The 230,686-nt window shown below is 43.4% G+C and carries 206 protein-coding genes, 4 tRNA genes and 2 riboswitches (1 of these 212 cut by a window edge); of the genes, 86 read left to right on the forward strand and 124 right to left on the reverse strand.

What is annotated here, in order from left to right; all coding sequences use genetic code 11:
* Nucleotides 1-207: 207 nt before the first annotated feature.
* The 16 genes from chrA to P2W76_RS05600 all read right to left on the reverse strand — a co-directional run bounded on the left by chrA (nucleotide 208) and on the right by P2W76_RS05600 (nucleotide 12,902).
* Nucleotides 208-1,338: a chromate efflux transporter gene (chrA, locus tag P2W76_RS05525; RefSeq protein ID WP_276346563.1), complete on the reverse strand. Its 1,131-nt coding sequence runs from the start codon at nucleotides 1,336-1,338 to the stop codon at nucleotides 208-210.
* A gap of 5 nt (nucleotides 1,339-1,343) precedes the next feature.
* The gene (locus P2W76_RS05530) at nucleotides 1,344-2,780 is read right to left on the reverse strand and encodes a metallophosphoesterase (protein WP_276346564.1); all 1,437 of its coding nucleotides are present in this window, start codon (nucleotides 2,778-2,780) and stop codon (nucleotides 1,344-1,346) included.
* A gap of 101 nt (nucleotides 2,781-2,881) precedes the next feature.
* Nucleotides 2,882-3,217 carry a hypothetical protein gene (locus tag P2W76_RS05535; RefSeq protein ID WP_276346565.1) on the reverse strand — a complete coding sequence of 112 codons (336 nt, stop codon included), beginning with the start codon at nucleotides 3,215-3,217 and terminating at the stop codon, nucleotides 2,882-2,884.
* Between the two features lie 51 nt (nucleotides 3,218-3,268).
* Complete coding sequence (locus P2W76_RS05540) at nucleotides 3,269-3,697, reverse strand: DoxX family protein (protein ID WP_276346566.1); 429 nt, start codon at nucleotides 3,695-3,697, stop codon at nucleotides 3,269-3,271.
* Complete coding sequence (locus tag P2W76_RS05545; protein ID WP_045754287.1) at nucleotides 3,678-4,277, reverse strand: phosphatase PAP2 family protein; 600 nt, start codon at nucleotides 4,275-4,277, stop codon at nucleotides 3,678-3,680. Before P2W76_RS05545 ends, P2W76_RS05540 begins: the two co-directional genes overlap by 20 nt.
* 169 nt (nucleotides 4,278-4,446) lie before the next feature.
* Nucleotides 4,447-4,749: a hypothetical protein gene (locus P2W76_RS05550; protein ID WP_276346567.1), complete on the reverse strand. Its 303-nt coding sequence runs from the start codon at nucleotides 4,747-4,749 to the stop codon at nucleotides 4,447-4,449.
* Between the two features lie 79 nt (nucleotides 4,750-4,828).
* On the reverse strand, nucleotides 4,829-5,629 hold the full coding sequence (locus P2W76_RS05555; RefSeq protein WP_276346568.1) for a helix-turn-helix domain-containing protein: 801 nt from the start codon (nucleotides 5,627-5,629) through the stop codon (nucleotides 4,829-4,831).
* Between the two features lie 32 nt (nucleotides 5,630-5,661).
* Nucleotides 5,662-6,693 carry an ACR3 family arsenite efflux transporter gene (gene arsB / locus P2W76_RS05560; protein ID WP_276346569.1) on the reverse strand — a complete coding sequence of 344 codons (1,032 nt, stop codon included), beginning with the start codon at nucleotides 6,691-6,693 and terminating at the stop codon, nucleotides 5,662-5,664.
* A 3-nt stretch (nucleotides 6,694-6,696) separates the two neighbouring features.
* The gene (locus tag P2W76_RS05565) at nucleotides 6,697-7,308 is read right to left on the reverse strand and encodes a protein-tyrosine-phosphatase (protein ID WP_276346570.1); all 612 of its coding nucleotides are present in this window, start codon (nucleotides 7,306-7,308) and stop codon (nucleotides 6,697-6,699) included.
* 10 nt (nucleotides 7,309-7,318) lie between these two features.
* Complete coding sequence (locus P2W76_RS05570) at nucleotides 7,319-7,939, reverse strand: class I SAM-dependent methyltransferase (protein ID WP_276346572.1); 621 nt, start codon at nucleotides 7,937-7,939, stop codon at nucleotides 7,319-7,321.
* Nucleotides 7,940-7,952: 13 nt separating this feature from the next.
* Entirely contained in the window at nucleotides 7,953-8,426 is a 474-nt protein-coding gene (locus P2W76_RS05575; protein ID WP_099365171.1) for a DUF6428 family protein, read from the reverse strand.
* Between the two features lie 66 nt (nucleotides 8,427-8,492).
* A complete protein-coding gene (locus tag P2W76_RS05580) occupies nucleotides 8,493-8,822 on the reverse strand; it encodes a metalloregulator ArsR/SmtB family transcription factor (protein WP_099365170.1) in 330 nt (109 codons plus the stop codon).
* 158 nt (nucleotides 8,823-8,980) lie between these two features.
* Nucleotides 8,981-9,490, reverse strand: a complete 510-nt coding sequence (locus P2W76_RS05585) for a hypothetical protein (RefSeq protein WP_276346574.1) — start codon at nucleotides 9,488-9,490, stop codon at nucleotides 8,981-8,983.
* Between the two features lie 110 nt (nucleotides 9,491-9,600).
* Complete coding sequence (locus P2W76_RS05590) at nucleotides 9,601-10,236, reverse strand: phage integrase SAM-like domain and Arm DNA-binding domain-containing protein (protein ID WP_276346576.1); 636 nt, start codon at nucleotides 10,234-10,236, stop codon at nucleotides 9,601-9,603.
* Nucleotides 10,237-10,530: 294 nt separating this feature from the next.
* Nucleotides 10,531-10,607, reverse strand: a tRNA-Pro gene (locus P2W76_RS05595).
* A 240-nt stretch (nucleotides 10,608-10,847) separates the two neighbouring features.
* The gene (locus tag P2W76_RS05600) at nucleotides 10,848-12,902 is read right to left on the reverse strand and encodes a glycosyl hydrolase family 18 protein (protein ID WP_276346578.1); all 2,055 of its coding nucleotides are present in this window, start codon (nucleotides 12,900-12,902) and stop codon (nucleotides 10,848-10,850) included.
* Nucleotides 12,903-13,084: 182 nt separating this feature from the next.
* On the opposite strand from P2W76_RS05600, the gene P2W76_RS05605 reads away from it, so the two are divergent.
* The 16 genes from P2W76_RS05605 to P2W76_RS05680 are packed head-to-tail and all read left to right on the forward strand — an operon-like array spanning nucleotide 13,085 to nucleotide 33,551.
* Nucleotides 13,085-13,663 (forward strand): DUF4255 domain-containing protein, encoded by a 579-nt coding sequence (locus tag P2W76_RS05605; RefSeq protein WP_276346580.1) that lies wholly within the window; start codon nucleotides 13,085-13,087, stop codon nucleotides 13,661-13,663.
* Between the two features lie 2 nt (nucleotides 13,664-13,665).
* Entirely contained in the window at nucleotides 13,666-14,502 is an 837-nt protein-coding gene (locus P2W76_RS05610; protein ID WP_276346581.1) for a hypothetical protein, read from the forward strand.
* Between the two features lie 12 nt (nucleotides 14,503-14,514).
* The gene (locus tag P2W76_RS05615; protein ID WP_276346583.1) at nucleotides 14,515-16,092 is read left to right on the forward strand and encodes a phage tail sheath C-terminal domain-containing protein; all 1,578 of its coding nucleotides are present in this window, start codon (nucleotides 14,515-14,517) and stop codon (nucleotides 16,090-16,092) included.
* Nucleotides 16,093-16,134: 42 nt separating this feature from the next.
* Nucleotides 16,135-16,590, forward strand: coding sequence for a phage tail protein (locus P2W76_RS05620; protein ID WP_276346584.1), 456 nt, complete (start codon nucleotides 16,135-16,137; stop codon nucleotides 16,588-16,590).
* A 6-nt stretch (nucleotides 16,591-16,596) separates the two neighbouring features.
* Nucleotides 16,597-17,043, forward strand: a complete 447-nt coding sequence (locus P2W76_RS05625; RefSeq protein ID WP_276346585.1) for a phage tail protein — start codon at nucleotides 16,597-16,599, stop codon at nucleotides 17,041-17,043.
* A 1-nt stretch (nucleotide 17,044) separates the two neighbouring features.
* Entirely contained in the window at nucleotides 17,045-17,212 is a 168-nt protein-coding gene (locus P2W76_RS05630) for a DUF5908 family protein (RefSeq protein WP_276346586.1), read from the forward strand.
* A gap of 1 nt (nucleotide 17,213) precedes the next feature.
* Nucleotides 17,214-17,882 carry a LysM peptidoglycan-binding domain-containing protein gene (locus tag P2W76_RS05635; RefSeq protein WP_276346587.1) on the forward strand — a complete coding sequence of 223 codons (669 nt, stop codon included), beginning with the start codon at nucleotides 17,214-17,216 and terminating at the stop codon, nucleotides 17,880-17,882.
* A gap of 2 nt (nucleotides 17,883-17,884) precedes the next feature.
* Nucleotides 17,885-19,672, forward strand: coding sequence for a type VI secretion system tip protein VgrG (gene vgrG, locus P2W76_RS05640; RefSeq protein ID WP_276346589.1), 1,788 nt, complete (start codon nucleotides 17,885-17,887; stop codon nucleotides 19,670-19,672).
* 1 nt (nucleotide 19,673) lies between these two features.
* Nucleotides 19,674-19,973, forward strand: a complete 300-nt coding sequence (locus P2W76_RS05645) for a PAAR domain-containing protein (protein WP_276346590.1) — start codon at nucleotides 19,674-19,676, stop codon at nucleotides 19,971-19,973.
* Nucleotide 19,974: 1 nt separating this feature from the next.
* Nucleotides 19,975-20,394, forward strand: coding sequence for a GPW/gp25 family protein (locus P2W76_RS05650; protein ID WP_276346591.1), 420 nt, complete (start codon nucleotides 19,975-19,977; stop codon nucleotides 20,392-20,394).
* Between the two features lie 12 nt (nucleotides 20,395-20,406).
* Entirely contained in the window at nucleotides 20,407-24,204 is a 3,798-nt protein-coding gene (locus tag P2W76_RS05655; protein ID WP_276346593.1) for a hypothetical protein, read from the forward strand.
* Between the two features lie 5 nt (nucleotides 24,205-24,209).
* The gene (locus P2W76_RS05660; protein ID WP_276346594.1) at nucleotides 24,210-24,983 is read left to right on the forward strand and encodes a hypothetical protein; all 774 of its coding nucleotides are present in this window, start codon (nucleotides 24,210-24,212) and stop codon (nucleotides 24,981-24,983) included.
* Nucleotides 24,984-24,996: 13 nt separating this feature from the next.
* Nucleotides 24,997-27,867 (forward strand): hypothetical protein, encoded by a 2,871-nt coding sequence (locus tag P2W76_RS05665; protein ID WP_276346596.1) that lies wholly within the window; start codon nucleotides 24,997-24,999, stop codon nucleotides 27,865-27,867.
* Between the two features lie 8 nt (nucleotides 27,868-27,875).
* Nucleotides 27,876-31,601, forward strand: a complete 3,726-nt coding sequence (locus P2W76_RS05670) for a contractile injection system tape measure protein (RefSeq protein WP_276346599.1) — start codon at nucleotides 27,876-27,878, stop codon at nucleotides 31,599-31,601.
* The gene (locus P2W76_RS05675) at nucleotides 31,601-32,947 is read left to right on the forward strand and encodes an ATP-binding protein (RefSeq protein WP_276346600.1); all 1,347 of its coding nucleotides are present in this window, start codon (nucleotides 31,601-31,603) and stop codon (nucleotides 32,945-32,947) included. Before P2W76_RS05670 ends, P2W76_RS05675 begins: the two co-directional genes overlap by 1 nt.
* A 1-nt stretch (nucleotide 32,948) precedes the next feature.
* Nucleotides 32,949-33,551 (forward strand): class I SAM-dependent methyltransferase, encoded by a 603-nt coding sequence (locus tag P2W76_RS05680; protein WP_276346601.1) that lies wholly within the window; start codon nucleotides 32,949-32,951, stop codon nucleotides 33,549-33,551.
* A gap of 38 nt (nucleotides 33,552-33,589) precedes the next feature.
* On the opposite strand, the gene P2W76_RS05685 is transcribed toward P2W76_RS05680, so the two are convergent.
* A complete protein-coding gene (locus tag P2W76_RS05685; RefSeq protein ID WP_276346603.1) occupies nucleotides 33,590-34,120 on the reverse strand; it encodes a hypothetical protein in 531 nt (176 codons plus the stop codon).
* A 15-nt stretch (nucleotides 34,121-34,135) separates the two neighbouring features.
* Nucleotides 34,136-36,646 (reverse strand): DUF4157 domain-containing protein, encoded by a 2,511-nt coding sequence (locus tag P2W76_RS05690; protein WP_276346604.1) that lies wholly within the window; start codon nucleotides 36,644-36,646, stop codon nucleotides 34,136-34,138.
* A 202-nt stretch (nucleotides 36,647-36,848) separates the two neighbouring features.
* Between P2W76_RS05690 and P2W76_RS05695 the strand changes: the two genes are divergently transcribed.
* Genes P2W76_RS05695 through P2W76_RS05715 form a run of 5 tightly spaced genes read left to right on the forward strand, consistent with a single transcriptional unit; the run spans nucleotide 36,849 to nucleotide 48,533 of the window.
* Nucleotides 36,849-38,789 carry an NAD-binding protein gene (locus tag P2W76_RS05695; RefSeq protein WP_276346605.1) on the forward strand — a complete coding sequence of 647 codons (1,941 nt, stop codon included), beginning with the start codon at nucleotides 36,849-36,851 and terminating at the stop codon, nucleotides 38,787-38,789.
* A 10-nt stretch (nucleotides 38,790-38,799) separates the two neighbouring features.
* Nucleotides 38,800-40,293, forward strand: coding sequence for a toll/interleukin-1 receptor domain-containing protein (locus tag P2W76_RS05700; RefSeq protein ID WP_276346606.1), 1,494 nt, complete (start codon nucleotides 38,800-38,802; stop codon nucleotides 40,291-40,293).
* Nucleotides 40,294-40,308: 15 nt separating this feature from the next.
* Nucleotides 40,309-43,365 (forward strand): hypothetical protein, encoded by a 3,057-nt coding sequence (locus P2W76_RS05705; protein WP_276346607.1) that lies wholly within the window; start codon nucleotides 40,309-40,311, stop codon nucleotides 43,363-43,365.
* Between the two features lies 1 nt (nucleotide 43,366).
* Nucleotides 43,367-46,000: a TonB-dependent receptor plug domain-containing protein gene (locus P2W76_RS05710; RefSeq protein ID WP_276346609.1), complete on the forward strand. Its 2,634-nt coding sequence runs from the start codon at nucleotides 43,367-43,369 to the stop codon at nucleotides 45,998-46,000.
* Between the two features lies 1 nt (nucleotide 46,001).
* On the forward strand, nucleotides 46,002-48,533 hold the full coding sequence (locus tag P2W76_RS05715) for a hypothetical protein (protein WP_276346610.1): 2,532 nt from the start codon (nucleotides 46,002-46,004) through the stop codon (nucleotides 48,531-48,533).
* On the opposite strand, the gene P2W76_RS05720 is transcribed toward P2W76_RS05715, so the two are convergent.
* Nucleotides 48,518-49,198, reverse strand: coding sequence for a hypothetical protein (locus P2W76_RS05720; RefSeq protein WP_276346611.1), 681 nt, complete (start codon nucleotides 49,196-49,198; stop codon nucleotides 48,518-48,520). The genes P2W76_RS05715 and P2W76_RS05720 overlap by 16 nt on opposite strands.
* A 91-nt stretch (nucleotides 49,199-49,289) precedes the next feature.
* Here P2W76_RS05720 and P2W76_RS05725 point away from each other — a divergent pair, with 91 nt between their 5' ends.
* A complete protein-coding gene (locus tag P2W76_RS05725) occupies nucleotides 49,290-49,622 on the forward strand; it encodes an MGMT family protein (protein WP_276346612.1) in 333 nt (110 codons plus the stop codon).
* Here P2W76_RS05725 and P2W76_RS05730 read toward each other — a convergent pair.
* Entirely contained in the window at nucleotides 49,619-50,128 is a 510-nt protein-coding gene (locus P2W76_RS05730) for a DinB family protein (RefSeq protein WP_276346613.1), read from the reverse strand. The genes P2W76_RS05725 and P2W76_RS05730 overlap by 4 nt on opposite strands.
* Before the next feature lie 64 nt (nucleotides 50,129-50,192).
* The gene (locus P2W76_RS05735) at nucleotides 50,193-51,215 is read right to left on the reverse strand and encodes an LLM class flavin-dependent oxidoreductase (protein WP_276346614.1); all 1,023 of its coding nucleotides are present in this window, start codon (nucleotides 51,213-51,215) and stop codon (nucleotides 50,193-50,195) included.
* A 275-nt stretch (nucleotides 51,216-51,490) separates the two neighbouring features.
* Between P2W76_RS05735 and P2W76_RS05740 the strand changes: the two genes are divergently transcribed.
* Nucleotides 51,491-51,580: transfer RNA gene (locus tag P2W76_RS05740), tRNA-Ser, on the forward strand.
* 93 nt (nucleotides 51,581-51,673) lie between these two features.
* Here the strand turns inward: P2W76_RS05740 and P2W76_RS05745 are convergent.
* On the reverse strand, nucleotides 51,674-53,683 hold the full coding sequence (locus P2W76_RS05745) for an HDIG domain-containing metalloprotein (RefSeq protein ID WP_276347025.1): 2,010 nt from the start codon (nucleotides 53,681-53,683) through the stop codon (nucleotides 51,674-51,676).
* A gap of 256 nt (nucleotides 53,684-53,939) precedes the next feature.
* Here P2W76_RS05745 and P2W76_RS05750 point away from each other — a divergent pair.
* A tRNA-Arg gene (locus P2W76_RS05750) sits at nucleotides 53,940-54,013 on the forward strand.
* Nucleotides 54,014-54,129: 116 nt separating this feature from the next.
* Here P2W76_RS05750 and msrA read toward each other — a convergent pair.
* Both msrA and P2W76_RS05760 read right to left on the reverse strand, forming a co-directional pair.
* The gene (gene msrA, locus P2W76_RS05755; RefSeq protein WP_276346615.1) at nucleotides 54,130-54,729 is read right to left on the reverse strand and encodes a peptide-methionine (S)-S-oxide reductase MsrA; all 600 of its coding nucleotides are present in this window, start codon (nucleotides 54,727-54,729) and stop codon (nucleotides 54,130-54,132) included.
* Nucleotides 54,730-54,739: 10 nt separating this feature from the next.
* Nucleotides 54,740-55,246 carry a methionine-R-sulfoxide reductase gene (locus P2W76_RS05760; protein WP_276346616.1) on the reverse strand — a complete coding sequence of 169 codons (507 nt, stop codon included), beginning with the start codon at nucleotides 55,244-55,246 and terminating at the stop codon, nucleotides 54,740-54,742.
* A gap of 189 nt (nucleotides 55,247-55,435) precedes the next feature.
* Here P2W76_RS05760 and P2W76_RS05765 point away from each other — a divergent pair, with 189 nt between their 5' ends.
* Entirely contained in the window at nucleotides 55,436-57,010 is a 1,575-nt protein-coding gene (locus P2W76_RS05765) for a M81 family metallopeptidase (protein WP_276346618.1), read from the forward strand.
* Nucleotides 57,011-57,084: 74 nt separating this feature from the next.
* Here the strand turns inward: P2W76_RS05765 and P2W76_RS05770 are convergent, their stop codons facing one another.
* The 7 genes from P2W76_RS05770 to P2W76_RS05800 all read right to left on the reverse strand — a co-directional run bounded on the left by P2W76_RS05770 (nucleotide 57,085) and on the right by P2W76_RS05800 (nucleotide 62,223).
* Nucleotides 57,085-58,233, reverse strand: a complete 1,149-nt coding sequence (locus P2W76_RS05770) for a bile acid:sodium symporter family protein (protein WP_276346619.1) — start codon at nucleotides 58,231-58,233, stop codon at nucleotides 57,085-57,087.
* A gap of 250 nt (nucleotides 58,234-58,483) precedes the next feature.
* Nucleotides 58,484-58,570 (reverse strand) — tRNA-Ser (locus P2W76_RS05775).
* A 104-nt stretch (nucleotides 58,571-58,674) separates the two neighbouring features.
* The gene (locus P2W76_RS05780; protein WP_276346621.1) at nucleotides 58,675-59,670 is read right to left on the reverse strand and encodes a YihY/virulence factor BrkB family protein; all 996 of its coding nucleotides are present in this window, start codon (nucleotides 59,668-59,670) and stop codon (nucleotides 58,675-58,677) included.
* A gap of 4 nt (nucleotides 59,671-59,674) precedes the next feature.
* Complete coding sequence (locus P2W76_RS05785) at nucleotides 59,675-60,082, reverse strand: thioesterase family protein (protein WP_276346622.1); 408 nt, start codon at nucleotides 60,080-60,082, stop codon at nucleotides 59,675-59,677.
* Nucleotides 60,082-61,137 carry an endolytic transglycosylase MltG gene (mltG, locus tag P2W76_RS05790; protein WP_276346623.1) on the reverse strand — a complete coding sequence of 352 codons (1,056 nt, stop codon included), beginning with the start codon at nucleotides 61,135-61,137 and terminating at the stop codon, nucleotides 60,082-60,084. The genes P2W76_RS05785 and mltG overlap by 1 nt, the downstream gene beginning before the upstream one ends.
* Before the next feature lies 1 nt (nucleotide 61,138).
* Nucleotides 61,139-61,453 carry a rhodanese-like domain-containing protein gene (locus tag P2W76_RS05795; protein WP_276346625.1) on the reverse strand — a complete coding sequence of 105 codons (315 nt, stop codon included), beginning with the start codon at nucleotides 61,451-61,453 and terminating at the stop codon, nucleotides 61,139-61,141.
* Between the two features lie 8 nt (nucleotides 61,454-61,461).
* Nucleotides 61,462-62,223 carry a PASTA domain-containing protein gene (locus tag P2W76_RS05800; protein ID WP_276346626.1) on the reverse strand — a complete coding sequence of 254 codons (762 nt, stop codon included), beginning with the start codon at nucleotides 62,221-62,223 and terminating at the stop codon, nucleotides 61,462-61,464.
* A gap of 161 nt (nucleotides 62,224-62,384) precedes the next feature.
* Between P2W76_RS05800 and P2W76_RS05805 the strand changes: the two genes are divergently transcribed.
* Nucleotides 62,385-63,374: a D-alanine--D-alanine ligase gene (locus P2W76_RS05805; RefSeq protein ID WP_276346627.1), complete on the forward strand. Its 990-nt coding sequence runs from the start codon at nucleotides 62,385-62,387 to the stop codon at nucleotides 63,372-63,374.
* 125 nt (nucleotides 63,375-63,499) lie between these two features.
* Here the strand turns inward: P2W76_RS05805 and P2W76_RS05810 are convergent, their stop codons facing one another.
* A complete protein-coding gene (locus P2W76_RS05810) occupies nucleotides 63,500-63,922 on the reverse strand; it encodes an acyl-CoA thioesterase (RefSeq protein ID WP_276346628.1) in 423 nt (140 codons plus the stop codon).
* A gap of 193 nt (nucleotides 63,923-64,115) precedes the next feature.
* Here P2W76_RS05810 and rpsO point away from each other — a divergent pair, with 193 nt between their 5' ends.
* The 7 genes from rpsO (at nucleotide 64,116) to P2W76_RS05845 (ending at nucleotide 73,413) form a co-directional block, all read left to right on the forward strand.
* The gene (rpsO, locus tag P2W76_RS05815) at nucleotides 64,116-64,394 is read left to right on the forward strand and encodes a 30S ribosomal protein S15 (protein WP_079702292.1); all 279 of its coding nucleotides are present in this window, start codon (nucleotides 64,116-64,118) and stop codon (nucleotides 64,392-64,394) included.
* 117 nt (nucleotides 64,395-64,511) lie between these two features.
* Nucleotides 64,512-66,659 carry a polyribonucleotide nucleotidyltransferase gene (pnp, locus tag P2W76_RS05820; protein WP_276346630.1) on the forward strand — a complete coding sequence of 716 codons (2,148 nt, stop codon included), beginning with the start codon at nucleotides 64,512-64,514 and terminating at the stop codon, nucleotides 66,657-66,659.
* A 109-nt stretch (nucleotides 66,660-66,768) separates the two neighbouring features.
* Nucleotides 66,769-67,440 (forward strand): ribulose-phosphate 3-epimerase, encoded by a 672-nt coding sequence (rpe, locus tag P2W76_RS05825; protein ID WP_276346631.1) that lies wholly within the window; start codon nucleotides 66,769-66,771, stop codon nucleotides 67,438-67,440.
* Nucleotides 67,441-67,447: 7 nt separating this feature from the next.
* Nucleotides 67,448-69,922 carry a TonB-dependent receptor gene (locus P2W76_RS05830; protein WP_276346632.1) on the forward strand — a complete coding sequence of 825 codons (2,475 nt, stop codon included), beginning with the start codon at nucleotides 67,448-67,450 and terminating at the stop codon, nucleotides 69,920-69,922.
* Nucleotides 69,923-70,010: 88 nt separating this feature from the next.
* A complete protein-coding gene (gene serC / locus P2W76_RS05835; protein ID WP_276346633.1) occupies nucleotides 70,011-71,081 on the forward strand; it encodes a 3-phosphoserine/phosphohydroxythreonine transaminase in 1,071 nt (356 codons plus the stop codon).
* 101 nt (nucleotides 71,082-71,182) lie between these two features.
* Complete coding sequence (locus tag P2W76_RS05840; protein WP_276346635.1) at nucleotides 71,183-72,142, forward strand: D-2-hydroxyacid dehydrogenase; 960 nt, start codon at nucleotides 71,183-71,185, stop codon at nucleotides 72,140-72,142.
* 35 nt (nucleotides 72,143-72,177) lie between these two features.
* Entirely contained in the window at nucleotides 72,178-73,413 is a 1,236-nt protein-coding gene (locus P2W76_RS05845) for a DUF1015 domain-containing protein (RefSeq protein ID WP_276346636.1), read from the forward strand.
* 25 nt (nucleotides 73,414-73,438) lie between these two features.
* Here P2W76_RS05845 and P2W76_RS05850 read toward each other — a convergent pair whose 3' ends face one another.
* The 4 genes from P2W76_RS05850 to P2W76_RS05865 form a co-directional block, all read right to left on the reverse strand.
* Nucleotides 73,439-74,833: an MBL fold metallo-hydrolase gene (locus P2W76_RS05850; RefSeq protein ID WP_276346637.1), complete on the reverse strand. Its 1,395-nt coding sequence runs from the start codon at nucleotides 74,831-74,833 to the stop codon at nucleotides 73,439-73,441.
* 112 nt (nucleotides 74,834-74,945) lie between these two features.
* Nucleotides 74,946-76,799 carry an ABC transporter transmembrane domain-containing protein gene (locus P2W76_RS05855; RefSeq protein ID WP_276346638.1) on the reverse strand — a complete coding sequence of 618 codons (1,854 nt, stop codon included), beginning with the start codon at nucleotides 76,797-76,799 and terminating at the stop codon, nucleotides 74,946-74,948.
* A gap of 62 nt (nucleotides 76,800-76,861) precedes the next feature.
* Nucleotides 76,862-77,416 (reverse strand): hypothetical protein, encoded by a 555-nt coding sequence (locus tag P2W76_RS05860; protein WP_276346639.1) that lies wholly within the window; start codon nucleotides 77,414-77,416, stop codon nucleotides 76,862-76,864.
* Between the two features lie 22 nt (nucleotides 77,417-77,438).
* Nucleotides 77,439-78,218 carry an SAM-dependent chlorinase/fluorinase gene (locus P2W76_RS05865; RefSeq protein WP_276346641.1) on the reverse strand — a complete coding sequence of 260 codons (780 nt, stop codon included), beginning with the start codon at nucleotides 78,216-78,218 and terminating at the stop codon, nucleotides 77,439-77,441.
* A 102-nt stretch (nucleotides 78,219-78,320) separates the two neighbouring features.
* Between P2W76_RS05865 and P2W76_RS05870 the strand changes: the two genes are divergently transcribed.
* From P2W76_RS05870 to P2W76_RS05885, 4 genes are all read left to right on the forward strand, one after another.
* The gene (locus P2W76_RS05870) at nucleotides 78,321-79,283 is read left to right on the forward strand and encodes a PhoH family protein (protein ID WP_276346642.1); all 963 of its coding nucleotides are present in this window, start codon (nucleotides 78,321-78,323) and stop codon (nucleotides 79,281-79,283) included.
* A gap of 16 nt (nucleotides 79,284-79,299) precedes the next feature.
* Nucleotides 79,300-80,247, forward strand: a complete 948-nt coding sequence (locus tag P2W76_RS05875) for a phosphoribosylaminoimidazolesuccinocarboxamide synthase (protein ID WP_276346644.1) — start codon at nucleotides 79,300-79,302, stop codon at nucleotides 80,245-80,247.
* Between the two features lie 87 nt (nucleotides 80,248-80,334).
* The gene (locus P2W76_RS05880; protein WP_276346645.1) at nucleotides 80,335-80,712 is read left to right on the forward strand and encodes an STAS domain-containing protein; all 378 of its coding nucleotides are present in this window, start codon (nucleotides 80,335-80,337) and stop codon (nucleotides 80,710-80,712) included.
* 21 nt (nucleotides 80,713-80,733) lie between these two features.
* The gene (locus P2W76_RS05885; RefSeq protein WP_276346646.1) at nucleotides 80,734-81,645 is read left to right on the forward strand and encodes a ribonuclease Z; all 912 of its coding nucleotides are present in this window, start codon (nucleotides 80,734-80,736) and stop codon (nucleotides 81,643-81,645) included.
* Nucleotides 81,646-81,662: 17 nt separating this feature from the next.
* Here P2W76_RS05885 and P2W76_RS05890 read toward each other — a convergent pair whose 3' ends face one another.
* A complete protein-coding gene (locus P2W76_RS05890) occupies nucleotides 81,663-82,607 on the reverse strand; it encodes an MlaD family protein (protein ID WP_276346648.1) in 945 nt (314 codons plus the stop codon).
* Nucleotides 82,608-82,711: 104 nt separating this feature from the next.
* Nucleotides 82,712-83,581 carry an N-acetylmuramoyl-L-alanine amidase gene (locus P2W76_RS05895; RefSeq protein ID WP_276346650.1) on the reverse strand — a complete coding sequence of 290 codons (870 nt, stop codon included), beginning with the start codon at nucleotides 83,579-83,581 and terminating at the stop codon, nucleotides 82,712-82,714.
* A gap of 311 nt (nucleotides 83,582-83,892) precedes the next feature.
* Here P2W76_RS05895 and P2W76_RS05900 point away from each other — a divergent pair, with 311 nt between their 5' ends.
* From P2W76_RS05900 to P2W76_RS05915, 4 genes are read left to right on the forward strand one after another with little or no spacing between them, the layout of a single operon-like run.
* Nucleotides 83,893-86,277, forward strand: a complete 2,385-nt coding sequence (locus P2W76_RS05900; RefSeq protein ID WP_276346651.1) for a putative LPS assembly protein LptD — start codon at nucleotides 83,893-83,895, stop codon at nucleotides 86,275-86,277.
* Between the two features lie 3 nt (nucleotides 86,278-86,280).
* Nucleotides 86,281-87,528 carry a competence/damage-inducible protein A gene (locus P2W76_RS05905; protein WP_276346652.1) on the forward strand — a complete coding sequence of 416 codons (1,248 nt, stop codon included), beginning with the start codon at nucleotides 86,281-86,283 and terminating at the stop codon, nucleotides 87,526-87,528.
* A gap of 59 nt (nucleotides 87,529-87,587) precedes the next feature.
* A complete protein-coding gene (locus P2W76_RS05910; RefSeq protein ID WP_276346654.1) occupies nucleotides 87,588-88,958 on the forward strand; it encodes a dihydrolipoamide acetyltransferase family protein in 1,371 nt (456 codons plus the stop codon).
* A gap of 22 nt (nucleotides 88,959-88,980) precedes the next feature.
* Complete coding sequence (locus P2W76_RS05915; RefSeq protein WP_276346655.1) at nucleotides 88,981-89,649, forward strand: GDSL-type esterase/lipase family protein; 669 nt, start codon at nucleotides 88,981-88,983, stop codon at nucleotides 89,647-89,649.
* Between the two features lie 52 nt (nucleotides 89,650-89,701).
* Here P2W76_RS05915 and P2W76_RS05920 read toward each other — a convergent pair whose 3' ends face one another.
* The 4 genes from P2W76_RS05920 to P2W76_RS05935 form a co-directional block, all read right to left on the reverse strand.
* Nucleotides 89,702-90,937 (reverse strand): homoserine dehydrogenase, encoded by a 1,236-nt coding sequence (locus P2W76_RS05920; RefSeq protein WP_276346657.1) that lies wholly within the window; start codon nucleotides 90,935-90,937, stop codon nucleotides 89,702-89,704.
* Nucleotides 90,938-91,996 (reverse strand): homoserine O-acetyltransferase, encoded by a 1,059-nt coding sequence (gene metX, locus P2W76_RS05925; RefSeq protein WP_276346658.1) that lies wholly within the window; start codon nucleotides 91,994-91,996, stop codon nucleotides 90,938-90,940.
* Between the two features lie 49 nt (nucleotides 91,997-92,045).
* Nucleotides 92,046-93,347 (reverse strand): O-acetylhomoserine aminocarboxypropyltransferase/cysteine synthase, encoded by a 1,302-nt coding sequence (locus P2W76_RS05930; RefSeq protein ID WP_276346659.1) that lies wholly within the window; start codon nucleotides 93,345-93,347, stop codon nucleotides 92,046-92,048.
* A 224-nt stretch (nucleotides 93,348-93,571) separates the two neighbouring features.
* A riboswitch (SAM riboswitch) is annotated at nucleotides 93,572-93,676 on the reverse strand.
* Between the two features lie 121 nt (nucleotides 93,677-93,797).
* Nucleotides 93,798-94,922, reverse strand: coding sequence for an aminotransferase class I/II-fold pyridoxal phosphate-dependent enzyme (locus P2W76_RS05935; protein ID WP_276346661.1), 1,125 nt, complete (start codon nucleotides 94,920-94,922; stop codon nucleotides 93,798-93,800).
* Between the two features lie 131 nt (nucleotides 94,923-95,053).
* On the opposite strand from P2W76_RS05935, the gene mqnE reads away from it, so the two are divergent.
* From mqnE to P2W76_RS05950, 3 genes are read left to right on the forward strand one after another with little or no spacing between them, the layout of a single operon-like run.
* Nucleotides 95,054-96,247, forward strand: a complete 1,194-nt coding sequence (gene mqnE, locus P2W76_RS05940; protein WP_276346662.1) for an aminofutalosine synthase MqnE — start codon at nucleotides 95,054-95,056, stop codon at nucleotides 96,245-96,247.
* Nucleotides 96,244-96,861: a histidine phosphatase family protein gene (locus P2W76_RS05945; protein ID WP_276346663.1), complete on the forward strand. Its 618-nt coding sequence runs from the start codon at nucleotides 96,244-96,246 to the stop codon at nucleotides 96,859-96,861. The genes mqnE and P2W76_RS05945 overlap by 4 nt, the downstream gene beginning before the upstream one ends.
* Before the next feature lie 5 nt (nucleotides 96,862-96,866).
* On the forward strand, nucleotides 96,867-97,583 hold the full coding sequence (locus P2W76_RS05950; protein ID WP_276346664.1) for a menaquinone biosynthesis protein: 717 nt from the start codon (nucleotides 96,867-96,869) through the stop codon (nucleotides 97,581-97,583).
* A gap of 2 nt (nucleotides 97,584-97,585) precedes the next feature.
* Here P2W76_RS05950 and P2W76_RS05955 read toward each other — a convergent pair whose 3' ends face one another.
* From P2W76_RS05955 to ribD, 4 genes are read right to left on the reverse strand one after another with little or no spacing between them, the layout of a single operon-like run.
* Nucleotides 97,586-98,452: a nucleoside phosphorylase gene (locus P2W76_RS05955; RefSeq protein WP_276346665.1), complete on the reverse strand. Its 867-nt coding sequence runs from the start codon at nucleotides 98,450-98,452 to the stop codon at nucleotides 97,586-97,588.
* A gap of 21 nt (nucleotides 98,453-98,473) precedes the next feature.
* Complete coding sequence (locus P2W76_RS05960) at nucleotides 98,474-99,088, reverse strand: YigZ family protein (protein WP_276346667.1); 615 nt, start codon at nucleotides 99,086-99,088, stop codon at nucleotides 98,474-98,476.
* A gap of 5 nt (nucleotides 99,089-99,093) precedes the next feature.
* The gene (locus P2W76_RS05965) at nucleotides 99,094-99,888 is read right to left on the reverse strand and encodes an EamA/RhaT family transporter (RefSeq protein WP_276346668.1); all 795 of its coding nucleotides are present in this window, start codon (nucleotides 99,886-99,888) and stop codon (nucleotides 99,094-99,096) included.
* Between the two features lie 53 nt (nucleotides 99,889-99,941).
* Nucleotides 99,942-100,991: a bifunctional diaminohydroxyphosphoribosylaminopyrimidine deaminase/5-amino-6-(5-phosphoribosylamino)uracil reductase RibD gene (ribD, locus tag P2W76_RS05970; protein ID WP_276346669.1), complete on the reverse strand. Its 1,050-nt coding sequence runs from the start codon at nucleotides 100,989-100,991 to the stop codon at nucleotides 99,942-99,944.
* A 233-nt stretch (nucleotides 100,992-101,224) separates the two neighbouring features.
* Here ribD and prmC point away from each other — a divergent pair, with 233 nt between their 5' ends.
* Both prmC and P2W76_RS05980 read left to right on the forward strand, forming a co-directional pair.
* The gene (gene prmC, locus P2W76_RS05975) at nucleotides 101,225-102,085 is read left to right on the forward strand and encodes a peptide chain release factor N(5)-glutamine methyltransferase (RefSeq protein ID WP_276346670.1); all 861 of its coding nucleotides are present in this window, start codon (nucleotides 101,225-101,227) and stop codon (nucleotides 102,083-102,085) included.
* A gap of 30 nt (nucleotides 102,086-102,115) precedes the next feature.
* Nucleotides 102,116-103,168: a nucleoid-associated protein gene (locus tag P2W76_RS05980; RefSeq protein ID WP_276346671.1), complete on the forward strand. Its 1,053-nt coding sequence runs from the start codon at nucleotides 102,116-102,118 to the stop codon at nucleotides 103,166-103,168.
* On the opposite strand, the gene xerD is transcribed toward P2W76_RS05980, so the two are convergent.
* On the reverse strand, nucleotides 103,169-104,068 hold the full coding sequence (gene xerD, locus P2W76_RS05985) for a site-specific tyrosine recombinase XerD (RefSeq protein ID WP_276346672.1): 900 nt from the start codon (nucleotides 104,066-104,068) through the stop codon (nucleotides 103,169-103,171).
* Nucleotides 104,069-104,101: 33 nt separating this feature from the next.
* Between xerD and P2W76_RS05990 the strand changes: the two genes are divergently transcribed.
* Nucleotides 104,102-104,515, forward strand: coding sequence for a type II 3-dehydroquinate dehydratase (locus tag P2W76_RS05990; protein WP_276346673.1), 414 nt, complete (start codon nucleotides 104,102-104,104; stop codon nucleotides 104,513-104,515).
* Here the strand turns inward: P2W76_RS05990 and P2W76_RS05995 are convergent.
* Complete coding sequence (locus tag P2W76_RS05995; RefSeq protein ID WP_276346674.1) at nucleotides 104,510-105,526, reverse strand: glycosyltransferase family 2 protein; 1,017 nt, start codon at nucleotides 105,524-105,526, stop codon at nucleotides 104,510-104,512. The two genes, P2W76_RS05990 and P2W76_RS05995, sit on opposite strands and share 6 nt — an antisense overlap.
* Complete coding sequence (locus tag P2W76_RS06000; RefSeq protein ID WP_276346675.1) at nucleotides 105,523-106,413, reverse strand: lauroyl acyltransferase; 891 nt, start codon at nucleotides 106,411-106,413, stop codon at nucleotides 105,523-105,525. Before P2W76_RS06000 ends, P2W76_RS05995 begins: the two co-directional genes overlap by 4 nt.
* 122 nt (nucleotides 106,414-106,535) lie before the next feature.
* On the opposite strand from P2W76_RS06000, the gene P2W76_RS06005 reads away from it, so the two are divergent.
* The 4 genes from P2W76_RS06005 to bioB are packed head-to-tail and all read left to right on the forward strand — an operon-like array spanning nucleotide 106,536 to nucleotide 110,729.
* On the forward strand, nucleotides 106,536-107,144 hold the full coding sequence (locus P2W76_RS06005) for a WbqC family protein (protein ID WP_276346677.1): 609 nt from the start codon (nucleotides 106,536-106,538) through the stop codon (nucleotides 107,142-107,144).
* Nucleotide 107,145: 1 nt separating this feature from the next.
* Nucleotides 107,146-108,270, forward strand: a complete 1,125-nt coding sequence (gene corA, locus P2W76_RS06010; RefSeq protein ID WP_276346678.1) for a magnesium/cobalt transporter CorA — start codon at nucleotides 107,146-107,148, stop codon at nucleotides 108,268-108,270.
* Between the two features lie 37 nt (nucleotides 108,271-108,307).
* The gene (gene mgtE / locus P2W76_RS06015) at nucleotides 108,308-109,657 is read left to right on the forward strand and encodes a magnesium transporter (protein ID WP_276346680.1); all 1,350 of its coding nucleotides are present in this window, start codon (nucleotides 108,308-108,310) and stop codon (nucleotides 109,655-109,657) included.
* Nucleotides 109,658-109,715: 58 nt separating this feature from the next.
* Nucleotides 109,716-110,729, forward strand: coding sequence for a biotin synthase BioB (bioB, locus tag P2W76_RS06020; protein ID WP_276346682.1), 1,014 nt, complete (start codon nucleotides 109,716-109,718; stop codon nucleotides 110,727-110,729).
* Nucleotides 110,730-110,773: 44 nt separating this feature from the next.
* Here bioB and P2W76_RS06025 read toward each other — a convergent pair whose 3' ends face one another.
* Nucleotides 110,774-112,897, reverse strand: a complete 2,124-nt coding sequence (locus P2W76_RS06025) for an FUSC family membrane protein (RefSeq protein ID WP_276346684.1) — start codon at nucleotides 112,895-112,897, stop codon at nucleotides 110,774-110,776.
* A 48-nt stretch (nucleotides 112,898-112,945) separates the two neighbouring features.
* Nucleotides 112,946-113,356, reverse strand: a complete 411-nt coding sequence (locus P2W76_RS06030) for an organic hydroperoxide resistance protein (RefSeq protein WP_276346685.1) — start codon at nucleotides 113,354-113,356, stop codon at nucleotides 112,946-112,948.
* Between the two features lie 1,432 nt (nucleotides 113,357-114,788).
* Here P2W76_RS06030 and P2W76_RS06035 point away from each other — a divergent pair.
* On the forward strand, nucleotides 114,789-116,135 hold the full coding sequence (locus P2W76_RS06035; RefSeq protein ID WP_276346687.1) for a PhoH family protein: 1,347 nt from the start codon (nucleotides 114,789-114,791) through the stop codon (nucleotides 116,133-116,135).
* Between the two features lie 98 nt (nucleotides 116,136-116,233).
* Here the strand turns inward: P2W76_RS06035 and P2W76_RS06040 are convergent, their stop codons facing one another.
* From P2W76_RS06040 to P2W76_RS06085, 10 genes are all read right to left on the reverse strand, one after another.
* On the reverse strand, nucleotides 116,234-116,434 hold the full coding sequence (locus P2W76_RS06040; RefSeq protein ID WP_079701265.1) for a cold shock domain-containing protein: 201 nt from the start codon (nucleotides 116,432-116,434) through the stop codon (nucleotides 116,234-116,236).
* A gap of 333 nt (nucleotides 116,435-116,767) precedes the next feature.
* On the reverse strand, nucleotides 116,768-117,946 hold the full coding sequence (locus tag P2W76_RS06045) for a tetratricopeptide repeat protein (protein WP_276346688.1): 1,179 nt from the start codon (nucleotides 117,944-117,946) through the stop codon (nucleotides 116,768-116,770).
* A 7-nt stretch (nucleotides 117,947-117,953) separates the two neighbouring features.
* Nucleotides 117,954-119,060 (reverse strand): hypothetical protein, encoded by a 1,107-nt coding sequence (locus P2W76_RS06050; protein WP_276346689.1) that lies wholly within the window; start codon nucleotides 119,058-119,060, stop codon nucleotides 117,954-117,956.
* A gap of 6 nt (nucleotides 119,061-119,066) precedes the next feature.
* A complete protein-coding gene (gene gyrA, locus P2W76_RS06055; protein ID WP_276346690.1) occupies nucleotides 119,067-121,625 on the reverse strand; it encodes a DNA gyrase subunit A in 2,559 nt (852 codons plus the stop codon).
* A 164-nt stretch (nucleotides 121,626-121,789) separates the two neighbouring features.
* Nucleotides 121,790-123,094, reverse strand: coding sequence for a deoxyribodipyrimidine photo-lyase (locus P2W76_RS06060; protein ID WP_276346691.1), 1,305 nt, complete (start codon nucleotides 123,092-123,094; stop codon nucleotides 121,790-121,792).
* Between the two features lie 4 nt (nucleotides 123,095-123,098).
* On the reverse strand, nucleotides 123,099-124,022 hold the full coding sequence (locus tag P2W76_RS06065) for a TIGR01777 family oxidoreductase (protein ID WP_276346693.1): 924 nt from the start codon (nucleotides 124,020-124,022) through the stop codon (nucleotides 123,099-123,101).
* 173 nt (nucleotides 124,023-124,195) lie between these two features.
* Nucleotides 124,196-124,738 (reverse strand): isopentenyl-diphosphate Delta-isomerase, encoded by a 543-nt coding sequence (idi, locus tag P2W76_RS06070; protein ID WP_276346695.1) that lies wholly within the window; start codon nucleotides 124,736-124,738, stop codon nucleotides 124,196-124,198.
* Nucleotides 124,739-124,750: 12 nt separating this feature from the next.
* Nucleotides 124,751-125,152 (reverse strand): hypothetical protein, encoded by a 402-nt coding sequence (locus P2W76_RS06075; RefSeq protein WP_276346696.1) that lies wholly within the window; start codon nucleotides 125,150-125,152, stop codon nucleotides 124,751-124,753.
* Nucleotides 125,153-125,165: 13 nt separating this feature from the next.
* Nucleotides 125,166-126,074: an oxygen-dependent coproporphyrinogen oxidase gene (gene hemF, locus P2W76_RS06080; RefSeq protein WP_276346697.1), complete on the reverse strand. Its 909-nt coding sequence runs from the start codon at nucleotides 126,072-126,074 to the stop codon at nucleotides 125,166-125,168.
* Between the two features lie 74 nt (nucleotides 126,075-126,148).
* Nucleotides 126,149-127,378 (reverse strand): MFS transporter, encoded by a 1,230-nt coding sequence (locus tag P2W76_RS06085; RefSeq protein WP_276346699.1) that lies wholly within the window; start codon nucleotides 127,376-127,378, stop codon nucleotides 126,149-126,151.
* A 146-nt stretch (nucleotides 127,379-127,524) separates the two neighbouring features.
* On the opposite strand from P2W76_RS06085, the gene P2W76_RS06090 reads away from it, so the two are divergent.
* From P2W76_RS06090 to P2W76_RS06100, 3 genes are read left to right on the forward strand one after another with little or no spacing between them, the layout of a single operon-like run.
* Nucleotides 127,525-128,010 (forward strand): DUF4442 domain-containing protein, encoded by a 486-nt coding sequence (locus tag P2W76_RS06090; RefSeq protein ID WP_276347026.1) that lies wholly within the window; start codon nucleotides 127,525-127,527, stop codon nucleotides 128,008-128,010.
* Between the two features lie 11 nt (nucleotides 128,011-128,021).
* Nucleotides 128,022-128,645, forward strand: a complete 624-nt coding sequence (locus P2W76_RS06095; RefSeq protein WP_276346700.1) for an RNA-binding domain-containing protein — start codon at nucleotides 128,022-128,024, stop codon at nucleotides 128,643-128,645.
* Between the two features lie 31 nt (nucleotides 128,646-128,676).
* Nucleotides 128,677-130,047, forward strand: coding sequence for an MATE family efflux transporter (locus P2W76_RS06100; RefSeq protein WP_276346701.1), 1,371 nt, complete (start codon nucleotides 128,677-128,679; stop codon nucleotides 130,045-130,047).
* Nucleotides 130,048-130,316: 269 nt separating this feature from the next.
* Here P2W76_RS06100 and P2W76_RS06105 read toward each other — a convergent pair whose 3' ends face one another.
* Together P2W76_RS06105 and P2W76_RS06110 are read right to left on the reverse strand one after the other, a co-directional pair.
* Nucleotides 130,317-130,925 (reverse strand): DNA-3-methyladenine glycosylase, encoded by a 609-nt coding sequence (locus tag P2W76_RS06105; protein WP_276346702.1) that lies wholly within the window; start codon nucleotides 130,923-130,925, stop codon nucleotides 130,317-130,319.
* Complete coding sequence (locus P2W76_RS06110; protein ID WP_276346703.1) at nucleotides 130,915-131,403, reverse strand: GAF domain-containing protein; 489 nt, start codon at nucleotides 131,401-131,403, stop codon at nucleotides 130,915-130,917. Before P2W76_RS06110 ends, P2W76_RS06105 begins: the two co-directional genes overlap by 11 nt.
* 148 nt (nucleotides 131,404-131,551) lie before the next feature.
* On the opposite strand from P2W76_RS06110, the gene P2W76_RS06115 reads away from it, so the two are divergent.
* Nucleotides 131,552-131,800 carry a hypothetical protein gene (locus tag P2W76_RS06115; protein ID WP_276346705.1) on the forward strand — a complete coding sequence of 83 codons (249 nt, stop codon included), beginning with the start codon at nucleotides 131,552-131,554 and terminating at the stop codon, nucleotides 131,798-131,800.
* Between the two features lie 276 nt (nucleotides 131,801-132,076).
* Nucleotides 132,077-132,607, forward strand: coding sequence for a DUF6580 family putative transport protein (locus tag P2W76_RS06120; RefSeq protein WP_276346706.1), 531 nt, complete (start codon nucleotides 132,077-132,079; stop codon nucleotides 132,605-132,607).
* Between the two features lie 50 nt (nucleotides 132,608-132,657).
* Here the strand turns inward: P2W76_RS06120 and P2W76_RS06125 are convergent, their stop codons facing one another.
* Both P2W76_RS06125 and P2W76_RS06130 read right to left on the reverse strand, forming a co-directional pair.
* Entirely contained in the window at nucleotides 132,658-133,347 is a 690-nt protein-coding gene (locus P2W76_RS06125; RefSeq protein ID WP_276346707.1) for a Sir2 family NAD-dependent protein deacetylase, read from the reverse strand.
* A 166-nt stretch (nucleotides 133,348-133,513) separates the two neighbouring features.
* Nucleotides 133,514-135,412: a TonB-dependent receptor gene (locus P2W76_RS06130; RefSeq protein WP_276346708.1), complete on the reverse strand. Its 1,899-nt coding sequence runs from the start codon at nucleotides 135,410-135,412 to the stop codon at nucleotides 133,514-133,516.
* 102 nt (nucleotides 135,413-135,514) lie between these two features.
* A riboswitch (cobalamin riboswitch) is annotated at nucleotides 135,515-135,710 on the reverse strand.
* Nucleotides 135,711-135,851: 141 nt separating this feature from the next.
* Here P2W76_RS06130 and P2W76_RS06135 point away from each other — a divergent pair.
* Entirely contained in the window at nucleotides 135,852-137,000 is a 1,149-nt protein-coding gene (locus P2W76_RS06135; protein WP_276346709.1) for an AI-2E family transporter, read from the forward strand.
* Nucleotides 137,001-137,070: 70 nt separating this feature from the next.
* On the opposite strand, the gene P2W76_RS06140 is transcribed toward P2W76_RS06135, so the two are convergent.
* From P2W76_RS06140 to proS, 5 genes are all read right to left on the reverse strand, one after another.
* Nucleotides 137,071-137,874: a phosphatase PAP2 family protein gene (locus P2W76_RS06140; RefSeq protein WP_276346710.1), complete on the reverse strand. Its 804-nt coding sequence runs from the start codon at nucleotides 137,872-137,874 to the stop codon at nucleotides 137,071-137,073.
* Nucleotides 137,871-138,773 (reverse strand): TIGR02757 family protein, encoded by a 903-nt coding sequence (locus P2W76_RS06145; RefSeq protein ID WP_276346711.1) that lies wholly within the window; start codon nucleotides 138,771-138,773, stop codon nucleotides 137,871-137,873. Before P2W76_RS06145 ends, P2W76_RS06140 begins: the two co-directional genes overlap by 4 nt.
* A 16-nt stretch (nucleotides 138,774-138,789) precedes the next feature.
* The gene (locus P2W76_RS06150) at nucleotides 138,790-139,929 is read right to left on the reverse strand and encodes a cystathionine gamma-synthase (RefSeq protein WP_276346714.1); all 1,140 of its coding nucleotides are present in this window, start codon (nucleotides 139,927-139,929) and stop codon (nucleotides 138,790-138,792) included.
* A 141-nt stretch (nucleotides 139,930-140,070) separates the two neighbouring features.
* Entirely contained in the window at nucleotides 140,071-140,784 is a 714-nt protein-coding gene (locus P2W76_RS06155) for a hypothetical protein (RefSeq protein ID WP_276346715.1), read from the reverse strand.
* Between the two features lie 10 nt (nucleotides 140,785-140,794).
* On the reverse strand, nucleotides 140,795-142,267 hold the full coding sequence (gene proS, locus P2W76_RS06160) for a proline--tRNA ligase (protein WP_276346716.1): 1,473 nt from the start codon (nucleotides 142,265-142,267) through the stop codon (nucleotides 140,795-140,797).
* A 160-nt stretch (nucleotides 142,268-142,427) separates the two neighbouring features.
* On the opposite strand from proS, the gene P2W76_RS06165 reads away from it, so the two are divergent.
* Together P2W76_RS06165 and P2W76_RS06170 are read left to right on the forward strand one after the other, a co-directional pair.
* Complete coding sequence (locus P2W76_RS06165; protein WP_276346717.1) at nucleotides 142,428-143,336, forward strand: hypothetical protein; 909 nt, start codon at nucleotides 142,428-142,430, stop codon at nucleotides 143,334-143,336.
* 20 nt (nucleotides 143,337-143,356) lie between these two features.
* On the forward strand, nucleotides 143,357-144,853 hold the full coding sequence (locus tag P2W76_RS06170) for a hypothetical protein (RefSeq protein ID WP_276346718.1): 1,497 nt from the start codon (nucleotides 143,357-143,359) through the stop codon (nucleotides 144,851-144,853).
* Nucleotides 144,854-144,926: 73 nt separating this feature from the next.
* Here the strand turns inward: P2W76_RS06170 and P2W76_RS06175 are convergent, their stop codons facing one another.
* Nucleotides 144,927-145,406 carry a DNA starvation/stationary phase protection protein gene (locus P2W76_RS06175; protein ID WP_276346719.1) on the reverse strand — a complete coding sequence of 160 codons (480 nt, stop codon included), beginning with the start codon at nucleotides 145,404-145,406 and terminating at the stop codon, nucleotides 144,927-144,929.
* 124 nt (nucleotides 145,407-145,530) lie between these two features.
* Between P2W76_RS06175 and P2W76_RS06180 the strand changes: the two genes are divergently transcribed.
* From P2W76_RS06180 to P2W76_RS06190, 3 genes are read left to right on the forward strand one after another with little or no spacing between them, the layout of a single operon-like run.
* On the forward strand, nucleotides 145,531-146,292 hold the full coding sequence (locus P2W76_RS06180; protein ID WP_276346720.1) for a DUF4905 domain-containing protein: 762 nt from the start codon (nucleotides 145,531-145,533) through the stop codon (nucleotides 146,290-146,292).
* A gap of 27 nt (nucleotides 146,293-146,319) precedes the next feature.
* Complete coding sequence (locus P2W76_RS06185; protein ID WP_276346721.1) at nucleotides 146,320-147,204, forward strand: LysM peptidoglycan-binding domain-containing protein; 885 nt, start codon at nucleotides 146,320-146,322, stop codon at nucleotides 147,202-147,204.
* Nucleotides 147,197-147,835 carry a P-loop NTPase fold protein gene (locus tag P2W76_RS06190; RefSeq protein ID WP_276346723.1) on the forward strand — a complete coding sequence of 213 codons (639 nt, stop codon included), beginning with the start codon at nucleotides 147,197-147,199 and terminating at the stop codon, nucleotides 147,833-147,835. Before P2W76_RS06185 ends, P2W76_RS06190 begins: the two co-directional genes overlap by 8 nt.
* 302 nt (nucleotides 147,836-148,137) lie before the next feature.
* Here the strand turns inward: P2W76_RS06190 and P2W76_RS06195 are convergent, their stop codons facing one another.
* From P2W76_RS06195 to P2W76_RS06215, 5 genes are read right to left on the reverse strand one after another with little or no spacing between them, the layout of a single operon-like run.
* Nucleotides 148,138-148,809 carry a CoA transferase subunit B gene (locus P2W76_RS06195; RefSeq protein ID WP_276346724.1) on the reverse strand — a complete coding sequence of 224 codons (672 nt, stop codon included), beginning with the start codon at nucleotides 148,807-148,809 and terminating at the stop codon, nucleotides 148,138-148,140.
* A 54-nt stretch (nucleotides 148,810-148,863) separates the two neighbouring features.
* The gene (locus tag P2W76_RS06200; RefSeq protein WP_276346726.1) at nucleotides 148,864-149,568 is read right to left on the reverse strand and encodes a CoA transferase subunit A; all 705 of its coding nucleotides are present in this window, start codon (nucleotides 149,566-149,568) and stop codon (nucleotides 148,864-148,866) included.
* A 40-nt stretch (nucleotides 149,569-149,608) separates the two neighbouring features.
* Nucleotides 149,609-150,709, reverse strand: a complete 1,101-nt coding sequence (locus P2W76_RS06205; RefSeq protein ID WP_276346728.1) for a PQQ-dependent sugar dehydrogenase — start codon at nucleotides 150,707-150,709, stop codon at nucleotides 149,609-149,611.
* A 45-nt stretch (nucleotides 150,710-150,754) separates the two neighbouring features.
* Complete coding sequence (locus tag P2W76_RS06210) at nucleotides 150,755-153,118, reverse strand: endonuclease MutS2 (protein ID WP_276346729.1); 2,364 nt, start codon at nucleotides 153,116-153,118, stop codon at nucleotides 150,755-150,757.
* Nucleotides 153,115-153,489 carry a DUF4296 domain-containing protein gene (locus tag P2W76_RS06215; RefSeq protein ID WP_276346730.1) on the reverse strand — a complete coding sequence of 125 codons (375 nt, stop codon included), beginning with the start codon at nucleotides 153,487-153,489 and terminating at the stop codon, nucleotides 153,115-153,117. Before P2W76_RS06215 ends, P2W76_RS06210 begins: the two co-directional genes overlap by 4 nt.
* 114 nt (nucleotides 153,490-153,603) lie before the next feature.
* Between P2W76_RS06215 and P2W76_RS06220 the strand changes: the two genes are divergently transcribed.
* From P2W76_RS06220 to P2W76_RS06235, 4 genes are read left to right on the forward strand one after another with little or no spacing between them, the layout of a single operon-like run.
* Nucleotides 153,604-154,278 carry a YggS family pyridoxal phosphate-dependent enzyme gene (locus tag P2W76_RS06220; protein WP_276346731.1) on the forward strand — a complete coding sequence of 225 codons (675 nt, stop codon included), beginning with the start codon at nucleotides 153,604-153,606 and terminating at the stop codon, nucleotides 154,276-154,278.
* A 26-nt stretch (nucleotides 154,279-154,304) separates the two neighbouring features.
* On the forward strand, nucleotides 154,305-154,799 hold the full coding sequence (locus P2W76_RS06225; RefSeq protein WP_276346733.1) for a GNAT family N-acetyltransferase: 495 nt from the start codon (nucleotides 154,305-154,307) through the stop codon (nucleotides 154,797-154,799).
* 11 nt (nucleotides 154,800-154,810) lie between these two features.
* Entirely contained in the window at nucleotides 154,811-156,076 is a 1,266-nt protein-coding gene (locus tag P2W76_RS06230; protein ID WP_276346735.1) for an aspartate kinase, read from the forward strand.
* Nucleotides 156,069-157,250, forward strand: coding sequence for a hypothetical protein (locus tag P2W76_RS06235; protein ID WP_276346736.1), 1,182 nt, complete (start codon nucleotides 156,069-156,071; stop codon nucleotides 157,248-157,250). Before P2W76_RS06230 ends, P2W76_RS06235 begins: the two co-directional genes overlap by 8 nt.
* Here P2W76_RS06235 and P2W76_RS06240 read toward each other — a convergent pair.
* From P2W76_RS06240 to P2W76_RS06265, 6 genes are all read right to left on the reverse strand, one after another.
* Nucleotides 157,245-157,448 (reverse strand): cold shock domain-containing protein, encoded by a 204-nt coding sequence (locus tag P2W76_RS06240; RefSeq protein ID WP_276346737.1) that lies wholly within the window; start codon nucleotides 157,446-157,448, stop codon nucleotides 157,245-157,247. The two genes, P2W76_RS06235 and P2W76_RS06240, sit on opposite strands and share 6 nt — an antisense overlap.
* 81 nt (nucleotides 157,449-157,529) lie before the next feature.
* Nucleotides 157,530-158,165, reverse strand: a complete 636-nt coding sequence (locus tag P2W76_RS06245) for a peroxiredoxin (protein ID WP_276346739.1) — start codon at nucleotides 158,163-158,165, stop codon at nucleotides 157,530-157,532.
* A 605-nt stretch (nucleotides 158,166-158,770) separates the two neighbouring features.
* Nucleotides 158,771-160,291, reverse strand: coding sequence for a S41 family peptidase (locus P2W76_RS06250; protein WP_276346740.1), 1,521 nt, complete (start codon nucleotides 160,289-160,291; stop codon nucleotides 158,771-158,773).
* Nucleotides 160,292-160,318: 27 nt separating this feature from the next.
* Nucleotides 160,319-160,933, reverse strand: a complete 615-nt coding sequence (locus P2W76_RS06255; RefSeq protein WP_276346741.1) for an HAD hydrolase-like protein — start codon at nucleotides 160,931-160,933, stop codon at nucleotides 160,319-160,321.
* A gap of 1 nt (nucleotide 160,934) precedes the next feature.
* On the reverse strand, nucleotides 160,935-161,411 hold the full coding sequence (locus tag P2W76_RS06260) for a hypothetical protein (protein WP_276346742.1): 477 nt from the start codon (nucleotides 161,409-161,411) through the stop codon (nucleotides 160,935-160,937).
* A gap of 1 nt (nucleotide 161,412) precedes the next feature.
* Nucleotides 161,413-162,066: an ABC transporter ATP-binding protein gene (locus P2W76_RS06265; RefSeq protein ID WP_276346743.1), complete on the reverse strand. Its 654-nt coding sequence runs from the start codon at nucleotides 162,064-162,066 to the stop codon at nucleotides 161,413-161,415.
* A gap of 150 nt (nucleotides 162,067-162,216) precedes the next feature.
* On the opposite strand from P2W76_RS06265, the gene sucC reads away from it, so the two are divergent.
* Nucleotides 162,217-163,413: an ADP-forming succinate--CoA ligase subunit beta gene (gene sucC / locus P2W76_RS06270; RefSeq protein WP_276346745.1), complete on the forward strand. Its 1,197-nt coding sequence runs from the start codon at nucleotides 162,217-162,219 to the stop codon at nucleotides 163,411-163,413.
* Nucleotides 163,414-163,829: 416 nt separating this feature from the next.
* Here sucC and P2W76_RS06275 read toward each other — a convergent pair whose 3' ends face one another.
* The 12 genes from P2W76_RS06275 to P2W76_RS06330 form a co-directional block, all read right to left on the reverse strand.
* Nucleotides 163,830-164,747 carry a DUF72 domain-containing protein gene (locus tag P2W76_RS06275; protein ID WP_276346747.1) on the reverse strand — a complete coding sequence of 306 codons (918 nt, stop codon included), beginning with the start codon at nucleotides 164,745-164,747 and terminating at the stop codon, nucleotides 163,830-163,832.
* Nucleotides 164,748-164,749: 2 nt separating this feature from the next.
* On the reverse strand, nucleotides 164,750-165,163 hold the full coding sequence (locus P2W76_RS06280; protein ID WP_276346749.1) for a PIN domain-containing protein: 414 nt from the start codon (nucleotides 165,161-165,163) through the stop codon (nucleotides 164,750-164,752).
* The gene (locus P2W76_RS06285; protein ID WP_276346752.1) at nucleotides 165,153-165,395 is read right to left on the reverse strand and encodes a DUF6364 family protein; all 243 of its coding nucleotides are present in this window, start codon (nucleotides 165,393-165,395) and stop codon (nucleotides 165,153-165,155) included. The genes P2W76_RS06280 and P2W76_RS06285 overlap by 11 nt, the downstream gene beginning before the upstream one ends.
* Nucleotides 165,396-165,522: 127 nt before the next feature.
* Nucleotides 165,523-166,173 (reverse strand): DUF6266 family protein, encoded by a 651-nt coding sequence (locus tag P2W76_RS06290; protein ID WP_276346754.1) that lies wholly within the window; start codon nucleotides 166,171-166,173, stop codon nucleotides 165,523-165,525.
* Nucleotides 166,174-166,391: 218 nt separating this feature from the next.
* Nucleotides 166,392-166,736: a 50S ribosomal protein L20 gene (gene rplT, locus P2W76_RS06295; RefSeq protein WP_276346756.1), complete on the reverse strand. Its 345-nt coding sequence runs from the start codon at nucleotides 166,734-166,736 to the stop codon at nucleotides 166,392-166,394.
* A gap of 76 nt (nucleotides 166,737-166,812) precedes the next feature.
* Nucleotides 166,813-167,013, reverse strand: a complete 201-nt coding sequence (gene rpmI / locus P2W76_RS06300) for a 50S ribosomal protein L35 (RefSeq protein WP_276346758.1) — start codon at nucleotides 167,011-167,013, stop codon at nucleotides 166,813-166,815.
* A gap of 34 nt (nucleotides 167,014-167,047) precedes the next feature.
* Nucleotides 167,048-167,620 (reverse strand): translation initiation factor IF-3, encoded by a 573-nt coding sequence (gene infC, locus P2W76_RS06305; RefSeq protein WP_276346760.1) that lies wholly within the window; start codon nucleotides 167,618-167,620, stop codon nucleotides 167,048-167,050.
* 12 nt (nucleotides 167,621-167,632) lie between these two features.
* Entirely contained in the window at nucleotides 167,633-169,558 is a 1,926-nt protein-coding gene (thrS, locus tag P2W76_RS06310) for a threonine--tRNA ligase (protein WP_276346763.1), read from the reverse strand.
* A gap of 221 nt (nucleotides 169,559-169,779) precedes the next feature.
* Entirely contained in the window at nucleotides 169,780-170,508 is a 729-nt protein-coding gene (locus P2W76_RS06315; protein ID WP_276346766.1) for a (Fe-S)-binding protein, read from the reverse strand.
* 97 nt (nucleotides 170,509-170,605) lie between these two features.
* The gene (locus P2W76_RS06320; RefSeq protein ID WP_276346768.1) at nucleotides 170,606-171,910 is read right to left on the reverse strand and encodes an MFS transporter; all 1,305 of its coding nucleotides are present in this window, start codon (nucleotides 171,908-171,910) and stop codon (nucleotides 170,606-170,608) included.
* Nucleotides 171,911-172,004: 94 nt separating this feature from the next.
* Nucleotides 172,005-172,724, reverse strand: coding sequence for a head GIN domain-containing protein (locus P2W76_RS06325; protein WP_276346771.1), 720 nt, complete (start codon nucleotides 172,722-172,724; stop codon nucleotides 172,005-172,007).
* A gap of 384 nt (nucleotides 172,725-173,108) precedes the next feature.
* The gene (locus tag P2W76_RS06330; protein ID WP_276346773.1) at nucleotides 173,109-175,004 is read right to left on the reverse strand and encodes an ATP-dependent DNA helicase RecQ; all 1,896 of its coding nucleotides are present in this window, start codon (nucleotides 175,002-175,004) and stop codon (nucleotides 173,109-173,111) included.
* 295 nt (nucleotides 175,005-175,299) lie between these two features.
* Between P2W76_RS06330 and P2W76_RS06335 the strand changes: the two genes are divergently transcribed.
* Nucleotides 175,300-178,536 carry an amidohydrolase family protein gene (locus tag P2W76_RS06335; protein WP_276346774.1) on the forward strand — a complete coding sequence of 1,079 codons (3,237 nt, stop codon included), beginning with the start codon at nucleotides 175,300-175,302 and terminating at the stop codon, nucleotides 178,534-178,536.
* A 90-nt stretch (nucleotides 178,537-178,626) separates the two neighbouring features.
* Here the strand turns inward: P2W76_RS06335 and P2W76_RS06340 are convergent, their stop codons facing one another.
* The 3 genes from P2W76_RS06340 to P2W76_RS06350 all read right to left on the reverse strand — a co-directional run bounded on the left by P2W76_RS06340 (nucleotide 178,627) and on the right by P2W76_RS06350 (nucleotide 182,697).
* Nucleotides 178,627-179,025 (reverse strand): META domain-containing protein, encoded by a 399-nt coding sequence (locus P2W76_RS06340; protein ID WP_276346776.1) that lies wholly within the window; start codon nucleotides 179,023-179,025, stop codon nucleotides 178,627-178,629.
* Between the two features lie 22 nt (nucleotides 179,026-179,047).
* Complete coding sequence (locus tag P2W76_RS06345; RefSeq protein ID WP_276346779.1) at nucleotides 179,048-180,253, reverse strand: NAD(P)/FAD-dependent oxidoreductase; 1,206 nt, start codon at nucleotides 180,251-180,253, stop codon at nucleotides 179,048-179,050.
* 185 nt (nucleotides 180,254-180,438) lie between these two features.
* Nucleotides 180,439-182,697, reverse strand: coding sequence for a Tex family protein (locus P2W76_RS06350; protein WP_276346781.1), 2,259 nt, complete (start codon nucleotides 182,695-182,697; stop codon nucleotides 180,439-180,441).
* A 296-nt stretch (nucleotides 182,698-182,993) separates the two neighbouring features.
* On the opposite strand from P2W76_RS06350, the gene P2W76_RS06355 reads away from it, so the two are divergent.
* Genes P2W76_RS06355 through purE form a run of 4 tightly spaced genes read left to right on the forward strand, consistent with a single transcriptional unit; the run spans nucleotide 182,994 to nucleotide 185,778 of the window.
* Entirely contained in the window at nucleotides 182,994-183,584 is a 591-nt protein-coding gene (locus tag P2W76_RS06355; RefSeq protein ID WP_276346783.1) for an NADH-quinone oxidoreductase subunit A, read from the forward strand.
* Nucleotides 183,581-184,063, forward strand: a complete 483-nt coding sequence (locus P2W76_RS06360; RefSeq protein ID WP_276346784.1) for an NADH-quinone oxidoreductase subunit B — start codon at nucleotides 183,581-183,583, stop codon at nucleotides 184,061-184,063. The genes P2W76_RS06355 and P2W76_RS06360 overlap by 4 nt, the downstream gene beginning before the upstream one ends.
* Before the next feature lie 30 nt (nucleotides 184,064-184,093).
* Nucleotides 184,094-185,233, forward strand: a complete 1,140-nt coding sequence (locus P2W76_RS06365; protein ID WP_276346785.1) for a 5-(carboxyamino)imidazole ribonucleotide synthase — start codon at nucleotides 184,094-184,096, stop codon at nucleotides 185,231-185,233.
* A 35-nt stretch (nucleotides 185,234-185,268) separates the two neighbouring features.
* A complete protein-coding gene (gene purE, locus P2W76_RS06370; protein ID WP_276346786.1) occupies nucleotides 185,269-185,778 on the forward strand; it encodes a 5-(carboxyamino)imidazole ribonucleotide mutase in 510 nt (169 codons plus the stop codon).
* Between the two features lie 8 nt (nucleotides 185,779-185,786).
* Here the strand turns inward: purE and P2W76_RS06375 are convergent, their stop codons facing one another.
* Entirely contained in the window at nucleotides 185,787-186,347 is a 561-nt protein-coding gene (locus P2W76_RS06375; protein ID WP_276346787.1) for a YqgE/AlgH family protein, read from the reverse strand.
* 220 nt (nucleotides 186,348-186,567) lie between these two features.
* Between P2W76_RS06375 and pdxH the strand changes: the two genes are divergently transcribed.
* Genes pdxH through P2W76_RS06390 form a run of 3 tightly spaced genes read left to right on the forward strand, consistent with a single transcriptional unit; the run spans nucleotide 186,568 to nucleotide 188,941 of the window.
* On the forward strand, nucleotides 186,568-187,221 hold the full coding sequence (gene pdxH / locus P2W76_RS06380; protein WP_276346788.1) for a pyridoxamine 5'-phosphate oxidase: 654 nt from the start codon (nucleotides 186,568-186,570) through the stop codon (nucleotides 187,219-187,221).
* A gap of 6 nt (nucleotides 187,222-187,227) precedes the next feature.
* Nucleotides 187,228-187,725 (forward strand): NADH-quinone oxidoreductase subunit C, encoded by a 498-nt coding sequence (locus P2W76_RS06385; RefSeq protein ID WP_276346789.1) that lies wholly within the window; start codon nucleotides 187,228-187,230, stop codon nucleotides 187,723-187,725.
* 34 nt (nucleotides 187,726-187,759) lie between these two features.
* Complete coding sequence (locus P2W76_RS06390; RefSeq protein WP_276347027.1) at nucleotides 187,760-188,941, forward strand: NADH-quinone oxidoreductase subunit D; 1,182 nt, start codon at nucleotides 187,760-187,762, stop codon at nucleotides 188,939-188,941.
* A 109-nt stretch (nucleotides 188,942-189,050) separates the two neighbouring features.
* Here the strand turns inward: P2W76_RS06390 and P2W76_RS06395 are convergent, their stop codons facing one another.
* Both P2W76_RS06395 and P2W76_RS06400 read right to left on the reverse strand, forming a co-directional pair.
* The gene (locus tag P2W76_RS06395; protein ID WP_276346791.1) at nucleotides 189,051-190,139 is read right to left on the reverse strand and encodes a serine protease; all 1,089 of its coding nucleotides are present in this window, start codon (nucleotides 190,137-190,139) and stop codon (nucleotides 189,051-189,053) included.
* 11 nt (nucleotides 190,140-190,150) lie between these two features.
* Nucleotides 190,151-190,717: a sigma-70 family RNA polymerase sigma factor gene (locus P2W76_RS06400; RefSeq protein WP_276346792.1), complete on the reverse strand. Its 567-nt coding sequence runs from the start codon at nucleotides 190,715-190,717 to the stop codon at nucleotides 190,151-190,153.
* 138 nt (nucleotides 190,718-190,855) lie between these two features.
* Here P2W76_RS06400 and P2W76_RS06405 point away from each other — a divergent pair, with 138 nt between their 5' ends.
* Nucleotides 190,856-191,053: a hypothetical protein gene (locus P2W76_RS06405; protein WP_276346793.1), complete on the forward strand. Its 198-nt coding sequence runs from the start codon at nucleotides 190,856-190,858 to the stop codon at nucleotides 191,051-191,053.
* 235 nt (nucleotides 191,054-191,288) lie between these two features.
* Here P2W76_RS06405 and P2W76_RS06410 read toward each other — a convergent pair whose 3' ends face one another.
* The 4 genes from P2W76_RS06410 to P2W76_RS06425 all read right to left on the reverse strand — a co-directional run bounded on the left by P2W76_RS06410 (nucleotide 191,289) and on the right by P2W76_RS06425 (nucleotide 197,901).
* The gene (locus P2W76_RS06410; protein WP_276346794.1) at nucleotides 191,289-194,681 is read right to left on the reverse strand and encodes an efflux RND transporter permease subunit; all 3,393 of its coding nucleotides are present in this window, start codon (nucleotides 194,679-194,681) and stop codon (nucleotides 191,289-191,291) included.
* A 41-nt stretch (nucleotides 194,682-194,722) separates the two neighbouring features.
* Nucleotides 194,723-195,820, reverse strand: coding sequence for an efflux RND transporter periplasmic adaptor subunit (locus P2W76_RS06415; protein ID WP_276346795.1), 1,098 nt, complete (start codon nucleotides 195,818-195,820; stop codon nucleotides 194,723-194,725).
* A 119-nt stretch (nucleotides 195,821-195,939) separates the two neighbouring features.
* A complete protein-coding gene (locus P2W76_RS06420) occupies nucleotides 195,940-197,277 on the reverse strand; it encodes a TolC family protein (protein ID WP_276346797.1) in 1,338 nt (445 codons plus the stop codon).
* 6 nt (nucleotides 197,278-197,283) lie between these two features.
* Nucleotides 197,284-197,901: a TetR/AcrR family transcriptional regulator gene (locus P2W76_RS06425; protein WP_276346798.1), complete on the reverse strand. Its 618-nt coding sequence runs from the start codon at nucleotides 197,899-197,901 to the stop codon at nucleotides 197,284-197,286.
* 173 nt (nucleotides 197,902-198,074) lie between these two features.
* On the opposite strand from P2W76_RS06425, the gene purB reads away from it, so the two are divergent.
* Both purB and P2W76_RS06435 read left to right on the forward strand, forming a co-directional pair.
* Nucleotides 198,075-199,418, forward strand: coding sequence for an adenylosuccinate lyase (gene purB / locus P2W76_RS06430; RefSeq protein WP_276346799.1), 1,344 nt, complete (start codon nucleotides 198,075-198,077; stop codon nucleotides 199,416-199,418).
* 79 nt (nucleotides 199,419-199,497) lie between these two features.
* On the forward strand, nucleotides 199,498-200,058 hold the full coding sequence (locus P2W76_RS06435; RefSeq protein WP_276346800.1) for a NifU family protein: 561 nt from the start codon (nucleotides 199,498-199,500) through the stop codon (nucleotides 200,056-200,058).
* A 27-nt stretch (nucleotides 200,059-200,085) separates the two neighbouring features.
* Here the strand turns inward: P2W76_RS06435 and P2W76_RS06440 are convergent, their stop codons facing one another.
* The 4 genes from P2W76_RS06440 to P2W76_RS06455 all read right to left on the reverse strand — a co-directional run bounded on the left by P2W76_RS06440 (nucleotide 200,086) and on the right by P2W76_RS06455 (nucleotide 204,124).
* Nucleotides 200,086-200,880: an inositol monophosphatase family protein gene (locus P2W76_RS06440; protein WP_276346802.1), complete on the reverse strand. Its 795-nt coding sequence runs from the start codon at nucleotides 200,878-200,880 to the stop codon at nucleotides 200,086-200,088.
* 1 nt (nucleotide 200,881) lies between these two features.
* A complete protein-coding gene (locus P2W76_RS06445; protein ID WP_276346803.1) occupies nucleotides 200,882-202,054 on the reverse strand; it encodes a prolipoprotein diacylglyceryl transferase family protein in 1,173 nt (390 codons plus the stop codon).
* Between the two features lie 66 nt (nucleotides 202,055-202,120).
* Nucleotides 202,121-203,440 (reverse strand): tRNA (N(6)-L-threonylcarbamoyladenosine(37)-C(2))-methylthiotransferase MtaB, encoded by a 1,320-nt coding sequence (gene mtaB, locus P2W76_RS06450; protein ID WP_276346804.1) that lies wholly within the window; start codon nucleotides 203,438-203,440, stop codon nucleotides 202,121-202,123.
* A 111-nt stretch (nucleotides 203,441-203,551) separates the two neighbouring features.
* Nucleotides 203,552-204,124, reverse strand: a complete 573-nt coding sequence (locus P2W76_RS06455; RefSeq protein ID WP_276346806.1) for a UbiX family flavin prenyltransferase — start codon at nucleotides 204,122-204,124, stop codon at nucleotides 203,552-203,554.
* A gap of 234 nt (nucleotides 204,125-204,358) precedes the next feature.
* Here P2W76_RS06455 and P2W76_RS06460 point away from each other — a divergent pair, with 234 nt between their 5' ends.
* Genes P2W76_RS06460 through P2W76_RS06475 form a run of 4 tightly spaced genes read left to right on the forward strand, consistent with a single transcriptional unit; the run spans nucleotide 204,359 to nucleotide 210,643 of the window.
* Nucleotides 204,359-204,946, forward strand: a complete 588-nt coding sequence (locus P2W76_RS06460) for a TetR/AcrR family transcriptional regulator (RefSeq protein ID WP_276346807.1) — start codon at nucleotides 204,359-204,361, stop codon at nucleotides 204,944-204,946.
* A gap of 24 nt (nucleotides 204,947-204,970) precedes the next feature.
* Complete coding sequence (locus tag P2W76_RS06465) at nucleotides 204,971-206,302, forward strand: TolC family protein (RefSeq protein WP_276346808.1); 1,332 nt, start codon at nucleotides 204,971-204,973, stop codon at nucleotides 206,300-206,302.
* A 7-nt stretch (nucleotides 206,303-206,309) separates the two neighbouring features.
* A complete protein-coding gene (locus P2W76_RS06470; protein WP_276346810.1) occupies nucleotides 206,310-207,449 on the forward strand; it encodes an efflux RND transporter periplasmic adaptor subunit in 1,140 nt (379 codons plus the stop codon).
* A gap of 14 nt (nucleotides 207,450-207,463) precedes the next feature.
* On the forward strand, nucleotides 207,464-210,643 hold the full coding sequence (locus P2W76_RS06475; protein WP_276346811.1) for a multidrug efflux RND transporter permease subunit: 3,180 nt from the start codon (nucleotides 207,464-207,466) through the stop codon (nucleotides 210,641-210,643).
* Between the two features lie 44 nt (nucleotides 210,644-210,687).
* Here P2W76_RS06475 and P2W76_RS06480 read toward each other — a convergent pair whose 3' ends face one another.
* Both P2W76_RS06480 and P2W76_RS06485 read right to left on the reverse strand, forming a co-directional pair.
* Nucleotides 210,688-211,929: a DEAD/DEAH box helicase gene (locus P2W76_RS06480; protein ID WP_276346812.1), complete on the reverse strand. Its 1,242-nt coding sequence runs from the start codon at nucleotides 211,927-211,929 to the stop codon at nucleotides 210,688-210,690.
* A 183-nt stretch (nucleotides 211,930-212,112) separates the two neighbouring features.
* Nucleotides 212,113-213,105 carry an FAD:protein FMN transferase gene (locus P2W76_RS06485; protein ID WP_276346813.1) on the reverse strand — a complete coding sequence of 331 codons (993 nt, stop codon included), beginning with the start codon at nucleotides 213,103-213,105 and terminating at the stop codon, nucleotides 212,113-212,115.
* 285 nt (nucleotides 213,106-213,390) lie between these two features.
* Between P2W76_RS06485 and cfa the strand changes: the two genes are divergently transcribed.
* Nucleotides 213,391-214,506: a cyclopropane fatty acyl phospholipid synthase gene (gene cfa, locus P2W76_RS06490; protein WP_276346814.1), complete on the forward strand. Its 1,116-nt coding sequence runs from the start codon at nucleotides 213,391-213,393 to the stop codon at nucleotides 214,504-214,506.
* Nucleotides 214,507-214,509: 3 nt separating this feature from the next.
* Here the strand turns inward: cfa and P2W76_RS06495 are convergent, their stop codons facing one another.
* Nucleotides 214,510-215,391 (reverse strand): aldo/keto reductase, encoded by an 882-nt coding sequence (locus P2W76_RS06495; protein WP_276346815.1) that lies wholly within the window; start codon nucleotides 215,389-215,391, stop codon nucleotides 214,510-214,512.
* A 235-nt stretch (nucleotides 215,392-215,626) separates the two neighbouring features.
* Between P2W76_RS06495 and P2W76_RS06500 the strand changes: the two genes are divergently transcribed.
* Together P2W76_RS06500 and P2W76_RS06505 are read left to right on the forward strand one after the other, a co-directional pair.
* The gene (locus P2W76_RS06500; RefSeq protein ID WP_276346817.1) at nucleotides 215,627-216,493 is read left to right on the forward strand and encodes a dihydrodipicolinate synthase family protein; all 867 of its coding nucleotides are present in this window, start codon (nucleotides 215,627-215,629) and stop codon (nucleotides 216,491-216,493) included.
* A 70-nt stretch (nucleotides 216,494-216,563) separates the two neighbouring features.
* Complete coding sequence (locus tag P2W76_RS06505) at nucleotides 216,564-218,285, forward strand: sialidase family protein (protein ID WP_276346818.1); 1,722 nt, start codon at nucleotides 216,564-216,566, stop codon at nucleotides 218,283-218,285.
* A gap of 358 nt (nucleotides 218,286-218,643) precedes the next feature.
* Here P2W76_RS06505 and P2W76_RS06510 read toward each other — a convergent pair whose 3' ends face one another.
* From P2W76_RS06510 to P2W76_RS06570, 13 genes are all read right to left on the reverse strand, one after another.
* Nucleotides 218,644-219,396: a GDSL-type esterase/lipase family protein gene (locus P2W76_RS06510; protein ID WP_276346819.1), complete on the reverse strand. Its 753-nt coding sequence runs from the start codon at nucleotides 219,394-219,396 to the stop codon at nucleotides 218,644-218,646.
* A gap of 1 nt (nucleotide 219,397) precedes the next feature.
* Nucleotides 219,398-220,456 (reverse strand): hypothetical protein, encoded by a 1,059-nt coding sequence (locus P2W76_RS06515; RefSeq protein ID WP_276346821.1) that lies wholly within the window; start codon nucleotides 220,454-220,456, stop codon nucleotides 219,398-219,400.
* A 22-nt stretch (nucleotides 220,457-220,478) separates the two neighbouring features.
* Nucleotides 220,479-221,747 (reverse strand): MFS transporter, encoded by a 1,269-nt coding sequence (locus tag P2W76_RS06520; RefSeq protein ID WP_276346822.1) that lies wholly within the window; start codon nucleotides 221,745-221,747, stop codon nucleotides 220,479-220,481.
* Between the two features lie 50 nt (nucleotides 221,748-221,797).
* Nucleotides 221,798-222,586 carry an SDR family oxidoreductase gene (locus tag P2W76_RS06525; RefSeq protein ID WP_276346824.1) on the reverse strand — a complete coding sequence of 263 codons (789 nt, stop codon included), beginning with the start codon at nucleotides 222,584-222,586 and terminating at the stop codon, nucleotides 221,798-221,800.
* Between the two features lie 93 nt (nucleotides 222,587-222,679).
* Nucleotides 222,680-223,621, reverse strand: a complete 942-nt coding sequence (locus P2W76_RS06530; protein ID WP_276346826.1) for an aldo/keto reductase — start codon at nucleotides 223,619-223,621, stop codon at nucleotides 222,680-222,682.
* A gap of 9 nt (nucleotides 223,622-223,630) precedes the next feature.
* The gene (locus tag P2W76_RS06535; protein ID WP_276346827.1) at nucleotides 223,631-224,662 is read right to left on the reverse strand and encodes a hypothetical protein; all 1,032 of its coding nucleotides are present in this window, start codon (nucleotides 224,660-224,662) and stop codon (nucleotides 223,631-223,633) included.
* A 31-nt stretch (nucleotides 224,663-224,693) separates the two neighbouring features.
* Complete coding sequence (locus tag P2W76_RS06540) at nucleotides 224,694-225,518, reverse strand: SMP-30/gluconolactonase/LRE family protein (protein ID WP_276346828.1); 825 nt, start codon at nucleotides 225,516-225,518, stop codon at nucleotides 224,694-224,696.
* 74 nt (nucleotides 225,519-225,592) lie between these two features.
* On the reverse strand, nucleotides 225,593-225,976 hold the full coding sequence (locus P2W76_RS06545; RefSeq protein ID WP_276346830.1) for a RidA family protein: 384 nt from the start codon (nucleotides 225,974-225,976) through the stop codon (nucleotides 225,593-225,595).
* Nucleotides 225,977-226,055: 79 nt separating this feature from the next.
* Nucleotides 226,056-226,973, reverse strand: coding sequence for a dihydrodipicolinate synthase family protein (locus P2W76_RS06550; protein WP_276346832.1), 918 nt, complete (start codon nucleotides 226,971-226,973; stop codon nucleotides 226,056-226,058).
* Between the two features lie 3 nt (nucleotides 226,974-226,976).
* Nucleotides 226,977-228,089, reverse strand: a complete 1,113-nt coding sequence (locus P2W76_RS06555) for a pyridoxal-phosphate dependent enzyme (RefSeq protein WP_276346833.1) — start codon at nucleotides 228,087-228,089, stop codon at nucleotides 226,977-226,979.
* Nucleotides 228,086-228,901 (reverse strand): SDR family oxidoreductase, encoded by an 816-nt coding sequence (locus P2W76_RS06560; protein ID WP_276346834.1) that lies wholly within the window; start codon nucleotides 228,899-228,901, stop codon nucleotides 228,086-228,088. Before P2W76_RS06560 ends, P2W76_RS06555 begins: the two co-directional genes overlap by 4 nt.
* Nucleotides 228,894-229,829 (reverse strand): M14 family metallopeptidase, encoded by a 936-nt coding sequence (locus tag P2W76_RS06565; RefSeq protein WP_276346836.1) that lies wholly within the window; start codon nucleotides 229,827-229,829, stop codon nucleotides 228,894-228,896. Before P2W76_RS06565 ends, P2W76_RS06560 begins: the two co-directional genes overlap by 8 nt.
* A 45-nt stretch (nucleotides 229,830-229,874) precedes the next feature.
* Nucleotides 229,875-230,686 carry the 3' portion of an SGNH/GDSL hydrolase family protein gene (locus tag P2W76_RS06570; RefSeq protein ID WP_276346838.1) on the reverse strand. It continues 4 nt past the right edge of the window, so only the last 812 of its 816 coding nucleotides appear in the window; the start codon falls outside the window, past its right edge; it ends in the stop codon at nucleotides 229,875-229,877.

Genomic DNA, 230,686 nt, shown 5'->3' on the forward strand with positions numbered 1-230,686 from the left:
ACCTGCTATGATCTCCAAACAACAGACTGAGGTCAACACGAAGAATGTATTAATTGAGGAAATAACTCTAAATTAACGGTGTCTTAAAAATGGGAAGGCTACAATTTTAAAAGAGTAATAGAAACTGTTATCGGTATGGACAGTTAGTCTGAGAAAGTTACGAATTTGTACAGTTTCTCCTTATGAAGATAATAATCTAAATTTTTATCAAATTTGAAATAACACATATCCTAATAAGGAACCGCCCAAAACTACAACAGCACTATTTAATTTTTTGTATCCAAAAGTTATTGCAATGCTCAAAACTGCAATTAAAATCGTTCGCCAATCAGTAATGGTTTCTTTACCCATTTCATAGCACACTGCTATGATTATGGCTACCGATGCTACATTCACGGCATCTAAAAAGGCAGATAACCCTTTAGAATTTCGTAGCTTTTTCATTAACGGATTAAGCAGTGCCACAAAAACAAATGATGGCAGGAAAATGGCAATAGTTGAGATAATGGCTCCTGAAAGCCCATTGATTTGAAAGCCAATAAACGTTACCGATGAAAAAACGGGACCAGGCGTGAACTGACCTACTGCAATAGCATCCATCAATTGCCGTCTTGTGAGCAGACCTGTTGCTACCAATTCTGTATCTAAAAAAGCAAACAGCACATATCCGCTCCCATAAAGTATGGAGCCAATTTTAAGAAATGTCCAAAACAGTTTAGCATTTGTCGCTGTCCAAAAAGTTGTCTGTGTAACCTGAAGAAAGGTAAACGGAACGATACTTTGCAAAGTATTATTTTGTCTGTTCTGAACCGTGTGCAATCCAAACGCTAACAGACCTGCACCAAACATTAAATAAATTTCATTAACTCCAAACACCGCCGCTAATAAAACAGTAATACCAATAAGACCTAAATTTATGGATTTGACAGATTGTTTTGCCAATGGATAAATTGCAGCCAGAATAATGGCTATTATAGCAGGTTTGATACCATAGATAAAAGGTTGTACTTCGGGTAGCTGTCCGTAAAGGCTATACAAATACGCTAAAATTCCTGTTATTAAAACGGCAGGCAGAATAAAGCATAAACCGGCTGTCAGTAAGCCTTTCCAACCACCTTTATCGTATCCAATATGGATTGCCATTTCGGTACTGTTGGGTCCTGGAATAAGGTTGGTAGCACCCAGCAGATCCAAAAAGTGCTGTTCGTTCATCCATTTTCGTTTAACTACCACTTCATCCCGCATCATGGCAATATGTGCTGCCGGACCTCCAAACCCTATAATCCCCAACTTACTGAAAACTTTTGCTATTTCTTTTAAGGTTACATTCTCTTCCATTTAAACTATCTTAATTCGACTTCATCTATTTGATTTAATGTGTCCGGATTAAATACTTTCATTGTTATTTTTTTTTCCTCCACATAAAACAGGCACAGTGCATTTTCCACGCTAAAGGACTGGGTATGCTTACTCCATGGCAATACTTCCTGACCATAATAAGGAGCTCCTGCTGCACCATTATTGATTTGATAGATTGGGCGCGATACGTTAAGTTTTTTATGCGGATAATTCTCGGGGTAAATTGGCATATCAGCCGTCAGTTTTAACCAGTTATAGTTATGTTCATCACCTGTAAGCATACCCACCACTTTCTTACTTTGATTAATCAAAATATCTAAATATTCATCTCTGCGTTCTATAATTCCTTTATCAACGGGCTTTCCTCCAATGTAGGGTCTTTTTTCGTTGTTACCGCTGTACCACATCACATCTTTACTGTGTCCTCCATTAGGAAATGCAGGAGTATGTTGTGTAAGAAAAATATGGTCAATATTCTTGTCTCTTTCCAACTTTGAGATCGTTTCACGAAGCCATTGAAGTTGGTTATCCATTAAATACCCATGCAACCCTCCGCTGGAAGCCGTTTGATTAGCAATGGAAGGTGCATACCAGTAATTGCTATTAAGGACAATCATCGCCACGTTTCCGTAGGTATAATAAAACACATTTTCCTTATAGGAAGGGAAGTCTATATTTTTAGGGTCAGGGTCATACTTGTTATCATCCTCGCTATCTGGACCATTTTCAGGATTTACAAATTCCTCTGCAAAAAGTGCTTCTGCTGATTGGGTCTCATAAGGAAAAGCATCAATAAATGCCTGTTGCTTGCCGTTTTCATCTTTAAAAATAAGACCTAATGCTTCATGATTACCCATACCTATATAAAAGGGCATGTAGTGCCAAAATGGTTCAATGGATTTTTTCCAGTTAGAATATTCCAGTCTCTGCTGTTCTTTGCTGCTCAAATAGCCGTTAATCATATCACCGGTGAATTGCATAAAGCTCACGTCCTTCATGTGAGCAAGTGCAGCCATTTTTTTCATTATATAGGCGTTGGCTCCAAGGATTTTCCGTTCACCTCCACCTGTAGCATGGCGGCTGTCGCTTGCATAACCAAATACGAACGCTTCTCTGCTGCCTTTAGATGGTGCAGTTTTAAGATGATACGATTGCGATTGTATCCCATATTTTACCTTATAGTTGTGCTTTGTATTTGGGGTAAGTCCTGCTATATTCCAGCGATGCAGCGTTGTTTCGTGCTCATCTTTATAAACTTTGCCATTGATTTCAATTTCGGCCTTTACGGGATGTGTGGTTTTGCACCAGATTACAGCAGAGTTATCAGTAAGCATATTTACAAAAGGTCCTTCATAAATTGCCGGTATGACTTCAAATGGTCCTTCACCTTTTAAAGCAATTATGCCATCAAACAAAAGCATACCTTGCTCATCAGCAATTCGGTAGCCAAGGTTCAGGTACCCATTTTTCTTCCAGTCTACAAAATCATACGGATACTTGAAATCCTCTTTTATATTGAGCTCTATTTTACCGTCTTCAATTTTGACGGTTTTTCGATATACGGGAAGGGGATGCGGAACTTTTCCGAAGGGATTAAGCCATAGGTTACCGTTCCTTTTAAAGTCCCAAAATCCATCTGAACTCCATTTTCAGTACCTTTCGGTTTACCAAGAAGTTGTTCGGTCGTTAGCGGATTTTTAAATTCTTCTGCAAAGTATTTTTCATCCTTATCTTTAAAATATAACCTTCCATTAGTATCATAGCCCAGGTTACTGTATGCCGCAGGAATTTTAGGAAGTTGCGCCATTGCTGTTGTAGCAAACACCAACGCAATAGCAGAAAATAGTATCTTATTCATATAAATTGTCTAAAATGATATGTTATATTTAAGTGATTGAAATTTTCCCAGTTATTTAGGAGTATTTGTCAAACTATCTATAGACCAACGACCTCCACCTTTTATCAATAGAAAGATACTCCCCAAAAGCATCGCCCAGTCTGTACGGCTTCCATGCATCATTTCCCAAAATCCTTTTTCTGCTAAAACCTCTGATTTAGTTGTTGCAATAGCAACGAACATAATAATGATAAGAGGAATGCTCGCCAATCTTGTCAGAAGTCCAATAAGAGTTAAAAAACCACAAATAATTTCAAAGCTGCCAACGAAACTGCCCAAAAAATCAGGATTAGGCAGACCTATTTTTGCAAAACGTCCAGCACCTAAGGTGTCTGCAAATAAAAACTTCTGTATTCCTTCCGAAAGAAATACGGCACCTACCATCAGTCGAATAAGTATGGTAGTTTTTGATTGGTCTGTCTTAGTTATTTTTTGAAACATGATGATTAAATAGTTTTATGAATTTTGGATTGAATGTTTTATATAGATGGGCTACCATCCCCGCAATAAGCATACTTAAAATAGCTGGAACTAAAATATCAGTTGGATAGTGTACGCCTAAATAAACCCTGCTCAAACTGACAAAAATTGCCCATGGGATAAGAATGATTGGGAGCCATTTTAGATTTTGTTTAGTTAATATGGTTAAATAAAATGCCAAAGCAAAGACATTGGAGGCATGAGAAGAAATAAAACCGAACTTGCCGCCTCGATAATTGTTTACTATATGCAGCTCTCCTTCCAATGCTGCATTATGACTTGGACGCAGCCTTTCAAATAGAGGTTTAAATATACCGGAAGCCAGCTGATCACTCATTGTGATGAGCAAGGCGATTAGTAAGATCATCAGGATAGCATCCTTTTTATACTTCCAGACAAGCAAAATTATCAGTGCAACATAAAAAGGAAGCCAAGTGTATTTGCCGCTGGCAAACCACATTACTTCGTCCCAAAATTCATTATGGCTTCCATTTAGCCATAATAGAATATTTGTATCTATCTGTTTGATATCTTCAAGCATTATTTTCTGATGGGTGATTGTCTTTCTACAGGAGTTTTTACAGTAAAAAAAGGTACTTTTTCCATTGCATGACAGCTAACGCAACTATTGGTAAGCATTTGGAAGTTCTTATTAAAAACAACTGTATCTCTTTTTTTTAGAGCCTCATTCATTTGAGGGAGTGTAACGGTTAAAAAATGTTGTGCGGAAGCTGTCCGTTTTGGTCTTCTTCCAATCCATTTTCTATCGCCTTTTGGATTTTTTCCAATTGATAATCAGCATACTCCCAGTTTTCGTCTTGTCCTGCCAAATATAATTCCTGATAACGATATCCGGTTTCAACCATTGCCATGTCAAATCCACGAAATTGATTTTCTATCGTTTCAAGTTTCTCCTGCTCGTTTCCTTTTATCCACTGTCCTTGAACAGCTTCGTGTTTTTGATTACAAGCTGAAAAAAAAGAAAGTATAAATAAAATTGTCAAATATTTCATAACCTGTATTTTACGCTATACAAATTTCGTACAATACAAATTATAATATACGGTATATTTGAAAATGAAAAGGTGTATTTTAGGTATTCCGTAAGGTTTGTGGCGTAAGGCCTGTGTGCCGTTTGAAATACTTTACAAAGTGGGAAGTGTCATTAAAATTCAAACTATAGGCAATTTCAGAAACACTACCTTCTGTATAAATCAATTGTCTTTTTGCCTCGCTGATGATATGCTCAGCAATTACTTCTGCTGCTGATTGGCTTAGTGTTTTACGACAAATAGCATTTAGATTTTGTGGTGTCGTATGGAGTTTTTCTGCATAGTGAGCAACATTGTTTCGAAGGTCGTTTGTTTGGTTGAGCAATTCCCTGAAAACTGTAATTACATCATCGGTTTTACTGGTTTTATTAGTCAAAGGTTTTGCTGAAATCAATATTTTAGCAAATAGTGCTTTTAGTAATCCTTCGGTGACGGTAAAGTCTTTTTCTGTAGTGAGCAGCTGAAATAATGTATCTATACTTCCTATTTCTTTCAGATAGATGCAACTTAATTCGCTGAGTTTGGATAATAGACTTTTCAGCTCACTGTCCATCGATTGGTCGAGAAATCCCTTCTTTAAAAGCAGAACAAAGCCGTCAGGTGTATCTGTCATATCCCAATGATGTACCTGTTCTTTACGAACAAAAAATACGGTGGGTGGCTTAATTGAAAATGAAGTATGGTCTATGGTATGGAAACCGTTTCCTTCTCTCAAATAAATAATTTCAAAATAGCTGTTGTGTTTGTGCGGTTCGGTCTTGCGAATTTCTTTCCGGAATGGTACAACTTTTAATAATGCTGCCGCTTCAATTTTGGTTTTTATGGAAATAGAATTTTTCAATTTGCTGGAGCTTCTATATTGTCTTTATAAAATTAATTATAATACCTCTTCTTTAACCGTAAACTTGCTCTTACTAAAAGTATCAGAACAGGAACCTCGACCAATGGACCGATAACTCCAACAAATGCCTGTGGTGAATGGATGCCGAATACCGCTATAGATACGGCGATTGCCAATTCAAAATTATTACCTGTAGCAGTAAAAGCGATTGATGCGTTCTTGTCGTAAGACAGTTTCAATAATTTATTGATAAAGAAGCTCACGAAAAACATCAATACAAAGTAGATGATTAAGGGTATGGCTACTTTTATCACATCCATTGGTAACGCCACTATTTTGTCGCCTTTCAAGCTGAACATCAATACTATGGTAAACAGTAAAGCATATAATGTAATGGGCGATATTTTAGGTACGAATGTTCTGTTATACCATTCAATTCCTTGTATTTTGACTAAAAAATAACGACTTAAAAAACCTGCCAAAAACGGAATACCTAAGTATATCAATACGCTTTCTGTTACGTCTTTCATAGATACACTTACGTTGAAATTGGCTAAACCTAATTTTGCTGGTAATACATTGATGAACAGCCAAACCAAAACACTGTAACTCAATATCTGAAAGATACTATTTAAAGCAACCAACATAGCAGTATATTCTCTGTTGGCTTTTGCCAAATCACTCCATACAATAACCATGGCGATACACCTTGCTAAGCCTATCAGTATTAAGCCTGTCATATAATCTGGTTCGTTGCGTAAAAACAAAACAGCTAATCCGAACATTAATACTGTACCGATTAGCCAGTTCAACAATAAGGATATGCCGATTACTTTTTTGTCCTTAAAGGCTTTTGGTAGTAAGGAATAATCCACTTTTGCCAATGGTGGATACATCATCAGTATTAATCCTATTGCTAAAGGAATATTAGTAGTACCTACTGACAAGCTGTTTGTAACATTGGAAATTGTGGGAAAGAAATGACCCAATCCTACACCTAATGCCATGGCAAGGAATATCCATAAGGTCAGGTAACGGTCAAGGAATTTTAGTTTTGGTTGCATTGGTTATTGGCTGATTTTTGAGAAGACATAAAACATTTCCGCTGCTATCTGCAAACTTCTTTCGGTATACACTTTTGATTGCTCCGGTGTATTATCTGAAATTTTAGGATCTTCAAAAGTGATGGGAATTCTTTTTTCTGCTCCTGCTATAAAAGGGCAACCACCGTCTGCCTGAGAACAGGTCATAATAGCTGCGAACGCTGAAACTGGATTAAAAGGGCTATCGTATTTTTTGGAAAAACCGATTATTGGTAAAGCATTTTCACTGTACTTTATAGCATATATAGGATTATGAGTGTCTGCAATTTTGAAGATATTAAAACCCTGATTAGTCAATGTTTCTGCCACTTTCGGAAATAGTGCTGTTTCTTCCGTTCCGCCGGAAAAGCAATGTACATTTGCAATATTGAAGTACGCACTGGCTACTTGTGCCCAAACCTGAGACAAATGGCTTCTGCGGGAATTATGGGTGCAAATGAAGTTGATATTTATTTCCCGCTTATGAGCTGTTTTTTGCTGTACAAAATCGATCAGTGGCTGTAATATAGTTTTACGTTCTTCGCTAATGTTTTGCTTTTGTACTTGTTCGATTGTTTTTGATAATACTGAATACATAATGGGGGATTTAATTTTTATGGAAACTACAGAACACGAAATTCTGATCGGTATCAAATGGTGTCGTATGATTAACGGTTATACAATTGATTTTCTCAAAGGAGTTTTCAAATAATTTCGACAAGCTACTATCCGAATATTGCTTGATATCTATGCCACTACATTTTGTGGGACCTAGTTCAGAAAAGGTTCCCATTACTAAAATGCCATCCGGGGCAATTGCTTTGGTCGTAGTCTGTATATAATTTTCTATTTCGTGGTTCTCCGTCAGGAAATGAAACGCTGCCCTGTCGTGCCAAAAGTCGTATTGCTGAGTGGGTACAAAATCTGAAATATCTGAAATAATCCAGTGTACCTTGTTGGCTTTACTGCCTAATCTTTCCTTTGCCCGTTGGATAGCGGCATTGGAAATATCCAATACGGTAATATCGACATAACCTAAATCAAGTAGGTAGTCAACCAAAAAGCTGTCTCCTCCGCCAATATCAATAATTTTTGCACTCTTCGGTAAGTTGAATTGATGAACAAAATTTAATGAAGTTTCTGGATTAGGCTGATACCAACTCACTGTTTCTAAAGATTTGCTCTCGTAAATATTTTCCCAATGGGATTTTCGATTGAAATGTTCCATATTTATTTTGGGATTAACAACATCCGCCACCTGGTGTGCAAGTATTGGTTTGATTTACGTTCAATTCTATTAAATTTTTCTTTTGCTTTTCTGATGGAATACCGCAAGCATCTTCTGCCAAACAAGCTGTAGTTTTGTTTTTCAGCACAAATGTTTTTCCGATGAACTCTAAATCATATTTTCCAATGGTATTGCTTTGGTATTCCACTTCAATTTCGGCATCTTCCATACCTAACTTTTCTTCCGAAAGCTTAATGATGTTTAAAAGTTTGGTGGGTTTTAAGCGATGTTCAAAATCGTTAGCATCCCATAATTGAAAATTGATAACTTTTTCGGTGCGAACTACGCCACCGCAGTCAATAAAATTTTTAGTTATTTGCCCCACTTCGGTTACATGAAAATGTTCGGGTACAAAAGTTCCGTTTTCTAATTGGAATTCAACATTATCCAATGTCGGAAGGATTTCTTTGATTTCTGATAGTTTCATATTGTTGAAATTATAGTTAATTATATATTGCAATGTAGCGATAAATAAAGGCTTTAAAAAAATGCCTTAACAGCATTTTTCTATAGTTATATCATCTACAAAGAAAGTATTGAGTTCCTTTTTAACTTGTTGCCAAACTATCTCATTAATACAATAGCAAACACTTGTTCCCTCAATATTACCTTTAATGATGCCAATGTTCTTTAATTCTTTCAAATGCTGTGAAATGGTGGCCTGTGCCAATCCCAATTCTTCAACCAAATCATTACAGATACAGGCATTCTGCTTGATGATATATTGTAAAATGGCAATTCTTGCAGGATGCGCCAGTGCTTTCAAAGTAATAGCTAAATGATTTTGCTCTTCTGTAAATATTTCAGTCTTCGTGACACCCATTTGTTTTTTTATTTATATCGCAATATTACGATAATATATCAAAAACTGCAATAGCTTTATAAAAAATATTGTTGAAATGCATTGATAAGACAAGAAGGTCTCTCTGTAGAGATAGTTTGGTAACTCGTCTTATTGAAAAATAGGGTTACATTATTTCTTTAAATTTGATAATAAACCTTAATTATCTTATCATTTTCTATTACAAATTGGATCTGTTCATATTTTTGAAATGGTCGATCTTCTGAGTTTGATGATTTGGGGAAATACTTAACACCAATAGTTACATTTGGTAAGTTGAAATTCCAAGATGATCGAATTTTAAAATCCTTGCCACACAATTGTTGTTCGGATGATTTCAAATATTCTCTGAATTTCGAAAGACCTTCGGTTTCAAATATAGTTTTCCAGTTTTTGCGTTCTTCAAAAGTGATATTCTCGTCAAGATTTTTCAGGATACTACTTTCGTCGGAACTGTTGCAAGCCTTTATAAAATCCCTGATGATTTTTCGCGGTATCTTTTGAATTTCTCTGATTTTTTTCTTTTCATTTTCAAGGTAAAAAGCAAAATCATTATCTACCAACTTACGCATCTTATCGCATCCAAAATGAAATGCCTCTATCTTAGATTTATAAAGTCGATCTTTGAAAAAATCAGTATCATCATTCACATTATTTTTAAACTCATTCAGTAATAGGAAGCCTTTTTCATTCGTTGCTTCATTAATACCATCTATAATGTTTACTTGATAAAACTGTTCTTTGTCTCCAAATAAAACTTTTACCTTGGGGTTAAAATTCGGAGTTTAGCCATATTTACCATTTTGCGTAAACGTTCCATATGTTTCATCACCCCATTATTATTAAGGGATTTGTGATGATCGGTCGACTCATAATTAATGAGGAAATTTTCGAAATCAAGAATGAACTTATAATTGAGTTCTTCCAGCATTATATCGTTTTTACGATATTGATGTTTAATAAACTTTTTGAGATAACTTTCGGTAGTATGATAATTCTTCATGGTACCTGGTGCAAGTTTTGTAGCTGCAACTTGCCTATGATATTCAATAACCTTTAATAAAGTCATCGTTTCTTCTATATCTTCACCAAGGTACTTGGCTTTAACGGCATCCACGGAAACCGATTTGTTCTGCTGTATCAATTCTTGGTAACCATCAGAAATTAACGAGCGCACTTGCTCCATGTGGCTGTTCAATTTTATGATTTCTTCTCGCTTTCCTTTTGCTCTTCCTTTTGCTTCATCCCAATTATTAATTGACACTTTACTTTTTAAGGAAATTTCAGCTCTGCGACCGTTTACTGTAATTCTTGCATAAACAACGGCCATCTCGTCTTTCTTGTTTTTGGGTAACCGCAACACGAATTGAATCCCAAAGGTGTTTTTACTTTTCATATCCATTTATTTTATGTTCAACTCATACACTTTGGAGCAGTTCTCGCATTCCAACCATTCAATGGAATGAAGTGAAGAAGTCAAACAATTATAAATAGCATCAAAATAAATGTATTAAATAAGTGATTTACAGTTATTTATAAGCTATTCGGTGAGTAAATTTAAAACTTAAAATGACTCACCGTTTAACTCACATTTACCTTGATATTCTTTGGGGTTTCTTGATATGATATAAAACAATAAACCCTCAAATTCATAGAATTTGAGGGTTTTTGACCTTACTTAGTGTAAGTGTGGTCGGGGTGGCAGGATTCGAACCTACGACCTCCTGGTCCCAAACCAGGCGCGATACCGGGCTACGCTACACCCCGAACATTTAACAATGATAACCGGTGTTTTTCATTTGTTAAGGGACTGCAAAGATAGACTTTTCATTATCTGTGACAAATATTTTTGAAAATAATTTCGAATAAAAAAGAGGCGGGGAGAATGTCTGTTTATAACCAATTGATCTATAGCAGGTATGAGGTAAGAAGCTGGACGGAATATGATTTCAATTCCACGTGAGGAGATCCCCGATTAAATCGGGGAAGATCTGCTCAGCTCTTAGCTCAAGGTTTCTCGTCATGCTGTATCGCCGGGAAAATAAGGAACCTCATGATAAGCGAGCCCAGCACAATGCCTGTGAAGATGATCAGCAACAGTGCTGTAAATGGCATATCAACACAGTCCTGGCCAGCGCCAAACCAGGGAATATTGTTATCAATGTACAACCACATGAATATGGTGATGATAAACAGGTTGAAGCAGACAATAAGAACCCGGAAGAGGGTCTTCTTCCATTTCCAGCGCTCGCCGTTTTCCTTGATCTTTAAGATAAGGATAACCGTCAGTGCTATTGAGACAAGCGCCAGGAAGATATTAAAGATGGTAAGAAGAAGTGTTTCGGGCTGGTCGTAGCTTGGGTCGCATGGATGCTGTAAAGCGTAATAGTAGGCAACCGTATTCTTTTTAATGTACCCCCAGACTGAGCCGTCAATGCCACCGGCACCTTTTAGCAATATCGTTTCTTTGGAAACCGTATCGATTTTAACGAATTTGTTAGCCAGGGCATCCCACAGCTCGCCGTAACCGCCATCGGCTCCCAGTTCCCAGAAAGCCACTCCACCAAGGCCATTTTGCAAAATAAAATCGTATTTCTGTTCGAGGGACCGCTCATTATCATAATAAATGTGCCCTGTGAGGTTGCCTTCATCGTCCCGTGTTTCGATGCTCACAAACCCCTGTTCTTCATGATAGGTTACCGGGGCATACTGGTAGTTCAGGCGGATCGTCTGGTACGGCACATAGCCTTTAAACGTTTCTGTTCCTGTATCCGGGTTAATTGAGAACTCAGCCCCATAGTAGGAAAGACCCAGGATAAATTTATACGGCGGAATACCGGCATTCAGATAGCGCGAAACGCTGGACTGCACGCTGTAGTCGCTGTCGTCATTTAGGGGAGCGACCGGCCCCGGGAAGTTAGTAGGCTTCTTGCTGAAATTGATGATAAACTTGTCGACCAGGGTGTCCAGGCTTGCAATATCATAGGCTTTCAGATCATCGTATACCGGCAGGGTAACTGCGATCTGGTATTGCTTCTGCTTTGCCCTGTAGGCTTTAGACAGCGAGCCGACAAAATCAACGAAGTAGGAGCGGAGCCTCTGGTTTAAGCCAGTTACCTGAATGTTTACCCCGTCGGCCCCCCGGTGTTCCAGGAGCTCCAGGGTTTTGCTGATCATGGTTTTCATGGCGGTCTGGTTCGTCAGAAACCTTGCCATTTCCACAGAGCTTTTTGTCGTAACGGTCAGGTATACTTTTGAACCGCCTTCCTTTGCACTTTCAATGATGGGGGCATCATTCCAGGAATTGAAGTTCTTCGCAAAACCCGTATTGCCATCCAGATCGTATGAATTATAAAGCAGGCCGGTGAGGGTGGTAAAATTATAGGGATTGACCCTGTAGCCGCTTTCATACATGTAATTACCCAGGACCTCTACGCGCCGGCTTAGCTTCAGCCTGTACCTGACGACAACACTGTCGTTTAGCGTATCAATAAATGCTTCCTTGCGGGCATAGATGTCGCGCATGAGTTTAAGACGCTCCTGCCGGGTTTTTACCTGCTCATCGTCTTCTTTAGTATCGGTGAGTATTGGGATCAGCCGGTCTACCAGGTCATTGATATACTTATCATTAGGGTCCAACTCCTTAGTAACCTTGAATGGTCTTTTGCTGGGATCACCGCCCGATGGCTGTTCTTCGGCCGGAGCCGCCCCTTCGGGTATCTTTATTTCCTTGATAAGCTCAAGGAGCATGTCAAATTGCTGCTTATTGGCTTCCGAAAGCTCACTCTTTAGCTTTTCGAGATCCTGAACAGTAGCAACGGTAGAATCTTTTGAGATCATCTTCTCAATGATCGCCTGGACTCGCTTCTGTTCCTTGGTTATCGTGTTTTTCCGAAACTTAATTGCCTCGGATAACTTCTTGAGAAGGTTAGCTTTTTTTGTAGTGTCTTTTTTTGCTTTAGGCTGCTGGTATACGATAAGAGTTCGTTCAGGATATGCAAGCAATGTTTTTCCGCCCAGAAGCAAAAAAACCAAGAGAAATAAAGTAATAATTTTCGGCATATGTCTTTCGTAGGACGACACTAAATCTCGTGAAAAAAAATTATAGTATATTTTTTAAATTAATTTTCTTAATGTTACAAAAGTTTTTAACACTATTTTTAAACATATTTACTTTAGGACATGGAATTTTATTGTCAAAGTGTTATATATTTAAGATAACAAAAATGTTAAAATAAATATAAATGATTTACGAAGCCCTCTCGTGTCTCGCTGAAGAGATAAATGAGTATTTCAGGATAAGGCTTAAAATTAGCGAGGATAAGGTTGTTCTTTCAGCTATAGTAAATCAGGATGGGACGATTGCGATACAGGGTGAGAACAAGATCCTGGTCACGCTGGTGAATATAGAAAGGGAAAGCATAGGTAAGAGCAACTCGGGCATTCCGGGCGGCTCAGTGTTAATAAATAAATCCTCTGCTTTAACAATAAATTTATACGTGCTGTTCTCGGCCTATTTCAGCAATGGAAATTACCCGGAAGCACTGCGGTTTATTTCTTTTATCATAGCTTATTTCCAGCAGAACAGCGTGTTTACCAGAACCAACACGCCGAGACTGGATATTGATATAGAAAAAATGGTTTTTGAGCTGGCTACGATCAGCCCGGAACAGGTGAATAATATTTGGGGAGCATTGGGGGCTAAATATATGCCATCTGTGGTGTATAAAGTCAGGATGTTAACATTCGATAACAATGTTGTAAGAGAGTACAGACCTCTGGTAACAGGTGTCGATAATGAGAATAATATTGCAAATAACTGAGGATGAATTACAGGTTTGAAACTTTAGTGACTGTGTATTTCAGGCACAGCTATTTTTCAGATCAGCTGTTTGGGGGATTTATTATCGAGCCATCAGACCGCAGCTTACGAAAGCTGCTGAATCATGGATTGATGTTAAAGCCTTTTAATGGCGGGTTTCGTATTTTGTTTGATGTAAACTTTGCCGGAGGCTCACGTGAAAGAAGCGATGCGCTGAGAGATGAGGTGTTATGTGAATGTGTATTAAGGCTGACCGACAAGGGGTTTTATAATTACACTGAACCAATGGAGGGAGACATTACTTCCGGTATCTTCTACTTCCATAACATGCTTAAGGACAGCAACAGCTTGAAAAGGTCACTGCACAGCGATTCGTATGTTACTTCTGAGGACCTATTGCCATTAGATTCTTTTGAGGAAAGGTACTTCAGCAAACCCTTTGGTAAACTGGATCTCTTGCTTTCTGCAGGCCTGGAAGATTCATATACCATAACATTTAAAGCTAAGGAGACTTACTGGCGATATATCCTGGTTAGCGACGACTTGAAGTCGCTGAACAGTCCTGCCATACTTGACAGCCTTAGTGCGGAATCCTTCGAAGGCCCGGAAACCTTACCAGTCAGGGGCAAGGATGCCCTTGCTTTCCGGTCTAAGAGCCCTATAAGCTTTAGTCAGAAGGCCAGGAACGTTTTCCAGCTGGTAGATAATTACGATGCTGAAACAGGCAGATATAAGGTCGTCATGAGGGCCCTGCCTTCCGCCGATCCGAATCACATCACTTTAATAGACTCTGATTCACCCCCCCGAACCCTCAATTATTCAGAAATATTTATTCATTAATCAACTTAAACTATGGCATCAACACTTATGACCCCAGGGGTTTACCTGGAAGAAAAGAACGCCTTTCCCAGCTCAGCAGTAGCAGTTGCGACTGCTGTGCCTGTATTTGTCGGCTACACCGCATTTGCAGAACGGAATGGTAAATCACTGGTAGGTAAACCAACCAGGATCACATCTTTTGCCGAATACATTGAATGTTTCGGACAAGGATTCAATTCGAAATTTACGGTAACGGATGCGTCGAAAGATGACACCGACGTGTTTACGGTAGACGGTGTACAGAAAACGGTTGTCGTTAACGACAACAACACTGCGTACCTGTTTAACAGTATCCGTTTATTTTATGCGAATGGCGGTGGGCCGAGCTATGTACTGTCTGTAGGTCTGTACGCAGGAGCCGATAGCATCGAGATCAAAGCCGGCGACTTCGAAGTTTTGGATATCCTCGAGAAAGAGTTCGAGCCAACCTTAGTAGTTATGCCGGATGCTACTGCATTAGGAGGAGAAGCCTATGGTATCTACCAGAAGGTGCTGGCGCACTGCGCGAAGATGCAGAGCCGCTTTGCGATCTTTGACGTTGCAAAACAAGGTCCCACTGATGAAACAGCAGAGGTGATCAACACCTTCCGTGAAGCGATCGGTATTAATTTCCTGAATTACGGTGCTGCTTACTACCCATGGCTGGAAACTTCTATTGTACAGCCTGATGAGCTTGATTTTGAGAACATCGACGGCGATCTTGCTGCCTTGCTGCCAGAAACCGATGCCAAAAAGATCATTGCCAAGTATAATGACGACCGTAAGAAATTTGACCCTGAGCTGAAAACTCTTATCGATCAGCGTGAAGAGGCGCTTAAAGGCGGCGATGCTATCGTCATCGTGGAAGCGGAGGCTGCAGTTGATTCAAAGAGCAAAGACATATCAACAGCGAAAAAGCACCTGCACCAGGGATTGAAGGCAGTAAGCCCGACCTATGGCAATATCATCAATGAGATCCGTAATAAGCTGAACCAATTGCCCCCAAGCGGTGCAATGGCTGGTATCTACACACAGGTCGACAACAGCCGTGGTGTATGGAAAGCTCCGGCAAACGTGTCAGTTAATATGGTGAACGCACCGGCAGTAAATATTTCCAGTGAAGGCCAGCAAAGCCTGAACGTGGATGTCATGGCTGGAAAATCGATCAACGTGATCCGTTCCTTCCCGGGAATAGGTTCTTTGGTTTGGGGTGGTCGTACATTGGACGGAAACAGCCAGGACTGGAGATATATCAACGTGAGAAGGACTCTGATCATGATCGAACAATCTATCAAGTTATCTACACGTGCTTATGTTTTTGAGCCGAATGATGCTAATACCTGGGTTACTGTAAAAAGTATGATCGAGAACTTCCTCATCAACCTTTGGAAACAGGGCGCATTGGCGGGTGCATCGCCGGAAGCAGCTTTCGAAGTACAGATCGGATTAGGGTCAACAATGACACCTACTGATATCCTGGATGGAAAAATGCTGATCACAGTGAAGGTAGCCCTGGTTCGTCCGGCTGAGTTCATCGTAATCACGTTCCAGCAGCAAATGCAACAGTCTTAAATTAATTAATCGTAAACAATCACAAATTAAAATATTACAATTATGGCAGATGATGGCGCAGCACAGTCAACGGCAACCTGGCCGTTAGTTAAGTTTTCATTTCAAGTGAAATGGGACGATGCTGAATATATATTCCAGGAAGTGACCGGTTTATCATCGGAAACCCAGGTTATCGAGTACCGCGGAGGAAACAGCAAAGTTTACTCTACAGTAAAAATGCCGGGCATCCAGAAGTTCGGTAACATTACCCTCAAGAAGGGGATCTTTAAAGGCGACAAAGCGCTTTGGGATAAGTATAACTTATTAAAGATGAACACGATAAAACGTTCAACTATATTGATAAGTTTACTTGATGAGACCAACGCGGTTGCGATGAGCTGGAAGTTGCTTAATGCATTTCCTACCAAGATGACAGTTTCGGACATGAAAGCCGATGCTAACGAAATTGCGGTAGAAACAATCGAACTAGCGCACGAAGGTTTGTCATTAAGCGCATAATAATTAATGTCTACTGAAATATATTACCCGCCCGTCGGATTCAGCTTTAAGGTGAACGTTGAGGGGATAACGGGGATAAATGAAGGTAGTTTCCAGGAGGTTAGCGGCTTAAACGCTAAAATCACTCCTGAAAGTATTAAAGAGGGCGGGGAGAACCGGTTTGAACACCGGTTCCCCAATCGCCCTGTTTATGAAAATCTTATCCTCAAAAGAGGAATGTTACTGGGCTCTCCGTTAATTACATGGGCAAGGAATAGTTTCGACTTGTTCGAATTTAAACCTAAGCTGGTAAATCTGAATCTTCTCGATGAAAAGGGTGCTCCGATATCAACCTGGAGGTTCATAAATGCTTACCCCGTTGCTTTGAAGGTTTCTGATCTCAAAGCACAGGAAAATGCTATTGTCGTGGAGACGCTGGAGCTTTGCTATGATTATTTTACTAAAGTGAACTAAGATGCCGATAGAGATCAGAGAGCTTGTTATTAAGGTAGCTGTGGATGAGAATAACAGAAAAACTGACAAAGGCATTGATCAGAGAGAGCTCGCACGGCTGAAAGACAAAATTGTTAAGGAATGCGTGAATAGTGTCATGCAGAAGATGAGTAAGCTTTCGGATCGCTGATATGCAGAATCTTGTTAAGTTAAAAATATTTGCCTACAAGGATCCGGCCTGTAAGGGGCCGACGTCAGATTCTATTGTGGCTTTCATAAATCCCTCGAGTTATCAGAGGAAGCTAACCGTCGATTATAGTCCGGACCAGACGCTGGGCGCTCCTGCACCCACCCTTGGTTTTAAAAGTATGGGCCAGAGTGATCTGAGCCTTTCTTTTTTTGTGGACGGCACTGGCGTGGTTAAACTGCCCGCTGGTTTTGCTGACGTTGATGCGTATATAAAGAAATTTACAGACCTGGTTGCCAAGTACCAGGGGGATATTCATCGGCCCTACTATCTGCTGATCATTTGGGGAAGCCTGAAGTTTACCGGGGTGTGCTCGAAAATAGATGTGAAATACAGTCTGTTCAACCCTTCTGGTAAGGCTCTCAGGGCTACGATCGATGTAGATTTTACTCAAAGTATAGATTATAAGACCAAAACGCAGGAAGCGGCAACAAGCTCTCCGGACCTTACCCACCTGAGAACAGTTAAAGCCGGGGATACCCTGCCTTTAATGTCTTACCGGATTTATGGCGACAGTTCGCATTATATACAGGTGGCAAAGGCCAATGGGCTGAACAGCCCGATGGATATCAAGCCCGGCGACGAAATTTACTTTCCCCCGCTTAAGAAATAGATATGGCTGACTCACCATTAAATCATTCGGAATTCACCATCAGGCACTCCATCACAGCAGACGGCACCGCATTGGCGGATACTACGCCTATTGTTTCGATACATACGCGCTATGAGATCAACCGTATACCTACAGCCGAAATTGTGATCATTGATGGAAGCGTTGAGACGGCTGATTTTCCCATAAGTAATGCGGCCACGCTGATTCCCGGAGTTAAGGTGACGATTTCTGCAGGCTACGGTGAGCAGGAAGCACTTATATTCAGCGGGGTTATCGTGAAACAAGCTATCAGGATAAGTGCAGAGTCATCATTCCTGGTGGTGACCTGTAAACATGAGGCCGTGGAAATGACCTTCAATAAAAAGGAAGCTATTTTTCTCCAGCAGAAGGACAGTGACATCATTTCCGCAATACTGGGAACTTACAGTGCGCTAAGCCCGACTGTTGGATCTACATCGGTCCAGCATGAGAGCATGGTGCAGAAATTGGCTACAGACTGGGATTTTGTGCTTGCGAGAGCTGAGGCGTGCGGTTTTGTGATTTCGTATACAATGTCTAATATAGTCATTCAAGCACCCGAGCTGTCGACCGAGCCGGTACTCAGCATGACCTATGGAATGGATATTACCGAATTCGATGCTGAGCTGAACGCTGAAAGGCAGCCTGCGAGCGTTGACGCGTCCAGCTGGGACCTTGCCACGCAGGCCATGACAAAATCCAGCGCTACAGAACCAACGATCAACGCACAGGGTAACATCACCGGTGTACAGTTATCTTCAAAGCTGAACCAGAAGCCCCTGAGTTTAAACTCGGGATCGCCAATGACAACCGATTCGCTAAAGTCCTGGGCAGATGCAAGCCTGCTAAGGATGCGTCTTAGCGCTTTACGGGGGACTGTAAGTTTCCAGGGCAGCTCCCTTGTTATGCCGGGCAATATTATAGAGCTAAATGGTGTGGGCGCGCGGTTTAACGGAAAGGCCTATGTTTCATCGGTAGAGCATAGCCTTGTGGATGGCGACTGGAAAACAACGGCGCGGTTCGGACTTGAAAATAACCCTGTTGCAGAGCGACCGGATTTTTCGTACACGCCGGCTGCCGGGCAGGTGCCCTCAGTTCATGGTTTACAAGTGGCCGTTGTTATGAAGTTGGACGCCGATCCCGCGAATGAGTTCAGGATCCAGGTGAAATTCGGGGGTATCTCTGAAACCGACGTTACAATGTGGGCCCGTATGGGTAATTTCTATGCAACAGGTACCTCCGGGTCTTTCTTCCTTCCCGAGATCGGGGATGAGGTGGTGATCGGGTTCCTTGACAACAACCCTTTGTCGCCGGTAATTCTGGGCTCACTTTACAGCTCCAAGAATGCGCCGGAAACTACAGTAGCCGCGGGGAACTATGTTAAGGGTATCACTACTAAGAGTAAACTGAAGATCAGCTTTGATGATGAAAAGAAGATCACGAAAATATCAACGCCGGGGGGAAATACAGTGACCCTGGACGATGACGGCAAGGCCGTCGAGATCGTCGACCAGAACAGCAACTCCATAAAAATGACCGCATCCGGCATTGAAATAAAAAGTGCAAAAGATCTAACTTTAAAGGCCACAGGTAAGATTGTCTTAGATGCTACAGCAGCGCTTAGTATCAGCTCGAAAGCCGATGTAGCAATAGAAGGATTAAATATTAACAGCACCGCACAGGTTGGCTTTGTAGCTAAGGGAAATGCTTCAGCAGAGATCTCCGCTTCCGGCCAGACAGTGGTAAAGGGTGCGCTTGTAATGATAAACTAATATGCCACCAGCAGCAAGACTAACAGATATGCATGTATGCCCGATGGTTACCCCGGGATTGCCGCCAATTCCGCATGTTGGCGGGCCGGTTGTAGGACCAGGAATTCCAACGGTATTGATCGGAAAGATTCCGGCAGCCGTCTTAGGTGATAATTGTGTTTGTGTTGGCCCCCCGGATTCAATAGTGAAGGGCTCGGCCACGGTTCAGATAGGCGGCAAACCTGCGGCCCGCATGGGCGATACGACCGCACACGGCGGTTCGATAGTTTTGGGTTTACCCACAGTTATGATAGGAGGTTAATATGAATGAGGTTAAATCGTTTCTGGGAACCGGGTGGAGCTTTCCACCTGAATTTAATAAGGTCGATAATTCAGTCCAGATGGTCGGTGATATCGCTGACATAGAAGATAGTATCCGCATAATTTTAAGCACCACCCCGGGCGAGAGGATCATGCAGCCGGAATTCGGATGCGATCTGAAGCGGTTGGTGTTCGAAACCATAGACTCGACCTTGCTGGCAAGCCTGGATCACCTGATCTACCATGCTTTATTAAATTTTGAGCCCCGTATAACTTTCCTCAACACTGAGGTGCTAAACCTCGACAGCCCGGATGGCCGCTTGCTGATACAGATCAATTTTAAGGTGATCATCACTAACACAAGGCACAATATTGTATTTCCTTTCTATTTGCTTGAGGGAACAAATGTTTCATCTGTCTAGGTTCCGCAATAAATGGCTAACGATCAGTTACAGGATTTAATAGATGGTATGACCCAGGATGAAAGGCGCATCAAGGCGCTTGATCCTGACTATATCAAAATTGACGGCCGGACTGTTGAAGAGCTCTTAAAATTCATGACGGACCTTGCTGGGGAGATCAACTTCTATAATGAGAAGAACCAGGTTGACGGCACCTGGCAAGATTTCTTTAAATCTGATATTAATATCCTCATTATGCTCATCACCCGGTTCGACCTGACCCGCCATATGGCGCAGTTCGAACGGCTGGAATCGAAGATCCAGACTTCCACAGGTGATAAGGAAGCGCTGTCAGCACTCCGCGAATTGTTTAGCTACCTCTCAGACATCATCAACACATTTAAGGTTAGCCATGAGAAGCTAAAGAGCGGACCAGCCTACAACAGGATCGCTTCTGAGCTTTCCGGTATCATTGCTGCATTCGGTCCCGAGATCAATCTCATCAACGCCTATACACAGGAGGCCGGGGATCTTTTCGGGGAATCTTTCAGAATAAATATTGCCGGAGATGATTTTGAAAAGACTGAGGATGAGCCGGGACCAATCTTCGGTGCTGACCCGGAGATCAAGCAGAAGATATTACCTGCGTTACCGGAAATAAAGAAAGCATTTACCAGTCTAAGGACTAAGTACAACAACTTTTTGGGCGTCACGGCATTTTACTATAAAGACCACGATATATCGGGGCAGGAATATCCGCCGCACCTGGCTCTGTGTATAACCTTCCTGCACTTGTTTCAGAACCTGCAGAACCAGCTAAACGACGTTTCCAGGGAGCATCTTAATTTTTACTACAAGGATGTCTTAGGCCTTCAGCCCAGGAGCGCTGTGCCGGATTCTGTTCACATTGTGTTTGATCCTGCCGTCGTCGACAGGGTTGATCTGGAGGAGGGTGAGGAGCTGCAGGCAGAAGTTGATGGGCGCACGCTCTATTACTTGCTTAACGAAGACCTGATGGTGACCAAAGCAAAGGTTACAGAACTCAGAACTGTGTTTCTCGATGAACACACCCAGGTTGTATCTCCCGAGATAGAGGATAAGGATGTAAACGAGACGGAAGTGTATAAAGCTTCTTATCCTAATTTGCAGCCTGGCGAGTTCTTTAAGAGCCAGTCTTTATTAAAGCCATGGCCGGTACTTGGCGAAAGCCAGTTCGAGCTGTCTGATGATGACCGCACTATGGAGGATGCGGAGATCGGGCTTTTGCTGGCTTCGCCAGTGCTCTACCTGACGGAAGGGACACGCACGGTGTCCATATTATTTTATTTTGAAACGGGTTCATTTATACAACTGCTTCAGTATTTCAGGAACTTTGCCAAAATTACCGGTAAGCTGCTGCAAACAGTAAGCTACGAGCTTCTATCTGATGCCTTCGTACTTAGTTTCACTACTGCCGAAAGCTGGGAGGAGATAAGGCGATATACGGTTAAGATCAATATGGCTGAGAATAGTATCGAGATCGAATTCGAGCTGTCGCCGGTCGATGTGGCTTTCGGTGTGTATAATCCCGAGTTTCATGGTGAAGACTACAAGGTGGAGTGGCCAATCATTAAAGTGCTGCTCAACAATTACTCAACGCATAACCCATTTTCATTTTTCAGGAAGATGATCATCGAAAGGGTAACCATAAACTCTCATGTTAATGGTAGCCGGGCCGTAAAATTGCAAAACAACGTGGGGAATCTCAGTCCTGATAACCCATTCCATCCTTTTGGACCGCAACCCAGCGTTGGATCGTACCTCGACATAAAGAACACGAATATATTCAACCGTTTCACCAAGGATTTCTGCATTAAGCTTGATTGGATCGATCTTCCAAGGAATTCGGGCGGATGGGAAGATTATTACAAGGAATATAATGCGAATATCAACAACGACTCGTTCCGGGTCAAGCTGAGTGCTTTATCCCACGGTAAGTTTAAACCTGCCTTGTCGAAGCGACAGGAATTTAACCTCTTCAACGTGGAAAGGGGAGAATTTGGTGGAGAGATATTAAGTGACAGTTCCGAAATAAGCGGTGTTGATCTTAAAAAGCTGGAGATGCCTAACAGGCCCCTGCTAAACCGTGAGGCCTTGATAGCTGATCAGAACTTTACGGAAGGGGCAGTACGCCTTGAGTTTTCTTCACCGAAGGAGGCATTTGGGTCGAAGATATATCCACCACTGCTTTCGGAAACGGTGATGCATAATTCAAAACGCTTTGTTACCAAAAGGCCCATGCCAAATACGCCGGCTGCGCCTGTGGTCAGGTCGATAACCATTGACTACAGCCTTGAGCATTCGGAAATTCTTTTGAAAACGTTCAATAATGAAGATTCGGCTTTAAAGATCATTCACCAATATCCTTTCGGATTTGATAATATCTATCCTGAAAGCGACAAGCAGCCGTACCTCTTCATTCCTGACTTTGAATATGAGAACAATCTTTATATTGGGATTCAGGATCTGCTCCCGGAACAGGACCTTACGCTTCTTTTCCAGCTCAGAGAGCAGAATTTTACAAATACAGCGAAAGATCCGGCACCGATAATCTGGAGTTATATGTACAATAATTCCTGGATTGATTTTGCAAAGGGCGATATACTTTACGATACGACGAATAATTTTATCAATACTGGGATAGTAAAGATCCGCCTGCCTGAAGACGTCAGGAAGAATAATACCCGGCTTTCGGCAGATCTGCACTGGCTGAGAGCAGCCTCAAAAGGACAGACGAATGTCATGTCACGTATGATCGGCGTTTATCCGCATGCGGTTACTGCTGCACGGCTCGTCAACGATGGCCGGGACCTGACCGCGTTTAAGCTTCCTCCAAATACTATAAAGACGTTAAGTAAAAAAATAGCGGGTCTCAACGGCCTCTACCAGTTGTTTCCGTCTTACGGCGGAACCGCTGCTGAAACCAGTGAGCAATTTTATATCCGCGTAAGTGAGCGGCTAAGGCATAAGAGCAGACTTATTACCAACCGCGATATAGAACAAGCGATTCTGGAACGGTTTCCGGCCATTCTGATGGCCAAATGCATTTCACCCGAGCCGCCGCTGAATAGTATTTACTCGGCAGGGAGCAGGAAGATAAGGATCATTGTGGTACCTGAGGATCATGAGCAAAGTTATTTCAAGAACGATCAGCCTAAGGTAAGCCTGGCGGTACTCTATCAGATCAAGACCTTTGTAAAAGCATCGATCTCAACGTTCGTGGATGTGGAAATAGAGAATCCCGTTTATGAGAAGGTTAAGATCGTAAGCAAGATCAAATTTAAGCACAACAAGACTTCTGACGATGGGGTTTATAAACAAAAGCTAGGAGAAGATCTGAAGAAATACCTCTGCCCCTGGCTTTATGAATCAAGCTCTTCGTTTAAGATCGGTTCCCAGATATTTGTAACTGAAATCCTCAATTATATAAAAAAGCGGCCTTACGTTGACTACGTCACCGGGTTTTCAGTGCTGCATTTTTATAATTGGGAAAATGAGGAAACCGGGGAGATATTGTCAGGTGTGAATGATTTCGGGCGCAACAACCTGAATGCTATCAGGGGCTCGGTTCCCGAGGCGGTGATCATACCTTCGGAAGACCACCTGTTTGAGATGATCGCTGAACCGGAATATTCTGACCCACTCAGAACTGGTGTTGGAAACCTGCTGATAGGTGAGGAACTGCTGGTATTTGACGATAAGCTCGCGCAGAATGAGCAGGCTCAGGCCGACAAAACATCGATTGATGAGGACGAATATTTTAACTTCTTCATTAGTCATGATATAATTTAACTGATATGGGAAAGAAAAAGCAATATCAAAGCAGGGAGCAGCTGAAAGAGTTTTTCAGGAATGGTAAGATCCCCTCGGAAAAGCACTATGCCGACCTGATTAATTCCATGGTTCATAAAGTTGATGATGGCTTCTCAAAGGATGAAGTTAATGGCCTGAGGATATCTTCAACTGAAGAAACTAAAAATCTTATCTCGTTTTATAAAGACCTTAACGAGCAGGATCCCTTTTTCCTGATGGCGAAGGATGAGCTTGATCCGGACAGCCTGGCCCTGAAACCATTTCAGACGCCCGATACAGTGAAGCATGAAAATGAAAATAGCTTTTTCTTTCATAATAACGGAAAGCTGGGGATAGGTAAGAAATGCGATAATAAGTTCAAAATGGATGTCAACGGCTTTGTTGGCATGCAGGGCCGAATTGGCACCTATAACAGCGGTACACGCCCCGCAGATGGCCAATGGCATATTATTCTTGAAAAGTTAGATAATTGCCAGGCGTTTGAAGTAGTAGCCCGGACCGGGAAGAAGGGCTCCGGCAGGTTTGCCCTCATGCATGCAATTGCTCTAAGTGTATACGGTCCCAAGGGCGGCAAGATAAAGAGAAGCAATGCTTATTACGGGTTCTTCTGGAATAAGCTTAACCTTCGGTGGACCGGTACAACGCATAATTATAACCTGGAGATCAGGTCTAACAGTAATTACGGCGAAAATATTGATATCCATTATACCATTACCCGTTTATGGGACGATGAACTGTTCCTGGATCCAACTAAATAATAGGCCACACTTCATGATAAAACCAGTTGCTATTGCTAAGAACACAGGTGAACATGCTGCCTTAAATTTCGAGTTCCTTCGGAATTCCGGCATCGCTTTGATCCAGCAATTAGCAGGAAGGAGCTGGACTGACTTCAACCTTCACGATCCGGGTGTTACCATCCTGGAGCAATTATGCTTTGCTATTACGGAGCTTGCGTACCGGACCGATTTCCCGATTGAAGACCTGCTCGCGAATGAAAAGGGAATTATCGATTATGATAAGAATGCCTTTTTTACCAGGGAGGAGATACTGACCACGAACCCGGTTACCATTAATGATTACCGTAAAGTAATAATAGATGAAATAGACCTGGTTCAGAACGTATGGCTGTACCCCGTGAAGTCGAAATACTCCGATAGTGCTATTTCCGGCCTTTACAGGATATATGTGCAGGTGAGAGCCGAGACCGCGGAAAAGATGCTTTCAGATGCAGACTCTGTAACCCGGGAGGTGCAGAGCCTTGTAAGAAGATGCTTTGTAAGCAAGCGTAACCTGTGCGAGGATACGTTACACGAGATCATCATTTTAAAGCCGGTACGGATTACCATCGAGGCGGAGGTAATGATCGGGGAGGACCATATACCCGAAGAGGTTCTGGCCAATGTTTACCATAATCTGGAAAGCTCGATGAACATGCCTGTGAGGTATTTTTCAGAGCGAGAACTGATCGAACAGGGTTATACAGTTGATGAAATATATAGCGGCCCATTCCTGAAAAAAGGCTTTATCCCCGATTCCGAACTTAATGAACGGAAGGTGGTTGTAGACCCCGCAGACCTCATCAGGGCGCTCTCGCATATAGACGGGATACTATCGGTTAAAAAACTGCGGGTCATTCAGTCGCAGCAGGGTAAAAATAACAAGCCCTATATATTGCCTGAAAATAGCTTTCCATTACTTAATATACAATCCTCAGAACAGCATATAAAACTTATCCGGGATAATTTTGAGCTTCCTATTAAACGCCCTGTATTCCGTTTGATCCTGGAAAAGATAAGGGAAGCCCATAACAGGAGTTTTATAGCATCCTTCTCGACGCGTTCTTCGAAAAACCTGTTAAGGGGCACATACCGCGATAATAAATATTACTCGATACAAAACCAGTTCCCGAGGAATTATGGCATCGGGGCCGAAGGCCTTCTGGCCAGTGATACAAAACAACGTAAAGCTCAGGCAAGACAGCTAAAAGCATACCTTCTGTTCTTTGAACAGATTATGGCGAATTACCTCGCACAGCTTGGTAATGTTGGCGAAATATTTTCCATTGATATCGCCAGAAAGCATGAGCAAACTTATTTCAAAAGTCCTTTGTACGATATTCCGGATGTGAAAGACCTTTTCAGGGAATTTACCTCTAAAAGCCCGGACCGGTCTGACGAAGCATGGGAATCTTTCAAAAAGAGTAAAAACAATGCCTATATGAAAGCGCTGGATTCGGCGAGCGAAAGCGATCAAACATTTATTGATCGTAAAAACAGGCTTTTCGAGCATCTTCTGGCGCGTTTCAACGAGTTCGTGACCATTTACCCCGTTCAGCTCCACAGCACGCTTTACGAGCCCCATTTGGCTGATGAACGGGTAAATGCTGAATTGAAATGGAAGGCGAAGATATTAAAGAACATTGCCGGCCTAGGGGCAGGACGTGTTAAGGCCCCCGACTACCTTAATACCGACCCCGGTTCGGGGGCTATTGATTTCGAAGCCAAAATGCGGATGTTGCTGAATATTGTCGACGCGGATGGATTTACCCGTAAAACGCTGAGCTCTGCTATCGATCCTGATATAGTATCTGTGGAGGCCTCGGGCAGGAAGTTTCAGAATGAAGAAAATAGGAAATCTGACGATGCCGATGAGCAATCCGGCTGGCAGGAGGAGATGCCGAAGATACTCATCAATAAATCAGAGATAAGTTTCCTCTTTGACGATGGCAAGGTGATCAGCAGTGATGAAGTGCCGAATGATGCCTTTCTGCTCAAGTACCAGGAAGTTAGCGTCCTTAAACATGCGCTTGATATAAGAAATTACAGGATTGGCCCCAACCCGGCGAACGAGTCAGGCTATGTATTATTGTATAAGGCGCCCCAGGAGAAAAAGTGGGTAATTATCAGCCGCTTTCCCAGCCATGGCACTGCTATGAAGGCCCTTAAAAAACTGATCGGGTATGTTAAGCAGATCAATGTGAATTCTGAAGGTTTCTATGTGGTTGAACACCTTTTACTGAGACCATATCTATATTCTAAGAACTTCGGATTCCGGTTTATAGCCAGGAACGGCCAGAAGCTTATGGAGCACGCTAAATGGATGTCGTTTGACGGGCGTGAAAAAGCCATTAAGTCGCTTCTGGAGGTGCTGGAGGATGAGGACGATATAACTTCAGAGAAATTGGCGCCCCTGTGTAAGATTAATCTTTATGCTCCAACATCTGAGGTTCCCGATAATACTTTGCAGAGGGGAACTGGTGAGAGCAAAAATCTTTACAACTATTTTAAGCTTTACGCTGCGCAGCGGGAAAAATTTTTATCCAGGTTTGAAATGGTGATTCGCGGCGAAGACAACTCGATGATCCCTGACGACTTCTTCAGCATGCGGATGAGCGTTGTTTTTCCTTCCTGGCCGGCACGTTTCCAGGATAAGAATTTCCGGGAAGCTGCAGAAAGCCTTTTCAGGTTAAATTCACCAGCCCACGTGAAGATCAACTTTATCTGGATGAATTTATCGAATCTGAAGAAGTTTGAGTCTATATATTTTGACTGGAGGAACTTCATAGGGGACGATACTGACAAAGAAACCAGGAATGAGCTCCGGGAGGCACTTGTTCAGATGCTGATCAAGTATAAATAATTTCAGCTTTGCAAAAGTATTCACATATCATCGGCCGGCAGATATTTGAAGTGCAATGTTCTTCCGAAGCGAAGGGCCGCGAACTGCAGGATAAGATCAGCTTATTATTCAACACGGAACTTCAGCGACGGATAGATGCGCTTTTCGAGGATATCATCCCGAAGAGCAAACATCTCAGGATAGGAAACCTTACGATCGATTTAGGAAATATTGGATATGAGTCGCTGGATCATGAATTGGTTATCAGGATCATCGAAAAGCTTGAACGGGAGATCTCGCTGCTGCTCCTGCATGATAACCAGGCAGCAGATACCGATGCAGAACCCCATTCAACGGATCAAGAAGGATCGTACCTGACTTTAGTTGAGTACTTCCTGCTGAGGGGAACATTACCCTGGTGGGCTGGCACAGAGCATTCGGCCTCGCCTTTTCTGGCATTCGATTTTCTTTTGACCCAGAGTCCGCAGAGCCTTATTACGCTGATCATGAGGGTCGGGCAGAAGGCTTACGTAAGAAAAAGACTTATATACCAGTTTTCGGAAGATCAGATAAAGGCCTTTATCGGCATCCTGGAACCATCGCAGGCCGCGTTCATTTTCGATTACCATGCGGAGGTTGTCAATACACAGCGGAAAAATCTGCTGGTAAAGAACGAGGAGGCTGATTTCAAAAAAGCTGTATGGGATTTTATTGTCACGTATCTGATCGTTGACCGGGGATCGCACTTTAATCGGAAGGAATTTGTTAAAAGTACTCTGATGAGCATTGCAGCTAATTTCAATGTTAGCTTTGAAGGCCTGTTAAATTTATTCGCTTCTGCCATTGTTCCCGGGGCATATAATCTGAAGAACGTCGATTCCCTACAAGCCATTATCCTGGAGATTGCAGTTGAAAGGCAAATACATGTAAGCGAAGGCACCACTGTTGAGGACATGCTGGAAATCCCGGTTGATACACCCGATAAAGGTCTGGACCTGCTACGGTATTACCTGACCTTCGGAAGCTTTCCCTGGTGGTCTATGAATGTTACAGAAGCAGGTTTACAGCAATTGATATCTGTTCTGGTAGAGAAATATCCCAGGACGCTTGAAAGCCTGATCCAAAGCGTGGGTCAGCGGCAATATAGCCGGAGGCTTATGGTAAAAACATTTAAGGAAGATACCTTAAAGGAGATTTTGGTAGCCATTGAGCCCGAAAATTCAGGCCTCATCAGTGATTATATACAGGAAGTAAAGGCAACGCATACGCGGACCTCTGTCTTGAAAACAGAAACAGAAAACCTGCGTGAAGCGCTTTGGGAGTTTATTTTGGAATACCTGCTTGTTGACAGGGGATCGGAATTTAACAGGAAGGTGTTTCTGGAGAGTAATATAAAGAATCTGGCAAACAGGTTTAACATTAATTTTAAAGACCTGGTGGCATTTATGGTGAATAATATTGCCGTAGCACATAGTAAAAGCTCCAGGCATTTAAACCTCTTTCAGGGATTGACGAGCCTGTACAACGAAAATCTAGACAGTCGGGAAATTGCAGCCGCTACTCCCGTCAAACAAGGAGTTAGGGAGCAGGAGAACAGAGTGTCTCAGGCCAATTTGAAGGATGTGCTCTACTTTTGGATAAAAACCGGCATTATGCCCTGGTGGGCGGGACGCTACGCAAATATCTCGCCATCTGTCCTAGTTGATAAGCTGACCAGGGAAGCCCCGCTTGATGCGGTCACTTTTTTAAAGCATGCCGGTCTGCAGGTCAAAATGCGTAAGCGATTAGTTTACCAGGTGCCTTTCGAGACTATTTTCAAGCTATTCGGGCTTTTGCCTTCTGCGGCAGAAGCACTGGGCTACGTCACAGTTTTACTGTCTGTAGTGAAAAACAGTAAGGTTGTCAAATACTCAGACCAGACCGTCGCCGACAGGGTATTGCTGTTTTCGCTTTGGGAATCAATGGCAGCGGGTTCATACCAGGCTTTAAAGCCGGTGCATTTTGTAAGCTCGGTGATTTCTAAGCTTGCGCTATGGTTTCAGATTTCTGCCGGTAAATTGATCGCCTCATTTAATGTTGACCAAGACAGTGAGATAAGCAGAATTATCGCCGAAGCTCATCGATATATTCAGCAAAACCGCACTAATGTGGCATCTTACGAAAGCGATCTCCTGGAAGAGTGGGCAGAGAGCAATTCAATTGAAGAGATCCTCACTCGCTTATTGATTAAAACCAAACCGGATCCGGGCGGGGCAGGAAAGGAAGAAACCCTCCGTGAGGCTTTGTCACTGTTCTTATCCTTTCTAAAGACAGGCAAGCTTCCAGGAGAATTTCAGCACTATTCCCGGTCTGCCATAAATTCCTTTATAAAGGCCATGCTTCTCTACCTGATGAGAGAGAAACCGGCTGAATTAAGGGCAATTTTGGATTCAGGCGATTATCAGGGCGAGCATTTTCTTCATATTTATGAGCTGTTTTCGGTTCCCGGCTCAATTGAAGAAAGCAGCGTGGCCAAGCTGTTGCAGCCAATGCTGGAAAAGAATATTCTTCTTTATATTGCTCAATATGGCTATATTGAACACACGGACTCTATTTTGTCGTTTATCGACAGTTATATTAAAGATCTGCCCGGCCGGAATTCCCCGGAATTTTTAAGGGCTTTGCTCAGGTACCCTTCCGTATCGATGCAGCTGGCTTATTACTATAAGAATGAGGTTACTTACGGATTGATAGAAAGTAATTTTATACAAATAGGCTGGGGCAACCAGACAAGCGGATTCCTGAGGGCGTTTAACACCTGGTTAATGGATATAACAGACGATCAGCTTGACCGGGAGCGCCTGGATCTGTTCTTCAGAACCTTTAATTTTATGATGATAGGCGGTGGGGTGACTGCAGGCAGTCTGAAAGTTTATTTGAGCTATTTCTTCAAATTTCTTTTTGAGCGCGATTACCAGCTTATGTTAAAGCTGGCCACACGTGTTGAAAAGCTGAAGCCCGATGAAGATAAGCAAAATGACACTGTGATCGGCGCGTCACTAGCCGATATCAGGCATGAGATAGCCGCTTATACCAGTTTTAACAGGATATCCGGGAAACTGATTGAAGGTCTTAACGAGAGCTATGCGTCGTCGCTGAAGGAGCTTATTCCAGATATCGAGAGTCAACTGGAAGCCGAGAGGAAAATATTTACACAGGAAATAGAACAGGGGGACTCTGAAAATGAGGAAAAGAAGGATCTGTTTTCAGAGCACGATAAGATGTATGTTCATAATGCTGGTCTGGTTATCTTACATCCATTTTTAAGCACTTATTTTAGCCGCCTCCAGATGCTGGCGAACGGTGATTTTATAAACGAGGCGATGAGGCACAGGGCGGTCATGTTACTTCAGTATCTTGCGTTTGGTACAGAGACAGGCGAGGAACATGAACTGGTTCTTAATAAACTGCTATGTAATTTATCTGTAGAAGAGCCAATTATTACAACTATTGAACTTACTGATCAGGAGAGAACAATATCTGCTGAACTGCTCAAGGCCGTGATCGCTCAATGGGACAAGCTGAAAAATTCAAGTCCGGAAAGCCTGCAGGCTTCCTTTATCCAACGTGACGGTGCTTTATTTAAAACAGACGACACATGGAATCTGAAGGTAGAGCAAAGGGGGTATGACGTTCTGCTTCAAACATTGCCCTGGGGCTTGGGAATGGTTAAAACCCCATGGATGACCAATTTTATTATTATTGAATGGATGTGATGGATCCTCTAAAGGCAAACGCCGAAATATTACGCAGGGAAATGCAGTGGCTCGCCAGGGTGATCGAGACCCGTATGAATTTGTATTGGTCTAAACCATCGGGCGTTTCTGCCATTACCGAAATAAGCCCCCCTTCGCTGGAGGATGACGGATCTGTATTTGCAAGTATCGTTAAGCATTACAAAATGTCCTTCGCAGAACGAATTATACTCGCGTTAGCGCTGGCGCCACACATTCAGCCACACTTACTGGATGTTTTCTTTATCAAGAATTCAGACTATGACCGGGGGTTCACAGAGTTCGGTGGTATCAAGGGGCAGAATCATGGTGGCTTTATTCCGACCGGGGAGACAGCTTCCTTTATTCTGTCTGACAGCGACCTGATAAAACGGTTCGAGTTGCTTAGAATTTTTGATGAAGATCATTTTTTCCGGAAATTCAAAATACTTGATCTTATTCACGGACAGGCACAGGAGCCATTTTTGAGCGGGGTTCTGTCCTTATCCGGTGAATACCTGAGTTATTTCACCAGCGGGGTGTCGGCTAAGCCCGATTATGGTATAAATTTTCCGGCAAAGCGGATCTCCACCTCTCTCGATTGGGCCGACCTGGTGCTTGATGAAAACATCATGGAGGAAGTTGACGAGATCCGGGATTGGATTGAGCATGGTGATACGCTGATCAATGACTGGGGCATGAGCAAGAAGATAAAGCCGGGTTTCAGAACGCTGTTTTATGGTCCCCCGGGAACGGGAAAGACGCTGACAGCAAGTTTGCTCGGAAAGTCGGCCGGGCTCGATGTTTACCGGATTGATCTTTCAATGGTGGTTTCTAAGTTCATAGGTGAGACGGAGAAGAATCTTTCTAATGTATTTGACCAGGCTGAAAATAAGAACTGGATACTATTCTTCGATGAAGCCGATGCATTGTTTGGAAAGCGCACGCAGACGAGCAGTTCTAATGATCGCCATGCAAACCAGGAAGTATCTTACCTGCTTCAAAGGGTAGAGGATTTCCCCGGTGTGGTCATCCTGGCTACTAATCTGAAGGCTAACCTTGATGATGCGTTTTCGCGCCGTTTTCAATCCATGATCTATTTCCCGATGCCCGGCCCTGAACAGCGGCGACGCTTGTGGCGGCAGGCATTTTCAGAGTATACAGTGATGGAAGAGAACTTTAATCTCGATGAGATAGCGAGTAAACATGAAATGGCGGGGGGCGCCATTATTAATGTGGTAAGGTATAGTTCCATGAAAGCCCTGAAACGTGGGGATAATATCATTCTTAGAAAAGATGTCATTGAGGGAATACGAAAGGAGTTTGGCAAGGACGGCAAAATTGTATAAAATGGATTTTGTAGACAGATCGGTCATTTACCGCTTCCATCAGGAACGTATAGAAATGTTCGGACATGGCACCACCGATGCCCTGGGCTGGAAAGAAGAGGCTAGCCAGCGCGTAAGGTTTGAAGTACTGGCGCAGATAGGGGATATGAACGGGCTTTCTGTCCTTGATCTGGGATGCGGCCACGGTGACCTCCGGGCTTTCCTTGGGGAAAAGTACCCCGAAATCCGATACGCAGGTATTGATCAGATGGAAGAATTCCTTGATGTAGCCACAGCAAAATATGGACACTTACCGGATACCACATTCTACCTTGGAGATTGCTGGACCGCAGAGCTGCCCAATATGGATTACGTGCTGGCTTGCGGCTTGCTAGCCTACAGGAACAGTAATCCTGGTTTTATTTACCGGATGATCGATAAACTATTTGCATCAAGCAGGCTGGGCTTAGGATTTAATTTGCTCAAGAATGTTAAAGATCCGGATGGTATCCTGGTAAATTACGATCCTCAGGAAATTTTGTCGTATTGCAAAACGCTTACGCCTAAGGTCGTGCTGCGGGAAGGATACGCAGTCGATGATTTCACGATTTTCATGTATCAGTAATACACTCTGCCGGAATTTTCGAAGAATATAAACCTGCCTTAAAGCATTTCTCTTAGCCCTTTTATCACGTCATCGGCTCCCTTAACAGAGTTTGCCACCAGTTCGACCGGGTCGCTGTACGTATCAATCGTAAAGATTAAGAACTTCAAGAGTTCCAGTATCAGCGAACCGGTTTCTGAAAGGCTTTGAAACTTATCCATACTGTGAACATACCTCACACTTATTTTATAGTCGTCATTTAACCCGAATGAGCCAATGGGCGAGTTGACGTTAATAAAGTTAAATAAAGCCTCGAGTCCCGCCTGCGACTCCTTCAAACCATGAAACGGCATTTCTGTATGAAACTGCAGTAATTTGATATTGTCAAATACCTCTTCCGGCAATGGAATGAAGCTCATATAGATACTTCTTTTCCGGTTACTTTCGTCGGGGTCTATCTCAACACCCAGGGTGCTTAAGCGGATCAGGTCAGACTTTTCAAGAAGTGTGGTCTTAAGCCCGGTTTCGTTGAGTATATTCTGGATACTTAAGAGATCCAGGTCCATCATGATTTCGTCCTGATTATTCATGGTCAAAAAGTACGGTTATTTTGATAATGATTTATATAAAAGTTGAACGCCCTCATTTATTTTATCTGGCCCTGTAACGGTTCTGTACAGTGCTTTTGGATCACAGCCAGTCGAGGAAATGATCTGTTCGATGACCGCAGCTTTTGTTTTAAATGCCGGCGACTCTGTATCTTCGGGAAGAGACTTCACTTCAGTGAAGATGTACTTGATAGTACCGGTATTGCGCTCTTTGACCGCGTCTGAGCTCTTTGTACTGTCGAATAATTTGTTTAATGCCGAATCTGACTTGCCCGCTGCCTTGTCACGGCCCCACTGTATGATCTTGCTGCCAATGCCTTTCGCAACCTTCGAGCCGCCCGCTATCAGTTTGAGCGACATGCTGGCAACTTGTGAGCCAGGTTCAGGCACGAGCGAAAGTACATCGCCAACGATCTTAACGATGTTAACAGATATTTCAAACCCAGCGTTATATTTCCTGTCCTGATTAACCCCCTTTAGATGAGTAAGGGCATTATTCTCTTTTAATCCGGCAAATTGTTTCTCACCTAAGGCGATCGAATCATCTAGAGATTTGATCTTTTCGTCAACAGCTGCTGTAGAAGTGCCGGCAGCGGCAAGATCGGCTTTTTCTTTCACCAGCCCGGCCCGCTTAGTTTTCATTGCAGCAAGCTCATCTTCAAAGGTCTTAACATAAAGATCCCGTTGCTTACGGCCTTCCTTACCTTTTTTAAAGGTACTTCCACCAGCTTCCCACATATTCTTTTTAAGCTGCTCTTTCACGAACGACTCGGAACACTTTGCTTTGATCAGGTTATATATTCCTATTGCAATGTCGATGGATGAAAGTGCGATCCCTAGTCCGGGTACCGCTGTAGCAAGACCGGCGCTCCCTGTTTGAAGCATGTCGGCAATGGTTTTGCCCATTGATACTGCTTTGCCGGCCGACTCAACAAGCCCCCGCACTGTCGCCATTCCGGTTTCGATCTTCTCCCTGGTGCTAGAGCCCTCTGCACTCGTAGCATCCTTATATGCATCGTAAATTCCCTTTATCGTTAAGACAAGGGCTTTAACAGCGTCTATACCATCGGTAACCGAGCCGGCAACGCTCGACGTTTTGCCGGCTTCTCCGGCTGTATCAGATCCCTCTTTTGATGTTGTCTTGGCAACGTCGGCACCTGATTTGACCATCGTTGAGGTGGCTGTCATCGCTGAGAATACTCCTTCAATAACTGAATTTACCTCGCCTTCGCGTATCTTTTGGATTGCCTGGTACATACCGAAAATTCCGGAGTATACACCCAGGCCGACGCCAGCAGCACTTGCTGCCTTTCCAAGCGGGTCGGCTTTGTGACCGCTTACAACCGCTTTATCTTCATCGACGACCTTTTCACCGGTTTTTTCATCGATTTTCGTGTTGGAAGAATTAGTGTAGGTTAAGGGACCTGAGGTCAGAAAATCTCCGGTCGACGAAAGTGTTCCCGAATAGGAATCCACAAAGGAATCGGCGGCCTCTTCATCTTCTCCTTTTTTTGATGGGTCCTCTTTAATGGACTCAACATCGAAACCTTTGTCCTCACGCTGAACAACAGCCTTTAATTGCGCCGTATTGCCATTAAAGGAATTATGCTTTTTTTTTTGAAGCTGCATGGCCTGTTTTCCGGCCTGGTCAGCTTTTGCACCCATCACATCGGCTTCAGTTTCAAGTCCGGTATCATCGTTGACGGGAACGTTTCCTTTCATCTGTACCGTTGCCTGGACCCGGCCTTGCTTTTGTTGTGCGACGTGCCAGGCTTCATGCGGCAGATGTTGTTCCTGCCCCGGGGCGATATGTATATCAGTACCCTGCGCATAGGCATGCGCCTTTAACTGTTTAGGTTTGTCGGAATTGTAGTGAACTTTAACATCATCCATTGAAAAGCCTGAGAGGCTTTCAACGCCTGATTTAAGGTGGGAAGGCAGGCCGGTGGTGCCGGAACTTCCCCCATCATCCTTTTTTTGAACGGGCAGATTAAATGCAGTGGCGTTCTTTAAGAATTTGCCTTGTAGGGGTTCCTCTTCTTCAATACCCGCCCGTTGCAGAGTTTCGAACTTGCCCTGCAGCGGCTCTTCTTCATCCATGGCAGCACGCTGGGCGATGTCAAACCTGCCCTGCAGAGGTTCTTCTTCTTCCATTCCTGCCCGCTGCACAGTTTCAAACTTGCCCTGCAATGGCTCTTCTTCTTCCATGGCAGCACGCTGGGCTACTTCAAACTTGCCTTGCAAAGGTTCTTCTTCTTCCATTCCTGCCCGCTGCACAGTGTCGAATTTGCCCTGCAGCGGCTCTTCCTCTTCCATTCCTGCCCGCTGGACTGCTTCGAACTTGCCCTGAACCGGCTCCTCTTCGACTGCAGCAAGTTGAGTCACATGCTTTTTCATTTGAAAAGCCGGGACAGAAGGAGCTGAGATACCCTTTCTTAAAGCAATTGTTTCTCCCGCAGAATTGCTTTTGGCAGGCGATTTTTCCGAGTTCTTTAGTTTGTAGGACATAGTATGAAAATATATCTACGATTCAGGTTCTGTATTTCTTATTAAAAATATTAAAATTAATTTAAAAGTAATTAAATATTATCTGTCTTGATTTATAAGGCTTTATCAGCGGTGTTTTAGATTAGGAATCAGCGCATTAATAAATTGGCGCTTTCATTTTAATTAACCCGTATGTTTTTGCATTTTTAGAAAAAATTGTTCGATGAGTAAAAAAAATAGCGGCATTTGGGAAAAGATTAAACTTGTCTTGATTATCCTGTCTGTCTTGCTGGTGTTTGTACTTGGCGTTTTGGGCTTCCAGGAAACCACAGGTTCGGATTTTAATTTTTTTGGGGCCATCTATTCTACGATCTGCCTGTTCCTGATGGGGAACGCGGATCCTGTTGTCGGAAGCAATTACCTTCTCGCTGCACAGTACCTTGCTGCTATTCTGTTCAGTCTCGGGGTTTTTTCTTTGGTCTTTGACCAGGTGTACAACGCGTATGTCATCGCAAAGATCAGGTTCCGGTATCGCGACCACATTGTCGTATTTTCCCTGAATATAGTAGGGCAAAAGATCACGGAAGAGCTTTTGGTAAAAGGATATAAGGTAGTCGTTGTGGAAAGTGACAAGGAAAACAGCTTTATCCATCAGATAAAAGAAAAGGGCGGACTGGTAGTGATCGGCAATGGGACAGATGGGAAGGCTATCGGTAACGCAGGATTAACGGTAGCGAAGACATGTATTATTGCGGGTGACGATGATAAAGAGAATATGGAAATCGCCAATGAGGTTCTTTTTTACCGCGAGAAAAAAAATACCGAAGAGTCTTTAAAGATCATGCTTCATATCACAGATAATAACAATATAAATGTACTGAAAGACTATCTTGACATTCACAATGAAGATGAGGACTACGACCTGGAAACATTTAACGTGTCGCAGCTTGCAGCCAGGAAGATCTACGATCTTTACCCTCCTCACAACTATGTAAATCCCGCACAGGATGAAGAGAACATTATCGCCGTTGTTGGCTACAATCAAACTGCCGAAGAATTTCTGCTGGAAAACATTATCCTCAGCCATTATCCGGAGTTAAGCAATCTTCAGGTTTATCTTGTCGACAAAGAGGCCGATCAGCATTTTAATGATTTTAGTTATAAGTATCCTTTCTATGCTGAATTTATAGACATTATACCTGTTAAGCTGCACAACAGCAGCTTTTACGCCAACTTTGCCTTATCGAAGAAACATATTGAAAAATTAAGCAAGGCTAAAGCAGTTTATATGTTTGGTGACAGCGATGCTGGTTTGCTAACAAGTTCGGCCAACCTCAGGCAGTTTTTCTATAATCAAACATCCAGTGTTTCCCAGACCCCGATCATCATTTGTCTGCCGGAAGATGCAGGCATTACGGAGCTTCTTGATTCTAACCGTGATCCAAAAACTAATGCCACAAATGTATTCAGTAAAAAGCTGAATATTCAGTTGTATCACGGTGTATCAGATTCCTGTACAACCGAAAGCCTGCTTGAGCACAGTGAACTGATTGACAAGCTGTCTAAACTTATAAATTATTATTATTCAATTAAATACGAGTTTTCATATGAACTAAAAGATCGATGGGATGTAAAAGATCCGGAGAATGTTGTAAGCAGGCTGGAAAAGTTTTTACTGGCAATGCCGGATGATGAAGAAAAGATAACCGACAAAGCGATTCAGAAGCGCGTGATCCGTTTTCTTTCGGATGAAACCGGCATCCATTATAATTCGCTTTATTCCCGTTTATCGATCGAGAAAAGATGGAATATTCTTACACACAGGAAGAAAGATTCAAACCGCTACGCAGCAAGGCAGCTGGCGCTTAAATTCAGTGCCTTAAAGCGGATCGGTTGTGAGCCGCTTACCAATGAGAATATTGTACGTTTTTACGGCCGGCTGGCACCAATGGAACATAAGCGGTGGAGTGCTGAAAAGATGGTTTTTAATTACAAGTATGGAGTTTTGGTCGCTGACAAGAACGACAGGTATGTTTTGAAGGATATATTAAAGATACATGATCAGCTCATACCTTACGATAAGTTAACCGAGATAGAAAAAGAAAAAGATTTGAATTTGTTTTTGCTGCTGCCACTGCTCAGCCGGGTTGGCAGTAAAAACTGATCGTAGCATTATGCAGTTCCCTAAAGATATTTTCATTAGTTATGCTCACATAGATGATGAGTCCCTGATCCAGAACCAGAAAGGCTGGATCTCTGAGTTTCATCGTGCATTGGACATACGCCTGGCGCAATTGCTTGGCAGAAGGCCGGTGATCTGGAGAGATGATTCACTTCAGGGTAATCATGTATTCGATAAACAAATTGTTGATCAGTTCGAGAAGGTTGCTATCATGATCTCGATCATCACACCACGATATGTGAAATCTGACTGGTGTATTAAGGAAGTAGACGAATTTTATAATGCCAGTCTCAATAATATTGGCTTCACTGTAAGTAACAAGGCACGGATATTCAAAGTGATCAAAACTCCGGTAAGAATTGAGCAGCATCCCGAGAAGATTTCGGGTGTACTTGGTTACGAGTTTTATAATACAGATCCGGGTACGGGGCGTGTTAAGGAGCTTTCCCAGGCATTCGGCAACGAAACGGAGCGATTGTACTGGGAAAAGCTGGACGATCTTGCTCATGACATAAGTTCTTTCCTTGAAAGTATCGAACACCCGGCCCCTGGTACACAGACTTCGCCGCTGATTGCCGCCAACAGCCAGTCTGCTGGTAAGGTATTTCTTGCTGAATCCAGCTACGATACACAGGATTTTCGTGACAGCCTGAAGCGGGAACTCCAGGGATACGGCTATTATATCCTTCCTGACAAACAATTACCGCTAATCGCTACTCCGCTAAACGAGGCTCTTGCCGCCAACCTGGCTGAATCAGACTTAACTATTCATCTGCTGGGCGAAAATTACGGGGTCGTGCCCGAAGGGGCACAAAAGTCCATAGTTGAGATCCAGAATGATGTGGCAGCTTCTTATAGCGCCGCAAACGGGATACCGAGGTTTATATGGATCCCTGAGGGCTGCGAACCAGGTGATGAGCGGCAGATCAGTTTTATAGACAGACTTAATGCCGGCAAAGGGGGGATCACGGGGGCCGATCTTGTACAGGGATCATTGGAGGATTTTAAAAGTGTGGTGATCGATAAACTGAACTCTATGAAAAAAGAGGAGAATAAGGAAGAGGCGGCACCGGAAATGTATGATGAAACGGCCAAGATCATTTATCTGATCTGCGATATTTCAGATATTGACGAAATACGGCCTTTAGAAGATTATCTTTTCGACAACGGGTATGAAGTGGTTCTTCCGATCTTCGAGGGCGACGAATCTGGCATCCGGGAAGATCATATAGAAAATCTTAAGACCTGCTCAGCAGCCATAATCTTCTTTAGTAATGCAAACGAATTGTGGCTCCGTTCGAAAACCCGCGATTTCATGAAGATAAACGGCTATGGCCGGGCTAAACCGCTCGCGTTCAAAGCCATCTATATAGCCCCACCTGACAGCCTGGCAAAACAACGTTTCCGGACACTCGATGCAGAGGTTATTAATGCTTTGGATGGCTTGCCTGAAGAGAAACTAAAAAACTTATTGTCCAGAATATAATCAACCTGGTATATTATGTTAGACGATATCATACAAAATCCCTTTCCGGGGCTTAGGGCATTCGATGAAGAAGAAGATATTCTTTTCTTCGGACGCGAGAAGCAGGTTGACGAACTTCTCAAGAAGCTTCGCACACAACGTTTTCTAACCGTTATCGGGTCTTCCGGCAGTGGGAAGTCCTCACTCGTTAAATCCGGCCTTATACCATCTTTGCATAGTGGCTTTATGTCGGGTGCGGGATCTAACTGGAAGATATGCTCATTGCGCCCCGGGGTAAATCCTATAGGAAATCTTGCGCGGGCTTTATCCCAGAATGGAATTCTGTATAATTATGAGTCGCCTGATGATGAGCAGATGTATTCTTCTATCAATGAAAGCGTACTCAGGAGAAGTAACTTCGGATTGATAGATGCATTTACACAGTCCGGAATCGACGCTAAAAACAATCTGCTGATCCTCGTAGATCAGTTTGAGGAGTTGTTCCGTTTCATCAAGTTCGAAAAGGAAGCCAAAGAAGGCAAGCGCGATTCAGTTGCATTTATCAACCTGCTGTTGAAAGCAACGGAACAGCGGGAACTACCGATCTATGTTGTTTTCACTATGCGGTCTGACTTTCTTGGCGACTGTACAGAATTCCGCGGTCTTCCCGAAGCAATCAACGAAGGACAGTACCTGGTACCTCGAATGACGCGTGAAGAACGCAGGGATGCAATTGTGGGGCCTGTCGGCGTGGGTGGAGCGAGCATTACCCCACGCTTGCTGAACCAGCTTCTGAATGATGTTGGGGATAACCCTGACCAGTTGCCGATCCTTCAGCATGCGCTTATGCGTACGTGGGACGCCTATAAAAAGAAAAACCCTGAGCCATATTCTGAAAAGGAGATCGACCTTGACGACTACAACGAAATAGGGACTATGGAGCATGCCTTATCTCAGCATGCAGAAGAAGCCTACGCTGAGCTGGAGACGCCGAGGATGAAGCAAATCTGCGAATCGGTTTTTCGCGCGCTTACCGAGCGTGGAGCCGACTCCAGGGGAGTACGCCGGCCGAGCAGACTCTCGGAGTTATGTCAGCTGTCGAATGCAAAGGAAGAGGAAGTTGTCCAGGTTATTGAAATATTCAGAAAAAAGGGCAGGGGCTTTCTGATGCCGCCTGCGGGGACTCCCCTGACAGCAGATTCGATCATCGACATATCTCATGAAAGTATTATGCGTGTATGGGAACGGTTAATGCTATGGGTGGAGACTGAAAATCAGTCAGCTTCTATTTACCTGCGCCTCTGCGACGCCGCTGATCTGTACGAAGCGGGGAGAGGTGGTTTACTTCGTGATCCCGAATTACAGGTGGCCTGGAAATGGAAAGAGGAAAACGCTCCCAATTCCGTATGGGCATCGCGTTACAATGATCTTTTTGACAAAGCGATACTATTTCTCGATCACAGCAAGGAGGAGAACGAAAAAGAACTGCTCTTTAAGGAGCGCATGCAAAAAGAACGCCTGCGCAAAGCCCGGCGAATAACGGTTATCATTTCGATAATTGCCTTTGGAGCCTTCTTGTTAGCGATCTATTCTTTCCAATTAAGGAACCTGGCTACAAAGCAAACTATATTAGCTGAGCAGGAAAGCGAAGAAGCAAAAAGACAGCGTAAACTAGCCGAAGACCAGAAACTTCTCGCTCAGCAAAGCGAGGCCGAAGCAGAGGAGAGCGCTAAGCAGGCTCTTATCCAAAAGGGTATAGCAGTAACAGAACAGGAAAACGCCAAAAAGAGCGAAAAGAATGCTCTGCTCCAAAAAGTTATAGCGGAAGAGCAAAAGGCATATGCAGAGCGTCAGAAGGTTATCTCGGAACGGAATGCTGAAATAGCCAGACAACAGCAGGGAATCGCAGAGACGCAAACCGCACGAGCTGTGAGCAACGAAAAGATCGCTAAAGAACAAACAGCTATTTCGTCCAGGCTTAAAGATATAGCCCAGGCCAGGAACTTAGCATATGAAGCTATGATGCTCTTAAATGATAATAAACAGGAAGAGAGCCGGAAGAATATAGTGAGCGCCTACAAACTGAATGCTGATAATAATGGGCCTTTGCAAAACAGCGACATCTACAATGCGCTGCATTTTAACTGGATTGGCGCCATTCAAAACAAGAACCAGTTTTCATCTCATAAATTTTCTGTGAGAAGTATCGCTCAAGGGCCGGCAGGCAATCAAATAATTTCAGTTGATGAGGCCGGGATACTCTACATATCGAGGGCAGTAAACGGTGTGCTTGAGCCGCTTACTTCTTATGATGTAAAGGATGAAGCCCGGTCGGTGAGTACATCTCCTGACGGAGCCAAAGCCCTGATTGTAACTGCCACAGGGAAGGGGATTTTATTAGATCTGGCTCCCGGAGGTACCTCGGTTAAGGAAAGGTCCCGTTTTGCATTCACCGGAATAGCCAGGCAGGCAATGTTTAAGAATAGCTCAGAGTTTGCCATACTGACCAATAAAGGCCTAGGGATTTATCGTAACGAAGCTCCGGTAGAGTTCATGCCTGGGAATTTTTCAACGGTAAGTTACAGCCGGAGCGGTAAGCTTTACCTGGTGTCTGGAAATAAGATATCAGTATTTGCAAATTCAACTAATATCACCGAAAAGCCGGAATCAGTGATCACCCTTAACTCCAGGATCACTAGTCTTACTGTCAGCCCGGGCGACGATTACATGGCCGCCGGTACTTATGACGGCGGAATTTACCTCCGTGGCCTCGGCTCTAACAGGATGCCGGTAAGTTTTACGCCTCATGCTTCGGCAGTAAACGATCTTAAGTTTAAATCTGTGGATGGCCACCTTCAGCTTGCTTCAGCCAGCAGTGATCAGACCATCAAGCTGATGGACGTAAATGCTATCATGACTTCCAATAATACGGAAGATATACTTACGCTAAGAGGTCATAACAAATGGGTTTACAGTATTTTATATACGCCTGATGGAAAATATTTATATTCTGCCAGTGAAGACAAGCGGATAATCGGCTGGCACTCATCGATGGGTGGAATTTATAAGTCGTTAACTTCTGATAAAAACTAAAATGATTACAAAACTACGTTTACGGCTGTTATTTGCGCTCTTTATTCTTGCTGCTGGCAGACTTACAGCGCAGGAATGCGGCCTGAATGCACTGAACGATGCGGAGGGGCAGTATAACATCGGCAAGTTCTACGAAAGCATTAGCCGGCTGAATTCATGTATTACAGGAAAAGGCTTTACCTACAGTGAGAAGGTGCAGGCTTACAGGCTGTTATCCATGTCGTATCTTGCGCTGGACTCGGTGGAAAAGGCTGATGAAAGTATTGAACGCCTGTTGCTCCTTAAAGATAATTTTGAAGCAGATACCCGTGATCCGGATCGTTTCAGGCTTCAGGTATTGTTTCTCAGGCAGCAAATGAGGGCAAAACTGACCTCTTCCGTTTCCAAAAAGGCAGAAAGTATTGAACTGGCGCCGGCTACGATTCAGATTATTACTTATGAGGATATTCTGAATCGAGGTTATACAGACGTGGAGCAGCTTTTTCACGATCTTCAGGGATTTGATATTTCAAGAAATTCGGGGCTTTCGTACTCAGATATGTACCAGAGGGGTTACCGTACAGCTGCGAACACTGATCGCACGCTTCTTCTGGTAGATGGTGTGGAGGATAACGAAATGTGGTCGAATTCGGCGTTTATAAGCCGACAGTACGCCCTCAGTAATATCAAACGGGTTGAGGTTATCTATGGCCCTGCATCTACTATCTATGGTGCGAATGCTTTCCTCGGTGTGATCAATATTATCACTAAAAATGAAGAGGACTATTTCAAACAGGAGAAAGCCTGGAATATCAATGATAAAACATCCCGGTTTGCCGTAACGGGCCATGGGGGCGCAGGGTCACTTAATACCAAATTTGGCGATGTTACTGTTTCTGGAATGGGCCGGGATGCATTTTTCGCCGTTACGGGCAGGGTCTACAGTACAGATGAGCACGACCTCTCATCCTATCCGGACTGGGATAATAAATGGTCAGCCGATGAATTCGGACCTAACCGCTACCAGGCTATTCTTACCCAGGACTATACTGCGGCACGTGAAGCGACATATTTAGCAAATGATCCGACCAGGAAATATTTTACTATAAGTCCTGACAGAACCAAGATCCTGCCTACTGCAGCAGCTATTTTCCGGGCTGACTCCCTTGATCAGGCGAATTATAAAAAGGGTTATAATGGTATATCCACTCAATACTCTGACGAAGCTAAAAACTACTATATGTCTGCGAAACTGCGGGTGGGTGACTTTAAATTTGGCCTTGAGTATCAAAAATGGTCAGAGGGAGTAGCCCCGATCTACATCGATAAGTATTATGCAGTGAGCAAAGAGCTCACACATTGGGAGGTCCGCCAGCAGTATTTTTATGTGAGATATGATAAAAGCCTTTCAGAGCGTATTTCTTTTTCTAATTTTTCTTATTTCCGGACCAGTGATTTCGGGAAGAATGCAGTAACTACCCGTTTCTACGGGTTCGCTAATGCCGGGGTGTCCATGCAGGACCTGGTAGCCGGCCGTAGTCCTTATTTCCTGCCGACGTACTTTTCCCAGCAATCCAAGCAATTCAGGTCTGAAACCAAGATGAATTATGTGATCAATGAGAAAATGGACTTTAACCTTGGTGTAGAATTAAGGAACGGGCTGTTGCAGGGCGATTACGTGAATTCAACTACTGAGGATCCAATAACGACCGGTACTTCTGCCAACGGGATAAAAGGGGGTAATTATTACTCGATCATGGATGTCGGTGTTTACGGGCAGTTGAGTTACCAGGACCGGGCAAGGAGGTTGAATATCAGTGCTGCGGGAAGGATGGATAATAACAAGATTAACAGCATATATGGTTATGGTACGGTATTCAACCCGAGATTATCGGTTGTATATTACCCAGGCAAGTTCATTTTCAAATCGATCTATTCTGAGGCTTTCCTCGATGCATCGGTTTATAATAAGTTCGCTACGTCGTCGGCGAGATTAGTTAACAACCCTTTGCTGGAACCTGAAAGGGTCAAGAATCTGGAAGTTTCCGCACGATTCAGCCCGTTTAGCCAAACGTTTATTGAGCTGGCATACTTCAATGCATCCTATAGCAATACCCTGGGAACGGTGAATATTGATACCATGGGTATCAGGACCACCCAGTTCCGGGCTATTGGGAAATCCCATATCCAGGGAATTCAGCTTGCCGGCGAAACCAAACTTCTGGAGAAGGTGTCCCTCTTTGCCAACTTTTCCCTGATCGATCCTACTCGTACTTCTGCCGGAGCAAGCGGTTCGGCTAAAGTCAGGATAGGTGATATTTCCGATTTTTCTTTCAATGCAGGTGTTAATGCAAAATTTATCAAAGACAGGGTAAACCTGAATGTCAGGGCCAACTTTGTTGGCGATAAGCCGACCGGGGCCAACACCTCCATAAGCGGCAGCCCGTACAATGAAACTCCGAGATACACCCTTATACACAGTGCGGTCAGTTTCAATTTGAATAAGATGATCATGCTGCAAGTTATTACAAATAACCTGTTCGATCTTGATTACGTAACCCCCGGAGTCCGGGCGGCAAGCGGGGTCCAGAGCTCGAGGATCCCCCAACCGGGGCGGACCGTTACTGCGCGCATCGTAGCGAATTTAGGAAAGTAGTATGGCACTGATCAAAGGCTTATCCGGGGTCATCAACCTTCGACCCGAAGAACGGCAATCGTTTCGGTCGCTGTTTCTTTTGTCGTTAATCACCGGTATCGGCCTGTCATATTACTTTGTTGCAGTAAATACCTTTTTGATCCAGAAAGCAAGTGTGTCCAACCTGCCTTATGCCTATATTATCTCAGGGCTTGGCGGAGTATTGCTGATAAAGATCTATCAGAGCCGGCAACAAAAGCGAGGTGTAATAAATAGTTACAGGGAAAGCCTTATAGCTTTCTTCATGGTGTCGGTCGGCGTATTTATGGCGTTCTCAAAGTTTGGAGATAATAAGGGTTATGCTGTTTACCTGGCTTATCTGGGTTTCTTGTTTAACATGCCTTTTACCATAATCTTCGCGCTGAGTTTTTCCGGCATTTGCGCACGCTTGTTCAATCTGGCCCAAAGCAAGCGTTTGCTTGCGCTGGTCGGGACGGGGGAGATCATGGCTTCGATCATTGGGTATCTTACCGCTCCGCTGATCAGCCAGCTTACAGGAAGTCCGAATTATCTATTGCTGCTAGCCGCATTTTGTATCCTTCCGGCACTTGTACCCATTGTTAAGCTTGCAGCACAGAATAAAGACAGACTGAGCCATCTTCCTGTAGCCAAAGCCACGCTTAAAAAGCTGAACCTATCTTTTTTCGCGAACGAAAGATTTTATTTGCTGATTGCTGTTGTTTCACTATTTTCGGTTGCAGCCGTCTATTTTGTAGATTATTCCTATCTCATTACTGTGAGATTTATGGCCGAATACAACGATATCGAGATCGCTGCAATTGTAGGTTTCTTCTTCAGTTTAGTAAAGGTCGGGGAACTGATCTTTTCGTTCCTTTCGGGCCACATTCTAAGTACGAAAGGGGTTAAGTTTTCAATTCTACTGCTTCCGGTACTGTTGACTGCCTGTTTTGCTTTTGCGGTAGCTGGGAGTTTATTATTCTCTGGCGAGCCCATATTCATACTCGCATTTATATTTTTGGCTAAGTTTTGCGAACGGGTCATACGGAAGGCTATTTCCACTCCTGCAATAAAGGTGCTATACCAGGTAACGGGCCCGGACCGGCTGCGAATTGAGGCCACCATTGAAGGGGTTCTGAACCAGGTAGCCACTGTAATATCAGGAGTGCTGCTACTCGTATTCTCCGGACTCTTTGCGGGTGCTGAACCCCTGTATTTTCTCAATATTATATCAGCAGTGTGTTTTTTACTGTTTCTCATTTGGAGCGGACTTAGCCTGAAGCTGTACGAAAATTATAAAAAGAAGATCTGGGCGTACCTGACAGATATCCGGTCGGATAACAGACCCGGAGGGAGGGATAGGGTAGAGGTGGCGTACACAGCCGGAGATAGTCCGGTATCTGCCGAGGGTCTTCCTGGTGCCCTGGAGAAAGCCCTGGCAGCGGTCTCCTCATCAAGAAAAGTAAGGGATCTTGGTCCATTGATCAATTATTCACCTTCGGCACTGAGCCATATCGGTGTCGATGACGAAGACTTGCTGAAACGTAAGATCATTTCTTCGTACTACTCGAATGATAATTTCTTTTTCAGGCTGGCCGTCATTAATTTCTTCCGGACCGGTAACGAGAAATTTTCATTAAAGCTGGTGAAGGAATTTGGCGAAATCTCTGACCTGCAGCTTAAATATGAGCTTATTTCGGCGTATAATGAGAATGCCGCACGGCCTGACGCCGCCGATCTATTTTATTTCGAAAACCGGTGTGAGTATTATAGCAACGAGCTGATACTGGGAATGTCTGCCCAGAATGATCTGCGGGAAGTGGAAGATCCGGATCTGCAGGCTGAACTAAAAGCGTATAACGACCTGCTTACAAAGGTATTGTTTGAACTTTTGAAGGTTATTTATGATCCGGCGGCTATTCAGGCTAGTTACGACATTATCTCCGGTGACGATAGCCAGGATATTGAAAAGAGGCTTTTCGCGCTGGAACTGCTGGATAATACGGTGAGTGATGAACAGAAACGGTATCTGATCCCAATTTTTGAACCCGCTCCATTTGAACAGAAGATCAGCAGGCTGCAGCAGTTTGTCCCGGTTTACTCAGTGAGCAAGGAGAAAAAGCTGAAGGAGCTTTTGATGAAAGATTTCACCCTGATAAATCCTGGTCTTAAAGAGGCCTGCCTGATTGCTTATTATAACCTCACCCGCGACAATATCATATTGAATGCTTTCCTCGCAAGCAATATAAAGAATTTGCATTCGAAAGCTTCTCAACTGTTGCATCAAGAAGAAGCAAGCTTAAAAGAGTTGATGATCAGGGAATTGGGGAAGGTCTATAACCTTAGCCTGGCCCAGCGTACCTATCTTTACAACCAGGCAGTGCAGACACCGGGTGGCAAAAAGGATAAATCCAGTCCGGCGAAAACGAAAACTGGAAATATTTACGCCGTGGATATGGGTACGGGCAATGGGGCCCTTATCCTGGATGCCTATGCATTGGCTTTATTTATCGACGTTAATCAATCCGGGGTATAGCCAATCATTAAAAAGCGATCGGCGTTCTCTTCCTTCAGACTGAATTTCTGAAATACATCCATCCCGAGGCTTTCCGTGGCTACCAGCAGGCGTGCCTGTTCGTTTAATGAATAACTGGTGTTTTGAGCCACTGACCGTAATATAAAAGGGTGAACTTTATCTACCGGAATTCCTCTGAACTTTTCTTTTATAATGGAAAGTACAATGCTTTTGCCTTCATCGTTATAATCTCCATTCATATCCGGTTGAACAGAGGCTACATATTTATTGAACCAGTAGTAAACAATAGGAGTCGCAGTTGTCCACCAAAGAAGAAACTTTTTTCCTTCCTGCTTTTCACGAAGGCGGCAATCGTCCATGAACTTTAAGTATAACGATTTGCCGAATCCATTTCCTTTCAGATCATCCCTGCAGCCGCTTAAACCAAGGTAATAAGTGTCTTGTCCATTCACCTTTTCGAAATTGATCATGAAGAATGCAAGCAGGTCTTCATTTGAATTGCTGATGATATAAATATCACTGTTGTGTTCTATCTCCCTTTCAATCAGTTCAATATTATTAACATAAGTGGCACGGGTAAGATCCAATAATTTTGAAACCAGCACTTTATCGAACTTGAAATTTGTTTTTAGCTCAATAGGAAGGATGTTGTCAGTTAAAACCATTTGAGAGGTTGGAAAGGAGAATTGCCGTTAATTTGTTAAACACATTATAAAAATAAATAAACTTGACGAGGAATTCTATCTTTATTTGTCAATGAAAGATGAACATTTTTTCGAACACGTCTGGGAAATTGCCCGACAAGTTCCTAAGGGGCGGGTAACTTCCTACGGGGCGATAGCAAAGGTCTTGGGTGTAGGAAACCTTTCCCGAATGGTTGCGAGGGCAATAGGTAGCTGTGGAAATGCCCCGACTCCGGTTCCGTACCATCGGGTGGTAAGCAGCAGCGGCCATCTTTCAGGAGACCCATCGTCGGCGAGAAAAAGACAACAGATGCTTGAGGAGGAGGGTCTCGAGATCAGTAACCTGAAGATTAAGAACTTTAGAACTGTTTTCTGGAATCCGGTTACGGATTTGAACTACGACTAGGGACTAATTGTGCCACTCTCTTCATACGTAGGGCCATACATGCCAGGCACCTTGTTACCAGTAGCCCGCAGGTAGACGATCATTTCGCCCCGGTGGTGGTAAATATGGTTGAACAGGAAGCCGCGTGCGACTATTCCCCTCGGCATTGGCCCAAGAACAACTTTATCACCGACTTTCATAGTCCAGTTTGCATGCAGCTTCTCTTCTGTAAGCGTTTTTAGCGCTGCCCTGGCTTTCTGGACATTGCTTTCAAAAAGCTCCAGGGTTGCTTTGATATCGCTGGTCTCGCCTCGTTCCAGCTTATCAGCTGCTATATCATAAACATCCCGGGTCAGCGTACCTACATACCAGTAATAAATGGTTGCGATATGCTGTGCAAGCTCGCCCATTGTCCAGGAAATTTCGGAGGGTTTATAAGCGAGGTCCTTTTCAGGAATCGCCTGTAACAATTTTCGTGTGCTGTTTACTTCGTGCTCGAACTCCTGAGTTAAATATTCAAGTATCATGGTCAGATGAATTTTAATAACAAACTAATAAATATACATTACTGGTGCGCCCGCAACCAGGTGGCTACCGCCAACCCAACCCCGGTGCAACATGCTCTAAAATCGACGATAAGACGTGTACATTGTAGTCTGTACCTAATGTATTGGGTATAGTTAACAGAAGAGTATCTGCTTCCTGAATAGCTTCGTCCTGCGCCAGTTCCTTTATAAGCTGGTCGGGCTCAGCAGCATAGCTTCGCCCAAAAATTGCCCGTTTATTACTTTCAATAAATCCGATTTTATCCGACCTGTTGGCCTCCTGTCCGAATAAATATCTATCCTGATCGTTTATAAGTGCAAAAATCGACCGGCTTACCGACACCCGCGGTTCCCGAATATGCCCCGCTTTTTTCCAAGCTTCCCTGTAGAGCCTGATCTGTTCTGCCTGCTGTACGTGGAACGGTTTGCCGGTTTCATCATATTTAAGAGTAGAACTTTGCAGGTGCATACCATGTTCTGCAGCCCAGACGGCCGTTGAGTTAGATGCAGCTCCCCACCATATACGCTCTCTCAAGCCTTCGGAATGTGGCTCCAGACGTAGTAAACCCGGCGGATTCGGAAACATCGGATAGGGGTTAGGCTCGGCAAACCCTTCACCTTTGAGCATGTCCAGAAATTCCAATCCTTTCCGCCGTCCCATGCCGGCATCATTTTCCCCCTCAGCTGGTTCATACCCAAAGTAGCGCCAGCCATCAATCACCTGTTCGGGTGAACCCCGGCTGATACCTAACTGCAACCGGCCGCCAGAAATTAAATCCGCCGCACCGGCATCTTCTATCATATACATGGGATTTTCATAACGCATATCTATCACCCCGGTACCAATCTCTATGCGGCTTGTCTTGGCGCCTATAGCCGATAGCAGGGGAAATGGTGAAGCCAATTGAGCGGCAAAATGATGTACCCGGAAATAAGCACCGTCTAGACCGATTTCCTCGGCTGCAACGGCCAGGTCGATCGACTGAAGTAGGGTATCGCCTGCTGTCCTGGTTTTATAGGCTGGGTGATCCGACCAATGCCCAAAAGATAAAAATCCTATTTTCTTCATAAGGTGAGTTTCGGTGAAATACAATTGTAAAGATAATGATAACGCTTATAACGGGAAGCTGTTTGAGTTGCTTGTTTGGCTAATAAGAAAACAGATCTCGTGTAACACGAAACTACTATCCGGGCTTATCTTCTGATTATGAGCAGGTAAATCACTGATCTCTCGTAAGCTGAAAAACCATAAAATAAAATAGTCTTTCTAAGTGAAAATATTTTTTGACAGCCTAACTGAATTGCTATATTTGCAGTCCTCTAGAGAGGGCTTTTTATTTTAACGGAGAGATGCCTGAGTGGCCGAAAGGAACAGTTTGCTAAACTGTCGTACTGGCAACGGTACCGAGGGTTCGAATCCCTCTCTCTCCGCCACCGCCCGTCTTTGCCAAAAGCTAAGGCGGGCTTTTTGTTTAGAGGCACAGAAGTCTATTTATCTTGCTGATTCCCACGCAGCTCCTTTATTGTCTATTCCTGAACGCTATAATCAATCCTTACATGGTAGATTCCCATCAGCATGGTTTTGAAGATCAGTTTAATGGTCTCGATGTCTTTGAGGGTGATATTGCTATCAATAAGTTGTTCCTGGTCTTGCTTATAGTCGATAATGCGTTCAACCAGGTTATTAATGCTCAACGCATCAGGTTCTTTTAAGCTCCTGGAGGCGGCTTCTACAGAATCAGCCAACATAAGTACGGCGGTTTCTTTGGAGAAAGGGATCGGACCGGGATAACGGAACGTGTTCTCGTCAACGAATTTCTCAGGAAAGTTCTTTAAGAAAGACTGGTAGAAATAGTCGACCCTGGTATTTCCATGATGCGTCCTGATAAAATCAATCAGCATTTCGGGGATCTGATTTTTGCGTGCTATCTCGACCCCTTTGTTTACGTGTTGAATTATTATCTGAGCGCTTTGTTCGTATGAAAGAGTATCATGAGGATTAGTACCGCGGTTTTGATTTTCAATAAAATACTGAGGGTTTACGATCTTGCCTATATCATGATACAATGCACCGGCGCGTACAAGAAGGGCATTCCCACCGATCTTAAATATCGCCGCTTCAGCGAGGTTTGCAACCTGCAGCGAATGTTGAAATGTGCCCGGGGCCTTGAATGCGAGATCGCGCAATAACCGGGAGTTGGTGTTGGTTAACTCCATTAGGGTTACATCCGATGTGATCCCAAACATCCGCTCGAAAGCATAAATAAGGGGGTACGCGAGCAATGACAATAAAACTGAAAAAATGAAGGGAACGAAATTCAGCCATTCGATATCTGTAAGAGAACCGTCCCGTATTAGTGAGATGCCGAGAAATGCTATGAAGTAGTTAAGCAGGATCAACAGTGCCGAGATAAGGAATTGTTCTCTTTTTATAAGGTTTTTAATACTGTAGATAGCGACCATCCCGGCTGATGTCTGGAGAAAAGCAAATTCAAAACTATTTGGCACAAAGAAGCCGGCGATAAGGACAACGAGCAGATGAATATTGAGCGCCAGCCTGGTATCAAACAGTATCCGGATAATTATCGGTACTATACAAAATGGGATGTAATAGATATTCGGAATTTTAACACGGATGGCCCAGGATAAGCTAATAAGCATTCCCGTTATAATCAGCAGGATAAGTGATAGCTGCCGGTTATCTGCATAGATATCCTTCCTGAAAAGATAAAGAAAAACGATTAATAAAGTTATGATTAGCCCTGAAATGAAAAACTGACCCATCCAGATGAGGTTGCGGTCGCCTACCACTTTTGCATCATCTTCATACGCTGCTCTAAGGGATTCCAGTTTCTGGTAGATCTCAGCGTTAACTCTTGTACCTCTGGCTACAACAAGTTCACCTTTTTGAACCATGCCACGTGTAGTAGAGATGCTGCTTAGAGCATTTTCTTCCTGTTTATCTGTAAGCGCTTCATCGTAGACATAGTTTGGCCTGAGATGATTATTTACAAGCTTCAGCAACCATTCCTTATTTCCGATACCGGGGTTTTGCTGAATACTGCTTTTTACAAATTCCATAGCAGTTTCAAGGGTATATGCATCCGCGGTGTTCAATTGAGTGCTGACATTATTGGTCAGAAGGCTAAAGTTGTAATTAAAGCCGTAGCGCTGATACTTTTTAACGGGATCTAGTAAGCCCCGCCTGTAAATTTCCACGAGAAGCTTGTTTGCCTGTGCGTTATACGCTGTCTTTTCATTGTCAGGAATTCTCGAGGTTTTCCATTTTATTTCAAATTCGGAGTTCAGGGCGTCCACCGAGTTCTGGGCCGATTCAGGATCGTTCTGATAAATCGGCAGCACGGACTTTAATATATCCTCACGGTCTTTTTCTATCTCAGTATTGGTTTTTTTTATCGCAAAGCTATAGGGAGAGAAAAGGTCTTTCTGCATCCAGGTTTTTCCACGTTCATATTCAAACCTGAAACGGGCCTGCTTAGGGAGGAAAAGCGTTACGATCAGTACGCATAATCCCATCATAACGAACTTTATGTTGGAACTATACTTCCTGTAAAGTATAAGGTGTAGTTGCTTTTTTAGTCGTGCCAAAGGGTTTGGGTTTGATCAAAAATAGGAATTTTTTCGCTACGAGATGCGAGCTATGAGATGCGAGATCGTTCCATTGAATAAAAGCAAATTCTGGTGAATTAGTCTGGCGCCATGCTTCTCTTATCTGAATTCTGATTTTAATTTGTCTTTTTACTCTATTTTCCTACTTTTGTCGAATAATTCTGCGCCCATAGCTCAGCTGGATAGAGCAACGGTTTTCTAAACCGTAGGTCTTAGGTTCGAATCCTAATGGGCGTACTCAAACCGACTCAGCTATAAGTGAGTCGGTTTTTTTATTAGACATAATTCCAGCAGGCACTCTAAAACCACAAGTGAATCTCCAGGGGGCGGTGCGATAGCCTTTACTACCAGTCTTATTTCAATTTGTCCTTAAATACCTTCTCAAGTTTATCGATTTTTGGCTGAATAACCATCCGGCAGTAGGGCTGACGACCATTAAGATTATAATAATTTTGATGATAGTCTTCTGCCTTATAAAATGGCTGTGCCGCTACTATCTCTGTTACGATAGGTTTTGGGTAAACCCTGGCTTTATTCAGCTCGGTTTTGTATTTTTCTGCTTCGGCCTTTTGCAGTGCATCATGGTAGAATATAGCTGAGCGATAATGCGTGCCTACATCCGCACCCTGACGATTCAGGGTTGTTGGGTCATGCATCTTCCAGAATATTTCAAGAAGTTCAGCGTAGCTTATTTTAGCCGGGTCGTAGGTGAGCCGGGAAACCTCTGCATGACCGGTTTTACCGGTTGACACCTGTTCATAGGTGGGATTTTTTACCTTTCCGCCACTATAACCGGATTCTACCTTACTTACTCCTTTAACCCGTTGGAAAACGGCTTCTGTACACCAAAAGCATCCCATCCCAAAGGTTGCTTTCTTTAGAGCCGGTTTTTTCTGGGCATAAACTAAACTAGTAAGCGCAAAGTAAAATATTATTAATATCGTCTTTTTCATGTGTTATCTGTTAACTTTTTGCCCTTATTTCGGCCGCCGGGATGAATTTTAACGAAATGGAATTGACGCAATGCCGGGTGTTCTTCGCCGTGAAGCCTTCGCCCAAAAATACGTGTCCGAGGTGCGCACCGCATTTAACGCATTGAATCTCTGTACGCATGCCGTCAGGGTCGGGGAGGCGTTTTACTTTACCGGCAATCTCCTCGTCGAAGCTAGGCCAACCACAGCGGGCGTCAAATTTTGTTTTTGACGTATAAAGAGGCTCATTACACCTTGCGCATATGTAGACTCCCTCACCCATGTCTTTCACGTATTCACCACTATAAGGCCTTTCGGTACCCTTATGGACGATAATCCTTTCCTGTTCCGCGCTTAATTTATTATAGCCCGCGCGGTCCGGAGAAAGGGTTGTATTATTATTTGCAAGTGTTCCGTGCTTTTCGGCTTTCGGCTGACATGACGTTGCAAGACCAGCTATCAGGCAGATCGCTGGAAGTATATTTTTTAAGTTGAGCATCGCGGTTTTGATGTATGTACGAAGAAAACACGTTTAAGGGATTTAAAATTTTTCATGGTTTGCATTATGACATCTGCATGACCCTTCACAGCAGGCGTAATATCTAATGTAAGATTAAAGATGGGATATTGTTTATCCCATTTAAGTTTTTATTTTTAGTTTTTATCACCCTAAACCAAACAGTATTATATGATTACCAAAAAATTAATGATTGTATTTATGGCGACAGTGCTCGTGTCGTCTGGGGGATTTGCCCAGGTCAAACCCATTATTGGTGTTGCCGGCATTTCTCATGAATCTAATTCTTTTAATGTTCACAAAACCCCAATCGAAGACTTTAGTGTAAAAATCGGCGAAGATAAGAATGAAAGAGCTAAGAAATTTTTTGCAGGTGCTAGCGCGAAAACTACTACTGCAGGTTATATTGAAGGTGCAAAGCGCTTCGGACTGGAACTTTATCCCACAGTGGTGACGGGCGCCACTCCAAAGGGACCAGTAACCGATCAGGCTTTTAACGCATTGATGAAAGAGATTATCACTGATCTAAAGGCGGGTCCTAAATTGGAGGGAATATTGCTCGCACTTCATGGTGCAATGATCGTGGAAAGCTACCCAAGCGGTGATGAAGAAATAGTGAGGAGAGTAAGAGAAGCCTTTGGCAAAGATATGCCGATCGTGGTAACGCACGACTTTCACGCGAATATTACCCCAAAAATGATCGAGTTGTCCAATGTGCTGATTACCTTCAAAGAGAATCCCCATTTAGACACCTATGAGCGTGGCTTACAGGCTGCCGAAGTGATGTCAAAGATCGTAAAAGGTGAGGTGAAACCTGTTCAGAGCATTGTAAAGCCTCCTATGATTTATAACATAGCCTTTCAAAACACCTTCTCAAAACCTCTGATTCCTATTGTTGATGCAAGTAAGGAACTTGAAAAGAACCCTAAAGTGCTCGCAGTTAGCGTTTCAGGAGGTTATCAATATGCTGATGTGCCGTCAATGGGGCCCTCCATTGTAGTGGTTACGGATAATGATAAGGAACTAGCTGACAGGGAAGCCAATCGCTTAGCAAAAATGATGTGGGATACTCGCGAGCAAACTCGTTTAAGCAACCCGTCCCCGAAGGACGCTGTGAAAATGGCAATTCAGCATGAAGGAAGACCTGTTATTTTGATCGACATGGGTGACAATATTGGCGGTGGTTCAACCGGTGATAGCTCTTTCCTTCTTGAAGAACTTATTAAGCAGAATGCACAGGGCTGGGCCATGGTAATTGCCGATCCGGCTGCTTATAAAGTGGCAGAGAAAGCGGGGGTAGGAAATTCGTTTGATTTTGAAGTTGGTGGGAAAACGGATGCCCTGCACGGCAAGCCGGTAAGGATCAAAGGACAGGTAAGGTCTTTGAACGTGGGAAGATATCTTGAGACTGAGGTAAGGCATGGTGGTGGCAGATATTGGAATATGGGCCATACCGCCGTAATCCAGGTTGAAGGATCAACTTTGGATGAGCCAAACCTTTTATTGCTGACAACTCAGCGCGCCAGTCCAAATAGCGCACATATCTTTACCTCAAACGGAGTTTATGTTGAGCGTCAGAAAATGTTGGTAGTTAAAGGAGCCATTGCCCCAAGAGCTGCTTACGAGCCGTTTGCATCTGTACTTCTTTCTGTTGACAGCCCGGGTGCGACAGCTATAAACCCAACATGGTTTAAATATTATAATATCCGGGAAGGCTTATTTGGGATAGAAAAGTCGAAACGCTAGCTAACAAAGGTTTATGCTTTGAGCTAAGAACGGCAAATGATGACTTGCTTATCTTAGCTCAAAGTTAAAATTCGTTACTCCGGTTTTGCCACAATGACTTTTTTTGAACTAAAATCGCTTTCAGTTTCTTCATCCAATACATTGTCTTCCACCGGTTTTTTCCTCCAAAGATTTGCAAGGAACGAGCCTGAAATATCCATCCAGGTACCGAATATTGCCGGGTAAAGGCCCATAGTGGCTGCTCTTCCCAATTCTTGCGCTATACCGGCAGCCATTCCTCCGTTCTGCAGCCCCACTTCAATAGCAATAGTTCTGCTGTCGCGCTTATTTAGCTTGAAAAGTCTGCCGCCCCAATACCCCAAAAGGAATCCCATGGCGTTATGAATAAAGGCAGCTAAGAAGAGGAAAAAGCCCATCGATAAGAGGCTGTCGCGTCCGGCAGCAACGATGACGGCTATAATAAAAACGTTGGCTGCCATGGCAATGACAGGCATTGAAGCATTTAGCCACGCACTTCTGCTTCCCAAAAAACGGTTATAAACAATTCCGGCTATTAGGGGCAGGAAGATCATTTTACTGATACTCAGTATCATTGTAGACACGTCTATTGGAATAAACTGACCGGCGAGCCTCTCCATTAATAAGGGCGTTACCAGCGGTGCCATCAATGTGGCAAAAGAGGTCAGTGTGATGGATAACGCAAGATTGCCTTTCGACAGGAAGTTCAGGATGTTAGAAGATACCCCACACGGTACGCAACCTATAAGTATCACTCCAGCAGCAATTTCAGGTGGAAAATTAAATACCTGGGTTAAACTCAATGCGACAAGGGGCATAATGGTAAACTGCAGCACCAACCCAACTAATACACCTTTAGGCATCTTCAGAACGCCTGCGAAATCTTTTATACCCATGGTAGTGCCCATTCCGAACATAATGAGCTGGATCAGGGGTACAATCAGATTATCTGTTTGGTAACCACCAATGCTGGTAATATACTCAGGATAGATCATACTTATGGTGGCTGCCGCTATTACCCAAATGGTAAACGAAAAACCTTTTAGCAATTCAATACTGTTCATGCCGATAAGGAAAAGGACAAAGAACAAAATAATCAGGGGGGTCGCAATGCCCGGCTTACCCAGATAATAGAAAAGAACGCTACCCAATAGGATGAGCCCCGAAAGATTCAGCGAAACTTTTGTTAATGATTTAACATTCATAATTGTGTGGTTTAGGTTGTGCCCATGAAAATAGAAAAAAAATCTAAAGGGAGCAGTAAGGAGGAGATAATGTTGGCAATTACGGAATTTTATACCAGCAATGCTTACAAAACGATATGATTTGGAGAATGAAAAAAGCCTGATACTTTAGCATCAGGCTTTATCGTAATGTGTTGATCGCTTTGGTGAACTAGTCTTCTTTGCTTCCTCTAGCAGACTGTCCGGCGTAGGTAACTTCGGCGACCGAATGCGGAGAGCTAGGGATTCGAACCCCAGGAACCTGTAACAGTTCAACAGTTTTCAAGACTGCCGCAATCGACCACTCTGCCAGCTCTCCGGGGGCAAAAGTACAAAACCGTGCTTAATCTGCAAACAAAAAACGCATTTTTTGAGTTTCAGCACGTAACTCACAGAAACTGAACGGGAAAATCTGCAGCAATACTATTTATTGGGCTTACTTTCCAATCTTTCTTCTACCGGAGCTGATTTAAACGTGTTGAATTTAGGCTTAACGATTCGGATGCTTCTCTTGGAGAGATCAATACTCGCGTTAAGTTCAAAACCTACAAGTATTATAAGGGAATTTAGATATAACCAGATCATAAGGACAATCAGGGTGCCAATGGAGCCATACAGTTTATTGTAGTTGCCGAAATTATTAATGTAGAAGGAAAAGCCCCAAAACGTCAGTATTGCAAGGATTGTAGCCATCCAGGAACCTGCGCTAAAGAATTTCCATTTCTTGGGGTGTGCCGGTCCGTAGCGATAAAGAATGGAAATGGTGACGAAATAGACCACTACAAGTATAAACCATCGGCCGGCATTTAAAACGTATAACCAAAATGCGTCTTTAAAACTTAATTCACTCTTAAGCAGATTCAAAACGTATTCTCCGATAGTCATAATGATTAATCCAAAGATCAAGGCAAAGGAGATCAAAACCGTCAGGTAAAGAGCAACAAGCCTTTGTTTGAGCCAGGGCCTGGTTTCGATGAGAAGAGACGATTTATTGAAGGCCTGCATTAGCGTGTGTACACCATTCGTGGCGAAAAACAGAGCAAGAAGGAAACCGAATGACAAGAGCCTCGAGTTCTGGTTGTTGACAATATCAAGCAGCGTGGTTTTGACAGCATCGAATGCCTCCAATGGCAATACCAGCGCGATCAGATCCATTAGCTTATTCTGGAAATCATGTATCGGTATATAAGGTATTAGCGTGAATAAAAAAATTATCGCGGGAAAAATAGCCAGCATGAAATTATACGCCAGCGAAGAAGCCTTATTGATCAGTTCGTCTTTGCCGATCTCCTGGAAAAAAAAGGTAGCTACTGTATAAACAGGCAAGGGGCTGAATCCTGGCAAGATCATTACCTTAGTCCATTCAATGAACAGGTAATAAGGTTTGACGTTAAGCAGAAGTTTATGCAGCCAGAGCATATCTTTAATTAAAATGGATCTTTATCTTATCTAAAAAATCGTCAGGAGGAAGGCAGGGCCGGTTTTTTTCCTGATTAATAAAGACAAGCATAGTTTCCCCCAGGTTGATCAGCTCTTCTCTTTCATTAAACAATTCATAACGAAAATGGATCCTCACCGAGGGCATAGCTTCCATAACAACTTTTACAGTTATTTCCTCATCATATAATGCAGGTTTGATATACTTGCATTTCAGTTCGGTGACCGGCATAATTATGCCAGAAGCCTCCATAGCCTTGTAGGTCAAACCCAAGCTTCTAAGCATCTCAACGCGGCCTACTTCATAAAATTCAGCGTAATTACCATAATACATATAACCCATCTGGTCAGTGTCTGCGTATCGTACCCGGATTTTAGTAGAATGGACAAACATTACTTCTTAATATTTCTTTCGTTCAAGGCCTGCTGAAATTTCCTGGCGTTGATAGTGTGTTGAGCCAAGTTGGTTGCAAAGTTGTGGTAACCGGAAAAGTCTTCTTTAGCACACATGTACAGGTAATCGTGGTTAGCATAGTTTAAAACAGCATCGATCGCACTAATGCTGGGCATCCCAATGGGACCCGGGGGCAGACCTTTATACATATATGTGTTATACGACGAGCTGATCCGAAGGTGCTTATTTAAAACCCGCCTGATAGTAAAGTCCTTAGCCGCAAAGATCACCGTCGGGTCGGCTTCGAGCTTCATACCCTTCTTTAAACGATTGATATATAAGCCGGCGATTACCGGCATTTCTTTGTCCATAAGTGCCTCACCATCAACAATAGACGCAAGGATACTTACATTGATTGGGGAAAGTTCTATTTTTTCGGCGCGTGCCTTTCTTTCCTGAGTCCAGAACTTGTTATATTCATCATACATCCGGGTGAAGAACTTTTCGGCAGAAGTATTCCAATATATTTCATATGAGTTAGGGATAAACATCGTGTAAACATTGTCGGTATTAAACCCGTATTTCCCGACAAAGGCTGCCGAATCTAATAAATGGCTGATAGATGCCGAATCGGTTTCAATCTTCTTAGAAACCATTCCTGCAAGCGTTTCTTTAAGCCTGACATTTTGAAATGCTATTTTAACAGGTTCCTGGTTCCCAGCCTTCAGCATATTTATGAAAGACCGATTGCTCATGCCTTTCGTCAACCGGTATTTTCCAGGCTTCACTTTGCCGGGGTAATCCATATTATCGGCAGCATTCCGGAACGAAATGCTGTCCTTCACGACCTCGTCCTTTCTAATACTTTCATAAACATCATCAAAGTCTGATCCGGTCCTGATATAAAGGTAATTAGTGTTATCAGTTACATTTGGACCGAAATACTTCATGTAATAGTTAAAGGCAGTGCCTGCCAGCATTATCAGGAATAGAATACCCAGAACAATGAAAATCTTGGATTTGAAACTTAATTTATTGGTTTTGCTAGTAGCCATGCTATTGTTTTGAACTATTTGTTTTTAGCTTTTGAAGTGATAATAAGCCGCCCGTTAAATTACGAACATTCATATATCCATATTGTGCCAGCGCCTGCTTTGCTGTTGCGCTTCGTAAACCCCTCTGACAAATCACCACGATCTCGTGGCTTTTATCAAAGCCGAGATCATCAATTTCTTTCAGCAGCAGGCTCAGTGGAATGTTGACGCCACCAAGATTAAATGTCTGAAATTCGAGTTCTTCGCGCACGTCGATAATAATGAAGCGATCCGGCTCCTTATAACGCGTACTGAACTCTGCAGCAGAGATATCCATGGAATTAGTTAATTTCCTAAGACTACATCAATTTGCGTACCGATACTGACCTTGCTAAGGGTATCACTGATAGCAGGGAATTGTCGAATGATCCTGGCACTGACAGAATCTCTTACCACACCTTCGTAGGTTACTTGTCCTAATACCAGGGAAGAACCCAGAAGCGATAATCTTGCTTCACTCAGGTTAAGACCCAGCAGGTTGGGGATATCTACCTCGCTCGCACCGAGGCCATCGCCAAGAATCAGGTCTATTTTCGATCCTTTTGGTACTTGCTGCCCTTTGGTAATTGTATTTCCTCCAAATGATGAGCTAATAATAACGTCGCGGGCTACGTCAGAAACGTAGGATGTATCTCCGATCTTCAGCTGGTAGTTGTTTAGTATCGACCTGACTTCGAGATAGGTTTTACCGGCAATATCCGGGAACTTGATATTCGGCGCGTCCCGGGTGATAATCAGATATATAGTACGGTTGGCTTTGACGTTGGTATTCGGATCGGGGTCCTGTTCGACCACTATTCCCGGCGCTTTATCTATAAGATATACGGAATCGTTGATCTGGTATCTTAAGCCCCCGGCCTCCAGCAGCTCAATCGCTCTTTCAACAGTAAGCCCCTTTAGCTTGGGTACCGGCATTCCTTCACCATGATGAGTATAAAAACCAAGGCTATAGAATATAATAAGCAGGAATGCCGTAATAGATATTGCCGCTATGATGAGGTTTTTACGAAAGGTCCTGGTCTTTAAGTAATCAAAGAATTTGCTCATTAACAGCTGGCTTAAGATTTATTAAAAGGTTCTCTGCAGTGATTATGCTGTTCTATAGAGCAGCATAAAGTATCCAAAAATAATCCAAAATTCGGCAATAGTGAAAGAATAAATATTCAGACCATTTCCGGTAGAATTGTTTTTTGCAATATATTTGAGCGATGAATAAGACAATAGCTTTAGTTACCGGCGGGTTTACAGGTGAATCTGTAGTATCATTTAAAAGTGCCGCCTTCGTAGAATCTCAGCTAGACCGCAGCAAATATGAAGTATATAAGATAGCTGTGCTTAAGGAAGGGTGGTATTATGAAGGCCCCAACGGTGTAAAACACACGGTCGACAGGAATGATTTTACTCTAATGCTGCATGGCAAAAAAGTACATTTCGATGCAGTATTTATTATGCTACACGGTTCTCCAGGTGAAGACGGCAAGCTGCAGGGTTATTTTGACCTGTTAAATATCCCATATACCAGTTGTGATGCGTTGACTTCGTCTTTAACAATGAATAAGGGTTATTCCAAGGCGATAGTAGATGGTATATCTGGGCTTCATATTGCGAGGTCGGTTCAGTTGTTTGAGAATTCAAACCAGGACTCAGGGCAATTGTTAACCTCCCTGAAGCTGCCACTGTTCGTCAAACCTAACAATGGCGGAAGTAGCATTGGCATGAGCAAGGTTAAATCTTCAGATGAGCTGCCGGCTGCTCTTGATAAAGCTTTCAATGAGGATTCGCAGGTTCTGGTTGAGGAATTTATTCAGGGAAGAGAATTCTCCATCGGAGTTTATAGTGGAAAAAATAGTATTACGGTACTTCCTGCAACTGAAGTGATACCTTCTAACGACTTCTTTGATTTTGAAGCTAAATATACCCCTGGTGCCACCGAAGAAATTACACCCGGCCGGATGAGTGATGAGGAGAAATCCAGAGTGGAAAGGATCGTGAAGGATATTTATATTAGACTTAATTGCCGCGGAATGGTAAGAATCGATTATTTCCTTCAGGACGGTACGAGTAATTTTTATTTTGTGGAGATTAATACGATACCCGGTCAGACTGCTCAAAGTTTTATACCGCAACAGGTAAAGGCCGCCGGAATGAATATCGGAGAATTTTATGGAGAATTGATCGAGAAAGCTTTAGAGGGGTAATCAGTAATCAGTAATCAGTAAGCGGTAATCAGTATTCAGTGCGAACGTACCGTGACTATTAAATAGTTTTTGATTGATGAATACCCATCACTGTTTACCCGGCGCAGCCACTGATTTACTGATCACTAAATCGAATACTTCCCAATCATCTCTTCAGATACCAAAACTCCTTTCCCTGTTTTGGTATCGATCATAACATAGTCGAACCAGCCGTCACATGAAACTTTCCCTGTTTTCAGGTTTACGATCTCAAATCTAACCCTGCATCCTTTTGGACTTATCGTTTCGATACCGGTTTCAACCGTAAACATGTCACCAAGACCTAATGGACGCTTGTAATCTACATGAGCGGTTCGTACAACCCAGCCATATCCCTGCTCAAGGAAAGTTTCCATTGGCATCTTATAAAAGACTTCCATTTGTTCGTATCGGGCTGCCAGCACATAGTCGAAATAAGTACTATTATGCACATGATTGAACATATCGATATCATCAGGGCGGACTTTGAACTCGGTTTTAAAGCGGCTGTATTTTGGGAGAGTTTCCATTGGATACGAAATTCGGGGTAATTATTGGGAATTGGAAATTTGACGAGAGGCGAGAAGCATAAGAAAGATTTCCGCCCAGCATCCTATGAATCTTACAATCCTATAAATCCTATTCCTCTTTGAACTTACATATCTTAATCCTATCTTTGCATCCAATTCAATTAATTATTTACGCTTTAATATTATTCAGGTAATGTATTTAAGTACAGAGTACAAGGCAGAAATTTTTGCCAAGCACGGAAAAGGTGCCACAGACACAGGTTCTGCAGAGGGGCAAGTGGCATTATTCACTTCACGTATTGCTCATTTAACCGGGCATTTGAAGAAAAACAAGAAGGATTTTTCTACACAATTATCTCTTCAGAAATTAGTAGGTAAACGTCGCGCTTTATTAGCATATCTTTACAAAAAGGATATTAACAGGTATCGTGCGATTATCAAAGCATTAGAGTTAAGAGATATTATAAAATAATCTTAGCAAATTATTGCGAAGCCATCCTTTACTTGGGATGGCTTTTTTACTTTATTAGAAATAAACCAATATAAAAAAGGTATACTCAAAAGAGGAAAAGTATACCGCTATAAACCAATGAGTTATAACGCAATAAAAAAATCATTTGATCTTGGCGATGGCCGTATGATCGAGATCGAAACCGGTAAGTTAGCTAAACAAGCTGACGGTTCGGTAGTAGTGAGAATGGGAGACACGATGCTCCTTGCAACCGTAGTTTCTACAGTAGGCGCTAAACCTGGAACAGATTTCCTGCCATTATCGGTTGATTATCAGGAAAAATATGCTTCTACAGGACGCATTCCCGGCGGGTTTTTACGTCGTGAAGCACGGCTTTCAGATTATGAAGTCCTGATCTCGCGTTTAGTTGACCGTGCCCTTCGTCCGATGTTCCCGGATGATTATCATTCAGACACCCAGGTGATGATCTCTTTGATATCGGCTGATAAAAACATCATGCCCGACTGCCTTGCGGGCTTAGCAGCTTCTGCAGCGATTGCAGTTTCTGATATCCCTTTCAACGGACCAATTTCCGAAGTTCGTGTTGCACGGATTGATGGGAAATTCGTTATCAATCCTTACCTGAGCGACCTGGAACGAGCAACTATTGATTTCCTTGTAGCTGGCACAGAGCATGATATCGTGATGGTGGAAGGCGAAGCTGATGAAATTTCTGAAGAGGACATGGTTGCTGCAATTGAATTTGCACACAAGGCAATCGTCGTTCAGGTTCAGGCTCAGAAGGAGCTTGCTGAAATGGTTGGTAAGACCAAAAAACGTGAGTACAGCCATGAGTCACATGATGAAGAATTAAAGAAAGCTGTTTATGCAGCTACTTACGATAAGGTTTATGCAATAGCTAAATCTCAGTCAGCGAAACACGAAAGAGGAGACGCATTCGGAGCCGTGTTAATGGACTTCATTGCAACCCTTGGCGAAGATCTGGATGATACAACCGGATTCCTTGCAAAAAAATATTTCCACGACGTTCAATATGATGCCATCCGTAACCTTGTACTGGACGAAGGGATTCGTTTAGACGGCCGCGACGCGCGTACCGTGCGCCCGATCTGGAGCGAAGTTGGTTATTTGCCATCTGCGCACGGATCTGCTGTATTTACAAGGGGAGAGACACAGTCTTTAACAACTGTGACATTGGGCGCTAAGTCTGATGAGCAGATGATCGACGGTGCGTTCTTTAACGGTTATCAGAAATTCTTATTACACTATAATTTCCCGGGTTTTTCAACCGGCGAGGTTCGTCCTAACCGTGGTGCCGGACGCCGTGAAATCGGCCATGGTAACCTTGCAATGCGTTCCCTGAAAAAGGTACTTCCAGGCGATGAAAACCCATACACCATACGTGTTGTATCAGATATCCTTGAATCCAATGGTTCGTCTTCAATGGCTACAGTATGTGCGGCTACACTGGCACTGATGGACGCCGGAGTCAAGATCAAAGCACCTGTATCAGGAATTGCTATGGGACTGATCACTGACGAGAAGACAGGCAAGTACGCGATATTAAGTGATATCCTGGGCGATGAAGATCATTTGGGTGACATGGACTTCAAGGTTACCGGTACTGAAGCAGGTATTGTAGCTTGCCAAATGGATTTGAAGATCAATGGTTTGAAATGGGAAGTGTTAACTGCAGCTTTGAAGCAGGCAGGTGAGGCACGTCTTCATATTTTAAATGAAATGAAGAAAACTATTTCTACTCCTCGCGAAGACTACAAGCCACACGCACCACGTATCGTTACCCTGAAAATTGATAAAGAATTTATCGGTGCTGTTATAGGCCCCGGCGGTAAGATCATTCAGGAAATGCAGCGTGAAACCGGTGCAACTATTGCTATCGAAGAAAAGGATAATCAGGGCATCGTACAGATCTTCGCCGATAACAAAGATGCTATCGATAAGGCGGTAGGCCGAATCAAGGCAATTGCTGCAAGGCCTGAGGTTGGTGAGATCTACGAGGGTAAAGTTAAGACGATCATGCCGTTCGGTGCTTTTGTTGAGATCATGCCTGGTAAAGACGGCCTTCTTCATATTTCAGAAATCGACTGGACCCGCCACGAGACAATGGAGGGTGTTCTGAACGTAGGTGACATTGTTCAGGTTAAACTTCTGGATGTAGACAAACAAGGAAAATTAAAGCTTTCACGCAAGGCGTTACTTCCCCGTCCTCCACGGCCAGAAGAAACTAAACCTGCTGAAGCTTAATTTTTAAAGGTTAAAATTATATAAACCTGATCAGATTCGTTTGATCAGGTTTTTTTGTTTATTTCCCGCTCAACCCCTTTAATTTCTGTCAAAGTCGTAAATTTATCCCATGAAACATCTCATTGCTCCTTCTGTACTCTCTGCTGACTTTGCGAACCTACAGACCGATATTAAAATGATCAATCAAAGCGAGGCTGATTGGTTCCATATAGATATCATGGATGGGATGTTTGTTCCTAACATCTCTTTTGGCTTCCCGGTATTAAGCGCGATCAATAAATACGCTGAGAAACCTTTGGATGTCCATTTGATGATTATGGATCCGGACAGATATTTGCGGGATTTTAAAAACTCCGGCGCTGCAAATATTACAGTCCATTATGAAGCATGTACACATTTGCATAGAACCCTGAGCGCGATTAAGGATCTTGGTTGCAAGGCTGGGGTAGCTATCAACCCACACACTCCTGTTAGTGTTCTTGAAGATATTATTCAAGATGTTGACCTGGTTTGTATTATGTCCGTTAACCCCGGTTTTGGCGGGCAGAAATTTATTGAAAATACCTACAAAAAAATTCAAGCTTTAAGATATCTTTCCAGCGAAAAAAATAATTCATTGATGATAGAAATTGACGGCGGGGTGGGCATGCAAAACGCCGCTTCGCTGCTTAAAGCCGGTGCGGATATACTTGTGGCGGGCAATGCAGTTTTTGCAGCGAATGATCCATCAGTTGCTATATCTGAATTAAAGCATCTGAATATCGATATATTAACTTCGTAGGCTTAATGTGAAGCGATCATCACAACCTTTCTTCCGTCAAGGTTTTTACTCGCAAGCTGGCTTCAGTTTCATATTATTTTTCAATCTTTTTCTTTGTTCTCTACTTTCTTTTGCACAAGAGTTTTCCTCCATTAAAGGTACCGTCCGCTCATCACGGGGAGAATTATTAAGCGGGGTTACAGTTCTGGCAACACAATCAAGGATCATTACTCAAACAGATGATGAGGGAGCATATCTAATTAATTCTGTGCCACTGAATATTACCCTGACGTTTAGCCGGCTTGGATATAAAGCTGTGACAATTGATCTGGGTCTTCTCCCTTCCCGCGAAAATATACAGGATATCATTTTGTCGCCTGAAGTACAGTCCTTAGACGAAATCAATATAACCGAAAAGTTCAGCGGCAGCAACTTTAAGCTGGTAGAACCAGCCAAGTTTAGTGCATATCCGACTGTTTCAGGAAGCTTTGAAAGTTTGATTAAAAATATGCCCGGTGTGTCGGCTAATAACGAGCTGAGTTCTCAATATTCAGTAAGAGGGGGGAATTTTGATGAAAACCTGCTGTATCTTAATGATATCGAGATATTCCGTCCGCTGTCTATCAGCAAAGGCCAGCAGGAAAGTCTTGGTTTTATCAATCCGGATATGGCTTCAAACGTGAGGTTCTCAGCTGGCGGTTTTGAAGCCCGTTATGGTGATAAATTATCGTCTGTGCTTGATGTACGTTATTCGAGGCCGGATAGTTTTTCGGCAGAGGCCTCGGCAGGCTTTTTAGGCAGCTCTGCTACGCTAAAACTTCCCTTCAAAGGGAGCTACGTTTTAGCTGGGGTAAGAAATAAGCGCAATCAGGATCTGCTCGAAAGGCAGAATTTAAGAGGAAATTATAAATCGAAATTTTCGGACTACCAGCTACTTTATAGACAGGATATAGGCACGAAGTTTAACGTTTCTTTATTTGGGAACTACAATACCGGCGAGCTTGATGTTGTTCCCGGAGAACGCGAAACAGAGTTCGGAACCTCGGACGAGGTGCTAAAACTGTATGTAAATTATGACGGGTTGGAAGCTACCAAATATAAAACAGGGGTTGCTGCCATAACCTTCGCTTACAATTTCTCCAATAGCTCCGCCATTAAATGGATCAGCTCTGTGACTGGTTTAAAAGAGTCTGAAGATACGAAGCTTTTAGGCTGGTATTCATTTGACGAGCGCGATGGAGGTCTTGATGGTGGTAGTAACCCAAGCTTGCTTGGGAGAGGCTCGCAATATGATTTTACAGAGAACAGGGTGAAATCCGTCATCTATAATTCAGAGTTGCGGATATACAAGCAGTATAAGAGGTCGTTTCTTGAAATGGGAGCGAGGTTTCAAAACGATCGGATCAGAGACAATATAAACGAGTATGTCGCCCTGGATTCGACATCATTTTCTTCACCAGGCGGCGGTAATTGGATATATTCAGACATTATTGATGAAGAGACTGATATTAGTATTAACAGGATAAATGGCTTCCTTCAGAATACCTTCAGCCTAAATCCGTATTTAACTTTTGCTGCAGGCATAAGAGCAAACTATAACTCCTTTACAAAGGAAACTCTCATAAGCCCCAGATTATCATTTATGTATTATCCTGGAAATTCAGAACGGTTTCTTTTGCGCTTTTCCGGTGGCTCATACGTTCAGCCTCCGCACTATAAAGAACTGAGAAATTATGATGGCAGCCTGAACCCGCGTGCAAAATCCCAGCGTTCATTTCAGCTCCTGAGCGGTGCTGATTATAAGTTCAATGGACTAGGTACCAAACTGAAATTCACATCTGAAGTTTATTATAAGTTTCTGTCAAGGTTGACACCCTATAAGACCGACGACCTCAAGGTCAGATATTTCTCTGATCAGGAGTCAAAGGGTTATGCTGCAGGTGCGGACTTTAGCCTGAGCGGAAATTTCGCGCGCGATTTAGAATCAACTTTCCGGCTTTCTTATATGAAGACAGAGGAAGATATTAAGGATGATTTTTATTTGACCGGTGGGCCAGGAATTCCCGGGGCAGCCGTTAGGCCGGGATATTTAAAACGTCCCACAGATCAAAGGATCAATCTCGGAATATTGTTTCAGGATCGCCTTTTGCAGAACCCTACCTATAAAGTCCACTTAAACTTATTATTTGCTTCAGCGCTGCCCACTGGTCCGGCCGGATCGCAACGTTACCAGGATGTTTTTAAGATTCCAGCATATAAGCGGGTAGATATCGGATTTTCTAAAGATTTTGCTGACCAGGATAGTCGGAGAATACCCGCATTCATAAAAAAATATTTTCAGTCGCTAAGCGCACATGCCGAAATTTTCAACCTTTTAAATAACAAGAATACGGCTTCCTATCTGTGGTTAAAAGACGCCAGGTCGGTTCAATATGCTGTGCCTAATTACCTCACTTTTAGAAAATTCAATTTTAGGATTATTGCAGAGCTGAAAAGCCGCTAAAATATTCTGACGATTTGTTATTAAGGGCTTAAAATCCTCCAATGTGTCGAATTATTCTGCTATTTTTGCGCCAACAAATCTTAATATCATGACACATAATTTTGGTGCAGGTCCCTGCATTCTACCACAGGAAGTTTTTAAACAAGCATCCCAGGCAGTACTTGAATTTAACGGCACGGGCTTATCCATTTTGGAGATATCCCATCGCACTCCCGAGTTTGAACAGGTAGTAGACGAAACCGTGCGTTTAGTTAAGGAACTTTTAAATGTTCCTGAAGGGTACTCGGTAGTGTTGCTACAGGGCGGGGCCTCCATGCAATTTTCTATGGTTCCGCTGAATCTGTTAGGTGAAGGGCAAACTGCTGCTTACCTGGACTCTGGGGTATGGGCAAGTAAGGCCATCAAAGAGGGAAAGGTTGTTGGAAACGTGAATGTTGTTGCTTCCTCGAAAGACGCCAATTATACTTACATACCAAGGGATTTTGAAATCCCTGCAGATTCTGCATATTTTCATTATACTTCTAACAACACGATCTATGGAACGGAATTGTTTGAAACACCGAAAACCTCAGTTCCGGTTGTTTGCGATATGTCGTCCGATATTATGAGCCGTGTTATAAATGTCTCTGATTTTGACCTGATATATGCCGGAGCGCAAAAGAATATCGGACCGGCAGGAGTAACCGTCGTTATTGTTAAAGATAGTATTCTTGGTAAAGCAGGTAGGAAGCTTGGATCGATGCTCGACTACCAAATTCAGGTTGAAGGCGGATCAATGTATAATACGCCGCCTGTATTTGCCATATACGTGTCCATGTTAAATCTTCGCTGGTTGAAATCAAAGGGAGGCATCGCGGAGATAGAACGCGAGAATATCGCCAAAGCTGAAGCGCTATATAAGGAGATCGACCGCAATCCATTATTCAAAGGAACCTGTAAAATTGAGGACAGGTCACGGATGAATATCTGTTTTGTAATGGAAGATCCTGAATTAGAAAAGCCTTTTCTGAAATTTGCAGAAGACAGGGATATAATTGGAATAAAAGGCCATCGTAGTGTAGGAGGTTTCCGGGCTTCCATGTACAATGCGCTGCCAATTACCAGCGTTCACGCGCTGATAGATGCAATGCAGGAATTTGCTGAGAAGCAACGTAATTAAAAAGAAGTTTATCCTGATTCTGATGGGCAGTTTCATGCATATTAAACTAATTATTAAAACAGGTAACACAAATAATTTTATATCAATTAATTACAAAACATATGTTTCGCATACTCGCCAATGACGGCATAGATCCTATAGGTAAAGAATTATTAGAGAAAGCTGGTTTCGTCGTGGATACTGTTCACATTCCTCAGGCGGAGCTGGTGAATGGGCTTAAGAACTACGATGGTATTACAGTTAGAAGCGCCACTAAACTCCGGCAAGATCTCCTTGACGCGTGCCCTAACATTCGTTTGATAGGACGCGGCGGAGTAGGTATGGATAACATTGATGTTGATTATGCGCGCGGGAAAGGTATCGCAGTTGTTAATACCCCGGCGGCATCCTCACTTTCAGTGGCCGAGCTGGTCTTTGCCCATCTCTTTACGGGTATCCGTTTTCTGCAGGATGCAAATCGTAAGATGCCCCTGGAAGGCGGAACCCGGTTTAATGACCTGAAAAAAGCTTATGCGAAAGGAATTGAGCTTCGGGGGAAGAAGATCGGTATCATTGGTTTTGGCCGCATTGGCCGCGAGACTGCCAGGGTAGCGCTCGGACTGGGAATGGAAGTTCTCGCGTACGATCTGTTTGAAGTACCTTCTGAACTCGAAATTCAGTTAGCGGGAAATATTCGCGTTACCTGCCCTATAAGAGCATTGAGTGTAGAGCAATTGATTAAGGAAGCAGACTTTATTAGCCTTCACGTGCCGTTTTCTGAGAAGCCTGTGCTCGGCAAGGAAGAGTTCGCCAGAATGAAAGATGGAGTTGGGGTGGTTAACTGCTCGCGTGGGGGGACAATCGATGAAGAGGCTTTATTGGAAGCGTTGGACTCGGGAAAGGTTGCATTTGCCGGACTGGATGTATTTGATAACGAACCAACGCCACGTCAGGCTTTGCTTGCTCATCCAAAGGTATCGTTAACTCCCCATATCGGCGCATCAACCAATGAAGCACAGGAGCGGATCGGTACGGAACTTGCTAACCTTATAATAGATTTCTTTAAAACAGTAAAGGTGTAAATTCCTTTAAGGGTTTGCATCTGTCATTATTTTAAATGCCAAGAATCAAACCATTTAATGGAATACGACCTAATCCCCGTTATGCGGGAAAGGTAGTATTAGATATTGAAAACTTAAGCCTTCAGGAGGCAAAGATTATCCGGCAGGAAAACCCATATTCCTATGCGAATATGCTGGTTCCCAAGCTGGATAATCTTTTTTTAAGAGGTTCTAAAAACGAACTCGCTTTTAAGAAGATAAATGAAAATTTCGACGACTTTCTTGACAAGGAAGTCTTGGTGCGGGATACCAAACCCTCAATATACGTTTACCGAATTTCCGACAGTGAAAAAAGCCAGACCGGCATCTGGACTGTCACCCATGTAGACGACTATCTGAATGATCGCATAAAAAAACACGAGTTAACCCGGCCTGAACGGGAAGTTGTGCTGACCGACTACCTGCAACAGACAGGCATTGATGCAAATCCGGTACTAATCACCTATGAACCGGATAGGAGAATAAATAATTTCATAGAAAAAGTATGCAAGACAACTTCCTGTCTGTCATATGAGAAGAATAAGTACCGGCACGAGCTTTGGAAGGTTGAAGATGAACAGGATATTGCAATATTAAGCCGGGCTTTTGAAACCATTTCGACTGCGTACATTGCTGATGGACATCATCGCGCCGCCGCAGCTGCAAGATTATCGATCAATCAACGGCAGCTTCAGAATAGATATAACGGTGATGAGGAATTTAATTATTTTTCTTCGGTCTATATGGCCTCTGATCAACTCCGGATATATCCTTTTCACCGGCTTGTTAAAGATCTGAACGGCTATACTGTAAGTATGTTTCTTAAGAGGCTTTCGTGTGATTTTGTCGTACAGAAATCAGAAAAAAGTGTGATGCCGTCGGAATTACACGATTTCGGAATGTACCTGGATGGAATATGGTATCATCTAAGGGCACATGAAGAACTCTATCTCGGCGGTGGAGCAGTCTCGGAGCTCGATGTAAGCATACTACAGGATTATGTTTTATCCCCTCTGTTGCATATCGACGACCCCAGAACAGATAAAAGGTTAGTTTTTTCGGGGGGGATCTTAACTGCTGACGATTTAGTAAAACAGGTAACAGAAAATGATTATGCAGTTCTTTTCACCCTATTTCCTACTTCGACAGACCAACTGATGAAAATTGCCGATATGGGAGAAGTTATGCTTCCAAAATCCACCTGGTTTGAACCTAAGTTTCAGGCCGGTTTATTGGTACACAGGATAGGGTAGGCGTAGGTTAAGAATTACCGGTATTTTATAAATCGAGGGAATAACATTTTCCCTTAACCGCTATCTCGGCATTATATCCGTTTTCCATAAGCGTCTGTTTAAAACTCTCCATTGAAGAGATCTCACCATGAACAAGGAAAACCTTCCCGAGCCTGTCCTTATCCTGTTGCTTTACAAAATTCACGAGATTATTATGATCGCCGTGACCGCTAAATAAGTCTGTTTGTTTGATTGTAGCGTAGACAGATAATTCCCGGTGCCTGATATTTACGATAGGATCGCCGCGTAGCAATCTATGGCCCAGGGTTCCTTTAGCACAGTATCCAATAAAAAGGATCGTGCAATAGTAATTTGATATATTATAATATAAATGATCCTGTATCCGTCCCCCCTCCAGCATGCCTGCAGACGAGATTATGATGCAAGGTTCATAATAATTCGAAATCGCCTTGCTCGCATTCATATCCTGTATATACTCCAGGTTCTCAAATTCAAACTCGTCGCCTTTTAGCCGGTAAAATTCCTGTGCTTCATGATTTAAAAGAGAATGGTGTTTTCTGAAAATATCGGTTGCATAGGTTGCCATTGGGCTATCTACAAATACTTTCACTCTGGGCAACAATCCTTTGGAAAATATCCTGTTCAGTGAATAAACCAGGGCCTGGGTGCGGCCCACGCTAAAGGCCGGAATAATTAGCCGGCCGGGTGATTTTACACAAGCTTCGTTAACTGTTTCTGTAAGCAGTTCATCAACAGTCTGTGTTGCCTGATGCCGGCGGCCTCCATAGGTCGACTCACAAACCAGGTAATCAACCTGGGGTAAGTCTTCAGGGTCGTTCAGGACGGGGTAGTTTTTACGACCAATGTCGCCGCTAAATGCGATAGTCTTATCCTTTCCATTTTGTTTTACAGTCAGTACCACGGCCGATGCCCCTAACAAGTGGCCAACAGGTACGAATGTGACGCTGATCTCTCCATTGATCAGAAAGGGCCGGTTAAAAGCTATTGTCACGAAGCGATCAACTGTTTCCATAACATGCTTCTGAAGATAAAGAGGTTTTGGCCCGGAATTGAATCCTCGTTTACCTTTACGGATCTTGCGTTGTTTGTTAAGGAAGATGTTTACTGAGTCGAGGAGAAGAAGTTCCGTCAGGTCGGCTGTGGGGGGTGTGCAAAGGATTTGCCCGTTAAATCCGTTCCTGACCAGTGTGGGGAGGTTTCCGGAATGATCAATATGTGCATGGGTTAGGACGACAACATCAATTTCAGAAGGTGAGAAAGGAAAGTATTCATTCTCTTCAATCCAGGTATCCTTTTCGTAATCCAGCCCGCAATCTATCAGGATCTTATAATTGTCAATTTCGAGCAGGTGCATGCTTCCAGTAACCTGTTGCGCAGCACCCCAAACAGTTAATTTCATAATTGGCTTGGTATTCGTATTAAGTGGCTATTAAACAGCAAACCGTAATCCTATACAGTAATCACGAATTACGTCGATTCTCTGCAGAATACTAATCACCGATTACGAGCTTTTATGCTTCCAGTTGTAATTGGCTTAAATAACGATAAAGACCTTCTTCGTTTTTCATCAGTTCTGCATGACTTCCGGTTTCAATAACTTTGCCTTTTTCAAGAACGACAATAGTATCGGCTTCGCGGATAGTCGACAGCCTGTGGGCAATGATGATCGAAGTTCTATTTTTCATCAGTTCTTCCAGTGCTTCCTGTACCAGGCGTTCAGATTCAGAATCCAGGGAAGAGGTTGCTTCATCCAGGATAAGGATAGCAGGATCCTTTAATAAAGCCCGGGCAATGGCTATTCGTTGGCGTTGCCCCCCTGATAATTTAACTCCACGTTCACCAACCAGCGTATCGTAAGCTTCCGGGAACCCCGTAATAAATCCGTGAGCGTTAGCCCGTTTTGCAGCAGTCTGGATTTCTTCTTCGCTGGCATTCAAACGGCCATAAGCGATGTTCTCCCTGATAGTGCCGCCAAACAGCAAAACATCCTGCGGTACGATAGCCACCTGGTTACGGATGTCGGTCAGGCTATAGTCTGAGGCTGCCTTACCATCAAAAAGTAACTGGCCCTCCTGAGCTTCGTAAAAGCGCAAAATTAAGCCTGCCATAGTAGACTTTCCGGCACCGCTGGGACCAATGATAGCTACTCGTTCGCCTGTTTTAGCTTCAAAAGAAACTCCATTCAAAACGGTAATCTCCTTACGGGATGGGTATGAGAAAACAATATCTTTAAATTCCAGGTTGCCTTCTATTTTCTGGTCTACCTTATTGTTGTCGTTGAGCATGTAAATAGGCTCATTTTCTTCGCCAAGTATCTCTAGAACACGCTCACTTGCACCAAATGCTTTTTGCATTGTTGCATATAATTCCGGAAAGCTACCCATTGCGGCACCCACGAACGTGGAGAGGAGAATGAAGGTAAACATGCTCGCGAGGCTTATTTCGCCAGCTTGCACCAAATGCGACCCGTACCAGACTACTGAAACTATTGTGCCGAATAAGCAGAAAACGATAAACGATGCGAACATTCCTCTAAACCGGGCTCCGCGCATGGCTATTTTAACAACCTCACGAATACTTTTATTGTACCTGCTTACCTCGTATGATTCGTTCACGAAGGCCTTGACATTAGAGATCCCCTGCAATGTCTCTTCCACGATAGTATTAGACTCGGCAAGTTTGTCCTGCGCTTTCCTTGATAATTTGCGGATAAATCGCCCGAATACCACGGCGATCACCACCATGACAGGCAGCACGGCAAGCAACATCAGTGTTAGCTTGCCTGAAACCAGCACCAGAAAGATGATCCCCCCAGTAAAAATGATCACCTGCCTGATCATTTCGGCAAGGGTAGTGGTTATAGCATCCTGTATTTGTGAAAGATCCGCCGAAAGCCGGCTGTTTAACTCGCCAACCCTCCTCTGCGAAAAGAAGTTCATGGGCAGCGTAATAAGCTTATGGTAAGTATCCCGCCGGATGTCGGCAAGGCCTTTCTCCGCCACCTCAACGAACCAGTTTATCCTGAAATAGGAAAAAATCGATTGTACGAACAATACAGCAAGTAATGTAAGAGCAACAGTATTTATATCTGTTGGAAAATAATCTAAGATCTCCCTGGGAACCGCGGCACCCGTTTGCCTTAACTGCTGTCCACCGGTTCCGATCAAACGGCCCATTAGCAGAGGAAAAAGAAACGAACTACCGCTAGATATTATAAGGCATGCTAACCCAAGAAAGAATTTAACGCGGTAAGGCTTGAGGTATGAAAGTAGCCTCATCACCTGCTTAATGCTTTCTTTATTGATTTTTGCTTTGGGAAGTTCTTCAGCCTGAGCGTTGCCGCTATTTAATCGAGCACGTGCCATCTATATATCTATACAAGTAGGTGTTGTCCGTTATGAGACGGCGCAAAATTAGCTTTATTTGATCATTCTTTACCATTTTGTCGATCAATCCAAAGTAATTTTTTGATGGCTGATAGAAATAGCCCTATGGGTCTGGAAAAAATCAGCAAACCAATTGAAAGAATCACCAGTATGATTATAGACGACTTCAGCCTGGCCTCCCGTTTTTCTAGTTTCTCAACCTCACCTTTTAAGACTTCATTTTGCTGCTGCAGGCTTGTAATTGTCGATTGAAAACGATCTATCCGTCCCTCAACGGTTTCAGCCCGGGTTTCAACTTCCTTTTTCTCGAAATCTTTGTAATCCAGCAGTATCTTAAGTTCGGTGAAGATCTGATTATCGTTCAATACGATCTGCGTTAAGATATCATTCGATGCCTGCATGTCGCGTTTCGTTTTTAAGCCAAAAATGCCTGAACGTTTAGTAAGGCTATTGTCATACTGTCCAAAACGCTCACTTCTCTCGTCAAGCAACTTATTGATCTTATTCCTTTGTACGTTATAAGCCGTTGTATCTGTTTGAGCTACTAAAAACTTGTTTGAAATAAGAAGAAAGGCAATCAGGGCTATATATCTCATGAAAGTTAGGGCTAGTGCATTATCATGATTGAAATTCTATGCGTACAATATCTCCAAGATGAAGGCCAAGCAAACCGCTGGCGTTTCCTTTATTAATTGCTATTTCGAGGTGGTTGCTAATGCCGAAAAGGCAAAGTTTCTCGCCCTCTGGAACCTCGTTGTAGTGCCAGCTTAATTGTGATATTGATTCATTTCTCTTAAAAAACAGCGTGAAATCGCGGTTCAGCTGTACACTGGTGAATATCTCTTTTGTGATATTCGTTATGATATTTTGAAATGAGTCAATGTAAATTACGCTTCCGCGGATAATATCCCGCTCAATAACGGGTTGAAGTGTCATCCGGTCTTCAACTCCTGATACTGAAATCCCTATGTCCTTAAGTTTGCCCCCTTTAGCAAGATGGCTGGCAGCTTTAGGAAATATATCAGAAAGAGGAAAATGAAGATATTTAAGATCCTGCATGATATTCAGCTCAACAATTTCACTGGGATCTTCCTCGAAGAGGAGGGAAAATATACCATTATCCGATCCGATAAAATAGTGATCTCTATATTTGAGAGCCAGATACCGGGTTTTCTCGTTAAACACCGAATCAATTCCAATTAAATGGACAGTTCCCTTTGGAAAATAATGAAAAGCGTTCTTTAATATAAAGGCCGCCTGTGGAATATTAAAGGCAGAAATATCATGGCTAATATCAACAATATTCGCGGTTGGCAACTGGCTCAGGATGCTTCCTTTCAGCGCAGCCTGATAAAAATCTTTATAGCCTAAATCGGTCGTTAAAGTGATTATTGCCATTTAAAATGTAAATATTTATTGTTAATCTTGCGATAGATATTATTGGTACAAATATTGAATTTTAATCTCAAATAAACACCGTGAACTAAAAATAACCGCAACTTGAACGAGCTTAATCTAACTTTAGAAAATGTAAATCCGGTAGTAATCTGGGGAGCTAACAATGAATATTTTGAGATTATAAAGAAGCATTTTCCGAAGATAAAGATTGTTGCCCGCGGGACTGATCTGAAAGTCCTCGGCGATGAGACTGAAATCAATAATTTCAATGCGAAATTTACTGAGATATTGAATCACGCAGACAAGTTTCAAAGTCTGAACAATAACGATCTTGAGCAGATCCTCGGAGCTAAGATTTCGGCGAATTCGGAAGCAGAAGCTGGTTCGGCACGGAGCAGCGGAGGCGGAGATCCTATAGTTTTTGGTCCGAATGGAATAGTGGTTAAGGCGCGCACTGCCAATCAGCGGAAGATGGTAGATAGTATAATCAAAAATGATATTATTTTCGCTATCGGACCTGCAGGCACTGGTAAAACTTATACCGCTGTTGCACTCGCAGTTAGAGCCCTGAAAAACAAGGAAATAAAGCGGATTATCTTAACAAGGCCGGCAGTTGAAGCCGGAGAGAACCTGGGGTTCCTGCCTGGAGATTTGAAAGAGAAAATAGACCCTTACCTGAGGCCTTTGTATGATGCTCTTGACGATATGATCCCGGCAGAAAAACTGAAGGTCTTCTTGGAAAACAGAACTATTGAAATTGCTCCGCTTGCATTTATGCGTGGCAGAACCCTTGATAATTGCTTCGTTATTTTGGACGAGGCTCAGAATTCAACGGATATGCAGTTGAAGATGTTTCTTACCAGAATGGGACCGACCGCTAAATTCATCGTTACCGGTGACGTTACACAGATCGATCTTCCGCGTAAGCAGCAATCGGGTTTGAATACTGCGTTGCGAATATTAAACGAAATAAAGGGAATTGATATTATTTACCTCAACGGAGATGATGTCGTAAGGCATAAACTGGTTAAAAACATTCTAAGAGCCTACGGTGATATCCAATAAAATAAATTTACAATACATGAACGCCATTAAAGAAACCCACTATAAATTTCCCGGACAAAGCAACTTTTATAAAGGAAAGGTCCGTGATGTCTACACAATAGGGGACCAACTTCTTGTTATGGTAGTGACAGACAGAATTTCAGCTTTCGATGTAGTATTGCCTGAACCTGTACCTTTCAAAGGTCAGGTTTTAAATCAGATTGCAGCTAAGTTTTTACAGGCGACAATCGACATTGTCCCGAATTGGGTAGTCGACATTCCTGATCCGAATGTTACTATAGGCCGGATATGCGAACCATTCAAGGTCGAAATGGTCATCAGAGGGTACCTCGCCGGTCACGCCTGGCGCGAGTATCAGGCGGGGCGACGTTCTGTTTGCGGAGTTGCACTTCCGGATGGCTTAAGAGAAAACGACAGACTTCCTGAACCTATAATTACTCCTACTACGAAAGCATCCGTTGGCCATGATGAAGATATATCCCGTGAGGAGATAATAAAAAGAGGGATTGTTTCTGAGGAGGATTATTTACAGCTTGAAAATTATACTCGTGCTGTATTCAAACGCGGGACCGAAATGGTAGCCGAGCGTGGATTAATCCTGGTGGATACTAAATACGAATTTGGCAAGGCAGATGGTAAGATCTATCTAATCGACGAAATACATACCCCGGATTCCTCGCGTTATTTCTACAAAGATGGCTACGAGGAATTATTGTCTAAGAATGAGCCTCAAAGACAGCTTTCCAAAGAATTTGTACGAAAATGGCTGATCGACAATGGGTTTCAGGGTAAAGAAGATCAAGCGATCCCGGTAATGAGCGCCGAATTTGTCAAGTCAGTTTCTGACCGGTACATTGAACTGTACGAACACATAACAGGTGACAGATTTATAAGACAGGACGATTCCGACCTGACATCGCGCGTAGAGAGAAATATTAAAGAAGCGCTCCGGCGGCTTTCGTGATTATTATATTGAAAACCGAAATATCTTCATTAAATTAGAACATGTATCCTGCTTGGGATCCATAGTCTACCAGCAAATCATATCCCGATGAAATTCACAGTCGATAAACACGAGAAATACGTTTTAATAAAGCTCAACGAAAACAAGTTAAACAGTATAATCTCGCCCCAGCTTAAATCTGAATTAATTTTAACGAACACAGAAGGCCAGCGTAACGTGATCCTTGACCTCTCCAACGTTAAATATTCAGACTCTTCAGGCCTGAGCAGTCTTCTTGTTGGACACAGGATCTGTAAAAATGCCGGTGGAGCATTTATTCTTACAGGTATTAACGAAAATATTGCCAGGCTCATTGCAATCTCTCAATTGGAAAACATCCTGACTATCGTGAAAACCGTAGATGAGGCTATTGATCTGGTTTTTATGGAGGAAATCGAAAAAGAACTCAGGAGAGAATTGAAATAGGCACAATGAACCAGACTGCGCATGAAGTTTGAAGTTACGATTTTAGGTAGCAGCTCTTCGACCCCGATTTTCAATAGAAACCCCTCGGCGCAGCTTCTGAATGTTAATGAGAAGTTTATCCTGATAGATTGCGGCGAGGCAACGCAGAATCAACTATTGAATTTTGGCTTAAAAGCCAACCGGATTGACCAGATCTTCATAAGCCATTTGCACGGTGACCATTACCTCGGTTTGGTCGGCCTTTTGTCGTCCCTTCACTTAAATGGCAGGACTAAACCTATGGATATCTTTGGTCCGCCTGAATTAAAAGAGATCATTGACCTGCAGTTTAAACACTCCCAAACCTTTCTCAAGTATCCGCTTAATTTTAAAGCTACTAATCCGGCTATAAGGGCGAAGATATTTGAGAGCTATGATGTGGTAGTTGAGAGCTTTCCGCTTGACCATCGAATTCCATGCACTGGCTTCCGGTTTACCGAGAAGCAACGCCTGCGCAAGATGATCAAAGAAAAGATCGAGGAATTAAATATCCCGGCTGATCAAATTCAACTGATAAAGAAAGGTGGAAGCTTTACGGATAAGAAAGGAAGAGTTCATTCATCAGAAGAACTTACAACAGAGCCTGAAAAGCCAAAAACTTACGTGTACTGCTCTGATACTATATGCAGCTGGAAATACCTTGACTATATTCAGGGCGCGGATACGTTATATCACGAAGCAACGTTTTTGCATGATATGCTCGCGCGGGCAGAAGAAACATTTCATACAACTGCTTTACAGGCCGCCGAGGTAGCGGTAAAATCAAATTCCAGAAAACTGTTAATCGGTCATTTTTCCGCCCGCTACCGGGAGCTTGAGCCCTTATTGGAAGAAGCCAAATCCTTGTTTCCGAATACTCTCCTGGCTATCGAGGGAACGACTTTTGAGATCTGATAACTTTCAGCTCTTAACTAGTCTTTTCTGCCGCCAAATACCGAGAAGCTAACATATCTTTTAGGGTTAGCTTTCAGATCGATCATTAGCTTGTCAAGATTCTCGGCCGCATTATTCAGATTATTATACATTTTCTCGTCATTGATCAGCTGCCCCAGGGTTCCCTCACCGGTATTGATCTTATTGACTATAACTTGCAGTTCAGCAACGGCTTTATTTGCCTCAGCCATCGTCTGCGCGAAGTTCGTCTTCGCAACATCGTCTGATAACTTTTCGAAGTTATTCATGATGTTGGTGATCTTAGCATTATTATTTTTGAAGTTTCCGGTAATAGATTCAAGATTACTCATAATACCGGCAATTTTGATGCTTTGAGTGGTTACCAGACCATCCACGGTTTTCGTTGTTCCCTCGAGTGTTTCAAGCGTTCTGGCGATACTTGCAAAACTCCGGTCAAAGTTACGTTGAAATTCAGGGCTTAAGGTGCTGTTTACAGAGGTCAGGACCGAGTCCATTCTCGCAATGATCTGCTCAGCCTTTTTCTGTATGGGTTCGATCTGGTCGGTAAGATTTTTCTGAATATTTGCATTCAATGTATCGCCGTCCTTTGCAAAGTCGCTCCCCGTACCTAATTCAAATACAATAGCTTTTCCTCCCAGAAGATCGGTACTTTCTAAACGGGCTATGGTATTTTTAGGGATGGCATATTCTGGATCGATCTTAAACTGCGCAAGTATCTGTCCGTTGGGCTGCAAAGTAAGATCAGAAACCCTGCCAATCTGGTAACCATTAACCAATACCGGCTTAGAAACAGCCAGGCCATCTACACGATCGTAAGTGGCGTAGAACTCGTTTTCGCTTGAAAAAACATCGTTGCCTTTTAAGAAACTATATCCTATGATCAGTATCGCAATCGCGATTGCAGCTAATGCACCTACTTTTGTCTCGTTGGTAATTTTCATTTAGTTTGTAAACTTGCTTATGAAGAAACTTATCAGGGCCGAAGGTATTTCAAATATCGTTAGCAAATACTAATTAAGACGACTAATTACGATATTATGTTGCATCATTCCAGTTCAGCCTGTTTCTTATAGGTCTGAATTGCTTTTAACAAATTATTTACGATTTCGTTTTGCCCGCTTTCTGAATTCATATATTCCTCTTCTTCGGGATTGGAAACAAACCCAATTTCCGTTAACACAGCCGGCATACCAGCTTTGGCAAGCACTGCCAGACTTTGTTCCTTTACACCACGGTCAACCCTTCCGCTAAGTACGTACTCATCCTGCATATAGGAGGCCAGCTTTATGCTCTGGTCACGAAACGCATTTTTCATCAGCGATAACATGATTATACTTTCGGGGTCCTTAGGGTCATAGCCTTCGTAATTATTCTTATAATCCTTTTCCAAGAGGATGGATTCATTTTCCCTGATTACCACATCCTGCTCGTCTAAACGGCCAAATCCCGAAACAAAAGTTTCTGTTCCACGGGTAGAAGTACTCTGCCGGTTTGCATATACCGGAATCCTGCGCCCGCGGCTATCCTTCCTGTAACTTACTACCACACGTTTAATGGGCATAGAATTGCAATGGATAGAAATAAATAAGTCGGCCTTTATATTGTTAGCAATTCCAATACGTTCATACAATGGAATAAACACATCGGTTGTCCTGGTATACACAACTTTCACATCTTTTAAATTCGTTTCTATGGCTTTACCAAGTTTTAAAGCTACCTGTAAAGCAATATCCTTTTCTCGGGAGAACAGGCCTTTGGTTGCCCCGTCGTGGCCGCCGTGGCCGGCGTCAATCACGATGGTTTTTATCCGGTATGCGCTGACACCGTTAGATTTATTGGTAAAAGAAGTGAGAGTTAATAAGACTAAGACAGGCAGTAATACGTAAATGTATCTGATCAATGGTATATTTTTCATTAATTTTGAGCGTATATTATTATCTATCGTTGCAAAAATAGTATTCATCATCGAATTTGAAATTTATTAAGTCCCTTTTTACATATTTTTTTATCGCTTTGCTATTCATAACGTGCTCCATTTCACGGGTGAATGCGCAACAACTTACCGTGCGTCCAGATAACGCAAAAGGTGATACAACATTGCGACGGGATTCAACTAAGCTGGATACTGTAACAAAAAAATCAATATCTGGCACTGGTCTCGAATCGGAAGTGACTTATTCCGCAGAGGATTCAATCATCTCTGACCGCGTTAACAATATAGTAAAAATGTACGGAAGAGCCCGGGTTAAATACCAGGATATGGAACTTGATGCCGACTATATTCAATACGACCAGAAGAACAACACTCTTTTTGCCAAAGGTCTTATAAATCCCAAAACACAACGATACACCGGACGGCCTTTATTCAAACAAGGCGCGGAGCAGCCCATCACTACCGATTCATTGTTTTACAATTACAAATCGAAGAAAGGTAAATCGTACGGTGTATATACCGAAGCCGAGGGAGGCTACCTGCAGGCTCAGCAATTTAAAAAGAACGAATGGGGGGAAGGGAATTTTGCCCACGGGGTGTATAGTACCTGTAATTTGCCCTATCCTCATAATCATTTCGGAATAAATATCACCCGGGGTATCGTTACGGAGAAACAAATAATTACTGGTCCTTCATATCTTGAAATTGAAGGGGTTCCCTTACCCCTGGGGATTCCTTTTGGTTTTTTTCCAAAACCTAACAAACGATCGGGGGGCTTGTTGTTTCCGACTTTTGGAGAAGACATCCGGGGCTTCTTTATGCGAGATCTGGGTTATTACATCGGACTGAATGATTACTGGGACCTTGCTACACGGGGCACATTGTATTCCAAGGGATCTTATGAAATAAGTTCCGCCGCACGATACCGTAAAAATTACAAATATGACGGCAGTGTAAATTTAAGATTTGCCTCCACGAAGACTGGTGTAGAAGGTACCGAGGCATTTAAACATCCCAACAAGGACTTCAATATAACCTGGAGTCATTCGCAGAATCCGCTGGCAAATCCTGGAACAACATTCAGTGCCTCGGTAAATGCCGGAACCGGAAGCTATTTCAGAAACACGGGTGCAGCGGGAAGCTATAACCCTGAACAGCTGGCAAGAAATACACTAACATCCAGTATTAGCTACGGCAAGGTATTTGCCGACGGCCTTTTTAACTTCACGTCGAGTTTACGCCATAATCAGGATATAGAACGTGGAACAGTCTCCCTGCAATTGCCCGACTTCAATCTGGGAATGACGACACTGAACCCATTCGATAGTAAGAACAGGGCAGGAGAGCAGAAATGGTATCAGAGAATTAGTCTTGGGTATACCATGCAGGGAAGCAACTCCATCAACACGACGGAAAGCGAGCTTTTTAAGCGCGAAACATTAAGCAAGTTTCAGAACGGGATAAGGCATGATATTCCGATTTCTATGTCGCTGAACGTCGCGAAATTTTTTCAGTTCAACACGAGCGTTAACTATAGTGAAAAGTGGTATCTGCAGACTATCCGGCAGAGGCTGGCTAACGTTCCTAATGGTTTTGAAAAAGTCACTGATACAGTTCAGGGATTTAGCAGGGTATATGACTACAACATAAATAGCGGCTTCTCAACCAAAGTCTATGGAAAAGTTAATTTCAAAAAGGGTAATTTAATGGCCTTGCGTCATGTAATGACGCCGTCTGTATCGGCCAATTATCAGCCTGACTTTGGTTCGAACCGTTTTGGATATTTCCGCGATCTGCAGAATGATACAGCAAGCACGCGCGAGGGCCGGGATCGTAATCGTTACTCCATCTACAGCGGCTCGCTTTATGGTGCTCCTTCGGTTGGAAAGGTTGCGGGAATCGGGTTTAGCCTGGATAATAACATCGAGGCTAAAGTCCGTTCAACTGCAGACTCAACTAAAAGTTCTGTTATTGTTCCGATCCTTCAGAGCCTTAGCTTTTCGGGCTCTTACAATTTTGCAGCTGAACATTTCAAGCTTTCCACGATCGGGTTTTCGGGAAGGACTGCGTTCTTTAAGCAAAAAATTGCGCTTAACTTTTATGGGACCCTGGACCCCTACCAGATCGATGAAAAAGGGGATAGGATTGACAAATTTACGATTAGTAACGGCAGTCTGGCCAGGCTCACTAGCTTCGGTATGTCAACCGATTTTAGCTTGAATTCCACGGCTTTCAAAAACCGGAACGAAAACCTGAACCAGATCGATGCAGGAAAGCAAAATTTGACGCCGCAGCAACAGCAAGAGCTAAATGCGATCAGCCGCGATCCTAATGCATTTGTTGACTTTAATATACCCTGGAATATAACTGCAGCTTACAGTTTTAACTATTCAAAAAGCGGTCGTACATCAAACGTTTCGAACACTTTAAACTTTTCCGGCGATTTTAACGTGACACCGAAATGGAAGGTGCAATACACGTCAGGCTACGATTTTGACAGAAACGATCTCAGCATGACCACCTTTTCTATATACCGTGACCTGCACTGCTGGGATCTTTCTTTCAGGTGGTCGCCAATTGGAACTTACAAGTTCTATACTGTTGATCTACGGGTTAAAGCTTCGATCTTACAAGACCTGAAACTGAGCAAACGACGTGACTTCTACAATAACTTCTAAGTAATGCTGGCTGAACTGATTACTATTGGAGATGAAATACTTATTGGGCAGATAGTCGATACGAATTCTGCGTGGATGGCTCAGCAGTTAAATTTGGCCGGAATAGCAGTTAAGCAGATCAGTTCTGTATCTGATGAAAGGCAACATATTTTAAACGCCTTAAAAGAGGCGTCAGAGCGTGCAGATATCATACTTATAACCGGAGGCCTTGGGCCGACCAAGGATGATGTTACAAAGACTACCCTAGCCGAATATTTTAATGTTGGGCTGCATACAGATGCGGAGGCACTGGAAAATGTGAAACGTATCTTTTCCAGGCACAAAGGGCCTATGCTTGAAGCCAATATCAAACAGGCTGAGGTATTGGAAAACTGTATCACCTTAGTAAACTCTAATGGCACTGCTCCCGGAATGTGGATCGAACACGAGGGTAAGATCTACGTTTCGATGCCCGGCGTCCCTTTCGAAATGATGTACCTGATGGAAGAGCTAGTTTTACCAAAGATCAAGGAACGCTTCAGTCTGCCATCCATCGTTCATCATACAATCCTTACCGCCGGCATAGGGGAGTCGCTGCTTGCCGATAATATCTCGCTTATTGAAGATTCCTTACCCGATCATATCAAGCTGGCATACCTCCCAAAATTAGGGCTGGTCAGGTTGAGACTCAGTGGAAAAGGCGGCGATCCACACCAATTGCAAAGCGAAATTGCTTCCTGGGTCCTTAAAATAACAAATGCTGTCAGCGAGTTTGTCGTAACCGAAGCTGATGTCACGCTTGAGAAAGCAGTATTAGATAACATGGCCTCAAAAGGGCTCACCCTGTCGGTCGCCGAAAGCTGTACCGGAGGTTATCTGTCTCATCTCCTTACGATGCATGCCGGTAGCAGTAAAGTTTTCCTCGGAGGCGCAATATCTTATTCAAATCAATTGAAGGAAAGTATGCTGAATGTCTCTGAAGACACTCTTACTAAGTTTGGAGCAGTTAGCGAAGAAACGGTTTTAGCAATGGCTCGCGGCGCTATTAAAAATTACGCATCCGACTATTCTGTCGCGATCAGCGGAATAGCGGGACCCGACGGAGGGACTGAAGAAAAACCTGTCGGAACTGTCTGGGTGGCTGTTGCAGGAAAAACAAAAACAATTTCAAGGAAATTTCAGTTTGGAAACAAGAGGGCTCAAAATATTGAACGATCGGCAGTTAATGCACTTTCAATGCTTCACAAATTAGTTAAAGAAGAACAAGCATAACCAACATGCCCGAAAAAGCTTATTTTTGCAGGCAGACATCCAATTCATAAAAACCAAATATGGCCCGATACGAATTAGTGCTTCCTAAAATGGGTGAAAGTGTTGCAGAGGCTACTATTATCAAGTGGATAAAGCAGCCAGGTGATTCAATTGCAGTTGATGAGTCCGTTTTAGAGATAGCTACAGATAAGGTAGATTCCGATGTTCCTTCGCCTGTGGCCGGGAAACTGCTTGAAGTTCTTTACAATGTGGACGATGTAGTTCAGGTTGGCTCCCCAATAGCCGTTATCGATACAGGCGGCCCATCGGATGAAACGGAGCAAACAACTGTTCCAAAGGTAGCTGCAAAAGAGGAACAGGTTACCAAACCCGACGACGATACTCAAAACACTGAAAGCGATCAGGAGGAGGAAATTCCCGGCATGAGTGCTTTACAGGAAAGTGAAAGTCAGCCGCAGGATTTTTCTGCAAACAACTCAGGCAGGTTTTACTCACCGCTGGTTAAAAGTATGGCGGCCGAAGAAGGAATTAGTATCGCAGAGCTTGATTCACTTAAAGGAACAGGATCTGAAGGCCGTGTTACCAAACAGGATGTGCTGGATTACATCCGTCGATCCGGACGTAGCACCGGCTCGACGGCATCAACTCAAAGTTCGGCCTCCGAAGCACCTAAAGTATCATCCATTGAGACAAAATCACCGTCTCCGGTTTCAGTTTCGGGCGGTGATGAAATTATCGAGATGGACAGGATGCGAAAGCTTATAGCCGAACACATGGTTATGAGTAAGCACACCTCGCCGCATGTAACCTCTTTCGTTGAAGCCGATGTTACTAACATAGTTAAATGGCGTGATCGCGTAAAAAGCGATTTTGAGAAAAGGGAAGGGGAGAAAATTACATTTACTCCAATTTTCATCGAAGCTGTTGCGAAAGCGATTAAGGATCTTCCTATGATCAATGTCTCAGTCAGTGGCAGTCAAATTATCAAGAAACGCGATATTAATATCGGTATGGCAGCGGCCCTTCCTTCAGGTAACCTGATAGTTCCTGTCATTAAAAACGCCGATCAACTCAACCTGGTTGGACTTACAAAAGCAGTGAATGATCTCGCCAACCGTGCTCGCAAATCTCTGCTCAAGCCGGATGATACGGCAGGAGGGACGTTTACGGTGACTAATGTCGGCACCTTTGGTAACGTAATGGGTACGCCGATAATAAATCAGCCGCAGGCCGCCATACTGGCTGTAGGCGCTATTAAAAAGAAACCTGCGGTGATTGAAACAGAGCATGGTGATGTTATTGCAATAAGACATATGATGTTTCTCTCTCTTTCTTATGATCACAGGGTTGTTGACGGCTCGTTAGGAGGCTCATTTATCCGCAAGGTGGCGGATTACCTGGAAGCCTGGGATACTAATCACGAAATCTAATTATTTAGCTTAATTTAACCGGATGAAATACACTACCAGGCTATTAGTTTGCTTTTTATTTGTCCAATTATCAAGTTTATCGCTGTCAGCTCAGCAAAATCCCCGATTTTATAAGGACATCCAGGCCTTTAAAAAACAGGATAGTATTAGTGCCCCACCTAAAAACGCAATCTTATTTGTGGGCAGTTCCTCATTCACCGGATGGAAGGATGTGCAGACTTATTTTCCGGAATATCCGATTATTAATCGTGGCTTCGGAGGCTCAAGTCTGACGGATGTGATCAGGTATACTAATGACATCATCATTCCTTATCAGCCCAAACAAGTTGTGGTTTATTGTGGAGAGAACGATTTTACGGTGACAGGTGTTAATGCTGATACTGTATATAATCGTTTCAAAACATTATTCGAATTGATCCGCAAAGATTTACCCAAAACCCACATTGCATTCGTGTCACTTAAGCCTAGTCCGAGCCGCGCTAAATATATGCCGGAAATGGCGAGAGCGAATGACCTGATCAGGGATTATCTGAAGACAAACCGTAGAACCGCCTATGTGGATGTCTATTCCAAAATGCTGCTTGCCGATGGCACACCTATGCCCCATATCTTTAAAGCCGACAAATTGCACATGGTCGAATCCGGCTACCGGATCTGGCAAAAGGAAATCCAGCCGGCATTAGTCAAATAAGAATGCATTCGACCCATCTGAGCTAACCGGAATTTTGAGATTGGAACACACCTCAGACGGCAAGTTCCACGCTGGCCTGATTATATGTTTTAAATTTATCCGTTAGTGCAGCCGCCTGAGCTATAAATGCTTTGTCTGCGTCTATCAGGCTTTTCTTCGCATTCAATTCACTGATCTTTACCCCGGCGAGTAAATAATTCAGATCGATGCTTCTATGCTGTTCTATGATATACTCGAAATTTATCTGATCGATAAGTTTCTCGTCGTTGTAACGCACATATACCGGCAGCACATAATCATTTTGGATTCCTAGCTGTGAATTCTGGTGATATTTTTTGTATTCATAACGGTAGTCGTATCTGAGAGCGGCAATATCCGACAGAACAGCCGAGCCGGTAGGATGCCCGCCCGCGCCTTTTCCATAAAATAATTGCTGATCAGCAAAGGCAGCCTTGACCGATACGGCATTATATTCATTTTCAACATTATATAAAAAGTCGCTTTTGGGAACAAGTTGAGGGGCTACATACAGCGCAATTTCCTTCTCGTTTAACTTTTTTGCCGTTGGAACCAGTTTTACTTTCAGATTATGCTCCTGCGCGAAAACCAGATCAGCAGCCGAAAAGTTATGGATTCCTACGTTCAATACCTCTTCTGGCTTTAGGAAAACACCATAAGCATGTGCAGCGGCTATTACCAACTTGTATTTTGCGTCGTAACCGCCAACATCAAGCCGGGGATCTTTTTCGGCAAATCCCAGATCTTGTGCCTGCTTCAGGGCATCGTTGTACTCTAACCCTTCATTCGCTATTTTAGAAAGGATGTAATTGGATGAGCCATTAAATATCCCGCTTATGGAGTGCAGTAGCTCATTGTCATAGTATTCTTCAAGATTCCTGATAATTGGGATACTGCCGCAAACAGAGCCTTCATACAGGAGCGAGGTTCCATATTCTTCCTGGATAGCAACTAGTTGATCCAGATGTTCGGCAACCATTTTCTTGTTGGCTGAAACGACATTTTTCCCATTTTTTAACGACGTTGCAGTAATATGAAAGGCAGCATCGGCGTCGTTTATCAGTTCGATCACGGTATTGATCTCAGGATCATTTAAGATATCACCAGCATCTGTTGAAAATAATTCAGAAGGAAGGCTTCTGGGCTTACCGGGGTCTTTGATAACGATCTTCCTGATCTCGATATTTAAATCCTTGGTGCTGATTATGTCATATAACCCTTGTCCTACAACACCAAAACCAAATAAACCTATTGATAGTTTTTTGCTCATTTACGCTATTTTATGCAAACTGATAACCTGATTATCGGTATCTGCGGTTATGAATGTGCCGATCTCCTTTGTCAGGATCTCGGTCTCTATAAGGAACCCGTCATGTCCGTAGAAGGAATTTAACTCTGAAAAACGGGCTCCGGGTATGTGTTTTGCGAGGAATTGCTGCTCTTCCAGGGGAAAGAGGACGTCGTTCACAATCCCAATCACTAAAGTTTTAGCTTTAATTTGTTTCAATGCATCGATAACCGAAGACTTTCCGCGGCCGACATTATGACTGTCCATAGCCTTGGTCAAATACCAGTAACTATAAGCATTAAACCTGTTCACAAGCTTCTCGCCCTGGTAGTTCTGATAGGAGCATGCTTTGAAGTTACCAACCTTGTCGTTCCCAACTTCAAGCTGCGTTGCACCGTAAGTGCCATAGCTTCGATAAGAAAGGAGCGCTATGCTTCGTGCAGCTTTAAGACCCTTGCTTCCCCCGTCTTTAGACTGAGAATAAAAAGTCCTGTCGGCCGTAATCGCTAATCTTTGGCTTTCGTTAAAAGCGATACCCCATGCCGAGTGCTGTGCATTTGTAGCTATAAGAACCAATTTTCTGATTCGCCCGGGCTCGAGTATCGCCCATTCCATTGCTTGTTGCCCGCCCAAAGAACCTCCAAGAAGCAATGCTATTTCGGGTAAATTCAGATGATCGGCAAGTATTTGATGAGCAGCAGCGAGATCGCGTACTGTAAATTCGGGGAAGGAAAGATAATAAGGAAGTCCGGTGGCTTTATTAATGCTTAAAGGGTTTGTGCTGCCATAGTTTGAGCCCAAAACGTTAGCGCAAATTATGAAGTGCTCCTCAGGGTTAAACAAACAGTTTTCTCCAAAGAGCCCTTTCCACCAGTCGAAAACGTCAGAATTGGCAGTAAGGGCATGACATACCCAAATAACATTGTCCTTTTGAGCATTCAGCTTGCCATAGGTGTGATAAGCGATCTGCAGGTCGCTTATCTTTTTACCGCTTTCCAGTTTAAATGGTTCTTTATGCTTGTATATATTCTCGGTGTTCATTCTTTTATTGTTCGCCGGGGCGCTGGAAGACGCCCCGGCGTATGTGAGATTATTTTATAGCAGCGAATGCTTGGTCAAGGTCGCTTTTGATATCATCAATGTGTTCGATGCCGACAGAAACCCTGAGCGACGCAGGTCTTACCCCTGCGGCTTTTTGTTCTTCGTCCGACAGCTGTTGATGGGTTGTGGCTGAAGGTTGTATGATTAAAGTCTTCGTGTCGCCAAGATTAGCTAAGTGGCTTATTATTTTTAAATTATCAACGAATTTTATCGCCGCTTCTTTTCCGCCTTTAACATCAAAAGACAGTACGGCACCAAATCCATTTTTCAGGTATTTTTTTGCCTTTTCATGCGTCGGACTGCTCGGCAGGCCAGGATACTCAACTTTTTCGACCTGTGGGTGTGCCTCAAGCCACTTGGCTAGTTCAAGCGCATTGTCTACATGGCGCTGAACGCGAAGTGATAATGTCTCTATTCCCTGGAGCAGCAGGAAAGAATTGAAAGGCGATTGTGCCGGCCCGAAATCCCTTAGTCCTTCAACACGTGCCCGTATAATAAACTGAATATTTCCAAATGGGCCGCCTATACCAAAAACATCTTTAAACACCAGACCGTGATATCCTTCAGACGGCTCTGAAAATTGTGAAAACTTTCCATTTCCCCAATCATAATTACCGCCATCCACAATAACACCGCCAATAGAGGTTCCATGACCGCCAATCCATTTAGTTGCCGATTCTACAATAATGTTGGCTCCATGTTCAAACGGGCGGAAAAGATATCCCGCGGCACCGAAGGTATTGTCGACGATTAGCGGCAAGTCGTGTTTCCTGGCTATCTCAGAAATCTTGTCAAAATCAGGAACGCTAAAACTTGGATTCCCTATAGTTTCAGTGTAGATAGCTTTGGTTTTTTCATCGATTAACGATTCTATGCTTGCCGGGTCGTCACCATTAGCAAAACGTGCTTCGATCCCCAACCTCTTAAATGCAACTTTAAACTGATTGTAAGATCCGCCATATAAAAAAGATGAGGTTACAAAATTATCGCCCGCCTGAAGGATATTGTTTAACGCGATGAATTGCGCCGCCTGACCAGACGCTACAGCTAATGCCGCCACACCACCCTCTAAAGCAGCTATTCGCTTTTCAAAGACGTCTGTGGTTGGATTCATGATCCGGGTGTAGATATTTCCAAATTCCTTCAGGGCAAACAGGTTCGCCCCATGCTCAGAGCTGTTAAAAACATACGAAGTGGTTTGGTAAATCGGAACGGCACGTGAACCGGTTGTTGGGTCAGGTTCCTGACCTGCGTGTAGCTGTAAGGTTTCGAATTTTAAATTTTGTGACATGATCTTAATTTTAGAGTTCTATTAATTAAAAGAATGTATTAATGATAGGAGCCAGGGAGCTAAGTTCACAGGCTAATTCTCAGGCTAAATGCCTTAGAAACATACATAAGGCGTGCACATACAACAATCAACTTTGAAAGCAAATTGCGGATCAGCCTCGAATTTCAGATTATTCCCAATTCGGGAAAATACAGGGATTGTGTTTTCTCTTTTCATTATTTATAAATTTATATCTCCCTTTCGGGACAGGAATTGGCACCTTTCCCGGCATGACCGGGGGGTTGTCAGTGGGTCAATGAGCCTGATCTCTCGCCACTTCTGTATAAATCAATAAACATCAGAGTCTATTGAAGGACAGATTGGTACTTCTACCAAATATTGTTTCAAATATATGCATCTGCACGTATTTAAACCAAATTTAATTTTTAAATTTATGCATCGTCCTGATTATTAGTTTATTGGGCTTAACGCTTGCCGCAGGTCATCAAGCAGATCGTCTATGTTTTCCAATCCCACCGATATCCGGATCAGGTTTTGCGGTGTCTTGGTGCCGGGGCCTTCCTGGGATGCCCGGTGTTCCGCCAGGCTCTCAACTCCTCCCAGGCTTGTTGCCTGGCTAAACACTTTCAGGGAGTTTACAACCCGTATCGCTTCTTCCGCACCGCCTTTTACCAGGAAAGAAAGCATACCTCCAAATAAACTCATCTGCTTTTTTGCCTGTTCATGACCGGGGTGGCTCGTCAGGCCGGGATAGTAGACTTTTTCAACAAGCGGATCACTCTCCAGGAATTTTGCCACCTGCATGGCGTTCTCATTATGGCCGCGCATCCTGTAAGGCAGTGTTTTGATTCCTCTTACCGTCATATAGCAATCAAATGGTGAGGGCACGGCGCCGGCAAGCACCTGTACGCTGCGGACCTTTTCCCAGAACTGGTCTTTATTGGCGCTGATAATGACTCCGCCCAATACGTCACTATGCCCGCTCAGATATTTAGTGGTCGAATGCATGACCAGATCGCATCCAAGGTTTATTGGTCGCTGAATTACCGGGGTGCTGAATGTGTTGTCGCAGGCTACCATGACGTCATGCTGCTTCGCCAAGTTAACGATCGCCCGGATATCACATACTTTCAACAGGGGGTTTGAAGGTGTTTCCACCCAGATAAGCCTTGTTTCCGGCCTTAGATGTCTTTCCACGGCCTTAATATCGCTTAGATCAACAAAGTCAACCTCAATCACCCCTTTAAATACCTGGAGAATTTGCGTACGCAAACCATGGTACATATCGTCAGGCGCTATGATATGCGCACCGGGACCAAGAGCCTGGAAAACAGCTCCGGCTGCTGCGTTACCCGATGAAAAGGCGCAGGCGTCAGCTCCTCCCTCCAGTTTCGCCGTCACGTTTTCCAGGGATCTTCTGTTCGGATTATCCATTCTAGAATACATATAACCATCCGGGTAGCCGCCGTCGTGCGCACGTTCGAAAGTGGTAGACAGCGTTATAGGCTGGATAACGGCTTTAGTATGTTGATCAATCAGGTTTCCGGCGTGAATTGCTATTGTTTCGATTTTCATGAGGGTGGGTTTTAAAAGCAATATTAATAATCTCTGAAGAATTTATTGAGATTGGCTGCTATATTTCATGCTTTTACAAGCAAATGATATTGATTCGATCCATTGTTGTATTTTTGCATAAAGAATTCTGAATGAATATCAATTTGAATTTCAATCTCCTTTTAGCTGATCAAAACCTTTCCCCGGATCTTCGCGCCGTGGCTGAAAAAGTTATCGCTGGTCAGCGCATATCATTTGACGACGGGGTTTTATTATACGAGAAAGCGGAGCTTGGCTTTCTTGGCGTTCTTGCAAATTACATCCGCGAAAAACGTCACGGGGACTTCACCTACTTTAACCGCAATTTTCATATAGAACCTACCAACCTGTGTGTGTACGATTGTAAGTTCTGTTCCTACTCCGTGCTTATTAAAGAACGCTCAGAAGGATGGGAATATACCATGCAGGATATGATGGACATCGTAAAGAAATACGATGATCAGCCTGTTACCGAAGTTCATATCGTCGGTGGTGTGCTTCCTCAGTACGATGTTAAATTTTACAGTGAGCTGTTTACCGCCATTCATGAACATCGGCCCGGTCTTCATGTGAAGGCCCTGACACCCGTTGAATACCATTATATTTTTAAAAAGGCGAAAATCGACTACGCTGCAGGGATGAAAATGATGAAGGAGGCAGGCCTGGACTCCATACCCGGTGGCGGAGCGGAGATCTTTCATCCCGAGATCCGTACGCAGATTGCTAAAGACAAATGTACCGGTGATCAATGGCTGGAAATTCATGAAGAATGGCATAAGCTGGGGATGAGATCAAACGCAACTATGCTGTACGGACATATAGAGAAGTACTGGCACCGTGTGGACCACATGGAACGGCTTCGGGTTTTGCAGGATAAAACTCGCGGCTTCCAGACATTTATACCGCTTAAATTCAGAAACCAGGACAATCAGATGTCTGATGTACCTGAGGTCTCTGTAATAGAGGATCTACGGAACTATGCCATCGCCCGTATATACCTTGACAATTTTGATCACATCAAAGCGTATTGGGCAATGATCAGTCGCAATACCGCTCAATTGTCGTTAAACTTTGGAGTTGATGATATTGATGGGACCTTAGACGACACTACTAAGATCTACTCCATGGCCGGTGCAGAAGAACAGCATCCGGCGATGACAACAAAGGAACTGGTAGATCTCATCAAATTCGCCGGCCGGCATCCCATCGAGCGCGATACGCTTTACAATGTTATCAAGGATTACGAGAACTACGAGTTTCCGGAAGACGAAAAGCCTAAATTTTATAAATTACCTGTTCTGAATTGAAGAAAACACTATACATTATCCGGCACGGCGAAACAGACCTTAATAAAAGAGGAGTAGTTCAGGGTCGTGGAATGGATACTAACCTGAATGACAAGGGAAGGGAGCAGGCTGAAGCCTTCTACCGGGCTTATAAAAACGTACCTTTTGATAAGGTTTACACTTCTACGCTTAAAAGAACCCATCAGACTGTCAGGAAATTTATCGACAGTAACATCCCATGGACACAGTATCCCGGTCTTGATGAACTCGGATGGGGCATTTATGAAGGCAAGGAAAGCAGCGAACACATTAAGGCTGAGTTTGTCAATATCCTGAATAAGTGGAATTCAGGAGAACTGCACCACAAATTTGAACTTGGCGAGAGCCCGCTGGAAGTCCAGGAACGTCAGTTAACAGTTCTCGAACGACTCATCGAGGAAAACGATGACCAGAATATTCTTATCTGCATGCACGGTCGTGCCCTGCGGTTATTTCTGTGCCTTCTTTTGAATAAGCCCCTGACTGAAATGGAAACATTTCCACACTCCAATACTACGTTATATAAAGTTGAATACGATGGCAGCTCATTCCAGATCATCGATTTTAACAATACCGATCACTTAACTCACGCTTAACCGGTTTGAATAAAATAAAGATTTCCGCAGTATCATATACCAATACGAAGCCTTTTGTGCATGGTTTAATACATTCAGGAATCCCTGACAAAACGAATTTCAGTTTAGATATCCCTTCAGTTTGTGCTCAAAAACTCATTAATAACCAGGCAGATATAGGATTAGTTCCGGTAGCCGCACTTCTTGAAATCCCGGAATACCAGATAATTTCTAATTACTGCATCGGAGCAACAGGTGCAGTGGATTCGGTATTTATTTTCAGCGACAAGCCCATACAAGAGATCAGGAGTATTAAACTTGATGTACAGTCAAGAACATCCAATAACTTAGCCAAGGTACTTCTTAAAAATCATTGGAAATCCCAGCCTTCCTTTGTTGAAGAAAATGCGGACGCATTTGTGCAAATAGGGGACCGGACCTTCGGTAAAAAAGACCAGTTTGCATACGGGTACGATTTAGCTGAAGAATGGCAAAAGTTTAGCGGTTTGCCATTTGTTTTTGCGGTTTGGGCTTCCAATAAAGAGATGCCGGAAACATTTATTAAGGAATTCAACGAAGCCTTAAAATATGGGCTGGATCATCGCATGGAAGTAATCGAAACAATCCCGCCAAGGGATAATTTTGATTTCAACGATTACTTAATGAATAAAATAGATTATAACCTGGACGAGAGAAAGCTTGAAGCCCTTCATAAATTTCACGGCCTGATCAGGGAGCTGTGATGTTAAGGTAACCTGCTTAAAACTAATTGTATCGTTTCATCAATGACCGCGGCGGCATTGTTTGAAAATTCAAATTTAACCCTGTTTGCCAATATCGCGTTTACAGACAGTGCTTTGTGTCCCAGCGCGTTAGCTAAGGCATATATACCTGCGGTTTCCATCTCCAGGTTGGTAATACGATGATGTCCTGACCTGAAGGTACGGAGATCATCGATGAAGGCGGGCACCGAGTTCCTTGCCCGCACATCGCGCCCCTGAGGTGCGTAAAATCCCGGCGTTGTTACCGTAATACCCTTACGAAGTCCCTTTCCTATGATCTCAAGTAATCCTTTGTCTGCCGCCGTAATGTAAGGGTTTATACCCCTTATATATTTAAAATGATTTTGTACCTTTTCCAGTAAGTTCCGGATATCAGCTGTGCTATCGGCAGCATAATAACTCATCAAAGCATCCAGGCCGAGTCCAAATTCGGATATCATGATAGTGCCCACAGGGATATCTTCCTGAATGGCTCCCGATGTTCCAATCCTGATAATCTTTAAACTCTTAAGCTCGCTATTAACTATCCTGCTATCAAAATCCACGTTAACCACTGCATCGAGTTCATTGAGGACGATATCAATGTTATCTGTTCCTATCCCTGTAGAAATAACGCTGATACGTTTCGGCCCGATATATCCGGTATGAGTTATGAATTCGCGTTTGCCCCTTTTTAATTCAATTCTGTCGAAATGCTTACTTACACTGGCGACTCTATCCGGGTCACCCACTGTGATGACCGTTTCAGCAACATCGCCGGGCAGTAGATTTAAGTGATAAACACTGCCGTCAGGGTTTATTATAAGGTCCGTTTCTGAGATCTTTTTCATATCAATATCTATTCGGGATTATCAGGACGTACTAAGGTATTTCACTTGAAGCCCATCGATATTTTTAAATCTTCCGAGGACTTTTTCCTGCTGAGATAACCTGATCTCCACCTGAATAACAGACAGATTATCGAAGATTTGGTTTCTGACCTTAAGGCCCTCGTCTTTTATTATCTTCATAGTATCGTTCATTTTCGAATGATCAAAGCTGATCTCATAAACCGACGAAATACTCAGCTCGATTATTGCGGCCTGGTCCAATGCGTCTATCGTAGCCTTTTTATACGCGTTTATTAAACCGGGGACGCCAAGTAAGGTACCGCCAAAGTAGCGCACAACAACCGCTAATACATTTGTAACATCGTATGACAGCAAGGTGTTTAAAATTGGCCTTCCCGCAGTACCGGAAGGTTCTCCATCATCACTAACCCGGAATACGGAACGATCCGGGCTTAAGCGGAAAGCCCAGCAATGGTGATTCGCTTTGGGATGCTCTTTTCGCAACCTGCTTAAAATTTCCTTAACCTCGCCTTCTGCACGAACAGGATAAATAAAGGCCAGGAACTTACTTCCCTTGTCGCTAAAAGCACCCGATGAAAGCTGGAGGATCGTTTTATAGGAATCAGTAAACAACATTGGGCTTAGGAAGAAAAAGTCATCATTATGATCGATATTAAGGCTAAAACTATTCCGGCGTAGTTCAGGCGGCTCAGCTTTTCGCGGAATATGATAACCCCCACAAATGATCCCAGCAGTATAACGCCGATGTTCATACCCGAAAAAACAAGAGATGGCGTGAGAGCGAGGGCCTGGTGCGCCTTAAGGTAGAAGAGTATATTCCCAAAATTGGCTATTCCCAGGATCCATCCACAAAGTATATTGACAAGGGTAAATTTTACCTTTTTACTGAGAAAAAGGTAAAATAAAAAGATCGCTGAAACAACAAATGCGAGAAGAAAAACAACTAACAACGATGAAGTGAAAGGAATTGCGGTTGTTTTTGCGATTTGTTTAAACAGGATGTCTATAATTCCCATTCCGATAAAAACGCTTAGTGGATAGATCCAGTAGGCGCCTGATCCATTTTCATTTTTCTGCCAGCGGACAGAGCATATTATGGCAAGGAATGCCACCCCAATACCGGCGAGCTTCAGATCGGAAAAGTATTCTCCGAAAAGCAAAAATGCAGCTAAAACCGGGATGAACAGCGAGAGCCTCTGCGCAATATCTGTTCTTACGATTCCGGTGAACTTAACCGATAAGGCCAGAATCAGGAACAAAGAGGGCAGGAGAAGTCCTAAAGCGATATAGGTGGGATACAAACTACCGCTGATCGGAGGCCAGTCTGGCCGGTAAAAGAACCAGGCCAGGAATGCTGCAATCGAATAGTTCCACATGATAGCCTGCCGCGTGTCTATTTCATATCTTTTGGCCAATTTTAACAGGACTGACACGAACACACTACAGCAGACTGCTAAGAAAATGTATATCATAAATTATTTCGCCAAATAGTTAATATGTCGGGTCCAATGTTTAAAGTCTCAAGAGGGCTTCCCGGTAATGAAGGCGATTTTATACCTCGCGTCCATTCGCCGGTTCCGGTGAATACCCGGGCCTCATCCCACAAGCCAGCTGAAATGAACAGGCCCAGAATTGTGGCGCCCCCTTCAATTATCACAGATTGAACGTCCATCAGATAAAGCTGGTAACAGATCAACTGAGGCAGCAGGTTACCAAAATCTTCCAGCTCAAGATATTTGATCCTGCCGTCCAGCTCCGTTTTGAGAGCGTTGAAAATAATGGTGTCCTGGCTTTGATCAAAAATGTGAAGATTTTTAGCCAATTCAAGATTCCTGTCGACCACTATACGAACAGGAGACTTCCCACTCCACTCACGCACATTCAGCCTGGGATTATCGGCCCTGACGGTATTAGACCCCACCAGGACAGCATCTTCTTCACTACGCCACTTATGCACCAGTTGCTTAGCCGAACGAGCCGTGATCCACTTTTGACTAAGATCCGCGGGGGCAAAAAAACCATCCCTCGTTCGAGCCCATTTAAGTATGATGTAGGGGCGTTGTTGTTTGATCCTGGTATCGAACCGTTTGTTCAGCAAAAGACACTCGTGTTCAAGCACACCTATAACTACCTCGACGCCCGCGTCCCTTAACTTTTCAATGCCTTTGCCGTTAACTTGTCCATAGGGATCGCTGCAGCCCACTACAACCCGTGGAATGTTGTTATTTATAATAAGGTCGGTACAGGGTGGCGTCTTCCCGAAATGCACGCACGGTTCGAGACTGACATAGATCGTCGACCTTTTCAGCAGCTCATGCCCGTTTGCGTGGGTATCTAAAACGCTTCTTAGCGCATTAACTTCCGCGTGGGCTTCACCAAATGCCTTATGGTAACCTTCACCAATGATGCGATCATCACAAACGATCACTGCACCAACCATAGGATTCGGACTGACGCTGCCCATCCCCAGGCAGGCCAGCTCCAGGCATCGCCGCATGTAACCCTCATGTTGTTGCATACCACAAAAGTAATCAGGATAAAGCTACTTTGATGATGGTGCGGGTTATTTCTGAAAATATGGCCGGATATCTAAAATAACCTACACATATTACCGGTAAAAGCCAATCAGTTAACGGTAGAATCGATAACACAAGCGGGGGTAGAAATACAATGCCGGACTTTCACGGTGTTTTTTCTGACCCGACCAGTTACCGAAGCAAAATTGTTCTCCAAAATGGCTTACTTTGCTGCATGACAATTGCAGGCATGGAGAAGACGTTTATCCGGGAACTGACTGCCCTCTATTCTCCGGAAGAAGCAGGCAGCATAGCCCGGCTGGTCATCTGTTTTCTTTGCCAGATCGAACACGGTCAATATTTCATACGTAAAAATGAAGAACTCAGCGAAAAGCAGCACCTTACGCTCGACGACATCCTCAATACCTTGAAAAAGGGAGTTCCCGTTCAATATGCGCTCGGCGAAACGGAATTCTACGGCTTGCCGTTTAAAGTAAACCTTTCAGTTCTTATCCCAAGGCCGGAAACAGAAGAACTGGTTGATTGGATATTGAAAGATCTTAAGCTGCGCGGCGATAAAGTTAAAAGCTTAAAAATATTGGACATTGGAACCGGCAGCGGCTGTATTCCGGTCACGCTCGGGAAGAATCTTCCTGAAGCCGAAGTGTCGGCGCTGGATGTATCACCCGGGGCATTAACCCTGGCTCAGGAAAATGCCATTCTCAATAAAACTGAGATCATTTTTATTCAGGATGATATATTGGATCCACGCCCCACATCGACCAGGTATTCCATAATAACAAGTAACCCGCCTTACATAACTCTCACTGAAAAGTCGCAAATGCATGTCAATGTGCTCGACCACGAACCCCATTTAGCCCTTTTCGTGCCAGACGACGATCCGCTGGTATTTTATAAGGCCATCGCAAACTTTGCTAAAAGCCACCTTGAAGCCGGCGGACTATTATACCTTGAGATCAATGAGCATCTTGGCCAGGAAACAGCGGCTCTTCTCCGGGATGAAGGGTTCATTCACGTTGAGCTTCGCCAGGACCTGCGTGACCGCGACAGAATGATAAAAGCACAATTAGGATAATCTTAAGGCGAAAAGCCAACATTTACAGCTATGGTAACCTCTTACGAAGCCACATTAGAAGAACTTTCAGTACACCGGATCGGAAATAAGATCCAGAACGAATTTTACAGCTTGTCAGCCCAGCCGCTTCAGCTTGAAGACGAGACGCTTCGCGGGTTTCTGATGCAGTATTTCCTGACCCCATTTGAAAAAGAAAATGAGATATATCGCCTGATGCATTCAAGTGACGACCTGAACCTGAATGAATTGTTCCACTTTAGTTCGGAGATCTTCAATGAGAGTACCAAATTTCATGAAGTCAGCGGGAGCATTACGAAACACCTGTTTGATATCTCCAATCACCCGAAGATTAAGTCCGGCGAACTCTATATCGCCCGTTTTAAAGACCTTCAATTGGAGGGAGAGATGGTCGACGCTCTCGGCATCTTTAAATCTGAAACTAAAGAACCTTATCTGACGGTAAGTCCCGGGCAGGACGGATTCATTGTAAGTTACGAGGAGAATGGAATAAATATTAATAAACTCGACAAAGGCTGCTTAATCTTCGACACAGAGAAAGATCAGGGCTATAAGGTGATGGTGATCGACCAGACCAACCGTACTGATGCTGCTTACTGGAAGGATGAATTCCTCAAATTGCGGATCAGAAATGATGATTTCAACAAAACAAGCAATACCCTGAATGTCTGCAAGAGCTTTATCACCGGAAAGATCGATGACGATTTCGACATCTCCAAGGCTGATAAGATAGACCTGCTGAATAAATCATTGAAGTATTTTAAGGACAAGAATAGCTTTAACATTGATGAGTTTGCGGAAGAAGTGATTGGGAATCCCAGGGCAATTGAGTCGTTCAAAAGCTATACAAAAGAATATAACAACGAATTTGACGCCGGACTGGAAGAGTCATTCGATATCTCCAGCGCCGCTGTTAAGAAGCAGGCCAGGGTGTTCAAGAGTATCCTGAAATTAGATAAGAACTTTCATATATATATTCATGGCAATAAAGAACTTATAGAAAAGGGCTTCGACGAGGATAAATCGATGAATTTTTATAAGGTGTATTTCAGGGAAGAGCAGTAGCTAACTTCGCGGATGGTATTGGACGATAGACTCCCTTAAATAATCGCGGTCTAAATGGGTGTAGATCTCGGTCGTAGTTATACTTTCGTGGCCCAGCATCTCCTGTACCGCCCTGAGGTCTGCCCCCCCCTCGATGAGGTGCGTCGCAAAAGAATGCCTGAACGTGTGTGGGCTGATGCTTTTCTTTATCCCTGCAGCTTTAACAAGGTCTTTAATGATCAAAAATATCATAACACGTGAAAGCGGGCTTCCGCGGCGGTTTAAGAAGACAAAATCCGCTTTTCCCGCCTTAATGGGTATATGCACCCGGATGTCGTCCAGGTATATTTTTAGAAATTTAATTGCCTGGCTTCCAATGGGGACAAGCCTTTCCTTGTTGCCCTTTCCAACAACCTTTATAAATTCAATATCCAGGTAGAGGTTGGAAATCTTTAAGCTGGTGAGCTCAGACACCCGCAACCCGCAGCCATAAAGCGTTTCAAGAATAGCTTTATTACGCATTCCTTCCGGCCGTGACAGGTCTATAGCTTCTATCACGCTATTTATTTCCATGATGTTCAGCGTATCGGGCAATTTCCTGGTCGTCTTCGGGCTTTCAAGCAAAGCAGAAGGGTCTGTTTCTATCCTGTTCTCGAGGGCCAGGTACTTGAAAAACGACTTCAATCCGGAGAGGACTCGTGCCTGCGTAGGGGGGATCATGCCGAGTTCGTTTACCCAGGCAAGAAAGTCCTTAAGATCCTTGGTCGTGACGCTGGCCGGCCCTTTTTCTTCTGAGCGGGCTAAGAAAAATTGCACAAGCTTATCCACATCGTGCAAATACGCTTCGATCGTATTGGCAGATAACGACCTTTCAAGCTTTAAATATGCCTTAAAACCGCGCAGGCTTGATTGCCAGTCCAATTTATTTTTTAAGTTTGATGAAAAATATTGCTGATGAATATACAAATCATTAACGGTCCAAATTTAAACTTACTTGGCATAAGGGAGAAATCTATTTATGGCGACAGCAGCTTCGAAGACTATCTGGAAACACTTAGGAGCAAATACAGTATCATAAACATCGATTATTTCCAAAGCAATGTTGAGGGCGAAATAATTAACAAATTACATGAGGTGGGATTCAGTTACGACGGGATCATTCTTAACGGTGGCGCCTACACTCACACGTCGGTAGGCATAGCCGATGCAATTGCCGGGATCAACACTACCGTTGTTGAAGTTCATATATCCAATATCTACGCAAGGGAAGAGTTTCGCCATGTTTCGCTTACTGGCAAGAATTGCAGGGGAGTACTAACCGGGTTCGGACTGGATGGTTATAGATTAGCCCTGGAAAGCTTTCTATAAGCTGTTATAGGTTTTTCTTTTTAAAACAAAATACTGCCATACGATACTTATATTCCTTAAACCTGTTTTATTGAATTTCGAGCGATCTATCTTCCGTGCTTTCCTGGCATTTATGAAGACCGACCTGAAAAATGACTGGTGAGCACGGCTCACGGCCCAGGCATTTGCAGGCTTGCCATCCAGCAGGAACTTGAATATTGACAGCAGATCTAGCCAGAGGCGGCTGAAGACGATCAGGCCGGAGTAATAGAAAGGTTGGTTTTTTTGAATGACAATCAGGCTATTTCGAAAATTCAGGTAAGTTTTGAACGGGCTTTCAGAATTCAATGTTCCGCCACCCAGGTGATAAACCCGGGATTGAGGACAGTACATGATCTTATAACCGCGGTTCTTGAGTCTCCAGCAAAGATCAATTTCTTCCATATGGGCGAAAAAATCTTCGTCCAGCCCGCCAGCTTCTATCCATTTTTCTCTTTTAATAAATAGCGCTGCGCCTGATGCCCAGAAAATTTCTGTGGTGTCGTCATACTGGCCATTATCTGATTCGACATGGTCGAAAATCCTGCCCCGGCAGAAGGGATACCCAAACACATCTATAAAACCTCCGGCGGCACCGGCATATTCGAATTTCTCAGGATGCGTATGGGACAATATTTTGGGTTGGGCAGCGGCGATCAAAGGGTTGCTCTGCATTAATGCTATAACAGGCTGAATCCAGTCCGGCTCCACAGCAACGTCTGAATTAAGGAGAACGAAATAGTCGCTTTCAACCTGCCCCAAAGACTTGTTATAGCCCCCGGCAAAGCCATAGTTTTTATCATTTCTGATGATACGGATCTCGGGATAATCAGCCTTCAGGAATTCCAGCGACAAATCATTAGAAGCGTTGTCTGCAACTATTATTTCGAGTTTCGGATAAGTGCTTCTGCAAACTGACGGAAGAAAGTCTTTGAGGTGCTTTAACCCGTTCCAATTTAAAATTACTACGCTAACTTTTGGCAGATCTGTCATGCTGAGATATTTTCGGGTTTAAACTTCCATCTCTTATGCGACCAAAGCCAATAATCTGGTTTTTCGCGAATAAGTTTTTCCAATTCACTCGTATGCATGTTTGTTATTTCAAACTCTTTAGTGTCTTTAGGATAATCAATGAGAGGTTTAATTACACATAGATAATATCCTCTTTTAATTCTATTAATGCTAAAATATATGATCGCATCATTTGACTTAACCGCAACCTTTTCCACACCGAGAAATATTGCCGTAGCCTGGTTTAAAAAATTCGTAAAATAGCGGGATTCCTCGCGTGTCGGCGTCTGATCGCCCACGAGCACCAGTACACGGGGACGACCTTTACCTTTATACTCTGCAACTTTTCTGTACGTCTGTTTCATAGGTACCATTGTAGTCCCGAACCTCGAACGGACAGAATTAATAAGATGATCAAAGTTCGTGTCTGACAATGGTTTATAAACAATTAAGGTGTCATATTCTTGTATTGCGAGACCAATAGCCAGCGATCCTAATTCCCAGTTTCCGTAATGACCGGATACAGCAATAACGGATCTTCCGTTCTCCAGGTGCGAAGTGATAGCTTCGAGGTTTTCAAACTTGTAACGCTTGTTCAGTTCTTTAGCGCTTATGGTAAGGCTTTTCACAGATTCAAGTATCATATCGGCCAGGAATTTGTAGAAGCTTTTCTCAATTACACTCAACTCATCAGCTGACTTTTCAGGAAATGAGTTTCTAAGATTATCCCGGACCACTTTGCGACGGTATTTGAGTACATAATAGAGAAGAACGAAAAGCCCGTCCGAAATAAGGTATATTATGCTGAATGGAAGTAAAGAGATTAGTTTCAGGAGAAAAACTACTATCTGAAATACAATTTTATTCATCCTGAACCATCATTTATATATTATAGGGTAGGGGTATCCGGGTTGATTTAGGAACATTCCCTCCAGCAGCGATATTTAATTTACTAATTTCGGCAAATTGAAGCACAAACATAACCTATACCATGGAAAAAGGAGCAATTTTCCCCCTGTTTTATCTGCCACCCGTTGAGTATTTCAGTGCCATTTTACAAAACAAGGATCAAATTATTATTGAGAATGCAGAGAATTTTGAGAAGCAAACCTATCGCAACCGGGCTTCGATTCACTCGCCTAACGGCAAGCTCGACCTGATTATTCCGGTAATCAAGGGATCGAAAAATCACACGAAAGTTAAAGACGTTAAAATAAGCTATGATTTTAAGTGGCAGCGCTTGCACCTGTTGAGTTTACAGACTTGTTATCGAAGTTCAGCTTATTTTGAGTTTTATGAAGACGATCTCAGTCCGTTTTATGAGAAAAAGTGGAAGTATTTGTTTGACTTCAATGAAGAGCTGCTTGAAATGATGTTTCGCTTCCTGAAAATCAAGGTACAGTACGGGTATTCGAATGAATTTCAGAAAGACTACCCGAAACATTTGGATTTCCGGCATTCAATTCATCCCAAGCATTCCCGGCCTGATAATGTTAAAAGATATTTCCAGGTCTTTGAAGAAAGAAACGGTTTTTTACCTAATTTGAGCATAGCGGACCTTATCTTCAATCAGGGCCCGCAGAGCAGTAAATATCTTTAAAATGGCAAAGATAAGGCGCATCCATTTAAAAGCCAGGAAATACGTCCCCATCCCCGGCGTAAGCCCTGGGTCCATTCAGTTATACGAAGGGGCGCTGGCACCCAAAATAACAGTATACGCATATAATGCGTCTGAATATCATTGTGAAAATCTTGATTCAGTTACGGACCTGGACGAACATTTTAAAAAATACCAGGGTTTAACGCATTGGATTGATGTACGTGGGATAGGGGATATCGGGTTATATAATTACCTGGAGAAGAAATTTGATATTCATAAACTCGTTTTAGAAGACATTGCCAATATTCAGCAACGCCCAAAAATGGACGAGTATGACAGGTATGTATTTGCTGTGAGCAGGATGCTTTACGTAGATGTCGACCTCGAAATCGCCAACGAGCAGATTTCCTTTATTCTACTGCCAGACATATTGATCAGCTTCCAGGAGAATTATACCGAAATCACCCGGCCGGTTATAAGCCGCCTGGAAATGGGCAAAGGAAATATCCGCGTTAGCGGTCCATCCTATATGCTTTACTCCCTGATGGATGTAGTGGTGGATAATTACTTTACCCTTATCTATAAACTCGGCGATGAATTGGAAACCATCGAGGAGCTTTTGTATCGCAAGCCGGATAAAACCCTCATGTATCAAACTCAGTGTATTAAAAGAGCAATGATCATGATCCGGAGAGCCGTATGGCCAGAGCGAGATAAGATCAATGACATGATCAGGAGTGACAGCAAGCTGATCAGTTCTCATACTAAAACCTTCCTGAAAGATACCTACGACCATTCCATGCAGGTTATCGACCTCGTAGAAAGCTATAAGGAGTTAACTACCAGTTTGATCGATACTAATCTCTCATTTATCACTAACAGGATGAATGAGATCATGAAGGTTTTAACCATTATTTCGTCCATTTTTATACCGCTCACGTTTATTGCAGGCGTATATGGAATGAATTTTGCCTATCAGGACCCGGAGACCGGGAAGATTCTCAGACACAATATGCCGGAGCTGTATTCAGAAAATGGTTATATCTATACAATGGCAGTCATGCTTTTGATCGCGGTTGTTCAAATGATCTACTTCTGGAGAAAGGGTTGGTTAAGTAATAAGTAAAATCCCGTTTCTCACCTGTAATTCCTACTTTTAACAAATGCAATCGTTCGAACTGGATAAATCAGATATTCTAAAGATCAGGAAAGCTCTGGAACAGGACGATTCTGCGCTAAAGATCTCTGTCTCCGAATATCATCCGTCCGAGATCGCGATACTTTTCGAGAGCTTACCCCAGGAGTCCAGAGAACGAATTATAAGCATTTTACCTGCTGAGATCGCTTCAGAGGTTATTTCTGAAATGGACTCTGAATTTCATCCCGAGCGCCTACTTGAAAACCTGCATCCGGAACGTCGTTCAGAGATCGTTGAAGAACTTGATTATGATGATGCTACAGACATCATTAGTCAGCTACCCGAGGAGCAGCAGCAAGAAATTCTTCAGGAACTTGACGAGGAGGACGCATCGAACATCCGTTCGCTCTTAAAATACGATGATGATACCGCCGGCGGTTTGATGAACACCCAGGTAATCAAAATCAACCAGAACCTGATGAAGAAGGAAGCACTTGACCTCATCATCAAGCAGTCGGAAGAGATGGAGGAGTTTTATACTATTAATGTAATTGATGAGCATAATATGCTGAAAGGTATAGTCTCCTTAAAAGATATTATAAAAGCCCGCAACAACGTCAGGATCCAGGAAATCATCAAAGCTGATTTCGTTTATGTTAAGGCTGATACAGATCAGGAAGAAGTAGCAAAGCTTATTTCTCAGTATAATCTGAGTAGTATTCCGGTGGTTGACGACAATATGCATCTTCTTGGCCGGATCACTTTCGATGATGTGATTGATGTTATGGAGGAGGAGAATACAGAAGATATTCTTAAGATATCCGGGGTGTCGGAAGATGAGGAACTTGCCGGTAACTGGAAAGAGGCCGTTAAAAGCCGCTTGCCCTGGCTTGTGCTAAATCTCGGAACCGCATTTCTTGCTGCGTCCGTTATTCGTTATTTCGATAGTTCAATAGCCAGAATGGGGATACTAGCAGGATATATGGTTATGATCGCCGGAATGGGTGGGAACGCTGCAACCCAGGCACTTGCCGTGACGGTCAGGCGTATTTCCCTCAATGACCTTACCGACAATCAGGCATATAGAACTGTGCTGAAAGAATTTACGGTGGGGCTGATAAACGGCGCAAGCATTGGATTTATTATTTTTCTATTTGCCTTATTCTATGATGCGAATCCGATGCTCGGCCTGGTCATTTTTATAGCCATGACCGGAAACCTGATCATTGCCGGGATGGCTGGCTCATCTATTCCGTTAATATTAAAAAGAGTAGGGATAGACCCGGCAATCGCCTCATCCATAATCATTACTACGTTTACTGACGTCTTTGGCTTCCTGCTTTTACTCGGCCTGGCAAGCAAACTCTTACTGTAAATAGTCGTATTTGCCGTATTTCATTTTCACCGCTGGCGATTTTATTCTAAATTTGTGTATGACTGAAATCAGAAACAACTGGACTAAAGAAGAGATATCAGAAATTTATCATAGTCCGCTGCTGGACTTGATTTACCGTTCTGCGACCGTGCACAGGGAGAATAAGGACTATTCTGAGGTTCAGATCAGCAGCTTGTTATCGATCAAGACAGGAGGTTGTCCTGAAGATTGCGCGTATTGTCCGCAGGCAGCCCGTTTCCATACTGACCTTGAAGTTCAGGCTTTGATGTCGGTGGACCAGGTTACAGAAGCCGCACAGAAAGCTAAAGACGCTGGTGCGTCCCGCTTGTGTATGGGAGCGGCCTGGCGTGAGGTTAGAGATAACCGCGATTTTGAGAGAGTTATAGAAATGGTCAGTTCCGTCAATGCGATGGACATGGAAGTCTGCTGTACCCTCGGCATGCTTACCGAATCACAGGCACAGAGGCTGGCGGATGCCGGCCTGTACGCATACAACCATAATTTAGATACTTCGGAAGATGATTATAAGCGGATTATTACAACCCGTACCTATGATGATCGTCTGAAAACAATTGAAAATGCCCGGAAAGCAAAATTAACAGTCTGCAGCGGAGGTATTATTGGGCTGGGGGAAACCGTTGAAGACAGGATATCGATGCTAAAGACTCTTTCCAATATGGCAAGACATCCTGAATCTGTGCCTATCAATGCCCTTGTGCCTGTAAAGGGCACGCCTTTAGCGGATCAGCCACGTGTACCTGTCTGGGATATGGTTAGGATGATAGCCACCGCACGTATCATTATGCCGAAGACTGTCGTCCGCCTGTCAGCCGGCAGGACCGAAATGAGCTTAACCGATCAGGCTTTGTGTTTTATGGCCGGGGCTAATTCTATCTTTGCCGGCGATAAATTACTTACCACTCCAAATCCCGCTTTTAATGAGGATATGGAAATGTTTAATTTGTTAGGTCTTAAGCCCCGGGAAGCCTTTAAAAACGGCAGGCCGGCAGTACAAGCGGATAAGGAGCATCTATCGCCTGTTAACTCGTAGCGGCGCTGCTCAACGTTATCTAATGACGGGAGGAATGGTTTCTGTTATGGCAGGACAAGTTTCTGAATGTCCGAAATTAGTTTGTTGATGTAGTCTAGTTGCTCATATAGCAGGTACTGATCTTTAGTAACCTCCTGATCACCGGTTTGGCCCTGATACCGTATTTCGACCTCTTTCAAGTCAGTTCCGCCCATCTTTCTTATAATTTCACTTAAACTATATAACGATTTACGTATCAGCTTGATATGACTCTCGTTTATCTCTGCATTATCGGCATTTTGCAGATTGGTAATCAAGGTCGCTACATATGATGACAGCATATGATTCAGGACAACGAACTTATGGATTTCTTTACTGTTTTGCTGTTTACTTTTAGGCTCCGACTGCATTCTCTGGAAAGCGCTCGCCAGGTTGGCTGAACTCACATAAACATCTTTTCGCGCTAATTTATAAGAAGTGATGTCGAGCTGCTTTTCAGTAAGCTCATCCGCAACATTAAGGAGGTACTGGTGGTTAGCGACCAAAACCTCCCTCATGAAACTTTTGAGATGATAGTATTCCCAATTGGGCAGGATGAAGAAACTAGCACCGAGGGCTATAAACGAACCGACAAAGGTGTCAATAATCCTTTCCTGCGCAACAGTTAGATTATTCTCTCCCAGAAAACTGAAAAGTATCAGGGTATAAGGAGTCATAAACAGCACGCTGACAATGTAATTGAGTCTCTGAAAACTGTATGCGCCTACCATGAAAAAAAGCAGAAAAACAAATAAAGCCGTCTGGTCCTTTACATAAATTATGATCAGTGCACCAGCCACGCCGCCACACAGAGTACCGACAAGTCGTTGTATATTTCTCTGTTTTGTAAGACTGAACGCAGGTTTCAAAATTACCAGGATGGTTAAGAGTATCCAATAACTGTGATGTCCGAATGGAAACAATTTTGAAACAAGGAAACCGATAAGGCACATTAACGAAACCCGTATTGCGTGGCGGAATATGGATGACTTAAAGGTGAGGTTCTCCCTAAGTGTTTTAAGGTCAAAATCCTGGTGTGACACGAATTTGTTTAGGTGCTCCTGACTTCGAACGCTTACACTTGAAAGCTGAGGGTTATCATAATAACTGTAAATTTTGCGAATACGACTGGCCATGTTCCGAACGTTGATCAGGATTTTCTTCAACACGAGATTGCTGACTTCCTGTTCTTCAAGGCGATCGATACTAAGTTTCAGTGCCTCAAGCTCCGTTTTATAATGATGAAGCCGTTCCGGATTTTCATTGCTGATGATGAAATAGCTTAAATTTTCTAAATCCTCACTGAATTTTGTAATAACCTTATTGAATCCATCAAGCACGTTTGTCTCACCGTATGTATTTCGAATAGCCTGGTAATCGTAATGTGTCGCCATTGCTTGTTCAAAAAGATCTACAATGTCCACAAAAACCAGGATAAGAAGTCTGCCGGCTCCGGTCGACTCTTTAACCATAAGCCGGCTTTTAAAAAGAAGTTCCCTTACCGTATCCTGATGCTGGTGTACCAGGATCTGCTGATCAACGAGTTTGGTATAATTATCGTCGTGATCCGTGTTAAGGTTGTAAAAATCTGCCTTGATCCGTACAAATACGGCAATTTCCTTAATGCACTCCCCTAAAGCCTGCTGCGCCAGGCGATAGGGTCTTATCTGGCTCAAAGAAATGCTTAAGATGGTATACCAGAGGCCTCCTGACAAAATATACAAGCTGTGTTCCCAGGCACCGGACGCGGATACTACATCTTCGTCAATGCTCAGGATCATAACAAGCAGCGCCGCCGTGCCTATAGAAGACGCCCGGTTTCCGTAGACCGAGAACATGGAATACAGAAAACACAGAACAGTGATCTCTATCCCCACAAGTATTGGATTCCAATTAATTAAACCCGTTAGGATAGCCGTCAGAAACACGAACAGGTTACAAAACAGCATCCCGTTACGCTTGTGAACAACCGGGCCCGGATTATCTGCTATACTGACGCAAAGTGCACCAAGAGAAATCGTAAGACCAACCGAAAGCATATTGAGGTTGTAAAAAACCAGCGAGGGGAGGAGCACGCCGAAAGTTATACGAAGCCCGTCGGAAAAGTATTGGCTAAAAATAAAGGACTTGATCTCCCTCGAATGGTTCATTACCAAAAATACCTTTATCTGATTGATTAGCAATTCATAAAAAGTAATTTATAAGGCAGTTACCCTTGTTTGAATATTTCCTCTTGTTGCCTTCGAATAAGGACAAACAAGATTAGCCTTGTCGGCAAGTTTCTGGGCTTGTGCTGCGGTAATTCCCGGAATTTGCACATCAAGTTCGGCCGAAAGAACAAATGCATTTCCATCTTTATTGAATGAAATCTGAACATCGACGGATGCTTCTGAAACATCCGTTCCCTCGCGTTCGGCCACAGCTCCCAGGGCGCCCAGATAGCAAGCCCCCCAGGCGGCAGCAAAAAGTTGCTCAGGGTTCGAGGCGCCTCCCTGGCCACCCATTTCATGAGGTTTGCGAAGGTCCATTTCTAATATTCCGTCAGACGACTTAATATGGCCATTCCGACCGCCTTTGGCGGTGACAACAGCTGTATATAATTTTTCCATGATCTAGTTTGGTAGTAAGAAGCAAAAACTGTTCCTCTAAAGCGAAAAAGCAGATAATACTAATTCAGGGAGTTTTTCCAGAGGCCCTTTAGATGCTTTCGCCGCTACGGATATAATATAAAAGAATTTCAGCTGTTTTTTATCAATTTGTTAATAGTGGAATTTGTTGTACCCGTTAATAATATCTCATTCGCAAATGTTATGTCCTTACAATCAAATGGATATCAAAAACAGAACTGTTAATAAAGTCACCTTTGTTGTGGGTAACCTGTTTATAAATTATAGCACTTTTTACTTGACGGCAAAGGCTTTGTAGCATACCTTAGTATTAATAAGAACGAGGTACATTGACAGTCTGAAACAAGGTCCCAAAAGATCCGAAGCTCTCGGGTTTCAAGATCCGGGATTATTTAAACCTGATTCAGAGCAGATCGCAAGATGTGTTCGAAAAGATCAGGGTCGAAATGACAGACGTTATTGAAGATTGCAAACGATCTAAGGAATGTATGCAATATTGAAATAAAGGGCCACGAGAATCTTGTTTGAAAGAGCACTGATTCTACGAACCGGTTAAGTATCGCAGAACTTATGCTTTTGATCAACTACGGTTGTGAAAAAAGTTAAACGGAAACCTGAATCGCAAGAGGACGGTTTCCGTTTTTGTTTTCATGGACCCTGGGCTAATATACAGCTGAATCGTTAATTTTCCCGATCTGTTCTCCGCCTAATCCTCTGACATTTATTGTCAATGTAATCGTTAAAGAGACTTTCCCGCCTGAAAACCTAAAAAAGCAATTGCCTCTTTGGGGTCTATTTCTAATATCGCATAGTAAACATAAAAAACGTTTTACTGTTAATATCATCACAAAGGACTTATTGTTAATAAACCTGCGATTTGCTTATTAGCGTGCTATATAATAACTACTTACGAATATCCCAACGGTTGACAAGTCTGATATTCCTGTTGATAAACCTGTTACTAAAAACATTCATTTTTCCCTTGACATGTGTCTCCAAAAAGCCTATATTAGTATTATTAAGACGGACGTACTTTGACAGCCTGAAACAATATCCACAGAAATCCGAAGCTCTCGGGCTTCATCAGATTTCGGATAATTTAAGCTTCAATTCAGACCGGCATCGTGAGATAAAGGCTGACAGGAAAAGTTCCAAAGGACAGGCATTACCTATGTTACAAACATTCTATGGAATGGTTGTGATGAGAAAGTAAGGGTCAACGGATACTAAAGGTTTGAAAAGACCGGCAGGAACGAACCAGGCAAAGTAAAGATGAATTAATACTTTGAGCAGCTACGGCTGCGAAAAAGTTAAAACGGAAACCCCAATCGAAAGAGCAAGGTTTCCGTTTTTCTTTTTACCCCTTTTTCCATTTCTACCCAAACCTTCTCTCGATTTTCTTATTTTTGATTAAATGGGAAAGGATAACTCAATATCAGCTACGGGAAAAATATTCGTCCTGGACACCTCGGTTATTTTGTATGATCATGACGCGTTTCAAAACTTCCAAGAGCACGATGTCGCGATTCCGATACAGGTACTGGAAGAACTGGATAATTTTAAAGCTGGGAATGATACCCGCAATTATGAGGCGAGGAGTTTTATCCGTTTGATGGATGATATCTCAAGGAACGCGCTTTTAAATCAATGGATACCATTAAGCGGAAAGGGGAGAGGCAGCTTCAAAGTAGTAATGGACCATATACCTGCAGAGGCTGATGCTGAAAAGATCTTTGGAGAAGGTAAATTCGACCACCGCATATTAAATGCAGCTTTAAGTCTTCAGGAGCTGTATCCATTAAAAAAGATCATCCTGGTTTCAAAGGATATTTGCTTAAGGTTAAAAGCAAAAGCGCTCAACCTTTTTGCTGAGGATTATGAGACCGGAAAGGTTAAAAATGTAGAGGAGCTTTACACCGGCAAGACGACAATAAGTAAACTTCCCAATAAGGTACTGGATGAACTGATCACAAAAAAAGTTCTCCCAATTGAAAAAACCGGTACTAGCATACTTCATGAAAATCATTTCTTTATTCTGAACAGTAAAAATAAAACAGTCTCTGCTTATTATAATCCTAAAAAATTTGAGCTGGAATATATTCCGGGACAGTCTGTTTATAATATTGAACCAAAAAATCCCGAACAGGCCTTCGCCGTTCACGCGCTAATGAACCCGCAAATTAAGCTTGTTACCATCCAGGGAAACGCGGGAACGGGAAAGACGCTTTTAGCTTTAGCCAGCGCTCTGGAGCAAAGGAAAAATTACAGACAGATCTTTGTCACCAGGCCGATAGTGCCATTAAGTAATAAAGATATAGGATTTTTGCCTGGCGATATTAAGTCAAAGGTAGATCCCTATATGGCACCGATATGGGATAATCTTAAGTTTATCAAGGACCAGCTAGGTATCGATGAAAAGGCACAGGCGAAAATTGATGAACTGGTTCTTACAGAGAAAATTTCAGTAGCTCCTCTGGCTTTCATCAGGGGCCGCACTTTAACGAAGATATTCTTTATCGTAGACGAAGCTCAAAATTTAACTCCACATGAAATTAAGACTATTATTTCCAGGGCGGGTGAAGACACGAAAATAGTTTTTACGGGAGATATTTATCAGATTGACACTCCATACCTTGATGCAGAAAGCAATGGCCTGTCATACTTGATCGATAAAGCCAAAAATCATCCCTTGTATGCTCATATAACACTTCAAAAAGGCGAAAGAAGTGAACTGGCCAATCTGGCAAATGATTTGTTGTAAGTTAAGTTGACTCAACTCTAAGAGAACCATTTTTAAAAAGGCGTAAAAAAAAAGCCCGGAAGTAAATTCCGGGCTTTTTTGTCATGATATATGTTGATTTAGTAAACAACTTTCACATTAACAGCGTTAAGGCCTTTTTTGCCACGCTCAACTTCGTATTGAACTTTATCGTTTTCACGAATTTGATCAATTAGACCTGATGAGTGAACGAAAACGTCCTCTTCACCTGATTCTGCGGGCACGATGAACCCGAATCCTTTAGTTTCATTAAAAAACTTTACTGTACCTTCTTTTTGCATTGTGTTATTTATTAAGATAATAAGATCAAAGATATGAAAAATAGATATCATTCTAAACATAATTATTCTGCAAGCATGCAAGGGGCAATTTTGGTTTTGTATAATTAGTAATAATCAGAAGATTATTTTCCAATACTAAATAATGGGTTTAAAGATGTCTACACACTATTGGCAATCGTCAGATTATTGAAAATATAATAATGAACTAGAATAACAATATCAGAACCATAATTAATATTATGTTAAATAGAGTCAGGCGATACGAATAGCTTTTCAAAAAAAAAGAGCCCGGATATAATACCCGGGCTTCCTCTATCTTCTCTAATTAAATTATTATGGAAGTGCTTCAATCTTTTTGGTGAGCTCCTCAACCTTTGCATTATCTTTCTTCACAAGGTAGTAAGTTTTTAAATTTTCCAGCGCGATCCTCGACTTGCCGTCTAATTCAGTAGCCTTTTGGAGATATGGGAAAGCTTTGTCAAATTCAACTGTAGCCTTTTTCATAATCACATCATATTCCTTTTGCTGTGTAGGTGGAAGTTTATTCGCTTCATTATAAAGTGCGATTCCCTTATTTAGCATTACACCGCCAATATTGATCGTAGCATCAGCAAAGGCAGGATCAATCGCCAGAGCCTGAAGATATGACTCTTCTGCTTTCACATTGTCACCGACAGTACTGTAGGCAATTCCAAGATAATATGGATACAACTTATTTTTTGGGTCTTTTTGTGCCTGATCTGCAATCTTGGTGATAACCTCCTTCTGCTTTCCGGACATTAAGCTCAGCTCAATTTCCTGTGTTGCCAGGGCAGCGTCGCCGAATTTAGCAGCTCCTTCACCGGCGATCGCAATCGCCTTGGCTGTATCGCCTTTCATGGAATAAAGCCGGGAAAGGTCAAGATAAATCTGGTTGTTAGCTGAAAAATTGGTCTTTGTCAATGCCTCATAGCTTTTGATCCCCGCCTCATAATTTTTAGAATTAATTGCAGAAAGACCAGCATAATAAGTTATTGTTGTATCACCGGGGCGATAGTTCAATGCATTAGAAAACGATGTATAAGCATCAGCGAAATTACTGGTCTGGTAAGCTCTGACACCTTGATTAAGCTCGTACTGACTGAAGATCGCACCACTCGCATGATCGAGGTTTGCTTTGTTAGCTCCATCTTTATCAAGTTCCAATGCTTTTTTATGGGCGGTTTGGGATTCTGTAATAAGGGGTTTTGATGTCGCCGGAACTGTGTCCATTAGTGCCAGCTCTCCGTAGATCAGGGCTTTATAAGTCCATGCAGTCGGATCTGCTGAAGTCTTGTCGTGTGCCACAGCTTTATCTATCGACGTTTTAGCATTTTTCAAGTTTGGCATGGCCAAAGGCAGCGAATTAGCCTCCTTTAGCTGGACATAACTCTCGTAATTTTTTTTAGCATTTGCTACTTCCCCCTTTTGCGCGAAAGCCGACACAGAGGAAACTGTGAAAACAGCTGCTAAAATGAAAGATCTGATTTTCATGTTATTTTTAATTTAATTTGAGTTGATTTATTCTGTTATTAATTTTCTGAAGTTCATCGGTATCTCCGGTATACTTATACAATAGAGATAAAGATGTTAATGACTTTAACTCATTAGGATCGATTTCGTTTGCTTTAGACAAATAATATTTAGAAATATACATCATGTCGCTCTTTGTTTTATCTTTTAAATATAAATTAAGATAAAGTAAACCTAACGCATAATTTCCTTCATAATTATTAGGATTGATATTTAGAACGGCTTTATAATATTCTTCTGCTTTCAGGGTATTACCAGTCATCTCATTAGAAAAGCCAGCGAGATAATTTAAATTGACATTGAATTCATCCAGTTTCAGTGCACGTTCAATAAATTGGGCTATTCCTTCGTAATCATTACGATTAACAAGTACATTGATCAACTTAAAAATAAGGTCACGGTTAGCAGGAAACGCCTCACTCCCATTTTTTAAGGTACCTAATAATTTATTCTCATCTCCAAGCGACTCATATAAATTTGCTAAGATCAAATAGTATTCAGGCTTTGCTTTTTGTGAAATCAACTTTTCATAAAAGAATATAGCTTTTGAATAATTTCCCAATTCCTGATGAAGCAAGGCCAGGTTATGTGTTATGGAAAAATTATTCCTGTCTATTGTGTCAAGAATAGTGAAGTACTTTAACGCTTCGCTGAAACGGCGACCCTTAAATGAACTATTTGCACGGTACAAATAGGTGTGCTTAAGCTGGTCGTTGATATAGTTGATCTGCGATGCAGCATCCCCCGCCGATTTTGAAGCATAAACAATATTAAGCGAATGCAGGGTCACGTCTACCGGATCTTTGGCGTACTTCAACTTTAGATTCGAGTCTACTCTGGCAAGCGTGGAATAAATAAGGCTGCGAGTGAGATTATTTCTAAATGCGCCTGAATCTGACTTGGTTTTATAAGCATCATCAGCAAATTTTCTCGCACTCTCAAGATCCTTTATATTCCCGGAAGAGGAATATTTTGCGAGATTGTTCATAGCTTCCTTGGTGGTCAGGGTCTGAGCCTGAGAAGATGCTATGAACAAAAGCAACGTAGAAAAAAGAAATACTGATATTCCCTTCATTGTAAATTATTCCGTTTTCTGATCATCGGTATCTTCCGAATTATTTTCCATATCCTCATTTCCGGCATCTTCAGTAGTTTCGTCTTCCACCTCTTCCTCGTGTTCTACCTTAGTAATGGAAGCTATTGAATCATCACCTTTGAACGTAATCAAGCGAACTCCCTGAGTAGCACGCCCCATCACACGAAGATCACTCAAACCTATGCGGATGACGATTCCAGATTTATTAATGATCATAAGGTCGTCGTTGTCAGTAACGTCCTTAATAGCGACCAACTCACCTGTTTTTTCGGTTATATTAATAGTTTTAACACCCTTACCTCCCCTGTTAGTAACGCGATAATCATCTATATCAGTACGTTTGCCATAACCATTTTCTGATACTACTAAGACCGTAACCTCAGGATTATTGATACTTATCATTCCAACTACTTCGTCTTTGTCATGCGCCAGTGTGATACCACGCACCCCGGTAGCCGTACGGCCCATCGGGCGAACTGTTGATTCATTAAAACGTATAGCCCTTCCCGAACGAAGTGCCATAACAATTTCACTTTCTCCGGTGGTCATACATGCTTCAAGAAGCTGATCACCCTCATTTATGTTGATAGCATTTATTCCATTAGTACGAGGACGGGAATACGCCTCCAGGGATGTCTTTTTTATCGTTCCCTTCTTGGTACACATAATAATAAAGTTGTTTTCCAGGTATTCCTGATCCTTGAGATTTACAACTTTAATGTATGCTTTGATATTTTCCTCCTTAGGAATATTGATGACGTTCTGAATTGCGCGGCCTTTACTGGTTCGCGACCCTTCAGGTATCTCAAACACCCTGAGCCAGAAACATTTACCGCTTTCAGTAAAGAAAAGCATGTAATTATGGTTTGTGGCAACCAAGATATGCTCGATAAAATCTTTGTCACGTGACTGGGATCCCATCGAACCTTTACCACCCCGGCCCTGCTTGCGATATTCTGTTAAGGGCGTACGTTTGATATAACCTTCGTGAGAAATGGTTATGACAACTTCTTCATCAACGACAAAATCCTCCATCCGCATGTCATCGGCAGAGTGCGTGATAGAAGTACGGCGCTCATCCCCGAATTTGTCTCTTATTTCAATCAGCTCATCGGTAATGATCTTCATCCGCAATGCTTCATCAACTAAAATTTGATTTAAGTATTCGATGGTTTTCATTAATTCAGCATACTCCTCTTTAATCTTATCTCTCTCCAGTCCTGTCAGACGACGCAAGGTCATGTCAAGGATAGCCCTGGCCTGAATGTCCGAAAGATTAAAACTCTCCATCAAACTTACTCTCGCATCTTCCGGACTATTTGACGCACGGATTAACTTAATTACCTCGTCAAGATGATCAAGAGCAATTAATAAGCCCTCAAGTATGTGAGCCCGTTTTTCCGCTTCTGCAAGATCGAATTTAGTCCGGCGTATAACTACCTCATGGCGATGATCAACAAAATGCCGTATCAGGTCCTTTAGGTTCAACAACATTGGCCGCCCGTTTACAAGAGCAATATTGTTTACACTAAATGAGGTTTGTAAAGCTGTATATTTAAAAAGGTTATTAAGTACCACGGAAGCGTTCGCGTCACGTTTAATTTCATAAACAATACGCATTCCGTCTCTGTCCGACTCATCCCTTATTTCACTGATACCTTCTATTTTTTTATCATTAACAAGACCTGCAGTTTGCTCGATCATGTTAGCTTTATTCACCAGGTAAGGGATCTCATTTACGATAATACGCTCGCGATCGCCTTTATAAACCTCGATGTCTGCTTTAGCACGCATTACTATCCTGCCCCGACCGGTCTCAAATGCTTCCTGAACGCCAGAATAACCATAGATTATGCCGCCTGTAGGGAAGTCAGGGGCCTTAACATGCTGCATCAGGTCTGCTACAGTGACTTCATTGTTCTCAATGTAGGATATAGTCGCGTTTACAACTTCTGTTAAATTGTGCGGCGGCATGTTGGTTGCCATACCAACAGCAATACCCGACGCTCCGTTTACGAGAAGGTTAGGAATCCGGGACGGCAGTACAGTCGGTTCTTCAAGTGTATCGTCAAAATTGAGCTGAAAATCGACGGTATCTTTATTGATATCCGCCAGCATTTCTTCAGCAATTTTCTTTAAACGGGCTTCCGTATAACGCATCGCTGCCGGCGAGTCGCCATCAATAGACCCAAAGTTTCCCTGACCGTCAACCATTGGGTAACGCAGGCTCCACTCCTGGGCCATACGAACCATTGCAAAATAAACCGAAGCGTCACCATGCGGGTGGTACTTACCTAAAACATCCCCGACAATACGTGCCGATTTTTTATGGGCCTTACTACTCGTTACGCCCAGATCAAGCATTCCGTAAAGCACCCGCCGGTGTACAGGCTTGAGTCCGTCGCGAACATCCGGAAGTGCCCGGGAAACAATCACCGACATCGAATAATCGATGTAGGCGGACTTCATTTCCTCCTCAATATTAATAGGTATTATTCTATCGTTCTGGGGTGCTAAATTATCGTTTTCTGTATCTTCAGCCATGTTTCTTTTACTGTTCTAAATAAGGGTTCTTCAAGTCGATCAAAGTCCGATATAAGTGTTACGATATCTTTACTTTTTGAACCTTGCGAAGTTAGCAAATTTCACGGTCTTTACCATCAGTGTACAAAAATATTCGGTGCTTCCTGATCTGTGCATTGTCATTTTCAGACCTCCGATAAAGCCTGTCTATACACGGAAATAGCTCTTTTTCTCGCAAAGTCGTTTTCCACTACCGGAGGGATATCATAAGAATCAAAATCCTTTATCCATGTTCTGACATAGGCTTGCCGGGGATCAAATTTTTTCGCCTGGGTAATGGGATTAAATATCCTGAAATAGGGTGCCGAGTCACAGCCGGAGCCGGCTGCCCACTGCCAGTTCCCATTATTGGAGGAAAGTTCATAATCAAGAAGCTTTTGTCGAAAATAAGCTTCTCCCCACCGCCAGTCAATCAGCAAATGTTTTGTCAGGAATCCAGCAACAATCATCCGGACACGGTTATGCATCCACCCTGTTTCATTGAGCTGCCTCATTCCAGCATCTACAAGCGGGTATCCTGTCTCACCTTTACACCATAACTCAAATTCCTTCTCATCATTTCGCCAGGGTATTTTATCATATTTCTTTTTGAAGCTTTCAGAAACAACCCCTGGAAAACAATAAAGTATCATCATGAAGAATTCCCTCCAAATTAACTCATTTAACCAGGTTTCATTCCATTTATAAGCTAAGCTCACAACTCGGCGAATGCTAATGATCCCAAAACGAAGATAATGGCTCACGTGACTTGTTCCCCCTGGCGATGGAAAGTCCCTGGTTTTGTGATAGTTCCTTATAGTTCTTTCGCTGAAGTCCGGTTTTGGCATGACTGGATCCAGACTTGAAAAACCTGTCTCTTCCAACTCCGGGAATTGAAATTGTTTGGTTTTAAACAGGTTGCTCAAAAATTTCTCGCTTGGGTAGCCAGTAAGTTCCGCTGTGGTAAATTTTTGTTTCCATTGCCTGGAGTAGGGCGTAAAAATAGTGTAAGGCGATCCATCTGATTTCAGTATTTCCAGCTTTTCAAATATTACCTGGTCTTTATAGGATTGAAATAAAATTCCCCTCGATCCTAGCAGGGCCCTTATATTCGCATCACGCTTGATGGCATAAGGCTCATAATCATTATTTGTGAACACCGCCTGCACATCAAACGTGTCCAGGATTTTAAGAAAGGCTTCTTCAATTGATGAGTATACAACATAGAAGCCCGATCCATGATCTTGAAGCCTTAAATCGAGCGCACGAAGTGTATTGTAAATAAACGATATTCTGGGATCGTACTTATCAGTAAGCTCGTCCAGGATGTCCGGATCAAAGATAAAAACCGGCAGTACCGGGTAAGGCGATTTAAGGGCATGAAAAAAAGCAGCATGATCATCCAGGCGAAGGTCCCGCCTGAACCAGCAAATACTCAGCCTCGCTTTCAAATCGTTACTGAGAATAAATTTCTGTCAGCGCATCATCAAGAGCAGGATAGCGGAATTGAAATCCTGCATTAAGCAATTTTTGAGGCGAATTGCGATCGCTGATCAGCACTACTTCACTCATTTCTCCCAAAAGGGCTTTTAAAACAAATTCAGGTACGTTAACCGGCCATACCGGCCTGTTGAGTTTCTTAGCGAGGGCCCTGGTAAACTCATGGTTGGTAACCGGGAAAGGTGTACAGGTATTATAGACACCATTATATTCCTCGTTCTCGACAACCTTTTCAAAGATGGAGATCATATCATATAGGTGAATCCAGGGAATCCATTGCTTTCCCGTTCCAAGTGCAGCGCCTGCAAACAAGCTAATGGGTTTCTCCAATTCGACCAGTGCGCCGCCATGCCGTGTTAATACAATACCAATTCTGAGTTTTATTATGCGCTTGCAAAATGCCTTTCCCTCATCGATGGCATCTTCCCATTGTTTACAGCATTCAGCCAGGAATCCTGTACCATTACTACTTTCTTCTGTAAGTATCTCGTCGCCGCGGTGCCCGTAGTAGCCACCCCCGGATGCTGAAACGATGGTGTCAATTTTTGCGCCCGTTTCACGTATAGTTTTATAAAGAAGTCTTGTGGACTTTACCCGGCTGTCAATAATTTCCTGTTTACGCTTCTTTGTCCAACGTTTATCGGCAATACCTGCGCCCGCGAGATGGATTATGGTGTCAATACCCGCCAGGCAGCCTGAATCGATTTGTCCGGTTTCAATATCCCAATAAAAAGCCTCGGCATTTTTAACCTTTGAAGGGTCACGGGTCAGGACTTTGATTACATGCCCTCTTTGCTGCAGATTTCTCACGATTCTACTTCCGATTAGCCCGGTCGCTCCAGTTACCAGAATGTTTTTACGTGTTTTAGACTCGCCCATTGTTATTTAATTGAACAACCTGTTTAATGTTGCTTCACGAAACCTGAAGATTTCTGCTATTTTATCCCTGACCACCAAATGTGCTAAAATACCAAGAAATCCGAAAGGAAGTTCATATTTATTTCATCTTGCATAAAAATACCCTGACTTAGGTATCCCAACACTTGATCATCTCAATTGATTCCAAGATATTGTACAACCCGCGGCAGGCAGATCTTCAACCATTCCGTATAGTCTTCAGGACGCGATAAAACATTGTTTTGCAGCTCATCCATTGAAATATATTTGCTGTCCATGACTTCGCAAGGATCCGGGTTTGGAAGATTCTGACTATAGCCAAGGTAAACGTGATCAAATTCATGTTCCGTCAGGCCATTTTCAAATTCTGCGCGGTAAGTAAAACTGAATGCAAATTTCAGATCGCTGCTCATACCCATTTCTTCCTGAAGCCTCCGCTCGCAGGCACGAAGCGTGCCTTCGCCTTTTCGCGGGTGACTACAGCACGTATTACTCCATAATCCGGGCGAATGATATTTGCTTAAAGCCCTCCGCTGAAGTAAAAGCTCGCCCGCGTTATTGAAAATAAACACCGAGAAAGCCCGGTGCAGTACTCCCTTTTGATGAACTTTAACTTTGTCAAGAAAGCCTATTCCGTTATCTTCCTCATCAACCAATATCAAAAGTTCGTTTGCCCCCTTGTCGTCCATATTGATCATTCCCAAAAAGACTTATTCTACCTTTTTCCAGTATTCTTCAACAACCATTCCATTAGGGAGAACACCGCTGGTGATCATCTTGCCGGTTTCCGTTTTAAGCTTATAAGCAATTGTTACGTCATCATTCTGTGAAGGCTGAGTGCTGAACTTACTCGTTATTAAGATACTATCGCCCCTAATTTCATAGGTTCCTGAATTATATAGTTCTGGCGCAGCCGTTCCCTCCAGAAGAAATGCTTCGTACGTGTCCGACTTATAAGTTCGTTGCATCTGAAAGTCTGTATGGGCTTTACGGGCTTTGCCGTTATAAACACCTCCGTCATACTGCCATGTCCCTTCAATACCATTAGATGAGCATCCAGCGGCAAATATTAGAATCAATCCCGTTAATATACTTTTGATAGCTGTTTTCATAGATGTCTATTTTTTATATCCAGTTGATACCCTTTTTTAGTAAGCTAAGTGTTTTTTGTTCTTCGCTGCCCGGCTCTGGTTTATAATCATATACCCAGTTTGCCTGGGGAGGCAGGCTCATTAGAATGGACTCTATTCTGCCATTAGTTTCTAAGCCGAATTTAGTACCAGCATCGTAAACCAGGTTAAATTCAACATATCTGCTCCGGCGCTGATATTGCCATTTTTTGTGCTCGCTAGTATATGACTTATTCCTGTTTCTTTCGATGAGTTCTTTATAGACCGGCAGAAAAGTACGTCCGACGGCTTTGGAAAATTCAAAGATGTCCCGCCATTCCATACCAGTGCTCTCGGGATTCAAGCGGTCGTAAAAAATGCCACCCACGCCCCTGGTTTCTTCACGGTGTTTGATAAAAAAATAATCATCCGCCAGCCTCTTAAACTTTGAATAGAAGTCTTTATTAAACCGATCGCACGTTTCTTTAAGTTCTTTATGAAAAAAATGTGCGTCTTCATCTATCACGTAATGAGGTGTCAGATCGATACCGCCACCAAACCAGCGCAGGTCGTTCCCTGAGCCCGAGCTCATTTCAAAATACCTGATGTTCATATGAATGATTGGTATCCAGGGGTGATCCGGATGAATTACAATAGAAACGCCCGTAGCGAAGAAATGATTTTCGTGTACGCCGAAGGCTTTTTTTATATTCTCGGGAAGATCACCTTCTACCGCAGAAAAATTCACTCCCCCCTTCTCAATAACATTCCCGTTTTGAATGACTCTGGTTCTGCCACCACCTCCGCCTTCACGTGTCCAAACTTCCTCTTCAAATTTAGACTCACCATCTGCCAGCTCTAAACCCGCGCAAATTTCGTCCTGGATCTGTCTGTAAGCCTCAGCAATTTCATCCTTAGTGACCATCCGTCAAATTTGGACATTTTTACTGAAACCTTAAATATTTAAAGGAAAATGATTGCTGTTCGCATGCAGACATGTTAACTTATCTCAACATAATCCAGGTCTTTTCCAAAAGTCTCCCTGAGCTGATACAAAGCTATAACGGCAATCGCCAGCGAAACAAATCCTACGATCAAGGCACTGTTGATTATGCCCAAACTACCTTTTAACGCGGTGAAAGAAAGGGTAGCTAATACCAAAGAACCGCGGACAAAATTCGGCACGGTAGTAGTTACCGTCGCTCTTAAATTCGTTCCAAACTGCTCTGAAGCGATCGTTACAAAAGTTGCCCAGTAACCAGACGAAAATCCGAGGAACAATGCAAGCCAGATAAACTGAGTGGACGTCATCCCTTCGGCGTTGAGGTAAACTATTATACTGACGCCGGTCAGGAGCAGGAACGTAAGCATAACCTTCTTTCTCGAGCGGAGCATTTGGGCCATAAAACCAGCCACAACATCACCAACTGCTATTCCTATATAACACCACATAATTCCGGTACCGGCCGACAGTGGTTCGGTTGCATTGAGTTCTTTTCCAAATTCCGGAGAAAACGTAACAAGAACACCAACAACGAACCATAACGGAATACCGATCAATATACAGTTTAAATATTTTTTGAACCTGTCCCCATTGTTAAACAGCATAAATATGTTTCCTCGGCTTATCCCATCGTTTTTAACATTTTTGAACATTCCCGATTCGGCAAGGCCTACTCTAAGACCCAGTAGAAGCAATCCCATTACTCCGCCAATAATATATGATGTTTCCCAGGCGTAGTGCTCGCCCACTAATGCAGCCGCAACAGCGCCGAATAATCCAACGCCCGCGACAATCATCGTTCCATAGCCCCTGTTTTCCTTGCTCATAGTCTCAGTTACGAGGGTTATTCCTGCTCCGAGTTCACCGGCAAGTCCGATACCCGCAATGAAACGGATGACTGCGTACGCCGGAACAGTGGTCACAAAGGCATTTGCCATGTTCGCAACCGAATAGAGCAGGATTGATCCGAAGAGCACACTTATACGGCCTCTTTTGTCGCCAATAACACCCCACAATATTCCGCCTAATAACATCCCGAACATTTGGCTGTTGATCAGCATAGTGCCAACATCCAGCAGATCACTTTCCGGCACACCCAGTCCTTTAAGGCTTTTTACTCGTATTACTGAAAACAGGATAAGGTCGTAGATGTCAACGAAATAGCCGAGGGCGGCAACGAGGATGATCAGTTTAACGTTTTTCGAATTAGTAGCAGTTTGATCCATATATTTATTTTGAGCGTTCAATCTACAAACAAAAACGATAAAAAAACAAGCTGATTTGCATTCTCAGAAAAAACCGGCCTTGTCAGGCTAATCTCATTATCATCTGAATGTTTTTGAAATCGACCGGTTTTCCTGATATTGCGTATATGGTAGTTTCAGAGAATTTGCTCAAGTGGGCCATGAGGCTATATCCACCGCTGTTTTTTCAAAGGATCTGGGTAAAACAATTCGATAAAGGATTTACCGGAGTACATGTCGCGATATTCAAAAGTTTCCTGAATACTAATTACAATAAATCTATTTTCGGTGGAACCATATTTAGTGCTTCAGATCCCTTCTACGCTCTGCTTTTCGATCAGCTTTTTAGACGAAAGGGCTTTAAGGTTCGCGTGTGGCTGAAAAGTGCTGACATTCAATATAAAAAACCGGGCCGGACAGACCTGCATTTCAAGATTTCATTAAGTGAGGAAGAGATAAATGAGGCTGAGCATAGCCTAAGGACTGTTGGTAAATTTGTAAAGGCTTTTCCTGTGGAAATCCTAAATTCGAACGGCGAACTTTGCGCATTTGTGATAAACGAAGTTTATGTGCGGAATCTTCATTCCGGAGAAGAGCGTACAGTCGCGTACTAATAAAACTGCCCATGAAAATCAGGAAGCTCATTTTGGAAGGTGAAGGTGTAACCCAGGATTTCAAAAAAAAGATAACAAGCTGCGAGAAGATCGCAAAAACGATGGTCTCGTTTGCTAATAATCGTGGCGGCAGATTATTGGTTGGGATCTCAGATGACGGCACTATCAGTGGAGTTAAATCTGAAGAGGAAGAAAAATACATGCTTACCAAAGCTGCTCATTTCTTCTGTAAACCAGCACTCGACCCTATATTTGAAGAAGTATATGTCGATGACAAGGTGGTATTGATCGTTGAGATCAGAAAAAGCGAAATGAAACCGCACTACGCACTCGGCGAGGATAAAAAATGGTGGGTTTATATTCGTGTAAATGATAAAAGTGTTCTTGCCAGTAAAATAGTCGTTGACGTATTAAAAAGGGAGAACAACGACCAGGGTGTATTTTTGGAATACTCGTCGAAAGAAAAAGCTCTGCTTGAGTACCTGGATCAGCATGAACGAATTACATCTAAAGAATACAGCCACATGCTTAATCTTTCGCGGCGGCGGACCCATCGCATCCTCGTAAATCTCGTTTTATCAGGTGTCATACGAATGCACACAACTGAAAAGGAAGAGTACTACACTGCTTCTTGATCTCTCTTATACGTCCTGTTCCTGATATTGTATGATAAAACGCACTTTTTCTAAGTATCAACCGCATTATCAGACTAACCTAAAATTAGCTGTACCTGTCGTTATCTCCCAACTTGGCCACACGCTGGTCCATACCGCGGATAGCATAATTGTCGGCCACTTCGCTGGTACCGTACCACTTGCTGCTGTGGCGCTCGTCAACAGCATCTTTATGGTCATAATGGTAATTGGAATGGGCATTTCCTATGGACTCACGCCTTTAATAGCCCAGGAAAGCGGAAGGAAGAATTTTAAAGAATGCGGTAAATTGCTGGCTAACAGTTTATTGATAAATTCGATAATTGGGATAATTCTTTATGTGCTGGTTTATTATGGCTCGCTCGCTGTAATAGACAACATGGATCAGTCGCCCGAAGTGGTCAGACAGGCAAAACCCTATTTGGCTCTGCTTGGAATATCTATCATACCCCTGATGGTATTTATGACTTTTAAACAGTTTGCTGAAGGGCTTGGGTTTACGAAACAGGCTATGATGATTTCGCTGTGGGGCAACGTGTTTAATATTTGTCTTGGTATCATATTCGTAAAGGGTTTGTTTGGAATAAGCCCTATGGGCGTAAGTGGTGTGGGCTGGAGCACCTTGGCCGACAGACTGATCATGGCCGTTGTTATGGCAATGTATGTATTGAAATCGCGTCATTTCACAGCCTATCTTAAAACATTTACACTAAACGCTATAGACACAATACGATCCAAGGCTATTTTGAAGATCGGCACCCCCGTTGCCATGCAGTATACCTTTGAGGTAAGCGCGTTTAGTGCAGCAGCAATTTTCATCGGAACAATCGGCGCGGTAGAACAGGCTGCTCATCAGGTTGCAATCAATATGGCATCCATGACATATATGATGGCAAGCGGAATATCGTCTGCGGCAACAATTAAAACTGGTAATAATTTTGGCAGGGAAGACTTCATGTCGCTTCGCCTTTCCGCAATTTCAAGCTATCATATTGTTTTAGGGTTTATGTCTCTGACGGCATTGATATTTATTGTATTCAATCAGTTTTTACCCTGGATATACACTTCAGATACCAATGTCATATCCATTGCAGCCCAGCTACTTATTATTGCTGGATTCTTTCAACTATTTGACGGAACGCAGGTTGTGGGACTAGGAATTTTGAGAGGAATTGGCGATGTAAACGTACCCACCATTATTACCTTCGTTGCCTATTGGATTATAGGTCTGCCTATCGGATATTATTTGGGTATAACACTCGGACTGGGAGCAAATGGTGTTTGGTACGGACTTACCGCAGGCTTGCTTGTTTCATCGATCCTGCTGTTCCTTAGGTTCCAGTTCTTCTCTAAGAAACTGGTTCGGCTAATTCATACAGAATGAATGCCACAGGAATTTTAACTTCGTTAAAAATTTGAGATTGCATTTTCTTTAACCTTTCGACATGATCCTCTAACCTGTCGTTGATATTCATATATCTAATCAGATCACCTGTACGAGTATCAATAAACCGGTAACGTGTAAAGAATTGCTTTTCCATAATGCAAATATAGGTAAAAATAATTGAAAATCAGCATTTTACATTTCAACCCTCTTGCGGGGATCTGGACAGGCCGGGTTAAGTTAAAATAATTTAGTAAACGCCTGATCTTCTAGATGTGTGGTCTGCTGACGTACTGGCTCCCTCTTAAGTAGAATCGCCACGGAATTGTCTTATAAGGGCCGTCAAAGTTCATACCCACCCGCGCGGACGCATGTACCTGGTCATCTATAAAATGCAGCCCGCGGTCTTCAAGCCAGATAGTATCGCCCTGAAGATCTGTACCGTTATGAAGCTTGGTTAGCCCCATTGCTTTAGTTAGAGCCCCGGGGCCCTGGCATAAGCGTCGGTCATCGTTAAAGACATTGCGTCTTGCTCTCATAATACCCACTCCTTCAATTGGTTCTACAGCCCTTATTAAAGCAGCATGTGATGTCTCAGCGAGCCCGGTAACGATATTTAGCATATCATGAATCCCATAACAAATGTACATATAGGCCACTCCACCCGGGGCATACATCATTTCATTTCTGGCAGTTCGTTTATTGTTGTAGGCGTGTGAACCTCTGTCTTCCGGCCCCTTATAAGCTTCGGTTTCTATTATGATTCCACCGGTCAACTGCCCGTCAACGAATGAGTAAAGGTGTTTACCCAATAGCTGCCGGGCAACCAAAACCACATCGTCCTGTCTATAAAATTCTAAAGGAAGTTTATTTGCCAAGGTTGAAACCTACAAGGTTAATAATATCAGACAAATATGTCGCATCGGTTTCATCAAAACTATCTAACTCCTCGCTGTCTACATCTAGCACCCCGATTACGCGCTCTGAGGAATCTATGATAGGAATAACAATTTCGGAACGTGACGCTGAGCTGCACGCAATATGGCCGGGAAACGCTTCGACATCGGGTACCAGGATTATCTTTTTCTCCGCCCATGAGGCCCCACAAACACCTTTCCCCTTTTTGATACGGGTGCAGGCTACAGGTCCTTGGAACGGGCCCAACACCAGTTCATCGTTCTTAACCAGGTAAAACCCGACCCATAGAAAATTAAACTGCTCTTTTAAAGCTGCACTTACATTTCCTAAATTGGCTATGAGGTCATTTTCGCCTTCCAGTAATGCCTTTATTTGTGGTACCAGGGTCTGATATTTTTCTGATTTCGTACCCGTACTTATTTTTAAATCATCCGCCATAATGCAAAATTAACCTTACGATACCAATGTGAAGCCATAGGCAAGTCAAAATCATTTAATTTTGCGTAAACCCGGGAATAATTTTTGAACATCTATCTTTAACCCTGAAGTACACGACTTTAATTCCTTTGTATTCAACCAAATTATCATGAGAGTAATCGCCGAACTGCCGCACCCCGACTGTAAGATCACCATCTTTTCGATGAACCAAAAGTTTATCATCAAACTTGAGAAAGGGAGCTTCGAACAGATCTATAAGCTCTCAGAGCTCGACATCGTTGAAGGTGTTAATGGAGTCTTTCAGATTTTGGACGCAGAATTTATAAACACAGCGGTCGAACGGTTCAATATGATGCGCAGCGATTTTAATGCGGCGTACAAACGATATGACAGTTAACCTGAAAGATGATATACATAACCCGTTGATTAATAACCAATTCAATTGGAAAACAGAATTTTATTCGGTGGTTAACAGCATTTTTTGATTTTAAATTTAACCTTATATAAAGTTATATGAGATATTAAATAACATAAACCACTGTTATTCTTTAGTCTATTATCTTTAACAGAATTTTATTTGCCGTGCATTTTTGCCAAATAAATGCAAATATCTATTCAAAGCACATTTTTACTTTAGCTAGAATGCAAATGTTTTTTTTCTTATTTTTGAATTATGAAAATCGACTCTTCACGCTTCATCGTCTTAACGATATTAATTACGCTGGCAGCTTTAACCCGTGCCCTGCCCCTTGTAATCGACCACACTTGGAATTTCACAGCAGTGGGAGCCCTGGCAATTTTTGCAGGAGCTCAGTTCAATGACAAACGCCTTGCTTTCATCATGCCCCTTGCAGCGATGGCCCTGGCAGATCTTCTGTTTCTCAGGAATGGTTTTAGCCTACTTGTATATAGTGGATTTATAGCTATGGTCGCTTGTGGGTTCCTAATCAGAAATAAAGTAAACACTACCAATGTTGTATTAGCTTCATTCATAAGTGCCGCAGTCTTTTACCTGATCACGAACTTTTCGTTTTTTTACCCGGTTTCATTATATCCGCGTGACCTTTCCGGTATAATAGCATCTTATACCGCGGCGCTTCCATTTTTCAGGAATATGCTGTTAGGTAATTTGGTATATTCAGCAGTTCTGTTCGGAGCTTTTTATCTTTTATCAAAACGTTATCCTTCGCTTGCAAGAGCTTAACGGTATACAATATTTATTAACCCGCTCTACATGTATAGCAGCGGGTTTTTTTATGCTTCAGAATCCAGTAGCCGTTGGACCAATTTAGGTACTCCGGTGGATGCACACTCTATTATTTCTTCAATGTCTTGTCGTGCTGGCCTGGAATTGACATCAACTAAGAACTTTAAAGCATTTCCTGGTGCAAGGTCCACCAACCCGGCGGCCGGATAAACCTGCAATGAAGTACCTATAACAATAAGAATTTCCGCTTTGCAGCAAATCTGAGCCGCAATTTCGATCATTGGTACCGCTTCTCCAAACCAAACAACGTGAGGCCTCAGTTGCGAACCCAGTTCGCACAATTCCCCCATCCTTAATTCCCAACCTTCAATGTCATAAGTAAGCTCAGGCTTCTTGTCAGATTGCGATTTGGTGATGATACCATGAAGATGGACCACATCCGACGATCCTGCCCTTTCGTGCAAATCATCGATATTCTGCGTGATCACAGACACATCGAATTTTGCCTCCAGTTTCACCAATGCCTGGTGTGCCGCATTAGGCGAGGCTTCCAGCACAGCCTTCCGCCTTTCATTATAAAATTGCTGGACAAGTTCCGGGTCTCGCTTCCAGGCCTCAGGCGTAGCCACGTCATATACACTGTATCCCTCCCAAAGTCCCCCTGCATCTCTGAAAGTTTTTAAACCACTTTCGGCAGAGATTCCTGCACCCGTTAATACTACAATTTTCTTGCGCATATATAAATTTGAACAAATAAAAATAGCGATGGAATTTAGTCCATCGCTATTTTTATTTAAATGATTCTGGGGGAATGGGAAATAGAGAATAATGAAATTCCTATTACAGCGTTTGTGTTCTATTTCCTATTTCCCACTTCCTATTTCCCAGAAAAATCAGAAAGATCTAATTAAAATCAATTTTAAAACCAGCATTGAAGTTTAATCCTTTGGTGGTGTAGCCGCTGAAGTCAATGTAGTTCTCATCAAGGAGGTTCTTAATATCTGCGAATAGTGTAAGCCTTCCGACCGGTTTGTACTGAGCATAAAGATCCACCATATTATAGGAGGCCATATCGGCATCTACGGTTAAAAAGGTCGAATTATCAAAGTAGCGGTCTTTTCTGTCACCGGTGTATTTATAGATCACGTTGAAACTAAATTGCTCGGTCATCTTAAAACCTGCATTTAACCCAAAAGAATCCTTAGGTCGCCTGAAGAGATTAAATGTTTTGCTCGCGGGCGTTGTTACTTCTCCATCAACATGGGCGTAAAACGCATTCAGATCAATTACAGAAGAGGGTTTAAAACCTAATTCCACTTCAAAGCCATTGTCCTTTTGATTGTTCTGATTGATATATCCAAATACACCCGGAGTAACCTGACCAAAATCAATCACGTTATCAATATCACGCTTGAAATAAGAGAAAGCCAGATTCAATTTATCCGTAAAGTTGAAGTCAAGGCCAGCTTCGTATGTAACTGAAGTTTCTGGTTCGAGATTCAGGTTGCCATACTCGGAAAACAGCTGATACAAAGACGGAACTCTATAAGCTGATGAAACATTTACAAATAACTTATAGCGGTCTGCAATCAGGTAAGATGGGTTTAATGTGTACGTAAAATTATTGCCGTACTGACTGTGATCATTTACCCGGCCACCAAGCTCAGCCTGGAACCCACTGTTCGACCTGACAAATAGTGACGTAAAAAGACTTTTGATGTTATTATCAGCAAATAACGGTGAACTAAAGGAATTGTGCTGATCAGTTTTTGACAAGCGGTAACTTACCCCGCTGGCAAGATCCAGGAAACTATTGAATGCATAGTTCAAATTAGTTTCAAAATGATTGATCCGGCCTCCGTTGTTAGTGACTGATCCATTATTATCATAGTAATTACGAACATTATTGTGACTGAGATTGAAATTAATAAGACCCTTCTGAAGTGACAATTTACCCCCCAGGCCGGCTAAGAAAGCTGTCTTATTGTATGTATAGTTCTTAGCATCGGTAAATGCTCCCCTATCAAGATCTGACTGGTTGTTGTTTCCCTGAAAGTTCCCCCTTAAGCTAAATTTTTCACTAAGCTGTTGTCCAATATTCAGCGATATTGATTTCTGATGAAAGCTATCCTTATCAAAATCGGACTCTCCTTTCCCGGGCGCAGCAGTCGAAAAACTCTTCGAGTCAAGGTTTGAACCGTTAATAGAAACCGATGTACTTCCGATCTGCCCGTTTAAACCTAATACTTGTTTGTAGGTATCATAGCTTCCGCCGGTAGCGAGAAGACTGGCACCCAGCTTTCCTGACCCTTTCTTAGTAATGATGTTAATTACGCCGGCAACGGCATCTGAGCCATAAAGGGTTGAATTTCCTCCTTTTAATATTTCGACCCGCTCAATCTGGTCAACCGGAATTGCAGAAATGTTGTATTCCCCGGTAATTTCCGAAGCATCATTGACTGGAATTCCGTCGATAAGGATAAGGGTATTAGCTGCGGTTCCGCCACGCAGAAAAACCGATTTAACATCACCGGGATTGTTGCCATTTCCACCAATGGTGATACCGGCAACATTATTTAAAACCTCGGGAAGGGTTCGCCCCTGACTTTTGGAAAGTGTTTCTGCAGTGATAACCCTGGCCACTTTACCGATTTCAGAAATTTTCTTCGGCGAGCGGCTCGCAGTGACTACTACTTCGTTAAGATTTTCAGGTGTTCTTTCCTGCGAGAATGAATTGCTGTTAAGCAATACGGATTGTACAAGCCCCAGGCCTGCAACAACATAAAACTTTGTTTTTTTCATTTTGTTGTGAGTTTGTTTATCCCACAGCAAACAGATAATGAAGGAATACAGAAATGGCCCTGCCGTACGTCAGCACCATTCAAGCTTCAATCCCCGAAAGCTATGAATTGTTATGCGCAAGGCAGGTCTTCTGACTTACTCCCGGTTTACCCGGCCTTCCCATCCGCCTTGGGCGAACAGTGACCATTAGATTGGATAACCGTTGTGGAGAACACAGCAGCGGGACTGTCCGGGATTCTAACCCGGTTCCCTTTTAATCCCGATCGTGAAATCGGGAACCTAAAGCGGTGCAAATATATACAAGAATTATTAATTTTAGATCTTTGATGCGAGAAAACGAGAAACTAAAAACGGCAAAACAGGTCTTCCGAACCTCACATCTCGCCTCCAGAAACAAACTTATTTCCGTATTACACGTTCATGGTGTAACTATATATATATGAAAGAATTGCCGCTAACCGTTAGACGTTCTATTGAACTACTTGGAATTTGCCTCTTAGGCGCTCTGCTCGTGCATGGCAAGGGTATTGTTATGCCGGTATTAGTGGCTTTCTTCATCAGCATAATGCTGCTGCCGGTCTACCGGTTTCTGATGAAAAAGAAGTTCCCCGAGGTCCTTGCCATTTTACTTCCCATACTGCTGATGGTGATATTTATCGGCCTTATTATTTGGTTTTTCTCTTCACAGATCGGCCGCCTTGCTGCCGACTTTCCCTCAATCCAAAAGAACGTCTCCACTCATTTAACTGCCCTGAGTGACTGGATCAATAGAAAGACAGATTTTAGCACCCAGGAACAGGTTAAGTTTTTAAAAGATCAGAGCAATAAGATACTCGCTAACGCGGGGACAATGGCTAGCGGAGCAGCTGTCTCCTTAAGCTCTGTATTTATATTCTTAGGTTTAATGCCAATTTACATATACCTCTTTCTTTTCTATAAGAATCTTCTATTGCGTTTTGTGTTTATCTGGTTTGAACCCAGCCAGCATAAAAAGGTCGAGGAAGTGATGAAAGAAACTGAAGTGATCATTAAAAGTTACCTGATTGGGCTTGTTATTCAAATATCCTATATAACAGTTCTGCTGGGTGGTCTATTGCTCTTGTTCGGCATAAAGCATGCCCTGTTGATCGGTGTCATTTTCGCTCTGCTTAATCTTATACCTTATGTCGGTGCGCTTTTCGGGAACCTGATCGGTGTACTTTTAACGTTGACATCTTCACAGGAACTTGGGCCGATTTTCATTGTCTTAGGGGTTATAGCTTTTGTTCAGTTTCTTGATAATAATATATTAATGCCGAGGATCGTAGGCTCAAAAGTTCGCATCAATGCGTTTGCCGCTATCCTGGGCGTTTTCATAGGCGGAAGCATTTCAGGTGTCCCGGGAATGTTCCTCGCTCTTCCAATGATCGCCGTCTTAAAGATCATATTTGACAGAGCAGACATGTTTAAACAGTGGGGCGTATTGTTAGGTGACGAAAGGCCTGAAAAGAGCCCTATCACATTCCCTAAGCTCCGGAAGAAAAGTGAGAAAGTAACTGAGGAGATTCAGCGTGAAGACAATATTAAGCCAGTAAAGGCGAAGAAATGATTGCAATGATTCGCTCGCAATGACACGAGTCGAACAATATCGATTAACATTATCATTACGAGCGAAGCAACTAATTCAAACGGTAAACCAACGTAGCCCCTTTATAATCGGGATTGACCGAGGGGCTTAAGCTAAAATTACTTTCGCTGCCTTTTTTATGAAGTTGTGGAACCAGAATTCCAACGCCGGCCCCAAGAGCATAGCCCAGCAAATTATCACTTAGAAAATGCTGACCGGCCTTTAGACGTAAATATCCAACCGCTGCCGGCACTAATGCGGCGCCAGCCCAGACGTAGGGTTTTGCCCGCGAATCGGGATTAAAGTCCTGAAACACCTTTGCCAGAAAAAACGTGGCCGTGGCAGTTGCAGCAGTATGACCGGCATAAAAGGAACGTTGTGAATCTTTATCCATCCGTTTATCTATAGGCGCAGCTGTTCCATACACAAAGGGTCTGCTCCTGTCGATTCCGCCTGCACTCAAACTAAACATGGCTCCTGTTATCGCCATTGATTCTGTAAAAAGTACAAGGATCTGCCCGGCTTTCTTGCTTTCATTTTTATTTAAAAGCATAACAACAGGTGCAGCAAAAGATGCATAGAAAGGTATATAGCTATCCTTATCGGCCCGCTCCGAGAAATCGCCGGCACTGAACCGGTCGAATCCGTTAACATCACCGGATGACTTGGCAGCAAGTTCTGCACTGGTTAAGCTTTTCTTGTTTTTGATCATTTTTAATCCAAGGGCTCCCAGCCCGAGGCTCCCGAGGATTATTGGACCATCCGCTTTTAAAGAGGTTTTGTAAGGTGAATCATTTTGCGCGAATGCCGAAAATGACATAATACATGAGAGGAAAGTAATTATTATAGATTTCATATTAGTGATCTTTGGAACTGTTCTTCAATTCCCAAGCCAAATAATGCGAAATCATATTTTACAGGATCTGCCGGGTCAAACCGGCGAAGATTTTCGGTGAGTTGCATGGCGGTTTGCCAGTCGACCTGTTTACGGGTGATAAGTTTTAATTTCCTGGCCACACGTTCTACGTGAAGATCGGTAGGACATATCAGGTCAGAAGGCTTGATAGACTTCCAGATACCAAAATCCACGCCTCTGCCATCGTTCCTCACCATCCATCTTAAAAACATATTTAACCGCTTGCACGTTGATTTCTGTTGCGGGGATGATACATGCTTTATCGTCCTTCGCGGAAAATCAGGGAGAGAAAAGAAATAGCCTCTGAAATAATTTAAAGAATCTTCCACCGCATGTGATCTTAGCTCGCCTGCAAAACACGGTGAAGATGCACTGCTATTCATATTATTACCGGATGCCGCCAGATCCAGGTACTCATCACGGTACACTGGCTGTTTTTCAATTCTGGCAACAGGCAGAAATGCTGATTCAAGAGAATCGTATATTTTGTAATGCTGTTTAAAAAACTCAACAAAATATAAGGCGTCCGTATCATTAAAAGTACGATGCTTAAACCCTGAAAAACGTTTCAGGTCCGTGTCCTGGTGATTGGTGATAAAATCATAAGGAGCACCATCCATCAGGCGAATAAGCTCGTTGCATTTATTAATAATTGTCTTCCTCTGTCCCCAGGCAAGCATAGCCGACCAAAAGCCCATTATCTCTATATCCTGTTTACTGGTAAACTTGTGCGGGATACAAATTGGATCAAGCTCGATAAATCCTGGCTGGTTATATAGATCGGCTTTCTGATCTAAAAAGTCCTTAAGATCCGGGAAGCTTAAACCTATACTTTGCATATTTTATTATAAGTGATTATCCCAGAGCTTGTTTAAGGTCATCCAAAAGATCTTCAATGTCTTCTACACCAACACTCAATCGAAGCAGATTATCTGTGACCCCAACCTTTTCCCTCTCTGCCTTTGGAATGGATCCGTGGGTCATAGACACCGGGTGATTTATAAGCGACTCGACTCCTCCGAGCGATTCAGCTAAGGAAAAAACCCTGAACGATCCCGCTACACGATATGTTTCGTCCAGATCAGCGCCCTTAAGCGTGATAGAGATCATTCCCCCGAAATCACGCATTTGCTTCCGGGCTATGTCATGATTCGGGTGGTCTTCAAAACCAGGCCAGTATATTTTATCTACTTTGGGATGATTCTTCAGAAAATTGGCTATTTGTTTTCCATTCTCACAATGTGCTTTCATCCTCAGGTGCAGTGTTTTTAATCCGCGTAAAACAAGGAAACTATCCATTGGCCCCGGTGTAGCTCCACAGGCATTATAAATAAACCACAATCGCTTATAAAGCTCATCATCATTTAGCATTAATGCCCCCATCACGACATCAGAATGCCCGCCCAGATATTTAGTAACGGAATGCATAACGATATCAGCACCAAGGTCCATAGGATTCTGGAGATATGGGGACGCAAAAGTATTATCAACTGCCAACAGGACATTATTTGCTTTTGTAATCTTTGCCACCGCGGCAATATCTACTATTTGCATGGTAGGATTGGTGGGAGTTTCTATCCAGACCAGTTTTGTCTTCTCGTTGATGTATTGCCCGACATTATCAGCATTGGTCATATCTATGAAATGAAACTTAATCCCATAGTTTGAAAAGACCTTAGTGAAGATCCGGTATGATCCGCCATAAAGATCATTACCCGTTACAACTTCATCGCCCGGGCTGAGCAATTTTAAAACTGCATCGGTTGCTCCCATCCCGCTTGAAAAAGCAAGTCCGTGCCTGGCGTTCTCCAAAGCTGCCAGACACGACTCCAAAGCCTTCCGCGTTGGATTCGTTCCACGCGAGTATTCAAACCCCTTGTTATCGCCAGGTGTTTTTTGCCAATAAGTTGAAGTCTGATATATTGGAGTCATGATGGCTCCAGTCGATGGGTCAGGTTCCTGACCGGCATGAATTGCTTTGGTTCCGAATTTCATAGTATTTTATCTATGGACCCGATTGCATAGACAGGCCCTGAATTATAATTTCACGAGCTCAAAAATACGAATACCCGTTCAAAGGATTGTACTTATGGTGTAAGTTTATCGCCCGCTATCCCGCTGCCTGATATTTTTCGCCTACTTCTTTTGATCCGAGGGTATGCTTGTGCCCTCAAGCTCTGTCCTGAATTTATACCCCATGCGTTTACCGGTTGGATAACCCGAATTGGCGCCCATAAACTGCTTTTCCTCAAGGGTGATCTGTCTGACAGTATCAAATGGTGGCGTTAACAGATCAAAATCCATACAATAGATTATCGCCAGCTCAAGAATTTCAACAACCTGCGATTCCTTTATCTTACCTTTTCCAAAGGAATTAAAAAGAAAACCCAGCTGGCTTTGCCCATCGACAAAAAAATGCTCGTCCTTGTTTATGAAGATTCTTCCAAGTAAGTAACCCATATCAGACGTGCGGTTGTACTTCAGGGAATCTGCCAGGAAATTATGAATATGGATTATACCGCAGTATTTCCGTGCCGGGTCTTCCTGAACATACTTTAATTGGTTCACAGCGTGCTCAGGTGGAAAGCTAAAAATATTGCTGTGCATCGAAATGACCAATACATCACCGGAAAATTTTAGCAACGCCTCAAAATCTCCCTTTTCCGAATACCGGATTTCAACCGACGAATCCTTATCCTTGAAATCAAGACGCATTTTATCTCCTAAAACTTCCAGCTGGTTCTTAAACCTCTCAAATACAGCTGATGTTGTCCTGAATATCTGCTGCTTAAGGCATGCTTTGTTTTCAAGAAGTTTCAGGATCTGGTCGTATGGTTTGATTTCTTCCATGGTGTAAGTTTTAGTATGCCCGGGCAAATAATACTCTTTGCGAGGACGGATTTCCGGTTACGATACATTTTCCGTTCTCTTGCTTATTGTTAAGGGGAATGCAGCGGATAGTTGCTTTGGTTTCGTCCTTTATTCTTTTTTCCGTTTCAGATGTCCCATCCCAATGAGCAGAAACAAAGCCGGCTTTCTCATCAAGTATAGCCTTAAACTCTTCGTACGAATTCGCCTCCCTGGTGTTATCTTCACGAAACCTGAGGGCTTTATTGAAGATATTCTGCTGTATATCTCCGAGCAGAGCTTCAATATGAGGTGCAAGTCCGTCTCTTGATATTGTTTGCTTTTCTCTGGTATCTCTCCTTGCAATCTCGATAGTTCCATTCTCCAGATCTCTTCCACCTATTGCCAGCCGTACCGGAACTCCTTTAAGCTCGTATTCAGCGAACTTAAATCCTGGCCTCAGCGTGTCGCGATCATCAAACTTCACTGAGATATTCAGTCTTTTAAGATCGGCGGAGATTTCCTTCGCAAGCACGGATATCTTTTCGAGTTCCTCATCTGAACGGTAAATAGGAACAATTACAACTTGTATAGGAGCCAGTTTAGGTGGTAAGACCAGGCCGCTATCATCAGAGTGGGCCATGATCAGTGCACCAATCAAACGGGTAGAAACGCCCCAGGACGTTGCCCAGACATGATCAAGTTTACCCTCCTTGCTCGTAAACTTGACATCGAATGCTTTCGCGAAGTTCTGTCCTAAAAAGTGGCTTGTACCAGCCTGCAATGCTCTACCATCCTGCATCAAAGCTTCTATACAATAGGTGTCTAAAGCGCCTGCGAACCGCTCATTTGCTGTTTTTTTACCCCGGATAACCGGCAAGGCCATCCAGCTCTCAGCAAAGTCTGCATATACTTCCAGCATACGCTCCGTTTCTTCAATAGCTTCCTGTGCGGTTGCGTGGGCTGTATGTCCCTCCTGCCATAAAAATTCCGCTGTTCTTAAAAACAGCCTTGTACGCATTTCCCATCGTACAACGTTAGCCCATTGATTCACCAGGATAGGCAAATCCCTGTATGACTGGATCCAGCCTTTATAAGTATTCCAGATGATAGTTTCTGATGTAGGTCTAACAATTAGCTCCTCCTCAAGTTTTGCATCTTCATCGACAATAATATTACCCTTGCCATCATTTTTCAGCCGGTAATGGGTAACAACCGCACATTCTGTGGCAAAACCCTCCACATGTGATGCTTCTTTTGAGAAAAAGGATTTTGGGATGAATAAAGGGAAATAGGCGTTGCTGTGCCCGGTGTCCTTAAACATCTTATCAAGAGCTGCTTGCATATTTTCCCAGATCGCATAACCATAAGGCTTTATCACCATGCATCCACGTACAGCAGAGTGCTCGGCCATATCTGCCTTTGTAACAAGTTCATTATACCACTGTGAATAATCGTCTTCTCTGCTTGTTAAACCCTTGCTCATAACTTGAAACGGAATAAATTTCGTATATTTATTAATTGAACTATTAGCCAGCAAAGTTATAAAACTACATGAGCTATTATAATTTTTTGCCATGCAACCGTTCATGAAATACTATCGTCTTTAATATAACCGTTGATTATAAATTCTAAGTTTTAGCACAATGAAAGCAAAATCTATATATCTTCTTGCATTATCATCAATACTCATTTTGGGTTCCTGTGCAACCAGCCAGCAAACAGCTCAGATTGACCAGAATGATGATGTTTACTACTCTGAAGCCCGCGCGCGGGAAAAAGCTGAAGTCATAGCCCAGGTTGCGCCCGAAGAAGATCCTAAGTCTGATTATGTAACCGACGAAGAGCTTTATGGTGATGGCGATTATGCACAACGGATCTACCGGTTCAGGAATTACGCTCCCTGGAGAGGATATTACAATAACATCTACTCTTACGGTTATTATGGAAATATGTATAGCAGTTACTACGATCCATATTACAATCCGTACAGCTTTTACGGCGGGCCCGGCATCAATTTAGCGATAGGCATTAATGGTGGCTATTATAACTATAACCCGTGGAGATATTATGGTTACTATTATCCAGGAAGCTTCATGGGGCCTTACTCCTACTACAACCCTTACGGCATTGGTTTCGGCAGCGGGTATTATGGCAATAACGGCTATTATGGCGGCGGGTACGGTGTTGGCCGTCCAGGCTATACTTCTCCTAACTATCGTCCAAGGCCGACACGTGGTTCTGATGCTTTACCGGTCGACCGCCGCGGCATAACTGGCGGCAATACAGGCGGTGTTAACGGTAATGGAAACGTTATCCAGGATAACTCACGTGCAGGACGTTACAATGGCGGCAGGCCGAACACATCCGGTACCCGTCCTCAGACAACGGCTCCAAGACCGGAAAGAGTGAGCAGGCAACCGGAACGGGTTTCACAACCTGAGCGTATTAACACTGCACCTCCTTCTTACAACAATGGAGGCAGCAGAAGCAGTGATGGCGGTGGACGGAGCAGCGGCGGCAGCAGCGGCGCACGTCCTTCAAGAGGAAATTAATACCTATTAGAAACAACCTTATGAATTTCAGGATTTTAATATCCTTGGCTGCCATGGTGGCAGCTACAGGACAAGTATATGCCCAATATTCGGGCGACGCCTTACGGTTCTCGCAAACCCAATTCGGGAGTACCGCCCGGTTCAAGGCTGTTGGCGCTCAAACAGGTGTGGGAGGCGACCTGAGCTCGGTGGGAAGCAATCCTGCAGGACTTGGTTTGTTCACCCGATCAGAATTCAGCCTTACCCCCGAATTCAATAGCGTCACGGCCGATGCCCAATACCTCGGACAGAGTACAATGGGGCAAAAAGATCAGGTAAGCCTGGCTCATGCGGCGGTTGTCTGGAATTCCACAGTATCAAAACCAAAGGGCTCACAATTAAACAAAGGCTGGATCAGCTTTAATTTCGGACTGGGGTATAATCGTACACAGGCATTTGGAAATAATATAACTTTCTCCGGAACAAACGGCGTGAACTCCATAGCCGATTACTTTGCGGAATTACCGGCAGCAGAGGGTTATGGCGCACCTTCTACCCTTGCGGCCGGATCACTTCCCAGAATGGCCTACGATAATTATCTGATCGGTTATGATACAAATGGCCAATACTATTTTCCTGAAACTGATGTAAACAACATACAAACACATAATATAGACCGCACAGGTTCGCAATCGGAGATTAATTTTGCCTTTGGAGCCAACTATGAAAATAAATTCTACATAGGTGCCAGTCTGGGCATTTCGAATATAAGATATAACTCCTTTTCAGAGTATACAGAAGACGGTTATAACGTCACCGAAGATAGTGATTATGTTCTGTCCTACCGGCAGTCGCAGATCACTAATGGTTCAGGAATTAATTTGAAAGTGGGTACCATATTCCGGCCTGCACCGAACGTCAGGCTCGGTGCTACATTCCAGAGCCCAACATGGTATTCCATTGATGATAGTTACGGTGAAAAACTTGATACGAGATATGCAGTAAGCGTTGACGGTGCCACTAATTATGTAAATGATGAAGAGATATATGACTTCACCTATCGCCTGCGCACTCCGATGAAACTTAGCGGCGGTATAGGTTACTTCTTCAATGATCAGGGCTTTATTTCCGCCGACGTCGATTTTGTTGATTATTCAACTATAAATTTTATGGGCTCTTCTGGAAACCAGGGAGGCGACGTCATTAATAATAACAACCGCGCAGTGCGCGACAATTTCAAGAGTGCTGTTAATTATCGTGTCGGAGCTGAATACAAGCTTGACAAGCTAATGCTGCGCGCAGGGTATGGCGTTCAGGGAAATCCATATAAAAACCTGACCAGTCCTGATTTGAACGTCAGCACGTTTAGCGGCGGCTTAGGTTACCGGGTTAACAACTACTATATCGATCTTGCATACCAGAATGCCGGTAATAATTCCGACAGCAGGCCTTATACACTTGACAACGGCACAGAACCTGTGGCTACATTAAAGAATATAAGGCATAACGTGTTTTTAACCGTTGGAACCAGATTTTAACTTGATATGCATAAAAAGACCGGCTGTTTATCAGCCGGTCTTTTTTTATACATTAAGTTGCAGGAGATCTTTCTCACCTCTTGCCCGCAAATGCCCGGAGCATCCAGGTGTTCTTCTCTTTAAATTGCATGAATTTATTAACCAGATCATTTGTTCCGTCATCCCCAGCTTCATCTGTACTGCTCATAATCTCCCGCTCCAGTTCAATAAGTAGGCTAAAATCATCCAGAATGGCCTGTACCATATCCGAATCCTTCATGCCGATCGTATCAACCTCCTTGATCCTGGAATTTTTAATATAGTCAGCAAATCTGCTGAAGGGCGATTTGCCTAAAGTTAGAACCCGTTCAGCAAGTTCGTCGATTGTTAGCTGTGCATTGCTGTACAACTCTTCAAATTTAATATGAAGAGTAAAGAAATGCGGGCCCTTTATGTTCCAATGACATCCGCGGAGTTTCTGATAGTGAATGTGATAATTGGCCAGCAGATCGTTTAACTGGTCTACAATAGGCTTTACTTCCTTTTCTTCCAGACTAATCTCTTTTGCGTTCATGATAATATGTTTGGTTAATATATTTTCCAGAAAGACACACAAATTTCCTGCCTTAACACAAGAAGCACGCTTTTGACGCTGCATGGACTGTTATCAATTTCAAAACGCGTAATTTTGCGTGACTATGCGTCCAAATAATAATACACTTGACCTGATTCTGTCAGAAAAGTTTGAAAGCCTGGTATGGAAGGTCATGATCCATGAAAACGGGACCTTAGCTGTGGAAACGCGCAATACCGACCTGAAGCAGGTTGCATTTAGCGTTATGGACGTTAAAACCGGGCAGGTGTATTTCCGGGAGCGAACCTATCAGGAGGTCTGGCAGCTGAACCTGGCGTTCGCCGGCATGAAAAACCTGCTGATCAACGGCTATGGACATTCTGACACCCCGGAAAGCAAAGGAATAATGTCTGTCGATGCCCGCACCGGTGATATTCTCTGGCAGAAATTTAATATTTCCTTAAATCAGGGTCGTGATGAAGGGATAGAGGTATTCGATACCAGGTTACAGCCACGAAAGTACTTTTGGATAGACCATCTTTCCGGGGATCCGATTTCGGCACCCGGAATGAATTTACCCGCCAGGAACTCTATCATCTTCCCGGAAACGAGGGATACGTTTCCCTTGCCGCCCTTTATCGACGCCGGTAAAATAACAGGTCACATCTGCACCTTGTCTTACCTGGACAAAGAGTTTCTTAGTTTCCACGAAGTCAGGGACAATTATTTACAACAAAGATTAATTGTGTATCAGGAAGATAGGATTCTTCTTGACGACATAATCACAACAGGGATACAAAAACTCCAGCCCGAAGCGTTCTTTATGCAGCTAAATCACCTCGTCTACATCAGGAATAAACGGGAAATAGTTACATATTTAGTATAATTGCACACTTTTAACAAATTTTAGTAAATGCTGATACGGCTAGTTTTATCACTTTGCATCATAGCTCTCGCTGGCAGTGCAAACGCCTCAATAAAAATAGATTCGATAAGTGTAGAAAACCTTAACGGAAAGAAAACGATCGTTCACCGGGTGGAAGCAAAGGAAAGCTACTATTCGATAGCCCGGAAATATAACGTTACCCCTCAGTCTGTCATACAATTTAACAGCAACCGATCCTTACAACCAGGTACAATATTACGCGTACCAACAGACCGGGCCTTCTCCACCCAACAGGTCGAGATGCCTGCAGAAACCAAAGAAACTGCCGCGAATTCCAAAATGGCTGTAGTAGATTACAAAGTAGGTCCAAGGGAATACCTGATCGCTATCGCCAGAAAGTTCAATACAACGGTTGAGGATCTGAAAGCGCTCAACAATCTGACCGGCAATAACCTGGCTGTAGGACAGATCATCAAAGTTCCCTATGGTACAGCCAGCCAGCAGCTTGCTCCTCCTCCAGCTGCAGCGCTGGATACACCCAGAGCTGATTCAAGAAGCTCCCCTACCCAGATCGACAGCAGCCGTAATGCTATCGACCGTCTGAAGTTGCCTCCTGCCAGGTATGGTTTGAGAGAAGTAGACGAACGCGGGCTTGCCGTATGGATTGCAGACGAAAACCTTGACGGAACGAAAATGCTTGCGCTTCATCAAACAGCTCCGATCGGAACGATCATTAAGATCACAAACCCAATGACAGGAAAGAGTACTTTTACCAAAGTTGTTGGTAAATTCACACAAAATGAATCAAATAAAGATGCGATCATCGTAGTTACAAAAGCTGCGGCTGAGCTTATTGGCGTACTGGATAAGAGATTCCAGGCAACATTGGTATACGGCGTCCCTAATGAATAAGAAACCATTTGTAATCGGCATTGCCGGCGGAAGCGGTTCAGGGAAGACTTTTTTCCTGAAGTGTTTTTTGAACCATTTCAAAGAGAGTGAAGTTTGCCTCGTGTCGCAGGATGATTATTATTTCCGCGTGGCGCACAACATGACGGCGGAGGAGAACAAGCTGTACAATTTTGATGTGCCGGCAACGATAGATCAGGAGCTTTTTATGCGCGACATTACCAAGCTGATCAACGGTGAAACGGTCCTGCAGAAAGAGTACACATTCAATAATCCGAATGCCGAACCTAAGCTGCTCGAGATCCGCCCGGCACCGATCGTTATTGTCGAGGGCTTATTTATCCTTCATTTTAAAGAGATATCCGAACTGCTGGATATGAAGATCTTCATTGAAACAGACGAAGAGGTAGCTTTGAAAAGGCGGCTAAAGAGGGATTTGCTTGAACGGGGCTACCCGGAAGAGGATGTTTTATATAAATGGAACAATCACGTAATGCCAGCTTACCAAACCTTCCTTTTACCATTTAAAGACGAGTGCGACGAGATCATCACTAACAATAGTCACGTAGCTGAGGACATTATTCAAATCACCGACGAGATATCAGCCAGATTACGCGCTAAAGTGCTTAATTAATTACCCTTTCATTAGTGTCCGGGTAAAATTGGAATATCTATAAGATATGCTTTTGCGCCTTGAATTGGATGTTTTTTTGCCGATTTTTCAAAAGCAAGCTCTCCTATAAAATACAAGTAGGCTTGACCCCGAAGGTGCCCGCCCGTCCGCCCGTGCCGGTACGGACGGGGATGAACACCGTTCGGACGGGGTCACATGTTTATAGAAGAAATCATTCTAGCTCTTTCCGACCCCGGAGGTGGTCGTATGTGAAGTTTTCAAACATATACGACCACCTCCGGGGGGCGAAAAGTAAAATCTTTTTACCCGACACTAGTGATTACCATTTCAGGTATTTCCCCTTCGACAATTAATTTCCCTGCTGTCGCATTCTTTATTTCCTCAACACTAACACCCGGGGCGCGTTCCAGCAATTTAAATCCTCCTGCCGGAAGAACTTCCAGTACCGCCAGTTCTGTAACGATCTTTTTGACGCACTTAACTCCTGTAAGCGGCAAAGTACATTCAGGAAGAAGCTTGCTTTCACCGGCTTTATTAACATGCTGCATCGCTACAATGATGTTCTTCGCAGATGCAACCAGATCCATGGCTCCCCCCATTCCCTTAACCATTTTGCCTGGGATCTTCCAGTTAGCTATATCCCCATTCTCGGAAACTTCCATAGCACCCAGAATAGTCAGGTTCACCTTCTGCGAACGGATCATCCCAAAGCTTAGGGCCGAATCGAATATCGCAGAACCGGGAAGGGTGGTGATAGTTTGTTTACCTGCATTGATCAGATCCGGATCCTCCTCTCCTTCGTACGGGAAAGGGCCCATTCCCAGCAAACCGTTTTCCGACTGCAGCACAACGTTTATCCCTTGAGGAATATAGTTTGCAACCAGTGTTGGTATGCCTATTCCCAAGTTGACGTAATAACCATCCCTGATCTCCCTGGATATTCGCTGAGCGATTTGTTCCTTTGATAAAGCCATTCTTAATTATTTTTTAGCATCACAGTCTTTTCATCTTTGTGTTATCATGAAGCATTACAACCGGCGCTCCGTTACAGTGCGCTGCTCTATTCGCTTCTCATAATTGTTGCCCTGAAAAACCCGGTGCACGAAAATTCCCGGTGTGTGGATACTATCAGGGTCTAGTTCACCAACAGCTACTAATTCTTCGACCTCTGCGATCGTTACCTTGCCCGCCATAGCCATAACCGGGTTAAAATTCCTGGCCGTCGACCGGTAGATAAGATTGCCTGCCGTATCCCCCTTCCAGGCTTTAACTATAGCGAAATCAGCATCAAAAGCCATCTCCATCAGGTAGTCTTTCCCATTAAAATTACGAACTTCTTTTCCCTCAGCTACCTCGGTACCTACGCCCGCGGGAGTGAAAATCGCTGGCATCCCGTATCCGGCAGCCATACAGCGGGTCGCCAGCGTGCCCTGAGGAATAAGCTCCACCTCTAGTTCTCCGCTTAACAGCTGCCTTTCAAACTCCGCGTTCTCCCCCACGTAAGACGATATCATTTTCCTCACCTGCTTCTGCTGCAGCATCAGGCCTATACCAAAGTCATCTACCCCCGCATTATTAGATATGCAGGTAAGATCTTTAGTCCCTTTCCTGATAAGTGCCTTAATACAATTTTCCGGGATCCCGCACAAGCCGAAACCTCCCAGCATCAGGGTCATACCATCTTCAATATCCCGTATAGCCTCGTCAGCGTCAGTAACTACTTTGTTGATCATAAATCAAGGATTAGAAGACGAAAATAACAAAAGCAATGGATTACTTCTTCATCAGTACGATGATCTTATCATTTGAACCGTTACTTGTGGCTACGTAGACCTTCCCGGCTGGCGACACACATACGTCTCTCAACCGGCCGTAGGTACCGCTGAGAAGCTTTTTCGTGTCATCGATCTTATTTCCATCAGAACTTAATCTCAACTGATACAACGTTTCATCCTTCAGCGTGGCCAGGATCAGCGAGTTTCTCCATTGGGGAATTGCATTGTTATTGTAATAATCCATTCCCGACACAGCAATTGTAGGAGTCCAACTGGTAAGGGGCTGTACGACATTGTTCGCAGAACAGAAACTTTGTTCACCTGTTTCATTGCAAAAGCCATTTACCGTAGGCCAGCCGAAATTCCGGTTCCTGAGAATAACATTGATCTCATCATCTTTATCCGGACCATGTTCAGAACTATAAAGCCTGTCGTTGGCGAATACGAGCCCCTGAGGATTACGGTGCCCATAGCTCCACATCGGATTCCCCGCTACCGGGTTATCGGCTGGCACGGTGCCGTCCAGGTTTAGACGCAGCACCTTACCACTTAAGGAAGTTAAGTTTTGAGCCGATGGCTGGTTAGCTGCATCGCCCGTTGTTATGAACAGCTTGAGGTCTGAAGTAATGAGCAGCCGGCTACCATTGTGAATACTGGAAGCGGGAATATTATCGAGGATTATCATCGGACTTGTCAATGTCGAGCCGTTATAAGTATACCTGACAACCTTTTCCATATACGTACCGCCTTTATCATAATTATAAACAACGAATACATGTGGGTTCGTTGTAAATGAAGGATGAAGGGCCATTCCCAGCAAACCGCCTTCGCCGGTTGACTTGACATCGCTGATTGTGAACACGTGACTGACGGTTCCGGTAGCCGGATCCACGCGGCTGACCTTACCGCCTCTTTCTGTCATCCATATCATATTATCTGGTCCCCAGAGTATCTCCCACGGAAACGACAGGTTCTGAGATAAGACCTGGATCTCTACAGAGGAATCAGGCAAAGGTTCGCCCGACTCATCCGATGACTTTTTACATGCCGCATACGAGAGTATTGCAGTAATGGCAATTAGTAAAGGTAACTTATTCATAGCGACGCTTTTTTTGATAAACATCGTGATGAAAGAATTGTTCACCTATTTCAAATACACATAAGTTATGCCGTCTCCGCCCCGGTCGGCATGCTCGTCTTCCATGCGGTCAACCTGCGGATATTTACTCAAATACCCGCGGATAAGTTTACGTAATATGCCATCCCCTTTCCCATGGATGATCTTGAGATTGTTTAACCCCAGCATAACCGCCCTGTCCAGATATTTTTCGATCTCATGCAAGGCTTCCTCGCCCCGCCGGCCCCGCAGGTCCAGCTCCGCACTGAAACTGGCAAAGCTTTCCGTCAGGTCTGTGCTATGGCTTTTACGGATCTCTTTAGGAACCGCCTTATTAGATACTTTCTCTAAGCGCTTTATCTTCACAACCGATCGCAGGTCTCCCATAGCCAGGATCACATTGTCCTTTGCAATTTCCATTACCTGCCCTACTGTGTCCGAGTCGAGCAGCCTAACCCAGTCGCCCTTTTGCAGTTCTGCTGCAGGCTTTGGTGCGGCTGACTTCTTCTCCTGCACCTCGTGCTTTTTCAATTCATGCTGCAGGTTCTGACGAAGTTTCTGTGTTTGCTCTTTCTCGGCTTTACTTTCCTTGATCTCTGAAATCGTGTTTTCAATAAGCTTATTCGCACCCTTAATGATGTTATGGGCTTCTAGCTTGGCATCTTTGAGAATGGCCTTTTTATTTTCCTCCAGGTAGGATTTAAGCTGCTCGTTTTCTGCCAGCATGGCTTTTAGTCCGCGCTCCTTTTTTTCCAGCGATACCCGTGCATCGATCAGTTCCTTCTTATCCCGCTCAAGGTCGACTAAAAGTGTATCAACCTTCTTCTGATAGTCGCCTATCTTGTTCCGGGCAGACTGCAGTACCTTAGAGCTCAGCCCAATCTTTTGAGCAATCTCAAAGGCATAGGAACTGCCGGGCTTTCCGAGAGAAAGGATATACAAGGGCTGCATCTCCTGGTTATTGAACAGCATCGATGCATTCTCCAGCCCCGATGTCGAATTAGCAAAGGTCTTCAGATTAGAATAGTGAGTTGTTACAACACCCTTCACCTTCTTTTGGTTTAATTCTTCCAAAACCGCTTCAGCAATCGGGCCGCCAAACTGCGGATCCGTGCCCGTTCCAAACTCATCGATGAGGATCAGCGTTTTGGGCGTTGCCATCTCTATAAAGTTTTTCATTTTCGAGAGATGCGCACTGTAAGTACTCAAGTCACTTTCAATCGACTGATCATCACCGATATCGGCAAATATTTGTTTAAACAAGCCAATCTTTGAATGCTCATCCGCTGGGATCAGCAGCCCGGCCTGGACCATGATCTGAAGCAAACCGACTGTTTTCATGCAAACCGACTTGCCTCCCGCATTTGGCCCCGAAACCACTATCACACGTTGGTTTTCGTCAATCTTTATATTTAATGGAACCACCGACTGCTGCTCTTTCCTGAGGTTTAACAATAACAAAGGATGCCTTGCATTGATCAGGTCGACCTCCGCTTCCCTGCTAAGGACGGGCATTTCACCCTCTATGCTTATCGCAAACAGGGCTTTGGCACGGACGAAGTCGAGCTTTGTGAGCAAACCATGGTACGACAACAGCAAGGGTACATAAGGTCTTAATTCGCCGGTTAAGGCTATCAGGAGCTTGATGATCTCCCTTCTTTTCTCAAATTCCAGATCCCTTATAACGTTATTTAGTTGGAAGACCTCCTCCGGCTCGATATAAACTGTTTGCCCTGATGAGGATTCGTCATGAACAAAACCTTTCAGCTTTCTCTTATTCTCAGCTAAAACAGGGATACAAAGCCGCCCATCCCGCACAGTAAGATTACCGTCTGCCGTCCAGTTATTATTCTGCGCATTCTTGAATATTTGGTCTATTTTTTTTCGCGCTTCCTGATCGGCTTTGGTTATTCCGGAAATAATATCCAGAAGTGCCGCCGATGCATTGGCTTTTATCTTGCCTTTGGGATCTATGACCCGTTCGATTTTATGAATGATCGATTTCTCGATCGGCAAATGCTCGAATAAGGCCTCCAGGTTTGGATACCGCCCCTCCCGCTCTGTAAAATAATGAATTACCGAGAACACGGTTCCGAGCGACATAGATATCTTAAAAAACTCATCTTCACTAAGGTAAGTTCCCTCTATCCTGGCTTTCTCAGCCATGATCTTAATATCAAAAAAGTTGGTAATTGGTAAGGGTGAGTCGCTGACAAGGATATTTTTAAACTCGTGGGTCTGCCGGAGAAATTTGTTGATGTGATCAAAGTTGTTCATCACACTCATCTTATCAACCATCTGCTGACCCATGCTGCTGAGACAATATGATTTTATAAGTTCCTTTACATCCAGGAATCCCAGCTTCTCGGCTGCGTTAGTAGGGTAGATCATTTACTTTTAATAAGCTTCTTTTGTTCCAGTTCCTGCATTTTCATCAGCCGCTTTTCCTGCGTCAGCAGTAAACTGTCAACCTTGCTGTACATACTATCGAGTAATACAGGTTGTTTACTGTAGTACTTCATACTCGAGTCAAACGCAGCCTTGCTTATGTTATGATTTTTATAAACAGTGGCATAATAATTTTTTCCGTTCATCCGGATGCTATCCGCATACATCAGTGTAGACATATAGCCATCAATAACAGTCAGGTCGGCTAAGATCCTGACCATTTTTTGCTCTTCAAGAACACCTTTGGGTAATTCATTCTTATTACATGCAGCCAAAAAGAACAGGCTAAGGAAAAATGCATATTGACGCTTCATATAAAAACTCTTGCCGATTGATAAATATAGCCCGGTATCTTATAAAACTGTTGCATTTTACTAGAGTATCCCGTAGGTTTAGCCATTAAAATTACCAAACAAAAATACGGATTAATGAGCATTGCAGCTAATATATCAGCTATTAAGGAGGAACTTGGGAATTCGGAAGTTAAGCTAATTGCTGTCTCGAAGACAAAACCAGTAGAAAGTATTATTGAAGCATACGGTACAGGCCAGAGAATATTTGGTGAAAACATGGTCCAGGAATTGGTAGATAAATATGAAAAGCTTCCCAAAGACATTGAGTGGCATCTTATAGGACATCTTCAATCCAATAAAGTTAAATATATCGCACCGTTTATCAGCATGATACATTCTGTTGATAGCATTAAATTACTGCAGGAGATTAACAAACAGGCCGTAAAGAATAACCGGGTGATCGATTGTCTTTTGCAGATATATATTGCAGACGAGGATACCAAGTACGGCCTCGATTTCTCTGAGGCAATAGAGTTGCTCCGCTCAGAAGAGTTTGCAGCTCTTAAAAATATACGGATCCGTGGTGTAATGGGGATTGCAACCCTGACCGATAACCAACGAATGATAAGGGAAGAGTTTTATGAACTAAAAACGTTCTTCTCGGGCCTAAAGGAAACATTTTTTCGAAGGGATTCCCACTTCAATGAGATATCGATGGGAATGTCGGGCGACTACAAAATTGCCATTGAACAAGGCAGCACCATGATACGCCTTGGGAGCACGTTATTTGGCACCCGGTCAAAGAAGTAGGATATTTACCGTTAACCGCCAAAATTATGGAGATTAAAATACGCGAAGCTCTCAGAGAAGATTGTCAACGGCTACTGGACCTCGTCCATGAACTGGCTGTATACGAACGGGCGCCAGACGAGGTCACTGTGACCTTGCAGGAATTTGAGGACGCGGGCTTTGGTCCGCACCCAGTGTGGAAGGCCTTTGTTGCTGAATCTCAGGGGAAAATCCAGGGCTTCGGCTTATACTATATCAGATATTCAACATGGAAAGGTTGCCGCATGTACCTTGAGGACCTTTTGGTCACAGAGGAAATGCGCGGTAAAGGGATAGGAAAATTGATCTTTGACCGCCTGATACAAGAGGCTGTGGAAAAAGACTTCAACGGAATGACATGGCAGGTCCTCGATTGGAACGAACCAGCGATCAATTTCTATAAAAAATACAATGCCCCATTGGATGGCGGATGGCTGAACGTGGCTTTATCGAAAGAACAGATAAACGTTCTGGCAGTTAACAACGATGTTTCATCAAGATAAACAAATTTTTAGTGAGGGTATTTAAATTCGGAGGCTTCTCTGTTTCTTCTGCGGCAAATATTAGTAATCTGGTTAATATCGTTAGCCAGAACAGTAAAGACCAGCTTGTGATCATTGTTTCTGCGATGGGAAAAACAACCGATGCATTGGAAAAACTTTGTTCGGCTTATGTCGCGGGGAGCGACGAGGCGCATGTAATCCTTCATGAAATTAAAGATTATCATGAACAAATTATGGCCGGATTGTTCGATGATCCCGGACACCCGGTATACGATGAAGTAGCCAACACCTTTATCGAAATAGAATGGATGATGGAAGACGACCCTCACCCGGATTATGATTTCAACTATGATCAGATTGTTTCCATAGGCGAACTGGTCTCAAGCAAGATAATCTCTGCCTGTTTGAACCAAAGCGGGCTTACATGCAAATGGTTAGATGCCCGGGGTTATATTCATACCGACAATACTTACCGGGAAGGTATGATCGACTGGGATAAGACATCTGCCTCAATACTCGGGTTGCAAGGGCAAAAAAACCAGGTTCTTATCACACAAGGCTTTATCGGGGGAACGTCCGAAAATTTCACAACAACACTGGGACGCGAAGGGTCCGATTATTCGGCCGCTGTTTTCGCTTCCTGTCTTCATGCCGAATCGCTGACTGTCTGGAAAGACGTACCCGGCATTATGAACGCTGACCCCGCACTTTTTGACTCGGCACGTAAATATGATCAGCTTCCCTATTCAGAAGCACTTGAACTGGCGTATTATGGTGCTAACATCATCCATCCAAAAACTATCAAGCCGCTTCAAAACGCCGGCATACCTTTATTTGTCAGACCTTTCCTCCGTCCCGGGGAAAGCGGAACCCGCATTGATAAGGCGGCCAGGCTAATCAGTGATTTTCCGGCTATAATACTTAAGAAAAACCAGGTATTGCTTAATATTTCCACCACCGACTTTTCCTATATGGATGAAATATACCTGGGCACACTTATAAAATTATTCGGCGATGCACATATTAAGTTGAATATGCTGCAATTAAATGCTCTCAGTATGTCCGTCTGCATCGATCACAATTCTGAAAAGTTAAAAAAACTTACAGCCCAGCTGTCAGATAGCTTACAGCTTTCGGTAACTGAGGGACTGGAGCTGCTGACCATTTTATATTATACTGAGAAAGATGTTTATGAACTGATCGCTGGAAGAACTGTAGTTGTCGAGCAGTTCAGCAAAGATACCGCCCAACTGGTCTTGCAACAGAGACGTGAATAAGGCTATTTTACATATTGATGTTCAGTCATTTATCCTGGAAAACTTAAACAAGGACATTCGTTCGCTGAGTCTGAAAAAAAGTCCCTTTCCGTCCGTGAGCCCCGCTGAACTGGCGGGCCAGATCGACAGCAGGAAACGATGCGAACACAAGCTGCCGCTCTGGTTCCGAACACCATTTATTTATTATCCTCCTAAATTATCTGTTGAACAATCCTCGTCGGAAATTGCAGCCAGGTATAAAGCTGGTCTGGTTGAGGGTGATAGTGTCATCGACCTTACCGGCGGATTCGGCGTCGACTCGCATTTCTTTGCCCTTAAATGTCCGGACGTCACACATTGCGAACTAAACCAGGAAATTTCCGATATCGCAGCATATAACTCCAAGACATTGGGTTCAAAGATTTACTTCCATCCTGGCGATGGAATCGATTACCTCCGGCGTTCAGGCAAAACTTACAGCACTATTTATATCGATCCATCCAGAAGGGTTGAGTCTAAAAAGGTTTTTATGCTCAGAGACTGCGAACCTGATGTTGTCAGTAACCTCAGACTTCTTAGGGAGCATTCTTCTCTCCTGATGATAAAAGCCGCTCCCCTGCTAGACATTCAGTCGACCATTTCAGAACTCAAAGCGGTCAGCAGCATTCATGTGATAAGTATAAAGAATGAATGCAAAGAATTACTTTTTCTTATTAAGGATAAGGATGCAGGTACCGATCCTCCTATTACCTGCGCATTATTTGGTACAGAGAAAGACAAAACCTATACCTTCCGTATAAGTGAAGAAAGGACGTTCCACATCAGCAGCTATTCGGATCCTCTCAATTATATTTACGAGCCGGATGTGGCGCTGCTTAAAGCGGGATGCTTTAAGCTCATTACCCGGGATTTCCATGTTTCCAAGATACAGCAGCACACGCACCTCTATACTTCCCGCACTTTAAACGGCTCATTTCCAGGCAGAAAATTCAAGGTCAAAAGCACTTGGCATTATGGAAGCTTTCTAAAGTCCGGTGGAATAAAAAAAGCAAACCTGATCTGCAGAAATTTCCCCTTAAGCCCCGAAGCGCTCAAGAAGAAACTCGGGATCAGTGACGGCGGCGACGAGTACCTGCTGTTTTGTACCAGCAACACGAACGAACTTCTGGTACTGCACTGTGAACGGGTATTATGATGACCTTCGAACCCTGGCGGCCTGCAAACCCTTCTTTCCCTCCTCTACGTCAAACTCTACCGTATCATTCTCCCGGATCGCATTCACTCCGCCTTCTACATCTTTAAAATGGACAAAGATCTCTTTGCTATCTTCATCGTTCACAATAAACCCATACCCCTTCTGGGTATTGAACCATTTTACTTTTCCTGTTGCCATAGTATAAAAAATTAAGCTCTATGTACTAATACATAGAGCTATTATTAATATAAATATAGCGACTGATTTTAATCAATCAAATTATTTATTTGGCTGAGGTGTCATTCTAAGATACGGTTTGATCGCCGTATAGCCTTTTGGGAATTTAGCCGGAATATCCTCTGTTTTGATAGCCGGCACGATCACTACATCCTCGCCCTCTTTCCAATCTGCAGGTGTGGCAACGCTATAATTTGCAGTAAGCTGCAGCGAATCAATTACACGCAATATTTCCTGGAAGTTTCTTCCTGTTGACGCTGGATATGTGATCATCAGTTTGATCTTCTTATCGGGCGCAATAATGAACAAAGACCTAACCGTAGCCGTTTCCGATGCATTTGGATGGATCATGCCATACAATTCTGAAACTTCCCGGTTCTCGTCTGCCAGGATAGGGAAAGTTACCTCTACATCCTGGGTTTCGTTTATATCTTTGATCCAGCCTTTGTGCGATTCTTCATCATCCACGCTCAAAGCAATCACCTTAACATTACGTTTAGCAAATTCTTCCTTCAGGGACGCCGTCTTGCCTAATTCAGTCGTGCATACCGGAGTATAGTCCGCAGGGTGCGAAAACAACACAGCCCAGCTGTCACCTAAAAAATCATAAAAATCTATCTCTCCCTGAGATGATTTAGCTTTAAAGTTTGGCGCGGTATCGCCTAGTCTTAAACTCATAATATTCTGATTTAATGTTCTACTAAATACAATAGACTACTAAATTACTAGATAATACCAAGGAATTCAAAAAAAATACCCTATAATTAAATCACAGGGTATTTTTTACAATGGTATGATCCAGGATTGACCAGTACCTCCACAAAACCACCTGATATTGTCATCGAGAAAGATCTTGTCTTGACTTATATCTTGATTCTTTGCTCCTGGTTCAATAGTGTCCGGGTACAATTGGAATTTCTATAAAACATGTTCTTACGCCTTGCATTGGATGTTTTTTTTGCCCTTTTTTAAAAGCAAGCCCCTGTAAAATACAAGCAGGATTGACCCCGGAGGTGGTCGTATATGTTTGAAACTTCACATGCGACCACCTTCAGGGTCGATTTGTCGGAAATATCAATTACTATAAACATGCGACCACCTTCGGGGTCGTATATGTTTAAACTCACATGCGACCACCTATAGGGTCGATTTGTCGGAAATATCAATTACTATAAACATGCGACCGCCTTCGGCGGTCGAAAAGTCAAATCTTTTAACCGGACACTACTGGTTCCTGATTCTTGGCTCTTGGTTCCTGGTTCCTGATCCCTGACTCCCCTCGCCTATTTGCTCTTCAACTTCAGCTTATCATCGATCATTCCCTTGAATTTGTTCTTGTCGAGCTCCCGGGTTAGTTGCTCGGCTTCGTATACAGACATCGCTCGCGTGCTGCTGATAGTATTTCCGGGTTTGCTCACTGTGAAGGTCCCTTTCTGAGAATAGCTTAAGGCGGCAGCAAGCATACCTTCCGTCGGGTCGCCAAAATCTTTGGTCACATCATCCGCAATCGAAAAGTCAGGAGTCATACCCGCATAATAACCGCCGGCGTTCAATGAGTTTTTTGTTTCAAACTGTGGAATATATAAATCCAGTTTGTCGATAGTAATGGCGAAGAAACCTACCGGCTTTCCATAGGTTGTACGGCCAATGATCTTGACATCCATTACTGGTTTCAGGTTATTGATCAATAATTCACTCGCGGAAGCGGTGCCGGAGAGCACCAGGAAATAGACCCTGCTGAAGTTAGCTGAACCAACTTTCGCAAAGTTCTCCCGGTTTCCCGCAGGGCTATAATCTATATCTGCATACGTGGCGTATACTCCGTTTACCCCGCCTGTGAAAGGCCGGAGTTTACCATTTTCATCGAGCAAAGGTTGATTTGATAAGATGTTTGCTTTTCCATCCTGCATGGTTTTAGTCCAGAATGTAGTGTACATCAATGAACCCGTAACACTTGCCGGGGCGACCAGGTTTGTGAACAAATCAGACGTTGCAACCGAACCGCCGCCATTATATCTCAGATCAACAACCAGCTCTGTTGCTCCAGCCGTAGCGAATTCAGCTATTTTAGCTGTAAGTGCGTCCCGGGAGTTGGTTGTAAAACTGTTAAATACAATGTAAGCCACCTTCTTAGTGCCAACAGTGAAAACAGATGTGTGGAAGATGGGCGTGGTTGCGTAATTTGCCCGGTTAACCACCACGTCCTCAGTTGCCCCTCCGGGTTTTTCCACTGTCATAGACACCGAGTTGGCAGATCCGAATATCGCATCACTAACGAAAGTCAAGGTCGTCTGGGATGCAGAACTCAAATCTGTCCGGCCATTAAGCTTGGTGATCCTATAGCCTCTTTTCAGGTTTTTTGACGCAGCGGGCGAATTTGGCGAAACATATTTGACCCTCAGATCGCTTGAACCTGAACCGTTGTAAAACACAGAGAATCCATAATCTCCGCTTACTCCTCCAAGCTCGTCAGAAACAGAGCCATCGTCCAGAAATGAATACTTGTCAACCGGCTTGCCTGTTCCCGGAAGCTTGATGATCGCATCCAGGACAGCCTGGTTACTCGCGTATGTTCTCGGTTTAAAAACATCGTAGGCAGGGAACTGGTCGTTCCAGTAATAGGTCTCCTTAGCGTAGAGGAAAATCGAATCTTTAGTGAGTTCTGCTCTCGTCCCGGTATTTACAACGGGAGGAGTAACAACCGGAGCCGGAACTGGCTTCGGATCTTTCCGGCAGGCAGACACACCGGTCAGGAGTGCAAAGCCCAGTAGGAAAAGCTTTTGAAAAGGTGCTTTGATAATCATTTGTTATAATTGGCTTTTTGTTAGTTTCTATAGGAATTCGTCTACATTAAGGTAGTCAATTCCGCAGGCTGCTGCAAACTCTTCGTCGATCGTGGTAGCTCCCACGATCACGACATCCCTTCTTTGTAGCCCCTGTTCATTAAGTATATACGTTAATACGTCTGGTTCGGGTTTAAGTTTTACTTCTTCAGCATAATAAACTTTCAAATATTGTTCCAGTCCGTTCCATTCGATCTGGCGGATCTTGTTAAGCTGGATTCCGGGCGTTCCGTTCGTAATAAGAAAAACCTGTTTCCGGTCGACAACAATATCCTGCAGCAGCTGCAACACTTCCTTATAAAGCAGTAATTTCAGTGGAAGGCGGGCGGTATAATAAAGCCGTTCAAAATTGACCCGGTATTTTTCATCCAGGCCGAACGCTTCCTTCGCCCTGTCAAAAATACCTTCGTCGCCGTGATGGGAGTATGCGGTTTTAAAGAAAGCTGTCAGATCAGCCGATGGCGGTGTCCCTTCGCTGTATTCAATAAAGTTTGAAAACAAATAATAGACCTGGAGAAGATAATCCCGCTCGGGATAGAGCACATTGTCAAGTTCAAAAACGAATGCCTTTTTCCCGGGCTCGAAATCCTTATATTGAAGCATATTAAATTATATATAGGCTATACTGTATTTTTCCCGTACCGGTTGCCCAACAGAAAATCCCTGTTCCATCCGGAGGGATTAACTCTCCGGGCGGGAGACTGCCGGCTTTTACCACATATTCCTCAACTACTGTAATATTTGCTGCATTTGAGATCGTCTCGCTATGGTTTTCTTTAAGCCAGTCGCCCGAAGGTATTACCAAACGGATATTATATTCTGAATATAGGTCCCGCGCTTTAGACAGTTCGAGCACCTCACCCTGCTTCAGCGGGTATACCCGATCAATATTATAGTCAAGGCAGGCCTTTAACGTTTCATGGATATAGCTCCCCGAACTATACGTTGGTAATACGATACTTCTGATCCCGGGGATTCCCGGCATCTGGGATTCATCGCAGAATACCACGTCGTTGGTTCCCAGGATCCGCTGCAGCCGCCAGGCTTCAGGACTTAAACCGGAGGTTATCAGTACAGGCATATTATGGGATGATCTGTCCGTCCTTCATTACTACCTTACGATCAGCCATGTTTGCCAGGCTCTCATTATGAGTAACAATAATAAATGTTTGCTGCAGCCTGTCGCGGAGATCTTTAAATAAAAGGTGCAGGCTCTCGGCATTATTTGAATCCAGGTTGCCCGATGGCTCATCTGCCAGGATAATGGAAGGACTATTTATAAGTGCCCGCGCTACCGATACACGCTGCTGCTCTCCCCCCGATAACTCGGCAGGTTTATGCTGCGCGCGATCCTTTAAACCCAGGAGATCGAGGAGCTCGTATGCCCGCTCCGCTGTTTGCTTCTTACCTTTCCCTGCGATATAGGCGGGTATCGACACATTCTCAAGTGCAGTGAACTCCGGCAGCAGGTGATGAAATTGAAAAATAAACCCGATATGTTCATTCCGGAAGGCGCTTAGCTTCCTGGCAGACAGCGAACCCACATCTATATTATTAAGTTTTACAATACCCTGGTCCTGCTTATCGAGGGTCCCCACAATGTGAAGCAGAGTGCTTTTTCCAGCTCCTGAAGCCCCAACTATCGTTATTATCTCTCCCTTATTTACTTCGAGGTCGACACCCTTGAGTATATGTAGCTTACCGTATGATTTGTGAATTCCTGTGGCCTGGAGCATGTATCGAACAATATATTAACTGCAAATGTGCGAATAAACAAAATAGTGTCTGCAAAACTGCAACAAAAACACGGATAATTTTGAGATTTTGCCTGTCTTCATTTTCAGATTTCCACATAAAAACGTAGTTTTACTCCAAATAATAAGTAAATGAACATTCACGAATATCAGGGTAAAGCAATATTAAAAAGCTTCGGTGTCAGAGTTCAGGAAGGCATTGTCGCTTCAACTGCTGAAGAAGCTGTTGAGGCAGCTAAGAAGCTGAAAACAGAATACAATTCAGACTGGGTTGTTGTTAAAGCACAGATCCATGCAGGCGGCCGCGGTAAAGGCGGTGGCGTTAAGCTTGCTAAAAATCTCGACGAGGTAAAAGAAAAGTCCGGCCAGATCATCGGTATGCAATTAATCACCCCGCAAACAGGTCCTGAGGGCAAGCTTGTCAGCAAAGTATTGATCGCACAGGATGTTTACTACCCTGGTGAAAGTGAAACAAAAGAATTCTATATAAGCGTATTGCTCGACCGCGCTAAAGGCCGGAATATAGTGATGTATTCTACCGAAGGCGGTATGGATATCGAAGAGGTGGCAGAGCATACGCCGCACCTTATTTTCAAAGAAGAAGTTGATCCTAAAGTTGGTCTTCAGGGCTTCCAGGCGCGTAAGATAGCCTTCAACCTGGGCCTTAGCGGCGATGCCTTTAAGGACATGACCAAGTTCATCACCGCTTTATATAAAGCATATGATTCAACCGACTCTTCTATGTTTGAGATCAATCCTGTCCTGAAAACTTCAGACAATAAGATACTTGCTGTAGATGCTAAAGTTAATTTAGACGACAATGCATTGTTCCGTCACAAGGATTACGAAGCTATGCGCGATACCAGTGAGGAAGATCCTACAGAAGTTGAAGCCAGCAAATCTAACCTCAACTATGTAAAGCTTGACGGTAACGTAGGCTGTATGGTGAACGGTGCAGGCCTGGCCATGGCAACCATGGATATCATCAAGCTTGCAGGCGGTGAGCCGGCTAACTTCCTTGACGTTGGCGGAACTGCAAATGCCGAGACTGTTAAAGCCGGATTTAATATCATCCTTTCTGATCCAAACGTTAAAGCGATCCTGATCAATATCTTCGGTGGTATCGTTCGCTGCGACCGCGTTGCCCAGGGGGTTATTGACGCTTATAATGAGATCGGAAACATACCGGTGCCTATTATTGTTCGTCTACAGGGAACTAATGCTGTCGAAGCTAAGAAGCTTATCGATGAATCAGGACTGAAGGTTTACTCAGCTATTTTGCTGAAGGAAGCTGCGGCGCTGGTGACGAAGGTGCTTGAGGAGGAATAGGAAATAGAGAATAGAAAATAGGAAATAGGAAATAGAACGCCGCCGGTATAAGCCAGCGGCGTTTTTTGTTTACTAAAATGAAGTGAGAAGTTTCGGTGGGTACATTTCCCGCTCCCCTGGTGTACCCATAAAATTTATCTCTTTATGGTCAGGCGCCGTGCTGACCCCGAAGATGTCCGCTCGGATGAACACCGTTCGGACGGGGTCAAATGTTTATAGCGAAGCGTTCATAATAAGTTTGTCGACCCCGAAGGTGGTCGCATGTAACAAAACGACACATGCGACCACCTTCAGGGTCCGGGTTGCGAGCCAGAAAGATGTCTATAAACATTTGACCCGTTCCGGGTCATGCATTGAATTAAAAATATAGATATGGGTACACGTTAGCCTGGCAAGGTCACACCCCCCGCTGACGGTTAAAACAATCCTTCAGGTTGCTTTATCAGGCCCGGACGCTTTAAATCTGTACCAAGCCTTTCATTAAGCTTGTTGATCGTATAATCCGCCAATATAGGCGTATCCTTTTCATCATGCTGGTGCAGAAAGAAGTAGATCTTATTCAAACCCTGATCTGACCATTCACCCAGACGTTCAACCCATTCATCTATGCGGCTAAAATCTGTGGGATGCAGTCCGTTACCAACGAAACGTATAAACGCATCCGGAATCGTTAATTCCATATGCACACAATCCCTCCTGCCGCTTGCGTCAGTAATGATCGAACCTTTCTTAAGATCACGCATCATTTCGAAAAGGTCCTTCCTGGCTACAGGATCAGCATACCAGTCTTTATGCCTTACCTCGACAAACACATCGTAATCTTTAGGCAGGTGCTCAAGGTATTCTTTGAGTATATCAAAATTCTTAGGCCCGAAGTTATCACTCAGCTGCAGGAATGCCGGGCCAAGGGTATCGCCAAATTCAGAAATGCTCTCTAAATACTGGGAAGTAACCTCCTCAGCGCCCTTCAGCCGTTTCATATGACTGATGCTTTGAGTGAATTTCGGAAAAAACTTAAAATCATTCCGGGATGCTTCTGCCTTCTCACGCCAGCCGTTTACCTGCTCCTTTTTTGGCATATTGTAGAATACGGCATTAAGCTCAATGCTATTGAAGTGCTTTACATACTCGGCCAGGAAATTAGCTTCTTTGGTTTTCGGCGGATAGATCATTCCTACCCACTCCTTCCTGCCCCACTTGGCGCAGCCCACATACAACTCTGGCTTAAGGGGCTTTTTTGCATCTTTGAGAACCTGTTGGGTTATCGTTGCATCAGCTGGTAAAGTAAAATCAACCAGGGGGAATTCGTTATCAGGTAATTTGCCGAAGTCCATAATTAACTATTTAAAAATTTATCGGGAGTCATTATTGGCAAATGTGATGCCGAGTATTTAATCAGATCTTCATCGAAAGTAATATAAAATTCAATATTATTTACGAGTGCAGAATGATATTGAATTGCATCTTCAGGATCAGATATAATCGAATTCAAGGCCAATACTACCGTTTCGTGACCACAGTCAATTATTGTAATGTAACGGAGCATATTAAGCAGTATTTCCCGGGTAGTTTCTTTCCCTACAGATTTTATCAGAAAATAACCGCAGGCCTGAACGACCGAAGAGGTGGTAAACCCCCTAACGAGCCCTTCCTGAATCTGCAGGAAGATCGCTCTGCTCTCATTCTGCTTTTCCCGTTTAAGAAAATATTCCAGGATGACATTCGCATCCAGAAAAATTTTAGAGGCCATACTTTTTCCCTTTTGCCCTATAATATTCTTCTTTAAGATCAAGATTGAGATCAATATCGAGTTTCGGAAGTCTATCAATCATTTCTACAAAACTTTCCTTTCGCTTCGGTGCTGTGATAAGCCGGAAATAACTCTCGACTATCTCAGAAATGCTCGTCTTTTGATGCAATGCGTACTGTTTCATCTGATCTAAAATATCCTGGTCTATAGTAATATTCAGTTTGGCTTTCATATACCAAATATACGCATAATAAATTTTTATACGCATGATAATAAATGAATTGTTTCCAAAATAAGAAAAGGAACCCTTACAGGTTCCTTTAAAAAGAATCTCGATGGAATGACTTATTTAACGGCAATTAAATTGTAAGCTCTCCCAAATACAAGCTGTCCGATTGCCTGCTTCTGTCTGCAGCAACAAATGCGATGTATATGTGAAGTACAGTTCCAGGCTTTTGAACATCAATTGATAATATATCTTCTCCCGCTCCCCTAAACTGACCGGTAATAAGGATCGACACGTCCCCCGGTTTCAGCTTGTAGTCTTTACAATTATAGGCAAGTATCATTATCTGATCCTTGTCATCACCGTTCACCGGAGTTTCAGGGTTCCAGGTAATGGTCAATTTATCTGGTGCTGTTAGCCGGAATGAAGCATCCGGTGACATAGGTAAATTGCCATGGCTAAGCTTTACAAGCGCGGGATCAATAACGATCTCACCATCTTCAACCGTGAGTGCATTTTTCATCAGGTATGACTTGGCAGCGATGAATCCTTCAGATTTCACGCTATAACCCTTAAATCCGATGCGTACAAATGCAACCGTGGGCTTAAGCCAGGCTTGTGCGTCAGCAAACTTACGCCTGCTTAACTCTTCTTTTTCACTGATGTTTTTTGTACGGCTTTTATAAGGTCCCTTAATATAAGGTATACCATTACGGGATGAGCCGATAACAGACCCCGCTTTTCCTGTAAATGGGCCATTAAGGCCATTAACTAGTCTTCCCATAAATTAGGATAATTGATGTCTATAAACAAGTTATAGAAAAGCCATAGTAAAAGCAAATAAAAAACGTTTAAAAGAGGGATAAAAGTCAGATAATATGCGGTTATGATCCGGCTTTCATCCGGCTTTTATCCGAGTTTTATCCGGCTTTAATCCAACGAATTAATCAACAAAAAAAGGAGCCATGGGCTCCCTTCTCTTCAATTACACTAATAAAAAATCTATTTTACAGTATCAACCACAGCTTTGAAAGCTTCCGGGTGATTCATAGCAAGGTCAGCTAAAACCTTACGGTTAAGGCCATTTCCTTTTGCAGCTAATTTACCCATTAATACTGAATATGATAATCCGTGCTGACGTGCACCTGCGTTGATACGCTGGATCCATAAAGCTCTGAATTCTCTTTTCTTGGTTTTACGGTCGCGGTAAGCATATTGCAAACCTTTTTCGACTGTGTTCTTAGCAACGGTAAAAACCTTGCTTCTTGATCCCCAATAGCCTTTGGCTAGGTCAAGGACCTTTTTTCTTCTTCTTCTCGACGCTACTGCGTTAACCGAACGTGGCATGTTGTTTTGTTTTTTGGTAAGCGGTGTCCCTCTGCGGAAACTTTAGACCTGATACCTGGTTAAATTAATTTGTTACTTATTTGCCGATAGTAAGCATACGTTTTACGTTGCCCATATCTGCGTCAGATACTAAACTGCTCTGACCTAAAGCACGCTTGCGTTTGTTGCTCATCTTGGTTAAGATGTGGCTTTTGAAAGCGTTCTTTCTTTTGATTTTACCTGTTCCAGTAAGCTTGAAGCGCTTTTTTGCACTGGAACACGTCTTCATTTTTGGCATAACTCTATTTATATTTATTTGTCAATTATTCAAACTACTTCTTACCGGCATGCTTCGGGGCAACGGTTAAAAACATCCGCTTTCCTTCCAGCTTCGGTAATTGCTCCACTTTACCCACATCTTCCAATGCCTGGGCAAATTTCAGTAAGAGGATCTCGCCCTGCTCCTTGTAAACGATTGCACGGCCCTTAAAGTGAACATAAGCCCTAACTTTTTCACCGCCTTCAAGGAAACCTATCGCGTGTTTAAGCTTGAACTGAAAATCATGTTCATTGGTATTAGGCCCGAAACGGATCTCTTTAATCACCGTTTGTTTAGCGTTGGACTTAATCTCCTTCATTTTCTTCTTCTGCTCGTATATAAACTTGTTGTAATCAACAATCTTACATACAGGCGGAACTGCATTCGGGGAAATTTCGACAAGATCTAACTCTTGTTCGACAGCCATTGCTAAAGCTTCTCTGAACGGATAAATACCCTGAACCACGTTATCGCCGGTTAATCGTACTTCCGGTGCACGGATCAGATCATTGATCTTATGTTCCGCTTCCTTCTTTTTAAATGGAGGGCGTGGTCCTCTATTGAATCCTGGTCTTCCTAATGCCAAATTTATTTTTACTTAAATTGTTATTTCTTTAACTAATTGATTACTAAACTCTTCCAATGTCATGCTACCTGCATCTCCATGTCCATGTTTCCTAACAGAAATCAGGCCATCATTCATTTCCTTCTCACCAATGATGAGCATGTACGGGATTTTCTTCACTTCTGCATCTCTGATCTTGCGTCCAATCTTCTCATCCCTGAAGTCAATCAAGCCGCGAATATCGGAATTATTAAGCGATTCTAAAACTTTTTTTGCATAATCCTCATATTTTTCGGAGATCGGCAAAACTATAAATTGCTCTGGTGCAAGCCATAATGGGAACTGCCCTGCACAGTGCTCTATTAAAACGGCAACAAAGCGTTCTAATGAGCCAAATGGTGCGCGGTGTATCATTACCGGGCGGTGTTTCTGGTTGTCACTGCCAGTGTACTCGAGCTCAAAACGCTCGGGCAGGTTATAATCTACCTGAATAGTACCTAACTGCCACTTTCTTCCGAGTGCATCCTTTACCATAAAATCGAGCTTCGGACCGTAAAAAGCGGCTTCGCCAAGTTCGACAACAGTCTTTAAGCCCTTTTCTTCGGCTGCCTCGATAATCGATGATTCGGCAAGCTGCCAGTTCTCATCCGTACCAATGTATTTCGCTTTGTTTGCCGGGTCCCGCAGGGAGATCTGGGCTGTATAATCGTCGAATCCAAGCGCCCTGAATACATAGAGCACCAGGTCTATAACTTTCTTAAACTCTTCTTTAACCTGATCCGGGCGGCAGAATAAATGCGCATCATCCTGGGTAAAACCACGAACACGGGTTAAACCATGAAGCTCTCCGCTCTGCTCATACCGGTAAACCGTTCCGAATTCAGCGTATCGCACCGGCAGGTCCCTGTACGACCGTGGCTTGGTTTTATAGATCTCGCAGTGGTGCGGACAATTCATTGGCTTCAAGAAGAACTCCTCCCCGTCCTGCGGGGTTTTTATAGGCTGAAACGAGTCTGCGCCGTATTTCTCGTAATGCCCGGAAGTAATATAAAGGTTCTTGTGCCCGATATGCGGTGTAATTACCTGCTCGTAGCCTGATTTAACCTGTGCCCGCTGCAGGAAATTGACAAGTTTCTCGCGTAAAGCAGTTCCCTTCGGCAGCCATAACGGAAGGCCCATCCCTACTTTATCGGAAAATGTAAAAAGCTCAAGTTCCTTACCAAGCTTGCGGTGGTCGCGTTTTTTAGCCTCCTCGATCATGTGGAGATAATCGGCCAGCTCGCTTTGCTTAGGAAAAGTTACTCCATAGATCCTTGTAAGCTGTTTACGGGTTTCATCGCCTCTCCAGTAGGCTCCGGCCACATTCATCAGCTTTACAGCCTTAATAAATCCGGTATTGGGAATATGCGGGCCGCGACAAAGGTCGGTAAAATTGCCCTGGGTATAGAAGGTTATGGAGCCATCGGCCAGGTCTTTGATCAGGTCCAGCTTATACTCATCATCTTTTTCGGTAAAATATTTTACAGCATCATCCTTGGAAACGGCTTTTCTTGAAAATTCAGCTTTGCTCCGGGCCAGTTCCATGATCTTATCCTCGATCTGTTTAAAATCATCCGAAGAGAATTCCCGGTCGCCGAAATCAACATCATAATAGAAGCCGGTCTCGATTGCGGGGCCTATGCCAAATTTGGTTCCCGGATACAGTGCCTCAAGGGCTTCTGCCATTAAGTGAGCCGATGAATGCCAGAAGGTATTCTTGCCTTCCAGGTCGTTCCAGGTCAGTAGCTTAACTTCAGAATCAGCTTCAATAGGTCGTGAAGAATCCCAAACCTGTCCGTTAACCTGTGCTGCTAATACATTTCTGGCTAAGCCTTCAGAAATTGAAAGGGCTATCTCGTGGGCTGTTACGCCCTGCTGGTATTCCCTGACGGATCCGTCAGGGAGGGTGATCTTGATCATATACAAAATGATTTAAACGTTATATAAAATGAAACCAAGTGATCACATACTAAGTGATCTTCAATTCGGGAGCAAAAGTAAGAATTAGTTATACGTTATACGTTATACGTTGTACGTTTTTTTCTAAACGCCGGGGGATGTGTTGTAGGTTTTACGTGATACGCTATACGTTTTTCTAAACGCTCTGCAACGTATAACGTAAAACGTACCACGTATAACTTCTAGACATTCCCCCATCCATGCGCCAGAACATCTGCCAGGTGCATGGTTTTGATCGGGATGTTATTTTGGTCTATATAGGCCTGCAGATTGATCAGGCACGAGGCGTCTGTTGAGATTATATAGTCGGCTTCCATTTCGAGAGCATTGTTAACCTTCTGCTGGGCCATCGCACTTGAAATACCTTCAAACTTCACGGCAAAGGTTCCTCCGAATCCGCAGCAGACATCGGTATCCTTCATCTCTACCAGGTCGAGGCCGTGTACCTTCGCCAGTAATTGCCGGGGCTCTGCCTTGATATTACATTCCCTGAGACCCGCACATGAATCGTGGTAAACAGCCCTGCCTTCTAACTCAGCACCAAAGTAATCCTTATTGATCACGTTTATCAGGAAGTCTGAAAGCTCATGGATATTACCTTGTATATTCCTACACTTGTTATGAACTATTGTGTTGGTAAACAGATCATTATAATAATTTTTCACCATGCCGGTGCAGGAAGCAGACGGTGAAATAATATAGTTGGTTTCGGAAAAATCATTAAGGAATTTACTCCCAACTGTCTTGGCTTCCTCCCAGTATCCGGCATTGAATGCGGGTTGTCCGCAGCAGGTCTGTTCCGGGTTATAAACAACTGAACACCCAGCCTTCTCGAGGATCTTTGCCGTATTAAATGCTGTTTGAGGGTAAAGCTGATCGATGAAGCATGGAATAAATAGTTCGACAGTCATATGAGGTATGAGGTATCAGGTGTCAGGTATCAGGTATCAGGTATCAGGTATCAGGTATCAGGTATCGGGTGCTAAATTCCGAAAAAAAATCTAGGTGTCAGTTATGGGAGACTGATTTTTCTTCTTTTAAAAGCAAAAGAGAAAGCAGGACGAGCAAACCAACGATAAAAAAACCGGCAAGGCTGATAGCCGAATTACGCATATTACCTGTAAACTCTTCAATATAAGCAAAGCTAAACAAGCCGATTACGATGGCTATCTTTTCCGTGACGTCATAAAAACTAAAGAAGGATGCTGTGTCTGGTGTATTTGCCGGCAGGAATTTAGAATAGGTTGAACGTGAGATCGACTGGATTCCGCCCATTACCAGACCTACAACGGCTGCGATAATATAAAACTGGAACTCATTCTGAACAAAGTAGGCAGCAACGCATACCCCTATCCAGATCGACAATACGAACATGATCACTTTGATGTTTCCAATCTTTTTAGCGAAATAAGACATCACCAGCGCGCCAAGAATGGCTACTATCTGGATCACGAGGATAATTGCGATCAGTTTGGAAGTACCCAGCCTGAGGATCTTTTCACCGAATCCGGCAGCTACGAGCATGATTGTCTGTACTCCCATGGAATAAAAAAAGAAGGCAAAAAGGAAGCGTTTGAGCCGGGTAATCGACTTGAGTTGCCTCCACACCTTGAGCAGTTCTTCAAAGCCGTTGTTCACCTTGCTTTTTTCGATCCTGGCATGATTAGCACTTCCCCTGGGTAATTTCCGGAAAGGGATCTGTGCGAACACTATCCACCAGATACCCACCAGCAGAAAGGATAACCTGGCGGGAAAAGAACCGTCGGTGATACCGAACAGTTCAGGCTTAAGGACGAACACGAAGCAGACGATCTGCAGTAAAACGCTGCCTACGTAGCCATAGGCGAAGCCCTTGGCACTGACCCTGTCCTGCTGATCCTCGCTGGCAATCTCGGGCAGATATGAGTTGTTAAACATCACTCCGCCAATATATCCCATGGCGGCGAGGGCAAAACAGATAATACCTAATTCGAGCGTTTCGAGCTTGAAAAAAAATAACCCCGCGCATGCAATACCGCCTAAATAGGTAAAGAATTTTAAGAAAACTTTCTTATTGCCCCTGAAATCCGCTGAAGATGACAACACCGGCAGCATCAGGGCCATGATCAGATAAGCCGCGCAAAGCGCATAATTTGATAGAGCAGTATTTGTAAATGTCCACCCGAAGAATGATACCTGATCGCCCCTCTCGGCTGTCGTAGTGATAATGGTATAATATGCGGGAAAAATTGTAGAGGTAATAACAAGGTTATAGGCTGAATTGGCCCAGTCGAACATGGCCCAGGCCCTGATGGTAGTTTTATCGTTTTTCATCCGGCAGATATAATCGCGCAGTGAAGATAATAAATACCGGGGAATTAGAAACCGAGGTCGGAGGTCTGAGCAGATGTACGTAAAGCTGGCCCGATCAGTTTACTTTTGTTAGGCTGGATGCACCTGATTCGCTGTTCTTGATAGTAGAAGGATTACCCCTGTACTCCACATCGCTGGAACCGCTGGAGCTGATTTGTAGCTCGTTCAGTACGTTTATACGCGACTGACTGGCTCCTGAACTCTCTATGCGGTACTTGCCCACCACGAAGTCGAACGCATCTAAAGAGCTCGATCCGCTCAGGTCTAACTCGTGGGAACCTGCCTGGCCTCTTAAGAATATTTCAGAGGCGCCGCTTGAGGAAGTAGAAACATTTGCTGCATTAAGGTCAAGGTCAACCTTACTCGAACCGCTGAGGTCAATATCGAAATCCTTTACATTCAATTTACCGTCTCCTAATATTTCAACAGCTCCGGAAGCGTCAATACCCTCGTATTCACCGGAGGTCACATAAACGGTTATCGGCCCGGCATCGCAAAAGTTACCGTCCAGGTCAATGACTAACCGGCCTCTCCGAACGAAGGTCTCAATCTCTTTCTGGATATTATCATCGGCAATGATGCGCACCTCGGAACTGCCGCCTTGTTTCAGAACAACCTTAATGGATCCGCTGGTTTCGACCCGGGTAAAGGGGTCTACATTTCTGGTCGTGGAAACCTGGTTGCCTGAACCACTTATACAATTGATATTGTTGCAGGACGCGAATAATGCGCCGGTCGAAAGTATAACGGCGATAAGTTTAGCAGTGTTGTTCATGTGGTGTTTTTTTGTTAGACGCATTTTTTTAGAACCGGTTACACAATATAGGAAAAAGGGAAGAAATGTGATCATCGGCGACGATGGTTTTTTGGAAAGCCGGGTTCTTCCCCGGCATTACTTGCTATCACAAGGAAGAGCCGCGCCGCTTACTGATTGGAATTCTTCCCCGACTTGATCGGGGATCTCGTCAATGGCACGCGGCCACAGCCGCTGTGTTGACCGGGAGATTAAGGTCGCGCAAAAGCTGCAGTTATTACAGCTACACCGGAGGCTTAGATTCCGGTACATTCAAATGTCCAGTGGACGCGGGCTCCGCCGCGTCAGGGAGGAGATCCCCGATCAAGTCGGGGAAGAGCCTTGTCCACAAGTGCCCCTCGGCGTCTAAGAAACATAATAATACTCCCCGTTCGCTTTAATAGTGCCGGCATCGAGAAGTATGCGGATGATATGGAGCTTTTCCTTATCAGTTCCCGATTTGATGGATGTGACCAGACTATCCAGACCAAGCGAGCCGGAGCTTAACAGGTCGAGGATCTCCTTTGTAATATCATCATTGACTGATTCCTTTTTTAGACGCCGCTTATTTTCAATACACATGTCGCATGACCCGCATTCGGCTGCGTGAATTTCATTAAAATAAGCCAGCAGCTGCTGGCTCCGGCATTTTTTAGTTTCGGCATAGGCGATCACTGATTCTACCTGATGCTTGTTGATTTGATGACGTTCGGTTAAATAACGGGCATCGATCTGCAGGTGCTGATCATCCAGTCTTTGTTTAAGGAAGGTAATATGAGGCTTATCCGTCTGGGGGATATAGGTCAGTATCTCCATCGCCTGAAGTTTCATCAGGGTCTGCGAAATTTCCTGTCTGTTTGTGCCGAGTCTTTTAGCCAGGTCGTTTTCCTTGACAGCCACGAACTGGTCGAAAATGCCGCCATACGAACGTAATAGTATTTTGATAAAAGGGTCGTATGCGGGCTGCTCGACCTGGAATGAGTAAAGTTCCTTTTGCTGCATGAGGATCTGAACACGGGAAGGAAGAAAAATAGTTTCGCTCAAAGCGATATATTCGTCGTGCTCCAGAAACTTAAACGCATTAAGCGTTTTGATGGCATCAAGTTTAAAACGATTGCAGAAATCTGCCACATCAATTTCAAGCGTCAGGCCTTCACCTGCGCCATAAGCCAGCTGAAAATAGTTTCCCAGGTAATGGTAAACCTGCTTGATCTCTTTAACCGTAGGATAGCTTTGTTCGAGTTTCTTAAGCAGCCTGCTCTTATCTGATGTAGTATACAGCAGCACGGTATAAGCTTTCTTCTCGTCCCTTCCGGCCCGGCCGGCTTCCTGGTAGTAGGCTTCCAGGCTCTCGGGAAGGTCGAGGTGCACCACAAAGCGGACATCGCCCTTATCTATCCCCATCCCGAAGGCATTTGTAGCTACCATGACCCTGGTTTCCGAGCTTTTCCACGAAAGCTGCTTTTTGCTGCGGGCAGCACTGTCTAAGCCTGCATGATAAAACTCTGCAGGGATACCCTCCAGGTTGAGCAGTCGCGATATCTCCTGCGTTTCACGGCGGTTTCTAACATATACGATACCGCTGCCTTTTACATTTTTTGCGATAGAGAAAAGCTTACGCAGCTTGTTTTCCTCATTATACACCAGGTAGGCCAGGTTCTTTCGCTCGAATGATTTTTTGAAAACATTCCCGTTCGTGAATTTTAGTTTCTGCTGAATATCCGTCGCCACGTCTTCGGTAGCCGTGGCAGTCAAAGCAAGTACCGGGACCCGGGGATGCAGTGCACGCAATTCAGAAATATGTAAATACGGCGGTCGGAAATCATAACCCCATTGCGAGATACAATGCGCCTCATCTATAGCGATAAGGTTTACGTTCATGTGTCTGATCCGTTCCCTTACAAGATCTGAAAGCAATCTTTCGGGCGAGAGATAAAGAAATTTGATGTCGCCGTAGATACAGTTATCGAGCGCTATATCCACTTCCCGCTTCCCCATTCCTGAGATAATGGCTATGGCGTTAATACCTTTGCTCTTCAGATTTTCGACCTGGTCTTTCATCAGGGCTATGAGCGGAGATACCACGATACATATACCTGGTTTCAGCAGGGCTGGAACCTGAAAACAGGCCGACTTCCCCCCCCCTGTAGGCATAAGCGCCAGGGTATCGCGGCCATTAATAACAGACTGGATGATCTCTTCCTGCAGAGGGCGGAATTTTGAAAAACCCCAGTATTTATGCAGGATTTGGTGTATTGTCATGAAGATATAAAGTTACAAAAATTGAATGGCACGGGGTTGTTATTTTCGGCCTTCATTATATCAGGCTTTTTTACGCAAAGGTCGCAGAGGTTTCCGCCCGCCCGGCTGAACACCGTTCGGACGGGCAAAGGACGCAAAGCATCAGTCTGATTTTATCTTTACGATATTTAACGCCGTATTTGTTACCAAAAACTATGTGTCCTTTGCGTGTACTTTGCGTTTAAGATACAGCTGGTACGCAGCAGGACGTTCTATAGTGAATAATTGCTAAATTGCGGCCCAATTGAAGAAATACATGAAAAACTATTTATTTATCGTCTTAGGCCTCATCATATCTCAATCATTATATGCTCAGCAGGCCCCGAAATGGAATATTGAAAAGCCATCAGGCCCTACGAAGTCGTTCTCTTTTCAGACCAATGAAGGCACCTGGATGAACCTCGATGTTAGTCCTGATGGGGGTGAAATAGTTTTTGACATATTGGGCGATATCTATAAAATGCCTCTTGCCGGCGGAAAAGCGACTCTTTTAGCCGGGGGACTAGCCTCAGAGGTACAACCGCGGTTCAGTCCTGATGGCAAGTTCATTTCATATACCAGCGATAAAGACGGTGGCGATAACATCTGGGTGATGAACTCTGATGGCTCCGGAAAGCGCGCGATCACAAAGGAAACATTCAGACTGCTCAATAATGCCGTATGGACGCCAGACAATCAATATCTGATTGCCAGGAAACATTTTACCAGCAGCCGTTCACTTGGAGCTGGCGAGATGTGGATGTATCATATAGCAGGCGGCGGTGAAGGGGTTCAGCTCACCAAACGAAAAAACGACCAGCAGGACGCAGGCGAGCCTGAGGTTTCCCCTGACGGGAAATATGTTTACTTCTCGGAGGACGTTAGTCCCGGGCCGCAGTTCCAGTACAATAAGGATCCTAATGGTGAGATCTATAATATAAGGAGGTTAAACAGGGCGACCGGGGAGCTTCAAACAGTAGCCGGCGGTAACGGTGGCGCTGTAAGACCACAGATATCACCCGACGGCAAGCTTCTTGCATTCGTAAAACGTGTGCGATTAAAATCTGTGATGTACCTCCAGGATCTCGAAACAGGTGAAGAATGGCCTGTATATGAAGACCTTACACGTGACCAGCAGGAGGCATGGGCCATATTCGGACTTTACCCTAATTTCGCGTGGACGCCGGACAGCAAAAACATCATTTTTTATGCTCAGGGAAAGATCAAAAATCTCGAGGTGCTGACTGAGTATGTCTCCGACATTCCGTTCGAAGTAAACGTGACACAATCTATTACCGAGGCCCTGCACTTTGACCAGAAGGTGTTCAGGGAAGAATTTGATGTCAAAATGATCCGGCAGCTTACCACGTCTCCTGATGGTAAAATGGTAGCCTTCAATGCGGCAGGTTATATCTATACCAAGGTATTGCCTGACGGAAACCCGACCCGTATAAGCACAGGAACCGATTTTGAGTATGAACCTGAATTTAGTCCGGATGGCAAATACCTTCTCTACGTAGGCTGGACTGACGAGCAGCGGGGTGCAATCTACAGGAAAGACCTGCAAACGCAGGAGGTGATTAAGCTCACTACGGAAAAGGGTTATTATTACGGACCAAAATACTCCAACCGTGGAGACCAGATCGTTTTCCGCAAAGGGGTTGGTAATGATGTTCTGGGATATGCCTTTGGGAAAAATCCTGGCATGTATATCATGCCCGCCATTGGTGGTCAGCCGAAGCTGGTTCTTAACAACGGCATTCGCCCGTCATTCAATTCAGATGATACAAGGATCTGGTTCCAAAGCACTGAAGCCGGCAAGAAAGCCTTAAAAAGTGTCGACCTGAACGGCGGGACGGCCCGCACGCATTTCACGTCTCAGTATGCGAATATCTTCTCGCCAAGTCCTGATGGCAAGTGGATAGCCTTTTCAGAGCTTTTCAATGTCTATATTACACCGCTGGCGCATACGGGTGCCGCATTGGACCTTTCATCAGGAAATAAAGCTATCCCGGTAACAAAAATCACCCGGGACGCCGGTATATACATACATTGGAGCAAGGACTCTCAAAAACTCAACTGGACATTAGGCCCAAAGTATTATTCAAAAACCATTAAAAGTTCATTTGCATTTTTAGATAACAGCGCCGATAAAAGCAAAGCGGATACCGCGGGAACAGACATCGGCCTGAAGCTTAGATCGGACCTTCCCGAGGGTAAAATTGCGATCACCGGGGCGCGTATCATTACCATGAAGGGTGATGAGGTGATCGAAAACGGAACGATCGTAGTTGATGGCAACAAGATAGCCGCAATCGGCAGGAATGTAAATGTGCCCGACGACGCGAAGGTCATCAACGCAGCCGGGAAGACCATCATGCCCGGCATTGTAGATGTTCATAGCCATTTGCGCGCGAGCGGAGATGGCGTCTCGCCACAGCAGGACTGGAGCTACTATGCCAATCTTGCTTATGGCGTGACTACATCGCATGATCCTTCTGCAAATACAGAAATGGTTTTTAGCCAGGCAGAAATGCTGAAAGCCGGGACGATGGTCGGCCCGCGTGTCTATTCCACAGGCACTATACTCTATGGCGCTGACGGAGATTTTAAAACAGTTATAAATAGCCTTGATGATGCCAGGTCGGCATTACGGCGCATGAAGGCAGTCGGAGCCTTTTCAGTTAAGTCGTATAACCAACCACGGCGTGATCAGAGACAGCAGATCATCCAGGCTGCCCGCGAGCTTCAGATGCTGGTTGTTCCCGAGGGAGGTTCTACGTTCTTTCATAATATGACACAGGTAGCCGACGGCCATACCAGCATAGAGCATAACATACCGCAGGCACCCGTTTACAAGGATGTGAAGACCTTCTGGAATAAGAGCAACACTTCGTATACTCCTACGCTTATCGTTAGCTACGGGTCGCAGTCAGGAGAAAACTTCTGGTACGAACGCACAAACGTTTGGGAGAATGAGCGCTTGCTGAACTTTACTCCAAGGAGCATTATTGACCCGCGATCAAGAAGAAGGACCATATCTGAGTTCGCTGATTACGGACATATTGATGTTTCCCGCGTCGCCAAACAGCTGTCAGACGGTGGTACAAAAGTTAATCTTGGGGCCCATGGGCAGATACAGGGGCTCGGAGCACATTGGGAACTCTGGATGTTTGCCCAAGGGGGAATGAGCCCGTTGCAGGCGATACGAAGCGCAACTCTTAACGGCGCAGAACATCTGGGCATGGCAAAGGAAATAGGCTCGCTTGAGACAGGAAAACTAGCTGATCTGATTATTCTCGACGCGAATCCCCTGGAGGATATCCGGAATACTGAAAAGATCAGGAACGTGATGATTAACGGAAGGGTATATGATGCAGCGACCATGAATGAGACTATCAGCCGTGAAAAGCCACGCGGACTGTTTTGGTGGAAAATGAGCCGGGCGGAAAGCTTCAGCATTCCGCAAGGAGATGTAGAAACGCATACGTTTACCCACGTGGAATGTGATTAGGGGTTTCCAGCTTTCGCTGGATCCGATAGCTATCGGATGACAAATTTGCTGGGTAATTGGGAGATCCTGACCTTCGTCAGGATCGAAATCCTATCTTTTATACGTCAGGGCCAACGTATCCCCCGCGTATAAATAAAGTGCGTTAGCCTTAACCTCGTACCTGGTGACTTTCTGAAGTTCGCTGATGATGCGGTTCTCGTCGTCCATAATACCTTCGCAATACATTTTGGTTGATCCAACGCGTGTAAAAGTTATTTTCTGACCGATCATTTCATATTCAGCAAAGAAGGAATTGCAGGCTGCTTTACCACTTACTTTATTTTCCTTTTCATCGAACTTCAGAAAAGCCCGGTCGCCATAATTCACCGGCCTTTTGAGAATAGATGTAAGCTTCCAGTCAGATTCCCCCAATTTTGGATCGTCGGATTTGGGATGCATAGCCGTACAGGATGCCAGCAATACGAATAAAGAGAGTAAACATATTTTCATAATGTTGGGTTTAGTTTACTTACTACAAATGTTGCGCCATAATATAACCGCTCGACCAGGCCCATTGAAAGTTATAGCCTCCGAGCCAGCCGGTTACATCGACGCATTCTCCGCCAAAGTACAAACCCGGGACTTTTTTGGCCTCCAATGTCCTGGATGATAATTCTGCTGTATCTACTCCTCCCCTCATCACCTCGGCCCTGTCGTAACCCTTATCACCGGCAGGCTTTACATCAAAAAAGTGGATCAGCTTTTCTGCTGCGGCAATATCCTCTTTTGTAAGAGAGGCCAGGTTCTTTTCCACAGGAAGAAATTTAGCCAGGGCATCTGCAAACTTCCGGGTAAATGTCTCGGATAGCAGACTGAGGAAGGTCTTCCGGCCATTCGTCTGCCTTGCCGCCTGGACGAGATCATTAATATTACTGTCAGGCAAAAGATCGATCCGGATATGCTCTCCGGGTCGCCAATACGACGAGATCTGGAGGATGGCTGGTCCGCTGAGCCCCCAATGAGTAAATAGTATATTTTCCTCAAAACTGATCCTGTGATTTGACACACGGCAATAAATCGAGTTCCCGGAAAGCCTCGTGTACCATTCGGCATCCTTGCCAGTTATGGTCAGCGGCACCAAAGCCGGCGCGGTCTGAATGATATTTAACCCAAATTGCCGGGCCACTTTCAGCCCGAAATCGGTAGCGCCCATTTTTGGTATAGGAAGCCCTCCGGTGGTGATCACTACCTTAGCTGATACCGCAGTCTTTGTTTTCAGATCTTGTTTATAGGAGACCGAGAAAGTTCCATTGTCGTCTTTTGCAACATACTTAACCTCGGCTCCGCAAATTATCTCCTGCCCCATCTCCCGGCATAGGTCTTCAAATATCCTGACTATATCTTTCGCATTATTACTCTCGGGGAAAAGCTGTCCCAGGGTTTTCTCTTCTCCGATAATTCCATAAGTTTCAAAGAAGCTGACTGTATCTTCCACCGAGAATTGTGAAAATGCCGATTTGCAGAAATGCGGGTTTCCGGAGATAAAATTTGCGTCAGTGGCGTAGAGATTGGCATAATTGCACCTACCCCCTCCGGAGATCAGGATCTTAGCACCCACTTTTTCGTTCTTTTCAATGATAAGAACCTTCTTTCCCAGGAAGCCGGCCTGAACAGCACACATCAAACCACAGGCGCCGCCGCCTATTATTATCGCATCGAAGTCCTGGTTGTTGTTCATAAATCCATATTATGTACCTTATTCTGACCTTAACCGTAATGTCCAAACAGGTCTGGTGTATATTTTAAACGCAAAGAGCGCAAAGGTATTCGCAAAAGACGCAAAGAATTCGTTCGCGACTTTGCGCCCTTTGCGCTGTACTCTGCGACCTCTGTGTTAAAATACGCGAGCGCGTCTTCCTCTTGTCACGAAAACTTACTCTTCAACGCTGCAAGTTTAATAGCAATATCTGTTTCCGGTTCTTCCCTGAGCTTTTGGATCGGCCGCTTTTCCATTTTTTCAGGTTTTTTTTGTTTAGGCTTAACGGGGCCAGCTTCGTCAGTTTTCATAGTTAAGGCAATGCGTTTACGAGCTACGTCGATCTCAGTCACCTTTACCTGTACCTTCTGGCTTACCTTTACCACTTCATTGGGATCTTTAACAAAACGATTTGACAGCTGGCTTACATGAACAAGCCCGTCCTGATGAACACCGATGTCAACAAAAGCGCCGAAAGCAGTGATATTGGTGATAATCCCCGGAAGGGTCATCCCTACATGGAGGTCGGTGATAGCATTTACCCCCTCGGAGAAACTGAATGTTTCAAATTTCTCGCGCGGATCAAGCCCCGGTTTAGCGAGCTCGTTCAATATATCATTAAGAGTTGGTAAGCCGACCGTTTCACTTACATAGTTCTGAAGGCTGATCTGCTTACGAAGCTGATCTTGTTTCATCAGGTCGTCCAGGCCGCAGCCCAGGTCGCTGGCCATCTTTTCTACAAGCGAATATCTTTCAGGATGTACTGCGCTGCCATCCAGGGGATGTTCAGAGTTGCGGATCCGCAAAAAGCCTGCTGCCTGCTCAAAGGCTTTCTCTCCAAGCCGGGGAACCTGCTTCAGTTCAGACCTTCTCTTAAATGCCCCGTTCTTATTTCTATACTCTACAATATTCTGAGCCAGTTGGGGACCTAAACCTGAAACATACGACAGGATCTGTTTGGAAGCCGTATTTAATTCCACACCGATCGAATTCACGCAGCTGATGACCGTATCATCCAAAGAGGTCTGAAGGTGTGTTTGATCAACATCGTGCTGGTATTGACCTACGCCAATCGACTTGGGATCGATCTTCACGAGTTCTGCCAGGGGATCCATAAGCCTCCGACCTATCGATACTGCACCACGAACCGTGATATCCTTATCGGGAAACTCTTCCCTCGCAACTTCGGAAGCGGAATATATTGACGCGCCGCTTTCATTAACCATAACGATTATCGTATCGTGCAAACCAATGGCGCGTACAAATGCCTCTGTCTCACGACCAGCAGTACCATTTCCAATTGCAATAGCTTCGATCTTATATTTCTCTGCGAGGTATTTTACGGTCTTTGCCGCTTCCTTTGAGCTTTCATTTCCGTTATGCGGATAGATATTGGTGTTTTCCAACAGCTTTCCCTGCTCATCAAGACATACGAGTTTACAGCCGGTACGGAAGCCGGGATCAATAGCCATTATCCTTTTCTGACCGGCCGGGGCTGCCAGCAGAAGCTGTCTTGCATTATCAGCAAAAACCCGGATTGCCTCTGTGTCAGCATTTTTCTTTGTGAGCAATCTTACCTCCGTTTCCATGGATGGTTTTATCAGGCGCTTGAAAGCATCAGCTGCAGCGAGGGCTACTTGAGACGAAGATGGATTTTTCCCTTTAATAAACATATCTTCCAGTATAGAAATAGCGGCGTCTTCTGAAACTTCTATATCGAGCGTGAGGATGATCTCCTTTTCCCCTCGTCGCAGGGCCAGTACCCTATGCGACGGCGCCGATTTAACCGGTTCAGACCAGTCGAAATAATCTTTATACTTCTGACCGGCATCTTCTTTGCCTTTGATCAGTTTAGAATGGAACACGCCCTGGTTAAGAAAAAGGTCACGCATTTTTGCTCTCAGGTCAGCATTCTCGGCCATATGCTCTGCGAGGATATCCCTGGCGCCCGCAAGAGCATCGGCCGCTGTACCTACCCCCTTTTCCTCATCGATATATTTGGCAGCTTCCAGTTCTATATCAATATTCACTTGCTCGAATATTTTGTCGGCCAGTGCCAGCAAGCCTCGCTCACGTGCCACAGAAGCCCTTGTTTTACGCTTGGGTTTGTACGGCAGGTAAATATCTTCCAGCGCGAGCATAGTTTCTGCCGTGTTTATTTGCTGTTCCAGATCCGGAGTAAGGACATTCAGCTCCGTCATAGATTTCAAAATGGCTTCGCGGCGCTTATCCAGGTCGGTCAATTGCTGAAACCTGTCGCGGATAGCAGCCACCTGAACCTCATCAAGGCTACCCGTCAGTTCTTTTCTGTATCGTGAAATAAATGGGATTGTGCCGCCTTCTTCAAGTAGTCTAACTGTTACTTCTACCTGTTTCTCCTGAACTGATAGCTCTGACGCTATCTTTTTATAGTTGTTTTGATTCATACCCTGGGATAATTGCGATGCGAATTTGCAGTTAAGAGTTTTAAATTCAAAAAAAGCTTATCCACACGAGGATAGTATTTAGTGATCTGTGAACGGTGATCGGGAATTGGTAATCGGTGATCGGTGATTGGTAATCGGTAATCAGTAATCAGTAATACCGAACATCCGTACACACCGATTACTGGTTACCCTGTTACTGATTACTGATTACTCCGTCTACTGATCACTGATTACTCCAGTTCACTGATTACTAATAACCCTCCGCATGTTAGCCAATAATTGCTATTTTTGATGCAATGATTGAACCATCGCAGCTTACGGAATTCGGCAAGGTATTTATTTACCTGGTGATGGGCATTTTATTCGTGCTTTTCACCTTCTTCATGGGTTGGTTAGTAGCGGTTAAAAGACCGAACCCTATAAAACTCAGCTCATACGAGTGCGGTGAAGAACCAACCGGAAGCTCCTGGATCCAATTTAACTCCCGTTTTTATGTTGTAGCACTAATTTTCTTGTTGTTTGATGTCGAGATGGTGTTTATTTTTCCATGGGCAACTGTCTTTGGTCAGGAAAGCCTCCTGGCGGCCGACAGCCGTTGGGGATGGCTGAGTCTCTCTGAGATGTTCATATTTATCGGCGTTCTTTTAATTGGATTAATGTATGTCTGGAAGAAAGGAGACCTAAGCTGGATCAAACCAGAAAACACGCTTCCTGAGCGTCGCGGGACTATACCTTTATCGGCCTACGCAAAAATAAACGAAGAAAAATATCTTGTCAGGGACTTGACTGCGGTCGGTGATACCATTGCCGAACCATCGGCAAGCGGGAACTCAACTCCAGCACCAAAGCCTTCCCTCAGGCCTCAATTTAAAAAACCATCATTGTGAGCATAGAGCAAAAAAGTGAGAGCGGCGGTATTGTGGTTACCAAGATGGACGACCTGCTCAACTGGGCACGCCTGTCATCTTTGTGGCCTATGAGTTTTGGAATTGCCTGCTGTGCAATTGAAATGATGGGCTCTATGGCGTCCACTTATGATCTTGACCGGTTTGGTGTATTCCCAAGGCCCTCACCGCGTCAGTCGGATGTAATCATCATCGCGGGAACGGTAACCTTTAAAATGGCTGAACGGATAAAAAGACTTTATGAGCAAATGCCGGAACCAAAGTATGTTATCTCCATGGGATCGTGTTCAAACTGCGGTGGGCCTTATTGGCAGCATGGTTATCACGTAGTAAAAGGTGTAGACAGGATAATCCCGGTAGATATTTATGTTCAGGGGTGTCCGCCCCGACCTGAATCCCTGATAGGCGGAATCCTTGAGTTACAGAAGAAAATAGAGAAAGAAAGCCTGATGAACAGCTAGCTCTATTATTTTGAGAACAATTTATAAAATATGAAGTCATTTTACGGAGACCTGAAACTTGGTATTTTAGGCGGCGGACAGCTGGGGCGGATGCTCATCCAGGAATCAATAAATTTCAATATTACCACGCACGTGCTGGATCCGGATGCGGATGCACCATGTAAACATCTGTGCAGTAAATTTGTGCATGGCTCATTAACAGATTATCAGACAGTTTATCATTTTGGTAAGAATGTAGACCTGATCACTATAGAGATCGAAAAGGTTAATGTGGATGCTCTTGAGCAGCTTGAAAACGAAGGTGTTTTGGTATACCCACAATCGCGAGTCATAAGGCTTATCCAGGATAAAGGCGTTCAGAAGCAGTTTTTTAAAGAAAATGACATCCCAAGCGCCCCCTTTCACCTGATACAGGACCGCAAAGAACTTCTAAACCGTAATTTTCCCTTCCCTTATATTCAGAAACTAAGGAAGGACGGCTACGACGGCCGCGGGGTACATGCTGTTAAGTCGGCAGCCGACCTGGACCATGCATTCGATGCCCCAAGCCTGGTTGAGGAATGGATTGATTTTGAAAAGGAACTGGCAGTCATCGTTTCCAGGAACGAAAACGGGGATATTAAAACGTTTCCATGTGTTGAAATGGAATTTAACCCGGAGGCTAACCTTGTGGAATTCCTGATATCACCATCCACCCTGCCGGAAGATATTCTCTTAAAGGCGGATCAGCTTGCGGTTAAGATCGCCAGAGACTTAAAGATCGTCGGAGTTTTGGCTGTCGAGATGTTCCTAACGAAATCAGGTGATGTTCTGGTCAATGAACTTGCTCCACGTCCTCATAACAGCGGGCACCAAAGTATTGAAGGTAATTACACTTCGCAATATGAGCAGCATCTGCGGGCAATCTTTAACCTGCCATTAGGCGACACACGTTCGATTGGCCATGCAGTCATGATTAACCTGCTTGGCGAAAAAGGGTTCGAAGGATCAGCAGAATACGAAGGTCTCCAGGAAATCCTCAAAATAGAGGGAGTTTACGTCCATCTTTATGGTAAAAAACTGACTAAGCCTTTCCGTAAAATGGGCCATATTACCATACTTGATGATGACCGGCAAAAGGCTATAGCCAAGGCCAAATTAGTTCAGGAAACAATTAAGGTAAAAGTTTAATATTTTGCATTCATAAAATTGATAATCAATACGTAATGAATAATAACACTTCCAACAAACCCCTGGTCGGAATAATAATGGGAAGCAAATCAGATCTTAACATCATGCAGGATGCTGCCGATGTGCTGAAAGGTCTGGATGTCAGTTTTGAAATCACCGTGGTGTCTGCTCACCGCACACCCGACAGGATGTTTGAATATGCAAAATCGGCATCAGGCAGGGGCCTTAAAGTTATCATTGCCGGTGCGGGCGGCGCTGCTCACCTTCCTGGTATGGTTGCGTCAATCACGCATATTCCCGTTATCGGAGTTCCTGTGAAGTCATCTAATTCAATTGACGGGTGGGACTCAGTTTTGTCTATACTTCAAATGCCTAACGGCATACCGGTTGCTACTGTTGCATTAAATGCGGCTAAGAATGCAGGCATACTTGCGGCGCAGATCCTTGCAACAGCCGATGAAGACTTAGCACAGAAACTGATTGAGTTTAAAGAAGAGCTGAGAAAAAAGGTTGAGGCGAGTGCGGAGGAGATGGAGGGGAAGTAAGCTCACAGCTAGTTCCACTGCGGATTCTCGGGGAAGTTGGCAATATGCGCGTATTTTGGCCCTAAACCTATCACCACTTCCCGCCAAAGGTTTTCTTCATCTTCCACGAAGATCACTTCCGAATTAAACTTATCGCTTACCAGCCAGGAGTTCTGTTCCAATTCTCCGTCAAGCTGTTCTTCTCCCCAGCCCGAATATCCTATAAAGAACTTTATTTCAGAACTTTTAATCTGACCAGTACTGATCAGCACTTGCAGGGCTTCAAAATTGCCGCCCCAATATATTCCATCGCGTATTTCAATTCCGCTGTTCAGCTTATCGTAACAGGAATGGATAAAATGAAGTGTGTCATTAGCTACAGGGCCGCCAATAAATACCGGCAGTCCGCAACTTGAATCCGGAAGCAGATCGCTCACGATCAAATTACTCCTTTGATTCAATATAAAACCTATCGCACCCTGCTCTTCAATCTCAGTTAAGAGAACAACCGAACGTTTAAAATTGGGATCAAGCATAAATGGCTCTGAAACAAGCAGGGTTCCTTTTTTTGGTTTAATGGGACTTAGCATAGGGCTTGGGTTTTGGGCTGCGAGCTTTCTTGCAAACGTACGAGGTTTGGCTTTGTTTTAAAAATAAGAGTTTATAAGCTGATTTCCCACAGCCTGTAGCGAAAGTCCAACGCTCATTTTCACAATTGATAATTATCCGCGAAATGATAAATTCAAGCGGGCATTTATTAAGTTTGCACAGGGGAATACTTTCCCGGGACACATTGCTAATTATTACAGGATGTCAGTAGAAAAAGAAGTTATTGAAAATCTTCGCCAGGAATACTGCTCTGAAAATTTATCAGAGAAGGATGTGGCAAAAGATCCAATTAAACAATTCGGAAAGTGGTTTAAGGAAGCAATGGACTCGGGTATACAAGAACCGAATGCCATGACCCTCGCAACGACGACTATTGACAGGAAACCCTCTGCCAGGATCGTTTTATTAAAAGGCTACGAGGAAAGGGGCTTTATCTTTTACAGCAACTATTTAAGTGCCAAAGGGAAAGAGATGGCTAAGAACCCTGTAGTTGCTCTGGTGTTCTTCTGGCCTGAACTTGCCAGGCAGGTTCGGATTGAGGGAACCGTTGAAAAATTATCAAAAGAAGAATCTGAAAAGTATTTTTATTCACGTCCAAAGGGAAGCCAGATAGGCGCTGTCGTATCTCCGCAAAGCCAGGTGATAGAAAACCGGGCTACGCTCGAGAAAAGCTGGGAAGAAATGGAACTCCGTTACGAAAATAAAAATATACCTAAACCGGCTTATTGGGGCGGATATGTGGTTAAGCCACAGGTTATAGAATTCTGGCAAGGCCGGCCAAGCAGGCTTCACGACCGGATAGTTTATAAGAAAGCGGATAAACAGAGCTGGAAGATCGTTAGGCTGGCTCCCTGATTTGATATGACTTTCTCAGAAGTAAAAGAGTTATTAATTGCGAAGTTCGGTGCGGATGTTATTGTTGACGAACAAAGCACCGGTCTTCAGCCCGCGCTGTTCATTAAACCGGAGCTGATCGCTGAAGTTTGTCTTGAGCTGCGCGATAACGAACAAACTTATTTCGACTTCCTGTCCTGCCTTACCGGTGTGGATCACGGCGTGGAAGCAAATAAATTCTCGGTTGTTTATCATTTAGCATCCATACCCTATAAGTCGCAACTGACGTTAAAGGTGGTTAAGGATCACGACCGCAGCCAGGCTACGCTCCCCTCTTTCCTGACCGTAACTGAAGTTTGGAGAACGGCCGAATGGCATGAACGCGAAGCATTTGATTTGACGGGAATTTTCTTTGAAGGTAACCCCGATCTCAGGAGGATACTTCTTCCTGACGATTGGGAAGGCTATCCTTTGAGGAAAGATTACGTTGCAGCGGAAGAATATAAAGGGATCAAAATAAAGTAACAAGCCGGTTTCTCTCACAATGGATCATATTAATATGCTTTCAGGCAAAACCAGATACTCTCAGTTAACCGAACATCTTGAACCGGAAGAGATGATCATTAATATGGGACCTCAGCACCCGTCTACGCATGGCGTATTGAGGCTGGAACTGATCACAGATGGTGAGATCGTAAAAGAAGTGATCCCACACATGGGTTACCTGCACAGATGTTTTGAAAAGCATTGTGAAAGCCTTAGCTACCAACAGATCATCCCTTTCGTAGACCGCATGGATTACCTGGCGTCGATGAACAATGACCATGCTTTTGTAATGGGTGTTGAGAAAATGCTGGGAATAGACAAAGATATCCCGAAAAGGATTGAATACATACGTGTTTTAGTTTGTGAACTAAACCGGATCGGCTCGCATCTGATCGCTATTGGTACGTACGGAATTGATATAGGAGCCTTTACTCCATTTTTATGGTGTTTTCGCGACAGGGAGCACATCATGAATATGCTTGAATGGGCTTCCGGGTCGAGGATGCTTTATAATTACATTTGGATCGGCGGCTTATTTTATGACCTGCCGGTTGGTTTTGAAGAACGGTGTAAAGAGTTCATCGACTATTTTAAGCCCAAATTGAAGGAGCTTAACGAGCTTCTCACAGATAACCAGATCTTCATCGACAGGACTGCGGGGGTTGGAATACTGCCACTCAGTGTAGCCATTGATTATGGCTGTTCAGGACCTATGCTTCGAGGCTCAGGATTAAAGTGGGACTTACGCCGGGTGGATGAGTATTCGGTATACCCTGAGCTTGAATTTGAAATTCCCGTAGGTAAAGGTGAAATGGGTAAATCGGGCGATTGCTGGGACCGGTATAAGGTTCGCGTGGATGAAATAGTACAATCAGTGCATATTATCGAACAGTGCCTTGAACGTCTTCAAAAGGACTTAAAACGAAGTCCTGACTTTGACCCACGTGCTAAACTTCCTAAAAAGATCATACCTAAGGAGCAGGATTTTTACATACGTGCCGAAAATCCCAAGGGAGAGCTTGGCTATTATTTTATTACGGATGGGAAAACTGAGATACCGAAACGGGTGAAAGCCCGGGCGCCTAGCTTCAATAATCTTTCTGTCCTGCAGGAGCTGGGACGGGGTGTATTAATAGCAGACCTTATTGCTATCCTGGGATCGATTGATATTGTGCTTGGGGAAGTGGACCGATAGCTGTGGGCTGTGGGTTATGGGAAATGAGCTATGGGACGCTTATAAAACAATGACCGACCGCTTGGTACGTCTGCAAAAGCTCACAGCTCACAGCTGATAGCTCACAGCCCTAATACACCTTCACCATGAAAATATATGGTTCCAGTTTCTTTATTTGATCCTGACGGCTCAATCCCGTTAACGTATTTCGCTTATTGAGAACAAGTTTGTTTTCAAGCGAATCCTGAGGAATAGCGGCAATCGATTCTAAAATATAATTTGACTTGATCGCAAAAGCAGCTCCGTCGGCAAATTTTTGCTTGCCATTTATGATACCTACAACATTCCCTTTACTATCAAGCAGCGGTCCCCCACTGTTACCGGGATTTACGGGTATAGATACCTGATAGGCAACTGTATCTCCGGCAAAGCCATTGCGTGAGCTTACGTAGCCTTCACCGTAAACCTGGTCATCTCTTGGAAAACCAATAGTGTAGACTGTCTGTCCCACATCAGATGCAGACTTCTTAAATGTATACGGAAGAGTAGCTAGCTTGAATGCTGGATCTACAATCTGCAAAACAGCTATGTCGTGTGCCGGGTCAGTGTAGATCTGTCTAACTTTAAAAGCTTCTCCCAAGGAATTCTGAACATATACCGAATCTGCACCTTTTATTACGTGATAATTAGTAACCACATAACCATTTGAAGAAAGCGCAAAACCGGTTCCACCAAATTGACCCGGATTAGCCGGAGCTTTAGACGGTTTATCGCCAATGTTTTTAATCAATGCATTTTGAGAACGCTTAATACTATTGATCTCCCGACGCATTTGCGTATAGTTAGTGGAAATGGCCTCAGAAAAATATCCTGTCATAAACAATGTCCCAAACACTGCCACCATAGCGACGGTAGCAGCTATTGCCGTACTAACACGATATTTGGCCCATAAGCGGTGGATCAAAGGAAGTTCCGGTTTCGCTTCTCTTTTTAATGCATCGATATCAATTTCTTCATAAATGGCATTCATATCTGATGTAAGCTGGACGCGCTCCCCGTATTCCTTTAAATGCCTAACCAGGTTTTCATGTTCAACCACGTTTAGATCAAACGCAGGATCGTTATTTCTTTTCTGCTGAAAATCAGAACGTTCGGCAGGTGTTAACTCATCCCTTAAGTATGCGTCGATCAGATTAGTTATTTCAGTATCCTTATTCATCGCCATTTTTATTATGACTGAAAAAAAATCTTTTTCAGTCGCTGCAGACATTTATATTTTTGAGTCTTGGCATTATCCGCATTGGTATAGCCAAACTTCTCAGAGATCTCCTGCATAGACCTGTTTTGAAGATAGTAGTCCTCTATAATAGTTTTACACGGCTCACCCAATTGCTTAAGCGCCTGCTCCATCAGATGGAACTGCCTGTCTTTTTCTTCGTGTTTCTCAAGATCGTCCTCAACAGGGATAAACTCAGAGAAATCTTCTACATTCCGCATATTACGACTCTGGGCGTTTAACCGCTTCAGCCATAAACGCCGGCAGACAGAATAAATGAAAGTTTTAAGCTTGCTGTTCAGCTCAAAATTTCCACTTTTGACTTTATTATAAAGAACGATAACCGACTCCTGAAAAACGTCTTTAGCGTCATCTTCGTTCCCGTTATTATTAAGTACCAATTGCAGCACCATCGGGAAATAAGTCTTATAAAGCCGGTTGAGTATATCTTTAGAGTCGTTCAGTATCCCAAGTATGATCTCATTATCTGCTGGAAGTGAACTTTTTATCTCTTTTCTCACTATTAATACTGTTTAGGCGGAATTGTAACCCAATGATAGCAAAAATATTTTTTTATATTTTTTTCAAATCGCAGGGTTACCTTTTTAGCTAACGGGTATTAAGTGTAAATTATTTAAATAACTTTTAACCACTAAACAATGAAAAATCTATTCAAATTTGGTTTCTTAGCTTTAGCTATCTCTTTATCAGTTGCTGCTTGTAACTCTAACAAAACTGAAGAAGCTGCTGCTGACACAATTGATTCTACTGCAGAAGTAACTACTGATTCTTTAGAAGCTCAAATTGACACTGTTGATTCAGCTGCAGCTGCTGCTGTTGATTCAGTTCAAAACTAATTAACCCAAAAATTACAATGAAAAGCTCTCTCATTAATTTGAGAGAGCTTTTTTTGTGCACTTTTTTGAGCCAGAATTAAGAGCCAAGAGTCAAGACAATTGGTTCCTATTAAACCAGGCTCTCTAGGCTTTAAGAAGCGCAGTCTTGAATCTTGATTCCTGGCTCTTGACTCTCCTATCCACAAAAAAAACGGGTCTCTTTCGAAACCCGCTTTTCCACCTAATCTAAACTAAACTAAATCGTTTCAGAAGTCTCTTTCTTTGAAAACAATTTTTTAAGTTTCCTTTTATTTGAATCTGCGAGAAGCAGCATACATGGAACCAATATCAGCGTCAGGAATGTTGCAAAGCTCAAACCGAAAATCATTGTCCATGATAAAGGGCCCCAGAATGCAACGTTATCCCCACCGAAATACAAATGAGGCTTAAACTCGCTGAATAAGGCTGTGAAATCTATATTCAAGCCTACCGCGAGAGGAATCAGCCCCAGCATTGTTGCCGTGGCGGTAAGTAAAACAGGCGTCATCCGCGTACGTCCGGCCTCGAGTATCGCGTCACGAACTCCCATCCCCTGCTCCAGCATCAGATCCATGAACTCTACAAGGAGAATACCGTTACGAACAACTATACCTGCCAAGGCAACGATTCCTACCCCGGACATTACTATTGACATATCCATCCGGAATATAGTAACTCCGAGTAGTACACCTATGATACTCAGACCGATCTCACTCAGAATGATCAATGGTTTGGATATCGAATTGAATTGGGCAACAAGAATAATAAGGATGAGTCCTATGGAGATCATTAAGGCCGTTCCAAGAAAGTTCATTGTTTCCTGCTGTTCCTCCTGTTCACCGGCCATTTTAACTTCTATACCAGCGGGGGTTACATATTGATCGATCTCACTCTGGATATTTGCCACCACTTCGTTCGGGTTATAATCACCCAGAACGTTAGAAGATAAAATAATGATCCTTTTTTCCTGCTTACGCTTGATTCCTCCGTATGTGTTAACATAATCAATTGAAGCAAAAGAAGACAATGGTACCTGGCGAATAATGCCGCCCATTCCCATATCACGGTATGTCATCTTCATATTTCTCAGGGCATCCAGATTATTACGTTGTGTTTCGGTGGCACGTAAATTAATTTCATAATCCTCATCTGCATCCCGGAATTTCGATACTTCTTTACCGAAAATTGCTGTCCGCAAATCCATACCGATCTGACCGGTTGATATACCCTCGCGGTTTGCCCTTTCACGATCTATGTCGAAGATGATCTCCGGCTTATTATTTTGAAAATCCGATTTGAGTTCTTCAACACCTGCTATCTGCTTTGAGATCAAATATTGCTTCAGGTTTTCCGAAGTTTTAACCAACGAGTCCAGGTCATTTCCAGTGATCTCAATACTGATCGGTTTAGCTGTCGGCGGACCGCCCTGCTCCTGAGCGACGGTAATTTCGGCACCAGGAATACCCTTCACGGCCTGGCGGATCCTGTCCAGGTAGACCGACGTGCTTTCGCCTGTCCGCTTACCAAACCCGACAAAGGCCACCGTAACTTTACCCATATTGGTATACTGTCCCTGATCCTCGCTTTGCGGATCGGTCACACCAATTGTGACGTTCGAGATAATGGACGATACGTCAGGATTATTGCGGCCCACCACTTTTGTCACGTCTTCCTCTACCTTTTTGACAACCTCATTGGTGTATGCCTGATCAGTACCAACCGGCAGGTGAATGTAGACAAACACAAAGTTAGGATCGCTGGTTGGGAAGAATACAACTTTAGGCGGTATAGCCACCATAAGACCTATTGTAAAAAAGAACAGTCCAACAGTTCCCCAAAGAATCGCCCTCGGCCAATTCAGTGCCCAATCGAGGAATGCTACATACTTATTTTGCACATTTGGCCAAAAGACAGTTTGAAATTTCTGTATAGCCTTGGCCAATAAAAAATGATGAAGCAGGTACAATAAGGCAACGAATACAACAAAGTTACCCAGACCAAAATCTATGAAGTAGGCTAGTAAAGCACTGCCGGCAAATATCAAAAGGGCTTTCCTGACACCCTTATCAAAACGAGGATTAACGGGGCTGTGGTCTTCTGGTTTCATAAAATCTACGGCAAACACCGGATTAATGATATAGGCAACCACCAATGAAGCTAGCAGTGTAATGATAAGCGTCATTGGCAGGAAGAACATAAATTCTCCGATTACTCCCGGCCAGAACAGCAAGGGAACGAACGGCGCAAGGGTCGTCAGCGTTCCCGAAAGCACCGGCAAGAAGACCTCGGCGGCGGCAATTTTCGCTGCCTTTTTAATAGGAACTTTACCATTGTCAAATATCCTGTGCGTATTCTCGATTACTACGATAGCATCATCCACTACGATCCCCAGCCCAAGGAGGAACGAGAACAATACCATCATGTTCATGGTAAAGCTAAATCCAAATAATCCGCCCAGGGCAGGCATTGCCATAAATGCAATGAACATTGATAGCGGAACTGATAATGCAACGAAAATTGCATTGGTCACACCCATAAAGAACATCAGGATGATAGTCACAAGCGCAAACCCAATGATGATCGTATTGATCAGATCGTGTAAAGTTACACGGGTTTTATCCGACTGGTCGCCGGTGATAGTAATATTAAGGTTTTTGGGAAGTGTAGTGGCCTGCATTTCTTTAACAAGCGCATTGATCTTGTCGGACGCGTCAATCAGGTTCTCACCACTCCTCTTCTTAACGTTCAGGGTAATCACATTCTTTCCATACAAACGCGCATAGCTTTCCTGCTCTTTAAAAGAGTCCTTAACCTCAGCAATATCCCTCAAATACACTGATGCACCTGTTGGTGTTTTAATGATAAGGTTTGCGATTTCGTCTGCTGAAGAAAATTCCTTCTTTACGTTCAGTGTCCTGCGAACACCATCCATCTTGATGGTACCTCCTGAAATCGTTAAATTTTCATATCCTACCGCACGTTCGATATCTCCAAAAGAAATTTGAGCAGCAGCCATTTTGTTAAGATCAGCATTAATCTGAACTTCCTGATCGAGCGCTCCTACAATATCCACCCCGGAAATTTCTTTCAGGCTTTCTACCCTATCCTGGATATCTTCGGCATACTTTTTAAGACTCTTAAGATCATAATCCCCTGAGACATTCAGATACATGATCGGCAGGTCGGAAAGGTTAATATCCATTACATCGGGATCGTTGGGGAGGTCTGTTGGCAGATCCTGACGGGCCTTATCCACGGCGTCCTTAACCCTTTGCTTTGCATCCTTTATATCAACATTGGTATTAAACTCAGCCGTTATTATAGAAAAATCCTGGTATGAATTTGAAGTTATCTTTTTCAGGCCTGAGGTGGATTTCAGCTGTTTCTCGATCTGCTTGGTAACCAAATTCTCCATATTTGCAGGAGAAGTTCCGGGATATACAGTTTGGATAAAGATCTTCGGTATAATTACTTCGGGAAAATTCTCTTTCGGCAAACCCTTATATGAGGAATATCCTATTATGGCAATAATGATCGTCAGCACATAAATTGCCGTCCGGTTATCAATAGCCCAACTGGATGGTTTAAAATCTTTATTTTTATCTTCCATTTTATCTTGGTTGTTATGCTTTCTTAGAAAGCAGATAATTTTTATTGGTTGGCTTTTACGATATCACCCTCGCTTAATCCATCGGTTCCTGCGATTATAACTTTGTCGCCGGTTTTCAAACCGGAAAGTATCTCCGCCTTTCCGTCAGATACCTTTCCGGTCTGGATATTCACACGCTTGGCCTTTCCGCTTTCTGAAATAAACAGGTAGTCACCGTTCTCGGCCTTCTGAATCGCATTAACCGGCACAACCAGGGCTTTATCGTTCTTGTAATCGATTATCTTAAGGATACTCAACATGTTTGGACGGTACTTATTGCTCGACGGCAGTTTGATTTCAACATTGAAGCTTCTTGAAACAGGATCGATGGTTTTAGAAACAAAGGAAATCGTGGTAGTGATCGTATCGGGCAGGTCCGGCAGAATAACCTGAACCTTATCTCCCTGATTAACACGCCCGGCATAGGATTCAGCTACCAAGGCCTTTGCTTTTAATTTGCTTGCGTTAATGATTCTGATCGAAGACATCCCCGGTGAAGCTATTGAACCAACTTTAAGATCCATGGCATCAACAGTACCCGATATGGGCGCTTTAATCTTGTACATCGCAATCTGTGATCTCAGGGTAGCAATACGACGTTCTGCTGCTTCCTTTTGAGTTTTTGCGTTCAGGAATTGAACTTCCGTCCCAATCTTCTGATCCCATAAGTTCTTCTGACGCTGATACAGAGTTGTGGCAAGTTCAAGTTGTGTTTGAAGCTCAGATATATTCTGTTTTAAAACGCTGTCATCGATTTGTGCTAACACCTGTCCACGGCCAACGTTCTGACCAACGCTGGCAAAAACAGCAGTAACCACTCCCTGTGCCTGTGGATTAACCTGGACATTATCTTCTGCGTCGATCTTTCCCTGAACTTCCAGGTAATTACTGAAAGTGCTTTCCTGTATCTCTACTATATTGACGCTTTTTATATCTTCAGCAGTCTTTGCGGTCCCAACTTCTGCTTCGAGTGCTGCTATCTTGGAGTTGATCTCCACACGCTGCTTTTTGAGCTCTTCAAGCTCGGTCTTTTTATCGGTGGACTTTCCACTGCAGGCTGCGAGAAAAACGACAGCGGCTATAAGTAGTAGATTTTTCATAGAACTTGTGTTAATTTTAGAATTTAGTTTTATATGCCCGGAAAAACCATTAGACAGGTTATATCGAAGCGTGTTTTTAGTTGTAGTGACCATTTTAAAATAGCTTAACTCTGTTATCGTTAATAATTGATTCTGCCTAGTGCCTTGTCCATATTCACGCGGTTGATCATCAGATCATAAAGCGCATTAATATAATTGTTCTGAGCTTCCTTCAGGGATGTTTCGGCCGTTGTAACTTCTATACTTGACCCTACGCCTTCCCCGTATTTAATCTTCGAAACTCGTAAAACCTCCTGGGCCAAATCCATATTTCTCTTCTGATTATCCAGGGATTTCAAGCTATTCAAAAATGTAGTCTGGGCCTGATCAACCTCAAGATTTATCCCGTTCTGAAGATTGATAAGATCATTCTCTGTTTTTAATATGGCCAGTTTAGCGTTACGTACCTGGTTTAATTTGATCCCACCTGAAATAATTGGCACAGATAACCGCAATCCAATGATCGTACTTGGAAAGTTTGTTTTGAAAAGCTGAGAAAAATCATTCGACTGAAAGCTTTGTGAGGTACTTCCAAATGCTGACAGTGAAGGAAGGAACTGGCTCTTATACCGCTTCAGGTCAAATTCATTTAGTTTCTTTTGCGTTTCGAGCAATGAATATTCAATCCGGTTACGATAAGCCGTGCTATCGCTAAGGGCCACAGATTGCTCTACCTGTAAACCTGCTATCGAATCAGTTAATGTAAGTTTACTGTTAACCGTCATACCCATCTGAAACTTGAGGAGGTTAAGATTCAGAGCCAGAAGCCGTATAACATTCTCGCGCTCTGTTTCCAAATTATTCTTCAACACTGTTAAGCGGTCAACGTCAATTTTTTCAACAAAGCCGTTTTTAAACATCGCTTCCGTGTCATTGAGCGATTTCCCAAGCCTGTCAAGGTTCGCATCCAGAAGGCTTAGCTGTTCGTTACTAACAAGAACTGAGTAATAGGCTTTTGTAACCGCAACAGCAGTTTCAATACGGGTTCTTTTCAGGTTCTTATTGGATAGCTCTTTGTAGGTTTTGGAGGCCTGGATCCCTACAAGATATGAACCGTCAAATAATAACTGGTTGAGTTCGAGACCTACCAGGGACTGGTATTTAACACCGAACTGGACCGGTATCTGGGTACCTGGCTGACCAAAAAATTCACCCGGAAGCAAACTCGTCGGGAGTTTTATAAAATCCTGGAAATTCGCATTCCCGCTTACCTGCGGTAATCCTATTCCAATAGTTTGCTTGACCGTATTTCTGGCGATCTCTTCGTCGATCCGCGCGTTGAGCACCGCAACCTGGTGATTTTGAGCATAGTCGATCGCCTGTTGAAGACTGAAGCTCGCAACGGTGTCTGCTTGCTGTGCCTTAGCGGAGATCCCGAAAGCAAGGCATACAATTAAGGTTAGATATCTGTATTTCATATGTGATTATTCTTCTTCGTTTATCTCTTTGTATTTATTAATTAATTTATGCCCCTTTATTGAGCATACTCCGTATAAAAAATGTTCTGTCAGTTCGACCATAACCTGTGCTATTCCATACCGGCCATTTGTGTATGCAGAGCTATTTGAAAAGATTAAGTCTATCTGCTCCAGTCTCATTTGCGTGAGAATGTCACATTTGATGTCACTGCGGTAATACCCCTCCTTAATACCCCTCATCAAATTGTTATAGATGGTTTCGTAAAGGCATTTCTGACGAAAATTTTTAAAGGATAACCATGCCTGAGGATGATATTTTTGCAAGTCATAGAACAGGTTCGGATGCATGTTAGATAGAAGTTCCTGCATATTTGTTACAGCGAAGAAGAGTTCGTGTACTGCATTCTCGGCATTCTCGGATCCTTCCCTGATCACACACTTCTGGTAACTGAGCTTATTCTCGATCACCATATTTACGATCTCATTCTTATCGCTGAAATGCGTATAGATCGTCTTTTTAGACATGCCAAGGTGCTTGGCGAGGTCATCCATCGTCACACTCTTGAATCCATGCTGACAAAAAAGGTTGTCTGATTCTGAGATTATATAGTCTTTAACTTCCAATTATTTATACTCCTTTTTAATGCGCGACAAAACTATGGAAACTTTTTTCAATTCTAAAGTTTCCAATGAAAATATTTTTAATTTTTTCTAAAATGGTCAATCGAACATGGATATCTTAAGCCGCCCGGCAGTACTAATTCCAAAAACCTTAACTTCGCAGAAATTCTTTCAAAATGAACTTGTCACCTTTATCTGCAATCTCCCCTATTGACGGGCGCTATCATAAAGTAACCTCAGAACTTTCGGGCTTTTTCTCTGAATCCGCTTTGATCAAATTCAGGGTTTATGTAGAAATAGAATATTTTATCGCCCTTTGCGAGCTGCCGCTACCACAGCTCAGCGGTTTTGACCATGAAAAATTTTCAGCACTAAGATCAATCTATCTGAATTTTAACGATGGCCACGCACAAGCTGTTAAAGAGATCGAAAAAATAACCAATCACGATGTTAAAGCGGTGGAGTATTTCATAAAAAATGAATTCTCAAAACTTGACCTGGATGCATACAAGGAATTTATTCACTTTGGACTTACTTCACAGGATATAAATAATACGGCTATACCTCATTCTTTCAAACTGGCGATAGAAAACTCCTACCTGCCTGCGCTGAATGAACTTTTAACGCGAATGAAAGAGCGGATTTCTGAATGGGCAGATGTCCCGATGCTTGCCCACACCCACGGTCAGCCGGCCTCGCCTACCCGGCTGGGGAAAGAATTGCAGGTATTTGTTGAAAGGATTGAAGTTCAGTTAAGCCAATTACAGGCCATCCCATTCTCTGCAAAATTTGGCGGGGCAACCGGCAACTTCAATGCGCATTACGTTGGGTACGGCAGTATCGACTGGACTAAATTTGCCAACAGTTTTGTGAACGACCGGCTGAAACTTAACCGGTCGCAATACACTACCCAAATTGAACATTACGACAATTTTGCTGCACATTGCGATGTTTTAAAACGCATCAATAATATCCTGATAGATTTGAACAGGGATCTGTGGTCGTATATTTCCATGAACTATTTTAAACAGCAGATCAAAGCCGGCGAGGTTGGTTCGTCGGCTATGCCTCATAAAGTAAATCCGATAGATTTTGAAAATTCTGAAGGAAACCTGGGGCTTGCAAATGCTGTCTTTGAGCACCTGGCCGCAAAATTACCCATATCAAGGCTACAGCGTGACCTGACCGACTCAACAGTCCTGAGAAATATTGGAGTGCCGGTAGCACATACATTAATAGCGCTAAAGTCCACAGTGAAAGGACTCAATAAATTGCTTATTAATGAGGACGCCATCCGGGCAGACCTGGATGCGAACTGGGCTGTTGTCGCCGAAGCGATTCAGACAATACTTCGCCGTGAAGGCTATTCTAATCCGTACGAAACTCTGAAGGAGCTTACAAGGACGAATACTCACGTAAATCAGTCGACAATAAGCGAATTTGTAGATACCCTTACGGTTTCGGAGGAGGTTAAAGCAGAGCTAAAAAAGATCAGTCCATTCAATTATACCGGTTTATAGGCGGTCATGTGCATGTCATAACTTTACAGTCAGCATCTGCAAATTAAAAAATTAGTAATTTTGCATATATTTTATTGAAATGAGCACTGCAACAACGACGAATGTATATACCGAAAGTACCCCTAACCCGGCTACTCGGAAATTCCTGGTTAATAAACTATTAACTAATAACAGCGTAGACTTTCCAACGAAGGAAAGTGCGGAGAAATCTCATTTCGCACGTGAACTGTTCAAATTCAATTTTGTAACAGGAGTGTTTTTTGCAAGTAACTTTGTAACCATTACGAAATCCGAGGGATCAGACTGGCGGGATATTGAGCCTATTTTGAAGGAGTTCGTAAAGGGTGCAGTTGAGTCGGAACTCAATATCCTGGAAAAGGAAGAGACAGCGGCTAATTTTGAAGGCACAGAAACGGAAATCAAAATTCAGCAGATCCTGCACGACTATGTCCGCCCGGCTGTAGAACAGGATGGCGGTGCAATAAGCTATAAATCGTATAACGATGGTGTTGTAACCGTGGAACTTCGGGGATCATGCAGCGGATGCCCTTCTTCGACCATCACGCTGAAATCCGGAATTGAGAATCTGCTAAAACGTATGGTGCCCGAAGTTACGGAAGTAGTTTCTGAAGCACTGTAAGAGGCTAATAATCAATATTTAGAATTATTACTGGTCAAACTCTTTTCCCAGGACGGCAAGCAGTTCGGTGGAAATCTTTCCGTTAGTTGCAATAATCTCCCGGCGTTCGAAACAATTGTTCCCGCCTTTAAAGTCGAATACCTGTCCACCCGCCTCTCTGACCAGCACCATACCTGCAGCGATATCATAGGAATTGAGATTATATTCAAAGTAACCGTCAAACCGACCGCAGGCTACATAAGCCAGATCTATAGCAGCAGATCCGATCCGCCGGATCCCATGACATTTCTGCATTAATACTCTTAGCACATTAATATATTTTTCCATTTTCGAGAACTCGTAAAAAGGAAAGCCCGTAGCGAGCAGGGTATTCTCTACTGCTGAGGCAAGCGAAACCGAGATGCGCTTTCCATTGAGATATGCCCCACCGTCTTTCCATGCAGAAAAACACTCCTTCCGGTTTATTTCGTATACAACCCCCAGCACCAATTCGTCTTTTCGCTGAAGTGCAATACTGATCGAAAATGTCGGAACTCCATGAATGAAATTTGTAGTTCCATCAAGGGGGTCTATTATCCAGTTATACTCATCGGCCAGAATAGTGCTCGTTTTCTCTTCTGTGATGTATCCGGCCTCTGGAAGTATCGAAGATAAACCCTTAACCAGGTCTCTTTCAGCAGTTTTATCCACATAGGAAACCATATCGTGCATTCCTTTGTACTCAATGTGCTCCCTGTCAAATATCTTAGATTCGCCGTGGATAAACTCGCCGACTTCCTCAGTGAGAGATATAACTTTCTTAGTTAAAAATGCCAGGTCCATATCACTTAACAGGGATGCTTTCAGGATGTTTTTTGGCGTTATTCAGGGACCAGAAAATTCCTGCTATTCCGGTGATGACCAGTATAGCCGAAATAAGCTCGGCCTGTGTAAACCCGATGCCAAATACGTGATATTTTGAGTTTACACGTATCGTTTCGATTAAGAAGCGTTCGATACCATTTAGAATAAGATATATAGAAACCATCATGCCCGGTGTTTTTATCCTGTGGCGTACCGACCACAGGAAAGCAAATATGGCCAATCCCATCAGCACTTCATAAAAGGGAGTTGGATAAACCGGCAGCGGCAACTCGTTGCAAAAGTTTCCGGTGCAACCCGGAATAGGAACTCCCTCGTTGACAACATTATGAGGATATTTAAAGGACCAAACCCAGTCTGGTGCCCAGCTTAGCCATTCGGGTTTTGGCGAAGTGTTCTCAATTCCCCAATCTCCGTCACCAGACAAATGACAGCCTATACGGCCAACAGCATAAGCAAGCATCAGCCCAGGCCCTGCAACATCGAGCATATGAATCCACTTGATTCCATATTGCTTTGCCTTATATAATACTGCCGCACCTCCTACCAGGAGCCCGCCATAAAATGTCAGGCCGCTGAATGAAAATAGGCCGCCTATGGGGTCTTTGGCAAATTCATCCCAATATTCAAGATTGTGAAAAACCTTTGCTCCAAGAAAACCGCCAACAGCAGCCCACATCAACAGGTTACCCATAACCTGATATGGATGAACGAGCTCTTTAACTGTTTTTGGTTTTGCTAAAGCTTCCTTTTTCTTTTCAGTGTAAGACCAGTAGACAAATACACCTCCTAATATTAAGCCGCCCAAGATGTTACCTCTTCCGGAAAGTATAAAGGTTTGGGGATTAGCTACGAAGTCTGAGTAATGAAGCAACCCTTCCAGTAATTTGAACCCCATCAGGAACCCGAAAAACCCGTTTAAAAAAAGCTCGGTCATGGAAGCAGGTTCCCCTACTTTAACTTCTCTGGTAAAGGGGTGTACAAGACCCTGCTTTTCCTTTCGTTTAAATTCCTGGGAAAGAGCCCAATATCCGGCAGCAAATGCCAGGGCTACAAAGAAACCAAAAGTTTGAACTGGCAATGGAATATTAATCCCGGTAAGGTATTCAATAAGATGGGTTATGGTCGGAAACATAGGTCAAATATACGTGCAGATATGATAAGCAAGGTAAGATATTTAAGACTGAAATCAGCGGCTTGATCAGTGAAAAAACACCTCTGCCGGCTCAGATATTTCCATATCCCCATCAAATGCAATGCGTTCAAGTTTAATAGATCTCAACTCGTTGACAAGAAGCGGATCATAGGGCGTTTTAACTTTTACATAGTTTCGGCTGAAGCCATGCATAAATCCGTCTTTGTGGTCTGCTTCGAAAAGCACTGACGCCGATTTCCCAACCTGGGTTTCATAGAAAGCCCGGCGTTTCTTTTCTGATAAGATGTGAAGCATTTTGCTTCTGTCAGATCTTTGCGAGCCTGGAACTTTTCCTTTCATCCCTGCGGCGGGAGTATTGTCTCTTTCTGAATAATTAAAAACGTGCAAATAAGAAACTTCAAGTTCGTTCAGGAAATTGTAGGTATCTATAAAATCATCTCTCGTTTCGCCAGGGAAGCCCACAATCACATCGACACCGATACAGCAATCGGGAATAAGCTTACGGATCAAAGCTACCCGGCCGGCATATAGTTCTCTTTGATACCTTCTTCGCATTAAGCCCAGAATCTTATTTGAACCCGATTGCAATGGGATATGAAAATGAGGAACAAATTTTTGAGAGGAAGATACAAATTCTATGATCTCGTCTGACAAGAGATTTGGTTCAATAGATGAAATCCGTATCCTGTCAATCCCATCCAAAGTATCCATAGCTTTAACCAGATCAAGAAATCTGTCTTTCCGCTCACCATCGCGGATACCAAAATCGCCGAGATTAACTCCGGTAAGCACGATCTCTTTAACTCCGGATGCAGCAACCTCTTTAGCCTGCTGCAATACATTTGAAATAGTATCACTCCGGCTGTTGCCCCGGGCCAGCGGGATGGTACAAAAGGTACAAGTATAATCACAGCCATCCTGTACCTTAAGGAAGGTCCTGGTCCTGTCTCCGTATGAGAACGAAGGCACGAAGTCTCTTGTTGCCTCAATTGGCTGATTATATATTACGGCCTTTTCCCGCTTGGTAAGATCGGTAATGTATTCGATTATCCTGAACTTCTCTGCAGCCCCTAAAACAATATCCACACCGGGAATTTCAGAGATTTCCCGGGGCTTCAACTGAGCGTAACAACCGACAATGGCCACATAAGCTCTCGGTGAGTGTTTTAACGCCTGCTCTACTACTTTCCGGCATTTTTTGTCGGCGTGGTCAGTTACCGAGCAAGTATTTATGATATACACATCCGTTTCATCAGTGAACGAAACAGTCTCAAAGCCTGCATCCCTGAACTGACGACCTATTGCTGAGCTTTCAGAAAAATTAAGCTTACAGCCAAGTGTGTAAAATGCAACCTTCTTTGTCATAGAAAGTGCAAAGATAAGAAAGAAGAAGTTGAAAGGTGAAAGTGGAAAGTGGAAAGTTGAAAGTTGAAAATGGTTGTACAGAGGAAATAACTATTCTGTTGTTAATTCATTTCAGTCTTCAGGTGTATTCCCCCACCGATAAGATTCATCTTTTAATCCCATCAAGTCTATTACCCGGTTAACCACAGTACCTGCTACTTCTTCGATAGTTTCCGGCAGGCTATAAAAAGAAGGGCTTGCCGGACAGATTATTCCGCCTGCCTCGGTTACCGCTTTCATATTATTAATATGTATCAAATTATAGGGGGTTTCCCGAACAACCAATATTAACTTGCGCCTTTCCTTCAGCGCAACATCAGCGGCGCGTGTGATCAGATCGTTGGAAATGCCTGACGCGATGCGGCCGAGTGTTCCCATTGAACAGGGACAAATAATCACGGTGTCATATCCGGCAGAGCCTGAGGCAAAAGGAGCGTTAAAGTCATTTTTATCAAAAAAAGGGAGATTGTATTGTTCATAATCAGTATTCCCAAGTTCATGCTTCCAGACGTCCTTTGCATTACCAGACATAACAACTCCAACATCTGACCATTGTGACCTTAAAGATATCATCTTGTCGAGTAATACTTTTGCATATACCGACCCGCTCGCACCTGTCAGGGCTATTGCTATTTTTCTTTTCATATTATGACTGGTATACAGATCGATGAAGAGCTCATAGATCCTCAGTTTAGGAACAAATATCTCTGAATTTTATCGTATAAAAAAACGCCCGTGGCAGATAATCCTATCACTGACTCAAAAATCCCTGTTCATCACAATATCGGTTATTTCGTTACACAAATGCATAAATCAAGTGGTTTTAATGATTTTCGTGTGACATGATTTGTGAGAGAAAATATCTTATTTTGCAACCGAATGAACGTTCAATTAGACAATAATCCTGAAAAGAAAGAAGCTATTCTTCAAAGCACCCTTGAGCTCATTGGTGCGAATGGTTTTCATGGGTCGCCAATGAGCCTCATTGCAAAGAACGCAGGCGTTGCGACGGGTACCATATACCATTACTTTCCCTCAAAAGAGGTCCTGATCTATGAGCTTTTCGAACACATTAAGTCTGTTCTGCAAGTGGCAATGTTCAAGAATGATGATGAAAAAATGTCGTATAAGGATCGTTTTTTTAATCTTTTCGTCAATCTCTGCAATTACTACATCAAAAACCCACACGCGCTCACATTCATTGAGCAATATACCAGTTCGCCATTTTTAAAATGTAACCCTTTTTATAAGGGCAAAAACTATAACCAGGAAATGATCGAATTCTTTAATTATGGCATCGAACGAAGTTATATAAAGAAGATCGATGATCACCTGATTGCCCCTGTTTTTCACGGTTCAATCATGTCGACCGCCAAACAGCATATTATGGGCCGTTATAATTTCACTCCGGAATCGCTGCAAAATGTTGCGCAGATAATCTGGGACGGTATAAAAAAAGACAGTTAACCCGAGCAAGTTGCTAATACATATATGAAACACATACAAAGAAGCATGCTGATCATACTGATCATCATATCACATACAACCATTACTAAAGCTCAGCAACCAACGGATAGCTTACCGTCGTTGGTCACTCTTGCTGACTGCATAGATTTCGCACTTAAAAATCAGCCCTTAATCAAACAGTCTCTTATTGATGAGGAAATTTCAGAGCGGGATATTGACATCTCCTTATCGGGTATTTATCCCCAGATAAGCGGCCAGGCAAATTTATCACGGTTTCTGAAGCAACCTGTTTCTCTCTTAAACGGCCAGCCCGTGATATTCCAGCCTAAAAACAACTCAAATTTTTTGATTCAGGCCGACCAGTCATTATTTGACAATGATTTGCTCTTCGCAGCGAAGGGCGCGAAATTTATGCGTCTAAACAGTAAGCAGAATACAGAAAGCAACAAAATAAATACTGTAGTTGCCGTTAGCAAGGCTTTCTATGATATTCTGACGAGCCAGGAACAACTAAAGATATTAAGAGAAAATATTGCCCGGGTTGAAAAGCAGTTTAAAGATTCATATGCGCAATACGACGCAGGTCTGGTCGACAAAATTGACTATAAACGGGCGTCTATTTCTTTAAATAACTCGAAGGCGGACCTGAAAAGAATAAACGAATCGCTAAAATATAAGCACGCATACCTTAAACAGCTAATGGGTGTTACCGGAGGAAAGGATATCGACCTGATTTATAACGGATCTAGTCTGGAAGTTGAAATATTACTTGATACGACACAGTCGCTGAGCTACGAAAACAGGGTTGAATACAAACAGTTGCAAACCCGTAAGCAGATTCAAAATCTAAATATTCACTATTATCGAAATGATTTTCTGCCATCTGTGTCGGCGTTCATAAATTATAACAACGTATATCAGAACAATAACTTCGGTTCGCTTTATAACAAGGACTTCCCGAGTTCACAGGTCGGTTTACGGTTGGCGCTTCCCGTATTTCAGGGTGGCCGGCGAATCCAGAATCTAAGACGTGCAGTCCTGCAGGATAAAAGACTCGATCTCGATATTGTCCAAATAAAGAATGTTATTAATACTGAATATCAGCAGGCTCTGGCCCTGTATAAAACAAATCTGAATGACTGGAAAACCTACCGCGAAAATGTTGAACTTTCCAAGGATGTTTACAACACTATAAAGCTTCAGTACAATGAGGGGATCAAAACTTATCTCGAACTACTAATCGCCGAATCAGACCTAAGATCATCTCAACTTAATTATTTAAACTCCCTGTTCAGTTTATTGTCGACCAAGCTCGACGTACAGCAGGCACAGGGTTCTGTCAACATTAATCAATAATACATTTATGAACATTAACTTTATAAGATCTGGCCTGTTCATCCTCAGTCTGGCCGGCATTATTTCCTGCGGTAACCCTCAAAAGCCTAGTAACCAGGCGGCGATGGCCGCAATGTCTGTGCCGGTAACTACAGCCACTGCAAGCAGTGAACTTGTAACCGGAGAGGACACTTACCCCGGAACAGTAGTGCCCTTAAACGAGGTCGAGCTTCGTGCAGAAGTTGGAGGTTATATTACTAAGATCTTCATTCAAGACGGTCAGAAGGTACAAAAAGGCCAGAAGCTCTATGAAATTGATCGCAGCAAATATGACGCGGCTTATCGTCACGCTGTCGCGGGTGTTGAGATTGCAAAGGCAAATCGCGATAAGGCGAAAAAAGATGCAGAAAGATATCAGAAGCTGGCTGACCAGGATGCGATAGCACGGCAGCGCGTTGATTATGCACTGACCGACCTGGCCAACGCCGAATCGCAAATAGCAGGGAGCCAGGCGATATTAGCGAATGCAGCAGCTGATTTGCGACGCTCAGTTATCACAGCTCCCCTGTCTGGCAAGCTCGGTATTTCGCAGGTAAAACTAGGCGCCCTGGTGTCTCCTGGTTCAACACTCTTAAATACGGTATCGACAACATCTCCTGTTGCTGTCGATATATCAATCCCACAGCATGAGATCCCAAGATTCCTCGAGCTTCAAAGAAAACCAGGTTCTGCAACTGATTCTGTATTCTCTATTCAGCTGAATGATAACAGTACTGTAAATGCCGCTGGCAAGATCGTAGCTGTCGACCGCGCAGTCGATCCGCAGACAGGAAGCATAAAAGTCCGGATAAGCTTCCCTAATGATTCAGGAACCCTTATAGCGGGAATGAATTGCAAGGTGAAGGTGCTGAACAAATCCACAGAAAAACAGGTATTAATACCTTTCAAAGCCGTCAGCGAACAGTTGGGAGAATTTACCGTATTCGTAGTTGGCGACAGCAGTAAGGTAGATCAGCGCCGGGTTATAACAGGTACTAAGGTGGCGGATATGATCGTGATCACCGAAGGCTTGAAGGACGGTGAAGTCTACGTAACCGAAGGCGTTCAAAATTTAAGACAAGGTTCAGTAATAAGCACAGCGAGCACGCAGCCAGCGTCAAAACAGTGATTTAACCCGATAACATGATATCAGAAGTTTTTATAAAAAGGCCGGTAACGGCGATAGTTATCTCCATATTAATTGTTTTGATCGGAACAATTGTCATGTTGGGGTTGCCGATAAGTCAATATCCGAATATTTCGCCGCCAACTGTTACTGTATCAGGTATTTATACCGGCGCAGATGCCCAGACGGTCGAACAGACGGTAACGACTCCTATCGAGAGTCAAATCAACGGTACTCCCGGCATGAAATACATGTCGTCGAACAGTACCTCTGACGGACGATCGTCTGTAACGGTAACGTTTGATGTGGGCACCAACATTGATATTGCCGCGTTGGATGTGCAGAACCGCGTCGGTATCGCTGAGCCGGCTTTGCCTGAGGCTGTCAGGCGATTAGGAGTTACCACAAAAAAGGCGAACACGGATATCCTGATGGTATTGGGTCTGGTTTCCCCGAACAATACTCATGACCAAAAGTTTCTCTCGAACTATGTTAATCTTTACGTAAAAGACGCACTGTTGAGAGTAAAAGGTGTCGGTGATGTGCAAGCCTTCGGCCAGCCTTTCAGTATGCGGGTCTGGCTTGATGCCAATAAGCTGGCGCAGCTGGGGATTTCGCCCGCGGATGTCACTTCGGCTATCCAGGAACAGAACACACGTATTGCCGGCGGAAGTGTCGGAGGTCCACCTCAATATGGCTCCCAGGTCTTTGAATTTTCTGTCGTTCTCGACGGGGCGCTCAGCACGGAAGAGGAATTTAAGAACATCATTGTAAAAACAGGAACAGACGGATCAATAACATACCTTAAGGATATTGCGAGAGTGGAACTCGGCGAATTCTCTTATGTCACACGCTCAAAGATCAATGGCCAGATCTCATCGATGATGGCTATTAATCAAATGCCAGGCGGAAACGCGGTTGAAACGTATGACGGTATTGTCCAGGCGCTTGAAACATTAAAAAAATCCTTTCCGAAGGATATGGATTACGTTATCAGCTACGAAACGGTATCTATTGTCAAGGTTTCACTAAAAGAGGTTGTTTATACCCTTATTGAAGCCCTTATCCTGGTGACGATAGTTGTATTCCTCTTCCTTCAGAGCTGGAGGGCAACTTTAATCCCCGTACTCGCCATACCGGTTTCTATCATTGGAACATTTATATTTTTTACCGTGATGGGATTCTCCATCAACGTATTGACCATGTTTGGCTTCGTACTTGCCATCGGTATAGTAGTCGATGATGCTATCGTTGTTGTAGAGGCTGTTCAGCATTACATGGACCACAATGGTTTATCCGCCAAAGAAGCGACACGCAGGGCGATGAAGGACATCACCGGTCCTGTTATTGCGATTGCGTTAATTCTTGCCGCGGTATTTATTCCTGTAGGATTTATTCCGGGAATGGTAGGCCAGCTATATCAGCAGTTCGCAATTACGATCGCTGTTTCGGTAGTTATCTCCGCTTTCGTTGCGCTATCGCTGACACCAGCCCTCTGTTCAATCTTGTTGAAGCCAATGAACCTGAATAAAAATTCTAAAGGACTGGACAAGTTCTTTTTTAAATTCAACACCTGGTTTCACGGAGTTACGACCCGTTATTCAAACGGAGTACAGAAAGCAATTAAAAAAGCGCCCCTGGTTATAGTCATTCTGGCTTGCATCTATGCAGGTACTGTGGGATTGTTCAGTACAAAATCTACAGGGTTTATCCCTAATGAGGATGCGGGTATCTTTATCATGGGTATCACGTTGCCGGAGGGTGCATCCGCAGCAAGAACCGATGAATTTATTACAAAGGTAATCGGCAGACTTCAGGAGAAAGTTCCCGAAATACAGAATATTACCTCCATAGGGGGGATAAATGTATTAAACCGTTCGTTTAAATCTAACGCCGGAACGTTTTTCGTTCAGCTCAAAAACTGGGAAGAACGGGAACGGGACGTACCGGAGATCCTCGGGCTGATTAAGGCTGAATTTAACGGGGAACGCGACGGCAGTGTGCTTGCCGTGGCGCCACCTCCTATCCCCGGACTTGGAATCAGTGGTGGATTTTCGCTCCTTATTCAGGAACAGCAGGCCGGCGACATCAAGCAATTTGAGGCTGTTGTCGGCAAGTTCCTGCAGGCTGCTAACCAAAGGCCTGAAATTGGCATGGCCTATACCCTTTTTAGTTCCAAAACGCCTAACTATCAATTAACCATTAACCGTGAACAGGTGAAAAAAATGGGTGTGTCTGTTGGCGCGGTTTACAGTACTATTTCCAGTTATCTTGGTAGCAGTTATGTGAACGACTTTACAAAATACGGGCGTAATTTCAGGGTTGTTACCCAGGCAGATACTACTTTCAGGACACATATCGAAGACCTGTCGAAGCTGTACGTAAAAAGCACACGCGGCGAATCAGTTCCGTTGAGTACTCTCGTATCGTACAAAATGGTAGAAAATCCTTCTATTATAAATCACTATAATCTGTTCAGGTCGATTGAGATCAGCGGCAGTGCCGCGCCGGGGTACAGTAGCGGTGATGCAAACAGAGCACTGAAGGAAGTTTCGGCTCAGGTGCTTCCTGCAGGCTATACTTACGGATTTTCGGGGCTGAGCCTACAGGAAGAAGAAGCCGGAAGCAGCACCATTTATATTTTTGCGCTTTGTATCATCTTTGTATTTCTCTTACTGGCTGCCCTGTATGAAAGCTGGTCGGTACCGTTCTCCGTTCTTCTGGCGGTTCCGCTGGGGGTATTTGGTGCTATCCTTGCGCTCATGTTAATTCCAAAATTAGACAACAACATTTACGCACAGGTGGGATTGGTTACCCTAATCGGTCTGTCGGCGAAGAATGCGATCCTTATCGTGGAATTTGCAAAAGAGCGGCTTGACTGGGGGATGGGACTGATCCCGTCCATCATGGATGCTGTCAAATTGAGGCTGCGCCCGATTATTATGACTTCGCTTGCCTTTATTTTAGGAGTTGTTCCTTTGATCCTTTCTTCCGGCGCTGGTGCTGTTTCCCGCCAAACTATCGGATGGACGGTATTCGGCGGAATGATTGCAGCAACATTACTCGCCATTTTTATTGTCCCGGTCCTGTTTGTGCTAATCAGCAGGGTTGCCTATGGCAAAAAGAAGCTGGCAGAACTAGAGGCCTCCTACATCCCGCAAGAACACGCCGACGTACTTCATGCTGATGAAGATTAATTAATAAAGAAGCCGCCCACTTGAAATGGGCGGCTTTTTAATATTTACCGGTTTTTAAATTTCATTTTTGCTTTCTCCCGGGAGCTGTAATTATAGTCCTTATTGTTGCTTGCTTTCTTTTCATGGAATGCTGCGCCGCTTAGCTTTTCTTCCCCTGCTAACTTCGCTTTGCTTTTTTTTTCTTTAACGTTGCCAGAAGCAACTACCAAATCATCAGGAAGCTCTGCAACCGGGATCCCCTGCCCGATGGCTTGTTCTATTTTTTTAACTGTAACTAATTCTATATCGGTTGAGAAACTTATAGCCAGGCTGTTAGCATTTCTGTCGTTCTTAACAATACGGCTGATATAGGTTTCTTTTTCCGCGGGTATTTCAAGATGAAGAACAAAAGGTATTCCGCTCAGATCTATGCTTTCTTTAATATCATCTGCAACTATTAATATCCTGACATCTTGCGACTCCTTAAAGTCATCGATCAGGTCGAATCCCGGATGATCGAAAAAAAGCGGTTTATAAACAGCGATCTGATCATCAAGATTTCGGAAGAGGCTTTTAAAAACTTTTTGCGCAGTTAACCTGGTGTTGACAAACACCACCACCTTGTCAAAAATCTCAGCATCAGCCATCAGCATATCCAGGAGATTCAGCTTGGTTTTATAATCGGGAACATGGTATAAAACCTGTTCGAGGGTTTCGAGCTTCTGTTCTCCCAGTTCGGCTACCTCGACGATCGCCGGCTGATTCATGAATTGATCAACCAATAAATGCAGCTTATTGTGCCGCACTTCGGTAAATACCAGGCGCTGGCATTTAACAATGCTTCTCGCAAGTTCAGCGACAGGAAGCTGCATACCTTTTTTAATAATTTCCGCGGCATCGTCCACGATAAACATCAATATCTTATTGAGATTGAGACCGAGCTTGAGATAAACGGCACGCGCCCTGTCGGGAGTAGCAATGACTATATCAGATCCATCGGTAACAGCATTTATTTGGGATTCCATGTTTCCCTCAGGATAAAGGGGAACAATGCGTATGGTATTATTCCTGTTTAGAAGTTCAAACCTTTCCATTAGCTCATCAATCCGTTCTTTGTCCGGAACGAGGATCAATGCTCTGGGCGCTTCCTCAAAACCGTATTTCAACCGCATTAAAACCCCCAGCACATAGCTTGTCGTTTTTCCAGACCCTTCCGGCCCAACGGCAATAATATCCTGTCCCCCAAGTATACGCGACATGGTTTTGAGCTGAATTTCTTTTGGCCCAAGAAAACCCGCTTCGGTCATTGACCGGATAAGGGGTTTACTTAATTTAAGTTTATCTAGTAGCACAGGTTGGAATTGAAACGCAAAAGTAAGGATTTAGATCGGACTGCGGGGGGGTATGGAGTGGAAAGTGGAAAGTGGAGAGTGGAGAGGTTTCTTTTCCGATTTAATCGGGGATCTCCACATGAAGAGGCAATACTAACGTCATTCCAGCTGGCTATTGATGTCGATATTCAGATTTTTTGTGGCTCTTACCCTGCCTTTATCATCAACAAGTATAGCCCGATAGCGGGGAAATGCCTTTAACAGCTTTAAGCCTTTCTTCTTTCCCAGCACCATGATCGATGTACTGAGGCCGTTGGCAAATTCGGCATTCGGACCTAAGACGGTCACGCTGGATAAGCCGGAAACAGGATATCCGGTTTTAGGATTAATTATATGTGCGTATCGTTTATCGTTAAACACCACATACTTTTCATAGCTGCCGGAAGTTACCGCTGCTTCATTCTCCAGAGGCAAAACGGCAAACAGTTCATTGTTATCAATAGGATTTGTGACCCCTATTTTCCATTTATTCCCGTCGGGGTGCCTGCCCCAGGTATTCATATCTCCCGACCCATTGACTATACCTGCCTGTACACCTTTTCCGATCATAAGCTCGCGACATTTGTCGGCCGCATAGCCTTCACCCAATGCCCCAAACCCAATCTTCATCCCCTCCTCTTTCAAAAAAATAGTGCCCTTGACTTTGTCAAGCAGAATGTTCTGATAACCGATTTTCTTCACAGATTTTTTTATCGCTTCAGGCGAGGGCATTTCAGACATCGAACCATCGAACTTCCAGATACGGTCCATCGCAGCAAAGCTAATATCGAAAGCGCCACCGGTTATTCTGGAAAGATATAAGGCACGTTCAGTCAGTTCAAAAACCTCCTTGTCAACTTTAACAGGCCGTATCCCTGCATTACGGTTCACTTCTGATATTTGGGTTTGTGGTCGCCAGTCTGAGATTAAGTTTTCTATACGCGTTACCTCAGCAACCACAGTATCGATATAGGCATCGGCCGCGACAGTATCTTTAGCAACTATCGTGATGTCGAACCTGCTCCCCATAAGTCGCACAGCCCGCTGTTGAAGGACCTGGGCGTTGCTGCTATATACAAACAGGAAAAAGAAAAGTGCCAATACGTATTTCATATCAGTAGGAATCCATCTGTATCTGCCCCCTCGACTGATAGAAGCGACACTGCTTATTAATTTAAGTATTTCATCGTTTTGTAGTCCGGTCGGACTAATTTTGAGATATTGTCTTTGTACTTCGTCCTTAAAGTTAATAAGAATTATACTGAATAGCTCTATTTATCCCACTATACAGTAATTAACGGTAACTCCGTCAACACCCGGCACTTGCTTTACAAAGCACCGGCATTGCGTATTTTATATCGGCAAATTATTATCTTTAAAGGCAAGCTGAATGACTCAATGATTTCCGTCAGAAAAATAATCTTCGATACATTTGCCCAGGTTGGCATTACCATTAACGGCGATAAACCCTGGGATATGCAAGTACACAACCCCAAATTTTACGACAAAATTCTAAGCGGGGGTTCAGTCGGCTTCGGCGAGGCATATATGGCCGGGTGGTGGGATTGTGAAGCCCTCGATGAATTCTTCTTCAGGGTACTGTACCATCGCGTGGATAAGAAAATACCCATCGACGTCTACACGGTATTTTATGCTTTGAAGGCTAAGTTCAAGAACCTGCAGACGAAAGGCAGGGCCAGAGAAGTTGCTTACAAACATTACGACATCGGTAATGAGCTTTTTGAAAAGATGCTTGATAAGCAAATGATGTATTCATGCGGTTATTGGAAAACGGCAACCAACCTTGATGAAGCTCAGACAGCAAAGCTCGAGCTGATCTGCCGTAAGCTGAAACTGGAAAAAGGAATGACCGTACTTGAGATTGGCTGCGGTTGGGGCGGGTTTGCCAAATATGCCGCCGAAAACTATGGCGTATCAGTGGTGGGTATTACAATTTCTGAACAACAGGCGATCCTTGCACGTGAAGTTACGAAGGGCCTTCCAATTGAGATCAGGCTCCAGGACTATCGCGATGTTGAAGGTCAATTCGACCGGGTGGTTTCTATTGCGATGCTGGAAGCGGTAGGTCACCGCAATTTTAGAACGTACATGGAAGTGGCTGAAAGAAACCTTACAAAGGACGGCATCTTCCTGATCCATACCATTGGCGGTAACTACGATGCTAAAACTACCGACCCCTGGATAGATAAATATATTTTTCCTAATGGGATGCTGCCATCCGCAAGCCAGCTTTCTAAAGCATGGCAGGGGCTTTTCGTGCTGGAAGACTGGCATAATTTCGGCCCGGATTATGAGCCAACCCTACTTGCCTGGCTCAAAAACTTCGAGGAGAGCTGGGACAGCATTAAAGATAATTATGATGAAACGTTTTACCGGATGTGGCGCTATTTCCTGTGTGCAAGTGCAGCATCATTCCGGTCGCGCAAAAACCACCTTTGGCATATTGTTCTAACCAAACCTATGCATGTGGGCGGGTATGAATCGGTGCGGTAGAATTCACATTACCTTCAACGCATTGCATGTGCGGTCATTTAAAGAGGAAAAAGCCTGATCTATATGCTGAAAATTCCTGGCGCCAACAAGTACTATTGAAATAGAAGGTTGATTCATTACCCAAGCCATTCCAAGATCTTCGGGCTTTAGCTGGTGCATCCGCGCTGTATCTAATAAAATATCCAGACGATGACCAGCGGAATCATTAAAATAAATCTGTCTGTGTGCAGGTACCAAATCGAACCTGGACCCGAGCACAACCTGCTTTTTGTGTTTTCCGGTTAAGAAACCTGCTCCAAGTGGACTATATATTATTAGTTTAACGTTATAACGGTTGCAGACCTTTATCAGTTGGTCGTCTACCATACTCACAGCATAGTTGTGAAGGTTTTGAATATACTTAAACCTGCTGTGGCCCGCAGAATCCTGTTTCAACAATGCATATTTCAATTGTGCAGCGGTAAAATTACTGCATCCTGAAACCTTAATAGAGCCCTCTCTTGTGAGATTGTCTATTGTTTCCAAGACTTCCGGATCCTTTATACTATTATCCCAATCATGAAAGAGTACCAGATCAAGACTAGATACGCCCAAATTATTTAAACTTTTTTTCACTGAAGCACGAATGCTGCCCGCAGAATACGGTGGCGATATTTTTGTTGCTATCGTCATATCAGGAGCAATGGAACTATTTAGTTTTAACCACTTCCCGATTATGATCTCTGACCCACCTGCACTATAAGATGAAGCAGTATCAAAAAATCTTATTCCCTTGGAATATGCATGATCCATCAGACCAAAAGCCGTCAAATCATCGACTTCCCTGCCGAACGTGACGCAGCCTAAACCTATTGAAGGTGTGACACTCTGGTTTTCTATTTGCATTATTGGTTTAGGGTTCAAGAAATATGTATTACATATAACAATGATATAAAACATGATAATTATTTCCAACAGAATTCGAGCAGAATATGTCCGAAGTAGGATAATGTGTTGATCTTGTTTGATTTAAGCTTATTGTTTTGGCATTAATTAATATCATAATAAATATGTAATACTTATTAAAAAATATATCTTAGCTTAAATATTATACTAGTCGAATAATTAAACAAACAATAAAATGCCAAAGAAACTTGAAGGGGTAATAATTGCTCTTCCTACGCCTCTAACGAAAGACGAAAATATCGACATTGCATCATTAAGAACCCTGGTAGACTATTGTATTACGGAAGGCACAAACGGAATAATGATCCTGGGTACAATGGGAGAAGGTGCTTCCTTACTGGATTGTCAAAGACAACAGATGATAGAAAGCACTGTAGAACAGGTTAATGGAAGAATTCCGGTGTTGGCGACTGCGTCTGGATCGTCAACAAGGAGGAATATTGAACATGTTAAAGCGATTGACAAAAGCGGGGCAGATTATATTGTTTGCACTTCACCATACTATTATAAATACCCGGATCCGGAAAGTCTGATCCAGCATATAGAAAGGATCGCTGATATTGCGGATACACCACTGATCTTTTATAATGCTCCCCTATTTACCGGCAATGCGGTTCATACAGATATTCTGGAAAGAATAATCCACATGGAGAAAGTTGCCGGGATAAAAGACTCCAGCTGTAATTTCGGAAATTTCGTTGAACTTCTAAGACGATATCCCGACAAGGAAACACGACCAGGCACCATTATGCAGGGTGACGAATCGGTTTTTGATTCAAGCTTATTGATGGGAGCTGATGGTGTGGTCTCAGGCGGAGGTGTGGCATTTATCAAATTACTTACTCAATTGTATGGTGCCGCCGTATCAAATGACAGGATGAGATCGATACAATATCAACAGCAGTTTTCAAAAGAGTTGTCTAAGCTCCTTACTTCCGATCCTCAGCGAAATTGGCTATACAGCATTAAAAACGAACTGGTTAAAACCCGGGTAATATCGAATGCTTATGTCACGGCTCCCTTTCCTGATTCCATCATATAAATTGAATAAGATTATAACATTAGCTTGATTCACATTAAAAATCCGCTGCATAGGTAATCACATTACGAAAATGGCAAAATATCCGATTCTGGGAATAGTATCAATGAGTATGCTATTATTCACCGCCGCAACTAAAAGGGAATTCAAACACACTCTGCAAGATTCCGTTAAGCATGAATTCTTTGGCATGAGGATGAGAGTAATTCCGGAAAAGACAAATGAAATTTATGCACCTGTTATTGTTAATAAAGCCCCCGGGAACGAAGCAACGATGGTGCGTCTTCCCTATGAGTTGAAAATATTTTTCGTGAACCGGCCGGGTAAAGCGGATCATATGATGTCGGTCTCCTCTGCTGATAATGGAATAACATGGTCAGCACCCACTAAAGAGTTTGATTTGCCAGGTCAGGCATACTATGCCAATAACGTAATTACGGACACAGAGGGTAATCTGCATTGTGTATTTCATATATTCGATAAAGGCGAGAATGGATATCAGGGAAGGCATCTTAATTTGTGGTATACGCGGATGGAAAAAGGCGGTGAAAAGTGGATCGAGCCAAGGAAAATTTATGACGGATACGTAGGCTCTATCAGAAGCTTTATTCAATTAAAAAACAAAAGGCTCTTGTTTTCTTTTGCCAGGGCAGTTCCGGAACGAAGCAAGAAGCCGGAAGGCAATGCGATTGACTACGGCTGGCATAATATAAGCACGCTTTATTCAGACGATCTGGGAGAAAAATGGCAGTTTTCGGAAGATCACCTGAAAATACCAGTTGAAAGTTCGCAAACTACCCGGTATGGAGGAGTGGAACCAAATGTTATCGAGCTTGCAAACAATAAATTATGGATGCTGATACGTACTAATAAAGGCCATATATATCAGTCGTTTTCAAGTAATTCCGGGCAAAACTGGCAATTGCCGGAAAAATCTGATTTTATATCCTCAGATTCTCCGGCTACCACTCTTCGTCTTGCAGATAACAGGATAGTGATGATATGGAACAGCAATCAACGATGGGACAATAAACGCACTTATGCTATTGGTGGCAGAGAAGCATTACATGCTGCAATTTCGGAAGATGAAGGAAAGTCGTGGAAGGGATTCCGGGAGGTGTTGTTAAGTCCGTATAAGCAACACGATGAGAAAGGCGACAGAGGTACCGCGTATCCTTCGGCAGTTCAAACGCCTGATGGCAAAATAGTCTTTGTTTCGGGCCAGGCGGAGGAGAGAGCTATAGTTAAATTCGACCCGGAGTGGTTGGAAGAGAGGACTCAGATTGACGATTTTTCCGAAGGATTAATTCAATGGAGCCTATCGGGAACTGACGGCTCTAAAAAACTCGTCCCGGCTGATTCCGGCAAACGGAATGCGGGATTTCTAATTACTAGGGCAGGCGGAAATTCAGACGCTGTATGGAATTTCCCGATGACCAAAAAAGGCAAATTGTCTATTGAAGTGCTTGCCAGTCAAGGCAAAGGCATCAACCTGGCTTTAACTGATCATTTTTCCATCTCTTCTGATACCGTAGCATCAGATAATGCCATTTTCAATTTCACAATCCCAGCTGAAAGCTTTAAGAAAAATGATAAAACCACCCGCATTGAAATATTATGGGACAGTAACCGCAAAACCTCATCATTGTATTTGAATAAGTCACTATTCAGCGAGAAAACTTTCAAGCGTAGCCCTGTCTTCGGTGTCAATTATTTAAGATTAGGAATTCCGGGTAAAGCACCTGATCTCAATGGATTCCGGGTTCGGTCGATAAGCGTTTCGCAATTAAAATAATATTGTCCTCAATTAACCATCACTAGTGTCCGGTTAAAATTAAGTTCCTGATAAGATATGTACTTATGTTTTTCATTCAATGCTTTTTAACCGATTTTCAAAAGGAATCCTACCTATACCAATACGGGTAAGCTTGACCCCGAAGGTGGTCACATGTTTATAGAAAAATTCCTTCTAATCGTTTTCCCGACCCCGAAGGTGGTCGTATATGATAATTTCAAATACATGCGACCACCTTCGGGGTCGTTTGACGGGAATATCTGATTACTATAGACATACGACCACCTTCGGGGTCGAAGAGCAAAAAAAACCGGGCACTTAGTGATTAAGCATCACCAATCCGAGTAGTTTTATTATATTATTTTCCTCGCATGAGTTTAGAAACTGTCGGATTAATTGCTTTCGCTAAAGTCTCATATCCCTTCAATGTGAGATGCACCCTATCAGCTGTCATCAGGTCTTTCGACACAGTTCCATCTGCCTCTAAAAACATTTTGCTGATATTCAAATAAAATATCCTACGACGATCTGCTATTTTCGAAGCCTGCTCACTAGCTTTATTAAGCCTGTCTGCTGCTGCAGCAGTAGCAGTGCCACGCGGAAGAATGGACAATAACAATATCTTCATGTCAGGGAGCCTGTTTATTAACCTGCAACAAACAGCTTTTATCCCATCTGCGATCTCTTCAGCCGAATAACCCTCGACATGATTGCTCCCAATTAGCACTATAGCCAGTTTTGGAGATATACCGTCAATTTCTCCGTGGTCCAGGCGCCATAATACATTCTGTGTTTTGTCCCCATCGAAACCCATGTTCACCGCGTTATACGCAGCGTAATATTTGTTCCATGTATCAGCTCCTGTACTTTCCCATCGCTGTGTCAGTGAATTCCCGACAAAAATCAAATCTGCCTTACCTTGTTTAATACGTTCAACTACGGCATGATGTCTCACCATCCATGCGGCACGTTCTCTCGGAACCGGTGTTACTGCTTCGTGAGCTTTACTTTCTACACATGGATTTTCAACCACCAGGTTACGGTGAGTAATACAACCCGTTTGCGTGATTGTAAATATAATGGCTATAGTGGAAGGCTTCAAAGCTCTCATGTTAAAACGGGTTATGCTTATCAACAACCGGGTTCATACTTAGTTCAATATTTTGACCGCTAACATTGTCCTTTATGACAACATCACCGTTAGAGTAGTAAATTTCATCTACCCCTTTAAATCCGGGGTTAACGTCACACAAAAATGAAAGGTATTTTCTAGATGACTTTTCACCAGCGTCTATATATTCGCAGGTATTTTCCCCGAAAACCTTCCAGTCGCCATCACTAAGCATCTGTTTGAAAGACTTATGAATACCCGTGGTTCCAAACTCTATACCCCTGTACCGGATTGAACTACCCAGCCAGTCCTGCCAAAGGATAATCCATGGGTAATCTGAGCGTTTCCATAAATATCCTAAAAGCAGGTTGTGTGTTGGAGAATACGCAGTAACCCAGCCCATCTTATCCGTCTTTTTAACGACATATGAAAAAACCGAAGAGTACTCTTTTTTAGGAGCACTTAAATCGATGGTGGTCATATCCCTGCACAAACCCATTGGCCAGTTTGACGCATACATTTCACGATCTACCCCAAAACTATGGTCAAATCCGGCTTCAGCATTGCAATTGACTACTGTGTCATGATCCAGGAACGGTTGTCCCAGCGTTGGATGTTGAACCATGTTATACAACCGGCCAAGGGCAGAGGTATTGTACACTTCTTCAGTAACCATATACAAAGGGCTATCCCTGCTCAGGTCAATGCGCCTGTTAACATGAAGGCCTTCCATTGGGCTGAAAGCGCGCATTTCTAATCTCATCAGACCAGTATCTTCTGTTTCCCAGTGGATATTGCATAACTGCCCATGATCAGGCATACCCGCCTTTATTTCGCCATCAGAGGGCCTGCCCCATCTGCCCAAGCAAAGAAAGTGTCCCTGATACGGTGCGCCAGCTTTATTATTTTCAGGCATCTGCTCTGCAGGTAATCGAAAGTTTAATGGATTGATCTTCTTTCCATGCACGCAAAATTTGGTAATCGCTCCGCCAAACGGATCAATTTCCACCGAACATGACCCGTTCTGCAATACTTTTACGGTTTCACGAGATAGCCTCATACGAACCCAGTGCAGCAAATTATTAATTCGGATGTACTGATACAGCCGAACCTGCCGGCCGCGGTCTGACCGTAAATAACAAGGCAGCGCAGACGAGCATTGTTAAAGCTCCAAACTGATATATAACACTTAAATCAATTTTCTGATCGCGTAAAAACCCTCCGGCGTATAAGCTTATTCCACCAACAATGCAACTGAACATATTAAGAACTCCGTACCCTGTGGCGAGGTAACGGGCATCAGCCACCATACAAAGAATAGGCATCATATTCGAGTCGCAAAAGGCCTTGGTCAATGCATACAGCATAAAAAATGTTATTGCCACAGCAAGAATTGAAGTACTTGTGGCTATAAAGATACTGGGAGCCGCTATACAAAGGCCTATGAAAGGCACGAGAATACGCGCACGGGCATTTTTCCTGGTCCATCTGTCAGCCAGAAACCCGCCTAAGAGCACTCCAACAAGGGAAGCTGGATATAAGTATGCCGTAGCATACAGCCCGGACACTGACTGCGACAAGCTGAACTGTTCTTTATAATAAGTTGGAAGCCAGCCTACTACCAACCATACGGCAACTGCAGCTAAACTCCAGTAAATAAGCAAAATAATAAATGCCCGCGTGGTGAACAGATCCTTAATACCAGCAAAAAAATTAACTCCCGTATTCTTAATTTTTACCTGACCGGGAGTTTCTTCGGCGGGGGCATCCTTCAAAACCAGGAGAAGTATTGCAGAATAAACAATACCTATTATCCCCAGAACGGAGAATGCCGTTGTCCACGCATAATCTTCAGCAATCCAGCCGCCAACAAAACCAAGGCTCTGACCTATCATGATCCCTGCCATATGAATTCCCGTTGCGAGCGACCTGGTAGAGCCACGGTGATAATCTGTAATCAGCGCAAGCCCCGCGGGAATATAACAAGCTTCACTAATGCCCATTAAAGCTCTTGTAACAAGTAATTGTTCAAACGTAGTTGCGTAAGAGGTAAGCCAGGTTACCATCGACCATACAAACAAGCTCACAATAATAACCTTGCTGCGATTAAATCTGTCAGCAAGATATCCGGCAAAGGGGCTAAGAAGACCATAGATCCATAAAAAAACAGAAGTAAGAAGACCAAATTGCGCATCTGTCATGGGCATATCGTCTATTATCGAAACACGCATGGTAGTGATAATAGTACGATCGAGATAGTTCAAACATCCCACTATACTTAGAAGTCCCACGAAAAGCCAGGCTCTTGCATGTAATTTGGGTTCGGTAGAAATTGTTTTGTTTGCGCTCATTTTTAACGTATTGACATTATTTATCAAATTCCCAAAGGCTTCCTAGCCCACTACCAGCTTGTCCAACCGCCATCTACTAACAGGTTATGCCCGGTTATAAAAGCGGAGGCGTCAGATGCCAGGAATACTACTGGCCCTTTAATGTCTTCATCATCAGCAAATCTTCCCAAAGGAGTTAAGCGCTTATAATTCTCTATAAATTCATCCTTCCCTGTCATTTTCTCGACGCCTGGCCCATATCCGCCCGGGCTAATGCAATTTGCACGGATATTAAACTTCCCATAGTAATTTGCGATCCATTTAGTAAACCCGACCATTGCCCATTTATCATAAGTATAGTTTAAAGGACTGGACATTCCTGTATCCCCATAAACAGGGAAATTGGGCCCAACAGTTCCTTGTATAGAGCCAATATTGACAATATTTCCAGCTCCATGTTCTCTCATCGTCTTGATAACAGCCTGAGTTAGCAATATCATGCCTGTGGAATTAATACCCTGGGCTTTTTCCCATTCTTCTTTGGTGATATCTTCCAGATCTTTTAAACCCTCTCTCGATACCGCGTTATTGATAAGCACATCAATTCTGCCATGTGTTTTAATGATTTTTTGTGTAAAATGATGTATAGACTGCTCATCAGCCAGGTCAAGAGACATACCTTCGGCCTTTAAATTTTGCGCCTTAAGTTCCTCTGCAAATGATTGGCATTTAAATTCATCTCTTGATGCAATTATCACCTGCGCACCTGCTTCTGCGAGAGCTGATGAAATGGGTTTTCCATACAGGCCGGCACCACCTGTTACTATTGCTACTTTATTATCCAGTCTGAACATTTTCATTTAATTAGGTTGTCTTTTAATGCAGATACCATGAGTGAAATTTGCCAGTGTATATTTGAGCAAGAACTCATAATAATCTCGATATTAATCAATTTACAGCTTCCAAACACCTGGTGTTATAATGTGCTCGGGCATAATTTTAAATAGCTCTTCTATGGATTGTTTAACATTCAAGGGAATACTTTTTGAATTTAAAAGATTGATATTCTCTATCACCTGCTGTTCCGTAGTTGCTCCAAAAACAATGCTGGTGACGCCTTTGAGATCTTTGACATACGAAAACGCCAGTTCTGCTATGCTCATGCCGGCCCGGACCGCCAGATCATGCAAAGCCTCAAGATATGGTCTGGCATCGCTAAGGCTTCCTTGAAGAGCAGATGGCTGCATAAAAAATAATCCCTGTAGAAAGACACTTCTGACAAAGACAAATTTCTTTTCAAGATGCAGGCGCTGCAACATGCCATTACTGATAAGTCTCTGATCAAATATATTTAGAGGTACCTGCATCCCAGCTACTATGGGAACATCCAGAAACCGTTCTACTTCATTAGGGTAATATACTGAGACACCTGCCAGATCAATAAGCCCATCATCTTTCAGATCCTGAAGTATGGAGGGCAGTACTTCCAGAACCAGATCGACTGGCTGGTCCTTCCCCTTATGAAACAGACAAACAGGAACCTGGCTGATCCTTAAATTGCTGCATGAAGATCTGATGCTATTATATGCATGCTCCCTGGCCTTATCTTTATTTAACAGAGTTTCGTTATCAATCTCAAACTTAGTCACCAGGTTCGTTGCGGAATGATCTTTATCCTGGTCGAGAAAACTACCCACAAGTAATTCTGCGTCACCATAATTTCTAGCTGTATCGATCGTATTGATCCCCATACTGAGCGCCGTCGACAATATGCTGAAACTTTTTTCCCGTGAGGGCCTGCCTTCGGCATTTGATATTCCGTAATCCAATCCTAAAGCCACAGTCCCTAGGCTGAGTTTAGAAATCGTATATCTATTTACTTTAGAATACTCCATGAACTGTGGTTATTGCTCGCTTATTTGATAAATAGTATTGGTTCTGACTCCGGGCTTTACCTCACCACTGATATAAATCCAGCGATTGTCCCAGCATACAACCGGCAAGGTAACTCTTGCTGTTATACCCACTTCTCTTCCCACATAATCCCATGAATCTGTATCGATAGTATATAAAAGCACGTCTTGTGAAATCCCGGGATGCGCAACGGGGTCCGTATACAAAGCAGTCAACGGATCTACTCCGCCCCAGAAGACGATCTTCCCGCTCTCGAGTACTGGCAAAGGGCTACCTGCGGCAGATATTCCCTTTGGCATGGGAGTTACCGAACGCCATATCCCGGTCCATACTCCGTTAGATTTATATGGGATAAGACTATAAGCATCATCAAGTATATGTCTATGATATCTATTTAGTGTATTTAACCTGACTGTTTCGCCTCCAAACAAGTAAAATTTTCCATTATGTGAAGCACACATTGGCAACAGACGTTCGCTGCCCGGCCAGGAAGGCAACTGAGACCACCCTTCGGAAATATTTTCAAGATCCAGCAGGTAACATTTTTTTGTAGCCTTACCAGTCTGTGAATTATTTCCACCGGCAATTATAATGACATTGTTAACCAGAGTTCCGGCCATATTAGCAATCGGTAAGGGAAGATCAGGCAAATTTGTTGAATCCAATCCCTGGCCGTTCCAGCTATATACAAGTACCTTGGCCGAATAACCGGATTCATTGTTGCCACCGATAATAATAATTTTGTCTTTATACGATACCGATACTCCGTAAGCCAGTGGGAAAGGTAGTTTCTCGGTTAATTTCACCCAGTCTCCTTCTTTCCGAAGCATGTAAATCTCATCGTACCATTTCTTTTTACCGTCTTCCCACGGAAGTTTATCCGGAAAGTTTACGCCTCCGAAGCAAAAGAGCATTTCCCGGCTTTCACCTGCGTACATGCCCGCCCAACCTTCGCCGGGCAAGGAAGATATATGAGTGAAGGCCAAAGAATTCTTCGCAGGTGATTTTATTGCGTCTATCATCGTCTAACTGTGAAATACATATTGAATGCTCCTACCATCTGATTTTAAATATTGCTCCCGGACCAGGCTCTCCGTATCCACCGGTCACTATTAATGTCTGCTCATCTATGAGGCACAAATTACTGGTAAGAGGCATGCCGGTATCTATTGAGGATACTGTTTCTCCTCTATCGGAAATCACCTGAATCGCTCCCATTCCATAATGAGCTACCAACAATTCGCCACGGCTATTCAGGGCTAACCCATCCGGAAGGTTATCCTGCTCTTTTCCTGAAGAATGGCGAGGCAAATTTGCATGCAATTGGAAATCGCCATCCGCTAAACCTGGCGCTTTTAACTTTATTATTAGAATCCGGTTTTTATAGCTTTCAGCCACGTAAAGCGATTTTCCGTCTGATGATAATACCAGGCCATTGGGATAATCCAGACCATTGGCAACAATTTTCTGTTCTCCGTTTATCCCAAGAAAGCATACTTTTCCTTCATATCTTTTCGAATCCGTAAAATAAACACCCCCATCGGCATCCGCAATCAGATCATTTGGCGCATAAACGGGCTGGTCAGAACAGAAACCTTCGATCTCATTCCTTAAAAACCTTCCTTCTGAACTAAAGCGCCTTATCGCCAATAATGCAACATCGCATACAAGATGATCCCCATCACGCAATATAATCTGACCGTTTGGACACGGCGATTCAGCCCATATAGAAATCCCATTATCCCGATCAATTTTCAAGATACTGCCTCCGGAAAGAGTTGTGCAATAAAAGTTCCCCTGACGATCGGCAACAGGCCCTTCAGTATAAAATTGCAGGTCCGCAATTTGCTCCCTTATGATAGTTCTACTTTCATTCATACAGATCAATATCTTCAAAAGGAAACATTCGTTTACGCCTGTTCGCGTAATAAAATTCTAACCATCACTGGTTATTATTTCCCGCAGTATGCTACGACATCTACCTCAAACTTAAGGAGGTCGCCCAGACAGCCTATCAACGTCGTCCTTGCAGGATATGGTTCGCTAAAGAACTCTTTATAAATCCGGTTAAATTCCGCCAGGTATTCCTGCTTTCCTACATAATTACGTACCTGAACAACATGTTCGAAACCGAGTCCGCCTGCCTCAAGTATGAGTTTCAGATTTTCAAATGACCTTCTGCATTCTTCTTCAAACGTGCCTACAACAATATTTCCCGTCTTATCCACCGAGGCCTGGCCAGAAACGAAAACATAGTCGCCACATTGCAGCGCAGGTGAAAATGGGAGGTGGCTGACCGGAAGGTCCTTTCCTGTAATTATTTTCTTATTAAGCATTATTGTATATTAATTTAGTATTCCTGATTTCATTTGATCAAAACGTTTGACCGTATATTTATCTGCACGGCCAAAGTCTTTACGACACTTTTATTTCTTGTGATCTTTGTGCTGTTATTACCTCCAGTGTTTCCATAATATCGATCACAGTCTGCTCATCCCAATTGGATTGCGTATTACCCAGGGGAGCTTTTGTACGACCTATATCTATATTGTACTTCAATAACATGGCCTTTCGCAAAAATGGCCAGATGTTTGGCAGTACCAATTGGATAGTTTTCTGAAATGCCAGCATAAATTCTTTAGCAAGCGCATAGTCGCCATTTGTAAAGGCGTTCTGTACAAGCTTACATTCAACTCCCCATAAATTGTAAAATGTACCAATGGCACCTACAGTACCACAAAGTGATGCGTGACAGAACAATTCATCGGAACCGCTGAATAACTTCAACTTATCCCCGGCATAATTATGGATCAGACTGATCTCCAATAACTGGTTAGTAGTTAGCTTCATCCCGGCAACATTGGGAATTTGCATTACTTTTTTAACGAAAGCTGTAGTATCTCCCATAGAATTATCCCCCAGCTGATAGGGAAAAAAGGGCAGATCAGTTGCTATTGCAATATTTTTGTAATGCTCTAATGCAGATTCTGTATTTCCAGAGAAATAGATTGGCCCGACAGAAGATATACCGTCGACTTTACATGTTTTTGCGTGTTTAGCTAACCGAACCGACTCATCCGTTGTTAAGGAACCGACCTGGACAATTACAGGAACCCTTCCAGCTGTAACTTCGCTAACCACTTCAGTGACTTTTTTTCTCTGTTCTTCCGTAAAAAGGACACCCTGGCCGGTAGAACCAAGTATGTATAAACCATCCAAATTCTGGCCGATCAGTAACTCCACTAATTTCTCTAACTGATCAAAAGCAGGTTCCCCATTTTCGGACACGGGAGTTAACATTGCAGGCCAAAGACCTTGAAATTTATCTTTCATTTGCTATAGTATTGTGTTTATTCTGGAATTTATATATTCAAAAGATTCTGCACCGTCCATAAAGTAATAATTGACGGCACCAATTGAGATATTATCTGCTGAAACCGCATCCTTAAAGCCATGGCCTGTAACCAGGCAAACGATAGTATCATTTTCATTTATTTCATTGTTGGCCAGGGCGTTCTTCAAACCCGCGAGAGCGACGGCACCAGCTGGCTCGCAAAAAATACCCTCCTGAGTTGCCAGTTCCTGCTGACTTTGGTAAATTAACTCATCGGCTACAGTATATCCGGTACCCTTTGCAGCCCTGCACATAGTAATCACGTCATTGCCGTCAAGTACGCTGGGCACTTGCAAACCACTGATGGCGGTGGTGCTCGCAGTAATTTCCTCAGCGTTTGCAAAACCCTTCCTAAGCGCCCCGGAAATGGTGTCGTTACCTACCGGCTGAACGCAGTGTACCTTTGGTACCCGGTAGCCTGGTGTAGCATCTTGCCATTTATTAAAGCCTTTCACAACTGCCAGGGTCAATCCCCCTCCTCCGGCCGGGGAAAATACATGGTCAGTTGTATTGAGCATATTTTCAGCAATTTCATAGGCTATGGTTTGTACGCCAGCCATTCCAACAGGGCTGTATTGGTAAGCGCTGATCTGAACAGCCGTTCCAAAGCTTTCCGCTGTCTTCTGCAGATCTGCCATTACAGCCTTAGTAACATCCCCGTTCTTCCCAAAATCTTTGACCATTAATGTTTCACAGCCATAAACCTGCATCTGTTTCATTTTGCCAGCGGGCGCACCGTCAACAACTGTGAGAAAGCATTTGATGTCCGCAGCTGCGCAATAGGCTGCCAGCGCTGCACCCGTGTTTCCGCTTGAAGTAGCGAGACAGAATCGCATTTTCTGCTGAAGCAGGTCAGACACCGCACTTGCAGCAAACCTGTCTTTATATGAACCCGAAGGGTTAACCATTTCAAGTTTGAAATATAAATTATCAAGGCCCATTGCCGGCCCTAGTCTCCGGGACCGGACTAATGGCGTCTCGCCCTCACCAAGTGTTATCTTACAATTATCCTCGATTTGAGGCAGTAAGTGACTGTATTTCCAGATCCCTTTCAAAATTCTTCCGGGTATTGAAGTTTTTTCATTGTATATGCATTAAAATTATGAGAGAAGCCGCCATCTACCACGATAGTTGTTCCGGTTATAAAGGAGGCTTCTTCGGTTGAAAGCCAGTAAGATACATTAGCTATCTCTTCTGAAATACCCGCCCGTTTAAGTGGCGTATTATCGTTCATGTGTTCTCCCAATCGGGCACTGATATTATTTCCTTCTCCGTCGGTGTAATCACTGCTTAAGTCTGTTTTTATATTCCCGGGGTTTACTGAAATCACCCTAATATTCTTCGGTCCGTATAACGCAGCCAATTCATAAGTGAGGCTTTCAATTCCACCCTTACATACTATATAAGCGGGACTTGTTCCTCCCGCCCGCTGAGACATCACGCTGGAAACGTTGACAATAACACCTGCAATCCTCCTTTCTTCCATCACAGCAGCAGCATATTTCGCTAAAAAGGCAGGAGCTGTTAAGCATACTTTTATCGTCTTTTCCCAGTTCCCGAGCGATATAGATCGCATGGTTTGAATGGTTCTCCAGGCTGCATTATTGATGAGCACATCTATTCTCCCCCATTTCTGCACGGTATTTTCAATAATCTGCTCTAAAAATTCCTCGTTAGCCAGATCACCATCACAAACCAGAGCCTCCAGCCTGTTGCCCTGTTCAATTTCGGCTCTGAGCTGTTCCAGTTCTTCGCGGTCTCTTCCAACTAATGTTACATGGTAGTTATTCGACGCAAATTTCAAAGCTGTACTTCGACCAATACCTTTGGATGCGCCTGTTATTATAGCAACTTTATTATTATTCATAAATCACCCTTTCGTTTAAAGATCCTATCGGCAGTATCCCACCTAAAGCATCACCGGGCTTAACTTTTACCATTGCCCTCAACAGAAAAACCAAACCATCTATATCTGCATACATATCAATCTGTTTACCGGAAAAAGACTCGACAACCTTTCCGAATAATTCGCCGGCTTTGATCTTATCTCCAATTTTTACTTCGGCAACGAATATTCCATCCACAGGAGAGGGCATTTTACCCTGTAAATAACCGCTATCCTGCCGGTGATCCTCAATCCAGTACTTATCTACAAAGCTATCTGATCCAGCCGGTCCGTTAAGCATATTCAAATAGTTCAACAATCGCATAAAACCCGTTTTATAAGCATTAACAACTTGCATTCGAAATCCTGTCCCTCCTCCAAATTCCAGGTATATTGCAGGAATGTTTGCATCTCTCGCAACAGAAAGAGTTCTTCCATCAGGCCGATAATCAGTTCCCCAAACTAGAGGCAAATTGAAAGCCAGCGCCATTTCCTGCTGCTTTTCGAGAATTTCAGGTGAGGGATGTAATACATATCCGGCTAAGGGGTATATTTCAAAAGCTGGTCCACCCGTGTGCATGTCTATAAAATAATCTGATTCCTTAATAAGGGCACTGATCTCTGAGGCAACTCTCTCGGTTATTGTGCCATCAGATTTGCCGGGACATATCCGGGCAAGATCCAATCCGTCTTCGCCATATCTTATGCCATTAACATAAGCAGTTTCATTAGTTAAAGGAACAATGGTTACGCTGCCAGATTTCAATAGTCCGGGCACTTCATTAACTAATTGCATAGCAGCTAGCATCGGCTCATATTCATCACCATGTACTCCTGCCGTCAACAGGACTCTTGGTCCGGCTTTGCCGCTATCTACACGATAAAATTTTACTAGTTTGTTGTCTTCCACTTATCATTGATAAATTAATCTCCTGTCCGAATGCAACCTTAAACACTAATGTTCCCCTTCGTAATAAGGGCCACCGCCTGTAGGATCACTCGCATTAAAGATGCCCAGCTCCTTAAACATTAATCTTGCAATCTCTGTGTGGCCCGACCCATTTGGATGCAGGGGATCATTCAGCCATTCCTTAAAAACTTTGGCTTGAGAAGTTTTTGCTATAGCCTGTTTCCAATATTCCCAGTTATCCACGAGGATTACCTTCTGTTCTTCTGCAACACTTTTTATAGCTTCCACATATTTATGCAGGCTCGATCTTTCGGGAGCTTTGTCTGTAATAATTAGATTTGGTGTTTGTAAGATGGGAATAGCGCCTAAAGCCCTTATACCGCTAACTAAAGAATCCAGGTTTGTCTTAAATAACTCTAAGCTTATATTCCGGCCATCGGCGCAATCATTCGTCCCAAACATCAACGAGACCACCGAAGGCTTATATTGCTTTACTCTCCAGTCAAAATCTTCCATAAGGTTTCGCGTGGTGTTTCCGCTTATGCCGGTATTAATAATATGATCACGGCTGCGCTTCATTTCCCACCTTAATCGCTCAGAAAATACCTCGGGGTACGACCGGTAGCCATGCGTGTGCTTAACACCCGCTGTAATACTGTCACCGGTCAATACCCATTTGAGCGGGTCCTTCTTTTTTAAAAGATCTGTGATCTTGTCTCTGTCAGAAAGATCCGCTATACTATTTTTTTGATCCTCCGTCAGTAGCGTCAGGAAAGAAGGTAATACAAATGGAATTGCTACCGAAAAAACAGATCCGTAAAGAAATTTTCTTCTTGAATATTTGGTTTGGTTTGAAT

The organism is Daejeonella sp. JGW-45, assembly GCF_029360805.1.
Taxonomy (GTDB): domain Bacteria; phylum Bacteroidota; class Bacteroidia; order Sphingobacteriales; family Sphingobacteriaceae; genus Daejeonella.

Bases quoted from the DNA above. Each gene is read 5' to 3' on its own strand.
- proS (WP_276346716.1), bottom strand. From the start codon at position 142,267: ATGAGCAAGGGTTTAACAAGCAGAGAAGACGATTATTCACAGTGGTAT.
- P2W76_RS06045 (WP_276346688.1), bottom strand. From the start codon at position 117,946: ATGAAAATCAGATCTTTCATTTTAGCAGCTGTTTTCACAGTTTCCTCT.
- P2W76_RS05900 (WP_276346651.1), top strand. From the start codon at position 83,893: ATGTACGGAAGAGCCCGGGTTAAATACCAGGATATGGAACTTGATGCC.
- sucC (WP_276346745.1), top strand. From the start codon at position 162,217: ATGAACATTCACGAATATCAGGGTAAAGCAATATTAAAAAGCTTCGGT.
- P2W76_RS06435 (WP_276346800.1), top strand. From the start codon at position 199,498: ATGAGCACTGCAACAACGACGAATGTATATACCGAAAGTACCCCTAAC.
- mgtE (WP_276346680.1), top strand. From the start codon at position 108,308: ATGCAATCGTTCGAACTGGATAAATCAGATATTCTAAAGATCAGGAAA.
- P2W76_RS05845 (WP_276346636.1), top strand. From the start codon at position 72,178: ATGCCAAGAATCAAACCATTTAATGGAATACGACCTAATCCCCGTTAT.
- P2W76_RS06470 (WP_276346810.1), top strand. From the start codon at position 206,310: ATGAACATTAACTTTATAAGATCTGGCCTGTTCATCCTCAGTCTGGCC.
- P2W76_RS05630 (WP_276346586.1), top strand. From the start codon at position 17,045: ATGCCGATAGAGATCAGAGAGCTTGTTATTAAGGTAGCTGTGGATGAG.
- P2W76_RS05810 (WP_276346628.1), bottom strand. From the start codon at position 63,922: ATGGAAACTCTCCCAAAATACAGCCGCTTTAAAACCGAGTTCAAAGTC.
- P2W76_RS05550 (WP_276346567.1), bottom strand. From the start codon at position 4,749: ATGAAATATTTGACAATTTTATTTATACTTTCTTTTTTTTCAGCTTGT.
- P2W76_RS05565 (WP_276346570.1), bottom strand. From the start codon at position 7,308: ATGTATTCAGTATTATCAAAAACAATCGAACAAGTACAAAAGCAAAAC.
- P2W76_RS05875 (WP_276346644.1), top strand. From the start codon at position 79,300: ATGAACGCCATTAAAGAAACCCACTATAAATTTCCCGGACAAAGCAAC.
- P2W76_RS06280 (WP_276346749.1), bottom strand. From the start codon at position 165,163: ATGGCCTCTAAAATTTTTCTGGATGCGAATGTCATCCTGGAATATTTT.
- vgrG (WP_276346589.1), top strand. From the start codon at position 17,885: ATGGCTGACTCACCATTAAATCATTCGGAATTCACCATCAGGCACTCC.
- mltG (WP_276346623.1), bottom strand. From the start codon at position 61,137: ATGGCTACTAGCAAAACCAATAAATTAAGTTTCAAATCCAAGATTTTC.
- P2W76_RS05800 (WP_276346626.1), bottom strand. From the start codon at position 62,223: ATGAGCAAATTCTTTGATTACTTAAAGACCAGGACCTTTCGTAAAAAC.
- P2W76_RS06155 (WP_276346715.1), bottom strand. From the start codon at position 140,784: ATGGAAGAAATCAAACCATACGACCAGATCCTGAAACTTCTTGAAAAC.
- P2W76_RS05695 (WP_276346605.1), top strand. From the start codon at position 36,849: ATGAGTAAAAAAAATAGCGGCATTTGGGAAAAGATTAAACTTGTCTTG.
- pnp (WP_276346630.1), top strand. From the start codon at position 64,512: ATGAGTTATAACGCAATAAAAAAATCATTTGATCTTGGCGATGGCCGT.
- P2W76_RS06125 (WP_276346707.1), bottom strand. From the start codon at position 133,347: ATGCGCAAGAAAATTGTAGTATTAACGGGTGCAGGAATCTCTGCCGAA.
- metX (WP_276346658.1), bottom strand. From the start codon at position 91,996: ATGAACACCGAGAATATATACAAGCATAAAGAACCATTTAAACTGGAA.
- P2W76_RS06005 (WP_276346677.1), top strand. From the start codon at position 106,536: ATGGAAAAAGGAGCAATTTTCCCCCTGTTTTATCTGCCACCCGTTGAG.
- P2W76_RS06285 (WP_276346752.1), bottom strand. From the start codon at position 165,395: ATGAAAGCCAAACTGAATATTACTATAGACCAGGATATTTTAGATCAG.
- P2W76_RS06095 (WP_276346700.1), top strand. From the start codon at position 128,022: ATGAAAATCAGGAAGCTCATTTTGGAAGGTGAAGGTGTAACCCAGGAT.
- P2W76_RS05910 (WP_276346654.1), top strand. From the start codon at position 87,588: ATGGCCCGATACGAATTAGTGCTTCCTAAAATGGGTGAAAGTGTTGCA.
- P2W76_RS06465 (WP_276346808.1), top strand. From the start codon at position 204,971: ATGAAACACATACAAAGAAGCATGCTGATCATACTGATCATCATATCA.
- P2W76_RS06290 (WP_276346754.1), bottom strand. From the start codon at position 166,173: ATGGGAAGACTAGTTAATGGCCTTAATGGCCCATTTACAGGAAAAGCG.
- P2W76_RS06320 (WP_276346768.1), bottom strand. From the start codon at position 171,910: ATGAAAAACGATAAAACTACCATCAGGGCCTGGGCCATGTTCGACTGG.
- P2W76_RS05770 (WP_276346619.1), bottom strand. From the start codon at position 58,233: ATGAATGTTAAATCATTAACAAAAGTTTCGCTGAATCTTTCGGGGCTC.
- P2W76_RS06035 (WP_276346687.1), top strand. From the start codon at position 114,789: ATGGGAAAGGATAACTCAATATCAGCTACGGGAAAAATATTCGTCCTG.
- P2W76_RS06365 (WP_276346785.1), top strand. From the start codon at position 184,094: ATGAAGTCATTTTACGGAGACCTGAAACTTGGTATTTTAGGCGGCGGA.
- P2W76_RS06440 (WP_276346802.1), bottom strand. From the start codon at position 200,880: ATGGACCTGGCATTTTTAACTAAGAAAGTTATATCTCTCACTGAGGAA.
- purB (WP_276346799.1), top strand. From the start codon at position 198,075: ATGAACTTGTCACCTTTATCTGCAATCTCCCCTATTGACGGGCGCTAT.
- ribD (WP_276346669.1), bottom strand. From the start codon at position 100,991: ATGCAACAACATGAGGGTTACATGCGGCGATGCCTGGAGCTGGCCTGC.
- P2W76_RS05730 (WP_276346613.1), bottom strand. From the start codon at position 50,128: ATGATACTTGAATATTTAACTCAGGAGTTCGAGCACGAAGTAAACAGC.
- P2W76_RS06205 (WP_276346728.1), bottom strand. From the start codon at position 150,709: ATGAATAAGTTACCTTTACTAATTGCCATTACTGCAATACTCTCGTAT.
- P2W76_RS05935 (WP_276346661.1), bottom strand. From the start codon at position 94,922: ATGAAAATCGAAACAATAGCAATTCACGCCGGAAACCTGATTGATCAA.
- P2W76_RS06065 (WP_276346693.1), bottom strand. From the start codon at position 124,022: ATGGGCGAGTCTAAAACACGTAAAAACATTCTGGTAACTGGAGCGACC.
- P2W76_RS06195 (WP_276346724.1), bottom strand. From the start codon at position 148,809: ATGGCTTTATCAAAGGAACAAATCGCTCAGCGAATATCCAGGGAGATC.
- P2W76_RS05805 (WP_276346627.1), top strand. From the start codon at position 62,385: ATGAATAAGACAATAGCTTTAGTTACCGGCGGGTTTACAGGTGAATCT.
- P2W76_RS05745 (WP_276347025.1), bottom strand. From the start codon at position 53,683: ATGGGATTATGCGTACTGATCGTAACGCTTTTCCTCCCTAAGCAGGCC.
- P2W76_RS06340 (WP_276346776.1), bottom strand. From the start codon at position 179,025: ATGAAAATATGTTTACTCTCTTTATTCGTATTGCTGGCATCCTGTACG.
- P2W76_RS06315 (WP_276346766.1), bottom strand. From the start codon at position 170,508: ATGACTGTCGAACTATTTATTCCATGCTTCATCGATCAGCTTTACCCT.
- P2W76_RS05735 (WP_276346614.1), bottom strand. From the start codon at position 51,215: ATGAAGAAAATAGGATTTTTATCTTTTGGGCATTGGTCGGATCACCCA.
- P2W76_RS05540 (WP_276346566.1), bottom strand. From the start codon at position 3,697: ATGTTTCAAAAAATAACTAAGACAGACCAATCAAAAACTACCATACTT.
- P2W76_RS06185 (WP_276346721.1), top strand. From the start codon at position 146,320: ATGCTGATACGGCTAGTTTTATCACTTTGCATCATAGCTCTCGCTGGC.
- P2W76_RS06515 (WP_276346821.1), bottom strand. From the start codon at position 220,456: ATGAGGCTATCTCGTGAAACCGTAAAAGTATTGCAGAACGGGTCATGT.
- P2W76_RS06110 (WP_276346703.1), bottom strand. From the start codon at position 131,403: ATGGCGGATGATTTAAAAATAAGTACGGGTACGAAATCAGAAAAATAT.
- rpe (WP_276346631.1), top strand. From the start codon at position 66,769: ATGAAACATCTCATTGCTCCTTCTGTACTCTCTGCTGACTTTGCGAAC.
- P2W76_RS06150 (WP_276346714.1), bottom strand. From the start codon at position 139,929: ATGAAATTCGGAACCAAAGCAATTCATGCCGGTCAGGAACCTGACCCA.
- P2W76_RS06260 (WP_276346742.1), bottom strand. From the start codon at position 161,411: ATGCCTGTACTGATAACCTCCGGTTTAAGTCCTGAAGCCTGGCGGCTG.
- P2W76_RS05660 (WP_276346594.1), top strand. From the start codon at position 24,210: ATGGGAAAGAAAAAGCAATATCAAAGCAGGGAGCAGCTGAAAGAGTTT.
- P2W76_RS06475 (WP_276346811.1), top strand. From the start codon at position 207,464: ATGATATCAGAAGTTTTTATAAAAAGGCCGGTAACGGCGATAGTTATC.
- P2W76_RS06180 (WP_276346720.1), top strand. From the start codon at position 145,531: ATGCGTCCAAATAATAATACACTTGACCTGATTCTGTCAGAAAAGTTT.
- P2W76_RS05600 (WP_276346578.1), bottom strand. From the start codon at position 12,902: ATGCCGAAAATTATTACTTTATTTCTCTTGGTTTTTTTGCTTCTGGGC.
- P2W76_RS06455 (WP_276346806.1), bottom strand. From the start codon at position 204,124: ATGAAAAGAAAAATAGCAATAGCCCTGACAGGTGCGAGCGGGTCGGTA.
- P2W76_RS05860 (WP_276346639.1), bottom strand. From the start codon at position 77,416: ATGAGATATATAGCCCTGATTGCCTTTCTTCTTATTTCAAACAAGTTT.
- P2W76_RS06495 (WP_276346815.1), bottom strand. From the start codon at position 215,391: ATGCAAATAGAAAACCAGAGTGTCACACCTTCAATAGGTTTAGGCTGC.
- P2W76_RS05635 (WP_276346587.1), top strand. From the start codon at position 17,214: ATGCAGAATCTTGTTAAGTTAAAAATATTTGCCTACAAGGATCCGGCC.
- P2W76_RS06520 (WP_276346822.1), bottom strand. From the start codon at position 221,747: ATGAGCGCAAACAAAACAATTTCTACCGAACCCAAATTACATGCAAGA.
- P2W76_RS05890 (WP_276346648.1), bottom strand. From the start codon at position 82,607: ATGAAAATTACCAACGAGACAAAAGTAGGTGCATTAGCTGCAATCGCG.
- P2W76_RS06395 (WP_276346791.1), bottom strand. From the start codon at position 190,139: ATGAATAAGGATACTGAAATAACTAATCTGATCGACGCATACTTAAGG.
- P2W76_RS06000 (WP_276346675.1), bottom strand. From the start codon at position 106,413: ATGAATAAAATTGTATTTCAGATAGTAGTTTTTCTCCTGAAACTAATC.
- P2W76_RS05765 (WP_276346618.1), top strand. From the start codon at position 55,436: ATGATTACCAAAAAATTAATGATTGTATTTATGGCGACAGTGCTCGTG.
- P2W76_RS06345 (WP_276346779.1), bottom strand. From the start codon at position 180,253: ATGAACAACAACCAGGACTTCGATGCGATAATAATAGGCGGCGGCGCC.
- rpmI (WP_276346758.1), bottom strand. From the start codon at position 167,013: ATGCCAAAAATGAAGACGTGTTCCAGTGCAAAAAAGCGCTTCAAGCTT.
- P2W76_RS06460 (WP_276346807.1), top strand. From the start codon at position 204,359: ATGAACGTTCAATTAGACAATAATCCTGAAAAGAAAGAAGCTATTCTT.
- P2W76_RS06540 (WP_276346828.1), bottom strand. From the start codon at position 225,518: ATGAATGAAAGTAGAACTATCATAAGGGAGCAAATTGCGGACCTGCAA.
- cfa (WP_276346814.1), top strand. From the start codon at position 213,391: ATGATTTCCGTCAGAAAAATAATCTTCGATACATTTGCCCAGGTTGGC.
- P2W76_RS05615 (WP_276346583.1), top strand. From the start codon at position 14,515: ATGGCATCAACACTTATGACCCCAGGGGTTTACCTGGAAGAAAAGAAC.
- P2W76_RS05880 (WP_276346645.1), top strand. From the start codon at position 80,335: ATGAAATTCACAGTCGATAAACACGAGAAATACGTTTTAATAAAGCTC.
- P2W76_RS05855 (WP_276346638.1), bottom strand. From the start codon at position 76,799: ATGGCACGTGCTCGATTAAATAGCGGCAACGCTCAGGCTGAAGAACTT.
- pdxH (WP_276346788.1), top strand. From the start codon at position 186,568: ATGTCAGTAGAAAAAGAAGTTATTGAAAATCTTCGCCAGGAATACTGC.
- P2W76_RS06215 (WP_276346730.1), bottom strand. From the start codon at position 153,489: ATGAAGCGTCAATATGCATTTTTCCTTAGCCTGTTCTTTTTGGCTGCA.
- P2W76_RS05665 (WP_276346596.1), top strand. From the start codon at position 24,997: ATGATAAAACCAGTTGCTATTGCTAAGAACACAGGTGAACATGCTGCC.
- P2W76_RS06405 (WP_276346793.1), top strand. From the start codon at position 190,856: ATGAAAAATCTATTCAAATTTGGTTTCTTAGCTTTAGCTATCTCTTTA.
- P2W76_RS06335 (WP_276346774.1), top strand. From the start codon at position 175,300: ATGAAAAACTATTTATTTATCGTCTTAGGCCTCATCATATCTCAATCA.
- P2W76_RS05920 (WP_276346657.1), bottom strand. From the start codon at position 90,937: ATGAGCAAAAAACTATCAATAGGTTTATTTGGTTTTGGTGTTGTAGGA.
- purE (WP_276346786.1), top strand. From the start codon at position 185,269: ATGAATAATAACACTTCCAACAAACCCCTGGTCGGAATAATAATGGGA.
- P2W76_RS05645 (WP_276346590.1), top strand. From the start codon at position 19,674: ATGCCACCAGCAGCAAGACTAACAGATATGCATGTATGCCCGATGGTT.
- P2W76_RS06505 (WP_276346818.1), top strand. From the start codon at position 216,564: ATGGCAAAATATCCGATTCTGGGAATAGTATCAATGAGTATGCTATTA.
- P2W76_RS05690 (WP_276346604.1), bottom strand. From the start codon at position 36,646: ATGTCCTACAAACTAAAGAACTCGGAAAAATCGCCTGCCAAAAGCAAT.
- P2W76_RS06050 (WP_276346689.1), bottom strand. From the start codon at position 119,060: ATGAAGGGAATATCAGTATTTCTTTTTTCTACGTTGCTTTTGTTCATA.
- P2W76_RS05535 (WP_276346565.1), bottom strand. From the start codon at position 3,217: ATGAATAAGATACTATTTTCTGCTATTGCGTTGGTGTTTGCTACAACA.
- P2W76_RS05545 (WP_045754287.1), bottom strand. From the start codon at position 4,277: ATGCTTGAAGATATCAAACAGATAGATACAAATATTCTATTATGGCTA.
- P2W76_RS06410 (WP_276346794.1), bottom strand. From the start codon at position 194,681: ATGGAAGATAAAAATAAAGATTTTAAACCATCCAGTTGGGCTATTGAT.
- P2W76_RS05620 (WP_276346584.1), top strand. From the start codon at position 16,135: ATGGCAGATGATGGCGCAGCACAGTCAACGGCAACCTGGCCGTTAGTT.
- P2W76_RS06530 (WP_276346826.1), bottom strand. From the start codon at position 223,621: ATGGAGTATTCTAAAGTAAATAGATATACGATTTCTAAACTCAGCCTA.
- P2W76_RS06040 (WP_079701265.1), bottom strand. From the start codon at position 116,434: ATGCAAAAAGAAGGTACAGTAAAGTTTTTTAATGAAACTAAAGGATTC.
- P2W76_RS06325 (WP_276346771.1), bottom strand. From the start codon at position 172,724: ATGAACAACACTGCTAAACTTATCGCCGTTATACTTTCGACCGGCGCA.
- P2W76_RS06445 (WP_276346803.1), bottom strand. From the start codon at position 202,054: ATGTTTCCGACCATAACCCATCTTATTGAATACCTTACCGGGATTAAT.
- P2W76_RS06075 (WP_276346696.1), bottom strand. From the start codon at position 125,152: ATGAAAACAGCTATCAAAAGTATATTAACGGGATTGATTCTAATATTT.
- idi (WP_276346695.1), bottom strand. From the start codon at position 124,738: ATGATCAATATGGACGACAAGGGGGCAAACGAACTTTTGATATTGGTT.
- P2W76_RS05850 (WP_276346637.1), bottom strand. From the start codon at position 74,833: ATGAAATTAACTGTTTGGGGTGCTGCGCAACAGGTTACTGGAAGCATG.
- P2W76_RS06090 (WP_276347026.1), top strand. From the start codon at position 127,525: ATGGTAGTTTCAGAGAATTTGCTCAAGTGGGCCATGAGGCTATATCCA.
- P2W76_RS06545 (WP_276346830.1), bottom strand. From the start codon at position 225,976: ATGCTTAATAAGAAAATAATTACAGGAAAGGACCTTCCGGTCAGCCAC.
- P2W76_RS06085 (WP_276346699.1), bottom strand. From the start codon at position 127,378: ATGGATCAAACTGCTACTAATTCGAAAAACGTTAAACTGATCATCCTC.
- P2W76_RS06130 (WP_276346708.1), bottom strand. From the start codon at position 135,412: ATGAAAAAAACAAAGTTTTATGTTGTTGCAGGCCTGGGGCTTGTACAA.
- P2W76_RS06265 (WP_276346743.1), bottom strand. From the start codon at position 162,066: ATGCTCCAGGCCACAGGAATTCACAAATCATACGGTAAGCTACATATA.
- msrA (WP_276346615.1), bottom strand. From the start codon at position 54,729: ATGAAAAAGACGATATTAATAATATTTTACTTTGCGCTTACTAGTTTA.
- P2W76_RS05590 (WP_276346576.1), bottom strand. From the start codon at position 10,236: ATGAAAAGTAAAAACACCTTTGGGATTCAATTCGTGTTGCGGTTACCC.
- P2W76_RS06210 (WP_276346729.1), bottom strand. From the start codon at position 153,118: ATGATCTACCCTACTAACGCAGCCGAGAAGCTGGGATTCCTGGATGTA.
- P2W76_RS05885 (WP_276346646.1), top strand. From the start codon at position 80,734: ATGAAGTTTGAAGTTACGATTTTAGGTAGCAGCTCTTCGACCCCGATT.
- P2W76_RS05795 (WP_276346625.1), bottom strand. From the start codon at position 61,453: ATGGATATCTCTGCTGCAGAGTTCAGTACGCGTTATAAGGAGCCGGAT.
- P2W76_RS05710 (WP_276346609.1), top strand. From the start codon at position 43,367: ATGATTACAAAACTACGTTTACGGCTGTTATTTGCGCTCTTTATTCTT.
- P2W76_RS05905 (WP_276346652.1), top strand. From the start codon at position 86,281: ATGCTGGCTGAACTGATTACTATTGGAGATGAAATACTTATTGGGCAG.
- hemF (WP_276346697.1), bottom strand. From the start codon at position 126,074: ATGGTCACTAAGGATGAAATTGCTGAGGCTTACAGACAGATCCAGGAC.
- P2W76_RS06170 (WP_276346718.1), top strand. From the start codon at position 143,357: ATGAATTTCAGGATTTTAATATCCTTGGCTGCCATGGTGGCAGCTACA.
- P2W76_RS06385 (WP_276346789.1), top strand. From the start codon at position 187,228: ATGACTTTCTCAGAAGTAAAAGAGTTATTAATTGCGAAGTTCGGTGCG.
- P2W76_RS06175 (WP_276346719.1), bottom strand. From the start codon at position 145,406: ATGAACGCAAAAGAGATTAGTCTGGAAGAAAAGGAAGTAAAGCCTATT.
- corA (WP_276346678.1), top strand. From the start codon at position 107,146: ATGGCAAAGATAAGGCGCATCCATTTAAAAGCCAGGAAATACGTCCCC.
- P2W76_RS05995 (WP_276346674.1), bottom strand. From the start codon at position 105,526: ATGACAGATCTGCCAAAAGTTAGCGTAGTAATTTTAAATTGGAACGGG.
- P2W76_RS06120 (WP_276346706.1), top strand. From the start codon at position 132,077: ATGAAAATCGACTCTTCACGCTTCATCGTCTTAACGATATTAATTACG.
- P2W76_RS06225 (WP_276346733.1), top strand. From the start codon at position 154,305: ATGGAGATTAAAATACGCGAAGCTCTCAGAGAAGATTGTCAACGGCTA.
- P2W76_RS06255 (WP_276346741.1), bottom strand. From the start codon at position 160,933: ATGCTTCAATATAAGGATTTCGAGCCCGGGAAAAAGGCATTCGTTTTT.
- P2W76_RS06480 (WP_276346812.1), bottom strand. From the start codon at position 211,929: ATGACCGAAGCGGGTTTTCTTGGGCCAAAAGAAATTCAGCTCAAAACC.
- P2W76_RS06420 (WP_276346797.1), bottom strand. From the start codon at position 197,277: ATGAAATACAGATATCTAACCTTAATTGTATGCCTTGCTTTCGGGATC.
- arsB (WP_276346569.1), bottom strand. From the start codon at position 6,693: ATGCAACCAAAACTAAAATTCCTTGACCGTTACCTGACCTTATGGATA.
- P2W76_RS05655 (WP_276346593.1), top strand. From the start codon at position 20,407: ATGGCTAACGATCAGTTACAGGATTTAATAGATGGTATGACCCAGGAT.
- P2W76_RS06390 (WP_276347027.1), top strand. From the start codon at position 187,760: ATGCTTTCAGGCAAAACCAGATACTCTCAGTTAACCGAACATCTTGAA.
- P2W76_RS06025 (WP_276346684.1), bottom strand. From the start codon at position 112,897: ATGAACCATTCGAGGGAGATCAAGTCCTTTATTTTTAGCCAATACTTT.
- P2W76_RS05865 (WP_276346641.1), bottom strand. From the start codon at position 78,218: ATGGCAATAATCACTTTAACGACCGATTTAGGCTATAAAGATTTTTAT.
- P2W76_RS06330 (WP_276346773.1), bottom strand. From the start codon at position 175,004: ATGACAATACACCAAATCCTGCATAAATACTGGGGTTTTTCAAAATTC.
- P2W76_RS05625 (WP_276346585.1), top strand. From the start codon at position 16,597: ATGTCTACTGAAATATATTACCCGCCCGTCGGATTCAGCTTTAAGGTG.
- P2W76_RS06115 (WP_276346705.1), top strand. From the start codon at position 131,552: ATGAGAGTAATCGCCGAACTGCCGCACCCCGACTGTAAGATCACCATC.
- mtaB (WP_276346804.1), bottom strand. From the start codon at position 203,440: ATGACAAAGAAGGTTGCATTTTACACACTTGGCTGTAAGCTTAATTTT.
- P2W76_RS05605 (WP_276346580.1), top strand. From the start codon at position 13,085: ATGATTTACGAAGCCCTCTCGTGTCTCGCTGAAGAGATAAATGAGTAT.
- mqnE (WP_276346662.1), top strand. From the start codon at position 95,054: ATGAATATCAATTTGAATTTCAATCTCCTTTTAGCTGATCAAAACCTT.
- rpsO (WP_079702292.1), top strand. From the start codon at position 64,116: ATGTATTTAAGTACAGAGTACAAGGCAGAAATTTTTGCCAAGCACGGA.
- P2W76_RS05955 (WP_276346665.1), bottom strand. From the start codon at position 98,452: ATGAAAAAGATCTCAGAAACGGACCTTATAATAAACCCTGACGGCAGT.
- P2W76_RS06510 (WP_276346819.1), bottom strand. From the start codon at position 219,396: ATGAGAGCTTTGAAGCCTTCCACTATAGCCATTATATTTACAATCACG.
- P2W76_RS05785 (WP_276346622.1), bottom strand. From the start codon at position 60,082: ATGTTTGTCCATTCTACTAAAATCCGGGTACGATACGCAGACACTGAC.
- serC (WP_276346633.1), top strand. From the start codon at position 70,011: ATGACACATAATTTTGGTGCAGGTCCCTGCATTCTACCACAGGAAGTT.
- P2W76_RS06140 (WP_276346710.1), bottom strand. From the start codon at position 137,874: ATGAAATCTATAATAATTACTTTCCTCTCATGTATTATGTCATTTTCG.
- P2W76_RS06145 (WP_276346711.1), bottom strand. From the start codon at position 138,773: ATGCAAAGTATAGGTTTAAGCTTCCCGGATCTTAAGGACTTTTTAGAT.
- P2W76_RS05895 (WP_276346650.1), bottom strand. From the start codon at position 83,581: ATGAAAAATATACCATTGATCAGATACATTTACGTATTACTGCCTGTC.
- P2W76_RS06415 (WP_276346795.1), bottom strand. From the start codon at position 195,820: ATGAAAAATCTACTACTTATAGCCGCTGTCGTTTTTCTCGCAGCCTGC.
- P2W76_RS06250 (WP_276346740.1), bottom strand. From the start codon at position 160,291: ATGATTATCAAAGCACCTTTTCAAAAGCTTTTCCTACTGGGCTTTGCA.
- P2W76_RS06100 (WP_276346701.1), top strand. From the start codon at position 128,677: ATGATAAAACGCACTTTTTCTAAGTATCAACCGCATTATCAGACTAAC.
- thrS (WP_276346763.1), bottom strand. From the start codon at position 169,558: ATGATCAAGATCACCCTCCCTGACGGATCCGTCAGGGAATACCAGCAG.
- P2W76_RS05675 (WP_276346600.1), top strand. From the start codon at position 31,601: ATGGATCCTCTAAAGGCAAACGCCGAAATATTACGCAGGGAAATGCAG.
- P2W76_RS05580 (WP_099365170.1), bottom strand. From the start codon at position 8,822: ATGGGTGTCACGAAGACTGAAATATTTACAGAAGAGCAAAATCATTTA.
- P2W76_RS05990 (WP_276346673.1), top strand. From the start codon at position 104,102: ATGAATATACAAATCATTAACGGTCCAAATTTAAACTTACTTGGCATA.
- P2W76_RS06525 (WP_276346824.1), bottom strand. From the start codon at position 222,586: ATGAAAATGTTCAGACTGGATAATAAAGTAGCAATAGTAACAGGTGGT.
- P2W76_RS05725 (WP_276346612.1), top strand. From the start codon at position 49,290: ATGAAAGATGAACATTTTTTCGAACACGTCTGGGAAATTGCCCGACAA.
- P2W76_RS05780 (WP_276346621.1), bottom strand. From the start codon at position 59,670: ATGCTCTGGCTGCATAAACTTCTGCTTAACGTCAAACCTTATTACCTG.
- P2W76_RS06165 (WP_276346717.1), top strand. From the start codon at position 142,428: ATGAAAGCAAAATCTATATATCTTCTTGCATTATCATCAATACTCATT.
- P2W76_RS05715 (WP_276346610.1), top strand. From the start codon at position 46,002: ATGGCACTGATCAAAGGCTTATCCGGGGTCATCAACCTTCGACCCGAA.
- P2W76_RS06485 (WP_276346813.1), bottom strand. From the start codon at position 213,105: ATGAAATACGTATTGGCACTTTTCTTTTTCCTGTTTGTATATAGCAGC.
- P2W76_RS06135 (WP_276346709.1), top strand. From the start codon at position 135,852: ATGAAAGAATTGCCGCTAACCGTTAGACGTTCTATTGAACTACTTGGA.
- P2W76_RS05980 (WP_276346671.1), top strand. From the start codon at position 102,116: ATGGTAACCTCTTACGAAGCCACATTAGAAGAACTTTCAGTACACCGG.
- rplT (WP_276346756.1), bottom strand. From the start codon at position 166,736: ATGCCACGTTCGGTTAACGCAGTAGCGTCGAGAAGAAGAAGAAAAAAG.
- P2W76_RS06275 (WP_276346747.1), bottom strand. From the start codon at position 164,747: ATGGACTTCGGCAAATTACCTGATAACGAATTCCCCCTGGTTGATTTT.
- P2W76_RS05705 (WP_276346607.1), top strand. From the start codon at position 40,309: ATGTTAGACGATATCATACAAAATCCCTTTCCGGGGCTTAGGGCATTC.
- P2W76_RS05610 (WP_276346581.1), top strand. From the start codon at position 13,666: ATGAATTACAGGTTTGAAACTTTAGTGACTGTGTATTTCAGGCACAGC.
- P2W76_RS06350 (WP_276346781.1), bottom strand. From the start codon at position 182,697: ATGAATCAAAACAACTATAAAAAGATAGCGTCAGAGCTATCAGTTCAG.
- chrA (WP_276346563.1), bottom strand. From the start codon at position 1,338: ATGGAAGAGAATGTAACCTTAAAAGAAATAGCAAAAGTTTTCAGTAAG.
- P2W76_RS05570 (WP_276346572.1), bottom strand. From the start codon at position 7,939: ATGGAACATTTCAATCGAAAATCCCATTGGGAAAATATTTACGAGAGC.
- P2W76_RS06190 (WP_276346723.1), top strand. From the start codon at position 147,197: ATGAATAAGAAACCATTTGTAATCGGCATTGCCGGCGGAAGCGGTTCA.
- P2W76_RS05685 (WP_276346603.1), bottom strand. From the start codon at position 34,120: ATGAATAATCAGGACGAAATCATGATGGACCTGGATCTCTTAAGTATC.
- P2W76_RS06245 (WP_276346739.1), bottom strand. From the start codon at position 158,165: ATGAGTTTAAGACTAGGCGATACCGCGCCAAACTTTAAAGCTAAATCA.
- P2W76_RS06220 (WP_276346731.1), top strand. From the start codon at position 153,604: ATGAGCATTGCAGCTAATATATCAGCTATTAAGGAGGAACTTGGGAAT.
- P2W76_RS06375 (WP_276346787.1), bottom strand. From the start codon at position 186,347: ATGCTAAGTCCCATTAAACCAAAAAAAGGAACCCTGCTTGTTTCAGAG.
- P2W76_RS05915 (WP_276346655.1), top strand. From the start codon at position 88,981: ATGAAATACACTACCAGGCTATTAGTTTGCTTTTTATTTGTCCAATTA.
- P2W76_RS06240 (WP_276346737.1), bottom strand. From the start codon at position 157,448: ATGGCAACAGGAAAAGTAAAATGGTTCAATACCCAGAAGGGGTATGGG.
- P2W76_RS05720 (WP_276346611.1), bottom strand. From the start codon at position 49,198: ATGGTTTTAACTGACAACATCCTTCCTATTGAGCTAAAAACAAATTTC.
- P2W76_RS05680 (WP_276346601.1), top strand. From the start codon at position 32,949: ATGGATTTTGTAGACAGATCGGTCATTTACCGCTTCCATCAGGAACGT.
- P2W76_RS06200 (WP_276346726.1), bottom strand. From the start codon at position 149,568: ATGATCAACAAAGTAGTTACTGACGCTGACGAGGCTATACGGGATATT.
- P2W76_RS05575 (WP_099365171.1), bottom strand. From the start codon at position 8,426: ATGAAACTATCAGAAATCAAAGAAATCCTTCCGACATTGGATAATGTT.
- bioB (WP_276346682.1), top strand. From the start codon at position 109,716: ATGACTGAAATCAGAAACAACTGGACTAAAGAAGAGATATCAGAAATT.
- P2W76_RS05700 (WP_276346606.1), top strand. From the start codon at position 38,800: ATGCAGTTCCCTAAAGATATTTTCATTAGTTATGCTCACATAGATGAT.
- gyrA (WP_276346690.1), bottom strand. From the start codon at position 121,625: ATGGCTGAAGATACAGAAAACGATAATTTAGCACCCCAGAACGATAGA.
- P2W76_RS05840 (WP_276346635.1), top strand. From the start codon at position 71,183: ATGTTTCGCATACTCGCCAATGACGGCATAGATCCTATAGGTAAAGAA.
- P2W76_RS05960 (WP_276346667.1), bottom strand. From the start codon at position 99,088: ATGTTGTTTACTGATTCCTATAAAACGATCCTCCAGCTTTCATCGGGT.
- P2W76_RS05930 (WP_276346659.1), bottom strand. From the start codon at position 93,347: ATGTCACAAAATTTAAAATTCGAAACCTTACAGCTACACGCAGGTCAG.
- P2W76_RS06550 (WP_276346832.1), bottom strand. From the start codon at position 226,973: ATGAAAGATAAATTTCAAGGTCTTTGGCCTGCAATGTTAACTCCCGTG.
- P2W76_RS05760 (WP_276346616.1), bottom strand. From the start codon at position 55,246: ATGCTCAACTTAAAAAATATACTTCCAGCGATCTGCCTGATAGCTGGT.
- P2W76_RS05530 (WP_276346564.1), bottom strand. From the start codon at position 2,780: ATGCTTTTGTTTGATGGCATAATTGCTTTAAAAGGTGAAGGACCATTT.
- prmC (WP_276346670.1), top strand. From the start codon at position 101,225: ATGACAATTGCAGGCATGGAGAAGACGTTTATCCGGGAACTGACTGCC.
- P2W76_RS06500 (WP_276346817.1), top strand. From the start codon at position 215,627: ATGCCAAAGAAACTTGAAGGGGTAATAATTGCTCTTCCTACGCCTCTA.
- P2W76_RS06535 (WP_276346827.1), bottom strand. From the start codon at position 224,662: ATGATAGACGCAATAAAATCACCTGCGAAGAATTCTTTGGCCTTCACT.
- P2W76_RS06560 (WP_276346834.1), bottom strand. From the start codon at position 228,901: ATGAATAATAATAAAGTTGCTATAATAACAGGCGCATCCAAAGGTATT.
- P2W76_RS06030 (WP_276346685.1), bottom strand. From the start codon at position 113,356: ATGGAAAAATTATATACAGCTGTTGTCACCGCCAAAGGCGGTCGGAAT.
- P2W76_RS06355 (WP_276346783.1), top strand. From the start codon at position 182,994: ATGATTGAACCATCGCAGCTTACGGAATTCGGCAAGGTATTTATTTAC.
- P2W76_RS05650 (WP_276346591.1), top strand. From the start codon at position 19,975: ATGAATGAGGTTAAATCGTTTCTGGGAACCGGGTGGAGCTTTCCACCT.